Here is a 221,451-nt window from a genome sequence, read left to right on the forward strand (position 1 = left end):
TCCCTCACGGGGCCTTTTTTGTTGCCCTGAACGACCCCTCCGCCTTAACGCCTCGCTGCAGCTCACGACTTCAAGACGACCGACAAGGAAACCGACCCATGTCCCGCGAGATGACCGGTGCCGAAATGGTGGTGCAGGCCCTGATCGACCAGGGCGTCACCACGCTCTTCGGCTATCCCGGCGGCGCCGTGCTGCCGATCTATGACGCGCTCTTCCAGCAGGACAGCGTCAAGCACGTGCTCGTCCGCCACGAGCAGGGCGCGGTCCATGCGGCCGAGGGCTATGCCCGCTCCTCCGGCAAGGTCGGCGTGGTGCTGGTCACCTCCGGCCCCGGCGCGACCAATGCCGTCACCGGCCTCACCGACGCGCTGATGGATTCCATCCCGCTGGTCTGCTTCACCGGCCAGGTGCCGACGCACCTCATCGGCTCGGACGCCTTCCAGGAGGCGGACACGGTCGGCATCACCCGCCACTGCACCAAGCACAACTATCTCGTGAAGAGCATCGAGGACCTGCCGCGCATCCTGCACGAGGCCTTCTATGTGGCGCAGAACGGCCGTCCGGGCCCGGTGGTCATCGACATCCCCAAGGACATCCAGTTCAAGGCCGGCAAGTACGAGAAGCCGCGCGACAACCAGCACAAGACCTACCGGCCGCAGATCAAGGGCGACCTCTCCAAGATCAAGGCGGCGGTGGAGATGATCGCGCAGGCCAAGCGCCCCGTGTTCTACACCGGCGGCGGCGTCATCAATGCCGGCCCGCATGCAGCCCAGCTCTTGCGCGAGCTCGTCCGCGCCACCGGCTATCCCATCACCTCCACCCTGATGGGCCTCGGCGCCTATCCGGCCCATGACCCGCAGTGGCTGGGCATGCTCGGCATGCACGGCACCTACGAGGCCAACCTCGCCATGCATGGCTGCGACCTGATGGTGAATATCGGCGCCCGCTTCGACGACCGCATCACCGGCCGGATCGACGCCTTCTCGCCGGGCTCGAAGAAGATCCACATCGACATCGACCCCTCGTCCATCAACAAGAACGTCAAGGTCGATATCGGTATCGTCGGCGACTGCGCCCACGTGCTCGAGGACATGGTGCGGCTGTGGAAGGACGTGGCGGGGCAGGTCGACAAGCCAGCCATCAAGGCCTGGTGGCTGCAGATCGACGGCTGGCGGGCGCGGCAGTCGCTCGCCTACAAGAACTCGTCCGAGATCATCAAGCCGCAATACGCTCTCGAGCGTCTCGAGGCGCTGACCAAGGACCGCAAGCGCTTCATCACCACGGAGGTCGGCCAGCACCAGATGTGGGCGGCGCAGTATCTCCATTTCGACGAGCCGAACCGCTGGATGACCTCAGGCGGCCTCGGCACGATGGGCTACGGCCTGCCGGCAGCGGTCGGCGTGCAGCTCGCCCATCCGAAGGACCTCGTCATCTGCGTGGCGGGCGAAGCCTCGGTGCTGATGAACATGCAGGAGATGTCGACGGCGGCGCAGTATCGCCTGCCCATCAAGATCTTCATCCTCAACAACGAGTACATGGGCATGGTGCGCCAGTGGCAGGAGCTGCTGCATGGCGGGCGCTATTCGGAGAGCTATTCGGCGGCGCTGCCGGACTTCGTGAAGCTTGCCGAGGCCTATCACGCCAAGGGCATCCGCTGCGACGATCCGGCGAAGCTCGACGCCGCCATCATGGAGATGCTCGACTATCCCGGCCCGGTCATCTTCGACTGCCTGGTGGCAAAGGAAGAGAACTGCTTCCCGATGATCCCCTCGGGCAAGGCGCATAACGAGATGATCCTCCCGGACTTCGCGGGCGACACCGGCGACATCATCGACGCCAAGGGCAAGCAGCTGGTGTGAGGCGTGGCGGGGACGACGGCGGGATGCTATCTTACCGCCGTCTTACCCGTCCGCCGGAGGAGGCCATGGACACGACCGTTTCCACCAAGGGGCAGGTCATCATCCCCAAGAGCATCCGCGACGAACTCGGGATCGAGGCCGGCGCCAAGCTCAAGGTGACGATGGAAGGCCGCCGCATCGTCATGGAGGCGGCCCAGCCGTTCCCCCGGACGTCGCTGGAAGCGGTCGGCGGCATGGGGCGGCGCTGGTACTCCGGCCCCGCTATCCCTGAGAGCGAATGGCAGCCCGCCGTCGATGCCGCGAGGCGCGATCGCTGGGGCCGCGAATATGACGAGAGCGGCTCCTGACCATGGACGCGATCGACACCAACATCCTCGTCCGCCTCATCATCCGCGACGACGAGGCCATGTACCAGCGCGCGGCCAAGGTGCTGTCGTCAGGTCCCATCCTGGTTCCGACGACCGTGCTGCTGGAGGCCGAGTGGGTCCTGCGCGATCGCTACGGGCTCGACCGTGAGGCCGTCGCCGACAGCCTCACCGCCTTCCTTGGCCTTCCAGACGTGGAGACCCCGATGCCCGAGGCGATCCACGCGGCCCTGAACCTCCTGCGCGCCGGCCTCGATTTCGCCGACGCCCTGCACCTCTCGACGGCGGCGCCGGCGCGCCGCTTCGTCACCCTCGACGTCCCGCTCGCGCGCCGCGCGCAGCGGCTTGCCACTCCCACGCCAGTCTCGCTGGCCTAGCCTGTTGCGACACCCACCACCATGACCCAGTCCCAGTCCGCCTATTTCCTTTCCGACGCCATCCACGCCGAGCGCCGCCACACGCTGGCGGTGCTCGTCGACAACGAGCCGGGGGTTCTTGCCCGCATCGCCGGCATGTTCTCGGGCCGCGGCTACAACATCGAGAGCCTCACGGTCTCGGAGACGGAGCACGAGAAGCATGTCTCGCGCATCACCATCGTCACCACCGGCACCGAGAAGGTGATCGAGCAGATCAAGACCCAGCTCGACCGCCTCGTTCCGGTGCACCGCGTGGTGGACCTCACCGTCCAGGGCGAGTCGCTGGAGCGCGAGCTCTGCCTCGTCAAGGTGCGCGGCAAGGGCGATGCCCGCGTCGAGGCGCTGCGCCTCGCCGGGGCCTTCGGCGCCCATACTCTGGACGCGACGCTCAACTCCTTCGTCTTCGAGCTGACCGGGACGACCGAGGAGGTCGAGCGCTTCATTCGCCTGATGGGCGCGGTGGGCCTGGTGGAAGTGTCGCGCACCGGCATCGCCGCCATGAGCCGCGGCGCGGAAGGCATGCTCGAAGCGGCCTTGCCGGATGGCGCGCAGGGGCGCTGAACTGGGAGCATTGGCAAGCGAAGTGGGAACCGGTTCGCGTGAAGCCAATGCGACCCACTGAGACCAACTCCTGTCGTTCGTAGCCGACCCGAAAGCCCAGCCATGCCGACGCATCTGTCCGTCAACGTCAACGCCATCGCGCAGCTGCGCAACCGGCGGAACCTGCCCTGGCCGAGCGTGACGGGCCTTGCCCGCATCGCGCTCGAGGCGGGGGCGGCGGGCATCACCGTGCATCCCAGGCCCGACGAGCGGCACATCCGCCGTCACGACGTCTTCGACCTCGTGGCGCTGCTGCGCGCCGATTTCGCCAAGGCCGAGTTCAACATGGAGGGCTATCCCGACGAGCGCTTCCTGGCGCTCTGCGAGGAGGCGAAGCCCGACCAGGTGACGCTGGTGCCGGATGATCCGGCGCAGGCGACCTCGGACCATGGCTGGGACGTCATCACCCATGCCGCCCTGCTGAAGGGCGTGGTGGCGCGGCTCAAGGGCCGCGGCTTCCGCGTCTCGCTCTTCCTCGACGCCGATCCGGCGCTGGTGTCGGGCGCCAAGGCCACCGGCACCGACCGGATCGAGCTCTATACCGGCCCCTATGGCCATGCCGCCGATGCGGGCGTGCAGGCGGCGGAGCTGAAGAAGCTGGTCGCGACCACCGAGGCGGCGAGCGCTGCCGGGCTCGGCGTCAATGCCGGCCATGACCTGACGCTGGCCAACCTGCCGCAGCTCATCGCCGCGGCCCCGGCCATCGCCGAGGTGTCGATCGGCCATGCGCTCACCGCCGATGCGCTGACCTATGGCATGGCCGAGACGGTCCGGCTCTACGCCAAGGCCTGCGGCGCCTGACGGACGACACCCCCGCACGCTGACCGCGTCCGCGTTTACGCCTCGCGACGCTTGGGATATCCGTCGGATATCCGGGGCTGGCGATGGAGATCTGACCGTGCGCGCCAAATCCGCTCAATGGGGCAACAGCATTGCCGTCCGCGTGCCGCGCTCCGTGGCCGAGACCATCGACCTGAAGCCCGGCGAGGACCTGGAGATTGTCGCGGTGCCGGGCGGGCTGAACAGCCGCCGGCCGAAAGCGCCCCGCTACCCCTCCATGAGCCTTGCCGACATGGTGGCGGAGATGGACCGCCTCGGTCCGGACGGGCGGCCGGAGGTCGCCGACTGGGGACCGGATCGCGGAGACGAGATCGTCGATGACAGCCGATGACGGGCGTCCGCTGATCCACGCCGGTGATGTCTACTGGGTCGATTTCGATCCGATGAAGGGCAGCGAACAGGCTGGGGCCCGCCCCGCCCTGGTCATATCCGATGTCGCGTACAATCGGCGCTCCGATCTGGTGATCGTGTGCCCGATCACGCGCAACACGCGGCCATGGCCGACCAAGATCGTCATGGTGGATGAGCCCGATATCGAAGGGGCCGTCCTGGTCGACCAGGTTCGCAGCCTCCATCGTGCATCGCGCGGCTTCCGCTTCGCAGGGCGTGTCTCACCGGAACTCCTGTCCGCTGTCCGGGCCAAGCTTTTTGAAATCATCGGCCCAGGCTCAAAGGGTGCCGAATGACCGGCGACCGCGGGATCCCGCGCCACTGAGCCGCCCCACCTTGAGGCATTGACCTCAGGCGACTTGCGCCGATGATCCCGCTGCGCTAGATCACCGAACCGTAACGTACGGTACGGCTCATCCGATCCTCCTTCGCGTCTCATGGTCACCGCCACCAAATCCCCCGCTCCCGAGACGGCCGCCACTGACGCGGCCGAGCCGACCGCCCGCCAGGCGGCGGTTCTCGATGCGGTTCTGGCGCTGATGCAGGAAGAGGGCGGCCAGCTGACCATGACCGCCGTCGCGCGGCGGGCGAGCTGCTCGAAGGAAACGCTCTACAAGTGGTTCGGCGACCGCGACGGGCTTCTCACCGCCACCGTCCAGTGGCAGGCCTCCCGGGTGCGCGCCGGCCGCTATGACCGCCAGAAGCTCGATGCCTCGAGCCTGCGCGACAGCCTCACGGATTTCGCCGCCACCTGGCTCTCGGTCATTTCCAGCCCGACCTCCATCGCGCTCAACCGGGTGGCCATCACCGATGCCGCCTCGAAGGAGGGCAATCTAGGCCAGATCGTGCTGGAGAACGGCCGCTTCGCCATCGGCGCCCGGCTGAAGCCGGTGCTGGAGGAGGGCCGCGCCGCCGGCCTCCTCGCCTTCGACGACACGGAGGCCGCGTTCCGCACCTTCTTCGGCCTGGTCGGCCGCGACGTGCAGATCCGCCTGCTGCTCGGCGATGCGCTCCGGCTCGGCAAGGCCGAGATCGCCCGGGACGCGGCCATCGCCACCGACCAGTTTCTCGCCCTCTACGGCCGCACGGACCAAAAGCCGGCGGCCGCCTGACCCCTCACGCAAACCCCAAGTCCCAAGGAAGGAACATCCCATGCGTGTCTATTACGATCGCGACGCCGATCTGAACCTGATCAAGGGCAAGAAGGTCTGCATCGTCGGCTATGGCAGCCAGGGCCATGCCCATGCGCAGAACCTCCGCGATTCCGGCGTCAAGGACGTGGTCATCGCGCTGAAGGCGGGCTCCCCGACCCGCGCCAAGGCCGAGGCCGCCGGCTTCACGGTCATGACCCCGGCCGAGGCCGCCAAGGTCAGCGACGTCATGATGATGCTCACCCCGGACGAGCTGCAGGCCGACATCTATCGCGACGAGCTGGCCGCCAACATGAAGAACGGCGCCGCGCTGCTCTTCGCCCACGGCCTCAACGTCCACTTCAACCTCATCGAGCCGCGCAAGGACCTCGACGTCCTCATGGTCGCGCCGAAGGGCCCCGGCCACACCGTGCGCTCGGAGTACCTGCGCGGCGGCGGCGTGCCGACCCTCATCGCCATCCACCAGGACGCAACCGGCAACGCCCATGACCTCGGCCTCTCCTACGCCTCGGCCAATGGCGGCGGCCGCGCCGGCATCATCGAGACCACCTTCAAGGAAGAGTGCGAGACCGACCTCTTCGGCGAGCAGGTGGTGCTCTGCGGCGGCCTCGTCGAGCTGATCAAGGCCGGCTACGAGACCCTGACCGAAGCCGGCTACGCGCCGGAGATGGCCTACTTCGAGTGCCTCCACGAGGTGAAGCTCATCGTCGACCTGATCTACGAGGGCGGCATCGCCAACATGAACTACTCGATCTCCAACACCGCGGAGTTCGGCGAGTACGTGACCGGCCCGCGCATCATCACCGCCGAGACCAAGGCCGAGATGAAGCGCGTCCTCAACGACATCCAGTCCGGCAAGTTCACCCGCGACTGGATGCTGGAGAACAAGGTCAACCAGACCTCGTTCAAGGCGACCCGCGCCCGCATGGCCGCCCATCCGATCGAGGAAGTCGGCGCCAAGCTGCGTGACATGATGCCCTGGATCAAGGCCAAGGCGCTCGTCGACAAGTCGAAGAACTGAGATCGACGTCACGACGGACGGGCGACACGCGCCCGTCCTTCGGGATCAAGGCCAAGGCCCTGGTCGACAAGTCGAAGAACTGAGATCGGCGTCACGACGGACGGGCGACACGCGCCCGTCCTGCGGGATCAAGACCTTGGTCGACACGTCGAAGACGTGATGGCGATTGCCGGCGCTACGGCATGCCGCAAAACGACATCCGCATCGTCAACGGTATTCCGGGAGGGCAATTTCATTGCCCTCCTGTTTTTTATGCAGAATTTGGCTGGTACCCCTATGACGATACCTTGCCTTGTCTCGCTCGTTCATGATCCATTCGGGCCAACTGTCGTAAGAATCAGCCAGCCTACCGAATGGGCAGGCTCCGGCCCGATCAGTTGCCGGCAAAGGGAGTCGCAGCGGAAAGCTCATGGCGCAGCCCAGCCTCCGGGTCATCGCGGGAACCAGCCTTCTCAAGGAAAGGCTGAGCGAGCTCTACGCGGCGCGCCGTCGTGGAGATGCTGACACGTTCGCGGCCGCCTTCGCGGAAGATGGCGTGTTCCGGATCCAGGCCGACAGCCGGCTGGTGCCCGAAGCCGGGCCCTATCGGGGGCGGCCAGCCATCATGAGGGGATTCCGCGACCTGGTGAAACGCTATGAGTTCGTCGATGCGCTCATGGTGGAAATCATCGCGGATGTGGATGTGGCCGTCGTTCGCCGGCACCTGACGCTGCGCAGCACCACCACGGGAGCCATCGGCGATTTCGACATCGCGGATTTCGTACAGTTCCGCAGCGGAGAGATCATCGAACTCGACCAGTACATGGATACCGCATCCCTTGCTGTTCTCGCGGGGCGGATCTGACGCGATGGCGGATACCCGCACGGCCCATTTGCGCAGCCAGCGGCAGAAGGCCATTCACGAGGCCATCGATGCGCTCTATGCCGCCCGCACCAGCGGCGACAGCCAGGAATTCGTCAGCTATTTCGCCCCCGACGCCCGCCTGGTGATCGTCGGCAATCCCGCCCTGAGCCCGGGCTCCGGCATGCGGATGGGGCGCGAGGGCATCGCCCGCCACATCGACATGCTGCACGAGATCAACGACTACCTCGGCTATTCGATCGACCATGTGGTGATCGACGGCGACCACGTCGTGGTGCGCTGGACCGCCGAGGTACGTTTCCTCGACAGTGGGCGCACCGGCTCCTTCCAGGTGCTCGACCACCTGCGGATCAAGGACGGCATGATCGTCGAGATGACCCATTTCTACGACACGGGTGGCATGGGCATCATGCGCGGGCGCATTCCGATCGCCTGAGGCAAGGCCCCGCCGCCGCGGCTGATGGCTGAGTTCACCGATCGGAATTGGTGCGACCGCCTCCCCCTCCGCTAGGCTCCCGCCACGGAGTGCAGCCATGAACGTCCTGTCGATCCAGTCCTGGGTGTCCTACGGCCATGTGGGCAATGCCTCGGCCGTCTTCCCGATGCAGCGGCTTGGCCACGAGGTCTGGGCCATCCACACCGTGCAGTTCTCCAATCACACGGGCTACGGCGCCTGGAAGGGCCGCGTCTATGACGGGCCGATGATCGAGGAGCTGGTGGAGGGTATGGCCGATCGGGGCGTGCTCGGCCGCTGCGACGGCGTCCTCTCCGGCTATATGGGCTCGCCCGACATCGGCACGGCCATCCTGCAGGCGGTGAGCCGGGTGCGCGCGGCGAACGGCGCGGCGCTCTATTGCTGCGACCCCGTCATCGGCGATGTCGGCCGCGGCATCTTCGTGCGGCCCGGCATCCCGGAGTTCATGCGCGACCAGGCCGTGCCGGCGGCGGACATCATCACGCCCAACCAGTTCGAGCTCGAATATCTCTCCGGCCGCACCGTCACGACGCTGGCCGATGCCATCGCGGCGGTCGAGGCGGTCAGGGCGCGCGGGCCGAAGACGGTGATGGTGACGAGCCTCGTCACCGAGGACACGCCGGCGGATTGCCTCGATCTGCTCGCCTGCGGGCCCAAGGGCCGCTTCCGGCTGCGCACGCCGAAGCTTTCGGTGTCGGTCAATGGCGCCGGCGATGCCATCGCCGCCCTGTTCTTCGTCCATGCGGCGGCGAGCGGCGACGAGGCCTTCGCTCTGTCGCGCGCCGCATCCTCGGTCTTCGGCCTGCTGCGCCGGACCGAGGAGGCAGGTTCGCGGGAGATCCTCACGGTCGCGGCGCAGGACGAGTTCGTGACCCCGAGCCGCATCTTCACCCCCGAAGCCATCGCCTGAGGCCCGCCATGCCCGCCCGTCCGATCCACACGCTGGACGTCTTCACCCACGAGACCCTGTCCGGCAATCCGCTGGCCGTGGTCCATGACGCGACCGGCCTCGACACGGCGGCCATGCAGCGCATCGCCGGCGAGTTCAACCTGTCGGAGACGGTCTTCGTCCTGCCGGAGACGGCGGCCGGCCACCGCGCCGACATCCGCATCTTCACGCCGGGATCGGAACTGCCCTTTGCCGGCCATCCGACGGTGGGAACGGCGGTGCTGCTCGCCTCGCTCGACGGCCTCGCGCCGGGGGCGGAGACCGCCTTCACCCTCGGCGAGAAGGCAGGACCCGTGCCCTGCCGCGTCCGCCGCGACACGGATGGGCGCTACACCGCGACCTTCATCGCCCCCCGCAAGCCCAAGGACCTCGGGCCGGCGCCCGACCCGGCCCAGCTCGCCGGCGTCCTCGGCCTTGAGGTGCGCGACATCGGCTTCGACCGGCACCGCCCGAGCCGCTACGGCGCGCCGGTGTCCTTCTGCTACGTGCCGGTAAAGACGCGCGAGGCGATGGACCGCATCCGGGTCGACACGCGCTGGTTCGCTGAGACCTTCGCCGCCATCGGCGACGACCATCCCGCGATCTTCGCCTATACGCGGGAGACGGTGGAGCCCTCGGCTGGCTTCCACGCGCGGATGTTCGCCCCCGGCCTCGGCATTGCCGAGGACCCGGCGACGGGTTCGGCGGCGGCCGGGTTCTCCGGCGTGCTGGCGGCTTTCGAGGGGCTCGTCGACGGCCAGCACGGGCTCGTCATCGAACAGGGCTTCGCCATGGGGCGGCCGAGCCGCATCCATCTCGGCGTGACGCTGACTGGCGGCGCGGTCGAGCAGATCACCATTGGCGGCGGCGCGGTCATCGTCACCGAAGGCCGGCTGTTCCTCTGAGCCACCAACGAAAAGACCCGCCGGCGGAACCGGCGGGTCGATGTCGAATTCAGATTGGATCGCCTCAGCGATAGACGCGGCAGACGCGCTCGCCGTAGCGGTTGACCCAGCAGCGACGGCGCGGCGTGGTCTCGGCGCCGATCACGGCGCCCGCGACACCACCGATGGCCGCGCCGGCAAGCGCACCACCGCCCGTGCCGGTGGCGAGGCCACCGATCAGCGCGCCGGCGCCAGCGCCGATCGCGCCACCCGCAGCAGCGCGTTCCTCGCGCGGGGTGCAGGCGCCGATCATCAGGGCGGCAACGCCCACCAGAGCCAGTTTCTTCATCATCACAATTCCCTCCTGAAGGCCCCCGACCCGGTATGGACCATAGGTGACACTCGTGCGATTTGCCAAGCCGAGGCTGTACCAGTCTTAAGGCCGGGTCAACGTCGAGGACATGACACGGTGGTATCGGACCCCGAGGGGCAGCGATCCCGAGCAAGACAACCGCGCGAGGACAACGCCTTGATGCCGTACCGGTTCCGCCACATCCGCCATGTCGAAGCCACGATCGCGGCGCGGCCCTGGCCCTATGCGGAAGCGCAGGCGGCGGCGATCCGTGCCGCCTGGGCCGAGGCCAAGGCGGCGACCCCGGCGCTGTTCGACGGCGAGGTGCTGCTCATCGCCGAGCGGACGATCACGGATGACCGGTTCCAGGCGGTCTACCGGCCGGTGCGCTACTCGCAATTCCTCCACTACATGCGCCATGGCGCCGCCGATGGCGACACGCGCAACGGCTTTGCCCTCGCCGGGCTCACCAGCGCCGAGGGCGCGCTGATGATGGGCGTCATGGGCGGCCACACCGCCAATGCCGGCAAGATCTATTTCCCCGGCGGGACGCCCGACATGTCCGACGTGGTGGACGGCCGGCTCGACCTCGAGGGCAGCGCGCGGCGGGAACTGGAGGAGGAGACCGGCCTGTCACCGCAGGAGGTCAGCGCCGAGCCCGGATTCTGGCTGACCGAGGACGACAAGCGCACCGCTTTCATCAAGGTGATGCGCTCGCTCCTGCCGGCCGAGGCGCTCCGGGCGCGGATCCTCGACGCGCTGGCGCGCCAGGACGAGCCCGAGCTCGCCGACATCCACATCGTCCGCGGCCCGGCCGATCTCCTGCCCGGGCGGATGCCGGCCTTTCAGCTCGCCTATGCCGAGTGGTGGCTCGCCGGCGGGGCGGCGCGCTAGGCCGCGGCCCGCACCACCGTGACCGTGCAGGGCGCCTCGGCCGCCACCTGCGCCGAGACGCTGCCGAGATAGCGGCGGGTGCTGGACTGGCCGCGCGCGCCCATGACGACCTGGTCGACACCGTTCTCGCGGGCATGGGCGACGATGGCGTCCGCCGGGTCGGTGCTCTCCAGCACGTGGTAGGTCAGGCGCTCCGCCGGAAGCCCCAGTGGCTCGGCCCAGGCGCGCAGCTGCACGAGCCGGGCGACATGCAGCGCCCTGCCCTCGCCATCCGTGGTCTCGTCGATGCCGAGGCGCTTCAGCTTGAGAACGTTGACGCAGGCGAGCCGGGCGCCCGGCAGCAGCGTCAGCATCCGCCCCGCCATGACGCGGACGGCATCGGCGACGGCGCAATAATCCGCCGACAGGTCGACGGCGACGAGGATGATGGGGGCGGCCGCCCTCTGCACCTCCAGCGGCGGCGGGGCGGGTCGCTCGGCGCCGGCCGCGCGCAGCCAGCGGCGAAGGCGGGTGAGCCGCCCATCGCGCGCCGTACGGCCGGCGGCGGCGGTGATCCGCACCTCGTCGGGATGGCCGAGGTCATAGGCGAGCTGCGCCGCGGTCGGATAGCGGTCGGCGGGATCGACGGCGAGGCAGCGCAGGATGATCTCCTGCAGCCAGGGCGGACAATCCGGGCGCAGCACCCGCGGCGGCGGCGGGTCCCACCACAGGCGCTTGCGCATGCCGCGCGCGCCCTTCGGATCACCGAAGGGCTGGCGGCCCGTGGTCATCTCGTAGAGCACGCAGCCCAGCGCGAAGATGTCGGAGCGCGGGTCGTCGCGGGCGCGCAGCACCTGTTCCGGCGCCATGTAGGGCGCCGTTCCGATGGGCAGGCGGAACTCCTCGGCGAGCAGATCCGGCAGGTGGCGATGGCGGGCAAGGCCGTAATCCACCAGCACGGCGGTGCCATCGGCACGGAACAGGATGTTGGCCGGCTTCACGTCGAGATGCAGCACGTTCTGGCGGTGCAGGTCGGCGATGGCGCGGGCGATGGCGAGGCCGAGCCGCGCCACCTCCGCCGCCGGGAACGGCGCCTCGCCCATGCGCTCGAAGAGCGAGCGGCCGATGATGCGCTCCATGACGACATGGGGCTGGTGGGCGAAATCGCCGGCGGCGACGAAGCGCGGCACGTGCGGGCCCGCGAGCCGCGGCAGGATCATCTGCTCCATCTCGAAGCCGACGATCATGGTGGGATCGTCACCGTCGAGGATGAGCGGGATCTTCATGACCAGCGGGCCGGGATGGTCGGGATGGGTGACCTCCCAGATCTGCGCCATGCCGCCGAGCTTGATCGGCACGACCAGCGTGAAGCCGTCGAGGACGAGGCCGTTATGGATGCGTGGTGGCCGCATGGCGGCATCACCTCCCGAGGGCGAGCCGGCTCGCCAACCGATCGGGCAGTCCCGCGGCGCGGATCTTCGCGGCGGCGGCCTGATGGTCATAGGGAACACGATGCGGCTCGAGCACGCCTTGGGCGAGATCAAGAACGGCATAGGCGGAGAGCGGCGAGCCATCCCGCGGCTGGCCCACCGCGCCAACCACGATCTGCCAGCGGCGATGGGCGGCGAGCGGCACGGGACTGCCGGCCACCGGCGTGAAGGCGACGCAGGTGCGGTTCGGCTGCAGCGAGAACAGCGCCGGCACATGGGTATGGCCGGAGGCGACGAGCCGGGCATCGGTGGCGTCGAGGCTGAGCTCGGCATCGCGCGGCGTCATCACATAGGGCCACTGCCCGGGATGGCGGGCCGAGGCGTGGACGAGGAGGAGATCGTTCAGGCGAGCGGTGAGCGGCAGGCCGGCGAGGAAGGCGCGGTGATCGGCGGAGAGCACGCCGCGCGTCCAGGTGATGGCCGCGAGGGCGTCGGCATTCATGTCGGGATCGGCGCGCTCGACGGCCTCGTCATGGTTGCCCTTGAGGACGATGGCGCCCTCCTCCGCCAGCCGCATGACCGCCTCGGTGCAGGCGCGGGGATCGGCGCCATAACCGACGATGTCGCCGAGCACGGCGATGCGGTCCACCCGCTGCCGCATGGCATGGGTCAGCACGGCCGCGAGGGCCTCGAGGTTGCCGTGGATGTCGGAGATGAGCGCGATGCGCATCAGGGCCTCCCGGGCACGGCCCGTGGCCTCATGGTTCGCCTTTGCGACGGCGGGGGCAAGGCCGCCTTTCGCTTAAGGCAAGACGGCGGCGGAGCCGCCTTGGTCTTGAGCAAAGACGGCGGCAAGGCCGCCTTTTGGTGATCAGGACGGATAGCCGTAGCGCTGCTTGACCGCCCTCAGCCCGGCGCTGGCCTCGCCGGCACGGCCGGCGGCGCAGGCGGCCTCGGGGCCGCGGAGGTCGGCCATCACGCGGCCATGGACCTCGCGGTTGACGTGGCCGGTGGCGAGGTCGTTGTCCATCACCGCGCGGAAGCGGGCGAGCTCGCCGGTGCAGCCCGCCCCCTCGGGCAGGCGGAAGTCCGGCCGCGTCACGTAGGACGGCTGCTGGGCGGCGGCGACCGGCTGCGGCGCCGGCGGCTCGCTCGACGTGGACTGGCAGGCGGCGAGGCCCAGCACGGCAAGGCCCGCGAAGGCGGCGCGGAGGGTGGCAACGGTCATGGCGAGCCCCGGGTCAGGCGAATCGACGGCGCCACTCTAGGCGGCGCCGTCGTCACCCGACAATCGCCTCAGGACAGCGGCTTGAGGCCGCGCTCGATGGCCGCGCGCTGCGGCTCGAGGAAGGGCGGCAGCGCGAGCTTCTCGCCGATCGTGGCGAGCGGCTCGTCGACATCGAAGCCGGGGCCGTCGGTGGCGATCTCGAAGAGGATGCCGTTCGGCTCGCGGAAATAGAGGCTGCGGAAATAGTAGCGGTCCACCGCCCCCGAGCTCGGGATGCGCAGGCCGTTCAGCCGCTCGATCCAGCCCTTGTACTGGGTCTCGTCGGGCGTGCGGAAGGCGACGTGATGCACGGAGCCGGCGCCCTGGCGGGCGGGCGGCAGGTGCGGCTCGACGGCGACGTGGTACTCGGCGGCGACGCCCCCCGCGCCCATGGCGTAGACATGGACGGTCACGGCGCTGGGCAGGGTGTATTCGCGCTCCTTGCGCATGCCGAGCACGTAGGTCAGCACGAGGTCGGTCGGTTCGAGGTTCGGCACGCTGGCGGTGATGGGCCCGAGGCCGCGGATCTGGTGCTCGGCCGGGACCGGGCTCTGCTCCCAGATGGCGCCGTCGCCGGCGCCGCCGTCATTGATGAGGGCGAGGCGCTGGCCTTCCGGATCCTCGAAATCGAGGGTGAGGCGGCCATCGCGGATGGCGGGGGGGGTGTGGGTCACGCCCTGCTCCTTGAAGCGGGCCTCCCACCAGCGGATCGTCGCCTCACCCGTGACGCGCAGCGCGGTGCGGATGATGGAATGGGTGCCGCGGCGCTCGCGCGGCACGGGCCACTCGAAGAAGGTGATATCCGAGCCGGGGCTGGCGACGCCGTCGCCGTAGAAGAGGTGATAGGCGGAGGTGTCGTCCTGGTTCACCGTGCGCTTCACCAGGCGCATGCCCAGCACCTTCGTGTAGAAGGCGTGGTTGCCCGGCGCATCGGCCGAGACGGCGGTGAGATGGTGGATGCCGGTCAGGGCCGGAATCGGGGCGTCGGCATTGCTCATGGCGGGGGCCTCATGGAGAGAGCGCGGCGGAGGCCACGCGTCGTGGGCCTAGACATCGGCTTGTCGGGGCGACGGGGCAAGGGCCGCAGGCGCCGGACCGCCGCAAGCCCGGCTTGCAGCTTTGCCCGTGACAGGCGCTCGCCGGACCATCTGGTCCTCGTCGGCGTCCCGCCTTAAGGTTGTGGCCAGACGACCTCCGCCATGGCGCGCGAGGCAGGGCCAGGCGCCGCAAGCGCGCCGGCCGCATGAGGGCGACGACCGATGAGCACCATGACCTCCACCGCCCCCGTCCTCGCCGGCAAGGCCGGCCCGTTCCGCGCCGACCAGGTCGGCTCGCTCCTGCGCTCGCAGGCGCTGAAGGAGGCGCGCGCCGCCCATGCGGCCGGCAAGCTCGACGCCCTCGGCCTGCGCACGGTCGAGGATGCCGAGATCAAGAAGCTCATCGCCAAGCAGGAGGCGGTGGGCCTTCAGGGCATCACCGACGGCGAATATCGCCGCTCCTGGTGGCACTACGACTTCCTCTGGCAGCTCGACGGCGTGACCCGGGTGGAGCTCGACCAGGGCATCCAGTTCGCCGGCGTGCAGACCAAGGCCGAGGCGCCGCGCGTCACCGGCAAGATCGGCTTCTCGACCCATCCCTTCATAGAGCACTTCAAGTTCGTGAAGGCGAACACCGCGCGCACCGCGAAGATGACCATCCCCTCGCCCTCCATGCTGCACTACCGGGGTGGCCGGAAGCTCATCAACATGGGCCTCTATCCCGACATGGCCGAGTATTACGACGATCTCGGCCAGGCCTATCGCAAGGCCGTCCATGCCTTCTACGACGCCGGCTGCCGCTACCTGCAGCTGGACGACGTCTCCTTCGCCTATCTCTGCGATCCCGAGCAGAAGCGGATGCTGGCCGAGCGCGGCGACGATCCGGAGAAGCAGGGCGAGATCTACGCCGAGATGGTGACCGCCGCCATCGGCGGGCGGCCGAAGGACCTGACCATCTCCATGCACCTGTGCCGCGGCAATTTCCGCTCCACCTTCGTCGCCTCGGGCGGCTACGAGCCGATCGCCGAGCTCCTGTTCAACGCCATGCCGGTGGATGCCTATTTCATGGAATGGGACACCGAGCGCGCCGGCGGCTTCGAGCCGCTGCGCTTCCTGCCCAAGGGCAAGGCGGTGGTGCTCGGCCTCGTCACCTCCAAGACCGGCGTGCTGGAGAAGAAGGACGACATCAAGCGCAGAATCGACGAGGCGGCGAAATACGCGCCCATCGAGCAGCTCTGCCTGTCGCCCCAGTGCGGCTTCGCCTCGACGGAAGAGGGCAACACGCTGGCGGAGGACGAGCAGTGGCGGAAGCTCGAGCTCATCGTCGAGATCTCGCGCGAGGTCTGGGGCTGAGGGAGGGGGGCTAAAAGGCCCCACCCTCACCCTCCCCTCTGGCGAGGGGAGGGGGACTATGATGTCGCGCGCTGGTCGGGACGGTTGGGCCAGGCACAACGCATAAGACGAAGCGGGACGCGGTGGTCCCCCTCCCCTCGCCAGAGGGGAGGGTGAGGGTGGGGCATGCCTCGAAGGGCACCCCGCCTCACCCCTTGGCTGGCGGGAACATCAGCGGCGAGATCTTCATGTGGTCGCGCTTCGCCCAGTCGAGCTTCTTGACGCCCGCCTCGGCGCGGCGCTGGGCCGCCTCGAGCTTCTCGGAGGCCGCGGCGAGGTCCATGGTCAGCACCTTGCCGCCATCCACCACCTTCTTGCCGTCGACGAAGACCGTGCGGATGGGGCGCTCGCCGGCCGAGTAGATCATCGAGCGGACGGGATCGCGCAGCGGCTTCATGGAGGGGTGGCTCGCGTCCACCAGCACGATGTCGGCCTTGGCGCCGACGGCGAGGCGGCCGATATCCTTGCGGCCGAGCGCCTTGGCGCCGCCGAGGGTCGCAGCGTTGAACACGTCGACCGAGCGGACGTCATAGACGTCCTCGGCCACCACGCGCGACATGATGGCGACGTGGCGCATCTCCTCGATCATGTTGTGCGGATAGGTGTCGGTGCCGATGGCCATGTTGACGCCGCGGCGGACATATTCGCCGAAACTCTGCAGGGTGATGCCGCGGCGCTGGAACACGGTCGGGCAATGGGCGACCGTCGTGCCGGTATCGACGAGGTCTTGGAGGTCGTCGCGGCGCGGCCAGTGCACGGAGGTGTGGTGGTCGAGGAAGATGCCGTGGCCGATGAGCGAGCGGTCGGAGAGCACGCCGAGCGAGCCGAGCCATTCCACCGGCGTCATGCCATGGCGGCGGGTGATCTCGTGGAACTCCACCACCGACTGTGCCGCGTGGATCTGGAAGGGCAGCTTGCGCTTCTTGGCCTCGGCGAAGCTCGCCTTGATGAGGCCGGGGGTGCAGGTGTCGATCTGGCTCGGCGAGACCATGCCGGACATGCGCCCCGACGGGTGCTTGGCGGCGGCATCGAGCACGGCCATCGCCGCCTCCATGGCGCCCATGCCCTCGTCCTTGGCCCATTCATATTCGACGACGTGGCCGTTCTTGGTGAACCAGCGGGCGGAGCGGTACATGGGCGAGAGCACGCCGCGCAGGCCTGAGGCCGCGAAAGTGTCGAGCCAGCCGTCCCAGGCGACCGACATGTCGACCAGCGTGGTGACGCCGGAGAGCAGCAGCTCGGAATAGGCGACGGTGGCGGAGGCCGGAATGTCCGCCGGATTCGGCGCGCCGCCCGCATCGGCGCGGAACAGCGGCATGAACTCGTAGAGCGCCGACTGGTAGAGCTTCGGCGAGCCGAGCTCGTCGTTCCAGCCCTTGGCCATGGGCTCGGACGAGGGGTGGGAATGGACGTTGACGAGGCCGGGCATGACCAGCATGCCGGAGCCGTCGATGGTGGTGGCGGCCTTGCCGGTGAAGCCCGGGCCCACGTGGATGATCTTGTCGTCCTCGAAGGCGACGTCCGCGCCCTGCATGTAGGTGTGCTTGCGGCCGTCGAAGGCGACGACCCAGGAGGCGTTCTTGATCAGCGTGACGGGCATCGGGGCGTTCTCTCGCGGCGTCTTTTGGTTGGACGGCAGTCAGGGAAACGGCCGGGCACCTCGAGGGCGCCCGGCCGGTGGTTCAGGTCAGCGCGTGAAGCGCAGGTCGAGGCCCTTGTAGAAGCCGCAGCCGTAGATGTTGTGCGCCTTGAAGGGAGCCAGGCGCGAGGTCGCCGCCACCTTCATCGGCTCGTGGTAGAGCGGGATCCAGACCGCAGCCTCGTGGACCTGCTCCAGCACCTGCCCGTAGTTCTGGGCGCGCTCGGCATCCGAGACCGCCGTCATGCCGGTCTGCAGCCAGCGGTCGGTGTCCGCATTCTTCCAGTTCATGCGGTTCGGGGTCGGGGCGTTGGTCGAGCGGAAGTAGAGGTTCAGCGCGTCACCGGCGGTGATGTAGGGGAACGACATGCCGAACATGTCGAACTCCTGGGTGGCGAGCTTGCCCCAGGCGACGGTGGCGTCGAAGAGCTGGATGCGCAGGTCGACGCCGATCTTGCGCAGGTCGCCCTGCACCGTCTCCATCAGCTTCTGCCAGGTCGAGCCGGTGAAGCCATAGGCCAGCGGCGAGAGGCGCACGCCGTTCTTGGAGCGGAAGCCGTCGGCCCCGCGCACCCAGCCGGCCGCATCGAGGATGCGGTTGGCCTCGGTGACGTTGGTGCGGATCAGGCGCTGGTCGATGGCCTTGTTCCAGTCGGTGGCCGCCTGGTGGATGTAGGAATAGGCGGGCTCGGTCTCACCGAAATTGATGTCGCGGGAGATCGCCTCCTGGTCCACCGCCATGACGATGGCGCGGCGCACCGCCTCCTCGTCGACGCCGGCCTTGTCCACCTTGAAGCCGATGAAATAGGTCCAGAACGCCGCCTGGTTCTCGACGATGCGCAGGTTCCGGTTGGCGCGGATCTGCGCCATGCCGGAATAGGGCACGTACTGGGTGGCCTGGCTCTGGCCGGTCAGCACGGCGGCAAGGCGGGTGTTCTCCTCCGGCACGATGCGCCAGACGATCTCCTGGATATGGGCCGGGCCGCGGTTCTCGTAGATCGGCGGGCCCCAGCGATAGGCGTCATGGCGGCGGATGCGCATGTCGTTGCGCGGGCGCCAGTCGACCCAGCAATAGGGGCCGGTGCCGTTGAAGCCGCGGACGCCGAAATCGGCGCCGAGCGCATCGACATTCGCCTTGTCGATGACGACGGCGAAGCTCTGGGTGAGCTGGTAGAGCAGCTCCGAGAAGGGTGCCTTCAGGCGATACTCGACGGTGTAGGCGTCCTTGGCGACGATGTCCTCGACGGGGCCGGCGCGCCATGCGACGGGCGAGCGGGTGGCCGGGTCGATCCAGCGCTTGATCGAATAGACGACGTCCTCGGCGGTCATCGCCTTGCCGTCGCAGAACTTCACGTCCTGGCGGAGCTTGAAGGTGTAGACCTTGCCATCGGGCGAGACGGTCCAGCTCTCGGCGATGCCCGGCTTGATGGAGGTCATGTCGTGGTCGAGGGAGACCAGCGTATCCGCCAGCATGAACAGCACCTCGGAAGCGGCGCGGGCCGTCGAGCGGTGCGGGTCGTAGCGGTCGGAATCGACCTCACGGACGATGGTGAGGCTGTTCTGCGCCTGGGCCATGGCCGGCGCCGTGAAGGCGAGGCCGCCGGCAAGGGCGGTCGCCGCCCAGATCAATCGTTTGACACTCATGTCCCTGCTCCTCTGGAGACCTTTGGTTATCTGACCCGTTGGCCGGGCCTTGTGGTGGATCAGCCGTGCCTCAGCCGCGGATCGAGCATGTCGCGCAGCGCATCGCCGAGGACGTTGGCGCAGAGCACCAGGACGACGATGACGAGGCTGGGGATGACCGAGATGTGCGGGGCGAGGAAGAGCTCGTTGCGGCCGGCGGAGGCCATGGTGCCGAGTTCGGCGATGGGCGGCTGCGCGCCGAGGCCGAGGAAGGACAGGGCGGAGCCGAGCAGGATCACCTGGCCGAAGCGCAGCGTCAGATAGACGAAGACCGAGGAGATGCAGTTGAGCGCGAGGTAGCGCACCAGCAGCGTGCCGTCGGTGAGGCCGATCGAACGGCCCGCCTCGATGAAGTCTTGCCCCATCACCACCAGCGCCGAGGCGCGGGTGACGCGCACCACGGTGGGGATGGTGGCGATGGCCAGCGAGACGACGACCGCGGTCATGCCGGGGCCGACGACGGCGGCGAAGGCGAGGCCGAGGAGGATCGCCGGGAAGGACAGCAGGATGTCCGACATGTGCATGATGATCCCGTCGAGCCGCCGGTAGAAGGCGGAGACGAGGCCCAGCACGATGCCGATGGAGCCGCCGATGGCGGTGGCGATCACGCCCATGAGCAGCGTCGCCTGCAATCCGTAGAGCAGGCGCGAGAGCATGCAGCGGCCAAGGCCGTCGGTGCCGAGCAGGAACTGCCAGCGGCCGCGCGCCTCCCAGACGGGGGGCAGCATGCGCAGGCGCGTGTTGGTGAGATAGGGATCGTTCGGCGCCAGCCACGGCGCAAGGATCGCGGCGACGATAAGCAGGATGAGGATGATGGCCGCGGCGATGGCGAGCTTGTCGCGGAACAGGCGGCGCAGCGCCGGAAAGCGGCGCGGGGCGGGAGAGTCCGGGGCGGGGGCCGCGGCGGGGGAGGCCGTCACAGCGGTCATCGCTTGCCGACCCGGGGATCGAGGATGCCGTAGAGCACGTCGACGATGAGATTGATCACGATGAAGGAGACCGCGAGGATCAGGATGGAGCCCTGGGCGAGAGGCAAGTCGCGCGCCAGGATGGCGCCCACCGCAAGCCGCCCGACGCCGGGCCAGGAGAAGATGGTTTCGGTGACGACCGCGCCGCCCAGCAGATAGCCGGCCTGCAGGCCGATCAGGGTGACGACCGGGATCAGCGCGTTGCGCAGCACGTGGCGGATGATGACCGTGTGCTCGGCGAGGCCCTTGGCGCGGGCGGTGCGCACATAGTCGGCATTCATCACCTCCAGCGCCGCCGTCCGCGTCATGCGCGCCACGGGGCCGATGAAGATGAGGCCGAGGGTGAGCGAGGGCAGCGCCAAATGGGCGAGGCCGTCGAGCGTCCAGATGGGGCCGGCCCGCCCGAGGAAGGGCAAGAGCTCCCAGTGGTAGCCGACATACATGATCAGCATCAGGCCGATGAAGAAGACCGGCATGGAGACGCCGAAGACCGAGATGGCGATGATGATGCGGTCGAGGGCATGGCCGCGATAGACGGCGGCGATGGTGCCGAGCGCGATGCCCACCGGCACCGACCAGATCAGGCAGGCCAGCATCAGCTCGGCGGTCGGGCCGATGGCCTCGGCGAGCTCGTGGATGACCGGCGTGTTGTTGATCATCGAGTAGCCGAGGTCCCCCTGCAGGACCCGGGTGATGTAGATGAAGAACTGCACGACCAGCGACCGGTCGAGGCCGAGATCCTTGCGGATCTGGGCCACCACCTCGGGGGTTGCCTGCGGGCCGGCAATGACCTGGGCGACGTCGCCGGGCACCAGCTGCAGCAGCAAGAAGCCGAGCAGCAGCACGCCGAACAGGACGGGGATCGAGAGGACCGCGCGGTGGATCAGGTGAACGCCCATGCCCGTCAGGCCCTCCACTCGCCGGTCGCGTCATAGACGCAGGCGCCGCCGAGGATCGTCAGATCGCAGCGCGTGTCGGAGAGGATCGCCTCGGGCGAGGCGGTGAGCAAGTCCCGGGAGAACACTGCGACATCGGCAGCCATGCCGGGCCGGAGCGTGCCGCGATGGTCCTCGCACTTGTTCACATAGGCGCCGAACTCCGTATAGGCCTGGATGGCGCGCTCGATGGAGATGATCTGGTCGCCGCCGATGACCGTGCCCTTGTGGGTCTTGCGGGTGATCATCGTGTAGAAGTTCGGCCAGACATTCGCGTCGCAGACCGGCGCGTCGGTGGAGGCGGCGGGGCGGAAGCCCATGTCGATCCAGGTCTTCATCGGATAGCTGGAGCCCGGCCGGTCGTCCGGCATGACCTTCTCGTAGAGCTCGCCGAAATCGTAGATGAAGACCGGCTGCGGCACGGGCTCGATGCCGGCAGCGCGCATGCGGCGCATCTGGTCCATGGTGTTGAAGCCGCAATGCTCGATGCGGTGGCGGCGGTCCGGGTCGGGATATTTCGCCAGCGCCTTCTCCATGGCCACCAGCGTCTGTTCGATGGCGCCGTCGCCGATGGCATGGACCGCGAGATGGTAGCCCTTGGCGTGGACCTCCATCGTCGCCTCTTCCATCTCCTTGTCGGTGAGGCAGTAGATGCCGTGGGTCTCCTCCTCGCCGGCATAGGGACGGGTCATGGCGGCGGTCTTTCCGCCGGCCGAGCCGTCGGTGAAGATCTTCACGGGGCCGACGCGCAGCATGTCGTCGCCCGAGCCGGTGACGAGACCCTCCTCGTAGCAGCGGCCGAGGATGCCGCCGGGAATGTCGAGGAGGCACTGGGTGACGCGGATCGGCTGGCGGCCGGTGCGCACGGCGTTGCGGTAGGAGATGATCTCCCGGTAGCCAGAGCGCATGCCGACGGCGGCATCCATGGTCGAGGTGATGCCGAAGGAGTTCATGTACTTGGCGCCGCGCTCGATGGCCGCGACATGGTCCTCGTCGGTATAGGCCGGCAGGACGGCCTGGACGGGCTGGCGGCCGTTCTCGGCCATGAGGCCGGTGAGCGAGCCATTGGTCTGCTCGATGGCGCCGCCGGCGGGCACCGGGCTCGCGGTGGTGACGCCGGCGATCTTCAGGGCGAGCGAATTGGCGACCGCGAGATGGCCGCAGGTGCGCACCAGGTAGACCGGGTTGTCCGGGGCCGCCATGTCCAGCTCGGTGCGGTGCGGGTGGCGGCGGATGTCGAGCTTCGAATCGTCATAGCCGCGGGCGAGGATCCATTCGCCGGGTTTCTTCTTCGCGGCCGCCTCGCGGATGAGGTCGAGCAGACCATCGAGCGTGTTGGCGTTCTGGGGCCGCGCATCGACCTCGGCCATGGACAGACCCATGGGCAGGAGATGGGCATGGGCCTCGAACAGGCCGGGGGTGGCGAGCCGGCCGCGCAGCTCGATGACCCGCGTGGCCGGGCCGATCAGCGGCTCCATGTCGGACGAAGACCCGACGGCGAGGACCTTGCCAGACCAGAGGGCGATGGCCTCGGCCACCGGCGCCCCATAGGCCACGAAAACTCGGCCGCCCCGCAACACAACATCGGCCTTCGGCAACATCGCCATCGAACACACCTCAACCCATCAATGCCCAACATCGTGGCATGCCGAAAATTGCACCGGCAACATGCCAGGGACGAGGGGCACACCAGCGGGCGGCGGGGTGGATTTGTTTTCCCGCGACGGTAAGGTCGGTAACTTTCTCCCGCCCGCACCCCCGATGTGAGCAGCAATTCGGCGCGACATCAACATCCAACGGAACGACTGTATCGCCTGGCGATGCGACCTGTTGGGGTACCGGTGAGGGCGGGCGAGAGCCTTGCAGCATCCCCGAAGGGATCCCGAGCCATGACCACCGCCGCGACTCCCGCCCCTCCCCCCGGCCCCGAGGCCAGCGATCCGGTCGCGCTCGGCTGGATGACCGGCTTCCCGCCGCCGCCGGACAAGGCGATCACCTATGCGGACGGCTCCTTCCGCGCCTTCCCGCAGCTGCGCTGGTCGTGGAGCCATGTGCGGCAGATCGTGCCGACGGTGAATGTCTGGCGCGGAACGGGCGGCCCCTCGCCGCTGCCGCGCGCCGAGCAGGACCTCGACGCCCTGCCGGTGACGACGATGGGGGGCGAGGCCACCACCTTCGCCCGCGCGCTCGTCGACACCTATGCCGACGGCATCGTCGTGCTGCATCGCGGGCGGATCGTCTTCGAGCGCTATTTCGGCGCGCTCAAACCCCACCAGCCGCATATCGGCATGTCCGTCACCAAGTCCTTCACCGGCACCCTCGCCGGGATCCTGGTCGCCGACGGCCTGATCGACCCGGCGGCGCCGGTGACCGCCTATGTGCCGGAACTGGCCCGGAGCGCCTTCGGCGATGCGACGGTGCGGCAGGTCATGGACATGACCACGGGCCTTGCCTACTCGGAAATCTACACCGACCCGAGCTCGGACATCTTCGCGCTGCGCCGCGCCAATGGCATGGCGCCGCCGCTGCCCGGCGTGCCGCAGCCCTCGCTGCTCGAATACCTGACGACGATCGCCAAGCAGGGCGAGCACGACCGGGTCTTCGCCTACAAGACCGTCAACACCGACGTGCTGGCATGGGTGATGAGGCGGGCGAGCGGCCTCAGCCTGTCGGAGCTGCTCTCCACCCGCATCTGGCAGCCGATGGGCGCCGAGGAAGATGCCCATTACACCGTCGACCGGCTGGGCATCGAGAGCGGCGGCGGCGGGCTCAACACCACGACCCGCGACCTCGCGCGGTTCGGCGAGGTGATGCGCGGCGGCGGCTCGTTCAACGGCCGGCGGCTTTTCCCGACGAGCGTGGTCGAGGCGATCACCTGCGGCGGCGACCCGGCGAAGTTCGCGCCCGCCGGCTATGCGACGCTCCCGGGCTGGTCCTATCGCACCCAGTGGTGGGTCAGCCATGACCCCCACGGCGCCTATATGGCGCGCGGCGTCCACGGCCAGTCGCTCTATATCGACCCGAAGGCGGAGGTGGTCATTGCCCGCTACGCCTCGCACCCGGCGGCCGGCAACGTCGCCAACGATCCGATCACCCTGCCCGCCTTCCGGGCCGTGGCGATGGCGCTGATGGGCTGAATGGGCGGCGCTTCGTTTCAGCCACGTTGCTGCGACGGGGCCCGTGTCACGACAAAGCCACGAGATGGCGAAATCGTCCAGAAATCGGCACCCGATACCGATCGTCCAACGATCCGGCATCGGGCCGGAATACCGGAGAACGACATGTCGCTGCTCACCCGCGCCAGCGTGCCGCTGGCCCTCGCCACAGTCTGCCTCTTCCTGGTGCAGGCCACCGATGCGGAGGCGCAGCGTCGCCGGCCCCGCCAGTCCGAAGGCACCGAGGTCACCGTCCAGAACCGGGGCCAGGGTGCGCTGAGCTTCCTCTATGTGGCGCCGGTCGGTGAAGGCGCCTGGGGCGAGGACCGGCTCGGCAGCGACACGGTCGCGCGCAACCGCAATTTCCGCTTCACCATCGAGGGCGAGCAGTGCCGCTTCGACGTGCGCGGCGTGTTCGAGAACGGCCGCGAGGAAACGCGCTTCGGCATCGACCTCTGCGCCCGGCCCGAGCTGGTGATGAACGGCCGCACCCAGACCACGGGCGCCGACCTGCAGCGACAGGGCCCGGTCGCGCTCTACCTGGTGCGCAACCGCTCCGGCAACACGATGCAGACGCTGAAGCTCGTCTCGGCCAATGGCGACGAGAGCGAGGACGTGCTGGGGTCGACGACGGTCGAGACCAACAGCCAGTATACCGGCCGCTTCGAGCGCAATGCCGGCTGCGTCTACGATCTCGTCGCGACCTTCGAGGGCTCGTCGGAGCGCACGCTGCGCCGCCGGGACCTCTGCGCCAATCGCGAGGTGGTCTTCGGCACCGGCGGGGATGATCCCGCCCCGCGCGCCGGAGCAGAGGAGCGCCGCAACGAGCCGGACGGCCAGCCGCCGCTCGCCGTCACCATCCAGAACCGCGGCGCGGTGGCGATCCAGTATCTCCACATCCGCCCGCGCGGCACCAACAACTGGGGCCCGGACCGCCTCGGCAGCGACACGGTCGAGGCCCGCGGCACGTTCCAGCTCTCGCTGCCCCGGCGCGGCTGCGACTATGACGTCAAGGTGCGCTTCAGCAACGATCGCGAGGAGGTGCGCAACGGCGTGAACCTCTGCACCACGCCGGAATTCGTGGTGGAAGGCCCGGCGCTGGCCCCCGGCCGCGGCGAGCGCAAGCAGACCGCCTCCGCCCGCCCGGCCCAGCCCGCCATCTCGCAGGTCGCCATCATCAACGAGGGCGACCGCCCCATCGAATCGCTGTTCATCTCCTCCTCGAAGATATCGAGCTGGGGCGAGGACCTCTTGGGCGCCGAGCGCATCCAGCCGGGCGCGCGCTACACCGCCCGCGTCGAGCGCGACGACCAGTGCAACTACGACCTGCGCATCGTCTATACCGGCGGGCGCGAGGAGCGGCGCATGCGGCAGAACCTCTGCCAGCGCCGCGAGGTCGCCTTCGGCGGCGCCAATGCCTTCCGCGTCGATGGCGGCGGGCCGGACAATGGCCGGCGCGTGGTCTTCACCAATAGCGGCCGCGGCGCGGTGCGCGAGGTCTACCTGACCCCGACCAACGACACCCACTGGGGCGACGACCGCCTCGGCTCGGAACTGCTGCCGCCGCGCTTCCGCCTGGAAATGCGCCTGCCCACCGAGGGCGGCTGCCGCTGGGACCTGAAGGTCGTCTACGAGGGCGGCCAGAACATGGAGAAGCGTGACCAGGACCTCTGCGCCACGCCCGAAATGGCCATCGGCCGCGCCGGCCGCACCGGCCAGGTCGTCTCCACCGGCACCGGCTTCTACATCAACGATGCCGGCTACATCCTGACCAACCACCACGTCATCGACGGCTGCGCGACGGTTGCCATCTCGCGGCCGGGCGGCGCCCGCATCCCGCTGCGCCTGATCGGTGCCGACGAGGGCGCGGACCTCGCCGTGCTCCGCCAGGAGAACACCACCTCGACGCCGCTGCGCCTGCGCACCGGTGCCGGCCCGGTGGTCCGCGGCGGCGAGCGCGTGGTGCTGGTGGGCTATCCCGCCCGCTCGCAGCTCGGCGGCGTCAACGTCACCGAGGGCATCGTCTCGGGCCTGCGCGGCGCGCTCGGCGACCAGAGCCGGTTCCAGTACACGGCGCCGACCCAGCCGGGCAATTCCGGCGGTCCGGTCCTCGACGGCTCGGGTTCGGTGGTCGGCGTGGTGGTCTCGCAGATCGACAAGATCTCCGGCGAGCGCACCGCCCAGAACATCAACTTCGGCATCAAGCTGGACCTCGTCCGCACCTTCCTCGCGGCCAACAATGTCCAGGCCGCCGAGGGCGAGTCGGGCGCCGCGCTGCCGACGCCGGACATCCTGCAGAACGCCGACCAGTCGGTGCTGCCGCTCGACTGCCTGGAGTGATCGAGGCTAGGGCGTCGCCGGCCTTCCGGCGACGCCATCGGCGCGACACAGGGCCCGCGCGGGACACCGCCGCGGGCCTTGCCGCGTCAGGACCGCTGATAGTTCAGCAGCCGTCGCGCCAGGACCACCGAGACCCAGGCGACGGCGGCGCCGACGATGCCGTCGAGGATCCAGTGGTGGTCGAGATAGACGCTCGCGACGCACATGGCCGCGGCATAGAAGATGTGGAGCGGCCAGGTGCGCCAGGTCGCGGCCCCGACCGCCGCGAAGAGGCCGATCATCGGGAAGGCGACGTGCATCGACGGCATGGCGCCGAAGACATTCGCGGCACGGCCGTAGAACTGCTTGAAATAGGTGATGCCGAGGAGCTCATCGACGCGCAGCAGGCCGGCGGGGCTGGCCGCTGCCTTGATGTTGACGATGCAGCCATCCATCCGGACGTACCAGGGCGGCGCAGCCGGATAGAGGATCCAGATGGTGAAGCCGATGGCATGGGCGATGGCTAAGGCCCAGAGATAGAGCCGCGCCCGCTCGCGATCGCGGACGAACAGGTAGAGCGCGTAGAGCGGCACCACATAGAGGAAGGCCGCATAGGGAATGGCGAAGACCACGTCCCAGAAGGGCGTGACGTGCTGCTGCAGCCAGTCGCCCGGCGTGACATTCGGCGCCACCGCGAAGAACTTGAGCTCCAGGTCACGCAGGTCGCAGGCATGGACGTCCGCGCCCGTCCTGACGAAGACCGGCAGGATGAAACGGATCGCGTCCGAGGCGATGGCGACGAGCACGCCGGGATAGAGGACGGCGGTAATGCGCTGGGTCGTCTGGTTGAACAGGCCAAGCACGATGACGAGCCCGGCGATCAGCGCATGTTCGGGGCGGAACATGCCGATCGGCACCATGGCCAGCGCATAGAGGACGGGCAGCAGCGGCGCGTACCACCAGCGGCCCCAGAGGTCGGTCAGGCGGGTCCAGGGATTGAGAGCCATGGGACGGGCGTCAGGCCAGGCCGTCGCGCCCGGTCGGCGCGTCGGGCAGGCCACGAACCTCGGGCTGGCGCGCGTCGATGACATTGCGGGCAACCCGCAGGGCATCGGCGGCGGCAAGAATGCTGAGCACGCCGACGAGGCCCACCCCGAAGAGGGTGAAGCCCGGCGAGAGGGGGCCGAGCAGCAGGGCGATGGCGATGAGCACCATGCGGTCGCCGCGGCGCATCCACAGCGGCGGCAGCTGGACCTTCAGGCCCTCGCAGCGGGCGCGGACATAGGAGACCGTATAGGCGGCGAGCAGGGTGAAGGCGGGCACCACCGCCATCCAGCCGGAGGTCGAGAAGAAGACGGTGAGGCCGAGCAGCGGCAGCGCGTCGGTGACGCGGTCGACGGTGGAATCGAGCAGGGCGCCATAGCGGCTGACCGTGCCGGTCGAGCGGGCGAGCGGCCCGTCGAGCATGTCGAACAGGCCGGAGAGCAGCAGGAAGACCGCCGACCAGGCCAGCGCGCCATAGGCGGCGCAGACGGCCGAGGCGAGGGCCGGCGTCAAGGACAGCAGGGTCAGGGTGTTCGGCGTCACGCCGGTGCGCGCCAGGACGGCCGCGACACGGCCGAGGGCGCCGGCAAAGGCCGCGCTGCGCGCCACATCCTGCAGGGAGGCGCCCTTTTCGAGGCTCGCAAGAACGCGCGAGACCCAGCTCTCCGACATCAACCCGGCTCCCCGTTTGCAGCCAGCGGTGCTAATGAGCGCGTCCTCAAGACCCAAACCGAGCCAAGGTCAAGATGCTGCCACCCTGCCGGACGATCTGACCGATGGCCATGATGATCCGCAACGCGCTCATGCGCTTTCGACGCATGACGCCGGCAAGGCTCTATCAGGATCACGCCCGCGCACGCAAATTGCTGCGCGGCGAGGCGCCCTCCCCGGGGCCGGTCATCGCCCGTCCGGAGCGGCTGGTGGTGACGCTGACCACCGTTCCGGAGCGCATGGACCGGCTCACTCCCGTGCTCCACAGCCTCATCGACCAGACCGTGCCCGCCGACCGCATCGTGCTGGCGCGGCCGGAGGTGTCGCGGCGCTCGGGCAAGCCCTATCCGCAGCTTCATCCCGCTGTCCCCGGCGTCGACGTCATCGCCGCGACCGACGAGGGACCTGCGACGAAGCTGCTCCCCGCCCTGCTGGCGGAGCCTGACGCCGCCATCCTGGTGGTGGATGACGACGTGATCTATCCGCGGGACTTCATCGCCCAGATGCTCGACTGGCACCGCCGCCTGCCGCAGGCCGCCATCGGCTGGCGCGGCTGGCGCATCGTGCCAGGCGTCCACCCGAAGAGCTTCCCGCATGTCTTCGCCACGGCGCTGAAGGAGCCGGAGCCGGTGGACATCCTCCTGGGCACCTGGGGCTATCTCGTGCCGCCCGCGGCGCTCGATGCCGCCGTCCACGACTTCACCGGCTATCCGCCCGGCGTGCGATTTGTCGACGATGTCTGGTTCGCGGGGCACCTTGCCCGCCGCGGCGTGCCGCGCCTCGTCATCCCCGGCCGGGGATTGCCCATCGAAACCGAGGCCTCCAACCTCGCGGCGCTGACCTTCGGGCCGAACAGCTCCGGCACCAACGACCTCGAGGCCATCGCGGCCTTCAAGGCGTGGTGGTGAGGCGAGGACCCCTCCCCTAACCCTTATCCCCTCCCCCTTCCCGGCGAAATGCTCTAAGGAGCGCGGCCATGGCCGCTGCCCTCCCCACCCTGCGCGTCGCGCTCACCGTCGACATGGAGCCGGACTGCCCGCCCTTCCTGTGGACGTGGCGTGGCGTCACCGAGGGCGCGCCGCGCCTCATCGACCTCTTCGCGCAGGAGCAGGTGCCGGTCACCTGGTTCACCACCGGCGACACCGCCCGGCTGCATCCCGCCTCGGTCACGTCCATCGTCGATGCCGGGCATGAGCTCGCCTGCCATGGCGTGACCCACCAGCGGTTCGACTGGATGTCGAAGGACAGCGCCCGCTGGGAGATCCAAGACTCGACGAAGCGGCTGCGCGATTTCGGCGAGATCACCTCGTTCCGGGCGCCCTACCTGCGCTTTCCCGGCCATTATCTCGACCTGCTGGCCGAACAGGGGTTCCGCCTCGATTCCTCGCAGGCCCGCTACAAGAAGGACGTTCCCGGCGAGGAAAACGCGCCGGGCCTAGTGCGCATCCCGGCTTCCATCACCTCCAGCGCGCTGCGCATCCCGAAGATCCTGCGCGAGTACTTCCTCGGCCGCCTGCCCGACCCGGTCGTGCTGTTCGTGCACCCCTGGGAGTTCGTCGACTTCCGCCAGTCGAACCTGCGCTATGACTGCCGCTTCCGCACGGGGCAGCCGGCTCTGGACGCGCTCGGCTCGGTCATCCGCTACTTCAAGGGGCGCGGCGCGACTTTCATGACCATGCGCGACCTCGGCGCGCAGATGGCGCCGGACCGGGCATGAGCGCGCCCGCAAGCCCGGGCGCGGGCGCCCCGTCGCGCCGCCTGTGGTGGATCCTCGGCTGGTGCGTCCTCGCCGCCATCACGGCCGTCGGCGCCTATGCCCTGCCCTGGGCGGATGTGCTGGCCGCGCTCGCCGCCGCCAAATGGCACTGGGCGATCTTCGCCATCGTGGTGAGCCTCGCCGGCTGGCCCTTCTGGATCCTGCAATGGCAGTTGCTGGCCCCGAAGGCGCTGCGGCCGAGCTTCGGGCGGATGGCGCAGGTGACCGCGCTGAGCGGGGCAGCCAATACCTCGCTGCCGATGACCGGCGTCGTCGCCGCGGTCGGCTTCCTCATCGTGCGCGGACGGCTGCCGGCCTCCGCCGCGGCCTCCGTCTATGCCGGCGACCAGCTCGTCACCGGCATCGCCAAGGTCGGAACGCTGGCGCTCGCATCGCTGCTGGTGCCGGCGCCCGACTGGATCCGCTCGGGGCTCCTCGGCCTTGCCGGTGTCGTCGCCGTCTTCACCGTGGCGCTGCTCGTCATCGCCCATGGCGGAGCCTGGGTCCGCGCCTTTGCCGCACAGCGCGGCCCGCGGCTGTCGCAGGCCCTCGGGCATTTCGCCGATTTCGTCGACCATCTCGAGCCGATGCGCCATCCGGGCCTCGGCCTCGCCGTGGTGGTGCTCGCCTTCGCCAAGTCGGGCATGGAGGTGCTGATGGTGATGACCGTGCAGGTCGCGGTCGGCATCCCGCCCTCGCTGCCGGCGGCGGTGCTGGTGGTGGCGGCCCTCGACCTTGCCACCATGGCGCCGGTCTCGCCCGGCCATCTCGGCGTCTTCGAGGCGACGGTGATCCTCTGCTACCAGTATCTCGGTGTGCCGCTGCCCCTGGCGACCGCCGCGGCGCTCGTCCAGCACGGCGTCGTCTTCCTCGCCTCGCTGGTCAGCCTTGCCTATCTCGGCTGGGCCCTGCCGCGTGACGAGCGCGGCGAACGGCGGCTCGACAGCCCTTAAGCGACCGCGGCCATGGCCGCCCGGTATTCGTCCTCGTAGCGCGGCGCGACATCCGCCCAGTCGACGCCGGCCGGGGGCGTGATCGACGCCCGCACCAGCGACTGCCGCAGATCCGGCTCCACCACCAGCCGGCGGATGGCGGCGGCGAGGGCCGCGTCGTCCTCGACCAGCAGCGCGTCATGGCCCTCGACGAGGAAGTCGCGCGCGCCGGACTGCGCCATGGTGACGACCGGCAGGCCGGCCGCGCGAGCCTCCAGCGCGGCGATGCCGAAGGCCTCAAGCCGCGAGGCCAGCAGGAACAGGTCCGCGGCGTGGAGCCGGTCGCGAATCGCATCGCGCTCCTCGCGACCGGCGAGGATGATGCGGTCCGCCATCCCCGCCCGGGCGATGATGCCGGCAATGGCGCGGCGCTCGTCGCCGTCGCCGACGATGGTGAGCCGCGCCGCCGTGGGCGGCAGGTCCTTCACCGCCTCGGCGAAGGCGCGCACCAGCCAGCGCGCGCGCTTGCGCTTCTGCAGGCGCGTCACGGAGACGAATTCGACGGTGTCGCGGATCGGGCGGTCATCGGCGGGCCGACGCCACCAGGCGAGATCGATGCCGTTAGGGATGGCCGCAACAACGCGGTCCTTGAGCAGCGGCCGGAGTGCCGCGCCGGCCACGGTCGAGACTGCGGTGAAGCGCACCGCCGAGCGGGCATAGCCATGCAGCGCGTCGAGCAGAAGCAACGGCAGGTCGTAGTATTTCAGCACGGAGTGGAAGGTCGCGACCGCCGGAATGCGGCGGCGGATGCAGTGCTGGACCGCATGGTGGGCGATGGGGGCGACATTGCCGCAATGGACATGGACGACGTCGTAGCCGCCGCCGTCGATGGCCGCGCGCAGGGCGGCGAAGACGTCGGGCGTCACGGCGATGCCGAATCCGGGCAGGCGGAAGCCGGGCAGGCGCTCGACGGGGATGCCGTCCACCTCCGGTTCGCCGGGCACGCCGCAGATCACCCGGACCTCGTGGCCCCGCGCCATCAGCGCCAGGGCGAGGTCGCGCATCTGCAATTCGATGCCGCCGAGGCGGGGCACGAACCAGTCGCTGACGAGGGCAATCTTCACGGCAGTCCTTTCGCGCGAACCGGGGGTCCGCGGCGGTCACGCATAGCCGCGTTCGCGGAACCATGTCCACGCATCGCGGATGGCCTCTTCCGCCGGCCGTGGCCGGTAGCCGATCTCGGCCATGGCGCGGGCGCTGGTGAAGTGATGCGGGCGGCAGGCCGCATCCGCGGCGGCGGAATTGACCACCGGCTCGCGGCCGGTGAGCGCCGCCATCGCATCGCCGGCAAGGCCCGCCATGCGCACGAGAGGCTCCGGCGCGGTCACGACATGGGGGTTGCGACCGGCGACCCGCCGCATCAGGCGGCAGGCCTCGGCATAGGTCATCGCCTCGCCGGAGAGGATGTAGCGGTCGGAGGGCGGGCGCGCCGGGGCGCAGGCGAGATCGAGGAGCGTCGCGGCGACGGCGCCGGCATGGCAGAAGTCGTTGCCGCCGGGCGGGGCGATGCCGAAGGGGCCGCGCACCGCCGCCAGCAGCATCCGGCCGGAGGACGGTTTCCAGTCCCAGGGGCCGATGAGATAGGCCGGATGAACGATGACGGCGTCGAGCCCCAGCGCCATTTCGGCGGCGACCACGGCCTCGGCGCGGCGCTTGGAAGCGGCATAAGTGGTATCACGGGCACGCTCCGTCGGAGCGGCCTCATCGCCCGGATCGTCGGGGGTGCCCCAGCGCAGCGTATCGACTGTCGATACGAAGACGAGCCTTTGTCCACCGGTCCGGCAGGCCCTCGCCAGCCGCTCGGTGGCCAGCACATTGTCGCGCTCGAACGCCGCGCCATCGCCGCGGCCGATGCCGACACGGGCGGCGCAATGGATCACCGCCGAGACATTTTCCAGCACTCTTTCAATATCTTGCGTGGCGATATCGGCAATGATGGGGTCGCCGGAAAGGCCTTCGAGCGCGGCGAGAGAGGCCGCGCTCCTCACCCAAGCGCGGGCGGGGAGATCACGCGCCGTCGCGGCGCGCAACACGCTGTTACCAAGGAGACCGGCCGCGCCGGTGACGAGGAGCACGGCAGGACTTCAAATGACGAGACAATGAAGTATAAGGGGCGCCGCGCAGCCGGCGACATTCGGCCACAGCGCCTGGAGATGTTTCGTGTCACGGTCTGCCATTCGTGTTGCCATCGTCGGTGTCGGCAATTGCGCCGCGTCCTTCGTCCAGGGTCTGCACTACTACAAGGACGCCAAGCCGGGTGAGTCGATCCCGGGCCTCATGAATGTCGAGGTCGGCCCCTACCATATCCGCGACGTCGAGATCGTCGCCGCCTTCGATATTGACGGGCGCAAGGTCGGCCAGGACGTGGCCGATGCGATCCTCTCGAAGCCGAACAACACGATCCAGTTCGCCAAGGTGCCGCCCACCGGCGTGACGGTTCAGCGCGGCCCGACCCTCGACGGCATCGGCAAGCACCTCGTCGGCGTCGTCACCGAATCGAAGGCCGAGCCGGTCGACGTCACCGCGGTGCTGAAGGCGGCCCGCGCCGAGGTCATCATCTGCTACCTGCCGGTGGGCTCGCAGAAGGCCTGCGAGTTCTACGCCGAGCGCGCGCTGGAGGCCGGCTGCGGCTTCATCAACTGCGTGCCGGTCTTCATCGCCTCGAACCCGGAATGGGCGAAGCGCTTCACCGACAAGGGCCTGCCCATCGTCGGCGACGACATCAAGAGCCAGGTCGGCGCCACCATCGTTCATCGCGTCCTCGCCCGCCTCTACGAGGACCGCGGCGTGAAGATCGACCGGACCTACCAGCTCAATTTCGGCGGCAACACCGACTTCCTCAACATGCTGGAGCGCGAGCGCCTGACGTCGAAGAAGAAGTCGAAGACCCAGGCCGTCTCCAGCCAGATCGACGTGCCGATCGCCGCCGAGAACATCCATATCGGGCCGAGCGACTTCGTGCCGTTCCTCGACGACCGCAAGATGGCCTATATCCGCCTTGAGGGCACCGGCTTCGGCGGCGTGCCGCTGAACATGGAGCTCAAGCTTGAGGTCTGGGACAGCCCCAACTCCGCCGGCGTGGTGATCGACGCCGTGCGCTGTTGCCGACTCGCCCTCGACCGCAAGGTCGGCGGCCCCATCGGCGGCCCGTCGAGCTACTTCATGAAGTCGCCGCCCAAGCAGTACACCGACCTGGAAGCGCGCGACCGGACCATCGCCTTCATCGAGGGGCGCGGCTGATCGCCCCCGGCGGTTCAGCCCCGGCCCGACCGGAGACCGGGACACCCGGCCCATGCTGATCGCCCGCCGCCTCGCCAAGGCGCATATGGGACGGCCGACGGTGCGCGGCGTCGACCTCGCCTTGCGTCGCGGCGAGGTCGTCGGCCTGCTCGGGCCGAACGGCGCCGGCAAGACCACCACCTTCTCGATGATCGCGGGCATGCAGGTGCCCGATTCCGGCGTCGTCATGCTCGACGACAAGAACATCACGCGGCTGCCGCTGTTCATGCGCGCCCGGCTCGGCCTCGGCTACCTGCCGCAGGAGGCGTCGATCTTCCGCGGCGCCTCGGTCGAGGAGAACATCCTCATCGTGCTGGAATCGGTCATCGCCGAGCGGCGGGCGCTGAAGGCGCGGCTGGACGAGTTGCTCGACGAATTCGGCATCACCCATGTGCGCCGCTCCAAGGCCGGGGCGCTGTCGGGCGGCGAGCGCCGGCGGCTTGAAATCGCCCGCACCCTGGCAAGCGATCCCTCCTTCATCCTGCTCGACGAGCCCTTCGCCGGTGTCGACCCGATCGCCGTGACCGAGGTGCGCCTGCTGGTGCGCAAGCTCGCCGGACGCGGCATCGGCGTGCTCATCACCGACCACAATGTGCGGGAGACGCTGAGCCTCGTCGATCGCGCCTATATTCTCGACGGCGGGCTCATCCTCGCCTCCGGTGCGGTGGATCGCATCGTCGCCGACCCGCGGGTGCGGGCCGTGTATCTCGGTGCCGATTTCGTGCTCTGATCCCGTGTTCCCGGCGCAACAGGCGCCTGCGATCACGAGGCCGGCGCGAGTTCACCATGCCCGCGCAACAGTTGCGCCGCGATTGCGACAAGCTTCGTTAATCATGTTGCTTTACGTTTCGATCCTCAACGAGGTTCCGCGTGATGCAACTCTTCGATGGACTTGGCGTCGCCGTGGCGCTCGCCTGCGGCCTTCTGGCGATGCGGGTCATTGCGGGAGCCTGACCCTTCGTCAGAACCCGCCCCAGACCACCACACCCGTCACCAGCGCCGCCGCGTAGATCGCCGCGACCGCATCGTCCAGCATGATGCCGAGCCCGCCTGCGACCTGGCGGTCGATGAGGCCGATGGGCCAGGGCTTCACGATATCGAAGAAGCGGAAGGCGACGAAGCCGGCGGCGAGCGCCGACCAGCCCGCAGGCGTCAGCACCACCACAGCCGCCATCGCCCAGGTCTCGTCATAGACGATGGCGCCGTGGTCATGGACGCCGGCGCGCTGCGCGGTGAGACCGCAGGCCCAGACGCCGAGGACGAAGCCGAGGGCGACGAGGACCAGGGCGGCCGGCAACGGCAGCTGCTGCAGCGCGATGCCGAGCGGCAGGCCGGCCAGGGCCCCGAAGGTCCCCGGCGCCACCGGCGCAAGGCCGGCGCCGCCGACCAGCGCGATGAGGCTCGCCGGATGGCCCCTCATGAAGGCGCCATCGACGGCCACGCCGCCCTCGTCCTCACCCGCCGCCATCAGGCCGTTTCCGCCGGCACGGGATCAGCATAGACGCGGTAGCGCTTGGAGATGGTGCCGCCGGCGCTCTCGATGATGCGGCGCATGCGGGTGTTGTCGTCGAGGATCCAGCTCATCTCGATGTCGCCGCGGATCGGATTGGCGGCGATCAGGCTGGCAATGGCGACGATGGGCAGGCTGGCGCCGAGCAGCGTGTCGCGCAGGTCCGCCCGCACCCCCAGCAGCGTGACGCGGCCGGAGGCGAAGTCATGGGTGAAGATGCGCCAGAGCAGCCGCGCCCAGTTGAACGGCAGGAGCTTGCCGCCGAAGCCACGCACCAGTTCGAGGGCGTTGGGCATGGCGAAGGTGAAGGCGGCCGGCTTGCCCTCCACCTCCAGGAAGACGGCATAGGTGGGCTTGAGGATCGGCCAGATGATCTTCAGCAGCGCCGCGAGTTCGGCGGAGGCGATGGGGATGAAGCCCCAATTGTCCTTCCACGAGGCGTTGAACAGGTCGGTCATGATGACCGCCTCGCGGTCGAGGTTCTTCATGTCGAGGTGGCGCACCGTGACGCGGCTCTGCTTGGCGAGCCGGGCGACGCGCGTGCCCGTCCATTGCGCCCCGATTTCGGCGGAGACCGAATAGGCGAGGAAGTCCTTGATGGGAACGAGGCCCGCCGCCTCGACGAGGGCGCCGAGATAAGGCGGATGCCAGGGCATCAGCACCATCTCGCCCTGGGCCTGGCCCTCGATCTGGGTGCCAACCTCCTCGTTGATGGAGAAGCTGAACGGGCCTTCCAGGCGATGCCGGCCGCGGGCGGCGTGCCAGGCGCGGGCGGCGGCGATGAGGGCGGCGACGACCGCCGGATCATCGACCGCGTCGAGGCAGCCGAAATGGCCGATATGGGCGCGGTCGGGCGGGGTCAGCCGGTCGAACTGGGCGGAAATGCGCCCGAGCGGCCGGCCGGCCTCGTCGGAGGCGATGAAAAAGGCCGCCTCGCCATGGGTGAAGAAGGGGGCGTAGCGCGGATCCAGCAACTGCGCCCGCTCGAAATCGAGCGGGGGCTGAAATCCGGGCATGCCCGCATAGAGTTGTCGCGGGATGCGGATGAACCGTCTAAAATCCCGCCGTGACCTTGCTTCAGCGATCTGCAACCGACTTCGTCCCTTCAGGGCGCCCGAGCCTACCGCCTCTCAGCCTGCGCGTCGGTCCCGTTCTCTACACGGCCGACCCCCGTCAGGCCAGCCGGGGACCTTACGTGTGAACACGGTCTGGGCCCTCCGCCGCCGGCTCGTCTCGCATCTCGATCTCGGCAGCCGCAGCCGCCGGTTTCCGAGCCAGCAGGCGCGGCGAATCCGTCGCGACGTGGCGCTGCAGGTGGCGCTGGTGCTGCTGCTCATCGAGAGCATCTTCGTCGCCGAGCAGCTGATTTCCGGCCTCCTGGAGGAGGTGCTTAAGATTCGCGCCTCGCTCGGCCAGACGCTGGCAATGATGGCGGCGATGCTGCCGCAGGTCTTCGAACTCGCCCTGCCCACCGCCATCCTCATCGCCGTCTATCGCGTCTCGCTCGGCCTGCGCGAGGACCGCGAGTTCCTGATGCTGTCGAGCCTCGGCATCCCGCCGCACGGCCTCATCAGGCTGGTCATCCGCATCGGCCTGGTGGCGCAGATCGCCGCCCTGCTGGTGGGCGGGATCCTCGACCCGCTGTCGCGCTATGCCTTCCGCCTCGTGATGTTCTCGGCGCAGTACCACTCGCTGACCGGCGGCACCGTCACGGCCAACCGGCTGTTCGAGACGCGGGTCGGCACGGTGGTGGTGGCGCCGCGGTCGGACGGGGCGCCGACGCCGCGGCTCTTCGTGCGGCAGCCCAATCCGGACGGCACCGAGCGGGTGGTGGTGGCCAATGGCACGCGGCTCATCGGACCCGATCTCGAGGGGCGCGTGGCGCTCCACCTCTATGATTTCGCCGTGGATGACTTCCCCGCCCCGCCTCCCGGGGGCGCGACGATGACCGGCGCGCGCGTGCCGGTCGCTCCTGTCTCCTCGCTGCGCGGATCCTCCACCCAGCAAAGCCTCATCCTCGACGATGTCGTGCCGTTCGATCCGCGCGGCCGCAACATTGCCGAGCTCACCCTGCCCGAACTGGCTGCCGGGGCGGTGGAGCGCACGGGCGAGCGGCTCGAACTTGCCAAGCGCATCGGCCGCAGCTTGCTCTGTCTGCTGGCGCCGCTCATCGCCCTGCTGGCCCTGTCCTTCACCACGCGGGCGAACCAGGCCTTCGTGCTGCCCCTGGCCTGCGCCGGGCTGATGGCGACGGAGATCGCCGGCACCTCGGTGCTGGCCGGCGTGCTGTCGGCCGGCCTCGTGCCGGTGCTGGCGCTGGTGATCGGCGGCGGCATCGTGATCGGCGCGGGCCTGATCCTCGCCGTGGCGCTGCGCTCCTCCGCCGTGGCGCGACCGGGGCTCGGCCGGTCGTGACGGATTTCCTCGCCTCGCCGCGCCCAACGGGACGGGACCGCCGCTTCGGCCTCGTGGCCTTCGGCACCTATACCCGCATCCTCACGGCCGCCCATGCGAGCCATGTCGGAACGGTGATGGCGGCGCTGCTGGTGATGGCGCTGACCCTCGACCTCGCGCCGCGGGCCGAGCGCATCGCCGCCTCGGCGGGGCCGGCCGGGCCGCTGGGCGTGACCCTGCACATGCTGTGGTACCTGCTGCTGCGGACCTGCGACGTGCTGGGCAACCTTTTGCCCCTCGGCTGCTTCATGGGGCTCTACTGGTCGGAAATCACGCTGACCCAGTCGCGCGAGCGCATCGTCATCGCCAATGGCGGCCGCTCGCCGCTGCAGTCGCTGATGCCGATCATCGTGCTCGGCTGCGCCTTCGGAGCCCTGCAGGTGACGGCGCTGATGGTGCTGCGCCCGACCGCCGTGGCGCTGCAGATCCAGCAGAGCCTCGGCAGCTATGGGGATCGGTTCGACCGCCGCCTGAACGACCAGCGGCGCTGGATCATCCTGCCCTCGCACCTCGTGCAGGCGCGGATCGACTTCCGCAACGCCCGCCTGGTCGACGTGCAGGTCTTCGAGCTCTCCGAGGGCGGCCGCATGACGGGCCGGATCGCCGCAAGTTCCGCCTCGCCCGGTCGCGAAGCCGGCACCTGGATCTTCCGGGACGGCAGCCGCTGGACCGCGCCGCCGCCCGACAGCCCGGCCGCAACCACCGGAACGGGGCAAGGCCGGCGGTTCGCGGAGGAGCCGGTGCAGCTGCCGCTCGACCCGCTCTACCTCGCCAATCTCGGCATTGACGCGCGCTACCTGCCCCAGGGAACCCTGGCGGCGCTGGCCGAACGCGCGCCGCGCAGCGAGCCCTCCTATCGCGCCTGGTGGCATGTGCGCATCGCCCAGGCGATCCTGCCGCTGGCGATGATGCTGATCGCCTCGGCGCTGGCCTCGACGCTCGTCGCCCAGCGCACTGCCTTCACGCCGATGATCCTCATCGGCCTGTCCGGCTATTTCCTCTATGTGAGCAACAACGTGGTGGTCTGGCTGGGCGAGTATGGCCAGTTGCATCCGCTGGTGGCGGCGTGGTTGATGCCGCTTGCCATGATCGTCGTGGCCGCTGGCCTGTTCTGGCGCATCGAGACCGCCGGTCGAGGCTGACCGGGTGCCGCAACGGAGCCGCCGTGATCCCCCTCGTCCTGCACCAGACCTGGAAGAGCGCGGAGCTGCCCGCGGACCTTGCCGCCTACCAGCAGAGCTTCCGCGCGCAGAACCCCGGCCTTGACCTGCGCTTCTATGACGATGCGGCCATGGACGGCTTCGTCGCCGAGCGGTTCCCCGAGCATCGCGCGCTCTACGACAGCTTCCGCTTTCCCGTGCAGAAGGCCGATTTCTTCCGCGTCCTCGTCGTCCTGGCCGAGGGCGGCATCTATGCCGACATGGACATGGAGTGCCTTGCGCCGCTGGCGCCGGTGCTCGCCACCGACAAGGCGCTGTTCGGCATCGAGGCGCGGGTCATGCCGATGCGCCAGCGCGAGCTCGGCTACGAGCAGCCCTACCAGATCGCGAACTGCATCTTCGCGGCGCCGGCCGGCCACCCGTTCCTCGCCGGTTTCGTCGCCGACATGGCAGCGCGCATCGCCGCGGCGCCGGTGGAGGATCGCAGCCGGATCGAGGACGCCACCGGCCCGCGCGCCCTTACCCGCTATTTCTACCGGGTGAAGCCGCGCGACGTCGCCGTTCTCCACCAGGTGATCTGGGTGCCGCCGGACCTCTATGCCGACCGGGCCTGGCTCGCCTCACGCATCCTCTGCCGGCATCATTTCCGCGGCAGCTGGAAAAGCGGCGAGGAACCGACCTTCTGGCGCCGGCTGGTCGAGCGCAACCGCCTGCCGCCGCCCTTCCCGCGCAGCCTGCACCGCGATTTCGGCTGGGGCGCCTGAGCGCTCACATGTCGAGGCGAACGCGTTCGCGCACGGCCTCGTTGGTCGCCACGTCGAAGCCGTGGATGTCGACATAGTGGACCTTGGGGATGAAGCGCCCACGCTCCGCCATGGCATAGGCATAGACGACGCGAATCGTCCGCGGACCCGCCTGCAGGAGGGCGCGCGGCTTGCCGTCCGGCCCCACTTCGACGACCGCGTCACGCTGGCGATAGCCGGCGATCCGCGTGGAGAAGCGCCCCTCGGCCACCGGCTGGGTGCTGACGCCGAAGGCGAAGACGCGCTCGAAGAAGGAAATCTCGCGCCGGCGCCCCTCGTCGTCGTTGTAGCGGCGCCAGAACACCTCCACCGGCCGGGAGGGATCGAGGCTGCCGGCGGGGGTCTGGCGGGCGGCATAGACGAGGATGTTTTTGTCGATCGCCTGCTGGACGTAGAACAGCATGCCGCTGTCGTTCGGCACCGGCAGGTCCGGCCGCGCAACGATGAGCGACCGGGAGACGGTGACCTCGGACTGGCGGATGGAAATGGGCGGCAGCCGGTCCTGGGCCGCAGCGGAGGCGGCAGGCACGGCCAGCGCGGCCGTGAGGATGCCTCGACGCGATAGTGTCATACGCTCACCCCTGCAACGCAATCGGCAAGCCAAGCCCGGCTTTTGAGGCCACAGCAAGGCAACTGGGTGCTAGATAGGACGGCCGGAAGAGGTTAGGAAGGCGGTCGCGTGCCGCGCGTCATGCCGCCCGCCCCTGTCCATGGGGCTCCCAAGCGGAACCGGGTGGCATGCCCGGCATCGCGAAGACACAAGAAGGTTATGCAATGACCGACACCGCTTCCGCCTTCGGCGACGATCAGCTGACGCGTGACCTCGTCGAGGTCATCGCCAAGGAGGGCATGGTCGATCTGAACGGCGTCACGCCGGAGACGACGCTGGAATCGCTGAACATCGCCAGCGTCGACTACATGATGATCCTCGCGGCCATCGAGGAGAAGTTCGAGGTCTATGTGCCCATGGACGAGAGCCTGGCCCAGGTGAAGGATGTCGGCGGCCTCATCGCGGTGCTGAAGGACCACATCCAGAAGTCCAAGCAGGGTTGATCGTGGCCAATCGCAGCGTCGTCGTCACCGGTCTCGGTGCACTCACCACGGCCGGGACGGGCGTCGAGGCTCTCTGGCAGGCCGCCGCCGAAGGCGTGTCCGGCGTCAAGCAGATCACGCTCGACTACGAGTTCGGCAACAACCTGCGCATCGCCGCGCAGGTGCAGGACTTCAACCTCGAGCGCCATTTCCCCGACCTGCGCACCACCTTCTTCGACCGGGTGACGATGATGGCCCTCATCGCCGCCCGTGAGGCGGTCACCGATGCGGGTCTTGCCGACAGCCTGCCGCTCGGCGCCGGCACCTCGGTCATCGTCGGCACCGGCATCGCCAGCCTCGGCACGATCGAGGAATCCTCCCGCAACATGACCCTGGCGCAGAAGCGTCCGGACCCGCTGACGGTGCCGCGCGCCATGATCAGCGCCTCGGCCTCCAACGTTGGCATCGTCTTCGGCTGCACTGGCACGACCTTCGTCGTGTCGAGCGCCTGCTCGTCCTCGGCCCAGGCCCTCGGCATCGGCTTCCAGATGGTGCGGGCCGGCATGACCGACCGGGTCATCGTCGTCGGCGCAGAGGCCATCGTCACGCCCGGCGGGATGAAGGCCTGGGAGATGCTGCGCGTGCTGTCGCCGCAGCTCTGCCGGCCCTTCTCGCGCGGGCGCAACGGCCTGCTGCTCGGCGAGGGCTCGGCCGCGCTGGTGATCGAGGCGGAGGAGGTGGCGAAGGCCCGCGGCGCCCGGGTGCGGGCGCGGGTGCTCGGCTATGGCACCACCTCCGATGCCCGCGACATGCTGAAGCCCGATGTGGATGGCGTGACCCAGGCCATGGCGCTGGCCCTCGCCGATGGTGGGCTTGCCCCGACCGACATCGGCTATGTGAACGCCCACGGCACGGCGACGATCCTCAATGATTCCACCGAGAGCGAGGCGCTCGGCCGGGTCTTCGGCGACCACCTCGCATCGCTGCCGGTCAGCTCCACCAAGCCGGTCCACGGCCACACGCTCGGCGCAGCCGGTGCGATCGAGGCGGTGGTGACGGTCCGCGCTCTCGAAGAGGGTTTCGTGCCGGCCACGATCAACTTCCTCGAGCCCGACCCGGCCTGCCCCATCGATTGCGTGCCCAATGTCGGCCGCCGGCAGGCCTTCGACGTGGCGCTGACCAATTCCTTCGCCTTCGGCGGCATCAACGCCTCCATCGCGCTCGGCCGGGCGGCGTGAGCCTCGTCGGCGCGACCCGCGACCTCGCGCTTGTCGTCGAGGCCGATGCGGCCTCCGTCGCCGCTTTTGCGGCGAGCCTCGACACGCCGGCGGGCCGGGTCCCCACCACCTATCCGATCCGCTGGCTGACCCGGCCGGAGATCGTGGCGGTCGTCGCGGAGCTTGGCGCCGACAGGCCGGGCGCCCTGCCCGTCCATGAGCTCCAGACCATCGAGATGACGTCGCCGCTACCCATCGGCCAGCCGCTGGACCTCAAGGTCTCTGCCGCCCGCACGGACGCGATCCACGTCACCGTCGAGGCGGAGATCCGGGATGGTGGGACGCTGGTCGGGCGGATGCATGCGGTGCTGAGGCTGATGCCATGAGCACCGAGGCCCATCCCGCCCCCTTCGGCACCACCTATCCGGACCGGGTCTTCCCCGGCATCGCCATGGACCGGGTGCGCGCCTATGCGGCCGCCTCGGGCGACGACAATCCGATCCATGTCGATGAGGCGGCGGCACGCTCCATCGGCCTCGAGGGGCCGATCGTCCAGGGCATGTTGCTGATGGGCCTCGTCGACACGGCGCTGGCGGAATGGCTGCCGCAGGGCACCACGGTCAAGCTGTCGACCCGCTTCGCCCTGCCCGTCGCCGTGGGCTCGCCAGTGACGATCGCCGCGCGGGTGGTGCGCGCCGACACGGAGGCAGGACGCCCGCGGGCGACGCTGCGCATCTTCGTCAGGGATGGGAGCGGCAAGGCGGTGGCGCTTGCCGAGGCGGTCGTCGGGCTCTGACAGCAGGGCCCGACTGAGGCGCTCAGGCGATCTGCGCGACCTTCGTGAGGTCGGACAGCACGCCGAGGAAGGTGTCGATGTCCTCGTCCGTGTGGGCGGCGGAGACCGAGAAGCGCAGCAGCACCTTGCCGCCGGGGGTTGCCGGCGGAATGAGCAGGTTCACATAAATGCCGCGCGCGAGCAGCGAGCGCCACATGTCGAGGCCCTGCGCCTTGCCGCGCATGCGGATGGAGCCGACCGGGCCGGGCTCGGCGCAGAGCTGGTAGCCAAGCGCCTGGACCGAACGGCAGAAGCGCTCGGCCTTGCGCCAGAGTTCGGCGCGCAGGGCGGTGTCGGTCTTGATGATGCCGATGGCGGTGCGGGCCGAGGCGACGACGGCCGGCGGCAGCGAGGCGGTGTAGAGATAGGCGCGGGCGAGGAAGCGCAGCGGCTGCAGGGCCGGGTGCGAGGTGACGCAAAAACCGCCAATGACGCCCACGGACTTGGAGAAGGTGCCGACAATCACGTCAACCAGGTGGTCGGCGCCCTGCGCCTCGGTGACGCCGCGGCCGCCCTCGCCATAGAGGCCCATGCCGTGGGCCTCGTCGACCAGGACCAGCGCACCATGGCGCTTGGCGACGGTGGCGAGGTCCTTCACCGCGCCGACATCGCCCCAGACGGAGTAGAGCCCCTCCATCACCACCAGGATGCGCGAGGCCGGAACGGTTGCCTCGGTCAGCAGCCGGTCGAGATCGGCCGGATCGTTGTGGCGGAAGGGCTTGAAGGTGGCACCGCTCGCCCGGCAGGCATCGATGATGCTGGCATGGGAGTGGGAATCGTAGAGGATCAGGTCGCCCTGGCTGGCCAGGCCGCAGATGGTGCCGAGATTGGCCATGAAGCCGGTCGAGAAGACGATCGCGTCGGGCCGGCCGTAGAAATCGGCAATGGTGCGCTCCAGCACGACATGGCCGTTCTGGTTGCCGCTGGCGACGCGCGAGGCGGTGGAGCCGGTGCCCCACTTGCGCAGCGCCTCCTCGGAGGCGGCGATGCAGCGCGGATCGAAATTCAGGCCGAGATAGCTGTTGGTGCCGAACAGCGTGGTCTTGCGGCCATCGATGACGGCATGGACCGGGCCGTCGAGGCGGTCGATCTGGATGAAGGCGGGATGGTCGCCCTCGCCGAACATGCCCTCAACGGAGGCACCGAAATCGGCGATGCGGCGCAGGATCCCGGTCAGCTGGCCGGTCGCAGCGACGGTGTCCGGCCCGCTTTCGGGATGCGCAGAACTATCAGACATGAAACCGCTTTGCCTTTTGTCACCGGACCGTCAAAGAGGCGGTCTCGACGCTATAGTGGGGTTGGCTTTTACAGGCAAGCCGTGCGCCAATTGGAGCACGATATCGTCCTGAAATCGCGTGGACTAAGGGCATTGTCGTCGATCGGGCAGCGGACGGCCGGTTCCGCCTCGGACGGCCGCTGAGTCCCGACAGCTTGATAGACAATCATCTCTTGAGGCCGAAATAAAGGGACATGCCCCACTGGAAGACAGCGCCGGGCACGATGTTGCGGGCCGCCACCATCACACGCTGGGCGAGCGGCCCGACCGTGTAGCGCGGCCCGGTCTTGCGACCCTCGACGATGTCGGCGACGAGGGCTGCGACGCCGGCAGGCGGCGCGCCGGCGCGCTCGTCCTTCTCGTACATGGCGAGGACGCGGGTGAAGTCGGAGGCATAGGGCGAGGCGGGATCGGCCGAGGCGGCGACGCGGACGCGGTTGTCGACGACCGGGGTCGCGGTGTCGCCCGGGGCGACGAGCGAGACGGTGATGCCCTGGCCCGCCACCTCCTGGCGCAGCGCCTCGGTGAGGCCCTCGAGCGCGAACTTGCTGGCGGAATAGAGCCCCTGGAAGGGCATGCCGACCTTGCCGGCGAGCGAGCCCATGTTGACGATGGTGCCGCGGCCGCGCGCCCGCATGGCCGGCAGGACGGCGCGGGCGACGCGGATGGCGCCCAGAACATTGGTCTCGAAGGTGCGGCGCGCCTCGTCGATGGACGTGTCCTCGACGGCGCCGGCCATGACCAGGCCGGCATTGTTCACCACCGCGTCGATGCGGCCTTCGGCGGAGAGGATGGCTGCGATGCAGGCAGCAACGGAGGCGTCGTCCGTCACGTCGAGCTGCACCAGCGACCAGGGCGCATCATGGGCGGCCGGGCGGCGGCTGGTGCCATAGACGCGGTGGCCGCGGGCCTGGAGGAGGTCGGCCGTGGCCCGTCCGATGCCGGAGGACGCGCCGGTGACGAGGATGACGAGGGGGTCCGCCATGGGCTCTCCGCGTTGAGGGAGAGGCCTGATTACCCTCTCAAGGCGGCGCTGTCATGGCCAACGGGGTTTCTCGGTGTTTCCACGCAAGGGCTCAGGCGCAGCGGGCGGTGAGCCCGCCATCGACCGGCAGGCAGACGGCGGTGATATAGGCGGCCTCGTCGCTGGCGAGGAACACGGCGGCGTTGGCCACGTCCCAGCCGGTGCCCATCCGGCCCATCGGCGCCGATTCATGGCGGGCCTTCACCATGTCGTCGGGCGAGCCGTATTGCACCGAGATCTGCTGGTAGATCAGTGGCGTGTCCATGAGGCCGGGCAGGATGGCGTTGCAGCGGATTCCGTCGCGCGCATATTGCAGCGCCACGCCGACGGTGAACTGGTTCACCGCGCCCTTGGCCGCGTAGTAGCTGGTGTAGGGGTAGCCGGTATAGCGCAGGCCGGCGGCCGAGGAGATGTTGGTGATGACGCCGCGGCGGCGCGCCTGCATCGACGGGATCACCACCTTGCAGGCGAGGAACATGCCGGTGACGTTGAGGTCCATCTCGCGCCGCCACTCGTCCTCGGTGAGGTCCGGCGGGCCACCCATCTTCGCGTGACCGACATTGTTGTGGAGGATGTCGACCGGGCCGAACGCGCCCACCGTCCGGGCGATCACGTCCTCGATCTCCAGCAGCCGGGTGACGTCGCAGGCCAGCGCCAGCGCCTGCCCGCCCTCCCCGGCAATGAGGCCGGCGGTTTCCTCCGCCGCCGTGCGGTTCACGTCGACGCAGACGACCTTCGCGCCGGCGCGGGCATAGGCGACGGCGGAGGCCTTGCCGTTGCCCCAGCCGGGGCCGACCGAGCCTGCGCCGAAGACGAGGGCGACGCGGCCCGCAAGGCGTTGCGACGTCATGCTGGTCATCCCGTGTAGCCAACGAGCACCCGCGGCAGCCACAGGACCGTCGCGGGGAAGAAGGAGATGATGGCGAGCACCACCAGGCCGGCGAGGAGGAAGGGCCCGAGCTCGCGGCTCTCCTCCTCGAGCTTCACGCCGGCGAAGTTGGCGCAGATGTAGAGGAGGATGCCGACCGGTGGCGTGATCAGGCCGAGGCAGAGGTTGAACACCATGACCAGTCCGAAATGGACGAGGTCGATGCCCACCGCCTGCACCACCGGCACCAGAACCGGGATGAGGATGAAGAGGGCCGGCAGCGGCTCCATGAAGATGCCGATGATCAGCAGGAAGACGTTGATCATCATCAGGATGATCGTCGGATCGGTGGAGACCGAGGCGATCCAGGCGGCCGTGGCGCGCGGAATGCCGGAGACGGCGAGGAGCCAGCCGAAGCCCGAGGACAGCGCGATGATGAACATGACCAGCGCGGTGTCGAGCGCGGTCTGGACGAGGATCGGCCAGATCGTCCGCCAGTTCAGCTCGCGGTAGATGAAGAAGCCGACGAAGGCGGCATAGACCACGGCGATGGTGGCGCTCTCGGTGACGGTGACGACGCCGCCGGTGACGCCGACGAGAATGATGACCGGCATCATCAGCGCCCACATGGCGGGGCCGATGAGGCGCGGGATCTCGCGCAGCGGCACGGCTTCCGAGACCGGATAGCGGCGCTTCACGGCGATGACATAGGCCGCGACCATCAGCGACAGGCCGAGCAGCACCCCGGGTACGATGCCGCCGAGGAACAGGGCGATGATGGAGACGCCCTTGCCGGCGGAGAGGCCGTAGATGACGAGCGGGATCGAGGGCGGGATGATCGGCCCGTTGACGCAGGCCGCCGCCATCAGCGCCGCTGCGAAGCCGCCGCCATAGCCCTGCTTCTTCATGGCGGGGATGAGCACCTTGCCGAGCGCCGAGGCATCCGCCGCGGCCGAGCCGGACAGGCCGGAGAAGATCATCGCGGCGGTGACGGAGGTGAGCGCCAGGCCGCCGCGGAAGCGGCCGACCATGGCATTGGCGAGGCGGATGATCTGCTCGGTGATGCCGCCGCCATTCATCAGGTTGCCGGCGAGGATGAAGAAGGGAATGGCGAGCAGCGCGTAGCTGTCAGCGCCCACCAGCGTGCGCTGGGCGAGCAGCGACATGGGCAGGCCGCCATGGGTCCAGATGGCCGCCATGGTGGCGAGGCCCATGGCGAAGCCGATCGGGACGGAGACCGCCAGCAGCAGGAAGAAGACGCCGATCAGGACGGTGCCCATCAGAAATCCCCCACTGAGCCTTCGGGACGGCGCTTGGAGGGATCGACGATCTTCTCCACGAAATACAGCATCATCATCCCGCAGGAGACGGGAGCCGCGAAGTAGAAGACCGCCGGCGAGATATCGAGCGCGCCGTAGGTGTTGGGCAGGACGTCGATGGAGAGCTTCAGCCCGTAGATGAAGAGCACGACGATGAAGGAGAGGTTCAGGAGCTCGATCACCCAGAACATGATCGTCTTGGCCCGGCCCTTCAGCATCTCGATGAACATGTCGACGCCGATATGCAGCTTCTGCCGGTAGAGGACGGCGGCGCCGACGAAGGTCACCCAGATGAAGAGGATGTTGGAGACCTGCTCGATCCAGGCGATGGGCGAATTGAGCACATAGCGCCACCAGACCGCGGCGAGGGTGATCAGCACGATGGCGGCGATCCAGGCTCCGAGGAAGAGCTTGGCGACCTCCGTGACCCAGTGGGACAGGGTGCGGATGAGGGCTGGCATGGAATGTCCGCGGTGATGCGAGCGGGCGGGGCGGCGTGGCGGGGAATACCGCCACGCCGGGTCGCGGGATCAGGCGATCTGCGCCATGCGGTCGGCCCACTTCTTGCCGGCCGGGAACTCGTTGATGAGGTTGCGGACCGACTGGGTGAAGGCGGCCTTGTCGACCTCCGACACGACGATCTTCTTGGCCTTCACCTTGACGAGGATCTCCGCGTCGTCGGCGATGACGCGCGGGCGGATCTCCGCCTCCATGTCACGGCCGGCCTGGTCGACGGCGGCGCGCAGCTCCGGCGACAGGCCCTGGTAGACGGCCTGCGAGACCAGGATGCAGTTGTCCTGCATCATGTGCTCGGTCAGCGACATGTGGGTGTTGGCGTCGAAGATGCCGGAGTTGAAGGTCAGCCCCATCGGGTTCTCCTGGCCGTCGATGACACCGGACTTCAGCGCCTGGAACACCTCGGGGAAGGGCAGCGGCGTCGGCGAGGCGCCGAAGAGCTCGAAGGTGCGGCGCCACAGCGCCGTCTCCGGCACGCGGATCTTGAGGCCGCGCATGTCGGCGGGCGTCTTCACCACGCGGTTGCAGGAGAGCATTCGCGGCATGCGCGGGATGGCGGCAATCGGCCGGATGCGCGCGGTGCGGGCGACATCCTCCTGGTACTCGGCGCGCAGCGTGTCCCAGATGCGGTCCTTGTGGGCGACATCCTTGAACAGATAGGGGTGGGTCCAGACCTCGGCCGGGCGATAGACGCCGGCGAGCACGCCCTGGCCGGGCGAACCGACATGGATGGCGCCCTGCTGCACCGCCTCGATGTGCTCGCGCTCGCCACCCAGCGCGCCGGCATGGTGGTTGGTCACGACGATCTGGCCGCGCGTCAGTTCGCCGAGGCGTTTGGCGTAGAAGTCGAGCGAGATGCCGATGAAGTCCTGCTGGGCAGCGGCGCTGGCGCCGATCCACTGGAGCGTCTGGGCGCGCAACACGGCAGGCATGGCGACCAGGGCCGAGCCGGCGGCGAGACCGCCGAGCACGGCGCGGCGGGATGCACGTGTGGTGTCAAAGGTCCGGGTCTTGTCAGGGGTCATGGGGTCCTCCTCCGGGGTGAGGCCCGTTCGCCGGGCTCGGGTTGGTTCGTTTCCTCGAAAATGCCGCGCCGGGTTCCCGGTCTTCGGCGGGTGGCCGCGCCCGCTGGAGGGCGCGCGCGGCCGTCATGTCGTCACGCGACCTTGGCGTTGGGCTTGGCGAAGGCCGCCTCCATCTCGCGGCGGACCTTCACGGCGAGGCTGTCGGCGTCATAGGCGACGTCCGACCACTTCAGCCGCTGGCCGGCCTTGATGGGGTTCTTGAGCTTGACGTTGTGGGCAAGGCCCAGCGGCAGGTAGCCCTGGTCGAGCGAGGCCTCGGCCGGGGTCTGCTTGCCCCAGACGCAGAAGCCGCCCTCACCGTCCAGCATCTCGCCGGGGGTGAGGTCGCGCTTGGCGGTGGCGACCACGTCCGAGTTGAAGCAGATCGGCGCGCCCGTCGGCTCCTTGCGGAGCGCCGCGGAAGCCACCGAATAGCCGAGCTCGAGGCCGATCATGTGGATCGGCCGGTAGAGGCAGGAATACTTGCCGGAGGAATCCGGCAGCATCGAGTACTCGCGGAAGCATTCCTGCGTGTAGGCGCTGTCGCTCTCGAAGACGACATAGGTGCCCATGACCAGGGAATGCGGCACGTCGGTGCCGTCGCGATAGACCGAGGAGGTCACCTCGGTAACGCCGGCCTTTTCCAGCACGCCGCCCGCCGAGCGCGGCTTGCAGATCTCGGCGTGCTCGAAGCGCGTCGCCGGCGGGAAGGACAGGCCCTCGGACTGGGCGTGCAGGCCGGTGGCGTTGCAGACCGCCGTCATCTCGATGCCGGACTTCGTGCCGTCGACGAAGGAGTTGAACATCTTCGGGTTGATGGAGTTCCGGTCACGGATCTTCATGTACTTGTCGAGGATGTCCCAGACCGTGTCGGGCGTCGACTGGTGATAGGTCGGGTGGTAGCGCGTGCCCTTGCCGGCCGCGACGACGCGGAAGCCGCAGGAGCGCGCCCAGTCGACATGGTCGGCGATGAGGGCGGGCTGGTCGCCCCAGGCGAGGGAATAGACGACGCCGGCGGCGCGGGCCTTGCGGGCGAGGATCGGCCCCGCCACGGCGTCGGCCTCGACGTTGACCATGACGATGTGCTTGCCGTTGTCGATGGCCTTCATGGCGAAGCGGATGCCGGCGCCGGGATCGCCGGTCGCCTCGATCACCACCTCGATGCCGGGATGGGTGATGAGCTTGTCGGCATCGTCGAGGATGACGGTGCGGCCGGTCTTCAGCGCATCGTCGATGGAGGCGGAGCCATACTGCTCCTCCGGCCAGGAGCCGAGCTTCAGCTGGGCGCGGGCGCGGGCCATGTTGAGATCGGCGACGGCGACGAGCTGCATGCCCTCGGTCAGCCGGCACTGGCTGGCGAACATGGTGCCGAACTTGCCGGCGCCGATGAGGCCGACGGTAACGGGCTTGCCGGCCGCCTTCCGCTCGAGAAGCATCCGATGGAGGTTCATGCGATCGTCCTCTGACTGTGCGGGGCACGGCGCAGCGCGCCGGGGATCGCCGGGACCAGGTCAGCGGGCGCGAGAGGTCGTTCGCGGACGGCGGCGAGCCGGTCCGGCGGTCATGGGATCCCCTGATCTGAGGGTGTCCCCCGTTTCCTCCCCCGCGACCCTGTTGACCGGGCCGTCGACGTATCTTGAGGGAACGCTAACAAGGGTTTGAATTTCACGGAAACGAAATAAACTGGTGAAACCGATGAGAGGATTTCACCGATGATCCGGGGCATGCCGCCGCTGAAATGCCTCCAGACCTTCTCGGCGGTCATGGAGACCGGGTCCTTCGCCAAGGCCGCCGAGCAGCTCAACGTCACGCCCTCGGCGATCAGCCACCAGATCCGCATGCTCGAGGACATTCTCGGTAAGCCGCTCTTCGCCCGGCGCAACCGCACGGTGCTGCCGACGGAGGACGCCATCGCCTATGCCAATGCGCTGGGCGAGAGCTTCACCCGCATCGCGGTGGCGACCAGCCGCTTCGCCTCGGAAGGATCGGTGCAGCGGCTGATGCTGCATTCGGCGCCGAGCCTGGCGACGCTCTGGCTGGTGCCGCGCCTTGGCTCCTTCCGCGCCCGCCATCCGGAGATCGACCTGACGCTGTTCGCCGGGCACGAGCCTGCCAAGCTCGGGGACGACGGGGTGATGATCGACATCCAATATAATCGCCCGGTGCCGGAGGCCTGCGAGGGCCTCGTCCTCTGCGAGGAGACGATCATGCCGCTGGCGAGCCCCGCCTTCGTGGCGCGGCACCGGCTGGAGCGGGTGGAGGATATCGGCACGGTGCCGCTCATCCATTCGGTGAGGAGCGTCGTGCAATGGGACCAGTGGGTCGCCCGCCACGCGCCGCATGTGATGCTGGCGCGCGGCGGCATGACCTTCGACCGCGCCTATCTCGGGCTGATGGCGGCGCGGGACGGGCTGGGGCTGATGCTGGAGTCGAGCCTCCAGGCCGGCGGCATGCTGGCGGCCGGCGAGCTCGTGGCGCCCTTCGGTCCGCTCGGCGTGACGGCAGTCGCCCACCGCGTGGTGTTCCGCCGGGAGGACCGGGCGCGGCCGCAGATCGAGGCCTTCCTCGCCTGGATCACCGATGAAATGGCGACCGACCGCGCCCGGATCGACGGCGCTCAGCGCGTCAGCAGGGCGGCGCCGTAGAGACCGAGGGCGAAGACCGTGTGGCCGAGGATGTTGAGCATCCGGATCTGCATGGCGTTCGGCCGCTTCATCGCGGCGATGCCGGCGCCCATGCCGGGCTGGAGGATGAACCAGCCGCAGCCGATGGTGACGTAGCCGACGATCAGCGCAGGGATTAGGGTCGGGTTCTTCGCCCAGCCGGTGCCCCAGATGGCGAGCAGCGCCATGGCGAAGGCAATGCCGACGGCATAGTGGAAGACCCAGCCGATGGCGAGTTCGTTCGGGACCGGATCGGCCCGGCCGATGTCCTCGTGGACGAAGCGGCCACGCGGCAGGTGACCGACCCAGCGGCCGACCATGGCCCAGTTGGGCGGGGCGATGCCGAAGGCGCGCTGCAGGAACAGGGCCCAGAGGTCGAGCAGGGCGGTGGCGGCGGCGCCGATGACGATGGCGCGCCAGAGAAAGTCGAACATGGAAGCTCCCCCGAAGACGCGCTTCTGACGGCGCGGTGGCGCAATCTGGACGAGGCCGGCCGGAACGGGAAGCGGGTCGGGCCGGGATGGCAGGGTTGCGCGGAGGCGGGATCAAGGGCGCGGTGGTCCGCTCCGCCCCTCACCCTTCCCTCTCCCCGCAGGCGGGGAGAGGGGGACTTTGACGTTGAGCTTCGTCCTGGTCCGGCATGCCAAGCACAGCCGATACCTGAAGAACGCGACGCTGACGCCCCCTCTCCCCGCAGGCGGGGAGAGGGAAGGGTGAGGGGCATAGGGCAAACCCTCAGCGCGGCGGCGAAAATTCCGCAGCGCGCAAAAATGCAACCGCCTCACGCCGCCAAAGCCGGTAACTCTGCCCTCCTTCTTACGGATAATCCCGCATACAATCGCCCCGGAATACAGTGTTTGTATTATTGCACCTGCTCACGATTTCGCATCTGCACACTATTCGTCTGCGCTTCGTGAGTATCCGTATCTAGGACTTAATCGATTTTTGGCGTTTACTGGCCGAACCGCCGAAGCCGGCGGGTGCGGCATCGATCCTCGACGGACCGGTTGCAGGCACCACAAGCCGGCACGGGGCAACGCACCGCGGCACCGCCGCCGCTGTTCACGGGAGGACTTCGACCATGCGCAGGCAGACCCTCGACCGCCGCCGGTTCCTCGCGGCGACCGCGATCACCACAACCGCCCTCGCCGCGCCCTTCGTGCGCGGCGCCCATGCCGCCGGCAAGCTGTCGCTCGGCCTGTGGGACCACTGGGTGCCCGGCGCCAACGATGCCGCCACGGCTGTCATCAACGAATGGGCGGCCAAGGAGCGCGTCGAGGTCACGATCGACTACATCCCCTCGCAGGGGAACAAGAACCTCTTGACCATCGCCGCCGAGGCGCAGGCGCGGTCCGGCCATGACATCCTCGCCATGCCGACCTGGTGGCCCCATGCCCATGCCAACCAGCTCGAGCCCGTGAACGACATCATGGGCCCGCTGATGCAGCAGAACGGCAAGGTCAACGGCACGGTCGAATATCTCGGCAAGCTCGGCGACAAGTGGCTCGGCGTTCCCGCCACCATCGGCTCGCAGATCAAGGGCCCGGTGTCGCGCCTCGACCTGATGAAGCAGCATGCCGGCCTCGACATGCAGGCCATGTATCCGGCGGGCGCCGCGCCCAAAGCGGATGCCTGGAACATGGACGCCTATGCGAAAGCCGCGGAGGCCTGCCACAAGGCGGGCGTGCCCTTCGGCGTGGGCCTCGGCGAGACGACCGACTCGGTCGACACGGCCGGCGCCTTCTTCCTCGCCTTCGGCGCCTCGCTGGTCGACGCCAAGGGCGAGATGACCGTCAAGTCCGATGCGGTGCGCGAGGCGCTGACCTATCTCGCCCGCGTCGGGAAGTTCTATCCGGCCGATGCGCCGGCCTGGGACGATGCCTCCAACAACCGCTGGATCGTCTCCGGCCGCGGCGCGATGATCATGAACCCGCCGAGCTCCTGGGCGGTGGCCAAGCGCGATGCGCCGCAGGTCGCCCAGCAGCTCTGGCACCATGGCTTCCCGCAGGGGCCGAAGGGCCGGTTCTCGCCCTTCCTGCCCTATTTCTGGACCATCTGGGACTTCTCGCGGAACAAGTCGGCGGCGAAGAGCGTGCTGGTCCACATGTCCAGCCGTGCGGCTGCGGAGAAGTTTGTCGAAGCCTCGGCGGGCTACGACATCCCCTCCTTCGACAACTTCCTGACCTTCAAGACCTGGCAGGAGGCCGATCCGCCGAGGGGCACGCTCTATCACTACCCGAACCCGCACAACCACCAGACGCTGTCGATCGCCGCCTCGCCGGCGCCGCCGAAGATCGCCCAGCAGATCTACGCCCAGGGCACGCTCACCAAGATGATCGTGCGCCACATGCAGGGCGAGGCGCTGGAGCGCACGCTCTCCTGGGCCGAGAGCGAGGTCGAGGGCTTCCTGCGCGGCTGAGGCGCGGGACTTCCAGGCCAGGACGGGGGGCGCCGCGCGCGCCCCCTGTTCCCATCATGTCGAAACGGCCCGCTGCAGGCAGCGCGCCGTGGCCCCTTCCGGATCATCGAGACACCGCATGGCCGATGCCGTCCTGACCCATCCTGCCCGCCCGCGCGCGCCGGCCGCAAAGCCGTCGGCGCTGATGCGGTTCCTCAAGCGCAAGTCGACGGTCGCCTTCCTGATGGCGTTGCCGCTGATCCTGCTGATCGCGGTGCTGGTGGTCTATCCCGCCTTCTACGCCATCTACCTCTCGACGCTGCGCAAGAGCATGGCCTCGGTCGCCTGGATGCGGAACTGCTCCTGGCTGCCGGACGCGATCTGCACGCGCATCCCCTTCGGCAACATCCAGTTCCTGTTCACCCGCGAGACCTTCTGGATGGTGGTCTGGCAGTCCTGCCTCTTCGCCATCACGGCGGTGATCTTCAAGGCGCTGCTGGGCTTCATCGTCGCCCATTTCGTCCACAACATCCCGGACAAGGGCCAGCGCAAGTGGCGCGGCATGCTGCTGATCCCCTGGGTCATTCCGCCGGCCATGTCGACGCTCGCCTGGCTCTGGCTGTTCGACCCCTCCTACAGCGCCTTCAACTACACGCTGTCCTTCTTCGGCATTGGCCCGATCCCCTGGACCGGCAATGCCAACTGGGCGCGGTTCTCGGTGATTCTGGTCAACATCTGGGTCGGCGCGCCGTTCTTCATGATCATGTATCTGGCGGCGCTGAAATCGGTGCCCGACCAGCTCTATGAGGCCGCCGCCATCGACGGCGCCAACTGGTGGCAGCGCATCTGGTACATCACCCTGCCGATGATGCGGAACATCATCGCCATCACCGCGCTGTTCTCCACCATCGTCACCTTCGCGAATTTCGACATCGTGCGCGTGCTCACCGCCGGTGGGCCGATCGACAAGACGCATCTCTTCGCCACCTGGGCCTTCAAGATCGGCATCGAGGGGTCCGACATCCCGCTCGGCGCCTCGGTCTCGCTGTTCATGGTGCCGATCCTGATGGTGGCGGCGATCTTCATCCTTCGCGACATCAACCAAAGGGGGAACGAGGCATGACGGACGCCGCCCTGCCCCGGACGACGCCCGCACGCAACGTGCGCTACGGCAGCATGAAGGCCAATCGCGAATGGGCCCTGCGCTGGTCCTACGTGTTCCTCGTCATCTTCGCGGCCTTCTCCCTGCTGCCGCCGCTCTACATGTTCATCACCTCGCTGAAGACCAGCGCGGAAATCTCGGCGGCGACGAACCCGTGGTGGGTGTTCAACCCCACCCTGTCGAACTACGTGGCGCTGCTCACCCAGCCGCAATTCCTCGTCTTCTTCCGCAACTCGGCCGTGGTCTCGGTGCTGGTGGTGATCATCACCATGCTGATCTCCATCCCCGCCGCCTTCGCCCTGTCGCGGATGCGGTTCTGGGGCTCGGCGACGCTCGCCACCGGCGTCTTCCTCACCTACCTCGTGCCGGACACGCTGCTCTTCATCCCGCTGTTCAAGATGTTCGCGACCTTCCACGAATGGACGGGCATCCAGCTCCTGAACCGCTGGTGGGTGCTGCTCATCGTCTATCCGACGCTGACGGTGCCGTTCTGCACCTGGATCATGATCGGCTATTTCGCCTCGATCCCGAAGGAGCTGGACGAGGCAGCGATCATCGACGGGGCGAGCTGGCTGCAGGTGCTGACCCGCATCTTCATTCCCGTGGCGCTGCCAGGGATCATCGCCGCCACCATCTTCGCCTTCACGGTGAGCTGGGCGCAGTTCCTCTATCCGCTCGCCTTCACCACCTCCGTGGACCAGCTGGTGCTGCCCGTCGGCATCATCACGACGCTCATCAAGGGCGACGTGTTCAACTGGGGGCAGATCATGACCGGCGCGCTGCTCGGCGCGCTGCCGCCGCTCATCATCTACGCCTTCCTCATGGACTACTACATCGCAGGCCTGACCGCCGGCGCGACCAAGGGCTGACGGGAGACGGGACAATGGCAGGCGTAACCCTCAGGAAGGTCGTCAAGCGTTACGGCGACGTGGAGGCGGTGCGCGGCATCGACCTCGACATTGCCGACGAGGAATTCGTGGTGCTGGTCGGCCCGTCCGGCTGCGGCAAGTCGACGACGCTGCGGATGATTGCGGGGCTCGAGGACATTTCCGACGGCGACATCGCCATCGACGGCGACGTGGTCAACGACGTGCCGCCGAAGGACCGGGACATTGCGATGGTGTTCCAGAACTATGCGCTCTATCCGCACATGACGGTGGCGGAGAACATGAGCTTCGGCCTGCGCCTGAAGCGCTACCCCAAGGCCGAGATCAAGGCGCGGGTGGACGAGGCGGCGCGCATCCTCGACATCAAGGAGCTGCTGGAGCGCAAGCCGAAGGCGCTCTCCGGCGGCCAGCGCCAGCGCGTCGCCATGGGCCGGGCCATCGTGCGCAACCCGAAGGTCTTCCTCTTCGACGAGCCGCTGTCGAACCTCGACGCCAAGCTGCGCGTGCAGATGCGCACCGAGATCAAGAAGGTGCACCTGAAGGTGCGCACCACCACGGTCTACGTGACCCATGACCAGGTGGAGGCCATGACGCTGGCCGACCGCGTGGTGGTGATGAACAACGGCCGGATCGAGCAGATCGGCCCGCCGAACGAGCTCTACCACCACCCGCGCACGCGCTTCGTCGCCGGCTTCATCGGCTCGCCGGCCATGAACTTCATTCCGGCGAAGCTCACGGAGGCCTCGGGCGCCCTGGTGCTGCATCTCGACGGCGGCATCGTGCTTCCCGTGCCGGCGACGCGCAGCGCCCGCTACAAGTCCTATGTGGGACAGGACGGGCTGGTGCTCGGCATCCGCCCGGAACACGTCACCGACGCCGGCGAGGGCGCGTCCGCGCCGGGCATCGCGCCCTTCGACATCCGCCTCGACGTCATCGAGCCCATGGGCCACGAGACGCTGGTCTACTTCACCATCGGCGGCGAGACGCATTGCGGGCGCGTGCACCCCGATGCGGGCGCGGCGGACGGGCAGCCGATGCGGCTCGCGGCCGACCTCAACCACATGCATCTGATGGATGCGGCGGGGGTCGTCCTGTGATCAGAACAGCTGGTCGATGACCATGGTGAGGACGATGCAGATGGCCAGCGCGAAGTCGATGAGGCGGCGGCGCGGGGTATAGCGCATCAGCATGCCGGACAGCGCCACGCAGAAGGCAAGCGCCCCGGCGAGGCTCGCCAGCAGGAGCCAGCCGAGGTTGAGCACGAGCGCCACGGCGATGAAGGCGGCGACCGCCACCAGCGCCGAGATGACCACGGCGAAGAGGCCATAGGCGCCGGACACGTCGGTGAAGCGGAGCAGGGCGCGGCGGATCAGGCCGATGTCGCGGGGCGGCACGCTGACGTCATAGAGCGCGCCGAGCGCCCGGCCGCTGGCGAGGAAGGCGAGCGCGGCCGCGCCCGGCATCAGCGCGAGGAGCGCGAAGCGCCGCTCGGTGGCGATGCGCTCGATGCCGACGACGCGCTCGACGAAGCCGAAGGCGGTCAGCAGCACCGAGCCGATGGTCAGCGCGCTCGCGACAATGACACGGGCGACGTCGATGAGAGCCCGCTCGCGGTCGAAGGGCGGGGGTGCGGTCTCGGTGGTCATGCGGCGGCCCGATGCAAAACGGCGGAGCCCCGAGGGCCCCGCCGCATTATTCTGTCCGTCGAGGTTTAAGGCGAGGTTGCAATCAGGCCTTGGACACGTCCGGCTCGAAGGTCACGCTTCCGGCTCGAAGGTCATGGCGACGCCGTTGATGCAGTAGCGCAGGCCGGTGGGCGGCGGGCCGTCCGGGAAGACATGGCCGAGATGGCCGCCGCAATTGGCGCAATGGACCTCGGTGCGGACCATGCCCCAGGAGCGGTCGACGCTCTCCTCGACCGCGCCGGGCAGCGGCTGGTCGAAGCTCGGCCAGCCCGTGCCGCTCTCGAACTTCTTGTGGCTGACGAAGAGCTTCTGGCCGCAGCCGACGCAGGAGAAGGTGCCGGCGCGCTTCTCGTAGTTCAGCGCACAGCTGCCGGGCCGCTCGGTCCCATGGCCGCGCAGCACCTGGTACTGCTCGGGGGTGAGGATGCGGCGCCATTCCTCGTCCGTCTTGGTGACAGGGAAGGTCTTGGTGGCGGTCTCCATGGCATGGTCTCCCTTCGAATGGTTCGGCGCGAACAGCGCCCAGAAATCAGCGAGCCTCATGGTCTCAGCCTCCCGATGTCATTCGGCGGCCACCGCAGCCCGGCGGCCGCGCGTTGCGGCGCCCTTGCGGACGCGGACGGCGTTGACGGCGACCAGCACGAGGCCGGCCATCGTGACCCACAGCGCCGGGCGGATGCCGAAGCCGATATCGAGATTGGCGGCGAGGATGCGCGAGGCCATGACGCCGGTCATGGTGGCGTACCACAGCGCCTCGAGCAGCGCGGTGGCGATGCCCGATATGATGGCGAGGGCGAGAAGCTGCAATGGGCGGACGGCGAAGCCCGCCCGCCGCATCAGCCGGAAGCCCATGAGCCAGACGAAGAAACCGAGCATCAGCACCGGCTGCGACACGTCGATCTTCGTCTGCAGGAAGAAGTGCCAGATGGCGACGAAGGTGATGGGATAGGCTAGGCGATGCAGCCGGTTCCAGGCGGAGCTGCCGAGCCGGCGGATCATCGCGTCGGTGGAGGTGACGGTGAGCGCGACCAGGCCGAGCAGGGCGGCAAAGCCGATGGTCAGGTAGAAGCGCAGAAGGATCTCGCTCACGACCTTGTTGAGGTCCCAGGCCTGTTCCATCGCGTAGAGGACGAGATGGGCGATGGCATAGACCGCCGCCGCGACGCCGATCATGCGGCGCACCAGGATGAGCTTCGGCCAGTCCGCGACGAAGCGCAGCGGCGTCACCAGCAGCGACAGCAGCAGCAGCCGCACCGACCAGTCGCCGGACTGGTGGATGGCGGAGGTCACGGGCTTCGAGCCGAGCGTCCCCGTCGCCGCCTGGGCAAGGATCCACAGGCCCGGCGCGACGACGCCCAGGAAGATGGTCAGCTTGAGGACGGAGAGGTTCCCCGCCCGGTCGTTCCACGGCAGCATGCAGCATCCCCGGAGGTGGCCGATGTCATGCCATACGCGGCGGGCCCGCAAGGGGTTACATCGGCGCGCCTCACGTTGAAGTGAGAGGGGGGGCGGCGGTAGGCCCCTCACCCTTCCCTCTCCCCGCTCGCGGGGAGAGGGTTCACAGCGCCCGCGGGGTCAAGTGACCTTTGCACCCGGCACGACGGGACGGGTCTTGCGAGACGCCGCCGTGCCCTCTCCCCGCCCGCGGGGAGAGGGAAGGGTGAGGGGCCCAGATGTCAGCGTGACACCAATGGCTTGCTGCCGCCCTACTCCGCCGGGCCGCCGGCGAGCCAGGTCTTGCCGCGCCGGTAGAGCGCCTCGACCTCGGGGCCGCGCAGGCCCGGCATGTCGCGCTTCACGGTGTAGCCGATCTTGGTCTGGATATAGGCGAGGTGCCGGTAGCCCTCCGGAAACTGCGACAGCAGGTCCGCATCGAGGCTCAGCTTCGCATCGGGGAGGACCGGATCGAGCCGGTCCTTCTCGTAGATGGGCTGGCGAAGCACCACGCCCCAGCGGCCGTCCCGCTTCTCGATGAAGTCATAGAAGCGGCCGGTGCAGACGACGTCGCAGAGGACGCCGTCGACGGGGCCGCGCTGCGAGATGGTCATCTTGGTCTGGGCGATGGCGCGGTTGCCCTCGCGGTCGATGGTCGTGCCGCCGAGGAAGTGCAGGATCGACACGCCCTTGGCCCAGCCCTCGCGGCTGGCGCGGATGAAGTCCGCCGCCGGCCCCTGGTACCAGGTCGCCATCATCTTCCCGTCCGAGTGCCAGCAGGTGAGGAAGCGATCCCAATCGCCGGCATCGCGCCACAGGGCCCAGTTCTCCACGAGGTCGCGGATGGCGAGGCGTTCGATGATGTCTTCGGTCATGCGGCAGTCCGATGGTGGGTGGAAAACAGTCGACGCCCAGTCCTATCCGTCATGGCCGGGATTGTCCCGGCCATCCACGAATGCCTGACGCGCGGCGCCTCAGAACGGATAGGGGCGCGGGCCGGTCTGGATGGTGATCCAGCGCAGCTCGGTGAAGGCATCGATGCCGGCCTTGCCGCCGAAGCGGCCATAGCCCGAGGCCTTGGTTCCGCCGAAGGGCATCTGCGGCTCGTCATGCACGGTCGGCGCATTGATGTGGCAGATGCCGCTCTCGATGCGCTTGGCAACGCCGAGGGCGCGGCCGATATCGCGGGAGAAGACCGCGGCGGAGAGGCCGTATTCGGTGTCGTTGGCGATGCGGATCGCCTCCTCGTCGCCGTTGACGCGCACCACGGTCACCACGGGGCCGAAGCTCTCCTCGCCATAGATCCGCATGGACGGCGTCACCTTGTCGAGGATGGTGGCGGGCATCACCGTGCCCTCAAGCGAGCCGCCGGCGGCGAGTGTCGCGCCCTTGGCGGTGGCGTCGTCCACCAGAACCTTCACGCGCTTGGCGGCCTCGGCCGAGACGAGCGAGCCGAGCACGACATTGCCGGAGCGCGGGTCGCCATGGGGCAGCGACTTCGCCTTGGCGGCGAACTTCTCGACGAAGGCATCGGCAACCTTGGCGTCGACGACGATGCGCTCGGTCGACATGCAGATCTGGCCTTGGTTCATGAAGGCGCCGAAGGCCGCGGCCTTCACCGCCTCGTCGAGGTCGGCATCGTCGAGGATGACGAGGGGCGCCTTGCCGCCGAGCTCCAGCAGGGCGGGCTTCAGATAGCGCGCCGCCGTCTCGGCGATGATGCGCCCGACATGGGTCGAACCGGTGAAGTTGACGCGCTTCACCGCGCGGTGGGCGATCAGCGTCTCCACCACCTTGGCGGCGTCCGCCGGGGCATTGGTGACAACATTGACGACGCCGGCCGGCAGGCCCGCGTCGCGCATCACCTGGCCGATGAGCTGGTGGGTCGCCGGGCACTGCTCGGAGGCCTTGAAGACGACGGTGTTGCCGCAGGCGAGCGGCATGGCGATGGCGCGCACGCCGAGGATGACCGGTGCGTTCCACGGCGCGATGCCGAGGATGACGCCGACCGGCTGGCGCACGGCCAGCGCCAGGTTGTTCGGCTTGTCGGTGGGGATGACGTCGCCGGTGATCTGGGTGGTCATGGCGCCGGCCTCGCGGAGCATGCCGGCGGCAAGGCCCACATTGAACAACGCCCAGCCCTTGGTGGAGCCGGTCTCGGTCATCATGGCGGCAGCGAAATCCTCGGCGCGCTGCTGCATCAAGTCGGCGGCGGCGTTCAGCTTGGCGCGGCGCTCGTTCGGGCCAAGCGCCGACCAGGCCGGGAAGGCGGCGGCCGCCGCGTCCACGGCGGCGACAGCATCCGAGACGGTGGCGGCGGCGGCGCGGGTGGCGACCTGGCCGGTGACGGGGTCGAGACGGTCGAAGGTGCGGCCGTCGGCGGCGCCCAGCTCGCGGGCGTCGATCATCAGGTTCACGTGCTTCATGGCGGGGCTCTCCGGGAACGCGGGGGATGGCACGGCCGCTGGGGCCGGCGGGGTGGGACGGGACTGCGGCGGATGCTCGCCCGTCGCCGGCAGGGGCGAGGGCGAGAAGATCGGCGGCGGGGCAAAGGCGGGCGCCGCCGCATCGTCATTGGCGGGCGCGGCACCGCCGAGATAGGCTGCGGCGACCTGCGGGTCGTCGGCGAGCGCGGCGGCAGCGCCCTCGCCGACGATGCGGCCATTGGCGATGAGATAGGCGCGATCGGCGAGCTTCAGGCAGCGCTTGGCGTTCTGCTCGACGATGAGGATCGCCATGCCGCGCGCCTTGATGGCGGCGAGGCCCTTGAAGAGCTCGCCGGTCATCACCGGCGACAGGCCGAGCGAGGGTTCGTCCAGCATCAGGAGGTTCGGCCGGCTCATCAGCGCCCGGCCGATGGCGACCATCTGCTGCTCGCCGCCCGACATGGTGCGGACCTGCTGGGACAGGCGCTCGGCGAGGCGGGGAAAGAGCGTCAGCACGTCGTCCAGCGTCGCCGCCTCATGGGCGCGCGCCCGCTTCGGGAAGGCCCCGAGCATGAGGTTCTCGCGGACGGTGAGGTCGCCGAAAATGCCGCGGCCCTCTGGGACGAGCGCGATGCCCTGCTCGACGATGCGGTGCGGATCGGCAGCCTCGAGGCGGCGGCCCTCGAAAGTGACGCTGGCCTCGGCCGGAACGAGGCCGGCCAGCGCCTTGAGCAGCGTGGTCTTGCCGGCGCCGTTGGCGCCGAGGATGGCAACGGTCTCGCCGCGGCCGACCGTCAGCGTGACGCTGTCGACCGCGCGGTGCGGGCCGTAGGAGGCGGAGAGGCGGGCGACCTCAAGCATCGTCGTCTCCGAGATAGGCCTTGATGACGGCGGGATCGGAGAGCGCCTCCGCGGGCGTGCCCTCCGCGATCTTGGTGCCGGCATTCATCACGACGCAGCGGCTGCACAGGGCGCGGATGGCGTCCATCACATGCTCGACCATGACGATGGTGAGCCCGTCGGCGGCGAGCGCGGCGATGAGGGCGATGCCCTCCTTCAGCTCGGTCGGGTTGAGGCCGGCGAGCCACTCGTCGAGCAGCAGGAGCTGCGGCTCGGCGGCGAGCGCCCGGGCGAGCTCCAGCCGCTTCTGGTCGATATAGGTGAGGCTGCGGGCGCGCTCCTCGGCGCGGGCGGCAAGGCCCACGCGCGCGAGCAGCGGCAGGGCCCGCTCCTGCGCCTCGGCGGGCGAACAGGCGCGGGCGCCAAACATGGCGCCGACGGCGACGTTCTCGGCCAGCGTCAGGCTCGGCATGACGCGCACCAGCTGGAAGGTGCGGGCGATCCCGGCGCGGGTGATGCGATGGGCGGCGGCGCGCTCGATGGGCCGGCCCTCGAAGAGGATCGCGCCGGAATCGGCGGTGAGATTGCCGGTGACGAGGTTGAGCGCGGTGGTCTTGCCGGAGCCGTTGGGTCCGACGAGGCCGACCACCTCGCCGCGGCGGACCGAGGCGGTGAGACCGTCGACGGCGCGCAGACCGCCGAAGGCTTTCGAGACGCCGTGGAGTTCGAGGAGCGGTTGCATCGGATCACTCCGCCGGATGGGCGCGGCGGCGCCCGGCGCGGCCCAGCACGTCGCGGCCCTGGTCGATCAGCCCGACAATGCCGCTGGGCACGAAATAGACGATCACCAGGAAGGCGAGGCCGAGGAGGATGGAGAAGGAATTGGGGAAATTCGCCTGCAGGATCTCGAAGAGGATGGCGAGCGGCACGACGCCGAGGATCGGCCCGTAGAGCCGCGCCGCTCCCCCCAACAGCGCCATGATCAGCACCTGGAAGGAGATGATCGGATTGAAGGCGATGGAGGGGTCGATATAGGTCCAGCGCGGCGCCATGATCGCGCCGACCACCGTCATGAAGGTCGCCGAGATGACGAAGACGGCGACCTTCGACACCGTCGTGTCGATGCCGGCATGGCGGGCCACCGTCTCGTCCTCGCCGATGGCCTTCAGCGCCCAGCCGAGGCGCGAGCGCTGGACGAGGAAGCCGGTGAGCAGCACGAGGACCAGCATCCCCAGCAGCATCCAGTAGATGCCCTGCTGGGTGACGTCGATGAAGACGAAGCGGCCGACCGTGCCGCCATATTTCGCCTCGGCCCAGGTAACGAGCTGGCGGACGAGCTCGGCGAGGCCGAAGGTGAAGATGACGAAATAGACGCCTGACAGGCGCAGCGTCGACAGGCCGACGATGGTGGCGATGACCGCGCCGATCAGCGCCGCCACGGGATAGACCAGCGCCAGCGGCAGCTTCTCGCCGAGGAAGGCCATGGTGTAGGCGCCGAGGCCGAAGAAGGCGGCGGTGGCCAGCGACACGTAATGCGTCGGGCCGGAGAACAGCGCCCAGGCCGTGGCCAGCACCGCATACATCAGCACGTTGACGAGCAGCGCCATCCAGTAGGAGCCGGCGACCAGCGGCAGCGGCGCCAGCACCACCGCTGCAGCGAGGATGGCAAGCGGAACGATCCAGTCCTTGGCGGTCATCGGGCGGCCTTTCCGAACAGGCCGGTCGGCCGGATGAGCAGGATGGCAAGGAAGAGCGCGAAGTTCACCGCCAGCGTCAGGCCGCCATCGAGGAAGGCGGCGGTCAGCGACTCGGCGAGGCCGAGGATGAGGCCGGCGATCAGCGCGCCGAAGATGTTGCCGACGCCGCCCATGATGACGACGATCAGCGCCTTCATGGTGAAGACCACGCCCATGGCGGCGTTGAAGGTGAAGAACATCGAGACGAGCACGCCGGAGGCCGCCACCAGCGCGCCGCCGAGGCCGAAGGCAAAGGCCGCATAGGCTGTCGTGTCGATGCCGACGAGAGGAGCGGCGGCCGGGTTCACCGAGACGGCGCGGATCGCCGTGCCGATGCGGGTGCGCATGAGGAAGAGGGTCAGCGCCAGGGCGATGGCGACCGCAAGGCCGGCGGCGAGGAGGCGGTTCAGCGCCACCGTCGAGCCGATGATCTGCACCGGAACCGCGAGGTAGGAATAGCTCACATAGGAGCCGCCGAAGATCATCAAGAGGATGCCCTGGACGACGAAGAGCAGGCCGAAGGTGGCGAGGATGGAATCGACCTCGAGCGCGCCCGGCGACTTGGCGCGCTTCACCAGCGGCGTCATCAGCACGCGGTAGATCGCCCAGTTGAGGGCGAAGGAGGCGGGCATGGCCACGGCCAGCGCCAGGATCGGGCTCACCCCGGCGAGGGTGAACATCACATAGGCGAGGAAGGAGGCGGCGATGGTGAACTCGCCATAGGCGAGGTTCATGATCCGCGCGACGCCGTACTGGAGCGACAGCCCCATGGCGATCAGCGCATAGATGCCGCCGAGGATCAGTCCCGACAGGATGACGTCGACGAGGAACATACGGGCGTCTCCGGGAGAAGCCGCCGCCCCTCAACGGGGCGGCGGGCCTTGGCGAAGGGGCCTCAGGCGGTGGGCCAGGCGGGCTTGGGGAAGATCGGCGCCTTGGTGCCGCCGACCTTGGTGGGCGCGAGGGCGACGAACTCGCCCTGCTGCCACTGGCCGACCCACCACTGGTCGACCCGCTGGTTGTCGGCGAACTTGATGGGGCCGAGGATCGTGTCGAAGGAATTGGCAGCGATGTCGCGGACGAGCGCCGCCTTGTCGATGCCGACCCGCTCGATCGCCTGGGTGAGGACCTGCAGCGTCGAATAGGTGGTGGTCGAGGCCCAGCGATCGGGCTCGCGGCCAACGATGCGGTTGTGGCGCTCGATGTAGTCCTTGATCCGCGGGTTGGTGACATCGACGCCGCCGATGCCCATGACGCCCTCGGCATTGGCGCCGAAGCGCTGCTTGTAGAGCGGGAAGGCGGTGCCGACGGCGGTGTAGAAGACCTTCGGATTGAGGCCGGCGATGCGCGCCTGCTCGGTCAGCGCCAGGGTGTCCGGCGGATAGGAGAAGGCAAGGAACATGTCGGGCTTGAGCCGCGCCGCCTCGGAGACGATGGGCGCGAGGTCCTGCGTGCCCGGCGGATACTGGCGGTCCATGACGATCTGGAAGCCGGCCCTGGCGATGCCGGCGCGGGCGGCGCTGACGAGCTCGAGGCCGAACTGGTCCTGCACGGAAGCGAGCGCCACGGTGTTGCCGAGGCCCTTGTCCTTCAGCGTCGCCAGGAGGTCGGTCAGCGCGGTGATGGCGGTGGAGGGCCGGTCGAGGAACAGGAACATGTTGTTCCAGCGCTTCACCAGCTCGGGCTGGCGCTCGACGAAGAAGGTCGAGGCGAGGTGCGGGAAGCCGCCGCGGTTGAACGAGGGCGCCACCGCGAGGTTCATCGCCGTGCCCCAGGGCGGCAGCAGCAGGTCGACCTTGTCCTGGTTGACGAGGCGCTCGATGTTGCGCACCGCCTCTTCCGACTGGGAGCGGTCGTCATACTCGACGAACTCGATGGGACGGCGCTGGCCGCCCGGCAGCTTCAGGCCGCCGGCATCGTTCGTCTCCTTCAGCCAGAGCTGGTAGTTCGGCAGGGTCGTGACATTGGCGCCGCCGGCATTGGGACCGGTCTTGGAGATCGAGAAGCCGATCTTGACCGGCCCCGCCTGGGCGCGGACCTGGGGCGCGGCGAGCGCCGCGGCGGCGATGCCGCCGACGACGGCGCGGCGGCTGGGGTGGGTGATGCGCATCATGGGCCTCCTTGGATGTCCCCTCGTCCCGGGGGTGTCGTTGTGGTTGTCATGCCTGCATCAGGACCCGCCCTCCCGCGGGTCCGCCTGTCAGCCACTGATCTTGATGTCGGCGGCCTTGATGACCGGCTCCCAGAGCCGGACCTCCGCCTGCATGGCGGCGGCGAGTTCCTCAGGCGTCGAGCCGACCGGCGTGGTGCCGATCTCGGCCAGCCGCTTCACCACGCCCGGATCGTGCAGCGCTGCCTTCAGGCCCGCCGACAGCCGGGCGATGATCTCCGGCGGCGTGCGGGCGGCGGTGAAGAAGGCGAACCAGGACTGCATCTCGTAGCCCGGCACGGTCGCCGATATGACCGGCACGCCGGGCAGTTCGGCCAGCGGCTCCCTGGTGGAGACGCCGATGGCGCGGATGGTGCCGCCGCGGATCTGCGAGGCGGAGACGGTGAGCGTGTCGAACATGACGTCGAGCCGTCCGCCGATCAGGTCGTTCATGGCGGGGCCGGCGCCGCGATAGGGCGCGTGGACCATGTCGACCTTGGCGAGATACTTGAACAGCTCGCCGGCCATGTGGATCGACGAGCCAATGCCGGCCGAGCCGTAGGTGAGCTTGCCGGGATTGGCGCGGGCGCGGGCGAGGAGGTCGGCCGGGGTGCGGTCTGGCGAGGCCGCCGGCACGACCATGACATTGGGCACGGTGATGCCCATGCCGACGGGCGCCAGGTCCTTGAACGTGTCGAGCGGCATCCGCGCATAGAGCAGGTGGTTGATGGCCACCGCGCTCGAGGTGATGAGCAGCGTGTGGCCATCCGGGTCGGTGCGCGCGACCTCGGCCGAGGCGACGTTGCCGCCGGCGCCGCCGCGGTTCTCAACGACGACCGGCTGGCCCCATTCCTGCGACAGCCGTTCGGTGAGATGGCGGGTGACGATGTCCGCCGCCCCGCCCGGCGGGAAAGCGACGACGATGCGGATGGGCCGGCTCGGCCAGGCCTGGGCCCGGACAAGACCCGGGCTCGCGATCAGCCCTGCGCCAGCGAGGCCGGCGGCGAGCACGTGGCGACGGTTCGGCGATGCATCCTGCGCCATGTCGTTCCTCCCTCATGTTTCCTCTGTCCGTCCGCGGTCGTTTGGCGCCGTCGGATCGGGATCGGGTCGTCAGCCTTCCATCAGATGGGGCAACCATACGTCGAGTACAGCAGCCCTCCTGTCCTGTTTCACCACGCGTAGCGCCTCGGCAACAGCCGCCTCGACCTCGTCGGGATGTCGCACCTGCCGGGCATAGGCGCCGCCGGCAGCTGCGGCGATGCCCGCATAATCCGGCGGCGGGTCGAAGGCGACGCCGATATCGGCGGCGCGGCTCGCCTCGCCCTGCGGATGGACCGCAAGCATCGAGTAGCGCGGGGCGCGCCAGCCGCGGTTGTTGAAGACCACCTGCAGGAAGGGCGTGTCGTAGTGGCGCGCCATCCAGTGGACGGTGGAGGGCTGCGAGAACATGTAGGAGCCGTCGCCGGTCAGGGCGATGACGGTCTTGGCCGGATCGGCGAGCTTGGCGCCGATGGCGGCGCCACCCGTCCAGCCGAGATTGCCGCCGCCGGAGTTCAGCATCTGCCCGGCGCGGGTCGGGGCGATGTGATTCACCACCACGGGATAGTTGGTGATGCCCTCGTTGAGGATGATCGTGTCGGCATCGACATGGGCACGCACGCAGGCCGTGACATATTCCGCCGTCAGACGGTCGCCCATGGGCTTGGCCTCGGCCGAGGCCAGCGCCTGCTTCCGCGCCTCGTGGGCACGGACATAGTGAGCGCGGCGCTCGCCGATGCGGGCAACGTCCAGGCCGATGCGGTCGAGGCCGGCATTGAGCTGGGCGAGCGCGGTCTGGGCGTGGACGCGGAAGACGCGGCGCGCGGGAATCGACCAGAGGGGCATGTCCTGCTTCAGCGGGTCGACATCGAGGTGCCAGATCTTCGCGCCGGGCGCGGGCTTCGAGACCGTGGGGATCCACGGCACGTCGGAATCGATGACGACGACCACGTCGGCGGCGGCAAGATGCGGGTTCTGCCGCGGCTCGTTCCACTGGCAGCCAAGATACATCGGGTCGTCATGCGGCAGGTTCACCGCGTTCGGCACGCTCTCGATCACGCCGATGCCAAGGGGCCCGACGAGGCGCTGGAGCTCGGCCACCGCTTGGGTGTTGCGGCCGAGATAGGAGGTGACGATGAGCGGCCGGCGCGCACCGGCAAGATCGGTCAGCAGGGCGTGGACGGCCTCCTGCGGCAGGGCGGCGGGAGCGATGGGGGCGAAATCCTCGACGGCGAGGCCGGCCTGCGCGGCGGGATCGAGCGTCTCCTCCATCACCTCGCGGGCGCCCATCAGATAGACCGGGCCCTTGGGGTCGGACTGGGCGAATTGCAGGGCGCGCCAGGTCATCTGCTTGATGTTGCGGCCGGTGCGCAGCTCGGCGTCGTAGCGCATGTAGCCGCGGACGATGCCGCGCTGGTCGTGGACGTCCTGGATCCACTGGATGAACTCGTTGCGGCTGCCGGGGAGCTCGCCGAACTGGGTGAAGGGCGAGGCTCCCGCGAAGATCAGCACGGGGACGCGGCCCTTCGAGACGTTGTGCACGGCGCCGGCGAGCGACTGGGTCCCGCATTCGACATGGACGATGACCGCCTGGGCCTTGCCGGAGACCTGCGCGTGGCCCTGCGCCGCGGTCAGCGCCACCATCTCGTTCGGACAGGTGATGACCTTCGGCAGCCGGCGGCCGCTGCGCGCGGCCTCGGCGAGCGCCTCAATCATGGCGGGATGGTCGCTGCCGAAATTGCAGAACAGGTAGTCCACGCCGGCTTCGGCGAGCGCTTCGAGGAAGGCGGTGGACGCTGTGTACATGGCCGGTCCCGAGGATGGGGCGGCAATTAGTTGGATATCCAACAGTTAGAGTCAAGACCATCTTGTGAGGCGGCGGCGGAGCATGTCATGGTCGCGCTCCGCGGCCTCGGCCGCCCTTGTCCGACACCATGGCCGACGCGATCCCGCCCCGTTCCGAGACCGACCGAAGCGACGCGCGCAGCGACGAGGCGCGGCTCGGTCCGCTCGACGATTTCATCGGCTTCCACCTGCGGCTCGCCCAGGAGGCCTCGTTCCGCGCCTTCGCGGCCCGCGTCGGCGATCCCGACCTGAAGCCGCGGCGCTTTGCGGTGCTGACCCTCATCGCCGAGAATCCCGGCATGACCCAAACCGCCCTCGGCAAGGCGGCGGGGCGGGACAAGTCAACCCTCACCACCACGCTCGACGACCTGGTGAAGCGCGGCCTCGTCAGCCGCGAGCGGGCGCCGAACGACCGGCGCAGCTACACGCTCTTCCTCACCGACAAGGGATGTGCGCTGCACCAGAAGCTGATGGCGGCGGCGCGCGCCCATGACGCCGATCTCGACCGGCTGGTCGGCCCGGAGAACAAGGCGCTGTTCCTGGCGCTGCTGCGCCGCATCGCCTGCGAGCTCGGCTGACAGGCCGGCCCACCGGTGGCGCAAGGTCATCTTGCCGGGAAAGTCATGGCTTTTTGCGCGGGAAGCGCCTAGGGAAGGCGCGACAGTCCCCGCCATCCCCTGCCCGCGGCTTGCGTGCCGCCCCTGCCGCGCCCGATCGCCGGCATGCTCTCCCGTCCGAAAGATCCGACCCTTTGACCAAAACGACCATCCCGCCGCAGCTCGCCGCGGCCCTCGCCGCCCGCGACTATACTGACCTGACGCCCGTCCAGACCGCCGTCGTCGCCAAGGAGGCGGCCGACCGCGACCTCCTCGTCTCCGCCCAGACCGGCTCGGGCAAGACCGTCGCCTACGGCCTGGCGCTGGCCACGACGCTGCTCGACGGCGCCGAGCGCATGGGCCCGCCGGCCGATCCCCTCGCCCTCATCGTCGCGCCGACGCGCGAACTCGCCCTGCAGGTCCAGCGCGAATTCCAGTGGCTCTATGCCGAGACCGGCGCGCGCATCGTCGCCTGCGTCGGCGGCATGGATGCGCGGCGTGAGCGCCGCCTGCTGGAAGAGGGCGTCCACATCGTCGTCGGCACGCCGGGCCGCCTGCGCGACCATATCGAGCGCGGGGCGCTCGCACCCTTCGAGGCGCGCGCCGTGGTCCTCGACGAGGCCGACGAGATGCTCGACCTCGGCTTCCGCGACGACCTCGAATTCATCCTCAACGCCACGCCCGAGAACCGCCGCACCCTGCTGTTCTCGGCGACGCTGCCAGCCGGCATCGTGACGCTGGCCAAGCGCTACCAGCATGACGCCCTGCGCATCGAGGCGGGCGGCGGCGAGCGCGGCCACCAGGACATCGCCTATCGCGCCATCCGCGTTTTCCCCAACGAGGCCGAACACGCGGTGGTCAACCTACTGCGCCAGCTCGACCCGCAGACCGCCATCATCTTCGCCAACACCCGCAACGCCGTGCGCCACCTGCACGCGACGCTCGTCGAGCGTGGTTTCTCCGCAGTGTTCCTGTCGGGTGAGCTCGGCCAGCACGAGCGCAACCTCGCCCTCCAGTCGCTGCGTGACGGCCGGGCCCGCATCTGCATCGCGACCGATGTCGCGGCGCGCGGCATCGACCTGCCGAACCTCGCCCTCGTCATCCATGCGGAGCTGCCGCACGACGCCGAGGTCATGCAGCATCGCTCCGGCCGTACCGGCCGCGCCGGCAACAAGGGCGTCAGCGTCCTCGTGGTGCCGACCAACCGCCGCCGCCGCGCCGAGAGCCTGCTGGCGGAAGCCGGCATCCGCGCCGAATGGTCCGGCCCGCCGACGGCCGAGGAAATCCGCGCCCTCGACCGCGAGCGCATCTTCGCCGATCCGGTGCTGACGGTGGCCGCCGACGAGGAGGACAGCCAGATCGCCGAGCTGCTGATGCAGCGTCGCTCGGCCGAGGAGATCGCCGTGGCGCTCGCCCGCGTGCTGCGCTCGCGCCTGCCCGAGCCGGAAGAGGTCTCCGATCCCGGCCATGGCCGCGCCACCGCGCCCATCAAGGGCCGCGAGCCGCGCGACATGCAGGTGAGCGGCGACATGGCCTGGTTCCGCCTCGATGTCGGCCGGTCGAACCGCGCCGATCCGAAGTGGCTCTTGCCGATGCTCTGCCGGCGGGGCGGCGTCACCCGCCAGGATATCGGCGCCATCCGCATCAACGACACCACCACCGAGGTGCAGGTGGCGGCGAGCGTGGCCGAGAAGTTCATCATCAATGCCAGGAAGGGCAATGCCGACGACGTGCACATCGCGCCCATCGAGGAGCGGCACGAGGAACGGCCGCGCCGTCCCGCGCCGCGCCGCGATGACGAGCGCGGCGACAAGCCCGCCGGCGATCGCCCCTTCCGCAAGAGGGGCCCGCCCGGCCCGCCGCGCGGCAAGGCGGAGCGTGGCGGCTTCAAGCACCGCAAGAACCGCGAGCGCCGCTGACCCATGGCGGCGGGCGGCCCGATCACCGTCTTCGTCGACGCCGACGCCTGTCCGGTGAAGGACGAGGTCTATCGCGTCGCGCAGCGCTACGGCCTCGCCGTGAAGGTGGTCGCCAACAGCCCGCTCGGCGTGCCGCGCGAGCCGTGGATCGAGCGGATCGTTGTGAGCGAAGGGCCCGATGTCGCCGACGACTGGATTGCCGAACGCGCCGGGCCGTCGGACATCGTCATTACTGCGGACATTCCGCTGGCGGCGCGCACGGTGAAGGCCGGCGCGACGACGCTGGCGCCCAACGGCCGGCTGTTCGATGCCGGCTCCATCGGCCTGGCGCTGGCAACGCGCAATCTCATGGACGACATCCGCTCGGCCGGCGGCGCGACCCGCGGCCCCGCGCCGTTTTCACCGCGCGACCGCTCGGCCTTCCTGTCGGCGATGGACCTCGCGGTGAACCGGCTGAAGCGGGCAGGGTTCGGAGCTTAGTCGTCATTCGGCCGGAATGAGACATGGCCCCTCACCCTTCCCTCTCCCCGCCTGCGGGGAGAGGGGGCAACAGCGTCGCTCATCAGCCTCCATCGGATCTGCTTGGCAGTGCGGTCGATATGAAGGCGCGACGTCGAAGTCCCCCTGTCCCCGCCTGCGGGGAGAGGGAAGGGTGAGGGGCTGATCACCTCGACACCTGCGGATACCTCAGACGAAATCCTCGCCCATGCCGATGCGGCCGATGGCCGGGAGCTTGATCGCGGGGCGCCGCACATCGACGCCGATCACCGCGCCGAACAGGCTCAGCTCGACGCCCTCGTACCAGCCGACCGCCAGCCCGAGATAGCCGCCGAGGCTCAGGCGGACGCCGAGCCCGCCGGTGGCCAGTGCGATCCAGCGGCCGTCATGGGGATAGTCCTTGCCGATGGCGGTCGGCGGTAGCACGGCCTGAAGCTCCGGTGCCGCCGCAAGAGCTGCCGCGACGAAGGTGTTGGAATTCGGCCCCGGCCAGGCGCGGTAGTCGCCGCGGTTGCGCCAGGCATAGCTGGCGATGGCGGCGCGGATCTTCGGGATGGCGCGCGCGGCGGCCTCGCCATCGGCGGCGAAGATCAGGACGGGTTCGGCGCCGAACCAGCGCGCATCGGGCGGAAAGCCGTTGGTGCGGATCGGGTCGCCCCAGGCCGTGTAGTCGAACCGGTCGTAGCGGGCGGCGCCCGCCTCCTTCACGACGAGCCAGGTATGGGTGGCGAAGATGCCGCGCCAGCGGACGGTGCGGGCGGCATAGACGCGGATGGTCGCGCCCGGCCAGGCTTCCGCCGGCGGCAGGAGCCCGGCGCTGGCGCGGCCCGTGGCTCCCCAGTCCGGCCCCTCGTAGGTCGCGGCATGGTGCGCGGCAGCGATGCCGATCGGCAGGAGGATGGCGAGAAGGACGAGAAGCGGAAGGCGCCGGCGCGGCCTAGAACTCGACATCCAGCTCCTCGATCTCCTCCGGCTCGGCCTTGGCGGCGGCGATCCATTCCTTCATCGGAGCCCAGTCCATGATGGTCCGGCAATAGGCGGCCGCCGGCGCGTCGATGGGCACGTCGTAGGTGTAGAAGCGCATGCAGACCGGCGCATACATGGCGTCGGCCACGGTGGGCTTGGCGCCGAACAGGAACGGCCCGCCATGCTTGGCCAGGCACTCGCCCCAGATGGCGAGGATGCGCTCGATATCGGGCTGCGCGCCGGCCCAGACCTTGAAGCCGGCATAGCGGGCCTTCAGGTTCATCGGCAGGGCCGAGCGCAGGTTGTGGAAGCCGGAATGCATCTCGCCGCAGATCGAGCGGCAATGGGCGCGGGCAATGCGATCGGCAGGGAAGAGCCCCGCCTCCGGATATTTCTCGTTGAGATATTCGGCGATGGCCCAGGTGTCCCAGATCTTGGCGTCCTCGTCGATGAGGGCCGGCACGAGGAAGGAGGGCGAGAGCAGCAGCAGTTCGGCGCGCTGGCCGGGATCGTCGAGGGAGACATGGACCTCGTCGATGGCAAGGCCGGCCAGCTTGCAGATGAGCCAGCCGCGCAGGGACCACGACGAGTAGTTCTTGCTGGAGATCGTCAGCTGGGCCTTGGGCATGGGCATCTCCCCTGCAGGGTCCCTTTCGTGAGGGAAACCCTATGGGAAGAATACTCTCGCAGCGCAGCAAAAAGTGCACTAGCTTTTTTTGGGCGCCGCGCCAGGGGGGCGGGGCAACAGGTTCGGACGGCTCATGATGTATCGTGCCTTCGAATTCCAGGCCCGGATGTTCGAGCCGGTGCGCGATGCGGCAAAGCTGGCGCTCGCTGCCTTCGGCCCGGGGCTGGAAGCGACCGACAGCCGGCTCGGCCGCGAGATGATGGCGACCTGGACCATGGTCGCCCATGCAGGCTTCACCCATGCGCGGCCGGACTACGGCATCCGCACCGTCATGGTCGGCAACCGCGAGGTCGCGGTGACCGAGGAGGTCACCCACCGCACCCCCTTCGGCACGCTGCTGCATTTCCGCAAGGACACCGACGTCGTCCAGCCGAAGGTGCTGCTGGTCGCCCCGCTCTCCGGCCATTTTGCGACCTTGCTGCGCAACACCGCCAAGACGCTGCTGCAGGACCACGACGTCTTCATCACCGACTGGCACAGCGCCCGCGACATTCCCTGGACGGCCGGGCGCTTCGGCTTCGACGAATATGTCGAGCACCTCATCGACTTCGTGCATGTGCTGGGATCCGGCACGCACATCGTCGCGGTGTGCCAGCCCTGCGTGCAGGCGCTGGTGGCGGCCTCGGTCATGGCCCAGGCGGACGATCCCGACCAGCCGCGCAGCCTGACGCTGATGGCCGGCCCCGTGGACGTGCGCATCAACCCGACCAAGGTCAACGAGCTCGCCTTCGAGCACTCATACGAGTGGTTCGAGCAGAACCTCATCCACACGGTGCCCCTGCCCTGCGCCGGCGCCGGCCGGCGGGTCTATCCGGGCTTCCTGCAGGTCATCGCCTTCCTGTCGATGAACAAGGAGCGGCACATCAAGTCGCATCTCGACCTGCACGGCCATCTCGCCCGCGGGGAGACCGAGAAGGCCGAGGCGATCCGCACCTTCTACGACGAGTATTTCGCCGTCCTCGACCTCACCGCCGAGTTCTATCTCGAGACCATCGACAAGGTGTTCCAGCGGGCTCTGCTGCCGAAGGGCGAGCTCACCTACAAGGGCCGGCCGGTGGACCCCTCCGCGATCCGCCGGACGGCGCTGCTCACCGTCGAGGGCGAGCGGGACGACATCTGCTCGCTCGGCCAGACCGTGGCGGCCCACGACCTCGTCACCAAGCTCAAGCCCTTCCGCAAGCGCCACCACATGCAGGCAGGCGTCGGCCATTACGGCGTGTTCAGCGGCCGCAAATGGGAAGGGCAGGTCTATCCCATCGTCCGCAACACCATCCTCGCCAGCGAATAGGCTGCCCTCGTCCGGCCAAGGTGTGTTCCCGGTCGCGGCAGGCTATAGCGGATCACCGGACGCGGCGGTGATTCCGCGCCGCCACGCCCGCAAGGACGCTGCCGCATGACCCTCCCCCGCTTCACCCGCGCTTCGCTCATGGCCGTGCTCGTCGCGCTCGCCCTCGGCGCGGCTGCGCCGGCCGCCTTCGCCGACGATATCGGCGATGCCATCGAGGAGGCGCGCCGCGCCTACCGCGCCAATGACCTTGCCGCTGCCAAGGCGGCCCTCGACGTCGCCTCCCAGCTCATCGCCCAGCGCAGCGCCACGGGCCTCTCCCGCTTCCTGCCGGCAGCGCCCGCCGGCTGGACCGCCGGCGAGGCCGAGACCGACGCCAGCGCCGCGGCCATGTTCGGCGGCGGCCTCATCGCCAAGCGGCGCTATTCCATCGGCAGCCGCGAGGCGACGGTGCAGGTTCTGGCGAACTCGCCGCTCATCGCCCAGATGGCGCCGCTCTTCTCCAATGCCCAGCTGCTCGGCACCATGGGCCGGGTCTTCCGCGTGAAGGGCAAGACGGCCGTGCTGGCCCGCGACGGCAACATCCAGGTGCTGCTCGGACGCACGCTCGTCACCATCGAGGGCTCGGCCAACGAGCAGGAGAAGCGCGCCCTGCTGGATGCGCTGGACCTCGTGGCCATCGAAGGCTTCAACGGCTGAGGAGGCCGCCATGGCGCTCGGGTTCCAGATCCTGCCCAAGACCCTGCCGAACGATCCGGCGCTGAAGGAGCTGCTGGCGGGAATCCCGACGCCGCTCCTCAGCGACAATATGGGCCGGCTCTTCGCCGCCGGACCGGCGTTGAGGCCCATGCATGACGGCACGCCCATGCTCGGCTTCGCCCTGACGGTCCGGACGCGGCCGGGCGACAATCTCCTCGTCCACAAGGCCATCGACATGGCCGAGCCCGGCGACGTCATCGTGGTCGATGCGGGCGGCGACCTCACCAATGCGATCATCGGCGAGATCATGGCGCGGCTCGCCGAGAGCCGCGGTGTCGCCGGCATCGTCATCGACGGCGCCATCCGCGATTCCGATGCGCTGGCCACGATGAGCCTGCCGGTCTTCGCGGCGGGCATCACCCATCGCGGCCCCTACAAGGACGGCCCGGGCGAGATCAACACGGGCGCAGTGGTCGGCGGCCAGTGCATCATGCCCGGCGACCTCATGGTGGGGGATGCGGACGGCGTGCTGGCGGTGCCGCGGGCCGAGGTGGCGGCGGTCGCCGCGCTCGCGCGCAAGCAGCTCGCGGCGGAAGACGCCACGATGAAGGCGATCGCCGAGGGCAGGCTGGACCGCAGCTGGGTGGACAAGACCCTCGCCGCCAAGGGCGCCGATCTCGGCAAGGCCTCGCAGTACTAGGCCGCTGTCTCCGCGGGGCCGCCGATGCGGCGGGCCTCGCCGCCGTCGATGAGCACCTCGACGGCCGCGGGGTGGCTGAGGAAGCCCGCGGGGCTCGCCGTCGGCCCATAGGCGCCCGATTGCAGCACGGCGACGAGATCGCCCTCGGCGAGGGCGGGCATCGCGACCTTGCGGGCGAGCGTGTCCAGCGGCGTGCAGAGCGGCCCGACGACGCTTGCCGGGCCTTCCGCCGCCTGCGCCATGCGCGAGGCGGGCACGACCGGATAATCGCGCTTGATGACCTGCCCGAGATTGCCGGAGGCGGCGAGGTGGTGGTGCATGCCGCCATCGACGACGAGGAAGCGCTGGCCGCGCGAGACCTTCGCCGCCAGGACCGCCGCGAGGTAGAGGCCGGCCTCGCCGACAAGGTAGCGGCCGGGCTCGACCAGGACATGGGCGTCGCGAATGAGCGGGTCGGCGGCTTTCAGCGCCGCAAGATCCGGCACGCCGGCCTTGACGGCGGCGAGGTCCAGAGTCGCGTCTCCGGTGAAATAGGGAATGCCGAGCCCGCCGCCGAGATCGATGGTGCGGAGCGGCCGGCCGAGGCGGGCGGCAAGCCGACTCGCAATGCCGAGGGCGTGCCGCCACTGTCCCAGCAGCACGGCGGCATCGAGGATCTGCGTGCCGGCGAAGAGGTGGACGCCGGACAGGTCGAGATGCGGCATGGCATCGAGGCGGTCGACGATGGCGTCGAGATCCTCCTCGTCGAAGCCGAAGGGCGCGGCCTTGCCGCCCATGCGCATGGCGCCGCCCTGCGCCTCGGCGACCGGATTGACGCGGATGGCGACGGGGACGCGCCGGCCGAGCGCGGCCCCGATGGCCTCCACATGGGCGGCCTCCTCGACGCTTTCGAGATGGATCTCGCCGATGCCACCGGCAATCACCGCCTCCAGCTCCGAGCGGCGCTTGCCGGGTCCGGCAAAGAGCATCTCCGCCGGGGGGACGCCCGCGGCGATGGCGGCGCGGAACTCGCCGAGCGAGGCGATCTCGATGCCCGCACCGGCCTCGTGCAGCACGCGGACGACGGCGGGATTGGGGTTCGCCTTGATGGAATAGTGGATGCCGGCGAAGCCTTCGAGCGCCGAGGCCAGAGCCGCATAGGCGCGGCGGATCAGCGCCGCGTCATAGGCGAAGAGCGGCGTGCCGAAACGTTCGGCGAGCGCGCGGGCGGGGATGCCGCCGACGAGGAGGTCATCGCCCGCAGCGGCGAAGTTCTCGGCGACCAGCCGGTCGGTCAGGCCCGGCTCAGCCATGCGTCCGCTCCCGAACGAGCCCGACATAGTCGACCTTGCCGTTGGGGGTGACGGGCAGGCGCTCCACCAGTTCCAGGGCGCGCGGCACCATGTAGGGCGGCAACTGCTCGGCGGCGGCCTGCATCACCGCCGCAATGTCGACCTCGCGGATCGCCACGGCGACGGCATGGACCTTCTGTCCCGCGAAGGGATCGGGCAGGCCGATCACCGCCACCTGCTGGAAATGGCCCATGGCCATCAGGCATTCCTCGACCTCGGTCGGGCTGATGCGGTGGCCGGAGGATTTGATCATCGCGTCGTTGCGGGCGACGAAATAGAGGAAGCCCTCCTCGTCCTCGGTGACGAGGTCGCCGGAGAAGCAGACGGTCTCGCCGCCCTCGGTCGCCGGGCGGAAGGGATGGGGCCGCAGCACCTCGGCGGTGGCGTCGGGCCGGTTCCAGTAGCCGAGCGAGACGGTCGGCCCGCGGTGGACGAGGATGCCGGCCTCGCCGGGTTTCGCCCGCCGGCCATCGGCGGTGACGACCAGCATCTCGCATTCGGGGATCGCCTTGCCGATGGAGGTCGGCCGGCGGTCGATCTCCTCCGGCGGCAGGTAGGTGGAGCGGAAGGCCTCGGTGAGGCCGTACATCAGGAAGATGCGGGTCTCGGGCAGGAGGATCCGCAGCCGCGACACCGTCTCGGAGGGAACCGCGCCACCGGAATTGGTGATGTAGCGCAGCGTCGGCAGCGGCGTCTTCGCCAGCATCGGCGTCGCGCGGGTGAGGATCGCCCAGATGGTCGGCACGCCGGCAAGGCCGGTGATGCCGTGGGCGACGATGGCCTTCACGATGTCGGCGCCAAACTGGAAGGTCAGCAGCACGATCCGCGCGCCCTGCTCCACGGAGGTCAGCAGCTGGTTCAGCCCGTAGTCGAAGCTGAAGGGCAGGATGGAGAGGATGCGGTCCTCGGCGGTGATGCCGAGATAGGTGCGGACGATGCGCGTGCCGGCGAGCAGGTTGCGGTGGCTCAGCATCACGCCCTTGGGGCGGCCGGTGGAGCCGGAGGTGTAGAGGATGGCGGCGAGGTCCTCGCCGATGCCGCCCCGCGGCAGCGGGAGGTCGGGCGTCAACTCGGCGGCGTCGGCGCCATCGGTGGTGAGGAGGACCGTGTCGAGGCCGGCGAAGGCGTCGCGCAGCTCACCGAGCTGCTCGTCACGGGTGAGAACGATGCGTGCCGCGCAATCGGCGACGATGTGGCGGACCTGGGCCGGCTTCAGCAGGACGTTGACGGGCACGACCACGCCGCCGGCCATGGCGACGGCGAAGATGGCGGCGCATTCCTCGAGGCTCTTCGGCAGCACCACGGCGACGCGGTCGCCGCGCTCGAGGCCGGCGGCGAGGAAGCGGCGCGCGAGATGCCGGGCGGCGGCGTGCAGCTCGCCATAGGTGGCGCTGCGCGCGCCGTCCACGACGGCCATGCTGTACGGGACGGCGGCTGCCGTCGCGTCCAGCAGATGATGGAGGAGATGCGGCTCCGGCCTCACGCGCGCTGGCGCTCCACGAAGGCGGCGAGGGTGCCGACCGTCTCGAAATTGTCGGGGTCGAAATCCTCGTCGCTCAGCTCGATGCCGAAGCGCTCGCCGAGGAAGGCGACAAGGTCGAGGATGCCGAGGGAGTCGATGGCGCCGCTGGCGATCAGCGGTGTCGCAGGCGTCACGCCGCGCGCGGCGAGCACCGGAAAGCGCTCGATCAGGAAGGCGGCGATGTCGTCGGTCACGTCCATGGTCTCAGCCTGCACGGCGGGGGTCCTCCGGGGATGCCATCATCAGATACGCAGGAAAACAAATTCGGAATAGGCGTGGTCGACCGCGGCGGCCGGCGGCGCGCCGCGGAAGAAGGTCGGCCGGGCGCGGCGGGTGAACCAGCCACCCGGCACGCTGTCGCCGGGGTCGGCGGGCATTTCCAAGAGGGCGAGGCCGCGCGCGAGGAGATGGCGGGCCAGCGGGCCGATGGCGGCGCGGACCGCCGCAAGGTCGGTGGCATAGATCAGGCGGGCGACGGGAAGGCCGCGGCGGCTGGCGATGGAGACGACCAGCGGCATCTCGCCGGACGCCGTGACGAGCCGCAGCACAAGGCAGCCGAGCTCCCGATGGCCGGCGAGGAGCGCGGCGTCGGCCGCCTCCGGGACGCCGTCGAGGATGCGGGCGCCGCCGCCCGGGGCGAAAGCCGCCACCGGCAGGGCCACCAGAAGGGCGCCGGCATGGCGCTGGACGAAGCCGAACCGGCCGATCATCTCGGTGACGGCGGGGCTCGGCGTCAGGTCGGTGAAGACATCCGCCGGCTCCTCGAGGACGCGGGTCAGCATGCGCGGGGCGAGGAGGCGGAAGCGCGGGTCGACGTACCAGCTCGACAGGTTGACGACGCTGCGACCATCGGCGCGGCGCGAGCGGATGGTCAGCATGACGCCGGCCGGCTCGCCCTTCATGCGCATGATCTGGCCGATGGGACCGAGGCCGGCGGCGGCGTGGTGGGCCGACAGCCGCTCCAGGCCCTCCGACCAGAAGGCCGGCGAGCGCATGGGAAAGCCCTGCGCCAACAGCGCATGCGCCTCCCCCAGCGTGTCCCGTCCGATCGGCTCCAGCATCGGCATCAGTCTAACCGGTCCCCGCCCGGGTCACAGAACATTGTGAACACATCCTTAATCGCCATCCTTAACTGCTATAATTACGGATTACATAAGGAGATAAGGCGGTATTCGCGTCCGGCGAAAACTTGTGGTGCGCGAGTACTGCATTTGCTTCGGAAACAAGCGGTTACTCAAGCCCGTCTTTCCGCTGTCCCCTGGCTGCGACCAATCGACCCGTGGTCCCGGGCTGAGATGTGGCCCCAGGGCAAAACGTCATCACCCGACATCCGCAGAGGAAAGACTGTGTTCCGCCATCGCGCTGCAAAATGACTTCTGCATCGCAAAATAAATCCATTTAAATTCGCGATGCAGCATGATGTTTTGCGATTGAACACAACGAAATCATCCGCTCATAATCCCCATAGACCCGCGAAAGACGGGCCGCACCGCAGAGTGCACGACAAATCCTGGGAGGATTACGGAGATGGATACCAGGCTCACGCGCCGTCGGGCGCTCGCAGGCATGGGCGCCGCGGCTTTTGTCATCGGCAGCCCCTCGATCCTCAAGGCGCAGGCGCCGATCACCCTGAACGGCGCCGTGCAGTTCAACGACGACCACGCCTTCACCAAGGCGCTGGTCCGCTTTGAGGAGCGGGTGAAGGCGCTCTACGGCAAGCCGATCGCCTTCAACCTGCACAAGAACTCCTCGCTCGGTCTTGAGAAGCAGTATTTCGAGTACATGGCCCAGGGCCGAGCTGTGGACTACGGCATCGTCTCGCCGGCGCATATGTCGACCTTCGCCCGCGCCGCGCCCTTCATCGATGCGCCCTTCGTGTTCCGCGACGTGGACCACATGGGCAAGGTCGTCGCCGCCAAGATGCTGAAGCCCATCGAGGACGAGGTGGAGCGCCGGGCCGGCGTGAGGCTCGTCGGCCATGCCGGCGGCGGCACCCGCAACATCTTCGCCAACAAGCCGATCAAGAACCTCGCGGAGATCCGCGGCCTCAAGATCCGCGTCCAGGGCGCCCCGATCTGGTCGCGCACCTTCTCCGCGGTCGGCATGTCGCCGACGGTCATCGCCTATAACGAGATCTACAACGCCATCCAGAACGGCGTGATCCAGGCGGGCGAGAACGAGGCGGCAGGCGTCGAGGCCATGAAGTTCTTCGAGGTCGCGCCGAACCTCATCATGACGCAGCACGCGGTGTCGATCCGACCGATCTGCTTCTCGATGAAGACGCTGACCAGCCTGCCGAAGGACCTGCAGGACGCCATCCTGCAGGCCGGCGCGGAGGCGGGAGAGTATGGCCGCCAGGTCGAGTCCAGCGAGGACGGGGCCAAGCTCGAGGCGCTGGAGAAGGCGGGCCGTCTCAAGCGCATCGCCTTCGAAGAGCGCGATGCGATGAAGAAGCTCACCGACCCGGTCATGGCGGCCTACGCCAAGGAAGTCGGCGCCGAGGGCATCTTCGGCCAGGTCAGCGGCGTCTGACAGCGGTCACGGGCCCGCCGCAAGCCGGCGGGCCCCCACCCTCATCGCATCCGAAAGCATCCCATGGCGACCGACAGCCCCGCGCAGCCCGTGGCGAGCCTCTGGCGACGCTTCACCGCCGCCTATGCCGCCCTGCTCTCCCATCTGGTGGTCGTGTCGATCGCCATCCTGCTGATCCCGGTCAGCCTGCAGATCTTCTCGCGCCACACCGATCTCATCCCGAGCTACATCTGGACCGAGGAGATGGCGCGGTTCCTGTTCATCTGGGCCATTGCCATCGGCGCGATGATCGGCGTTCGCGAGTCCACCCATTTCGAGGTCGACGTCATGCCGGAACTGCCGCCGCGCGGCGAAGCCGTGGCGCGCTTCGTCGGCCGCATCGGCGTGCTGGTAATGGCCTGCGTCTTCGTCTTCGCCGGCATCAAGTTCACGCAGTTCGCCTGGTTCCGCACCTCGGAACTGGCCGACCTGCCGCTCTGGCTGATCCACCTGCCCTGGCCGCTGATGGGCGTCACCTGGATCGTCTTCCTCGGCGAGCAGATGCTCGATGACATCCTCATCATGACCGGCCGCAAGGCCCCGCCGCAGAAGGCTTCGCTGGCGGATATCGACGCAGGGACGCTCAACCTATGACCGGCTCCGTGCTCACCGCCGGGCAGGCGGCCTTCGTCCTGTTCGGGTCCTTCTTCGCGCTCATCGCGCTGCGCGTGCCGGTCGCCTTCGCGCTCGGCCTCGCCTGCCTGCCGATCCTGCTCATCGAGCCGCGCCTCGACACGGTCACGCTGATGTCGGAGAGCTTCAACGCCTTCAATTCCTTCATCCTCCTGGCGGTGCCGTTCTTCCTGCTCACCGCCAACCTCATGAACATCGGCGGCATCACCGACCGGCTCCTGAAGCTGTCGCGCACCATGGTCGGCCACTGGCCGGGCGGCCTTGCCCAGATCAACGTCGTGCTGTCGCTGTTCTTCGCCGGCATTTCCGGCTCGTCCACGGCGGATGCCGCGAGCCAGTCGAAGATCTTCATCGAGGCCCAGCGCCGCGAGGGCTATGACGACTCCTTCTCGGTGGCGATCACCGCGGTCTCGGCGGTGCTGGCGGTCATCATCCCCCCGTCGATCCTCATGATCGTCTGGGGCGGCATCCTCACCACCTCGGTGGGTGCGCTGTTCCTGGCCGGCATCATCCCCGGCATCCTCATCGCGCTGGCTCAGATGGCGACGGTGCATGTCTATGCGGTGAGGCGGGGCTATCCGACCTATCCGCGCGAGACCTGGCGCGCCTTCATCTGCGCCTGCGCCCATTCCTTCCTCGCGCTGATGACGCCGGGCATCATCATCGGCGGCAAGATCTTCGGCTGGTTCACCGCCACCGAATCCGCCGCGATCGCCGTGCTCTATGCCGGCGTGCTGTCCTTCGTGGTCTATCGCGAGATGGACGCGAAGGGGCTCTATTCGGCCCTGCTCGACACCGGAAAGCTCACCGGCATCATCCTGTTCTGCGTCGGCACGGCGAGCTGCTTCGGCTGGCTGCTGGCCTATTACAAGATCCCCGAGGCGATCCTCGCGGGTGTCTCGGCCTGGAACATGGGCTTCATCGCCACCGGCTTCTTCATCGCCGGCGTGTTCCTGGTGGTCGGCTGCTTCCTCGACGCCATCCCCGCCATCATCATCTGCGGGCCGATCCTCCAGCCGCTGGCCAAGGCGGTGGAGATGGACCCCGTCCATTTCGCGATGATCGGCATCGTGTCGCTGGCCTTCGGGCTGGTGACGCCACCCTACGGGCTCTGTCTGATGATCGCTTGCGCGGTGGCGGGGATGCGCATGCGCGACGCCATCAAGGACACGGTGATCATGCTGATCCCGCTGCTGATGGTGCTGGCGCTGGTCATCGTCTGGCCGAAGGTGACGCTGTTCCTGCCAAGCCTGGTCTCGCCGGAATTCCTGAACTGAGGGGCGAGACCCCTCCCCGACTCGCAAGGAGTGCATCATGGACTTCAACGGCAAGGTGGCCTTCGTCACCGGCGGCGCGTCCGGCATCGGCGAGGCCGCGACGCGCGGCTTCGCGAAGGCCGGGGCGAAGGTCGCCTTCACCTATATTTCCAGCGGCGCCGAGGCGAATGCGTTGGAGCAGGAGATCGCCGCGACCGGGGGCCAGGCCCTCGCCATCAAGGCGGACATGACGCGCGAGGACGAGGTCACGGCGGCCTTCGCCGCGGCGGTCCGCGCCTTCGGCACGGTCGACGTCGTCTTCACCAATGCCGGCGGCATCCTGCAGCGCGTCGGCACGGCGGATTCGACCCTCGACCTGTGGGAGCGGACCTTCGACCTCAACGTGATGTCGACCTACCTGACCTGCCGGGCGGCTGCGGCGATCATGGTGGAGAAGAAGTCCGGCGCCATCGTCACCATGTCGTCGCTGGCGGCGATGAACGGCGGTGGCCCGGGCGCCCTGCACTATGCGGCGTCGAAGGGCGCTATCGTCACCTATACGCGGGGTCTGGCGAAGGAGCTCGGGCCCCACGGCATCCGGGTCAACGGCGTCGCGCCGGGGCTGATCGCCACGCGCTTCCACGTGCAGTTCAACACGCCGGAGGGCCGCAAGGCGGTGGTGGAGCAGACGCCGCTCCGGCGCGAAGGCACGGCGGAGGATGTCGCCAACCTCGTGCTGTTCCTTGCCTCGGACCAGGCCTCGTTCATCACCGGCGAGACGGTGCAGATCAACGGCGGCACGGGGCTGTATTGAGGGCCTGGGGACGAGGCCAAGCCTCGTCCCTCGAGACCGACTCAGATCGTCACGCCACCATCGACCACCAGGCACTGTCCCGTCATGTAGGAGCTCGCCTTCGAGCCGAGATAGACGGCGGCGCCCGCGATCTCGTCGGGGTCGCCGATGCGGCGGAGCGGCGTCTCGCGCTCGCGCGCCTCGCGGGCCTCCTTGTCCTCCCACAGCGCCTTGGCGAAATCGGTCTTGATGAGGCCGGGGGCGATGCAGTTGACGCGGATGTTGTGGCGGCCGTGCTCGTGGGCGAGGTTGCGGGCGAGCTGCATGTCGGCGGCCTTGGAGATGCAATAGGCGCCGATGACCTCCGAGCCGCGCAGGCCGCCGATGGAGGAGACGATGATGATGGAGCCGTCCTTCCGCTCGATCATCTCCGGCACGACCATCGAGATCAGCCAGTTGTTGGCGACGATGTTGTTGGTGAGGATCTTGCCGAAGGCATCGTCCGAGATGCCGGCCATCGGCCCGTAATAGGGGTTCGAGGCGGCGTTGCAGACCAGCACGTCGATGCGGCCGAGCTGGGCGCGCGTCTCGTCGACGAGGCGCTGCAGGTCCTCCTTCGAGGAGATGTTGGCGGGCACGACGATGGCGGTGCCGGCGCCGTGCTTCGCATTGATGGCGTTCGCCACCTCCTCGCAGGGGCCGGCCTTGCGGGAGGAGATGACGACCTTGGCGCCGTGCTCGGCCATGCGCTCGGCGATGGCCCGGCCGATGCCGCGCGAGGAGCCGGTGATGACGGCGACCTTGCCGGTCATGTCGAAGAGATTCATGGCGTGTCCTTCCCAATGTTCTGTGCGGGGAACGGCCCCACCCTCCCCCTCCCCTTGTCGCTCCGCTCCAAGGAGAGGGGGACCACGGCGTCCCGTTCAGGCCGAGACGGCTGGGCCAGGCCCAACCTGTCCAATGACCCGCGCCGTCGAAGTCTCCCTCTCCTCGCGCCAGCGAGGGGAGGGTGCGGGTGGGGCATGAAGCCGGCGACGGCAGCCGGACCGACCGGCCGCCGCCTGCCCATCACCCTCAATGGTTCACGTACTTGCCCATCTCCATGCGCGCGATGGAGCGGTTGTGGACCTCGTCCGGACCATCGGCGAGGCGCAGGGTGCGGATATGGGCATAGGCCTTGGCGAGACCGAAATCGGTGGTCACGCCGCCGCCGCCATGGGCCTGGATGGCGTCGTCGATGACCTTGAGGGCGACGCGCGGCGCCGCCACCTTGATCATGGCGATCTCCAGCTTGGCGACCTTGTTGCCGACCTTGTCCATCATGTCCGCCGCCTTGAGGCAGAGGAGGCGCGTCATCTCGATGTCGATGCGGGCCTCGGCGATGCGCTGCTCCCAGACCGAATGCTCGGACACGCGCTTGCCGAAGGCGACGCGCGACTGGATGCGCTTGATCATCTTCTCCAGCGCCACTTCGGCAACGCCGATGGTGCGCATGCAGTGATGGATCCGGCCCGGGCCGAGGCGCCCTTGCGCGATCTCGAAGCCGCGGCCCTCGCCGAGAATGAGGTTCTCGGCCGGCACGCGAACATTCTCCAGGAGCACCTCGGAATGGCCGTGGGGCGCATCGTCGAAGCCGAAGACCGGCAGGTGGCGCAGGATCTTCACGCCGGGCGCGTCGAGCGGCACGAGGATCTGCGACTGCTGCATGTGCTTGGCCGCGCCCGTGTCGGTCTTGCCCATGACGATGGCGATCTTGCAGCGCGGGTCACCGACGCCGGACGACCACCACTTGCGGCCGTTGATGACGTAGTCGTTGCCGTCGCGGCGGATGGAGGTCTCGATGTTGGTGGCATCCGAGGAGGCGACCGCCGGCTCGGTCATGAGGAAGGCCGAGCGGATCTGGCCGGCCATGAGCGGACGCAGCCAGGTCTCCTTCTGGTAGCGCGAGCCATAGCGGTGCAGCACCTCCATGTTGCCGGTGTCGGGCGCTGAGCAGTTGAAGACCTCGGAGCCGAAGCCGACCCGGCCCATCTGCTCGGAGCACATGGCATATTCGAGGTTGGTGAGGCCGGCGCCGTGGAACTCGTCGTCGTCATGTTCGGCCGAGGGCGGCAGGAAGAGGTTCCACAGGCCTTCCGCCTTGGCCTTGGCCTTCAGCTCCTCCAGCACGGGGACGACCTGCCAGCGGTTGGCGCCAAAACCCTCCATCTGGGCGTCGTAGGTCGGGATCGCCGGATAGACGTGGGCGTCCATGAAGGCGATGACGCGGTCGCGCCAGTAGCGCTGGCGGTCAGACATAGTGAAATCCATGGGGATCCTCCTTTTGGGTTTCTCGTTCAGGTCGGGATGGGGGTGGCGGCGAGGCTGCGCGAGACGAGCCCCAGGAATTCGGCGCGGATGCCGGCGAGGTCGACGCCCTCGGGATCGAGCACCCACTGGGCCATGATGCCGCGCAGCGCTGCGGAGAGGATGAGCGCCTGGGTGCGCGCATCGATATCCGGGCGGATCTCCCCGGCCTCGATGGCGCTGGCGATGAGGCGGCCGAACTCGGTGGCGGAATCGCGGTTGAAGGTGGCGACCGCCTCGGCGAGCGCCGGCTTGTGGGCGGCGCCCATGAGCACAGCAATATAGGCGCGCATCTTGGTGAGGCCGACGGCGGGCCGGGCGAAGGAGGCATCGATCGTCGCGACGAGGCGGGCAAGGCCGCTGGTGCCGCGCAGCCGCTCGCGGCGCTGCTGGGTGAACTCGTCGTGGATGGCCTCGGCCATGGCGGCGAGGAGCTCGTCCTTGGAGCGGAAATAGTGGCCGGCAAGGCCGCGGCTGTAGCCGGCGCGCTCGCCCGCCTCGGCCAGAGTCAGGCCATCGACGCCCTTCTCGGCGACGATCTCGGCGGCCGCCGACAGCATGCGGCTCTCGGCCTCGGCGCGGCGTTCGGCCTGGGTGCGGCGGCGGCGGATCGCGACGGGCTCGGCGGCGGCGATGACCGCCTCCCCTGCCCCGATCGCCTTGCGCGGCACCGCGCCCATCCCGTCATCCCGCCGTCATGTTATTTGCTTGCTCGCAAACAAATAACATTGCCGTGCCCGGGTCAATCGGGAAGGACGCGATCGGCCGTTTGGGGGAGGCTCAGCCGAAGCGGCGGGGGCGCAGGCCCTGATGCAGCCAGGTGATGAGCGAATAGACGTCGAAGACCGGCAGGCCCAGTTCGGCGCTGAGGGCGCTCGCATAGGGCGGCATGTTCGTGCATTCGAGCACGATGGCGCCGACCTCCGGATGGCGGGCGAGCAGGTCGCGGCCGGCGGCAAGGATGTCGGCTTCCGCCAGCGCCGTGTCGAGGTCGTGCTTCTCCGCCTTCACCAGCACGCGGAAGAGCTCGCGCCCGCCCTCGATCCCGGCGACGGGCGTGTCGGCGGGGGCGCCGACGGCGGCGAAATGCGCGGGGGTCAGCGACGGCGCGCTGACCGTGATGACGCCGACGCGGCGGCCCGGCGGCAGCGTCGCCTGCACCCAGGGGATCTGCATCAGTGCGGAGGTCGCGACTGGCACGGCAACCGCTGCCGCCAGCTCGCGCTGGAAGAGGCTGAGGAACCCGCAGGTCGTGGTGATGGCCTCGGCGCCCTCGTCGACGAGCTCGCGGGCGGCAGCGATGAAGGCGGGAAGCAGGCCCTTCGCCCCGTCCAGCACGACGCGCTCGGCAGAGGCGCCGCGCACCACGCGGTAGAGGACGGGGAAGGGCCAGGTGGTGGCATTGCCCATGTCGCCCGGCACGCGGGCGAAACGGGTCTCCAGCATGAGAATGCCGAGGGGCGCGCCGTGGACGGCCTTGCCGCCGCGGGCGATGCTCCCCCCGGCCATCGTCACGCTCACATCAGGTCGAAGCGGATGGGCTGGGCGCCTTTCAGCAGCACCATGCGGCCGAGCGGATGGACGTTCTCCATCCCCTCGATGATCGACAGGAAATGGTTGCCGGCGAGCGGGCCGGCCTTGGAGGCGAAGGAGACCGGGCCATAGGCCATGAGGATCTCGGTCTCCGAGACGCCGCCGGGATAGAGGATGATCTGGCCGGGCGCGGGGTGGCTCGTGGCGTTCTCATAGCCGACGCCGAAATCGAGGTCGCCAAGCGGCATCCAAACGCCCTCGCCGCTCCAGCGCACGTGGATGATCTCCGAGATGAAGGGCAGGGCCTTCAGGAAAGCGGCGCAGGTCTTGGGGGCGGCCTCTGTCTCCAGCTTGGCGACGAAGGTGTAGGGGCCGGCGGTGATCTTCAGCTTGGTCATGAGGGGCTCCGAAAGGCCCGCGATATGTGCATGGGCCGCGGGGCTTAAGCAAGCGCCCCAGCGGAAGGCTGGCCGGCCGCAAAGCGTTTTCAACCCGGCGGCAAATCGCCCACACTCGCGCCAAGCCGCCGGCACGCGCGGCAGGATCAGGGCAGGACATCCATGGCGCGCATCCGCATCGGCATCATCGGCCTCGGCAATGCGGTGGAGCCGCATGCGAAAAGCCTTCTCGACCTCAAGGACCGCGTCGAGGTGGTGGCAGCCGCCTCCCGCAGCGAGGAGCGGATGAAGGCCTTCGCTGGCCGCTTCCCCTTCCCCGTGACGACGGACATCGAGGGCGTGCTAGGCGCGAGCGACGTCGACGCGGTGTGGATCCTCACACCCCCGAACTCCCATCTGGAGCTGGTCAGGGAGGCGGCCCGCGGGCGCAAGCACGTGCTGTTGGAAAAGCCGCTCGACATCAGTCTCGACCGGGCGGAGGCCATCGTTGCGGGCATGCGCGGGGCGGGCCTCACCCTCGGTGTGACGCTGCAGCATCGCTTCCGGCCGGCCTCGCTCAGGCTCAAGGCGCTGCTGGACGAGGGCGCGCTGGGGCGGATCGGGGCGGCGAGCTGCACCGTGCCGTGGTGGCGGCCGCAGGCCTATTACGACCAGCCGGGCCGCTGCACCCTCGCCCGCGACGGCGGCGGCGTGCTGATCACCCAGGCGATCCATACGCTGGACCTGTTCCGCTCGCTGGTCGGCGACATGACGGTGACGGCGGCGACCGCAGCGACCACGCCGGTTCACCGGATGGAGACGGAGGATTTCGCCGCGGCGCTGGTACGGCTCGACAACGGTGCGCCGGGCGTCATCCAGGCGACGACGGCGGCCTTTCCGGGCGGCGAGGAGCGCATCGAGATCATGGGCACGCTCGGCACCGCCTGGCTCGCCGGCGGCACTTTGCGCGCCGCCTTCATCGACGGGCGGGAGGAGATCGTGGTGCGGCATGAGGGAGCGACCGGCGGCGGCGCCAATGTCATGGACTTCCCGCACGACTGGCACCGGTCGCTGATCGGCGACTTCCTCGACGCGATCAAGGAGGGCCGGGATCCCGTGGTGTCGGGGGCGGAGGCCTTGAAGAGCCAGCAGCTGATCGCGGCGATCCTCGACAAGGCGGGCTGGCGGACGGAGGGGTAAGCGGCGCGCCGCCCTCACCTCTCCCCGGCGGGGAGAGGTCGACGAGCGCAGCGAGGCGGGAGAGGGGGAGCCTTCGCGGAAACGAACAGCCCCCTCTCCCGGCCTTCGGCCGACCTCTCCCCGCCGGGGAGAGGTGAAGGTCGCTCCTCGCAGCGGACGCCGTGACAGGTGGGACTCTTAGCCTCCCCTCACTTCCAGTCGCGGAAGCCCTTGCCCTCGGCCACCAGCTTTTCCAGCAGCGCAGAGGGCTTGAAGTCGGCGCCGTGCAGGTCCTCGAAGCCCTTCATGACCTTCAGCACCTCGGCGAGCCCGATCGTGTCGCCGTAGAACATCGGCCCGCCGCGATAGACCGGCCAGCCATAGCCATTGACCCAGACCGTATCGATGTCGGAGGCGCGGATGGCCTTGCCCTCCTCGAGGATCTTCGCGCCCTCGTTGATCATCGGATAGATGCAGCGCTGCAGGATCTCCTCGTCCGAGATCGGCCGGCGGTTGTTGCCCTTCTTCGCCGCGAGGTCGAGGATGACCTTCTCGGTGATCTCGGAGGGCTTGGCGTTGCGCGCCTCGTCATAGTCGTAGAAGCCGGCGCCGGTCTTCTGGCCGCGACGGTCCATCTCGCAGAGGATCTCGCGCACCGTCTCGCCCTTCGAGGTCTCGCGCGACCAGCCGATGTCGAGGCCGGCAAGGTCGCTCATGGCGAAGGGGCCCATGGGCAGGCCGAAATCGTAGAGCACGCGGTCGACATCCCAGGGCATGGCGCCCTCGAGGATGAGCTTCGTCGCCTCACGCTGGCGCTGCGCCAGCATGCGGTTGCCGACGAAGCCGTGGCAGACGCCGACGAGGACGCCGACCTTGCCGATGGTCTTGGCGAGGCCCATGGCGGTGGCGATGACGTCCTTCGCCGTCCTGTCGCCGCGCACCACTTCGAGGAGGCGCATGACGTTGGCGGGGGAGAAGAAGTGCATGCCGATGACGTCCTCGGGCCGCGAGGTCGCGGCGGCGATCTCGTTGACGTCGAGATAGGAGGTGTTGGTGGCGAGGATCGCTCCCTTCTTCACGATGGCGTCGAGCTTGCCGAAGACCTCCTTCTTGATCGCCATGTTCTCGAAGACCGCCTCGATGACGAGGTCGCAATCGGCCAGCGCCGCGAAGTCCATCGAGGGCGTGAAGCGGCCCATCCGCGTCTCGACATCCGCCATGGAGAGGCGGCCGCGCTTGGCGGTGTTCTCGTAGTTCTTCCGGATCACCGAGAGGCCGCAGTCGAGGGCCTCCTGCTTGGCCTCGACGATGGTGACGGGGATGCCGACATTGACAAAGTTCATGGCGATACCGCCGCCCATGGTGCCGGCGCCGATGATGCCGACCTTGGCGATCTTCCGGGTCGGCGTGTCGTCCGGCACGTCGGGGATCTTGGCGGCCTGGCGCTCGGCGAAGAAGACATGGCGCTGGGCGAGCGACTGGGTGCCGACCATCAGCCGCATGATCGTGTCGCGCTCGAACTTGAGGCCGGCATCGAAGGGCATGGAGACCGCCGCCTCGACGCACTGGATGCAGGCCTCGGGCGCCTCGAAGCCGCGGAACTTGCGGGCATTGGCCTTGCGGAAGGCGGCGAAGACGCTCGCATCCGCCGTCAGCTTCTCGGAGCGGTCGCGCACCTTCTTCAAGGGCGCGGCCTCGGCGACCAGCTTCTGCGCGAAGGCGATGGCGTCGGCGCGGAGCGCGCCCTCGCCGACCACGGCATCGACGAGGCCGTGGGTCGCGGCCTCGGCTGCCTTCATCGGCTCACCGAAGGCGATGACCTCGAGCGCCCGCTCGATGCCGACGAGGCGCGGCAGGCGCTGGGTGCCGCCGGCGCCGGGCACGAGGCCGAGCTTCACCTCAGGGAGCCCGAGCTTCGCCGAGGGCACGGCGACGCGGTAGTGGCAGGAGAGCGCCAGTTCGAGGCCGCCGCCGAGCGCCGTGCCGTGGATCGCCGCGACCACCGGCTTCGGGCAGGCCTCCAGGATCGCGTTGACCTCGTTCAGCGGCACGCCCTTCGGCGGCTTGCCGAACTCGGTGATGTCGGCGCCGGCGATGAAGGTGCGCCCGGCGCAGTGGATGACCACCGCCTTCACGGCCGCATCGGCGCCGGCCTTCTGCACCGCCTCGGCAATGCCGGTGCGGACATTGGCCGAGAGCGCGTTCACCGGCGGCGAATTGACGGTGACGACGGCGATGGCGCCTTCGGTGGCGAGATCGACGACTTCGTTGATGGCGGTCACGGGCGAACTCCTGATGAAGACTAAGTCAGCGCGGGCGCTGGCCGGCGAAGGGAAGCGTGGAGGACAGGCCGCCATCGACGGGGAAGGCCTGGCCGTTGACGTAGCTCGCCTCGTCGCTGGCGAGGAAACAGGCCATGGCGGCGATCTCCTCGGGCTGGCCAGGGCGGTTCAGCGGGTTGAGCTGGCCGAGCTTGCCCTCGCTGCCGCGCTTGCGGGCGTGCTCGAAGATCGGGACGGTCATGCCGGTCTCGATAAGGCCGGGGCAGACCGCGTTGACGCGAACGCCGGTGCCGTAGAAGGCGTTGGCCGCCGTCTGGACGAGGCTGACAACGCCGGCCTTGGAGGCGGAATAGGGCGCGCCGCCGGCATTGGCCTTGAGGCCCGCGACCGAGGCCGTGCAGACGATGGCGCCATGGCCTTGCGCGATCATCAGCGGCGCGACCTCGCGGATGGCGAGGAAGGGCCCGATCAGGTTGACGCGCAGGATCTCCTGCCAGCTCTCTACCGTCAGGTCGAAGAAGGGCGTCAGGCCGCCGGAAATGCCGGCATTGGCATAGATGGCGTCGATGCCGCCGAAGGCCTTCACGGCCTCGGCGACATAAGCCTTCACGTCGGCCTCGGAGCCCGCATCGGCGGCCATGGAGCGCGCCGTCGCGCCGGTGGCGCGGATCTCGGCGGCGACCGCCTCCACCGCCTCCGCCGAGCGGTCGACGAGGAGAACGGAGGCGCCCTCCCTGGCGAAGAGCCGGGCGCTCGCCCGGCCGATGCCACTCGCCGCACCGGTGACGATGGTGCGCTTGCCCTGAAGCCTGCCCATGCGGGTCCTCCCGAGACCTTCTTCGCCCTGTTACCGGGCCTTGTCGTTGGCGTCCCAGGCCGAGATCACCGCGCGCATCGTGGTGACGAGCGCCAGCGGCTGGTCGATCAGCACGTGGTGCTGCGCCTCCGGGATCTCGACGAAGAGGGTGCCGGCCGGCGCCTGTTGGCGCACATACGTCTTGATCTCGTCGGGGAAGAGCACCGAGCGCGAGCCCCAGGTGATGGCGAGGCGGCATTTCGCGGCGGCAAGGTCCTCGGCCGGATCGCGGCGGGTCATGCGCGACCACATGAAGGGGTCGAAGCGCCAGGTCCACCCCGACGAGCCGTCCGGTTTCTTCACTTCGCGCAGCGAGTGACGGGCGATGTTGTCGACGATGTAGAGGTTCTCCGCCGTCTGCGCCGGCATGAGGCGGAAGCGGGCGAGCGCCTGTTCGAAGCTGTCATAGACTAGCGTGTCGCGCGGCTCGCGGGAGGGCGGCCGGCCGAAATCGCGCTTGGCCCGCATCTCCTTCGACAGGAAGGGCGAGTCGATGGTGATGAGCCCGCCGATGCGCTCACCATGGACGGCGGCGAAGGCCATGCCGGGGAAGCTGCCGAAGGAATGGGAGGCGACGATGGGCTTCACCGGCCCTTCCTCGAGGCCGGTCGCCTCCAGCGTCGCGAGCATCTCGCCCATCAGGTCGTCCATGGAATAGGCGGGACGCCAGTCGGTGCCGCCCATGCCCGACCAGGAAGTGGCGACGACACGGTGGGTGGACGCGAAGAAGGGCGCGAGGTGGCTCCACCAGTCGGCATGGGCGGAGCCGCCGTGGAGCAGGAGCAGGCCGGGCTTGCCGCGCTCGCCCCATGCGAGCGTCTCGATGGTGACGCCGGCGCCCTGGTGCGTGGTGCGCTCCGGCGCCACGGCCAGGGCGTCCGTGAACCAGGCGGGGGCCGGCGGCCTTTCGCCGGCGAAGGCGACCAGTGGTGCGGGGATCGGCTCACTGGCCATGCGGAAGTCCCGGTGGATGCGACGGGCGGAAGCATTCACCCCGCTCCCGCCCCTCGCAATAGGCCGAACGGCAGGAGCGCGGGTGGATTGCTGCCGTCAGCCGGCCTTCTTCAGATGGCCGAACATGACCTTGCGGGCCTCGTCGTCCATCTGCGCCTTGAAGGTGAAGCGGTCCTTCAGGGCGACGGCGCGGCCGGCGGCGGGACGGGCCGAGACGGCGTCGCACAGGCGCTTGACGTTCGGATAGCGGTCGAAGGCGCCTTCGCCGAGGACGAAGGGCAGCATGCGGATCCAGCCCCACAGCGCCATGTCGACGATGGAATAGGCATTGCCCACCATCCAGTCGCGGCCGGCGAGGTGGCCCTCGACCACCTTGAGGTGGCGGTCCGCCTCGTACTGGTAGCGCTCATGGGCATAGGGCACCGGCTCCGGCGCGAAATGTTTGAAGTGCACGGCCTGGCCGAAGAAGGGACCGATGCCGGTGGCGACGAACATCAGCCAGGAGAGGAGCTCGCCGCGGGCCTTGGCATCGCCTGCGGGGGGCAGGAACTGGCCGGACTTCTCGGCGAGGTAGAGCAGGATGGCGTTCGAATCGAAAACCACCGTGTCGCCGTCGGTGATGGCGGGCACCTTGCCGTTCGGGTTGATCGCGAGGAACTCCGGCGCGAACTGCGCGCCGGTGCGGGTGTCGACGGCGATGGGCTCGTAGGGCAGACCCGTCTCCTCGAGGAGCAGGGCGACCTTGGTCGGGTTGGGCGAGCCGTTGAAGTAGAAGCGGATCATCGGGGGACCTTTCGGGCGTTCAGCCGGCGGACATGGTGAGGGGCGGACCGATCTCGTCGGGGATCGGACAGACGTAGGGGGTCGCGGCGGTGCGGCGGGCGAGGTCCGCCTTGGCCGCGGCCATGAGCTCGGGGTTCGACAGGACCGCGGCGCCGGTGGCGGCCATGGCCTTGGCCACCTGCACCATGGCCTTGTGGGCGGCCGGCATCTTGCCCTGCGCCACCACCTGCCAGGTGTGGAAGGGCGTGCCGATGGCGACGGTGGGCGCATGGGCCTGGACGGTCGGCACGACCCAGCTGACATCGCCGACATCGGTCGAGCCGATGAGCGGGTTGCGCTTGGCATCGAGCGGCACGGTGAAATCGGCGAGCGGCCGGTCCTCCGGCTCCATGCCGATCGTGTGATAGACGCTGGCAATGTCTTGCGGCGTCAGGGTCGCCTGGATCTTGCGGGCGAAGTCGCGGTCCGCGTCATCGAAATGCGGGGGACCGAGATCCTCAAGTACCGTCTGCAGCGCCTTCTCCAGCGGCGTGTTGCCGAGGATGTTGGAGACGGCGGAGATGATCTTCACCTCGACCTTGGTCTCGGTCATCAGCGCGGCGCCTTGGGCGATCTTCTTCACGCGCTCGACGAGCTCGAGCATGCCCGGCAGGTCGCGGGCGCGGATCGAATAGCGAACCCTGGCATGGGCCTGCACGACGTTCGGGGCGATGCCGCCGGTGTCGAGAAGGGCGTAGTGGACGCGGGCGTCGGAGGGCATGTGCTCGCGCATGTAGTTGACGCCGACATTCATCAGCTCGACCGCGTCGAGGGCCGAGCGGCCGAGATGCGGCGAGGCGGCGGCATGCGAGGCCTTGCCGGTGAAGATGAAGTCGGCGCGGGTGTTGGCGAGCGACAGCGGCGGGGCCACCTCCCACCAGCTCGACGGATGCCAGGTGATGGCGACGTCGGCATCCTTGAAGGCGCCGGCGCGGACCATGAAGGCCTTGGCCGCGCCGCCCTCTTCGGCCGGGCAGCCATAGTAGCGCACGCGGCCGGGCGTGCCGGTCTCGGCAAGCCAGTTCTTCATGGCGGTGGCGGCCAGAAGGGCCGCCGAGCCGAGGAGGTTGTGGCCGCAGCCATGGCCGTGGCCGCCGGTCTCGACCGGGCGATGCTCGGCGACGCCGGCCTCCTGGCTGAGGCCCGGCAGGGCGTCATATTCGCCGAGGAAGCAGATGACCGGCCCGCCCTCGCCCGCCTCGCCCATGACGGCGGTCGGAATGCCCGCGAGGTTCTCGGTGACACGGAAGCCCTCGGCCTTCAGCTGCGCGGTGTGCTCGGCGCAGGAGCGGACTTCGGTGTAGCAGACCTCGGGCATGCCCCAGACGCGGTCGGAAAGTTCGATGAGACGGCCTGATGCCGCGTCCACCTGCCGCCACAGGTCGCTTCGGTTATCCATGATGTCCTCGGGATAGGCTGCGAAGGGCGCATATCACTGCCGCACCGCGGCGAAGTCCAGCGCGGCGGTGCATGGGTGGGTCATCGGGGGAGGGCTAGCTGCAGAGCGGAAGTGCGTCCTTCGAGGCTCGCCATAGCATCGGGCGAACGCAAGATGCGTTCGCCTCTCGCTCAAGGCTCGCACCTCAGGATGAGGGAGGTTGGGCATGGCATCAGCGGCACTCAGGCCATGCGTCAGCCAAGCTGCCAGGCACCCACCACCCTCATCCTGAGGTGCGAGCCCCGGCGATGCGCCAGCATCGTCCGGCGGCGAGCCTCGAAGGACGCACTTGCCCGATGCAGGTCGCCCCACGCGTCAATCCGCAAAGCGCGGCGGGCGCCTCTCCATGTTGGCGGCAATCGCCTCGACCTGGTTGGGCGAACCCAGGATGGCCTGCTGCTCCACCGATTCCATCATCAGCCCCTCGGCCGGGGAGATGACCGACGCGGCGTTGAGCAGGCGCTTGGCGGCGCGGATGGCGGCGGGGTTCTTCGCCGCGATGTCCCGCGCCGCGGCGAGCGCAGCCGCCCGCGGGTCCGCCTCGATGCGGGTGACGAGGCCGAGGGCGAGGGCCTCCTCGCCGGTGACGACGCGACCGGTATAGGTGAGGTCGCGCACCACGTCGTCGCGGCAGAGGTGCCTGAGGAGCTGCGTGCCGGCGACATCGGGCACGAGGCCCCACTTGATCTCCATGACCGAGAGCTTGGCGTCTGCCGTCGCGAAGCGCAGGTCGGCGCCGAGCGCAACCTGCAGCCCGCCGCCATAGGCGACGCCATGCACGGCGCAGATGACCGGCACGGGCAGCTCGCGCCAGCACCAGGCGGCGAATTGTGGCCGGTTGGCGATACCGTGGGTGCGCGGCACGAGATCGGAGAGGCTGCGGTCGCCGCCCGCCTGCATGGCCGCGAAGGAGCCGAAGTCGAGGCCGGCGCAGAAGGCGCGGCCCTCGCCGGAGAGCGCGACGGCGCGCACGCTTTTCGTGTCGCGCACCAGCGCCGCCGCCTCGATCAGCGCGTCGAACATGGCGGGATCGAGCGCGTTCATCTTGTCGGGACGGTCGAGGCGGATGTCGGCGACGCCTCCCTCGATGGTCACGGCGATGCGGTCGCGGATGCGGGTGGCGGTCATGGGCAAGCTCTCCTTCCGGCATGATGGGAGAGGCGCCGGGGCGGGTGAAGACCGCCGTTCGGGAGTGAGACGGTCGCTCCCGCCCCTCACCCTTCCCTCTCCCCGCCAGCGGGGAGAGGGGGACTTCGACGTCGCGCCAGTCCTTCGGTCGTGATGCCACGCGGGACGGTTCCGATGAGACGCAACGCTGTTGCCCCCCTTTCCCCGCTGGCGGGGAGAGGGAAGGGTGAGGGGCATGATCCAGACGCTATGCCAAGACGGCAGCGCCTTCAGCCAACCTCACGCGCCAATGCCGCCGCCAGATCGCCTCTGGGCATGACCTGCACATCCGCCAATCCGAGCCAGCGCGCCATCAGCAGCAGCTCCTCCGCCAGCGGGGCGGCGACATCGTCGCCCGCGCCCTCCTCGCGATGAGCCGCTTGCACCACCAGCGCGGAACCCGCGCGGTCGGCCTTGAGGTCGACCTTTGCCACCAGCCTGTCGCCGAGCAGGAAGGGCAACACGTAGTAGCCGTGGGTGCGCTTCTCGGCGGGGGTGTAGATCTCCAGCCGAATGCGGGCGCCGAAGAGCCCCTCGGTGCGCTCGCGCTGCCAGACGAGGGGGTCGAAGGGCGCGAGCAGGGCGCGGGCCTCGACCCTGCGGGGGATGCGGGCGCCGGCCGCGAGATAGGCCGGATTGCGGAAGCCCTCGACCGTGACCGGCACGAGGTCGCCGGCCTCGACCAGCTCCGCCACCGCCTGCCGCGTCTCGGCGACCCCGAGGCGGTAGTAGTCGCGCAGGCAGCGCTCCGTGCCGATGCCGAGGGCGATGGCCGAACGGCGCACCAGCTCGCGATGGGCCGTCGCCATATCGGGCGTCGGCGCGTCGACCACGGCGCGCGGCAGCACCCGTTCGGTGAGGTCGTAGATCCGCTCGAAGGCGCCGCGCCGCGTCGCGGTGGTGACGATGCCCGCCCAGAACAGCCATTCGATGGCGCGCTTGCCCTCCGACCAGCCCCACCAGCCGCCCTCGCCGCGATGGTCGTGGGAGAGCTCGCCGGCCGCCTTTGGGCCGTCGGTTTCGATTTCGCGGCGCACGGCCGCGATGAGGTCGGCCCGCTCGCGGCCAAAACTCGCGAGGCCCGTATAGATCCCCTCGCCGCGCCTCGCCCGCTCCATCCGCCAGCGGAACAGCGGCTGCAGGGCGACCGGCAGGTAGGAGGCCTCGTGGCCCCAATATTCGAAGAGGGCGCGGCGGCGGCCGCCATAGGCCAGCGCATCGAGGTCGGCAGGATCGTAGAGGCCGAGGCGGGAAAAGCCCGGCAGGGTATGGGCGCGGGCCACCACGTTGACGGAATCGATCTGGATGACGCCGAGTTCCTCCGCCATGCGCTTCAGGTGACGCCGCCCGGCCGGCGACGCGCCGCGTCCCTCGCCGTGGCCCGCAAGGTCGAAACCCTGGGCGGCGATGGCGATGCGGCGGGCTTGGCGAAGCGAAAGGCTGTCGGAACGGCGGGGCATGGGGTGCTGGCGAGGCTAGCGCGAGGGATAAGTCGGACACCACCCGAAAGCTGTCAGCATTTTTCCCGGCCCGCAAAGCCCCGCCGCCGCTTGCCCGGCAGCGCTGCGCGGCTGCCATGCCGGAATAAAAACGGCGGCCACTTGTCCCCAGGGCGGGGAGCCGGGCTAATCTCGCCGCCCGTCCATCAGAAGGCCCCGAGGAGACACCCATGACGCCGCGCCAGCCCCCGACCAAGCGCCCGCTCGGCCGTACCGGCCTCTCCATCGCCCCGCTGGTCTTCGGCGGCAATGTCTTCGGCTGGACGGCCGATGAGACCACCTCCTTCGCCCTGCTTGACGCCTTCGTCGAGGCCGGTTTCGACGCGGTGGATACGGCCGACGTCTATTCCGCCTGGGCGCCCGGCAATTCAGGCGGCGAGAGCGAGACGATCATCGGCCGCTGGATGAAGGCGCGCGGCGCGCGCTCGAAGATCACCCTCATCACCAAGGTCGGCTCGCCCATGGGCGAGGGCAAGAAGGGCCTGTCGGCGCGCTACATCGCGGAGGCCGTGGAGGCCTCGCTGAAGCGCCTGCAGACCGACGTGATCGACCTCTACCTGTCGCACTGGCCGGACCCGGAGACGCCCCACGAGGAGTCGCTGGCGGCCTATGACAAGCTCCTCAAGGCCGGCAAGGTGCGCGCCATCGGCTGCTCCAACCTCGACGCGACCCAGCTTGCAGCCTCACTCGATGCCGCCAAGGCGCATGGCCTGCCGCGCTACGACGTGCTGCAGCCCGAGTACAATCTGCATGACCGCGCCAAGTTCGAGGGGCCGCTGGCGGATCTCTGCGTCAAGGAGGAGATCGGCGTCATCACCTATTTCTCGCTCGCCAAGGGTTTCCTGTCGGGCAAGTACCGGTCGGAAGCGGATCTGGGTAAGAGCCCGCGCGGCGAGCGCGGTGTGCGGCCCTACCTGACCGATCGCGGCTTCCGCATCCTCGCCGCGCTCGATGCGGTGGCGGCGGCCCATGCCTGCAAGCCCGCCGAGGTGGCGCTGGCCTGGCTCATGCGCAAGCGGGGCGTCACCGCGCCCATCGCCAGCGCCACGACGCTGGAGCAGATGGACAGCCTGCTGCGCTCGGCGGCGCTGCGCCTGACGGACAGCGACATGCGCACGCTCGATGCCGCAGGGGCGTGAGAGCCGGTACCTGGCTCCCGCATCCGGCGCCAACCGTTGCGAATAACTCGCAACGTCTTGTTTCTCCGCGCGATGACGTGCACAGATGCGGCACTTCGCCCTTTGGGCGAAGCACCCCTCACGCCCGCTACGACCGCGGACCCTCCTTGCGATGACGACCGCCCTTGCCGCCGGCCTCGCCTGTCTCGGTGCCATCGCCCTGGCGCCGGAGAGCGCCCACGCCCAGTGGCGGGTGCGTGAGTACCAGGAGCCAGCCCACGGGGCCCCGGCGATCGAGATCACCTATCGCAGTTCCGGTGAAAGGCTCACCGTGCTGTGCAGCGCCGGCACGGCCTTCGTCTCCTTCGCGCCGGGCTATCGCCTCCCGGTGTCGGATGCGGTGGTGGACGGGCGCTACAGCGTCGATGGCCGGCCGCCGAAGCCGGTCCGCTGGCAGGTGACGCGCAACTCGGCCTTCATCACCGCGGGCTTCGCCACCAGCTTCGTTGCCGACATCACCGGCGCAGCGCAGCTCTCCATCGCCTTCCCGGCGGTCGAACAGACCTATGATCTCTCCCCGCTGCGGCCTCACGCCGCCCGACTCAGGGCCGTTTGCGGGGCCGCAAGCTGAGCGCCTTGCGTCGGGGGTTCCGTCAGGGAAATCGTTTACCCCATCCCGGATTTACCCTGTTTCCGCTTGCATTTTAGGGTTTTCTTGAAGGCCGTTCCGTATCGCTGTGTGTCAGAAGCACCCGATCCGGAAGCCTGACATGACCCCCGCCAGACTGTGCCGTGACATCCTCGCCTTCCTGCACCGCGCCGGCCGCGACACCTCCGGCGTGACGGCGATGCTCTTCGCCATCTGCGCCGTCCCGGTGCTGCTGGTGGTCGGCGCCGGGGTCGACTTCTCCCGCGTCTCGGCGGCCCGCACCGCCGCCCAGTCGGCCGCCGATGCAGCGGCGCTCGCCGCGGCCTCCTCGAAACTCGATGTCGAGGCGGCGATGCGGCTCGTCGCCGACAACCATGCCAATGCCAACCTGCGCGAGACCAACGCCAGCGGCTCCAAGATCACCGAGTTCGCCTATAACGGCACCACCCGCGAGGTGCGGCTGAAGATCACCGGCTCGGTGAAGTCGACCTTCATGGCGCTGGCGGGCTGGCAGACCCTGCCCTACGAGGCCGAGGCCAAGGCGGTGCGGGGCCTCAACGGCACGACCGAGCTGGTTCTCGTGCTCGACAACACCTGGTCCATGGCCGGCGACAAGCTGGTGGCGCTGAAGGCCGCGGCCGAGGATCTCGTCGTCCAGCTGCGCCAGGACCCCAATGCCGACGTGAAGATCGGCGTGGTCCCCTATGCCGACTACGTCAATGTCGGCGTGAACAACCGCAATTCCGGCTGGGTCGACGTTCCCGCCGACTACAGCACCACCTCGGCGCGCACCTGCACCACGCTGACGACGCGGCAGACCTGCACGCGCGGCGCCGCGCGGACCTGCACCCGCGTCGTCGACGGCCGCTCCGAGACCTATGACTGCACGCCCTCGACCTGCACGACGCAGACCGTGCCGCCCTACGAGTCCTGCTCGGGCGGCAACACCACCTGGTATCGCTGGTATGGCTGCGTCGGCTCGCGCCGCGCCGCCAACCTGCGCCTCAACGACACCACGCCCTCCGAGCGCTATCCCGGCTACCTCGCCACCAGCCAGAACTGCCTCAACCCGATCGTGCCGCTGACCTCGAACCAGGCCACGGTCATCTCGGCCATCCGCGGCATGGTGGTGAATATCGGCGGCTACCGGCCCTCCACCTATATCCCGGCCGGGCTCATCTGGGGCGTCAACGTCCTGTCGCCGACCGCCCCCTTCTCGGAGGGCGCCGCCTATGACCCGACCAACCGCCGCCCGCGCAAGGTCATGGTGCTGATGACGGACGGCGAGAACACGCTGGTCTTCCGGTCCGCCGACGGCCGGCACATCGCCCCGAGCGGCAATGCCACAGCCCAGGCGGCGCAGCTGAAGCAGACCTATGACGACATGAACGACATCTGCACCTACGCGAAGTCGAAGCAGATCGAGGTCTTCACCGTCGCCTTCGACATCACCGACACGACGGCGATCTCGGCCATGCGCAACTGCGCCAGCTCGTCCGCACATTACTTCGACGCCAAGGACCGCCAGGGCCTCGCGGACGCCTTCAAGGCCATCGCCCTGTCGCTACAGAACGTCCGCATCACCCAGTGACGCGATGGGGGCGGCGGGCCGCCGCCCCTCTCCTCGGGACGGGGTGACGATCCGCGGGAAGGCGAGGAGCAGGCCCGCGAGCAGCGCGAGATTGCCGGTCATGGCGAGCCAGTGAAGCTGGCGCAGCCGCTCGACGCCCGCAGCATCGCCCGCCTCGCGCCGGGCAATGCCGGTATCGAAGGCCGAGAGGAGGGCGGAGCGGGCGAGGATCGCCCCGCCGCCGACCGCCACCGGCACCAGCGCCACGGCGAAGCGGCCGCTCAGTGCGAAGGCCAGCGCCGAGGCCCCTGCCGCCATCTGCAACAGGCGCAGGTAGAAGCCGAAGAGCACGCGCAGCAGCACCGTCACGCCCGGAATGGTCAGCGAGACGAAGAGGAAGCTCGGCGAGGCGAAGAGAAAATAGGCCTGCGGCAGCAGCAGGACGACGACCGCGAGGATCGCCAGCGGATCGGGAATCATGGGCGCGGCTCGGCAAGCGGGACGTGTCAGCCTAGGGCCCGCGCGACGGTCCGTCGCCTGCGGAAAAACACCGGTATGAAAGGGGTTTATTGGCGCCGGGACAGCAGGGACCGTTGGTCGCCAGCCCCATGGCGCGGATGCGACGAAACCTTGCCCCATCTCTTAATGATCAAATAACCAGCCGCGGAAGATGCGCTGCAAAACGTCTCAATCCACAACTCGTCTTAGGAAATTCCCGCGTATGTAACGCAAGGTTTCCCTGCGAGGTCAGAGCGATGACGACGCTGCTTCAGCATCTGCGAGACTTCCGCCGCGATACGGGCGGCACGATCGCCATTCTCTTCGCCTTCTCGGCTGTTCCGGTCTTCGGCATTTCAGGCGGCGCCGTCGATTACGTTCGGGCAACCCGCGATTCCAGCCAGCTCCAGGCCATCTTCGACGCTGCCGCCATGGCGGCCGCGCGGCAGGCCCAGCTGGGGAAGGCCGCGGTGGAACTGACCGCCACCAACCATGTGCGGGCCCATCTCGACAGCCGCCTGTCGAGCTATCCGATCTCCATCACGGCGACCGCCGACGGCACGACGATCGAGATCAAGACCAACGGCGCGACGATGCAGACGTCGTTCCTCGGCATCGTCGGCATCAACTCGCTGAATGTGGTGGCGCGCACCAAGGCGATCTCGACCTATATCGAGACGATCACCCAGAACAAGCCGGTGACGGCCCAGCTCGACCCAGAGGCGGGCGACTACAATCGCATGTATGTCTATTGCTACGACGACAGCCGCCGGAACCAGACCGATCGCGGGCGCTCGCAGATGACGGCCATCGCCGACAATGCCGGCACCACCTACAATTTCACCATGCCGAGCTGCAAGGCGAACGAGACCTTCTCGTACCGGCTCTACAATGTGCGCAACGCCCGCACCCAGCCCTGGCTCTGGGACACGGCGAGCCCCGGCACGCTGATTGCCAACAACCCGGCCGACTGGGCGAACCCCTGGGGCAACAACGCCTCCTACAACTACTATTCCGACACGCGCCTGTCGGGCGGCGTTCCCGTGCACCAGTTCGCGAACAACGTGCCGATCCTCGAGACGGTGATCTGCCAGAACCTCAACCAGTGCAAACCGAAGTCGCAGGGCGGGATCCTGCCGAGCGGCCCGAACCGCACGCCGCAGCAGGCCGACCAGGCCTGCTCACCCGGCAAGTACATCTATTTCGGCTGGGAAGACCGCCCGCCGGGCTATGGTTGGACCGACAGCGACTATGACGACATCCGCGTCGTCGTCGAATGCCCGTCCACCACGACGACGCGCAAGACGGTCGTCCGCCTCATCGAGTGACCGCGGGGGGCTTTTGCGGGATCGGGGCCTCAGCGACGGACGAGGTCTGCGAGGCGGCGCCGAACCTTCAGGAGGAACCGCTCCGGACGGGTCAGCCGGCGCAGCCTGATCCGCGAATCCACCGCATCAAACGCGACATGGCGAAGGCTGACCACCGGCGCCTCGCCGGTGACCGGGCCCATGACCTCGACGCCGCCCCGGACGACGAAGCGCCGCAGCCGGCCCCGGTCCGGCACGACCGCCAGAGCATGGCGCTGGATCTTCGGCGCGGCCGCCAGATAGCGGGTGATCCGCTCCACGGTCTGGTCGGGCCCTGCATGGAGCGGGACGTCGCGCGCGGAATGGTAGCTTCCCGAGCCGGCGACCTGCGGTTCGGCCTCTCGGCGACCGGCGAGATAGGCCCCGAGGTCGTCCGCCAGGAGCGGCTTCATGGCCGCCAACACGGCCGCCTGCCATTGGCGCGCCGAGCCGTGATCACCCAGGGCGACGCGCCTCTGGCCGATGATCGGCCCGCCATCGATCTCTCCGGTCAATGCGTGGAGGGTCATTCCGCCATAGCGGTCGGCCATGCCGTCGATCAGCATGGCATGGATGGGCAAGGGACCGCGGTAGTGGGGGAGCAGCGCCGGATGGAGGTTGACGGCGCGGCCCTGCAGCCGGTCGAGAAAGGCCTGGGGGAAGATGATGTAGGAGCCGGCGCAGACGAGGATGTCGAAAGGCCCTGCAGCATCGAGTGCGCGGTCGAGCCCCGCGGCCCAGGGGCGGGCGATGGTCCGGACGGGTACGCCCGCCTTCGCCAGGATGCGCCGGGCGCGACGCTCGCGGCGAGAGGCAAGGGACGCAATGCTGCCCAGGGGACCGCGCGGTCTCTCCTGCCCGGATATCCAGATCTCGATGATCCTGTAGCCACCGGCCTGGAGGGCGTCGATGGCCATCGCCCCCATCGCATCGGGATGGGTGACCAGGATACAGCCGATTGGTGCGTCGGACATGACGGTCGAGGAGCTCACCGCCGCCGCTATGCGCCCGGCGCCGCGGTTCAATCAACCGGTTTTCCCGGATACCGGGACAACCGCCGTGATGGCCGTGAGGGGCTGGCGCCTGGCCGCAGCAGCCTTGGTGTAGGCTTTCTTCACGGTCATCTCCTCCTGGCTGTCATGGCGGGTCAGCGATCCGCCTGGTCAGACGGGTCGCGTCAAGCGGGAGTCTTTCCCGAAGCCACCTGAGCCGTCACGTGCGCCAGGGGCTGGCGCTTCGCCACCGAAGCTTTGCTGTAGGGCTTCTTCATTGTCGTCTCCAAGAACCCGGGACGCATCGCGCTGGCATCACTCAGGAGTGGGTGGGCTGGACACGGCCTCGGCCGCGACGGCCGCGACGGCCTTGGTGCAAGGCGTCCTCATCGCGGCGCGCCCACGGCGATCGGGGCGGACGGACAAGCGCCTCAGGTTTGATTCTGCACGCCCGAAACCGGCTTGATCGCCGTCACTGCGGCAAGCGCCTCGCGCTTGAGAACTGCCGGCTTCTGGTAGGGCTTCTTCACGGCCAGAGACTCCATTCATCCGATCCTTGTCGTGGATTGCAGTCGGCGATGGCATTGTCAATGTGACTCTTCCCCCGGGGCACATGCCGGACCGGTTCGTGTGACACATGCAGCACGTCGCTATAGTCCCGGCAGTATCCCGATCGCCGAAGGCCCGGCCCGCATGACTGATCTCCGCCTCGATCCGCGCCAGCAGGCGGTGCTCTGCGATCTGGCTGATCCAGAGACGCTGGCGCCGCCAGCCGAGTCCATCGCCTGCTTCGCGCCGGACGACCTGCTCGACCTTGCCCGCTACCACGCGGTCGAAGCAGTCCTGTGGCGCAAGCTCGCCCCTGTCTCCGGTCGCCTGGGCGCCCCCTGGCCTGCGATGATCGCCGAACTCACCGAGCGCGTGCGGATCGCCACGGGCGTGACCATGCTGCTCGAGGCGCATGCGACGCGCATCGTCCGGGAACTGAACGCGCGCGGCCTGCCGCACAGGCTGGTCAAGGGTGCGGCCTTCGCCGCCAGCCTCTATCCGGAGGTGTCGGACCGCCCCTATACCGATGTCGATATTCTCGTGCCCGCCGAAAACCTCGGCGATGTCGAGGAGGTCATGCGCGCGGCCGGATTCACCATGGCGATCCTGCCGCGACCGGAGAAAACCGAGCTTTATCGTGAGCAGAAATGGATCCGGGAGGGCGAGCCGCACCTGCTCGTGGAAGTCCATACCGACCTCGTCCACCTGCCGACGTTGCGCCAGCGTGTGACCTTCGGGTTTCGCGAGGCGGAGATCGCCGACCATGGCGGCACGGCCCCGGCCTCCGGCCATTTGCTCACCGCCGTGGTCCACGGGGCCATCGGGCACAAGTTCCACCAGCTGAAGCTGGCCGTCGACGTGCTCCAGTCGATCCGCAGGCTTGGCGCTTCGACGCCTCTCGCCATCGAGGCCGCGCGCCGCCTGAACCTCACCTTCGAAGTCGCCGCCGCGGCCAGTCTGGTCGGCCGGCTGTTTCCGGGTGCGGCAGAGGACCCGCGCATCGCGGAGCTCGGCGCCCTGGTCGAAACCCCGCTATGGCTCGACCGCGACACGATCACCAATGCGCATCTGCGCGGCGATATCCGCTCGCGCTTCCGGCGGTTCGCCTTTCGCTGGCAGCAGAAGCGGCGCGCAGGGGCGTAGGATCAGTAGCCCAGCGCCGCGGCGATGGTGGCCGCGACCTCGGAGGGATGGCCACGCACCGGGACACGCAAGCATCTGGCGGCGGTGACGAGCGAGGAGAAGATGTCGAAGCGTGCCTCCTGGCCCGGAAAGAAGCCATCGGGATGGGGGCTGATATTGTCCCGCATCAGCGCATCGAGTGCATCGAAGGCCCCCTGAGCCACGACGGGGGCGGCCCCGTCGTCCGCATGCGCCAGGGAGACGACGCCAATGACTGGCAGCGGGCCGACGCGCGTGGCAAGGCCCGCGCCATGCAGCGCGGTCCGATCGATCATCTGTTCGCCATGGCGATCCCATGCGGCATCGCTCACGAGATCACGCAAGGCCGGCAGCATGTCGACCGTGCGGCGATGGACCTTGGCGCCGCGCGGCAGGCCCCAGGCGAGGAGCCGTCCTGATTCGGCGGGCGCAAGAAGAGCCGTCGTGTCATCGCCCGACAGGCGGAAGCCAGCCAGGGCCAGCGCCATCGCGGTCGTTGTCTTTCCGGTTCCGCTGGCGGCATGGAGCATGACCATGCCGCTGCCGTCGGGCGTCGCCAGGCAGGCGGCATGAGCAAGGCATTGTCCGTGGGACGACAGCGCGTGGTCGAGCGCGAAGATCATCGCATCGCCGAGGGCCGGTCGAACCCGGTCCGCCTGGAGCGCCGCCTCGGCGAGGCTATGCCCTCCCGGGAGCAGCGCCAGGCAGGCTGCGTCGTCCATGACCAGGACGTGGTGCCCCTCGGCGGCACGGCCGGCCCGAAGGCGTCCCTCTCCGACGACAGGTTTCTCGACGAGCCCCGCCGGCACGGCCAGGCCCTCTTTGCCCGCCGGGCGGATGGTCAGCCGGGCCTGCGGCAGGTTGCCGGGCATCTCGATCCGCCGCTCGCCCACCAGCCAGTCCAGGGACGCCGCATTGGCGACATCGGGGGGGAGGTCCTCGTGGAGGCAGATCAGTTCCACGGTGTGAAGATCGAAACGTGCCTCGGGGCCGATCATGCGGGACGCCAGACGTGCAGCGGTTCCATGTCCGCGAGGATGTCGTTGAGGACCGGCCGTCCAGCGAGGACGACCCAGCAATGGGCGGCGACCGCGGGTCCCGAGAGGGACCGCCGGTCGATCCCGAAATGCAGCTCCGGATCGTGCCCGGCGAGGCGCATGAAGCGCATGCCCAGCAGGCCCTGGCGCAGGCACCGGCGCTTGCGCATCAGCCAGGGCCTGCGGGTGGCGGCCATCACCCACGCGGCGATCGCCTCGGCGGGAAGGCCGGCGAAGGCCGGGTCGGGCCGGACATCCGCATAGCGCAGGACCGTCTTCAGATCGCGATGCCCGACGATGGCGGGCAGCATCCGGGCGTGCCACCAGATCAGGCGACGCATCCGCGCCGCCCGGCCGGCGTCAGGCCCGTCCGTCAGGCGGTCAGGAGGCAGCAGTGACGACAACCCCTTCCGCCTCCAGGAAAGCGACCAGTTCTTCCAGGTCGGCAAGGAGCACATCCTCCTGGACGTCAAACTCGTCCAGCACGGCGCTGACGGCTTCAGCCACCGACCGGCCCACGGTGATCTGACGGATGAAGGCCGTGCCGCTGGGATTGGTCGAGTAGATCTGTCCGCTATCCGTCATGAGGATCACGCCCTCATCCCCCATGGCCCGGAAGGCGGCGGTGGGAGACAGCTTCACGCTCTTCGTCCTGATATCCACGGATTGTGTCGCTCTGTCCGTATTGTTCGGGGACCTGCAGCCCAGCCCGCCATGGGGCCGGGCAGGTGATGGCTTGGCGGACTGGTCCCAGGAGCCTCGACAAGGGGGCGGTCCGCAGTCCCGATCATCCGGACCACCCTCTGGATACCGATAGCCAACCAGCGCCTGCGCCACAATTCGAATCGCTGCTGGCGCGACACTTGCGCCCTCGCGACGCATCACTTGGGGTTCGGACCCGTCATCTCCGCGCCGCGCCGGGGTGCGGACAGGCGGAGGGGGCGCCGTCTTCGGCGCCCGACCTGGACGGGGCGAGCATTGCATCCCCGGCGAGGACGATGTCGAATGGGGCCTCGCTCATTGCTCCCCCTCACCACACGATCCCTTTGCCCCGCACGAGGCTCGCCATGGCATCACCCTTCAATCTCTCGGGAGTTCGGGGTTCGAGGTGATCGGTTCAGTGCTGGACCGGGACGGAGCTTTGCGCCGCTGGGGCCGGTTGTTTGAACGAACCCTGCGACGCACCTTGCGTTTTGCCGGAGCCCTGGCCAACCGGCGCCTCGCGACCGCGACCTCGATTGCGGTGACCGGAAGCTCGGCCAAATCAACAACGACGCTTCTCCTGTCTCACATTCTCAAGGGTCAGGGGAGCGTTGAGACGCTGGTGCAGGCTGTCGATACGAGCGACATCGTGAAGTCTGTCGCGCGCCTCAGGCGCAGGACGCAGTACTATGTCGCCGAACTGAGCGTGGGCCGGAAAGGTCATCTCGCACATGTCGTGAAGATGGTGCAGCCGGATGTCGCCATCGTCACCTTCATCGGCATCGAGCACTACAAGGAGTATCGGACCCGCGAGAACATCGCGGCCGAAAAGGGCCTGCTGGTGGAAGCGCTGCCAGGCAGCGGGTTGGCGGTCCTCAATGCCGATGACGACCTGACGCTGGCCATGCGGGACAGGACCACCGCCCGTACCGTCACGTTCGGGCGAGGACCGGATGCCGACTTCAGGGCGACAGCCATATCGTCACGCTATCCGGAGTGCCTTCGCCTTGAGGTCGCGTGGAAGGGCCATGTCACGCCCCTCAAGACGCGGATCCTCGGTGAGCACTTCTGGCTCCCCGTAACGGCTGCCTTCGCAACCGCCATCGAACTGGGCGTTCCCGTCGAAGCGGCCCAGGAGATGATCGCGAGCTTCGATCCCATACCCGACCGGTGCCAGCCCTTCACCACGCGCGCCGGGCCCGTCTTCATCCTCGACACCTGGAAGGCGCCCTGGCAGACGCTGGGACTGGCATTCGACGTGGTCCGACAGGCGGAGGCCAAGCGCCGTCGCATCGTCCTGGGAATGCTGTCGGACTATACGGGCAGTCCGAAGGCCCGGTATCGCGACGCATACCGGGATGCGCGCGAAGCCGCCGATCAGGTGATCTTCGTCGGCGACCACGCACACCGGTCCATGGCGAGCCAGACCGATATCGAAACCGGACGTTTCGTCGAGGGCGGGTCGGTCAAGGCCGTGGCGGACCTGATCTGCCAACAGGCGGGCGCTGACGAGCTGATCCTGCTGAAGGGCTCGCGCAACCTGCACCTCGAGCGCATTGCCCTCGCCTTCGACCATCGGGTCAGGTGCTGGGAGGACCGCTGCGGACTGGAGATCAGTTGCTTCGACTGCGGCCTGTTCGAGCATCCGTTCGACGAGCATGCCGGCCTTCGGAACAGCCGAAGGCGCTAGCTCCCCGATTTATCGTCCCTGAAGGGGCGGGCACCACTTGCCAACTGCGTTGCAGCGGGGCGCCGGGCACCGTTCCGGCGTCGAAGGGGCGTTCCCGTGAAAGGCCCCAACGCCGCGTCGGCGTCAGTCCACGGTCTTCTTCGATGCCACCTGTGCCGTGACGGCCGCGAGCGGCTGACGCTTGGCGGCGTTCGCCTTGGTATAGGCCTTCTTCATCGGACATCCCCCGCATGGGGTTCCTGCGACCCCTTGGCGGGAGTCCTTAGCCCATTTCCAGCAATCCCGGAAGGTAAAGATGCCGTCCCCGGAGGTGGTGCAAGGACTTCATCAACAAGGATCTGCCGCGGGCGGGACACGAGCCTTGCACTACCGGGACATGATGGACGCTGACTTAAGAAAAAATGGTGCCCGGGGGCGGAATCGAACCACCGACACTGCGATTTTCAGTCGCATGCTCTACCAACTGAGCTACCCGGGCGACCGCGGGGCGTGACCGTTCGGTGACGATCCGCTGCAGCGCGGGGCGGCTTATAGAGGCAAGCGCGGGGGCTGTCCACCCTCCTTGCGCGGTTTGATCCACAGGCGCGGCGCACGGTCGCGAAACCGGCCGGCCGGGCCCTGCCCTTCTCCCCCCACCCGCACAAGAAAAGGCCCCGATGGCGGGGCCATCGGGGCGAGGTGTGAGGTCAGGCAGGCATGCACGGCGAAGAGGGAAGCAATCAGCGCAGGACGACGACCCGGGTGCCGACGCGGACGCGGTCGTAGAGGTCGACGACGTCCTCGTTGGTCATGCGGATGCAGCCGGAGGACACTGCCTGGCCGATCGTGTGCGGCTCGTTGGAGCCGTGGATGCGGTAGAGCGAGGAGCCCAGATACATGGCGCGGGCGCCGAGCGGGTTGTCCGGGCCGCCGGGCATGTAGCGCGGCAGGTCGGGGCGGCGCTGCAGCATCTGCACGGGCGGGCGCCAGTCCGGCCACTCGGCCTTGCGGGTGATGGTCTGCGAACCGCCCCACTCGAAGCCGGGGCGGCCGACGCCGATGCCGTAGCGCATGGCCTGGCCACCGGGCATGACGAAGTAGAGGCGGCGGGCATTGGTGTCGACCACCACGGTGCCGGGGGCCTCGGCGCCGTGATAGGCGACGATCTCGCGCGGGATGGCGTTGGCCTGGGCGACGGCCGCATGCGGGCGGGCGATGAGCGGCTCGCGGGTGTCGGGGTCGAACATCACCACATTGGCGAAGGGATTGGCCGAGGCGGCCGTGGCGGCGGCGGTGGCGGCGGCGGCGATGCCGGCGGAGAGGAAGAAGCGGCGGTTCATGGTCGTGGTGTCCGGATGGAGGGAGCGGGGGCGATCAGTTGGTGGTCTGATCGAGGGCGACGGTGCGGATCTGGCGCAGATGGCCGCCGGAGGCGGAGGTCTGGCAGGCCTGCGGGATGTAGGGCCAGGTGTGGCGGGCGCAGTCGGCGCGCTCGCCGCGGATGGCGGCCTGTTTGCCGGCGGCCTCGTCCTGCCGCGGCGCCTGGTCGAGGCGGTTGCGGAAGGTGTCGAAGGCGCCGTGGGCATGGTCGAGGTCGGCCGAGGAGGGGCTGACATGCAGCACCGGACCCGAGACCGAGGCGCGGCCATCGGGCATCGCGACGAGGCCCATGGCGAGGCCGCAGCCGGCGACCAGAGCGAAGCCGAGAAGTTTCGACATCCTGTTCATCTGCGATCCCCTTTTTGCAGCGCCCTTCGTGGGCCGGTCTCCCTCTCAGTCGCAGCGGGAGCGAAAAAGGTTCAGGGCCTTGTCGCGCCGCCCGTCTCATCGGGACAGTGACGTTTTAGGGAACGGGATTTTCGCAGGCGTGTTGCGGTGTTTCTCCGCGCGTTTCAGCGGAGGCGCGAAGGTTTCAAGCCTTGCGGGAGGGTGTCGCGGCGGGGACGCCGATGTTTCGCGAGAGGGCCGAATGTTGCGTCGGCGCGACGGACAGGGCCGCCTCAGCCGGCCTCGCCCTCGGGCATGAACATGTAGCCGGCGCCGCGCACGGTCTTGATATAGGCGGGGCGGTCCGCATCCGGCTCGATCTTGCGGCGGATGCGGGTGATGCGCACGTCGATGGCGCGGTCGAAGGCTTCCGGGTCGCGGGCGCCGGCAAGGTCGAGGAGCTTGTCGCGCGACAGAACCCGGCGGGGATTGTCGGCGAAGGCCTTCAGCAGCGCGAATTCGGAAGCGGTCAGCGGGTGGTCCCGGCCCTCGGCATCGCGCAGCACATGGGCGGAGAGGTCCAGCACCTTGGTGCCGAAGGGCACCTGCTCGCGGCCGCCGGGAAGGCCCGCCGTCTCGGACGGCGTGGCGGCGCGGCGCAGCTGGGCGCGGACGCGGGCGAGAAGCTCGCGCAGCTCGCAGGGCTTGGCGAGATAGTCGTCGGCGCCGATCTCCAGCCCGGTGATGCGGTCATCGGGGCTCGCCGTGGCCGTGAGCATGATCACGGGAATGGTCGTGCGCCCTTTGAGGTCGCGCACCACCGAGAGGCCGTCCTCGCCGGGCATGTTGAGGTCGAGCACCACGAGGGCCGGGCGTTCGGCCGCCATGGCCGCGCGCAGGGCCTCGCCGCCGTCGCAGAGCACGGTGCGGAAGCCATGCAGCGTCAGGTAGTCGCCGACCAGCTCGCGGGCGGGCGCCTCGTCGTCGACGACGGCGATGAGCTCGCCCGCCATCAGGAGGGCCCTCCGGCGGTGGCCGGCGGCAGCACGATGGTGAAGGTGGCGCCGCGGCCTGGCGCCGCATTGGCGGCGGTGATGCGGCCGCCATGCAGTTCGACGATGCGGCGGCAGATGAACAGGCCGAGGCCGGTGGAGCTCTCGCCGCCCGTCGGCGTGGCGGAGAGGCGCTGGAAGCGGCCGAAGAGGCGCTGCTGGTCCTCGGGCGTCAGGCCCGGCCCGCTATCGGTCACGGCGATGGAATGGCCCGCCTCCGAGCCGGAGAGCGTCACGGTGATGCGCCCGCCGGGCGGCGAATATTTCACGGCGTTGGAGACGAGGTTGTCGATGGCCTCGCGCAGGCGGTCGGGGTCGCCGCGGCCGGTGAGGCTGTCGGGGCCGTGATAGAGCAGCAGCTGGCCCTTGCGGTCGGCGAGCGGCACGTTGGCGTCGAGGACGGCGCCGACGATGGCGGCCGTGTCGATATCGGCAAAGCGCAGCTGCACGTCCTCGGCATCGAGCATGGCGTCGGCGAGGAGCTCGTCGACCATCGAGGTCATACGGGCGACCGAGGAGCGGATCTGCTCGATCTGGCCGCGGGCGCGGTCGATGTTCGGCGGGCTCAGCGCCAGGAGCTCGTTCATCATCTCGGAGCGGCCGAGGATGACGCCGAGCGGGTTCTTCAGGTCATGGGCGACCGTGCCGAGCACCTCGGCCTTGTGGTCGTTGGTGCGCTTCAGCCGCTGCCACTGCGCCTTCAGCCGCTCGTTGGCGGCGGTGAGCTGGCGGGTGCGGTCGGCGACGCGCTTTTCCAGCGTGGCATTGGCAGCCTGGAGCTGCTCGTAGAGCAGAACCGTGTCGAAGGCCGCCGGCAGGCTGCCGCAGAAGACGCCGAGGAGCGCGGCCTGCGTCTCGGTCGGCGGCTCCTCGCAGACCAAGGCGACGACGACGTCGCGGCCGCCCGCCGTGTGCAGCATGACGCCGACATCGTGGCCGCCGGCGAGCGAGGCCCCGGCAGCGAAGGTACGGGCGACGAGATCATCGACGCGGCCGGGCAGGACGCGGCCGGAGAGCTCGCCCATGGCGTTGCGGGCGGCAAGGACGCGGGTCGCGCCGGCCTCGCGCATCACCACGGCGCCCTCGCCGCACTGGCCGACGAGGGCTGCGGCTTCGGCGAGGACGGCGGCGGCGAGGCGCTCGCTGCCGGGCAGGCCGTAGATGCGGGCGGAAGCGCCGACGATGGCCTCGAGGCCGCGGCGCATCTCGGTGAGGCGGATCAGCTGCTGGTGGCTGCGCAGGGCGGCGGTGAGCGAGGTGAAGAGCTTGTCGCCGGTGAGCTCGGTCTTCGCCTTGTAGTCGTTGATGTCATAGTCGACGATGACCTGCCGCTCCGGCGCCTGGCCGGGCTGGCCGGTGCGCAGGATGATGCGGACCGTGTCGTTGCCGAGCTCCTTGCGGATGTATTCGACGAGGTCGAGGCCGGCGCCGTCGCTCTCCATCACCACGTCGAGCAGCACCACCGCCATGTCGGGATGGCGGGCGAGGAGACTGCGGCCCTCGGCGGCGGAGAAGGCGGAATGGAGGTCGAGGCGGTGGCCGGCGAGCTGGTAGTCGGACAGCGCGTATTTGGTGCCGGAATGGACCGCCGGATCATCATCGATGATGGCGACCTTCCAGCGGCCCGCGACGGCCACGTCGGCGACGGGTCCGTCCTCGAAGATGGCGACGAGATCGTCATCCTCGGGCGTCATGCGCGTCTCGGCGTCGTTCTCGGACGTCATGCGGGGTCCTGACGGTCGGGCTCCTGCGGCGCGACCAGCGGCAGGACGATGCGGAAGGTCGTGCCGGCGCCGGGCGTCGAGGACAGGGCAATACGCCCGCCGAGCCGGCGTGTCACGATGTTGAAGACGATGTTGAGGCCGAGGCCCGTGCCGCCCTCGCCGCGCTTGGTGGTGAAGAACGGATCATAGGCCTGCCGCTGCACCTCGGCAGACATGCCGATGCCGTCGTCGCGGAAGGTGATGACGACATTGTCGCCCTCCTGCACCGCGTCGATGGCGAAGGTGCCGCTGCGCCCGTCCGGGAAGGCGTGGGTGAGTGCATTGATGAAGAGGTTGGTGACGACCTGCCCGTAGGGGCCGGGATAGCTGTCGAGGACGATGCCGGCGGGCACCGAGACCGCGAGTTGCACGGGCGCGCGGCGCAGCGTCGGCCGGAGGCTGGCGACGATCTGGTCGGTCGCCTCGGCGAGGTCAAAGGCGCGGCGGTCGGCATGGCTGCGGTCCACCGCCACCTGCTTGAAGGCCTGGATCATCTCGCCGGCGCGCTGGAGGTTGAGCGAGAGCTGGTTCGCCGCCTCGCGGCTGCCCTGCACGAATTCGGTGAGGCGCGAGCGGCGCAACTCGCCGCGCTCCACGTCGGCGGCGAAATCGTCGACGCGGCGGGCGAGCGTCGAGGCGACGGTGAGCGAGATGCCGATGGGGTTGTTCACCTCGTGGGCGACGCCGGCGACGAGGCCGCCGAGGGCCGCGAGCTTCTCGGCCTCAACCAGGCTCTGCTGCGTGTCGCGCAGCTCCGACAGTGCCGTCTCGGCGCGGTTCTTGGCGGCGACCAGGTCGCGCTCGGCCTTCTGCTTCTCGATGGCATTCTGGCGGAAGACCTCGACGGCGCGGGCCATGCGGCCGAGATCGTCGGAGGCGGAGAGGCCGGAGGGTTGGCGGGCGAGGTCGCCGGCGACGATGGCGTTCATGCTGCCGGCCAGGTCATCGAGCGGCACGCGGATGGAGCGGGCGATGAGCGTCCAGATCACCGCGACGATGGCGAGGAAGATGCCGGCAATGCCCACCGCCTGGACGAAGACGATCCGCAACGTCTCGTCGAGCCGGGCCTGGGCGGCGTCCTCCTTGGCGCGGACGCGCTCGGCGACCTCCTGGATGACGGTGGCCATGACCGCCTGGTTGCCGTCGATCTCCACCTGCAGCAGGCGGTTCTGCATGCCGAGGACCTGGATCATCCGGCCGAAGCCCGCCCGCAGCGCCGTGGTGCGCTCGAGCAGCGTCTTCAGCGCCGCACGCTGGAACTCGGTCTCGGCGAGGTCGACCATGACCGGCGCGGTGGCTTGGATCACCTCGATGGAGCGGGAGGCCTCGCGCTGCGCCTGCACCGACTGGGTGAGGTAATAGTCGTTGATGGCGACGAGGAAGATCGAGAAGGCCTCGCGCGACTTGCCGAGCGACGGGGCGATCAGGGCGGCGCGGTCGTTCATGGCCGTCTCGACCACGGCATAGAGCTGCGAGAGCTCGCTGGCGGGCCTGCGGATCTCGTTCTCGTAGATGGAGGAAATGGTCTCGCGCACCGAGCGCAGCTCGTCGAAGCCGAGCATGAAGCGCTCGGTGACGGAGGAGACGGAGCGCGCCGGGTTCTGCAGGGCGAGGTCGATCTCCTGCTCGATGGCGAGCTTAGCCAGGAGCGCCTTGCGCCTCTGCTCGATCTCGTTCAGCACCGTCTCGTTCGGCAGGGCGAAGTAGCGGTGGATCAGGGTCTGCAGCCGGCCCGCATCATTCTCGATGGAGGCGAGGAGGCGGTCGATGCGGCGGGCCTCCTGCAGGTCGTCCCAGGCCGAGCGGATGGCCCGCGCGCCCGAGGCGATGAGCAGCATCAGGAGGGTGATGAAGGCGAGGTTGAGGATGACGATGGTGGCGATGCGCCAGCGCACGGGGATGCGGCGGAACTGCTCCGACGCCCAGTCGAGCCGGCCGCTGATGCTGCGCTTGGCTGGTCCTGCCTGCACTGTCGCACCGCTCACCGCCATCAGCGGGCCTGGCGGATGCGGGCGACCAGGGCGGCGAGCGAGGGCTCGCTGGCATAGCGCTCGACGATGGGGCGCACCGCCGCCTCGAAACCGCTGCGGTCCTGCAGCGTGACGACGGAGACGCCCTGCGCCTCGGCCTCGCGGCGGGAGGTCGCCTCGAGCTTCTGCCACTCGCTGCGCATGGCGAGGGCCGATTCCCGCGCCGCGGCGCGGAAGATGGCCTGTTCCTCGGCCGTCAGCTCCTCCCAGCACTTCTTCGACACGACCAGCACCTCGGGGCTCATCGTGTGCTCGGTGAGGGTGATGTGGCGGGCGGCGCGGAAATGGTCGGTGGTCACATAGGAGGGCCAGTTGTTCTCGGCGCCATGGATGAGGCCGGTGGTGAGGCTCACCGTCACCTGGCCATAGGGCAATGCCACCGGCTCGGCGCCCAGCGCCCGCATCATCTCCACCATCATGTCGGACTGCTGGACGCGGATGCGCAGGCCCTTGAGGTCCTCGACGCGGCGGATGGGGCGGGACGAATTGTAGATGGAGCGCGCGCCGGAATCGTAGAAGGCGAGGCCGATCAGGCCGTAGCGCTCGAAGCTCGCGAGGATGTCGTCGCCGACCGGCCCATCGAGCACGGCATGGAGATGGTCCACCGAGCGGAAGAGGAACGGCAGGGCGAGGATGTTCGCCTCGGGGATGAAGCTCGCCAGCGGGGCGACATTGGTGCGGTTGATGTCGATGGCGCCGATGCGGGTCTGCTCGATCGTTTCCTTCTCCTCGCCGAGCTGGCGCGAATGAAAGATGCGGAGCGTGTGGCGGCCGCTCGTGCGCTCGGTGATGAGGCGGCCCATCAGCTCCAGCGCCTTCACCGTCGGATAGTCGGCGGGCTGGGTATCGGCGACGCGGAATTCGCGCGCCGCGACGGGCGCCATGGCCAGTACTGCCAGCATCGCGGCAGCCGCAAGGCGTGACAGCCAGCGTTCCATCCCCTGCCTCCCCCATCCGGCCCTGCGGCCTTTGCCGATCAGCATGCCATAGAAGCGGCGGTCCTCGCCACGGTCCCGCTCATCCGCCCGGCTGCTTTGGAACAGGCGGCTGTTTCAGCGGCGCGACGGCCGGCTGAAAACTGCGCAACGTCGGGGCTGGCAGGCGGCATGCCGGAGAAACCGACGGGACGGAAAGGTCCGCCCCGTCGCGGAGCCCTCGGGCGCCGCTCCCACAAGGACATGATCAATGCGCATCACCACCCGTCTTCTCGCCACCCTCGTTCTGGTCGGCGCCGGCGCCACCGCGAGCCTCGCCCAGGGGGCGAACGAGATCGGCGTGCCCTCCTGCGACCGCTTCATCACCGACTACGAGGCCTGCATCACCACCAAGGTGCCGGAAGCCCAGCGCGGCGCCTTCTCCCAGCAGATCACCCAGCTGCGCGGCACCTGGCGTGAGCTTGCCCGCGACGGCCAGGCCCGCCAGCAGCTCGACTCGGTCTGCACCGCCCAGAGCGCCCAGCTCCGGCAGGTGATGGCGCCCTACGGCTGCTCGTTCTAACGCGGGCAGTCCGCCAGGAGCCGCGTGCGGATGGCGGCGAGCCCGTCCAGCTGGAAGGTGCCCTCGAACCGCCACCGCCGCGAGCCTTCGAGGCGGATGAACAGCGTGCCGGTCTCCGGCAGCTGCCTGAGAAGCTCACGGACGTCGCCGGGAAAGGCGGCCTCCGTGAGATCACGGCCGACGGACCAGACATCGCCCGGCGCCAGGCGATCGTTGACGCGGACGGTGACGAAGACGGTCGCACCCGCGAGGATCGGTGTGTCGCGGCGCACCGACAGGCTGGCGCGATCGTCACGGCAGGAGAGGACGAGGATGATCCCCTCCTCGCTCCAGGACTCCAGCGGCAGCTGCTCGACGACGAGGCGGCGGTCCGCCATGGCCTGCCCCTGCCGCCAGCGGCCGGTGAGGCCTGACGAGGGCCCGGCCGGCTGACCGGCTGCGAGGGCGTCGAAGCAGGCGAGGCGCTCGGTCGTGGCCGTGATGGCGGCGCACTGGCGCAGGCTCGCCGCGAGATCGGGCGCGGCAACGGCTGGCATTCCCGCCGCGAAGGCGACGCTGGCGCCGGCGATCAATCCCCTGAAGCCCTTGATCATGACCCGCATGTGGTGCGCGGCGGCAGCGGGACAAGCGCGCCCTTGGTCGCAGGGGGCCTGTGGCGCCAGGTCCGGAAAGCCTCCTCATTGCCCCTCACCCTTCCCTCTCCCCGCGAGCGGGGAGAGGGCGCAACAGCGTCGCGATCCCATGAGATCCGACCTGCCTGGCAAGACCGTTGGTCGAAGGCGCGACGTCGACGTCCCCTCTCCCCGCGAGCGGGGAGAGGGAAGGGTGAGGGGCCATTGTGTTCCACGCCGCACGCGCAAGGTTGCCGTGACGCAGCGAGGCTAGCGGCCTGGGGTCCGTCCCCCGATATTCCCTGACCACAGGGAGGTGCCCATGGCCGACAGCTTCCACGACGACACGGCGCGCAGCCGCTTCGAGCTCGACGTCGACGGGCGCACCGCCTTTGCGCGCTACCGCCGGCAGGACGAGCGCCTCGTCATCGAGCATGTGGAGGCCGAGCCGGCGCTGCGCGGCACCGGGGCCGCCGGCCGGCTGATGGAGCGCATCGTCGCCGTTGCGGCGGAGGAGAAGCGCGCCATCGTGCCGCTCTGCGGCTATGCGGCGAGCTGGCTCCGGCGCCACGAGCGCCGGGCCTGAAGCGCCCTCACCCCGCCATCTTGCCGGGGTTCATGATGTTCTGCGGGTCGACCGCGCGCTTCAGCGAGACCATGAGGGCGAGGGCCGCGTCGCCATGCTCGGCGGCGAGATACTTCATCTTCCCCTGGCCGACGCCGTGCTCGCCGGTGCAGGTGCCCTCCATGGCGAGCGCCCGCTCGACGATGCGGCCCATGAAGGCCTTGCAGGCTTCGACGCTCGCCGGATCGGTCTCGTCCATCAGCGGCAGGACGTGGAAATTGCCGTCGCCGACATGGCCGACGATGGGAGCGATGAGGCCGCTCGCCTCGATGTCCTTCTTGGTCTCATCGATGCATTCGGCGAGCCGCGAGATCGGCACGCAGACATCCGAGGACTGGCCCTTCCAGCCGGGCTTGAGCGCCATGGCCGCCCAGTAGGCATCGTGCCGGGCCTGCCAGAGCCGCGTGCGGTCCTCGGCCTTCGCTGCCCACTGGAAATCGCCGGCGCCGAAATCGTCGGCGATCGCCCGGAAGCGCTCGACCTGCTCGGCGACGCCCGCCTCGGTGCCGTGGAACTCCAGGAGCAGCAGCGGCTTTTCGGGCAGCAACAGCTTCGAATAGGCATTGACCGCGCCGACCTGGACCTCGTCGAGGAGCTCGATGCGGGCCATGGGGATGCCGGTCTGGATGGCGGCGATGGTTGCGTCCGCCGCATCCTTCACGGTCGGGAAGGTGCAGGTCGCGGCCGAGATGGCCTCGGGGATGCCGTGCAGCTTGAGGGTGATCTTGGTGATGATGCCGAGCGTGCCCTCGGAGCCAACGAAGAGGCGGGTGAGGTCATAGCCGGCGGAGGTCTTGCGGGCGCGGCGGGCGGTGTCGATCACCTCGCCGTTCGGCAGCACCACTTCGAGGGCGATGACATTGTCCTTCATCGTGCCGTAGCGCACCGCATTGGTGCCGGAGGCGCGGGTCGCGGCCATGCCGCCGATGGAGGCGTCGGCGCCGGGATCGATGGGGAAGAACAGGCCCATGTCCCGCAGGTACTCGTTGAGCTGCTTGCGGGTGACGCCGGGCTCGACCACCACGTCGAGGTCCTCGGCATGGACCTCGATGATGCGCTTCATCAGCGAGGTGTCGACGGAGATCCCGCCGAAGGGCGCGTTGACGTGGCCCTCGAGCGAGGAGCCGGTGCCGAAGGGAATGACCGGCATGCCGTGGGCGGCGGCGACCTTCATGACCGTCACGCAGTCCTCGGTGCTCTCGGCGAAGACGACCACGTCCGGCGGCTGGTTCTCGATCCAGGTGAGAGTGTGGGCGTGCTGCTGGCGCACCGCCTGCGAGGTCACCGCGCGGTTGCCGAAGCGCGCCTGAAGCTCGCCGACGACGGCGGCGACGGTCTCCGGCGAGGGGCGGGTGCGGGTGGCGGGCGTATCAGGCAGCATGGCGGTCCTCGCATCGCTCCGTCGGATGACGCGGAGTGGTGGGAGGCGGACATTAGGCACTCGTGGGAGCCACGCAAAGGCCGTCGGTCGGGAGGGACCGTTGCGGGAGGCATCGGGCATGGCCCTGGCCCCTCACCCTTCCCTCTCCCCGCATGCGGGGAGAGGGAGCAACGGCGTTGCGCCTGACGGGGCACCCGTTCTGCCTGGCATTCCCGGTGAAATGGAACACGACGTCGACGCCCCCTCTCCCCGCATGCGGGGAGAGGTAAGGGTGAGGGGCCTGAATGTCGCTTTCAGGCACGCGGCAGCCCCCTCCCCCGCCCGGCGCATTGCGATCCGCGCTGGCGATCCGCTAAGCCGGAGCCATGAGCCTCTTCGACCTCTGCCCCGACACGGGCCTCGCCATCACCCCGCCCATGGCCGTGCGGCCGGAGATGATCGACTACAACGGCCACGTGAACGTCGCCTTCTACGTGAAGCTGTTCGACGAGGGGCTCGACATCCTGTTCGAGCGGATCGGCTTGTCACGGACCTATGTCGAGACGCGGCAGATGAGCTTCTTCGCGCTGGAGGCGCATGTGCGCTACCTCCGCGAGATCAGCCTCACCGACCGGGTGCGGATGCGGCTGCGCATCCTCGACCTCGACCCGAAGCGCATCCACTACTGGATGGAGCTGGTCCATGCAGACGAGGGCTGGCTGTCGGCGACGATGGAATCGATCTCCATCCATGTCGACATGGCCTCGCGCCGCCCGGCGCCCTTCCCGGACGACATCATGGGGCGGCTGACCGCGTGGCATGCGGCGGATGCGCAAAAGCCGCGCCCGGAGGGCGTCGGCCAGGTCATCGGCATCCGCAGGAAGGCGTGAGGGCCGGCGCGGCCGAAAATCAGCGCGCCGACAATCAGCGAGCGAAGGGCAGCGTGTAGGAGCCGCCGAGCGTCGTCATGATGCCGGCGCGGCGCAGCTCGTCGGCCGAGACCACGGTCATGGCCTCGCGGGCCAGGCGCTCGGCGCGGGCGCGGCGGAAGGCGTTGAGATAGCGGGCGATCGTGGCGAAGAACATGGGGGTGCCCTCCTTCGGGGCGCGGCGACGGCGAGAGCCGGCCCCGCGCTGGCGAGGCCGGCATCCCGACGTTTTGGGGAACGGTGGCGTGCCGTCAGACGGACGCCATCATGGACCGCGTGCGGCGGATCATCTGGTCGCGGGTCATGCCGTGGCGGGCGAGCTCGTCGTCCGACAGGTGGGCCAGGTAGCCGTGCACATAGGTGGCGGCGCGCAGCTCCTGCGCCTCCACGATGGAATTGTAGAGCGAACGCCAGAAACCGGGCTTGCCGTTGGTGGAACCGGCAGCCTTCGTGGCGATGACGGCCTTCTCGGCCGGAGCGGTGGCAGCGATCTTGTCGAGCGCAATGGTAGCCATGGTGGTCTCTCCTCTGAAAGAGTGGACGACCTCGAGGCTTCCTCCCTTTCGACGAGACTCATTTTGTTGCAGTGCAGCGATTTGACAAGTTGTGCAGCGCACAATCAGCCTTGCATTCCGCGCATGGCTTGTGGAAATGATCCGTTAACGATCTGAATCTGCAATCTTATTTCACGAGCTCGAACCACTCGTCCTCGGTCATGACGATGACCCCGAGGTCCCGCGCCTTGTCGAGCTTGGAGCCCGCGCCGGGGCCCGCGACGACGTAATCGGTCTTCTTCGAGACCGAGCCCGCGACCTTGGCGCCAAGGCGCTCGGCCATGGCCTTGGCCTCGTCGCGGGTCATCTTTTCCAGCGACCCGGTGAAGACAACGGTCTTGCCTGCGACGGGGGTGTCGGACTTCGGCTTCTCCGCTTCCTGGACCGTCAGTTCGGCCACCAGCCGCTCGACCATGGCGCGGTTGCGCGGCTCGGCGAAGTAGGCGGCGAGCGCATCGATCACCGCATCGCCGATCTGGTCGAGGGAATCGAGCTCGTGGCGGGTATCCGCATCGCCCTCGGCGACCCGCACCGCCGCGTCATGGAAGGCCTGCCATGTGCCATAGGCACGGGCAAGGACGCGCGCCGTGGTCTCGCCGACATGGCGGATGCCCAGCGCCGCGATGAGGCGGTCCAGCGGCACGGTGCGGCTCGCTTCGATGGCGTCGAAGAGGTTCTTGGCCGAAAGTGCGCCGAAGCCCTCCTTGTCCTTGAGCTTCTTGAGGTTCGCCTGATCCCGCCGCGCCAGGGTGAAGATATCGGCCGGCTCGCGGATCGGCAGGTCGGGGTCCTCGTAGAAGAAGGGCAGGCGCTCGGCGCCGAGGCCCTCGATGTCGAGGACGCGGCGGGAGACGACATGCCGCAGCCGCTCCAGCGCCTGCGCCGAGCAGGCGAAGCCGCCGGTGCAGCGGCGCACAGCCTCACCCTCTTCGCGGATGGCCGGGCTGCCGCAGGCGGGACAGGTCGTCGGGAAGGCATAGGCCCTGGCGTCCGCCGGGCGCTTCTCCGGCACCACATCCAGCACCTGCGGGATGACGTCGCCGGCGCGCTGGACGATCACCGTGTCGCCCACGCGGATATCGTGCTCGCGGAAGCGGGCGCCATCGGTGCCAATGCCCTTGATGTAGTCCTCGTTGTGCAGCGTGGCGTTGGACACGACGACGCCGCCGACGGTCACCGGGCGCAGCTTCGCCACGGGGGTGAGCGCGCCGGTGCGGCCGACCTGGATGTCGATGGCGTCGAGGATGGTGGTCGCCTTCTCCGCCGCGAACTTGTGGGCGATGGCCCAGCGCGGCGAGCGCGAGACGAAGCCGAGGCGGGCCTGCAGGGCGAGGTCGTCGACCTTGTAGACTACGCCGTCGATGTCATAGCCGAGGGTCGCCCGCATCTCGCCGATGCGGCGATAATGGGCCAGCAACTCCTCGGCGCTCTCGCAGACCACCGTGAGCGGATTGGTGGGGAAGCCGAGCTCATCGAACCACTTCACCATGCCGGACTGGGTGTCGCGCGGCCGGGCGGGTGCAATCTCCCCCCAGGCATAGGCGAAGAAGCGCAAGGGGCGCTCGGCGGTGATGCGCGGGTCGAGCTGGCGCAGCGAGCCGGCGGCGGCGTTGCGGGGATTGGCGAAGGGCGGCAGGCCGCGCTCCTCCTGCCGGGCATTGATGCGGCGGAAATCCTCGTGGGAGAGATAGACCTCGCCGCGAACCTCCAGCACCTCCGGCGCGCCCTTCAGCACCTGCGGGATCTCGTGGATGGTGCGGATATTGGCGGTGACGTCCTCGCCGACCGCGCCGTCGCCGCGGGTCGCGGCGACCGCAAGCCGCCCATCGACATAGCGCAGAGAGCAGGACAGGCCGTCGATCTTCGGCTCGGCGGTCATGGCCACCGGTGCATCGGCCTCGAGGCCGAGGAAGCGGCGGACGCGGCCGACGAAATCGGTCACCTCCTCGTCGGCAAAGGCATTGCCGAGGGAGAGCATGGGGACGGCATGGGTGACCTTGCCGAACTTGCCCGAGGGCGCGGCGCCGACGCGCTCGGAGAGGCTCTCAGCTGTGCGCAGCGCCGGGTGGGCCGCCTCGAGGGCCTCGTAGCGGCGGCGCAGGGCGTCATAGTCGGCATCGGTGAGCGTCGGCGCGTCGTCCTGGTAGTATTGCCGGTCCGCCTCGGCGAGGGCTTCACCAAGGCGCTCGTGTTCGGCCCGGGCCTCCTCGGCGGAGAGGCTGTCGACGGGAACGGCGGAAACGGAGGATCGCGACATGACGAACTCGGCGGAATCGGCGGAAGCGCCAGCTCCTCATGCCCGCTGGCGCAGCGGACATCCAGCGTGATCCGGCACCCTGCGGAACGATAGAGCCCGGGCGGCGCAGGACAAGCCCGGGAATGGCAACAGCTACTCGACGATGCCGAGCCGCATGCCGCGGCGCGCCGCCTCACGCAGCACGGCCTCGTTCGAGGGCCACCACATCTGGACGATGCCGGTCATGCCGTAGCGGGCGAGCGCCGCGGGTGTCGCGGTCCACTCCTCCGCCAGCTCGCGCACGCCAGAGCGCGGGTCGCGGCGATAGGGCGCGTCGTAGGTGATGGCGCCGTCGACGCCGATCTCCCGGAAGAAGGCGCGGGTGAGCGCCAGCAAGTCGCGCTCCTCGCCGCCGCCGAACAGGCCGCCGAAGGCGCCGGGCGCGATGCCGCCGTGGAAGATGAGAAGCGCCCGCTCGGCCACCGCCTTGGTACGGGCGGCGGGGAAGAGGAAATTGGCGCAGGAGGAGGCGCAGCGGTCGTCGACGACCAGGATGAGGCCACGGGCGCGGATGGCGCGGGCGAGGCGGACGGCCGCGGCGACCTCACCGCCATCGGAAGCGATGACCAGGGTGGTGAGGCCGGGTGTCGGCAGCAGCGCCATAGCCTGGGCGGCGGTGCCGGCGTCGATGTCGCCGGTGAAGCAGAGGGCCGGCCCGGCGACACGGATCGCGCCAGGCGCGGCGCGGCAGGCGGCGACGGCCGAGGCCGTATCGGCGCGGGTGGGGGCGGCGAGGGCCATGAGGGCGATGAGCGCGGCGGCGAGGCGGGGGATGGTCAAGCGGCGCTCCTCGTTGACGTGTGCTTTTGTCGTGGCCCCTCACCCTTCCCTCTCCCCGCAAGCGGGGAGAGGGGGACTTCGACGTCGCGCATCGCCTTCGGCGTGGTGCCAGGCGGAGCGGGTGCCCTGCGCGAACGCAACGCTGGTGCCCCCTCTCCCCGCTTGCGGGGAGAGGGAAGGGTGAGGGGCCGCACCAAACTCAATGGGAGCCTGCCGGAGAAACCTCCCGGTCCCCTCCCCGTTCCGCTCAGCCGACCTTCAGCAGCTTCTCGGCCGCGGCGCGGGCCTCATCGGTGATCGTCTCGCCCGCGAGCATCCGCGCCAGCTCCTCGCGGCGCAGGTCGTAGCCGAGCGGCTTCACCCGCGTCGCGACCTTCTGGCCCGCCGTTTCCTTGGCGATGAGGTAGTGGCGCGTCGCGCGGGCCGCGACCTGCGGCGCATGGGTGACGGAGAGCACCTGCACCTTGGAGCCAAGGCGCGACAGGCGCTGGCCGATGGCGTCCGCCACGGCGCCGCCGACGCCGGTGTCGATCTCGTCGAAGACGAGGGTCGGCGCCGAGCCTTGGTCGGCGAGGACCACCTTCAGCGCCAGCATGAAGCGAGAGAGTTCGCCGCCCGAGGCGACCTTCATCATCGGCCCGGGCCGGGTGCCGGGATTGGTCTGGACCCAGAACTCGGCGCGGTCCGTGCCCTCGGCGCCGGAGCCGTCCTCGACGATCTCGGTCATGAAGCGGGCGCGGTCGAGCTTGAGGGGGCCGAGCTCGGCATTCACCGCCGTATCGAGCCGCTTCGCCGCAGCCTTGCGCTTGGCCGAGAGGGCCGCGGCCGCCTTGCCATAGGTCGCGCCGGCCTGCGTCGCCGCCTTTTCGAGCGCGACGAGCCGGTCCTCGCCGGCGTCGAGCGCCGCGACATCGGCGACATAGCGGGCGGCAAGGTCCGCGAGCCCATCCACCGGCACGGCATACTTGCGCGAGGCGGCGCGCAGCGAGAACAGCCGCTCCTCGATGCGCTCGAGCTCGCGCGGATCGAATTCGGAGGCGCGCTGGGCCGCCTCCACGGCGGCGCGGGCATCCTCGATCCGGTCAAGGGCTTCGCCAAAGGCCTTCACGATGGGCTCGACCAGGGCCGGGGCCTGGGCGGCGCGGCGCTCCAGTCGCCGCCAGGCGGCGGCGAGCGAAGGCACGGACGAGGCGGGGCCCGTCAGCACGTCGAGGGCTTCGGCAAGGTCGGAGGCGATCTTCTCCGAGGCCATCATGGACTGGCGGCGGGCGGCGAGTTCCGTCTCCTCGCCGGCCTCGGGCTTGAGCTTCGCGAGTTCCTCGACGGCGTGGCGGAGGAAGTCGCCATCGGCCCGCGCCTTGGCGAGCCGCTCCCGCGCCTCGTCGACGGCGCGCGTCGCTTCGCGCCAGCTGCGCCAGGCGGTGCGGACGGCCGCGACCTCGGCGCCGAGGCCGCCATAGGCGTCGACCAGGGCGCGGTGGGCGTCCGGCTCCATCAGGGCGCGGTCGGCGTGCTGGCCGTGGATCTCGACCAGTGCCGCGCCGATGGCGCGCAGCACCTGGACGCTCGCCGCCTGGTCATTGACGAAGGCGCGGGTGCGGCCATCGGCCAGCTGGATGCGGCGCAGGATGAGGTCGCCCTCGGTGTCGATGTCGGCCTCGGCCGCTATGCGCCGCGCCGGATGATCGAGCGGCACGTCGAAGACGGCGGTGACTTGGCCCTGCTCCTGGCCGTGGCGCACCAGCGAGGCATCGCCGCGGGCGCCAAGGGCAAGCGACGTCGCATCGAGGAGAATGGACTTGCCGGCGCCGGTCTCTCCGGTCAGCACGGAGAGCCCCTCGGCGAAGGTCAGATCGAGCCGGTCGATCAGGACGATGTCGCGGATCGAAAGCTGGACGAGCATGGGCGGTTCGCGCAATCCCGACGGCGGAGGAGCCGGGGCGCCGCACGGATTCGGCAGCGCGCCCGCGTCACCGGCTTAACGCGAACGCAGCGCGAACGGAAGCCTCAGCCGGTGATGCGGCGGAAGGCGCGGCTGATCCAGGAGCCGGTGTCCTCGCGCGGGGTCAGGCCCTGGCCCTGGATGAGGGCGTAGGAGTCCTTGTACCACTGGCTGTCCGGGAAGTTGTGGCCGAGCACGGCCGCCGCGGTCTGCGCCTCGTTGACGATGCCGAGCGCCATGTAGCACTCGACGAGGCGGGCCAGCGCTTCCTCGACATGGCGGGTCGTCTGGAACTGCGAGACGACGGTGCGGTAGCGGTTGATGGCGCCGGTGAACTGGCGGCGCTCGAGATAGTACTTGGCCACCGTCATCTCGCGGCCGGCGAGCTGGTCGCGGGCGACCTCGATCTTGCGGCGGGCGGCGATGGCATATTCCGACTGCGGCCACTTGCGGGTGACCTCGTCGAGCACGACGAGGGCACGCTCGGTGCGAGTCTGGTCGCGCTGGACGTCGGGGATCTGGTCGTAAAGCGCGGCGCCCTGGAGATACTGGGCATAGGCGGCGTCCGGCGCGCCGGGATGGAGCTGCAGGAAGCGACGGGACTGGTTGATCGTCTCCTCGTAGTCCTGCGACTCGTAGAAGGAATAGGCGGCCATGATGAGCGCCCGCTTGGCCCATTCCGTGTAGGGATGGGTGCGGTCGATCTCCATGAACTTCAGGGCCGCGCGGCGCCAGTCGCGCCGGTTCTGCAGGGCAAGGCCCTCGTTGTAGAGCTTCTCGGCCGGCTCGTCGGGCAGGCTGGCCGAATCAACGCCGCCGCCGAACAGGTTGCCGAAATTGGGGGCGTTGGCGCAGGCGCCGAGCGGCGCGGCAAGGGCCGCCACGGTCGCCAGCAGCATGGCGCGGCGAGCGAGGGACGGGGCGGGACGCCCAGCGAGAGCCTGATCCGAAGGCTGGCTCTTCGAAGGATCCATCTGCACGGTCACGAACCTTCCCACTCGACGTTACGGCGCGGGTCCGCATCGGGGGCCCGACGGAACCAGCACGGCTCATAAACGAAAACCGGGCCCGCCGCTATCGCCGGGCGGCCACGTTCTGAAGGGCAGTTGAGGCCCAATTGCGGCAGAGGATCAGGTGGCGTCCGGGCCGTAGGCCGGAACGGAGACGCCGATATCGGCATGGCCGCGGTCGCGGCGGGGGGCCTGCTCGACGATCGCATAGGCGGTCGGGTCGGCGAAGAGGGTCTCGAGCAGCTTGACGTTCATGCGGTGGCCGCCGCGATAGGAGCGGAAACGGCCAACCAGCGGCGCGCCGGCAAGCGACAGGTCGCCAATGGCGTCGAGCAGCTTGTGGCGGACGAATTCGTCGCGGTAGCGCAGGCCCTCGGGGTTGAGGATGCGGTCGTCGCCGACGACGATGGTGTTGTCGAGCGAGGCGCCGAGGGCCTTGTTCACCGCCCAGAGCTTGCTGACGTCCTGCATGAAGCCGAAGGTGCGGGCGCGGGCGACATCGCGGCGGAAGGCCAGCGGATCGAGGTCGATGCCGCAGACCTGGCGGCCGATGAGCGGATTGGCGAAGTCGATCTCGACCTCGAGGCGCAGGCCGCGGTCATGCGGGTGGAGCTCGACCACGCCGCGCTCGGTCTCCAGCACGACGGACTTGAGGACCTTCACGACCTTGCGGGGCGCGTCCTGCAGGACGATGCCGACCTGCTCGATGGCGGCGACGAAGGGGGCGGCGGAGCCGTCGAGGATCGGCATTTCCGGGCCGTCCACCTCGACGAGGCAATTATCGATGCCGAGGCCGGCGAGAGCGGCCATCAGGTGCTCGACCGTGGCGACGCCGCCGCGCTCGGGGCGGCCGATGACGGTCGAGAGGTCAGCGGAGGAGACGTTGCGGAAGACAGCGGGGATTTCGGCGTGGTCCTGGTCGGACCGCAGGAAGGCGATGCCCGAGCCGGCCTCGGCGGGATGCAGGGTCACCGAGACCCGGGCACCCGAATGCACGCCGATTCCGTCCAGTGTGATGGAGTCGCGAACCGTCGTCTGCTTCGCAGCTTTCATGACCGACCGTCTCTGCCATCCGCCGGGGAGACCTTGGGGGCCTCGTCGGGGCGGGATGGCCCCCTTGCATGACCTGGCGAACCGGGTGCCGGCTGATCCGGCAATGATGCAGCGCAACGAATCGCCGCTCACCTTTTCCAAGCTCGTCGAGGCCGGGACCATAAACAGGGCCTCCGGGGGGGCCAAGTCACGGTTTATGTCCGACTGTTACCAAAATTCGGACGCATTTCGCGGACCGCGTTAGCAGAATAAAAACCACGTGTTAACAAAAACTTACCCGGGTGCGGGGCACCCGGGTGAAGTGATTTTCTGCAAGGTTCGGTAACAATTCCCGTGAGGGATCGTGACCGCCTCAATTGGCCTGGCGGCGGAGGAAGGCCGGGATGTCCAGATGGTCCTCCTCGGCCCGCGGCTGCTGCGCTGCGGGGCGGCCGTGGATGTCGAGGCCGGCCGGCTCGCGCCGCATCTGCGGGGCGGGAGCGGCGGGCATCCGCGGGGCCTGGGCGACCGGGCGGGCCGGCTGCAGCGGCGGGGCGGCGCGCGGCGCAACCGGCGCCGGAGCCGGGGTGTCGGCCTCGCCGCGGCGGGTGAAGCCGATCGACTGCAGCTTCTCCATCAGCGAGGTGCGCTTCTTCTCCACCGGGTTCTCCGGCATCCGCAGCGCGGCGGTCGGGGCGGCGCGCATCTGGTCGCGGACGATCGGCGGCAGTTCCTCGGCCGTCGGCATGCGCACCGGGCGCATCGGCTTCTCCGGGGCCGGCGGGATGAAGTCGCGGGCCGGCGGGGCAACCTCGTCGCGCGGCGGCATGCGAACCGGATCGAGCTCGATCGGCGCCTCGGTGAAGAGGGCCGGCTTCGGCGCGACGGGCTGGATCATCACCTCGGCGGCGGTCATGACCGGCTCGGGGGCCGGGGCAGGAGCCGGCGGCTCGTAGGCGACGGGGGCGGGAGCCGGAGCAACCTCCATGACCGGGGCCGGCGCGGGAGCCGCAACCGGAGCCGGGGCGGGCGTCGTGGCGGCGGCAATGCGCTGGGCGCTCTGGCGCAGCTTCGCCGTCATCTCGGCAATGGTCTGGGTGTTGGCGGCCTGGGCCGACAGGTCGATGCCGGTGGCGACCACCGAGACGCGGATCGTGCCATCGAGGGCGTTGTCGAAGGTGGCGCCGAGGATAATGTTCGCCTCCGGATCGACCTCCTCGCGGATGCGGGTCGCGGCCTCGTCCACCTCGAAGAGGGTGAGGTCCTTGCCGCCGGTGATGGAGATGAGCAGGCCGCGGGCGCCCTTCATCGAGGTCTCGTCGAGGAGCGGGTTGGCGATCGCCGCCTCGGCCGCGGTGATGGCGCGGCGCTCGCCGGTGGCCTCGCCCGTGCCCATCATCGCCTTGCCCATGTCGCGCATGACGGCGCGGACGTCGGCGAAGTCGAGGTTGATGAGGCCTTCCTTGACCATCAGGTCGGTGATGCAGGCGACGCCCGAATAGAGCACCTGGTCCGCCATGGCGAAGGCGTCGGTGAAGGTGGTGCGCTCGTTGGCGACCCGGAACAGGTTCTGGTTCGGGATGACGATGAGCGTGTCGACCGACTTCTGCAGCTCGGTGATGCCGGCATCCGCGGTCTTCATGCGGCGCACGCCCTCGAAGTGGAAGGGCTTGGTCACCACGCCGACCGTCAGTATGCCGAGCTCGCGGGCGACCCGGGCGATGACCGGTGCAGCGCCGGTGCCGGTGCCGCCGCCCATGCCGGCGGTGATGAAGGCCATATGCGAGCCCGAGAGCTGGTCACGGATCTCGTCGATGACCTCCTCGGCCGCCGCAGCACCGACTTCCGGGTGCGAACCGGCGCCAAGGCCCGAGGTGACGGCGAGGCCCATCTGGATGATGCGCTCGGCCTTCGAGGAGGACAGCGCCTGGGCGTCGGTGTTGGCCACCACGAAGTCGCAGCCCTGGAGCCCGCCCTCGATCATGTTGTTGACGGCGTTGCCGCCCGCGCCGCCCACGCCGAACACGGTGATCCGGGGCTTCAGTTCCCGAATGTCGGGCATCTTCAGGTTGATGGTCATCATGAGCCTCGTTCGAATCACTCACGCGACAGCCACGTCGCTTGTATCACTTGTCCTGCGGTCCGGCGGCGCCCGGGCCTGACGTTCGACGAACCCGCCGCATTCGCGCGACGGGCGATTCTCCTAGAAACTGTCCCTGATCCACCGGCCGACGCGGGAGAAGTAGCCGTCCGTGCCCGTGGCGGCGAAGAGGCGCCGCTGCGGTTCGTAATGCTCGGCTCCCGCGATCTGCGGATAGACGGTGAGACCGACAGCGGCGGCGAAGGGCGGGCCCTTGGCGCTGTCAGGCAGTCCGGTGATGCCGACCGGCCGGGCGACCCGGACCTGGCGGCCAAAGACCTGGGCGGCGAGATCGGCAAGGCCCGGCAGCTGCGCGCCGCCACCGGTGAGCACCAGCCGGCGGCCGGCCTCGGCGGCCGAGCCGGCGGCGACCAGGCGGTCGCGCACCATCTCGAGGATCTCGTCAATGCGCGGGCGGATGATGCGGATGATCTGCGCCCGCGACACGGCATTGGGGATGTCGCGGTCGTCCTCGGAGATCGAGGGCACGTTGACGATGTCGCGCTCGTCGGACTTGGCGACGAAGCAGGCGCCGTTCAGCACCTTGATGCGCTCGGCATCGGAGAGGCGGGTGGAGAGGCCGCGGGCAATGTCCATGGTGACGTGGTGCGAGCCCACGGCCACGGCATCGGCATGGACGAAATGGCCGCCGGCGAAGACCGACAGCGTCGTCGTGCCGGCGCCCATGTCGAGGCAGACGGTGCCGAGCTCGGCCTCGTCGTCGGTGAGGACCGCGAGGCCCGAGGCGAAGGGCGCCGCGACGAGGGCCTCCACCGAGAGGTGGCAGCGCTCGATGCAGAGCATGAGGTTGCGGGCGGTGGCGGCATCGCAGGTGGCGATGTGCATGTCGACGCCGAGCGAGGAGCCGAGCATGCCGCGCGGATCCTTGATGCCGCGCGTCTCGTCGAGGCGGAAGCCGACGGGCATGGAGTGGAGGACCGCCCTGCCCTTGCGGATCGAATGGTCGGAGGCCGCCTCGAGCACGCGGTGCAGGTCCTGGTCGGTGACCTGCGGCGTGGTGCAGGTGACGCGCGCCTCGTAGTGCTCCGAGGCGATGCGGCCGGCGGAGACGGTGGCGATGACCCGGTCGACCTGGACCTCGGCCATGCGCTCGGCGGCATCGACGGCCTGGCGGATGGCCGCCTCGGCCTTGGCCATGTCAGCGACGGCGCCGGCCTTCATGCCGCGAGCGCGGGTGTGGCCGATGCCGAGGATCTCGGCCTTGTGGGTGCGGTTCGGCAGGATGTCTGTGCCTTCGCGCGGGCGGAGGCGGACGATCATGCAGACGATCTTGGACGTGCCGATGTCGAGAACGCACATGATCGCCGAACGCTTCGGCGAAATGGGCTTCATCTTCGGGGTCAGGCCGTGGCGGAAGGGCATGGTCATGTGCGCTGACCCTGCAGGGCGCGGCGGCGGGCGCGTTCGCGCTCGCGCTCCTTGAGCGCCGCTTCGTGGGCCTTCATCGCATCCTCGGTGAGGCGGACGGAGACGCGGTCGGGCACGCGCAGGTCGATGATCGCGACGTCGCGGGTCATGATCCGCCGCTCGGCATCCAGCTTGGCGAGATCGACCATGGCGCGGTCGAGGTCGGCATCGGGCAGGCGCACGTCGATGCCGTTCTTGAGCACGAGGGTCCAGCGGCGCTCGGCGACGAGCACCGCGGCGCGGACGGATTTGGCGACATCCGGGTGGTCGCCCAGCAGGCCGACGATCTCGCGGGCGCGCTCCTCGGCGCCCTTGCCGACGATGAGCGGCAGGTGCTGGAAGCGGGCGTCGAGGTGGTCGACGATCACCTTGCCATCGGCGGAGATGACGTGGATGCGGCCGTCGCGCTGCCACAGGGCAAAGGGCTCGCGCTCGACGACCGAGATCATGATCTGGTCGGGATAGAGCTTCTGCACGGTCGCGTCGGAGAGCCAGGGATTGGCCTTCAGCCGCTCGCGGGCGAGATCGGCGTCGAAGAACAGCACCGAGGAATCCGGGCGGATGCCGGCGACCTCGAGGATCTGCTCGTGGCTCATCTGGCGGTTGCCGGTAAGGCGGACGCCGGTGACCTTGAGGCCCGCCGCATTGGCGGCCTGGTCGCCGAGGGCGAGCAGGCTGGCGTTCAGCGCCGGGCCGTGGCCGCCACGCTGGACGCCATAGGCGCCGGTGGCGACGAAGAGGGCGAGGGTGGCGAGGAGGCCGGCGCGGCGCGGCGGGCGGATCGACACGATGCGGATAGCGAGGCGCCGCAGCCGCATGGCGAGCGCGCTCGGCCGGGCAAAATCGTCGTATGCCTCGTCACGCCGCGGGGCAGCGCGGTGGCGCAACCTCTCGCTGGCATGGGCGAGCGCATCCGCGCCGGCTCCAGCGAGCCTGGCGGTCAACGATCCACTGACGCGTCCAACACCATCCATTCGACCAGCTCGGCGAACGAGATACCTTCGTGAGCGGCCATGTCGGGGACGAGCGAAGTCCCGGTCATCCCGGGCTGCGTGTTGACTTCGAGGCAGACGAGCTGCCCGGTTCCCCCGGGCGTATCGTCGTATCGGAAGTCCGCACGGCTGACCCCTTTACAGCCGAGCGCCTGATGCGCTGCGAGGGACAGTCTTTGGACCTCAGAGTAAATATTTGGTTTAAGCGGCGCCGGAATCACGTGGGCAGACCCGCCCGGGGTGTACTTCGCCTCGTAGTCGTAGAAGGTTCCGGCATAGGTGATCTCGATCACCCCGAGCGCCCGGTCGCCCATGACGGCGCAGGTGAGCTCCTTGCCGGCGATAAAGGGTTCGACCAGCACGGTGTCACCCAAAGACCACTCGGTCGAATGAAGTTCCTGCGGCGGGTGCTCGTGGTCCTTGGTGACGATGAAGACGCCCAGCGAGGAGCCGTCCGTGTTGGGCTTGATCACATAGGGCCGGGGCAGCAGGTGCTCGCGCGCCGCCTCGCGCCGCGACACGACCAGGCCCTTCGGCACGGGGATGCCGGCGGCGTCCATGACCGTCTTGGCCATGGCCTTGTCCATGCAGAGGGCCGAGGCCATGACGCCGGAATGGCTGTAGGGGATGCGCAGCACCTCGAGGATGCCGGCGAGCGTCCCGTCCTCGCCGGGGCGGCCATGGGTGACGTTCAGCACCACGTCCGGCTTCACCTCCACGAGGCGCTGGGCGATGTCGCGACCGACATCGATTCGCGTCACCGGCCAACCGCGGCCTTCGAGCGCCTCGGCGCAGGCCTTGCCGGAGGCCAGCGACACCTCGCGCTCGGCGGACCAGCCGCCATAGAGGACGGCGACGTGGGGTTTGGTCATGGTCGAACCTTCAGGATGCTGGGCCGGAGGCGTTGCCGGCGTCGGTGATGTCGTCGTGCCCCTGCCGGACGAGATCGTCGAGGTCGATGCGCAGGACGCGGGCGATGCGGGCCATGGTCTCGAGCGTGCCTTCGCGGCGGCCGGTCTCGATCTGGCTGAGATAGGAGGGGCTGATGAGGGCGGCTTCGGCAAGATCCTTGACCGACAGGCCGCGGTGCTCGCGCCAGACCCTCACCGGGTGCTCGTCGCCCAGAAGGCGCAGGGCAATGGCCGCAGGCACCATCTCGTCCTCGCCTGCGGCAAGCTTGCGCATGGCCTCGTCATAGGCGGCGACATCGGCGAGGTCCTCGGCGGCCTCGACCAGCCGCTCATATTCCGCAAGCGGCAGCAGGACGAGATCCTCGCCGCCGGGAGTGATGATACGCTTGGCGAGGGTCACTGGTGTTTCCTCACGGCTCATAGACGCTGCCACGCGGACCGATGGCGAGAACGTCGAGGACATTACCGTTGTCGTCGAAGATCACCCGCCAGTCGCCGACCCGCAGCCGGAAACCGGGGCGACCCTGTAGCCGCTTGACCTGCGGCGCCAGTTGCTCCGGAAAGGCCGCAAGCTGGTCGATCTTCTGCATGACCCGTCTCGCCTCGCTGGCTGGCATACGACGGAGCGCACGAAGCGCTTCCTTTCGATATGCCACCTGTCGCGTCATCTTTCCATTGCTTTCTGCAACGGAACCCCCACCCGCTTGATCTCCCAGTGCAGCTCAACGCCGCTCGTCTCCTTCACCCGGCGGCGGACCTCCTCGCCCAGCGCCTCGATATCGGCGGCGGTGGCGGTGCCGGTGTTGATGAGGAAGTTGCAGTGCATCTCGGAGACCTGCGCGCCGCCGAGGCGGAGGCCCCTGCAGCCCGCGGCATCGACCAACTTCCAGGCGGAATGGCCGGGCGGGTTTTTGAAGGTGGAGCCACCGGTCTTCTCGCGGATCGGCTGGACCGTCTCGCGGTGGTGCTGGACGGCGTCCATGCGCTCGCGGATGACGGCTGGGTCAGTCGGCACGCCCTCGAACACGGCGCCGGTGAAGATCACCGGGCGGCCGACGGCGGAAGCGCGATAGGTGAAGTTCATCGCGGCGTTGGAGAAGGTCAGCTGCTCGCCCTCGCGGGTGACCGCGCGCGCCTCCACCAGCACGTCCTTGGTCTCGCCGCCATTGGCGCCGGCATTCATGACGAGCGCACCGCCGATCGTGCCGGGAATGCCGAAGTAGAATTCCAGCCCCCCGAGGCCCGCTGCGGCGGCGGCCTCCGCCACGCGCTTGTCGGGCGCCACCGCCCCGGCATGGATGCGCGTGCCCTCGACCGTCACCTCGCCGAAGCCGCGGGGCCTTAGGCGGATGACGATGCCCGGCACGCCGCCGTCACGGACAATGAGGTTGGAGCCGACGCCGATCGGCATGACCGGCATGTCCGCCGGTAGGCGGGAGAGGAGATAGGCGAGGTCCGCCGCGTCATCGGGCGTGCAGAGCACCTGCGCCGGCCCGCCGACGCGGAACCAGGTGAGCGGCGCCAGCGGCTCGTTGGCGACGAGGCGGCCGCGGAAATCCGGCGCCAGGTCGCGGATCAGCGGCGTGATGTCGTCGAACACGCTCACCCTCGCGCCAGGGCTTCGAGCTCGCCCGGCAGGGCATAGGCCCACTGGGTGATGGTGCCGGCGCCGAGGCAGATGACGTAGTCGCCGGGCTTGGCGAGGCCCGCCACGAGGCTGGCGAGCCGCTGCGGGCTCTCCATCGGCATGACCGACTTGTGGCCACGCATCTTCAGGCCCGAGACGAGGTCGTCGCGCGAGGCGCCGGGAATGGGCTGTTCGCCCGCGGCATAGACATCGGCCACGATGACGTGGTCGGCGTCGTTGAAACAGGTGCAGAACTCGTTGAAGAGCGAGGACAGCCGCGTGTAGCGATGCGGCTGGACGACGGCGATGACCTGTTTGTCAGTGGAGGCGCGGGCGGCCTTCAGCACCGCCGCGATCTCCACGGGATGGTGGCCGTAATCGTCGTAGATGGTGGCCCCGTTCCACTCGCCGGTGCGGGTGAAGCGGCGCTTCACGCCGCCGAAGCCGGCCAGCGCCTTGCGGATCTGCGGACCGGCCATGCCGAGCTCGCGGGCAACCGCGATGGCGGCGGTGGCGTTCAGGGCGTTGTGGCGGCCAGGCATGGGCAGGACGAGCTCGTCGATCTCCTCGACCACGGCGCCGGTGCGGTCGCGGAACTGCACCTTGAAGCGGCAGCGGCCGCCGGAGAGGTCGACGTCGAGCAGGCGCACGTCAGCCTGCGGGTTCTCGCCATAGGTGATGACCCGGCGGTCGGCGATGGAGCCGACCATGTCCTGCACGACCGGATGGTCGATGCACATGACGCCGAAGCCGTAGAAGGGCAGGTTCTCGATGAAGGAGCGGAAGGCGGCCTTCACGGCGTCGAAATTGCCGTAATGGTCGAGATGCTCGGGGTCGATGTTGGTGACGATGGCGACATCGGCCGGGAGCTTCAGGAAGGAGCCGTCGCTCTCGTCGGCCTCGACCACCATCCAGTTGCCCGCGCCGAGGCGGGCATTGGTGCCGAGTGCGTTGATGATGCCGCCGTTGACGATGGTCGGGTCGAAGCCGCCGGCATCGAGCAGGGTCGAGACCATCGAGGTGGTGGTCGTCTTGCCATGGGTGCCGGCGATGGCGACGCAGGATTTCAGCCGCATCAGCTCGGCCAGCATCTCGGCGCGGCGGACGACCGGAATGCGGCGCTCGCGGGCGGCCACCAGCTCGGGATTATCTTTCTTGATCGCGGTGGAGACGACCACGACCTCGGCCGAGCCGAGGTTCTCGGCGGCATGGCCGATGGAGACGGTCGCGCCGCGGTCCTTCAACCGCTTGATCGTGTAGCCCTCGGCGGCGTCCGAGCCCTGGACCTTGTAGCCGAGGTTGAGCAGGACCTCGGCAATGCCGGACATGCCGATGCCGCCGATGCCGATGAAATGGATGGGACCGATGTCGCGAGGCAGTTTCATGGGCGTCTTCTAGCGGATTCGGACGGCGTTTGAGTGCGGAAATGCGGCTGGAAGAAGGTGGTGAGGCAGAAGCGGCCCTCAGGCCGCAAGCCCCGCGGTCTTCACCACGAGATCGGCGAGGCGGTCGGCGGCATCGGCATGGCCCTGGGCGCGGGCGGCGGCAGCCGCAGCGGCGAGCGGGGTCGGATCGGCGAGGAGGCGCGTCAGCTCCCCGGCGAGCCAGTCGGGCGTGAAGTCCGCCTGCTTGACCACGGTCGCCGCGCCCGCCGAGGCCAGCGTCGCGGCGTTCATCAGCTGGTCCTGGTCGAGCGCATGGGGCAACGGCACGAGAATGGAGGGCCGGCCGATCACAGAGAGCTCGGCGACGGTGGAGGCGCCGGATCGGCCGATGACGAGATGGGCGGCCGCGATCCGCGCCGGCAGGTCGACGAAGAACGGGGCGACCTCGGCCATGACGCCGAGGCGGGAGTAAGCGGCTTCGACGGCTGCACGGTCTTCGGCGCGGGCCTGCTGGACGACGGTCAGGCGGGCGCGCAGGGCCGGATCCACCTGTTCCAGGGCCGGCGGCACGATCTCGCTCATGACGCGGGCGCCCTGGCTGCCGCCGAAGACGCAGAGGCGGAAGGGACCATCGGCGCGCGGCGCGTCATAGGGCGTGGCGGCCGCCTCGATGACCATCGGGCGGACGGGATTGCCGGTGAAGGTCGCCTTGGCGGCAAGGGTCGGGTTGCCGTCGAGCACCCCGGGAAACGAGGTGGCGATGGCGGTGACCCGGGTCGAGAGCTGGCGATTGGCGCGGCCCATCACGGCGTTCTGGTCATGGATGATCGTGGGCACGCCGACCTGGGTTGCCGCGAACATCGGCGGCAGGGTCGGATAGCCGCCGAAGCCGACCACGGCGACGGGCCTGAGGCGCCGCATCAGGCCGCGCGACGAGAGGTAGCCTCCGCCAAGGCGCCAGGCGGCGCGGGCAAGATCCAGCGGGTTCTTCGAGCCGATCGTCGCGGACGAGACGATATGCGTCGCCCGGGCGGGGAAGGCGCGGCCATATTTCTCGGCGCGCTCGTCGGTGACGAGGTCGACGGTGCAGCCGCGCGCCGCGAGCGCCACGGAGAGGGCCTCCGCCGGGAAGAGATGGCCGCCGGTGCCGCCGGCGCAGACGAGGACGAGCGGCTGGGTCATGTCAGGCCCTGCCCGCCTGATAGTGCCCGACCTCGGCCAGCGTCTCCGCCCTCGGTCGCCGCCGCGTCAGGGCGATGAGCATGCCCATCCCGAAGGCGAGCGCGATGAGCGAGGAGCCGCCATAGGACACGAAGGGCAGCGTCATGCCCTTCGGCGGGATGAGGTGGAGGTTGACCATCAGGTTGATGCAGCTCTGCAGGCCGAAGAGCATGGCAAGGCCGGCGACCGCGAAGCGACAGAACGGGTCCTCGTCGCGATAGGCATGGGAGAGCGAGCGCAGCACCACGAAGGCGAAGAGCGCGATGATGACCAGGCAGAGGATGGCGCCGAACTCCTCCGCCGCGACGGCGAAGATGAAGTCGGTGTGGCTGTCGGGGATGATGCGCTTCACCGTGCCCTCGCCCGGGCCCTTGCCGAACCAGCCGCCCTGCTGGAAGGCATCGAGCGCGACGTCGACCTGGAACGTGTCGGCGGTGCCGGGCTCCATGAACTTGTCGATGCGGCGGCGAACATGGGGGAAGGTGAAATAGGCGCCGACAATGCCGGCCGCGCCGACACCCGCGAGGCCGAAGACCCAGAGCCAGCGCATCCCCGCCATGAAGAACAGCGCCGCCCAGACGGCGGTGATCAGCGAGGTCTGGCCGACGTCGGGCTGGAGCACCAGCGGGGTGACGGTGGCGCCGAGCAGCAGCATGGCAAGCAGGTTCGCCGGCATTTCCGGGCGCTTGGCGCTCTCGGCGAAGAGCCAGGCGGCGAGGACGACGAAGGCGGGCTTGAGGAACTCGGAGGGCTGCAGGCCGATGCCGGCGAAGTTCAGCCAGCGGCGGGCGCCCTTGATCTCGGCGCCGATGAAGAGGGTCGCGACCACCAGGACCAGCGCGCCGAGGAAGGCGACGAAGGCGAGGCGCCGGATCCAGTAGGGCGACAGGAAGGAGGTGCCGATCAGCACCGCCGTGGCGGGGATCAGGAAGAAGACCTGGCGGTTGACGAAGTGGAACGTGTCGAGCCCGATCCGGTGGGCGACCGCCGGCGAGGCGGCGAGCGACAGCACGATGCCGGCCAGCATCAGGCCGAACAGGGCCGAAAGCAGCAGCCGGTCGACCGTCCACCACCATTCGCCGAAGGTGGTGCGTTCAGCCCTGGAGATCATGCGCCATCCCCGCCATGCGACATCCGCCCGCTGGAGCAGGCTTTCAGGAAATCTAAAGCGCGTGGCTCAACGCTTCGTTAACCGCGCGGGGGTGGGGCACCAGGCGATTGTCGGGTCCCGGCCATTGCCATAGATTGAGGGACAGAACAGGAGTGCTCCATGCGTGTCAGCGCCGAGGGGCAGGTCACCATTCCTGCCGACATTCGCGAGAAGGCCGGGCTGCGGCCCGACACAGAGGTCACCTTCGTGGTGGAGGGTTCGACCGTTCGGATCGTGCCGACACAGTCTCCTCTCCCACAGAGACGGGGCGAGCAACTCATCGCCCATCTCCGCGGCCGCGGAGATGTGAACATGACGACCGACGAGATCATGGCCCTCACACGCGGTGAGTGAATGGGCGGGGTCCTCGTTGACAGCAATGTCCTTCTCGACATCCTGACGACGGACCCGCGCTGGTACCGGTGGTCAGCCGCCACCCTTGCGCGCCTGACAGGGCGCGAGAAGCTGGTCATCAACCCGATCATCTTCGCCGAAGTGTCGCAGCGGTTCACCCGGATGGGAGACGCGGACGAAGCCTTGCCGTCGAAGGTGCTCGAGCGAGAAGAGATCCCGTATGAGGCGGCGTTCCTTGCGGGGAAAGCGCATCTCGCCTACCGGCGGAGCGGTGGCCAGAAGACATCGCCCTTGCCGGACTTCTTCATCGGCGCCCATGCAAGCGTTTCGGGATACCACTTGCTCACCCGTGATGTCCGGCGCTACCGGACCTACTTCCCGACACTGCCCCTTATCGCGCCGGACTGATCCTCACACCTTCTCCACGCCCGGCATGGCCAGCACGAGATCGCGGAAGGCCTTGCCGCGGACCTCGAAGTTCGGGAACTGGTCGTAGCTGGCGCAGGCCGGTGAGAGCAGCACGACCGGATGCGCGGCGCCGCCCGCCGCGGCATCGGCGGCGGCCATCGCGACGGCCTTGTCGAGCGTGCCTGCGACGACATGGGGGTGGCTCCCCAGCGTCACGGCGAAATCCTCGGCGGACTTGCCAATGAGGTAGCTCTTGGCGATGCGCGGGAAATAGGCCGCGAGCGGGGCGATGCCGCCCTCCTTCGGGGTGCCGCCGGCGATCCAGTAGATGTCGGAGAAGGCAGCCAGCGCCTTCTCGGCGGAATCGGCGTTGGTCGCCTTGGAATCGTTGACGAAGAGCACCTTGCCGAGCCGGCCGACCTGCTCCATCCGGTGGGCAAGGCCGGGGAAGGTCAGCATGGCCGCGACGATGGCCTCGTGCGACAGGCCGAGCGCCTCGCAGGCGGCATAGGCCGCCATGGCGTTCTGGGCATTGTGGGTGCCGCGCAGCGCGCCGCAGCCGGCAAGCGAGAAGCGCTTCACCACCGCGCCGGCGGCCACACGGAGGATGTCCGGTCCGTCGAGGCAGAGGCCGTCGGCGACGGGGTTGCGGATGGAGATGCGCAGCACGCGCCGCCCTGCCCGCTCGGCGCGGTCGGCCATGGCCTGGGTGTGGCGGTCGTCGATGCCGCAGACGACGGTGCCGCCCACGGGCACGCCGGCGACGAGGCGCTCCTTCACCCCGGCATAGAGGTCGAGCGTGCCGTGGCGGTCGAGATGATCCGGCGTCACGTTGAGGCAGATGCCGACGGACGGGTCGAGCGAGGGCGCAAGATCGATCTGGAAGGACGAGCACTCCACGACATGGGTGCGACCGGTGGCAGGCGGCGCCAGAGAGAGAACCGCCGTGCCGATATTGCCGCCCATCTGCGGGTCGCGGCCGGTCGCCGCGAGGATGTGGGTGACGAGCGCCGTCGTGGTCGACTTGCCGTTCGTGCCGGTGATGGCGACGAAGGGTGAGGCTGGCGCGGTGGCGCGCCGCTCGCGGCAGAAGAGCTCGATGTCGCCGAGAACCTCGACGCCGTGGGCATGGGCGAGGCCGACGCTCCAGTGCGGGGCGGGATGGGTCAGCGGCACGCCGGGGGCGAGGACCAGCGCCGCGACACCGGACCAGTCGATGGTGCGCAGGTCGGCGGTCTCGTGGCCGGCGGCAGCGGCCTTGTCGACCGAGGCGGGATTGTCGTCCCAGGCGATGACGCGGGCGCCGCCCTCGCGGAGCGCCGCGCAGGTGGCAAGGCCCGATCCGCCGAGGCCGAAGACCGCGACCGAGGCGCTGCGGAAGGTCGTGACCGGGATCATCGCGACGCCTCCGGCTGCAACACCCCGTCATCCCCGGCCGAGCGCAGCGAGGGGAAGGGGATCCAGGGGCCGAAGGGCGCAGAGCCAAAGGCCCCTGGACCCCCTTCCCTCGTCGCCTTCGGCTCCTCGCCGGGGGTGACGGACAGGAGCATGCACATCCGGCTCACCGCAGCTTCAGGGTCGACAGGCCGGCGAGTGCCAGCACAAAGGCGATGATCCAGAAGCGCACGACGACCTGCGGCTCCGACCAGCCCTTCTTCTCGAAATGGTGGTGGATCGGCGCCATGCGGAAGACGCGCTTCCCCGTCAGCTTGAACGAGACGACCTGGACGATGACCGAGACGGCCTCCAGCACGAAGAGGCCGCCGACGACCAGCAGCACGATCTCGTGCTTCACCGCCACAGCGATGGTGCCGATGAGGCCACCCAGCGCCAGCGACCCGGTGTCGCCCATGAAGATCTGGGCCGGCGGCGCGTTGAACCACAGGAAGCCGAGGCCCGCGCCGATCAACGCGCCGATGACGACGATGATCTCGCCGGTGCCCGGCACGTGGGTGATCTGCAGGTAATTGGCGAAGAAGGCATTGCCGGAGAGATAGGCAATGATGCCGAAGGTGCCGGCCGCGATCATCACCGGCACGATGGCGAGGCCGTCCAGGCCGTCGGTGAGGTTCACGGCATTGCCGGACCCGACGATGACGAAGGCCCCGAAGAGGATCATCAGGTAGCCGATATTGACCGACAGGTCCTTGATGAAGGGGAAGAAGACCGAGGTGTTCAGCGGCTCGCGGGTCACCGACATGACGGCCGTGACGGCAAGGCCGGCGATGAGGAATTCGAGAGCGAGGCGCGCCTTGCTGGAGAAGCCGGCATGGGTCTGCTTCGTCACCTTCAGGTAGTCGTCATAGAAGCCGATGGCGCCGAAGCCGAGCAGGACGAAGAGCAGGATCCAGACATAGGGGCTTTTCAGGTTGGCCCATAGCAGGGTCGAGATGACGAGGCCCGAGAGGATCATGAGGCCGCCCATGGTGGGCGTGCCCTTCTTGGCGAGGTGGCTTTCCGGGCCGTCGGCGCGGATCGGCTGGCCCTTGCCCTGCTTGAGGCGCAGGAGCTGGATCAGCCCGGGTCCGAACAGGAAGACGAAGATGAGCGCCGTGACGATGGCGCCGCCGGTGCGAAAGGTGATGTAGCGGAACAGGTTGAGCGGCGAGAAGACGCCGGCAAATTCGGCAAGGAAGGCGAACATTGCGTCTGTCGTCTTTCTGTCGTGATCCGTCCCCGCCGCGCGAATCAGCGCCGCGGCCCGGCTTCCCCCGGCTCCGATATGCCCTGCGGGGCGGGCGAGGCAAAGCCCGCCGGTTCGCCCATGGCGATACCGGTCAGGTCGCGCCCTGCAGGTCCTCGGCCGGCACCGCCTCGTAGGTGGCCTTGAGCGTCTCGACAAGCGGCGCCATGCGGCTGCCGCGCGAGCCCTTCACCATCACCACGTCGCCGGGCTTGAGGCCGCGGATCACCAGCGGCTCCAGTTCGGCCGCCGTCGGCGCATAGCCGGCGCGGCGATGGGAGGGCAGGCGGTCCCAGAGATGGCGCATCATCGGGCCGGAGCAGAAGACGAGGTCGATGTTGCCCTTGTCGATGGGCTCGGCGAGTTCGGCATGGAGCCGCTCGGCATCATTGCCGAGTTCCAGCATATCGCCGAGCACGACGATGCGGCGCCCCTGCGGGCCCTTCGGCGCGCCGGCCAGCACCGAGATGGCGGCGCGCACCGAGACGGGATTGGCGTTGTAGCTCTCGTCCAGCAGCGTGAACGAGCCGGACGGCAGCCGGCGCAGGCTCTTCTCGCCCCGGCCGGCCACGGCACGGGTCTCGCCGAGGCTGAGGGCGGCCAGCGCCAGGTCGCAGCCCACCAGCTTGGCGGCGGCAAGGACCGCGAGCGAGTTCATGGCGAGGTGCTTGCCGGGAGCGCCGAACTTGTAGGTGACGTCGGTGCCCATGACGCGGGCGGAGACGGTGGAGCATTCCGCCGCCAGCACGATGCGCATGAGGCGGACATCGGCCTCCTCGTGCTCGCCGAAGGAGACGATGGTGTCGATGCCGGCGGCGCGGGCGGCCTTCGCGAGGCGCTCGTAGAAGCGGTTGTCGCGCGGCAGGACGGCGACGCCGCCATGCTCGACGCCGACGAAGATCTCGGCCTTGGCGTCGGCAATGGCCTCGATCGAGCCGAGGTTCTCGATATGGACGGCCTCGATGGCGGTGATGACCGCGACGTCCGGGCGGACCATGCGGGTGAGCGGGGTGATCTCGCCGGCATGGTTCATGCCGATCTCGAAGACGCCGAATTCCGCGCCCGCCGGCATGCGGGCGAGGGTCAGCGGCACGCCGATATGGTTGTTGAAGCTCTTCGGCGGGGCGTGGGTGCGGCCCTCGCGGGCGAGGACGCGGGCCAGCGTCTCCTTGGTCGAGGTCTTGCCGACCGAGCCGGTGATGCCGACGATCTTGGCGGCGGTGCGGGCCCGGGCGACGATGCCGGCCTTTTCCAGCGCCTTCAGAGGGTCGGCGACGGCGATATAGGCGCCGGGCGGGGCCGACTGCGCCCAGTCCTCGGAGACCACGGCGACGGACGCGCCCTTCGCCAGCGCCGCGCCAGCAAAGGCATGGCCGTCATGGGCGAGGCCCTTGATGGCGACATAGGCCTCGCCCGCATTCAGCGTGCGGGTGTCGATGGAGATGTCGGCGATGGCCGGGCCCGGCTTGCCGAGGATGCGGCCGCCCATGGCGCGGGCGAGGGCTTCGGTGGTCCACAGGGGCGGCTGGGTCATGCGGACGGGCCTTTCGCGGAACGGTCGGACGAGAAGTCACGGATCGCCGCAAGGGCGACCTCGTGGTCGGAGAATGGCAACGTCACGGAGCCGACGATCTGGCCGGTCTCGTGGCCCTTGCCGGCGATGACCAGGAGGTCGCCGGGCTGAAGGTCGCGCACGGCGGCGCGGATGGCCTCGGCGCGGTCGCCGATCTCCTCGGCGCCAGGCGCGTCGGCGAGGACCTGGGCACGGATAGCGGCCGGGTCCTCGGAGCGGGGATTGTCGTCGGTGATGATGACGCGGTCGGCCTTGTCCACGGCAATTCGGCCCATCATCGGCCGCTTGCCGGGATCACGGTCGCCGCCGCAGCCGACGACGACGACGAGCTTACGGGCCGCAAAGGGCCGTGCGGCCTCAAGCACCGTCTCCAGGGCGCCGGGCTTGTGGGCATAGTCGACGACCACCGGTGCGCCGTCCTTGGCGCCGACGAATTCGAGCCGGCCCTTCGCGCCTTCCAGCGTCTCCAGCGCGGCGAGCGCCTTGTCGGGATCGGTGCCGCAGCCGACCGCGAGGCCCGCGGCCACGAGGGCGTTCTCCACCTGGAAGCGGCCGAGCAGCGGGATCAGCACCTCGCTGTCACGGCCGAAGGCGCGCAGCTTCACGCGCTGGGAAGCCCCCTTGATCGTCTCGGAGAGGATGGCGATGCCGGTCTCACCGAAGGCCCTGTCGCGCCCGACCATCAGGAGGCGCTGGCCGCGCGCGCGGGCCGCAGCGGCGAAATGGTCGCCCTCCGGGCCGGCGACAACCACCGCCGTGCCGTCAGGCGGCAGGAGGTCGGTGAAGAGCCGCAGCTTCGCGGTTCGATAGGCCTCGAAGGTCTTGTGATAGTCGAGATGGTCGCGGGAAAGGTTGGTGAAGCCGGCAGCCTGGATGCGCACGCCGTCGAGCCGGTGCTGATCGAGGCCGTGGGACGAGGCCTCGAAGGCGACGTGGGTGACGCCCTCCCCCGCCAGCGTGTCGAGGGTCTGGTGCAGGGTCACCGGGTCGGGCGTCGTCAGGCCGCCATAGACCTTGCCGGAGGGGCGCACCACGCCGACCGTGCCGATGGAAGCGCTCGGATGGCCGTCGAAGGCGAAGATCTGGCGAACGAAGGCCGCAACCGACGTCTTGCCGGAGGTACCGGTGACGGCGGCGATGGTGCCGGGCTGGCGCGGATGGAAGCGGCTCGCCGCCAGAGCCAGCGTCCGGCGGGCATTGGCGACGCACACCACCGGCACATCGCCGATGGAGGCGGGCGCGGCGGGCGAATCGGTGACGATGGCGGCGGCGCCGGCGCGGGCCGCGGCCTCGGCATAGGCCATGCCGTCGGTCTTCTCGCCTTTCAGGGCAAAGAACAGGCTGCCCTTCGCCACGGCCCGGCTGTCGGCGGTGACGCCGGTGACGGGGGCTGCCGCGCCATTGCCGGGCGCCTCGTCGGCAAGCAGGTCCTTGAGGGTCAGGGTCGTCATGCAGGCTCTCGGATCGCGCGCATCAGCACGGGACAAGATGGCGGACTTTAGGCGGTGTCCCGGTCGGGGCGATGCGACCGAGGGTCACCGTCCCGGCATGCGGTAGCCGACCTGGATCGTCTGCATGGCCGGGGCAAGGTCGAAGCGCGGCTGCAGGCCGAGGAGCGGCGCGGAACGGGCGATGACGCGGCCGGCCGTCGGGGCGGCATTGAAGCCGGCGGTGGCGAGGCCATGGGTCTCGGGGATGCCGCGCGGCTCGTCCAGCATGACGAGCAGGAGGTAGCGCGGCTGGTCGGCGGGGAAGACCGCCATGAAGGAGTTGAGCTGCTTGTCCTTGGAGTAGCGGCCGCCGATCACCTTCTCCGAGGTGCCGGTCTTACCGCCGACGTAGAAGCCCTCGACATCGGCGCGCCGGCCGGAGCCGCGCTCGGAATTGAGGCGCATCAGGAAGCGCATGGCCTGCGAGGTCTCGGGACGGATGACCTGGCGCGAGGCAGCCTGGACCTGCTCGGGCGAGCGGCGCAGGAAGGTCGGCGTGATCAGCCGCCCGCCATTGACCAGCGCGGCGGTGCCCATGACCGCCTGGAGCGGGGCGACCGAGATGCCGTGGCCGAAGGAGACGGTGGCGGCGGTGATGTCGGCCCAGCGACGCGGTACGAGCGGCGCGGTGGAGGGGCCGATCTCGGTGACGACGCGGTCGAACTGGCCGAGACGGCGCAGGAAGGACCGCTGATGCTCTCCGCCGAGCGACAGCGCCATGCGGCTGGTGCCGATGTTGGAGGAATAGGTGAAGACCTCCGGCAGGGTGAGCACGCGCCGCTGGGCGTGGAAGTCCTTCACCTGGTGCCGGCCGACGGCCATGGGGAAGCGGGCATCGAAGGTCGAGTTGATGTTGAAGCGGCCGGAATCGATCGCCATGGCCGTCGTCAGCGACTTCATCACCGAGCCCATCTCGTAGACGCCGGTTGTGATGCGGTTGGCGCGGTCGAAACCTGCGGCGGTCGAGGGCTGGTTCGGGTCGTAGTCGGGGATCGAGGCGAGCGCGAGAATCTCGCCGGTATTGACGTCGACGATCACGCCGGCCGCCGCCTTGGCGCGGAACTTCTGGTGCGCCTGGATCAGCTCGTCGCGCAGCACGTGCTGGACGCGCAGGTCGATGGAGAGCTGCACAGCCGCCTGGTTGCGGTCGGTGACCAGGCCGGCGCGGTGCAGTTCGGCGAGGCCCTGGTTGTCGATGTAGCGCTCGATGCCGCCGAGGCCCTGGTTGTCGACATTGACCATGCCGAGGACGTGGGAGAGCGTCGGGCCGTTCGGGTAGGAGCGCTTGGCCTCGCGCAGGAAGCCGACGCCGGGAATGCCGAGGCGGTGGATCTGGTCGCGCTGGGCGGGCGTGATCTCGCGGCGCAGCCAGACGAAGCCCTTGCCGGAGCGCAGGCGCTCGCGCACCTCGCGGGCGTCGAGGTCGGGCAGGACGGCGGTGAGCAGTTCGGTGGCCTCGTCGACGTCGAAGCTCGCCGCGAGCTTCTTCGGCTCGGCATAGAGCGAGATGGCGCGCACGTCGGTGGCCAGCACCTCGCCGTTGCGGTCGAGGATGTCGGGGCGCGTCGAGGAGACTGCCTCGGCGCTGCGCACGCCCGACTGCGCGGAGCGGTCATAGCGCACGACATAGACGACGAGGCTGACGGCGATCACCGCATAAAGCGCACCGAAGCCGAGCATGGCGAGGCGCACGCGCGAGCGCGCCTTGCGCAGGCGCTCGGACTGCGGGCCGGCCAGCACCCACGCGAAGAAATGCCGGGTGCGCATCAGGAAGGAGGGGCGCGGCGGAGCTTCGGCGGTCATGTCGGTCATCAGCGGCCTCCTGCCGGGCGGCGCTGCGGCAGCGGCATGCCGCCCGGAATGGTGCCGGTGGTGATGCCGCCCTCGCCGCCGGCCTCCATGGCCTGCAGCATGGAGCCGATCGGATCGGGATCGATCACCGGCTTGTCGGGTAGGCCGGACAGGTCATGCAGCTGGTTGATGGCCAGCGGCCGGAGGCGGAGGTGCTTCTCCGCCAGCGCCTGCAGGCGGTCTGGGCTGTTGAGCTGAGCCCACTGGGCCTTCAGCTCGGCGATGGCCTCGCGCTCGCGGGTGATCTCGAGGCGAAGCTTCGCCACCTGCTCGCCGTGGCGCGTCGCCTCGTACTTGATGCGATAGACATAGGCCGCCGCCGTCACCAGCGCCGCAACCACGAGAATGTTGAGGAAGCGCATCATGGCCGGCGCCTCGCAGGGGCGGTGGTCCTGACCGCGGCGCGCAGCTTGGCGGAGCGGGCGCGCGGGTTGACGGCGCTCTCGGCCTCGGAGGCGGCGACAGCCTTGCGGTGGAGGAGCGTGAAGGTCGGCTCGGGCGCATGGACGGCGGGCGCATGGCGCGAGCCGGCGGGAGCCTTGCCGGACCGGTCGACGAGGAACTGCTTGACGATGCGATCCTCGAGCGAATGGAAGGTGACCACCACGAGGCGTCCGCCGGGCTTCAGCACCCGCTCGGCCGCGACCAGTGCCGTTTCCAGTTCGCCGAGCTCGTCGTTCACCGCGATGCGCAGCGCCTGGAAGGTGCGCGTCGCCGGGTGGATGTCGCCGGGCTTGGAGCGCACGACACGTCCCACGATGTCGGCAAGGCGCTTCGTCGTGGTGATCGGCGCTTCCGCGCGCTCGCGGACGATGGCCTTGGCGATATGGCGCGACAGGCGCTCCTCGCCATAGGTGTAGATGAGGTTGGCGAGGTCGGTCTCCTCGAGCCGCGCGACGAGATCGGCGGCGCTGTCGCCCTCGCGCGCCATGCGCATGTCGAGAGGCCCGTCGAAGCGGAAGGAGAATCCGCGGTCGGCCTCGTCGAGCTGCATGGAGGAGACGCCGATATCGAGCACGACGCCATCGACCGCGGCGTGGCCGCAATCGGCGGAAACCTCGTCGAGATTGGCGAAACGGTCGTGGACGAGGGTAAGCCGGCCGCCCGACGCCTCGACCAGCGCGGCGCCCGCGGCAATGGCGGTCGGGTCGCGGTCGATGGCGATGACGCGGGTGTCGGCAGCCGCGAGGATGGCGGCGGTATAGCCGCCGGCGCCGAACGTGCCGTCGATGATGATGTCGCCGTCGTGCGGCGTGAGGCTGCCCAGGACCTCGGCCAGCAGCACGGGCACGTGCCGGGGCGCGTCGCCCCTACCGTCCCTTGCCATGGCTGACGTCATGCCGCCCCTCCCGCGCGCCGCCCCCGGGAGGCGCTGGCGGGTCCGGGCGGTGCACCTCTCCCACGGCGGCGACGCGCGGCCGGGGCGCGTCGGAGGCGTGGGGATCGGCTGCTCGCTGCGGACCGGCATGGCATCACGGGCGTGGTGACGACGCCGTCCCGCCGGCCTTTCCGCGGGCATCGTGCCGTCAACGCCTGATTAACGCCGCCGGCCGTTAAGAAACGGTTTCCGTCAAGGGTTTGGTCACCATGACGGCTCGCTCACGCGACTGGCTTGGGATGCACGCCATCGAAGGTCGAGCGGATGGCGCGGGCGAGGAAGACATAGGACCAGCCCTGGAAAATCAGCTCCACCGCCAGGAAGGTGCCGAGCACCCAGGCCGCCGCCTGCGGCAGCTGGACGGCAATGACGATGCCGAGGAGCAGCGACAGGAGCCCCGAGGCGAGGATCCAGCCCCAGGCCACCATCGGACGCACCTGGAAGGCGGCGATGATGCGCAGAAGGCCGGTAGCGATCAGCATGGCGGCGCAGACCATGGTGAGGGCGATGACCGCCTGGAGCGGGTTGATGAAGACCAGGACGCCGGTGATCACATAGACCACGCCGATGCCGATCATGGTCAGCCGGCTCTGCCAGCCCGGGTGCCTGAAGGCGTCGACCAGAAGCACCGCGCCGCCCGCCAGCATCATGGCGCCGAAGGTGAGCGCGCTGACCAGCGAGAAGAGGTGCACGGCGACGAGGCCGAACAGCCCAAGCAGGATGAGGGCGATGCCCGCGGCCATGAGCCAGCCGGAATTGCGGCGGAGTGGCACGAGCTGGGAGCCGATGGAGGCGCCGGTGCGGGCGGTGTCGGTGGGGGCGGGCTGGACGTCGGTCATGGATCGGGCTCCTCGTGCTCCAACACAATGCGCCCGCGACGCGCCCGTTCCGTGACGGCCGTGCGTCACGTCATCGCTGGCCCCGCCGCACCACCGGGAAATCGAAGACGCGGGCGGGGAAGGGCTCGTTCACGAGCTGGAAGTGCCACCATTCCTTCGCATAGGCGCGGAAGCCATTGCGCTGCATCAAGGAGGCCAGCATGGCGCGGTTCGCGGCCGCCTCGCGGCCGATGCCGGGCGCGCGGACATGGGCGGCCGGGTCGAAGCAGTCATAGGAGGTGCCGAAATCGAGGGCGCCGTCGTCGAGGCGCTGGCCGGCGGGCGCGGTGCAGGCGCCACTCGCGAAGCCCGGCGCAGCACCAGCGCGCGCGATGCCGAGATCGACGGTCGAGCCACGGGAATGGGTGGAGCGGGAGGAGAGATAGCCCTCGACCGACAGGCGGGCCTTGTCGATGCCGGGATAGAAGACCGCCTTCATCCGCTGGTCGGTGGCGTCGCGGGTCCAGGCCATCATGTCGGCCACGGCGGTGGCAGGGCGGTAGCAGTCCCAGACGACGAGGGTCAGGCCCCGCGGCGCGATCTCCGCCTGGGCGCGGGCGAGCGCCTCGGCGGCGCGGCGGGTGAGGATGCACTCGCCGGCGAGATAGCCGGCGACGGGACGGCCGAGGAAATTGCGGGACCCGGCATAGCGGATGTCCTGCCGGATGGTCGGGGCGACCTCGGCGAGATGGACGAACCCGTCCGGCAGGGCCGACTGGGCGGAGACCGGAAGCGGCGCAGACAGGACGGCGAGCAGGGTGAGGATGGCGCGCATGGCGCGAGCCTCCCGCCGCGCCGGTGCTTTGGCAAGCCGGTCAGCGCGCTGCGAGGAGGTCCCGCAGGGTGCGCAGCGTCGATGCATCGGCCACGCCGTCGACGCGCTCCTGCCGCCAGTGGCGCTGGAAGGCGGTGACAACCGCTTCGGTCGGCGCATCGAAGACGCCGGTGACCTGCAGCCCGTAGCCCAGCATGCCGAACATGGCCTGCAAGGCCTGGATGGGCGGGCCCTCCTCGCCCAGGCGATAGGTCGGGCCCTCCTGGATCGGGGCCGGCGGCACCCAGAGGCCGACGCCCTCCTCCGCCAGCCGGGCCCAGGGAAACAGCTCGCCGGGATCCTGCTTGCGGCCGGGCGCGGTGTCGGAATGGGCGAGCACCCCCAGCGGCGGGATGTGACCGCGCCGCAGGAGGATGTCGCGCGCGAGATTGATGACAGCGGCGATCTGCGCATCCGGGAAGGGACGATAGCCCCATTCATGGCCGGGATTGACGATCTCGATACCGATGGAGCGGGAATTGACGTCCTCCCGGCCCTGCCATGAGCCGGCTCCCGCATGCCAGGCCCGGCGGCTCTCGGCGACGCACTGGATGATCTCGCCATCCTCGAAGACGACGTAATGGGCGGAGACGCGCGGCGCATGCGGGTCGCACAGGCGCCTCAGCGCCGCCATGCCATCGGTCATGCCGGTATAGTGCAGGAGCAGGATGTCGATGCTCGCCCGCCGCTCGTCATGGTTCGGCGAGGGGGCAAGGCCCGTCGCCCAGGGCGAATCCGGGCGTTCCAGGGCCTCGTCGTGATGGTCGTGGTGATCGCTCATGCCGGGCCTCTCGCCCCCTTGCGACCGCGCGGCGGTCGACGGGCTGTCATGAAGGCTGTTTAGGACGCCCCGGCCCGTCCCGCCAAGCGGGGACGTGGCAAGGCGCCGCTTGCGCCGCGGCACGGCGGCGGGCAAAGCATGCATCCTCCGTCTCACCCAAGGGAATCACACCATGTCCGGCCACGGTCATATGGACCCCTCCAACAAGACGATCGCCCTGCTGATCGCCGTCCTCGCGCTCTTCCTGGCCCTCGCCGAGACCGCCGCCAAGAGCTCGCAGACCGACGCCCTCAACGCCAATGTGGAAGCCTCGAACCTCTGGGCCTTCTTCCAGGCCAAGACGATCCGCATGACCGCGGTGACCACGGCCGCCGAGGACATGACCATCACCCGCAACCTCGTGGCCGACGAGGCCGCCAAGGCGGCGATGACCCGGCAGATCGAGACCTGGCAGGGCCGCGCCGCGCGCTGGGACAACGAGCCGGAGACCAATGAGGGCCGCCGCCAGCTCTCCGCCCGCGCCCAGGCGGCCGAGAAGAAGCGCGACGTCGCCTACAAGCGCTACCACGACTTCGAGATTTCCTCGGCGGCGTTCCAGATCGCCATCGTGCTGGCCTCGGCCGCGGTGGTGACCGGCGCCATGGCGCTGGCCTGGCTCTCGGGCGGCCTCGGCCTCGTCGGCATTGCATTCTCGGCCATCGGCCTGTTCAAGCCCGGCCTGATCCACCTGTTCTGAAGGCCCTCCCCATGAAGATGTCCGACATCCCCTTCGGCACGGTCGACTGGGAGACCGTCGAGCCGACGCGCCATCCCGGCGAGGTCGGCGAGGCGCTGTGGCGGACGCGGCATTTCGGTCCGGCGGACAATGCCATCCGGGTCAGGATGGTCGAATATTCGCCGGGCTATGTCTCCGACCACTGGTGCTCGAAGGGCCATGTGCTCTTCTGCCTGTCGGGCGAGCTCGAGACGAGGCTGGAGGACGGCCGCGTCTTCGTGCTGAAGCCGGGCATGAGCTACCAGGTGGCCGATGGCGCGGAAGCCCATCGCTCGACGGCGCCGAAGGGCGCGCGGCTGTTCATCGTCGACTGAGGCGGCGGGGGCTGCGCTCCCGCGAGGTCTTCGCGGGGCGGGAACCTCCTTCCCGCTCCCGGCGTATTGCATTGCAACATGGCCAATGGTGCCATGATGTCGATGAGACGCCGGGAGTTCTCCATGGATTCCATCCATCGCCAGGTGCGTGCCGCCGCCCTTCGGGACCTGTCGGTCGCCGTGCTCGCCGCCCTCGCCCTGATGTTCCACTTTGCCGCCGACCCGATCGCCGCGATGAAGGCGGGCGCCATCGGCTTCACCTTCGCCTCGCTGCTGATGATCGTGCGCATCGCCCGCGCCGAGCGGCAGAACGTGGTCGAGGGCGAGGTGTGGAACAATCTCGCCGCCGAGGAGCGCCCGCCGCTGCGCATTGCCCATCGCGAAATCCGCCGCGCGGAGTGGCAGGTCTGCGGGCTCTATGCCTGGTATGCCTCCGGCGTCTCGTTGGCCTTGTGGACGCTGGAGATCGGCGGCTGCCTGATGACGCTCTGACCTAGCCGATCGGGTCGCCCTGCACGAAGGCATAGAGCACGTGGTCCATCCACGTGCCGTTGATGCAGAGATACTGCCGCGCCAGGCCCTCGCGGGTGAAGCCGACGCGCTCCAACAGGCCCACCGAGACCGCATTGTGCGGCAGGCAGGCCGCCTCGATGCGGCGGAAGCCGAGCGTGCCGAAGGCATAGGGGATGATCGCCCGGACACCCGCGCTCATGTAGCCCTTGCCGGCATAGGCCTCGCCCATCCAGTAGCCGAGCGAGACCATCTGGGCGACGCCGCGCCGGACATTGGTGAGGGTGAGCCCGCCGACGAGAGCCCCGTCCTCGGCGCGGTGAAGGAAGAAGGCGTAGCCCTGGTCGTCGCGCCAGTCCTGGCGATAGCGGGCGATGCGGCGGCGGAAGGCCGGCCGGGTCAGGTCGTCGAGCGGCCAGGCCGGCTCCCAGGGCGCGAGGAAACGGCGGCTCTGCTCGCGCAAGGCCGCCCAGGCCTCGAAGTCGCCCATGTCGGGCAGCCGCAGCAGCACCTTCGGCGTCACGATCGGCTCCGGCGCGCTGTAGGCGAGGCCCACGGCGCGCAGCAGCGACAGCGGCTTCGCGGCGGCCGACCTTTGCGGCGGGGCCTTGGTGGGATGAGTCATGTCGGGCGGAATTGTTCCGCCAGCTTCCTCACCTTGTCCAGCCCGCGCTTGGGTCCGATGGCTGCAAAGGTCATGGGCGAGGAGCGCACCAGCCTTGCGCCGGCCGCGCGGGCATCCTCGACCGTCACCGCGTCGATCTTCGCGACGATCTCCTCCAGGGCGAAGGTCCGGCCGAAGATGAGCACCTGCCGGGCCATCTGGTCGGTGCGGGACGACGAGCTCTCCAGCGCGCCGAGGAGCCCGACCTTCATCTGCGCCTTGGCGCGGCCGACCTCCGCCTCGGTGGCGCCATCCACCGTGGCGTTGAGCACGTCCATGGTGAGGGTGACGAGGTCCACCGCATCGCCCGGGTCGGTGCCGGCGGAAATGCCGAAAATGCCTGTGTCGCTGTAGGACCAGTGGAAGGAGTGAATCTCGTAGCAGAGACCGCGCTCCTCGCGGACCTCCTGGAACAGGCGCGAGGAGAGCCCGCCGCCGAGCAGGTTGTTGAAGACGCCGACGGCATAGATGTCGGGATCGCGGTAGCTCATGCCCTCGAAGCCGAAGACGAGGTTCGTCTGCTCCAGCGGACGGGCCACCGTGCTGATGCCGCCGCGGTAGCGGGCGGGCTCGTTGGCCGGCGGGGCGTCCTTCGGCAGGACCTCGAAGGCGCGGCCGATGGCCTCGACGATGCGGTCGTGGTCGACCGCACCGGCGGCGGAGACGACCGCGCGCGGGGCGGAATAGGAGCGGCCCATATAGGCGCGCAGCTTGTCGGGCGTCGCCGACCGCACCGCAGCGGGGGTGCCGAGGATGGTGCGGCCGAGCGGCTGGGCCGGATAGGCCTCGGCGATGAAATGGTCGATGACGACGTCGTCCGGGTCGTCCTCGGCGGCGCCGATCTCCTGGACGATGACGTTCTTCTCCTTGACCAGCTCCTCAGGGTGGAACTGCGGATCGGTGAGGATGTCGGCGAGGATGTCGATGGCGACGGGCAGGTCCTCGCCCAGCACCTTGGCGTAGTAGGATGTGCTCTCCGAGGCCGTCGCCGCATTGAGATCGCCGCCGACCGCCTCGATCTCCTCGGCCAGGCCGCGCGGCGTGCGGCGCGTCGTGCCCTTGAAGGCCATGTGCTCGAGCAGGTGGCTGATGCCGTGCTCGTCGGGGCGTTCGTCACGGCCGCCGACGCCGAAGCTCACCTGGATCGAGGCCGTCTTGAGGTGGGGCATGGCGTCGGTGACGACGGTCAGGCCGGAAGGCAGCGTGGTCAGGCGCGTGGTCGACATTCTCACCCGGGGGTCGCGGCCGCCGGCTCATCCCGGGGCGAGCGGCGAACATAGTGTCAGCGGATCAGAACCGGAAGCCGCCGCTGAGCATGATGCGGCGGGTGACGACCCAGTTTTCCGCCCGCAGCGTCGCCGCGCCCGCCGTGGACGGGCCGCCGGTGGGCGTGCCGGTGACGGTGACGAGCTGGCCGGCCAGTTCCCGCATCAGGCTGGAGGAGGGCGAGAAGGCCGCCTCGATCTCGCCGTCGAGGCGCACGAAGACGCGGCCATAGGGCACCTCGAGGCCGGCGCCGAGAACGGCGGAGGGCAGCCAGCGCGTCGAGCGCCAGGCGACGACGCCGCCGCTGGTGCAGGTCACCGGCGGGCCGACCGCGCAGGACCTCGAGCCGGTGGCATCGAAATCGACCTGCTCGGCGAGGCGGGCCATGCCGAGGCCGGCGCGCACGAACGGCATGATGCCGGAAAAGGCGTAGCCGAGGCGGCCCGACAGGGCGAGGCCGGCGTCAAGATTGCCGCGATAGGCGCCGCTCGCCGTGTTGGTATAGGCGGACAGGCCGGGGATGGAGACGAGGGTGGAGCCGCCGAGGCGGCCATTGCCGCCCTCGCGGCCAAGGCGGCCGCGCAGCTCGAGGCCGGTGACGAGCCCGTTCGGGCCGCCGAAGTTCCAGCCCGCCATGGCATGGCCGGTCAGCCCGGCGAGATTGGCGGTGGTGCTGCAGCCTGAGGCGCCGCCAAGCGAGACCGGGCCGAGATAGGGCACGCCGACACCGGGGCAGGCGAAGCCGTCGACGAGGCTGAAGGCGCGCTTGGACGGCAGGCCATAGGCAAGGCCAGCGGCCAAATAGAAGCCACCGACGCCGCGGTTGGCGGCGGCAACCGCATCGAAATCGGGAATGGCGGAATGGCGAATATCGCGCTGCGCGGCGGCGGGCAGCGCCATGCCGGCCAGAACGACAACCAGGGCACAGAGCCGCTTCAGGGCGTGGCGAACCACGTCACTCTCCCATCCCGCGCGACCCGGGTCATGTTTAACACCGGGTGGACGGCGGGGGCGGAAAAGCTGCGGATGCGGTGGATGGTCCGTTAACGGGGGGGCGATGCTGATGACGACCGGGTCGGTCTAACCCCAACCGCAACCGTCACCCCCGGCGAGGCCCAAAGCAGAATGCTTTGAGGCCGAGGGAAGGGGGTCCAGGAGTGGCAGGCCACCTGCGTCCGAGCTTGATCAAAAAATCGGGGAAGAGATCGCGCAGAGGGCCCCTGGATCCCCTTCCCCTCGCTTCGCTCGGCCGGGGATGACGGGAGGAGGTTCAAGCGTCCCGGCCTTCGGCCGACCTCTCCCCGCCGGGGAGAGGTGAAGGGCGGCACCGAAGGCGCTTGCCTCAGCGCGGATCGACCGGCTTCACCGTGCCGAGGCCGAGGATGTCCTCGAGGATCTTGGCGCCGGCCAGCACCCGGTCCTCGCCATGGGGACGCGCCGCGACCTGCAGGCCGATCGGCCGGCCGTCCTTCGTGTAGCCGCAGGGCAGCGACAGGGCCGGACAGGACACCGTCGTCAGCGCATAGGCGATGGACAGCCACTGCACATAGTCGGGGAAGGTGTAGCCGTCGCACTCGGCGACGAAGCGCTGCTCGACCGGATAGGCGGCGACGATGGTGGCCGGCGTCAGCAGCAGGTCGTAGCGCTCGAAGAAGGCCAGCGTCCGCTGCAGCATGGCCTGCCGCTGCGCCTCCGCCTTCGTCATCTCCTCCATCGTGAGCTTGAGGCCCTTCTCGATGTTCCAGATGACCTCGGGCTTCAGCTTGTCGCGATGGGTCTTGAGCAGCTCCACCTTGGTGGTGGCGAAGGCATAGGCGCGCAGCGTGCCGAAGCACTCGTGGATCTCCGAGAAGTCCGGATGGGCCTCCTCGACGATGACGCCCGCCTCCTTGAAGCGCCTGGCCGCCTTCTCGGTGATGGCGCGCACCTCCGGGTCGACCGGGGTGATGCCGAGATCCGGCGACCAGGCGACGCGCTTCGGCTTCCACGGGCCGCGGAGCGCCGAGCGGAAGCTCTTGCGAGGGGCGGGAAGCGAGCGCGGATCGCGGTGGTCGTCGCCGCTCATGGCGTCGAGCAGCAGCGCGAGGTCGGCGACGGTGCGGGCCATGGGGCCCTCGACGCCGAGCGTCGAGTCGATCTTCGTGCCGGGCGTCGCGGCGACCCGCCCCGGCGAGGGGCGCAGGCCGACAATGCCGCAGAAGCTCGCGGGGTTGCGCAGCGAGCCGCCCATGTCCGAGCCGTGGGCGAGCCAGGCCATGCCGGTGGCGAGCGCCACCGCAGCGCCGCCGGAGGACCCGGCCGCCGACAGCTTGGTGTTGTAGGGGTTCACGGTGGCGCCGAAGACCTCGTTGAAGGTGTTGGCACCGGCGCCGAATTCCGGCGTGTTCGACTTGGCGTAGACGATGCCGCCCTGGGCCTCCAGCCGGTCGACGAGGACGTTGGAGACCTCCGGCACGAAGTCCTTAAAAATGGGAGACCCTTGCGTCGACAGCACGCCGGCGACGTCGGTGAGGTCCTTGATCGGCACCGGCATGCCCTGCAGCAGCCCGCGCTCGGCCGCGGGCTTCTTCATCAGGGCGCGGGCGTGCTTGCGGGCGCGGTCGAAGCAGAGGGTCGGCAGGGCGTTGACCTTGCCGTCCACCGCCTTCACCCGCTTCTCCAGCGTGTCCAGCAGGTCGAGCGGCGTCACCTCGCCGGCCTTGAGCAGCTTCACGATATCGGTGGCGCTCTTTGCGACGAGCGACATGTCGGCGGCCATGGATGCACTCCCCCCTTGGGTCTTCGTTGCCGGCACCGTGCAATGGCGCTCCCGCCGCGGCAAGCAGCGCGAAGGCGACGGGGGACATGCGCGGGGGGAATGGGTTGCGCGCCGCGCCAGTGCCGGCGCGACGCGCAGGCCATACCGAGAAGCCTCACTCCGAGCGGATGTTCGCCTCGCGGACAAGGGTCGCCATGGCCGCGCGGCCTTCCGTGATGAAGCGCGCGAAGGCGTCGGGGCGGGAGGCGACCGGCACGCAGCCGATCTGCACGAGGCGCTCGCGCAAGGCCGGCTGGGCGATGGCCTCGGCCAGCGCGTCGTAGAGGGCGGTGATGACCGGCGCGGGCGTGCCGGCGGGCCCGAGCAGCCCGGCCCATTCATTGGACTCGAAGCCGGGGAAGCCCTGCTCGGCGATGGTCGGAATGTCCGGGCGGCTTTCGACCCGGGTGAGCGTGCCGACGGCCAGGAACCGCGCGCGGTTGGCATCCACCACCGGGCCGGCGGAGACCAGCGTCGTGAACACCGCGTCAAGCGCGCCGGTCGCGAGGTCCTGCGCCGCCGCCGCGCCGCCGCGATAGGGAACGTGGATCACCTCGATCCCGGCCGCCCGGGCGAAGGCGACGAGCCCGATATGCCCGGCGGTCGCATTGCCCTGCGTGCCGACGGTGAGCTTGCCCGGCTGCGCCTTGGCGGCGGCCACGAACTCGGCCAGCGTCCGCGCCGGGAAATCGTTCTTCACCGCGATGGCCGAGGGGAAGGTCACCACCAGCGAGATGGGCGCGAAGGCGGTGGCGTAGTCGAAGGTCAGGCCGCGCAAGAGCGACGGGTTCACGATGTGGCTCGAGGCGTCCCACAGGAAGGTGTGGCCATCGGTGGCGCGCGCCACCTCCGCCCCGCCGAGGCTGCCGCTGGCGCCGGTGCGGTTCTCTACGACGAAACGCTCGCCGAGCCGCTCGCCCATGCGGCCGGTCAGTACGCGCGCCGCGCTGTCCGCCGCGCCGCCGGCGGAGAAGGGCACGATCAGCCGGATGGGGCGCTGCGGCCAGGTGCCCTGGGCGCGGGCGACGGTGGGGACAAAAGCGAAGCCAGCGGCAGCGGCCAGCGTCGCGCGGCGGGTGAGATGGGGAGACGGGGCCATGGGGGACGGGGCCATCGGGGACGGGGCCATCGGGGACGGGGCCATCGGGGAGCCTCTCATTGGGATGCGTTGCCTCGGTCAGGACATTGGGTGCCCGGATGCGGTTGGTCAATCGCGCGTTGCGCCGCGGAGGGCGCCGTGGACCTGTGTCCCGATGAGGGCGGTTACTCCCGCGGCCGCTGGGCGGCCAGACGCTGGACGCGGGCCCGGTACTGTTCCTCTGTGCCGCTCTGATACGCCGGTTTGACCACGCGCTCGAGCGGCATCCCCATCGCCACCAGCGTGGCATCCCAATACGTGTCGCGCGTCCGGCGAAGCCGTTCATACTTCTCGAACAGGGCCTCGACCTGTGGCAGGGCCGGGGCGGCTTCGGGCCCGAGGCGGAGGAGCGCGCTTTGCACCGAACTGATTGCATCCCTCGTATCGGACCAGTCACCGCCGGGCGGGGTCGCTGTTGATGCGAAGGTCTCGAGCAGGCGCAGCAGGTCCGGCAAGGCGTCACGCCCCCGCTCGGCCTGCCGGCGGATGAGCACGAGCGCGCGGCGGCTGGTGACGACGTCCGCCAGTAGGGCCTGTTCCTGAGGCAAGGGGGCGGCAAAGGTTCCGACCGGCAGGGCGTCCAGCACGCCATACCAGTCCTTGTCCCGGTAGGTCGCCGCCGTTTCGACGACACGCGCCAGAAGAGTCTCGCGGAGCCCGACCGCGCGCGGCCCCATCGCGCGGAGGGCCAGGTACATCCCTTCGGTGCTGACAATCCGCCGGTCGCGGACAATGCGCTCCACCAGCGCGGCATCCTCGTCGGATAACGGGGTCCTGCCGGCTATACTGTTCATCCACTGGCCGGCGAGACGCAGGCCAGCATCCCCCGCAGCGGCGCTGGGATTGTCGAGGGCACTGACGAGTTGGGGCCGGACCGCATCGGTAATGCCTGCGGCTTCCGTCACGCGGGCAATGGTGGTGTGGGTGAGGATCAGGTCCGTGAGGTCGAGCCTCGGGGGACCCGGAGTCGCCCCAAGCCAATGGAAAATGGTTCGCTGGGGAACCGGCACGCCTTTGGACAGCATGATCTCGGTCCACCCGAAAAGGTTGCTGGATTCCAACTCGCCGCCCAGGCTCGTGCGCAGCGGGAAGGCAGGTGTTGCGATGCCGGCGACCTGCGACCGCAGGAGGACCTCGCCGGATCGATCGGTGATGGTGAGCGTGTCGACCCAACCCGGGCGCGGCGCCAGCGACCAGCGATTGCTGGTCGTCCGGTGAATGGGGCCGTTGGTGCGGTTAATTGTGAACTCCGCCCCGGCGGACTCACGATCGGCCACCAGTTTCAGGCCCGAAGCCAGCTTGAGATTCCAGGCGGCCCGGGCCAGGTCGACAGGCGGATTTCGCCTCAATCCATTGTCTTGGATCACCCTGGCGATGCCGAAGCTGCCGGTTTCGACCGCCTGCCGCGGGTCGCCGACCGGCACGAGGCGATAGGTCAGGGCTTGCCGGCCACTGGCTCCTGGCAATGTCACCGCGGTCACGCCCGGCGTCATCAGCAAAGCGGCGCAGATGTTGTCGCATCCATTGATGGGAGCATCGAGGCGCACGACCCCCGAGAGCCGGATCGGCGCCTGCGGCGTGACATCGGGCAGGACGACGCCGGCAAGGAGCCGCTGTGCCTGCCAGTAGGCGGGAAGCGGGAGAGCGAAGAACACCAGGGCGGTCACCGCCCCGGCGATGACTGCCGCCTTCTCGCGCCCGGACACGCCCCCATAGGTCAGCACAGCACGCGTCATCTGAAATGTGGAGGCGACCAGGAAGATGGTCGGCACCCACATCAGGAAGAAGCCGAGCGGGCCAAGAAAGATGGCCAGGAGCACGATCAGCGGAAAGGCAACGATGACCGCGGAGAGAACGCCGGTTGCAATGAGAAAAATCGTCATGGCGCAAGCCTGCAGTCGCTCGCGTTAAAGTTCGATAGAACGACATCCTAAACCCAACGTATATGTCGCCCTTGAATGGGTGTGCCGCCTCGCCCCCGGCTAGGCTCTCCCCCCTCCGATGCGGTAGAGACTGGCAGCAACGGAACCTGCTGTTCATCCCATGGCCTCCGACACATCGATCCCCGACGACATCGCCGATGCCGAGCCGCAGGTGCGGGTGCGCCATCTCAACAAGCGCGACCTCAACCGCACCTGGGAGTTCATCAAGGCGGTGTTCCGCGAGGTGAACCGCTCGACGGTGGAGTACCAGCGGCCGAAGTCGAAGAAGCGCTTCCTCGAGGTCTTCGAGGAGAAGGGCATCGAGCAGCTGCTCTTCGTCATCCGAACGGGGGGCAAGGAGCGGATCGTCGGCTATGCCGAATGCGCGCTGGCCATCATCGGCACCGACAACTGGATGAACGAGCGCTATTTCCGCGCCCGCGACATGCGCCCGCTCTTCGTCGAGGAACTGGCGGTGGACCCGGAATTCCAGGGCCGCGGCCTCGGCACCTTCGTGCTGGAGCAGCTCGAACATCTCGCCAAGCTCCGCGGCTGCACCCACCTCGTGCTGGAGGTGGCCGAGAACAACGAGAATGCGCTGAAGTTCTATCGCGGCCGGGCCTTCACCAAGCTGGATGCGGCCATCTTCCTCGCCAAGAAAGTGGTGAGCGATCCGGAGATCCTGCCGCCGCGCCGGCTGAAGCGCCGCGAGCCGCGCCGGGTCAAGGCGAGCCCCAGCGTCACCGCGCCGGTGGACCCGAAGGAGACACCGCCGGAAGGTTGACGCCTAGTGACACGAGGTATAGCGTCCCGAGGTATGGACGCTGAAATGCTCAAGGGTCACCTCGACACCATCGTGCTCGCTGCGCTGGAAGCGGGGCCAGCCCATGGCTATGCGGTGATCGAGGCGATCCGCGCCCGCAGCGGCGAGACCTTCGACCTGCCGGAAGGCACGGTCTACCCGGCCCTGCACCGCCTCGAGGCCGCGGGCCTTCTCGCCAGCGAATGGGTGGTGCCGCCAAGCGGTCGCAAGCGTCGCGTCTATGCCCTGACGCCCGCCGGCCATGATGCGCTGAAGGCGCGGCGCAGCCTCTGGGACCGTTTCGCCGCCGGGGTCAGCGCCGTGGTCGGGGGCCGCCCATGGCCGGCGTGATCGAGGCTTACCTCGCCGAGGTCACCGATCTCCTCGGCCATGATCCGGCGCTGGCGGAGAGGCTGGCCGAAGAGCTCGCCGATCACTTCGCGGAGGTGCTGAGCGAGGCGCCGTCGGAGGACGAGCAACGCGAGGCGGTGGCCCGCATGGGCCCGGCCCGCGACATCGCGGCCAGCCTGCTTGCCGACCGCGCCGACAGCACGGCCGAGCGCACCGGCGCGGTGCTGGTGACGGCGCTGGTCGCAACCTTCATTGCCATGCGGCTGCGATCGCTCTGGCTGCCGCCGCTCGATAGCGACGGGGCGCTCGCGGGCGCGCTCGTCCCCTTCGTCGACCGCTGGGCCTTCGTCGTCGCGATGCTGGTCTGCGCCGGCTGGCTCATCGGGCGGGTCCGCCGCCCGACTGCCCGGCGCAGCCGCTGGGCGGCGGTGGCGCTTGCCGGCCTCTGCGCCTCGGTCGCGGCGGGAATCCTGCGCATCTGGCTCGCCGCAGGCTGGGCGGAGGCCCCGGTCCTGGTCGTCGCCGCGACGGCGGGCGAATGCCTCGTCGTCGGCCTGCTCATGGCGCAGGCCCTGGCGCTCCGGCGCAGCCTCCAGCGCGCCGCGCGGCTCGCCGGTCTCTAAAGCGGGCCATCCCCCAAACCCGACATCTGCACCGATCCCCGGAGGGACGGAATGATTCCGCTCGCCCTGCCTTCACCCTCTCGCGCCGCCCTGAGGGGCTGGCGCCTCGTCGTCCTGTTCACCCTTGCACTGCTCGTGGCCTCGGCCCTCGCCTTCCTCGCCTCCGGTGGCGGAACGGATGGCCTGCGCGCCATGATCCGCCTCACCGCGCGGACCTCGCTCGTGTTCTTCCTGCTCAGCTTCATCGCCTCGTCGCTGGCGCGCCTTGCGCCCTCCCCGGCCACCCGCTGGCTGCTGGCGAACCGCCGGCCGCTGGGGCTGTCGTTTGCGGCCTCGCATGCCATCCACCTCGGCGCCATCATCGCCCTGGTGCGGGCCGATCCGGCCCTGTTCTGGCAGCTCAGCACCATGGGCTCGGCGATCAGCGGATCGACGACCTATGCGGTGATCCTCGTCATGGCGGCGACGTCGTCGGATACCGCGCTGCGCTGGCTGGGGCCCGCGGTGTGGCGGCACATCCACCTCTGGGGCGCCTGGTATGTCTGGCTCAGCTTCGTCTTCACCAATGGCAAGCGCGTGCCGATGAGCGTCTGGTACCTCGTACCCGTGGCGCTGCTGCTGGCCGCCGTCGCGGCCCGCCTTGCGGCACGGCTGCGATCCCGGCGCTGAGGCCTCTTGCGGGGGAGGGGTCGCATCCCTCCCCTGCTTTGACACCGGCAGAGCCAATCAGGTTCACTTCGGCCATCATCTTCGCAGGAGGCCGCCATGGCTCTGACCAATCTCCAGGTCCGCGACCTGGAAACCGTCCTTCACCCCTATACGAACCAGGCGACGATCCGCGACACCGGCACGCTGGTGCTGGAGCGCGCCAAGGGCATCCATGTCTACGACGTCGACGGCAAGCCCTACATCGAAGGCATGGCGGGCCTGTGGTGCACCTCGCTCGGCTACGGCAACGAGGAGCTCGCCGACGCCGCCTATGCGCAGATGAAGAAGCTGTCCTTCACCCATCTCTTCGGCGGCAAGAGCCACGATCCGGCCATCGAGCTTGCCGAGCGGCTGAAGGAGAAGGCGCCCGTGCCGATCTCCAAGGTGTTCTTCGTCTGCTCGGGCTCGGAGGCCAATGACAGCCAGATCAAGATGATCTGGTACATGAACAACGCGATGGGACGGCCGCAGAAAAAGAAGATCGTCTCGCGCATCAAGGGCTATCACGGCGTCACCATCGCCTCGGCCTCGCTGACCGGCCTTCCCGCCAACCACACCGATTTCGACCTGCCGATCTCAGGCATCCTCCATACCTCGTGCCCGCACCACTATCGCTTCGGGCTGGAGGGCGAGAGCGAGGAGGATTTCGCTACCCGCTGCGCCCAGGACCTCGAGGACCTGATCCTGCGCGAGGGGCCGGACACGGTCGCCGCCTTCATCGCCGAGCCGGTGATGGGCGCCGGCGGCGTCATCGTGCCGCCGAAGGGCTATTTCGAGAAGATGATGGCGGTCTGCCAGCGCTACGACGTGTTCATGATCGCCGACGAGGTGATCTGCGCCTTCGGCCGCCTCGGCGAATGGTTCGGCTCTTCGGCGCTCGGCTACAAGCCGAACTCCATCTCCATCGCCAAGGCGCTGACCTCGGCCTACATGCCGGTCGGCGCCATCCTCATCCCCGAGGAGATGTACCAGGCGACCATCGTCGAATCGAAGAAGGTCGGCACCTTCGGCCACGGCTTCACCTATTCCGGCCACCCGGTCGGCGCGGCCGTCGCGCTGAAGACGCTGGAGATCTACGACCGCGAGAAGATCATCGAGAAGGCGGCGGCCAAGTCGCCGCAGTTCCAGGCGCATCTGAAGGCGCTCGGCGACCATCCCCTCGTCGGCGAGGCCCGCGGCCTCGGCATGATGGGCGCGCTGGAAATGGTGGCCGACAAGCGCACCAAGAAGGCCTTCGAGCCCAAGGCCGGCATCGGCGCCAAGGCGGTGGCCATCGCCCAGGAGGAAGGCGTCATCCTGCGCAACCTCGGCGATGCGCTGGCGCTCTGCCCGCCGCTGATCATCTCGCCGGAGGAGATCGACGACCTCTTCGACCGCGTCGCCCGCACGCTCGACCGCGTGCTCGACCACGCCAAGGCAGAAGGCCTGCTCGCGGCCTGATCGCCCCGACAAGCGGTGCCGTGACACCCGTCACGGCGCCGTCATCGACCCGGCTTCATTTCTGCGGCCGGCAGGGTTAGCCTGCGTCTGCCCCGCAACCGCTCGATGAGTGTCGATGGCCCGCGAACTCGATCCTTTCAAGGTCTCGTCCCCGCGGATCTTCCTGGTCCGCATGCTGGTCTTCCTGGCGCTCGTGGGCCTCGTGGTCTTCGTGCTGCAACGCGAGGTGCAGGTGGCCTTCATGGCCAATCCGGGCCTCAACGGCGTGATCGTGGCGGTGGGCGTCGTCGGCGTCATCCTGTCGTTCCGGCAGGTGATCCGGCTGTTCCGCGAGGTGAAGTGGGTCAACGGCTTCCGCCTCGCCGAGCCGGGGCTTGTGGTGGAACGCCCGCCGATCCTGCTCGCGCCCATGGCGACCATGCTGGGCGCCCGCACCGGGCAGATGGCGATTTCGACGCTGACCATGCGCTCGCTGCTGGATTCGCTCGCCACCCGCCTCGACGAGGGCCGGGAGCTCGCCCGCTACCTCACCGGCCTCCTCGTCTTCCTCGGCTTGCTCGGCACCTTCTGGGGCCTGATCGAGACCGTCACCTCGGTCGGCAAGGTCATCAACGGCCTGTCGACGCAGGGCGAGCTCGGCACCATCTTCGAGGACATGAAGCGCGGCCTTGCCGAGCCGCTCGGCGGCATGGGCATCGCCTTCTCGTCCTCGCTCTTCGGCCTTGCCGGATCGCTCGTCCTCGGCTTCCTCGACCTGCAGGCGAGCCAGGCGCAGAACCGCTTCTACACCGAGGTGGAGGACTGGCTGTCCTCGACCGTGCAGGACATGGCGGTGATCGGCCCGTCCAGCACCGACGGATCGGCGCCGCAGGTGAGCGTCGCGGATCTGCAGCGCGCCTTCGACCGGCTGCGCGAGGCCATCGGCGAGGCCGGCGGCCAGCGCGCCGGGGCGGCCATGGCGAACCTCGCCGAGGGCATCCAGGGCCTCGTCACCCACATGCGCTCGGAGCAGCAGGTGGTGCGTGACTGGATGCAGGCCCAGGCCACCGACCAGAAGGAGCTGCGGCGCCTGCTCGAACAGGTGCTGCGCGAGAAGGGCCCGGTCTGATGGCCCTGTCGCGGTCGCGCCGCGGCGAACGCGGGATCGACTACTGGCCGGGCTTCGTGGACGCGCTGTCCACCTTCCTGCTCGCCATCATCTTCATGCTCTCGGTCTTCATGCTGGCGCAGTATTTCCTGTCGCGGGAGATCGCCGGCAAGGACGAGACCATGGTGCGCCTGCAGCGCCAGATCGCCGAGCTTGGCGACCTGCTGCAGCTGGAGCGCGGCCAGCGCCAGACGCTGCAGGAAGGGCTTGCCGCGATCACCGCGACGCTCGGCACCTCGGATGCCGAGCGGCGTCGGCTGCAGGGGCTCCTGGACGAGGCGCAGGGCCAGGCGGGCAGCGCCGTGGGGCGCGCCACCACGCTCGAGCAGCAGCTCGCCGAGCAGCGCCGCAATTCACAGGCCGCCATCGCCCAGATCGAGCTCCTGAACCAGCAGATCGCGGCCCTGCGCCGCCAGCTCGCCGCCCTGGAAGAGGCCCTCGGCGCCAGCGAGGCGCGCGATCGCGATGCGCAGTCGCGCATCACCGATCTCGGACGGCGGCTGAACCTGGCGCTGGCCCAGCGCGTCCAGGAGCTGTCACGCTACCGCTCGGAGTTCTTCGGCCGCCTGCGCGAGATCCTCGCCGAGCGCAGCGACATCCGCGTCGTCGGCGATCGCTTCGTCTTCGGCTCCGAGGTGTTCTTCGGGTCGAGCCAGGCGGAGATTGAGCCGGGCGGGCGCGCCGAACTCGACAAGCTCGCGGCAGCGCTTCTCCAGCTGGAGAAGGACATCCCCACCGACATCCCCTGGGTGCTGCGGGTGGACGGCCATACCGACGCGCGGCCGATCCAGGGCGGGCGGTTCCGCTCCAACTGGGAGCTGTCGGCCTCCCGCTCCATCGCCGTGGTCCAGTATCTGATCAGCCGGGGCATCCCGCCGCAGCGGCTGGTCGCGGCCGGCTTCGGCGAGTTCCAGCCGATCGACCAGGGCGACAGCCCGGAGGCGCTCGCCCGCAACCGGCGCATCGAGCTGCGCCTCACCGACCGGTGACGCGGATCGTCCCGCTGCGGCCGGAGCACCGGCCCGCCCTTGCCGATCTGTGGGTGGAGGCCTGGGCTGCCGCCTATCCGGCCATCGACTTCGCGACACGGCGTGGCTGGCTGCTCGACCGGCTGGAGCGGATGGAGGCCGAGGGCACGCGCGTGCTCGTGGCGGAGGTCGAGGGTTCGCCTGCGGGCTTCGTCACCGTAGGATCGGAGGGCTGGATCGACCAGATGCTGGTCGGCCTCGGCCAACAGGGGCGCGGGGTGGCGGCCGCGCTGATGGCGGCGGCGAAGGAGGCCTCGCCGTCCGGCCTCGATCTCGACGTCAATGCCGACAATGGCCGCGCCATCACGTTCTATCGCCGCGAGGGCTTCGTCACGACCAGCCACCGGCTCAACGAGCAGGGCCGGCCCATCGACCTCATGGCGTGGCGGCCTGAGCCTCCACCGCTGCGCCTGCGGCCGTCCTGAACTGCAGCTCGGCGAGGCGGGCATAGAGGCCGCCGGCAGCGACCAGCTCGGCGTGGGTGCCCTGCTCCACCACCCGGCCCTGATCCATGACGATGATGCGGTCGCAGTCGAGGATGGTGGCGAGGCGGTGGGCGATGACGAGGGTCGTGCGGCCCGTCATCAGCCGCGACAAAGCCTCCTGCACCAGGGTCTCGCTCTCGGCATCGAGGGCGGAGGTCGCCTCGTCGAGGAGGAGGAGCGGCGCGTCGCGCAGGATGGCGCGGGCGATGGCGATGCGCTGGCGCTGGCCACCGGAGAGCGTCACGCCGCGCTCGCCGACGAGGCTGGCATAGCCGTCGGGCATGCGGGCGATGAACTCCTCGGCATGGGCCATGCGGGCGGCGGCGGCGACCTCCTTATCCGTGGCGTCGGGACGGCCGTAGCGGATGTTCTCGGCGACCGAGGCGGCGAAGATCGCCACGTCCTGCGGCACCAGCGAGATGCGGCGGCGCAGCTCGCGCGGATCGACCTCGGCCACCGGCACCCCGTCGAAGCGGACGACGCCGCCCTGCGGGTCGTAGAAGCGCTGGACGAGGGCGAAGAGCGTAGACTTGCCAGCGCCCGAGGGGCCGACGATGGCGACACGCTCGCCGGCCTTCACGGTGAAGGTGACGTCGTCGAGGATGCGCGTCTCGGGCCGGGTCGGATAGCCGAAGCGCACGGCGACGAAGGACACTTCGCCGCGCGCCGGCTCGGGCAGGACCAGCGGCTTCTCAGGCGCGGTGATGTCCGGCTGCACCGCGAGGATCTCGCCGAGCCGCTCGGCCGAGCCCGAGGCCTGGCTCACCTCGCTCCAGACCTCGGAGAGCTGCGACAGGGAGCTCGCCGCCATCACGGCGTAAAGCAGGAACTGCGACAGGCGTCCGCTGGTGATGGTGCCGGCCAGCACCTGCTGGGCGCCGGTCCAGAGCACCGCGACGACGCTGGCGAAGACGAGGAAGATGATGACGGCGGTGAGGATGGCGCGGGCGCGGTTGGCATCGCGCGCGCCATTGAAGGCCTCCTCGGCGGCATGGGCGAAGCGGCTGGTGACAGAGGCCTCCGCCGTGAAGGCCTGCATGGTTCTCACCGCCTGGATGTTCTCGTTGGCATAGGCGGTGGCGTCGGCCAGCCGGTCCTGGGCGGCGCGGGACCGGCGGCGCACATCGCGGCCGAAGGCGACCAGCGGGATCACCAGGATCGGGATGGCGCCGACCACGTAGAGCGACAGGTGCGGGCTGGTCAGCACCATCATGGAGACCGCACCGATGAACATGATGATGTTGCGCAGCGCCATGGAGACGGACACGCCGAGGGCCGACTTCAGCTGGGTCGTGTCGGCGGTGAGGCGCGAGACGAGCTCGCCGGTGCGCGCCTTGTCGAAGAAGGCGGGCGAGAGCGTCGCCAGATGGTCGAAGACGGCGGTGCGGATGTCGGCCACCACGCGCTCGCCGATGGTGGTGACGAGATAGAAGCGGGCGGCGGAGGCGACGGCCAGCACCGCGGCGATCACCACCAGCATGGCGAAATACTGGTTGATCATGCCCTCGACGGAAAAGCCGAAATCGATCATCCGCCGGATGGCGAGCGGCACGGCCAGCGTCGCCAGCGAGGCCACGAGCAGCGAGATGCCCGCGCCAAGGATCAGCGCCTTGTAGCGCCAGGCGAAGGGCAGGAACCGCATGAGGGGCCGCAGCTTGGGACGGCGCGGCTCGGTGCCGGCCTTGAGGCTGCCGGCGGCGGTTTCGACCGTGGACATCGACTTACGAACTCTTCTTCTCGTTACGGCCGGACAAGGGCACGGCTGGCTTGAAATGGCCAGTGACTTCCTTTAATAGCGCGGCTTCTCATTCAGGACACGGCCCTTAGCGCCGGACCACACGAACGGCGCCTGCGAGGACGACCCCATGAAGACCGGCATCCATCCCGACTACCACACCATCAAGGTCGTCATGACCGATGGCACGGAGTACTTCACCCGCTCCACCTACGGCAAGGAGGGCGACGTACTCCAGCTCGACATCGATCCGAAGGTCCACCCGGCCTGGACCGGCGGCTCGCAGCAGCTGATGGACCGCGGCGGTCGCCTGTCGCGCTTCAACCAGAAGTTCGGTGGCATCGGCGCCCTGAAGCGCTGATCCCTCCCCTTCCGCGCATTCCTGATCGAAACCCCGGCCCCACGGCCGGGGTTTTCGTTTGCGCGTTCATCCGCCGTTGAGGCGAAAGCCACGGACGCGCCGCCCTGCCGTCATCGTGATGCTGCACTGCAATAATCGACTTGCCGCCACGGGAGCCCTCCTGTACGGCCCTTTCCAGGGAAGCAGCGCCGCATTGTGAGGGACCACGCCGAACAGGCCCATCGAGGCCTTTCAAGGGGGCCGCCAATGCTGGATGAACTGATCGCGCCGGGCGTCATCCGCAAACTCTTCGCCTGGGAAAACGAGCTTCTCGCCGCGCATTTCCTGCGCCTCGATCCAGAATCGCGCCGCTGCCGCTTCGCCGCCGGGGTTTCCGACGAGACGATCGCTGCCTATGCGGCCACGGCCCTCGGTGCCGACGCCATCGTCCACGGTTTCTTCGTCGACGACGTGCTGCGCGGCGCGGCGGAGCTCCGCCTGCTGCCGGAGGGCGAAGGCGAGGTGGCAGTGACCGTGGAGGAAGACTGGCGCCTCAGCGGCGTCGGCTCGGCGCTGTTCGGCCGGCTCCTGCTCACCGCCCGCAACCGCGGCATCGGCAATCTCGTCATGACCTGCCTGCCGGCCAATCGCGGGATGCAGCGGCTGGCGGCGCGCTTCGACGGCAAGATCACCTTCGCCTCGGGCGACAGCATGGCGGCGGTGACGGCGCCGCCGGCGACGCCCATATCGCTTTGGCGGGAGATGTGGAGCGATGGCTCGGCGGTGGCCGCCGGGCTGATCGACCGGCAGATGCGCCTTGTCGGGGCGAAGCGCCGTCGGCGCCCACGCCCGATCGAGGCGTGACGCCCCGGCCCGCTCAGCGCTCCATGGAGACCGGCGCGCCGGTGGCGGTGGCGCCGGAATAGCCGGAGCCCTGCGGGGACAGGCGCGCGGCGACGCGGCCGCCAGGCTGCAGCAGGACGATTTCCGAGCCGCGCTGCTCCCAGGCGTTGATGCGGGCCAGCGAGGGGGCGCGGCAGTTCTGCGGGCTGGCGCGATAGAACTCGAAGAGCGGCGTCGAGGTCAGCGTGATGCGGCAGCGATCGCCGGCATCCGAAACCGTCCAGGTGCCGGCGACGGTGGTCGCGGCCGGGGCGGCGCGCTCCTGACGGGGCATGGCCGAGACGACCGGCGGAGAGGCCGGCTGGCCGCCGCGCGGGGGCTCGGGCTGCATGATTTGCGGCTGGGCGCCGGGCTGGCTCGGCGCCAGCGCCTGGTCGATGGCAGGCGCGCCGACATCCGACCGGCCCGAGGCGGTCGGCGGCGCGATCTCCTGGCTCTCGATCGTGCCGGAACCGCCGGGCTGGCCACCGGGAATGATGTCGTCGGAGGGCGCCGGCTGGATCTGCGGCTGGACGGGCGCATCGGAGCGGCCGAAGCGGTCGGAGCCCGACGGCGCGGAGGCGCTGGAGAAGTCGCCGAAGCGGGACGAGGAGGTGCAGCCGGCGAGGGCAACGGCGCAAAGCAGCAGGGCAGCGGGGCGCAGGGCCATGGAAGGGGTCATCCGACTGGTGTCACGCGAGGCTGCGGGACCATCGCACCATGGGGCCGCGCGGCGGCATTTCCATGGCGGGGCCTCGTCCTCGCGACGATGTTCGGGTTCTGGTTAACCGATCGTTGAGGCTGATGCAGCCCTTTTCTGCCCGGAAATGCCAGAGGCGGCCACGGGGGGCCGCCTCGGTGTGGATCTCGGGAGATGTGGCAGGCCTCAGACCTGGCGCGCCACCATCATCTTCTTGATCTCGGCGATGGCCTTGGCAGGGTTCAGACCCTTCGGGCAGGCCTTCGAGCAGTTCATGATGGTGTGGCAGCGATAGAGGCGGAACGGATCCTCGAGATTGTCGAGGCGCTCGCCGGTGGCCTCGTCGCGGCTGTCGATCAGCCAGCGATAGGCTTGGAGCAGGATGGCGGGGCCGAGATAGCGGTCGCCGTTCCACCAGTAGCTGGGGCAGGAGGTCGAGCAGCAGGCGCAGAGGATGCACTCGTAGAGGCCGTCGAGCTTCTCGCGGTCCTCCTTCGACTGGCGCCACTCCTTCTCCGGCTGGGCCGTGGTGGTCTTCAGCCAGGGCTCGATCGAGGCGTGCTGCGCATAGAAGCGGGTGAGGTCGGGGACGAGGTCCTTGACCACCGGCATGTGCGGCAGCGGATAGATCTTCACCTGGCCGCCCTTCACCTCGTCCATGCCCTTGGTGCAGGCGAGCGTGTTTGTGCCGTCGATGTTCATGGCGCAGGAGCCGCAGATGCCCTCGCGGCAGGAGCGGCGGAAGGTCAGGGTCGGATCGACCTTGTTCTTGATCCAGATGAGGCCGTCGAGGACCATCGGGCCGCAATCGTCGCGATCGACATAGTAGGTGTCGATGCGCGGGTTGGCGCCGTCATCCGGGTTCCAGCGGTAGATGCGGAACTCGCTCAGCCGGTTGGAGCCGGCCGGTTTCGGCCAGGTCTTGCCCTCGGTGATCTTGGAGTTCTTCGGAAGCGTGAACTGGGCCATGGGAATCTGTCTACTTGTCGAGCTGGGCGAGCAAGGTCGGTCCTCCCATCGAACCTCCGGCCCGCCTTGTCAATCATCTCTTTCGTCGACCCGGCTCCCCGCCGGGCTCAGCCCCTGACCCACCAGACGACGCCGAGGCCGATGACCGCGGCGATGAGCCCCACCAGCCGCAGTTGCTGGTCGGGCGTCACCCGCATGGTTTCGAGGGCATCCCGTATACGCGAGGGAAAGGCCGCGAGGATCAGTCCCTCGATCACGAGGACGAGACCGACAGCGACGAAGAAGTCTTTCATGGCGCCCGCCCATGCGACGAGGCCGCCGTGACGGGGTCACGACGGCCTGGCCGCAGTCTTGCGATCAGTTGCGCGGCGCTTCGGGCGCCGGTTGGGGGCGCGCCCGATGGCCGGTGGCGTCACCGAAGTAGCGGAAGAACTCCGAATTCGGCGACAGGACGAGGCGGGTGTCACCCTGTTTGATGCTCTGCTCGTAGGCCTGCATGCTGCGATAGAACGAGAAGAAGTCCGGATCGCGGTTGTAGGCCTCGGCGAAGATCTTGTTGCGCTCGGCGTCGCCGCCACCGCGCACCTCTTCAGCCCGCCGGTTGGCCTCGGCGAGGATGCCGACGACCTCGCGGTCCGCGCGGGCGCGGATCGTCACGGCCGCCTGGTTACCGGTGGCGCGCAGGTCCGCGGCCTCCTGGCGACGCTCGGTCTGCATGCGGTTGAACACCGCCTCCTGGTTCACCTGGGGCAGGTCGACCCGGGTGAGGCGCAGGTCGACGATCTCGACGCCGAGCGTGCCGGCCTCGCGGTTCACCTCTTCCTGGATGCGGTTCATCAGCCGGTCGCGCTCGGTGCGGATGAGCTGCGACATGGTCGCGCCGGCGATGATGTTGCGCATCGACGAATTGACGAAGCTGGCGAGACGCGTGTTGGCGTTCGGCACCGTGCGCACCGTCTGGAAGAAGCGCAGCGGCTGGGTGATGCGGTAGCGGGCGAAGGCGTCGACGTCGAGGTTCTGACGGTCGGTGGAGAGGACCGTCTGGACCGGCAGATCGAGGTCGAGGATGCGCTTGTCGACCGTCACCACGTTCTCGATGAAGGGCACCTTGAAGTAGAGGCCCGGCTCGCTGATCGGCTGGCGGACGACCTGTCCGAAGCGCAGCACGATGGCGTGCTGGGTCATCTGGACGATGAAGAAGGAGTTGGCGAGCGCGAAGAGCGCCAGCGCGGCGACGATGCCGAAGCCGAGTTTCAGGGAAGAGTTCATCGCTGGGGCCTCGCGGCTTCGGGGGCCTGTCGGCGCAGGAGCTGATCGAGCGGCAGGAAGGGCTGGACGCCGTTGCCGCCGGACTGGTCGATGATGACCTTGTCGGTGCCGCCGAAGATGCGCTCCATGGTCTCAAGGAACATGCGCTCGCGCGTCACGTTCGGGGCGAGCTTGTACTGTTCGAGAACCTGGGTGAAGCGGCTCGCCTGACCGTTGGCCTCGGCGACGACGCGGTCGCGATAGGCCTCGGCCTCCTGGAGGATCTGGGAGGCGCGGCCGCGCGCCTCGGGAACCACCTGGTTGGCATAGGTGCGCGCCTCGTTCTGGACGCGGTTCTGGTCCTGCTGGGCCGCGTTCACGTCGAGGAAGGAGTTGCGCACCTGGGCCGGCGGCAGGGCCGAGACCAGCTGCACCACGCGGATGTTCACGCCCGAGCGGTAGTCATCCATGATCCGCTGCATGATCTGGCGGATCTCGCCGGCAATCGCTGCCTGGTCGGTGGTGAGGATGTTCTGGATGTTGCGACGGCCGACAGCCTCGCGCAGGGCGCTCTCGGCCACCGCCTTGACGGTGCCCTCGGGGTTCTGCAGCTGGAAGACGAAGTTGGCGACCTGCGCCGCGTTCACGTCCCACTGCACCTCGAGGTCGATGTCGACGATGTTCTCGTCGCCGGTGAGCATCAGGCTCTCTTCCAGCACCTCGCGATTGCCGCCGCGCGGGCCGCCGCCGGAGCGGTAGCCCACCTCGGTGCGGCGCACGTCGGTGACGGGAACCTTGATGACCAGGCCGAAGGGCGCCGGCGGGTTCCAGTTGAGGCCGGGCGCCGCATTGCCGATGTGACGGCCGAAGACGGTGTTCACGCCGACCTCGTTCTGGCTCACGGTGTAGAAGCCGGTGAGGCCGTAGATCAGCGCGCCGAGCACGGCGATGAAGGCGATGCCCTTGGCGCCGACATTGCCGCCGCCGCCGGGCAGGACATTCTTCAGCCGCTCCTGGCTGCGGCGGATCAGTTCCTCGAGATCCGGCGGCTGACCGCCACCGCCTCCGCTGCCGCCGCCCTGGGGACCCTGACCCCAGGGTCCGCGTGGGCCGCCACCGCCGTTACCGCCGCCGCCGCCCCAGGGGCCGCCGCTGCCTTGATTGTTCCAGGGCATGAAATGTCCTCGTTGGAAGGCACGGAGCCTGACGCCCCGGCACCGGAAGGCGCCGAAGTTCCGACCGGATATAGAAGAGCGACCCGCCGCTTTCAACGCAAAGCCGGCTTTTCCGGCCCTGCGACCAATGGCCGTGGTGAATGACGGTGGAGCTCGGCCCGTGTTGCGCCGCGACGTTGGGGATCGTGGCGGCCAAAAGCGATGCGGCGTTCAGCCGCTGGTGCGGCGATAATCGACCACGCGAAAGGCGTGGTCGTCGCCGGGACCGGCCGCCGTGCGGAAGAGCTCGGTCCCCATCCAAACGGCCGGATCGATGGCGGGAAAGAAGGCATCGGCCTCCGGCGAGGCCTCGACATGGGTGATGACCAGCCGGTCAGCGAGGGCCATGGACTGAGCGTAGATGTCGGCGCCGCCGAGCACAGCGATCCCGTCCGCGCCGCTGCGCAGCGCCTCGGCACGGGCGATGGCGAGGGCCTCTTCGAGCGACCCGGTTACCACGGCGCCCGGCAGGGTCAGTCCAGGCTGTCGCGAGGCGACGATGTTGAGGCGCCTCGGCAGCGGCTTGCCGCCGAAGCTCTCGAAGGTCTTGCGGCCCATGACGAGCGGCTTGCCAGCCGTGGTGGCGCGGAAATGCGCCATGTCGGACTTCAGCCGCCAGAGAAGGCGGTTGTCGCGGCCGATCGCGCCGTTCGCGGCGACGGCCGCGACGAGGACGATGGGGGTCTTGGCCGACGTGACCTGGCTCATGGGCGCTGGCTAGCATGGTTCGCGCCGGGGCGGAACGCGAAAGGGGCGCCGCTTGTGGCGACGCCCCTTGTCTTCAGGTGATGCGGGAGACCTCAGCCGTGGCTGTGGCCGTGGCTGCCGGCGGCCTGGCCGCGGGTCTTCCACAGCGAGAAGAGCACGCCGCCACCGATCAGGGCGAGGGTGACGCCCAGGGAGATGGCCGGGTCGAGCTTGCCGACCATCTGGTTCCAGAAGATCTTGGCGCCGATGAAGACCAGCACGATGGCCAGGGCATACTTCAGGTACTCGAAGCGGTGCACCATGGCGGCGAGCGCGAAGTAGAGGGCGCGCAGGCCGAGGATGGCCATGATGTTGGCGGTGAACACGATGTAGGTGTCCGTGGTGATGGCGAAGATCGCCGGCACCGAGTCGACCGCGAAGACGAGGTCGGCGAGGTTGATCACCACGAGGGCGAGGAACAGGGGCGTGGCGAAGCGCACCATCTTGCCCGTCGCCGGGTCCGGCTTGGTGACGAAGAAGTCCGCGCCGTGCAGTTCCTGGGTGATGCGCATGCGCTTCGACAGGAACTTGACGACCGGGTTCTGCGACACGTCCTGCTCGCTCTCGCCGACCATCAGCATCTTGATGCCGGTGATGATCAGGAAGGCGCCGAAGATGTAGAGCACCCACTCGTACTGCTGCACCAGGGCAGCGCCGAGGCCGATCATGATGCCGCGCAGCACGAGCACCGCGAGGATGCCCCAGAGCAGGGCGCGGTACTGGTACTTCGCGGGGATGGCGAAATAGCCGAAGATGATGGAGATGACGAAGACGTTGTCGATCGACAGCGCCTTCTCAAGCGCGTAGCCGGTGAAATATTCGATGCCGGACTGGGAGCCCATCGACCACCAGACCCAGGCGCCGAAGGCAACCGCGATGGCGATGTAGAAGGCCGAGAGCACGAGGCTCTCGCGCACCCCGAGCTCCTTGTCCTCCTTGTGGAGGACGCCGAGGTCGAAGACGAGAAGCGCGCCGACAATGGCGAGGAAGCCGAGCCAGAGCCAGGCCGGCTTGCCGATGAAATCGGCGGTCAGGAAGGAGAGGATCAGGTCCATGGTGAGCCCGTCATGTGAGGGCCCGGCGGGGGACCGGGCGATGGCGCGGACAATGACCTTGAACGCACATCGAAAAAAGCAGATTGTTCAAGCGATTTTCATCGGAAAATTCTGACGATCCGCAGGTCCACCGTGATCAATTACAAGCAGCTTCACTATTTCTGGCGGGTGGCGAAGGCCGGGAGCATCGCCCGGGCGGCGACGCAGTTGCACCTCGCGCCCCAGACGATCAGCGCCCAGATCAGTACGCTGGAGGACCAGCTGGGGGCGCAGCTGTTCAAGCGCGTCGGCCGCGGGCTGGAGCTCACCCCGGCGGGCGAGCTGACGCTGTCTTATGCCGACGAGATCTTCCAGATCGGCCGGGAGCTGGAGGCGAACCTGCGCAACCAGGCCGACGGCAAGGACATCCTGTTCCGCGTCGGTGTGGCGGATGTCGTGCCGAAATCCATCGCCTATCGGCTCCTCGCGCCTGGGCTGACGGCGGGCCGTGTCCGCATGGTCTGCCGCGAGGACAAGCTGGAGCGGCTCTTCGCCGAGATCGCCGTGCACCGGCTCGACCTCGTCATCGCCGACCGGCCGCTGCCGCCGGCGCTCGGCGTGAAGGGGCACAGTCATTCGCTCGGGCGGACGCGCATCGCCTTCTTCGCGGCGGCGGACCTCGCCGACCGCTACCGCGAGGGCTTTCCCCAGTCCCTCTCGGGCGCGCCCATGCTGATCGCGGGCGAGGGCTCGACCATGCAGATGGGCCTCACCCGCTGGTTCAGCGAACAGGGCATCGAGCCGCGCATCGTCGGCGAGTTCGAGGACTCCGCGCTGATGAAAGCCTTCGGTCAGGCGGGGATGGGGATCTTCCCGGCCCCCGCCGTCCTTGCGGACGAGATGGCGGGGCAGTTTTCGTCGAGCCTCCTGGGCGAGGTCGAGGGCATCACAGTCGAGTATTTCGCGATTTCCGTGGAGCGTAAGCTCAGCCACCCCGCCGTCGTCGCCATCAGCGAGGCCGCAAAGGCCGACCGGGGGCGATGAACCCGCTGATCACACTGCGACCGGCGCCCTTGATGACCGACATGATGGTCAACTCCACCTGTCTTTCATCGCGTAGAACCCGAACGCTGCCAGGAGAGTGCAGTTTATTCCAAAAAACATTGCCCCTTCGACACGACGGGTAATCGCTGCATACAATATCGCCATCAATTCAAGCGGGTATGTCAACCAAAAAAACCAACTAAAAAGAGCGATTCCCAGCAAATCAATCGCCGATACAGGTCTCTCAATCTGTAAAAAAAATGAAACACTCACAACGCCGAAATGAGTTATCATAAAATTTACAAGAAGCAAAAAAACAATCTTCCGATAGACGCCATTTTCTGTCTATCGATACGAACGGCGGCATATTGCACCAAAATGTACAGACCCATAAGTATGAGATGGGAAATTTTTTCGATTTCGCTCATAAATATATATGCCTAATACTATCATTTTCCGCTATAATCACCACGACACGATGATGGCATTTTTGGGATCAGTTGATGCCGCGACGCAACCAACATTCGTGGAGTGGCTCTAGTCGCGTTCGTGCTTCAGCCATTTGGCTGCCAAGACCGCTTCGGCATCGATCTCGAGCCGTTCTGCAAGCGCGAGGACAAAGCCGAGCACATCCGCGATCTCCGCAGAGAGCGCCGCTCGCGCTTCAGTGCTGTCCAGCCTGTGCCGCGACCGGCCGGTGGCAGCCAGATAGGCCTGGGTCAGCTCGCCCAGTTCCTCCTGCAGCTTGAAGACGATCCAGTCGTCTCCGGGCGGAATGCCAAAGGCCTGCTCGTACTGCCGGCTGATCCGCTCGAGCCTCTGTTGCAGCGAGGCGAGGCCGGTGCTCACACCGCGACCGGCGCCTTGATGGCAGGATGCGGGTCGTAGCCCACCAGCGTGAAGTCCTCGAAGGTGAAGCCGAAGAGATCGGTCACCGCCGGGTTCAGCTGCATGGTCGGGAGCGGGCGCAGGGGACGGGTCAGCTGCAGCTCGGCCTGCTCGATATGGTTCGCGTAGAGATGCGCGTCGCCCAGCGTGTGGACGAAGTCGCCGGGCTTCAGGCCCGTGACCTGCGCCAGCATCAGGGTCAGCAGGGCATAGGAGGCGATGTTGAAGGGCACGCCGAGGAAGATGTCGGCGGAGCGCTGGTAGAGCTGGCAGGAGAGCTTGCCGTCCGCGACGTAGAACTGGAAGAGGCAGTGGCACGGCGGCAGCGCCATGGCCTCGACATCCGCCGGGTTCCAGGCTGAGACGATGAGGCGGCGCGAATCCGGGTTCTTGCGCAGCATGGCGACGAGACCCGCGATCTGGTCGATGGTCCGCCCGTCAGGCGCTGCCCAGGACCGCCACTGCTTGCCGTAGACCGGCCCGAGATTGCCCTCGGCATCGGCCCATTCGTCCCAGATGCTGACGCCATTGGCCTTGAGATAGGCGATGTTCGTGTCGCCCTTCAGGAACCACAGCAGCTCGTGGATGATCGACTTCAGGTGCAGTTTCTTGGTGGTGACCATCGGAAAGCCTTCCGACAGGTCGAAGCGCATCTGGTGGCCGAAGACCGAGATCGTGCCGGTGCCGGTGCGGTCATCCTTGCGGACGCCGTGGCGCAGCACATGCTCCATCAGGTCGTGATACTGGCGCATCGGGGGCCTCCGGGACGCGAATCCGCGAAGGGGTCTTATACCGCGCTTCGCAAGGCTCTGGCAGCAGGCGGCAGGGCTTCCCCACAGGCGTCAGAGGAGCTTTGGCCAGTTGCGGTCGGCGGCGGCGATGAAGCCGGGGATGTCCGTCAGCCAGGTGCGGTGGACGCGGGCGTCGTAGTTGAAGAAGAGGCGGCCGTCGACGATGCGCCAGTGGCGAGGATCGCCCGAGGCGCGGTAGCCCTGCGAGGCTGCCCAGGAGCAATGGCCACCATAGGACGGCGCGTAGCGGTCGGGGGCGGCGGCGAAGGCGTCGCGGGCGGAGGCGGAGGCGAAGCGCCAGGTGGCGTCCTTCCAGGCATGGGTGAAGCGGGCCGAACCGAGGGTGGGCTTCCCATCGGTGTGGAAGGCGACGACGTCGTGGCCGTCGGCGGCAAGGCTCGACAGCGTCGCGGTGTAGATCTCGGGCGCGGCCAGAGCTCGGCGCGGCGAGAGGCCGAGGCCGAGGATGGGCGCAGCGAGCAGGAGCGCGCGGCGGGTGGCAAGCGGGATGGCGCGGTCGGGCATCGGAGACCTCCGGGTTGGAGCCCGGTCAGGCTCCCTGCCCTCCCCTACGCGGCGGAGCCTGCCGCCGTTACAGCGCCGAAAAAGAAACCGGCGGCGCTCCTCACGGAACGCCGCCGGCTTGAAGCCAGACCTGCCGGCCGGATCACTCGACGAAGACGGTTTCGCGCTTCTTGGTGATCGAGGGCAGGAAGGAGATGATGATCAGCACCACGGCGATGGCGATGAGCGCCGCCGAGATCGGCCGGTTCACCACGTCGACGAAGACCGACCAGTCGCCGCGCGACATGAGGATGGAGCGGCGCAGGTACTCCTCCATCAGCTTGCCGAGCACGAAGCCGAGCAGCAGCGGCGCGACCTCGAAGCCCATCTTGATGAAGGCGTAGCCGACCAGGCCGAAGAAGGCGGTGATCATCACGTCGAAGGGGTTGTTGTTCACCGAGTAGATGCCGATGCAGCAGAACATCAGGATCGAGGGGAACAGCATGCGGTAGGGCACCTTGAGCAGCTTCACCCAGATGCCGATCATCGGCAGGTTGATGACGAGCAGCATGAGGTTGCCGATCCACATCGAGGCGATCATGCCCCAGAAGAGATCCGGCCGCTTTTCCATGACCTGCGGGCCGGGCACGATGCCGTGGATGGTCATGGCGCCGACCATCAGCGCCATCACGGCGTTGGGCGGAATGCCGAGGGTGAGCAGCGGAATGAAGGAGGTCTGCGCGCCGGCATTGTTGGCGCTCTCAGGACCGGCAACGCCCTCGATCGCGCCCTTGCCGAAGCGGGACGGATCCTTGGCGAGCTTCTTCTCCATCGTGTAGCTGGCGAAGGGGCCGAGGACGGCGCCATTGCCGGGCAGGATTCCCAGCGCCGCGCCGATGCCGGTGCCGCGCAGCACCGGGGCGATGGACTGCTTGAGCTCCGCCCAGTTCGGCAGCAGCGAACCGATGCGGTTCTTCAGCACGTCGCGGGTCTCGGGATTCTCGAGGTTCCGGAGAATCTCGGCGAAGCCGAACATGCCCATGGCGATGGTGGCGAAGTCGATGCCGTCCGACAGCTCAGGCCAGGAGAAGGTCATGCGGTCGGCGCCGGTCTCGAGGTCCTGGCCGACGGTGGAGAGCATGAGGCCGCAGAGCACCATGGCGATGGCCTTCACCACCGAGCCGCGGGCGAGCACGACGGCGAAGATGAGGCCCATCACCATCAGCGAGAAATATTCGGCCGGGCCGAAGAGCAGCGCGACGCGGGTCAGCGGCGCGGCGAGGGCGGCGATGACGAGGGTCGCAACCGTGCCGGCGAAGAACGAGCCGATGGCGGAAATGCCGAGGGCGGCGCCGGCGCGGCCGTTTCGGGCCATCTGGTGGCCATCGAGCACGGTGACGACGGAGGTCGCCTCACCGGGGATGTTGACCAGGATGGCCGTGGTCGAGCCGCCGTACTGGGCACCGTAATAGATGCCGGCGAGCATGATGAGCGCGCCGACCGGATCGAGGCCGAAGGTGATCGGCAGCAGCATCGCGATGGTGGCGATCGGGCCGACGCCCGGCAGCACGCCGATGAGCGTGCCGATCATGCAGCCAAGGAAGCAGAGGCCCAGGTTCTTGATGGTGAGCGCAACGCCGAAGCCGAGCGCCAGATTGGAGATCATGTCCATCGGTTACGCCTCACCAACCGGCCCAGGGGGCGACGGGGATAGGCAGCCGGAGCGCCACCTTGAACAACAGGATGCAGAAGGCCGTCATGGCCGCCGCGAAGATCAGGGTCTGGACCCAGTTGCGCTCGTTGGATGCGAGGCTGGCGACGACCAGGGTCAGCGGACCGGCGACCAGAAGGCCGAGCGGCGGCAGCAGCTCGGTGCGGCCAATGCCGGGAATGTTCAGCGTGGTGCCGCGGATGGTGGCAGCGAAGATGAGCACCGCGCCGAGCACGAAGATCGGGCCGCGGATCGACCAGGCCTCGAGGCGGGGGCCGACGACGGTCAGCGCCTGGACCACGATGATGGCGCCAACGCCCATCAGAAGGAAGGACAGGCCGCGCGGGAAGGAGCCAGGGCCAAGGTTGGCGCCACGCCCACCGGTCAGGTTCGACGACGCCCACAGGCAGAACAGGCCGAACGCGATGATGAACAGGCCAGCGAACATATCCTGCGGGCTTTTGACGAAGCCACGCGTCTCGTCGGCCGTTCCTACTTTGTCGTCCTGCATCGTTCCCCCACTGCGGAGCACTCTTTTGAACCAAGCGCGAGGCCGGTCGTTTTGCGCGCGGATGACATCATGTCAACCGTCGGAAAACAAGCGGCCGCAAGACCGGGAAATGGGGAAAAATTAGCCTAAGGTCGTCCGTAGAACCACGGCCTCAGGCGTCCTGGGTGCTTTTCGTGCGAAAATGCTGCAGCACGAAAAGACGAATGGAGGATGACAGGTTGCCGTGGGTCCGGCCGCCATCGATCTGGCCGACCAGTTCCGACAGGGTCTCACGGCGCTCCGCCGCGATCTCCTTGAGTGCGTTCCAGAATTCGTCTTCGAGGCTGACACTCGTCTTGTGGCCCTCGACCACGATGGAGCGTTTGACGACGTGGCTCTTCATTCATTCACTCCGACCGCTTGTGGCCGTCGAGCTTCCTGGCCTCGAGGTCGGCGCGCGCCTCCTCGAGTTTCCGTTCGGCACCCGGGCGTCCAAAGCGCAAGCGATTGGCGTCGGCGGTCTGCGCCTCCGCGTCGCGGGCTTTTCGTTTGCGAGCGCGCTTCAAATTGATGACGTCACCCATCGCAGCAACTCAAACGCAGGAAAGAGGTTCCGGTTCCGTCGATCATGACGAAAAAAAGCGGGCGGATTCATACCACCCCCTGCTCAAAAAATTAGCCTCGCATAAATTTTGTGGAAACCTTCCCGGATTACCGCCGCGCCCTGACGTCAAGGCATCAGAGCGCGCAAATTCGGCCGCAAAACGGCAGTTTTCTTGGGTTTGGGCGTCTGACGCGGCGCGTCATAACACCGCGGCATAGCCGACCATCACTTCTTGCGGAACTTGTCCAGGCTGACCACTTCGGCGCCACCGGTTGCCGCCGCGGTGTCGGGAGCCTTGTCGGACTCAGCCTCGGCCTTGGCTGCGGGCTTGGCCTCCGCATCCCGCTTGCGCGGTGCGGGGCGCGGCTCGGCCGCCGGCTCTGCGGCGGTCTGAGGGGCCACCTCGCGCACGCCGATTTCGCCCTGCTCGCCCTCGGGGCCGGCGACTTCGAACTGCAGGCCGAACTGGACGGAGGGATCGAAGAAGCCCTTCACCGCCTCGAAGGGCACGAGCAGGCGCTCGGGGATGCCACCGAAGGACAGGCCCACCTCGAAGGAATGCTCGGTGACGGCAAGGTCCCAGTACTGGTGCTGGAGGACCACGGTCATTTCGAGCGGATATTTCTCGCGCATGCGGTTGGAGAGGCGGACGCCTGGCGCGCGGGTGTCGAAGGTCACATAGAAATGGTGGTCGCCGGGCAAGCCGTCGCGGGCCGCGTCCGTGAGCACGCGCTTGACCACGCCGCGCAACGCGTCCTGGGCCAGAAGGTCGTAGCGGATGAGATCGGTGGGCATGAGCTGCTTGCTGGCGAGACGGATCGGGGCCTTGGGACACACGCGGGGACGGACCTTCCGCGGCCCTGCTGCGGAGAGGAGTGGAGGCTTCTGTTGCCAGGTGCCTCCGAACCCCGCCTTACAGTGCTACCCGCAAGGGCTTTGGATCGGTACCATCACCGCATTACGCGGCAACGGCCACCGGAGCATAGTTGTCGTTGGCAACTATTGAGACGGCCCGATAACGGCGGAACCATGCCGAGCGAAAGTCCACCCTTTACACCCTCGTCGATCCTGTTTCGCCCCCATCAGCAGGGCACCCGCAGGAGCCCTGCTGGTGGAGGCGCCGGGTACTGCCCCCGGGTCCGATAGGTTTATTACGATAGCCGTTTATCGCCATAGCCGGGTTGCCCCGGCTCTTCGAATATAGGCGAGGTGGCGCGCCGGCGAAAGGCCTTCAGCGCCGCATTCCCGGCGCCGGACCGACCTCCACCGCCGGCGGCAGCGGCGGCAGGATCGACAAGGGCGCGGCCGGGGGCGCGGGTGTCTCCACCGGCCGCCCGTCGAGAGCCCGGCGCACCACCGAGGGCAGGTCCGTCGGCGCGGCGCGCGGCGCATTGGGCCGCGGCGCGGGCACCGGCGTAGCCTCCGGCGACGGCTCCGCCGGGACCGTCACACGCGGTGGCAGGAACATCTCCGGCGCCAGCGGCTCGGGCATGGGCGGCATCGGGATCTCCACCTGCGGCGGCGGCAGCGCGGTGAAGCGGGAGAAGGCGCGCTGGCGATTGCGCTCCAGACGGTCGCTCTCGGTCATGCGGATGCGCAGGGCGGCCCGGTCGACGAGCCGCAGCCCAAGCCAGCCCGAGACATCGTCGGTTTCGATCACCCGATCGGGGCCGCCGAGGGCGCCGTCATGGCGGATGGCGAGGACCGGCATGGTCTCGGCGTCGCGCAGCGGGTCTGGCGCGATCTTCACCTGGGCCGCGAGCGTGCCTTCCCGGAGATCGACGGACCCGCTCCAGGTGACGGTGCCGCCCGCGGGGGCCGCGGTGACGGATGCCGCCCGCAGGATGAGCCCGCTCATGTTGATCGCTGCAGGCGGCGTCGCCGGCACCGCAACGCGGCCATCGAGGGCCTGGGCGAGCGCCGCACCGAAGGCCATGTCGGTCATCGGCCGGCCGAGGTCCTGGGCGATCTCGGCCTGGCGGGTCACGCGGGCCAGCGCGGCGGGATCGGCGCCGGACAGGCCGGTCAGGGCGAAGGCGAGGCGTCCCGACCCCCGCAGTCCCGCGAGGAGGGCCGCCGGTGTCGCGCCGTCCGCGGTCACGTCGGTGGCGACAGAGGCGGTGCCCTCCGCGCCGGGCCAGAGCAGGGCCGCCGGGACACGATCGAGACCGACGCGCGCCGAGGCCAGCGTCCTCAGATCCGAACGGTCGAGGGTGACATCCGCCGCCACGGTCGCCGGGCCCATGGCCGCGGTGAGGCCGGCGAGCCGGGTGCGGCCGCCGTCGCGGACGAGGCTCGCCTTCAGGCCAACGAGATCGGGATAGCTGCCGAGGAGGAGCCGGTCGGCCGTCACCACGACGTCCGTGTCGAGGCGGTCGAAGACCGTACCGCCGAAGGCCGCGGCGGCGAATTCCCCCGCTCCGGCATCGATCAGCCAGGCCGGACCGGAGAGGAGCGCGAGCGCCGCCTCGGCGGGAAGCGTGCCGAGGGCGAGGTCGCCCGACAGACGATGCCCGGCCAGCGACAGCCGACCGGCTAGGCGGGTGCCGCCGATCTCACCTTCGGCTCGGTCGGTGCGCCAGACACCGGCTGCCGCCCGCGCCGCGATGTCGAGGCGCGCGGCGAGGCGCCCCGACAGTTCGGCGGGGACGCCCAGAAGCGGCATGAGCGGGGCGATGTCGGTGGAGCGCAGCGTGGCGCTCAGGCTGCCCTCCCCGCCCCGGCCGCGACCGAAATCCGCTGTGATCGTCGTCGGACCGCTGGTCAGCGTCCCGGAGAGGCGGTGGGTCTCGGCGTCGGCGCGGATCCATTCGGCCGTGAGCTTTGCGGCGCCGGATCCGGCGGCGGCGACAGGCGTGCCGGCCACCAGCGCGACGATGCGGTCGGCGCGCGGGGCGTCGAGATCGAGCCTCACCCGCCCGGTGAGGTCGCGGGGAGCGAAGGGATCGCCCGAACCGGCAGCGTCGAGCTGCACCGTTGCCTCGCCGACCCGGCCTTCGATGCGCAGGCCGAGGGCCGAGCGGCCGGAGGCGGCGAAGGTGAGGCCGAGATCGGCGCCCGCGAGCGAAGGCGCACGGTCGCGGATCCATCCGGCGAGTTCGCGGGTCGCGGCGTGGCGCGACAGCAGGGCCACCAGCCCGTCGACGGTCTCGGCGCGGGCGCGGCCCGACAGGCGCCCGAGGAGCGGCCCGCCGAGGCCGTCGAGCCGGCCGGTCAGATCCATGCCGAAACCGGCGAGGTCGCCGATGGACAGACGCTCGGCCTCGAAGGTGCGCCCGTCGGTGGCGACGGCCAGGTCGAGGTCGCGGGCGACAAGCCCAGCAAGGCTGGCGCGCGCCGCCCTCACCCGCAGCCGCGTGTCGGTAGCGGGATCGAGGCGGGCGCCAGCGCCGCGGGCGATGCGGACGAGGAGGTCGAGGTCGAGCGCCTCCGCCGAGAGTTCGGCGAGGAGGGCGTGGCGGCCAAGGGCGGGCACGTCGAGCGCGATGCGCCCTGTCGTGCGCCCCGCCGCGGTCTCGGCGTCGATGGCGTCGAGGACGAGGCGGCCGGGATCGGCGGTGACGCGGGTGGCGAGGCGGATCGGATCGTCGAGCGTTCCGGCGGGGGCCTGCTGCCCGTCGAGCCAGGCCATGAGGGCGGCAGGACGCGCCGCCTGCAGTGCCAGCGTGCCGGAGAAGGCGACGTCACCGGCGAGCGTCAGGCGGCCGGCGATGTCGGCAGCGGCGTCACCGGGCAGGCGTGCCGCCAGCCGCTCGATCCGCCACCCGCTATCGTCGGCGCGGATATCGCCGCGCAGGTCGCCGATGGCGCCGGCGCCAATGGTGAGCCCGGCGACTTCGAGGCTGAGCGTGACCGGAACCGCAGGCGCGGCAAGCGCAGGCGCTTCGGCGAGGAGCGCCGCCAGCGTGTCGCGCGGCAGGCGCTGCGGTCCCTCGATCAGCCGGTCGAGGTCGGCCTGGAGGATGCTGGCCACGGCCTCGACGCCTTCGCCAGGACCGAAACCGAGGCGGAAGGAGCCGGTCGCCCGCACCAGCCTGTCGCCGGAGCCGAGCTGGCCCTCGGCGCGCTGGATGATGAGCGCCTGGGGCGTGACGGCGACGGGACCGGCCAGACGCCAGGGCAGCCGCCCTGCCCCGCCGGACAGGACCACCTCGCCGTCGAGGCGCGGCCGCCCCTCGGTGCTGGCGAGGCCCTCGACCTCGAAGCCGAAGCCACCGCCAGGACCGGCGGCGACGCGGAGTCGGGCGGCGAGCCGCCCGGCATCGGTGAGGCTGAGCAGCGCCGAGACCGGATGCACCGTCTCCCCCGCCACCGCCGTGCCCTCAAGGCGCAGCGGACCGCCCTGGCCGCGCGACTCGCCGGTCAGCATCAGGCGCTCGGCAACGAGACGCGCCGGTCCCTCGCCCTCGGCGACGGAGAGGCGGGCATTCTCGATGGTCAGCGCATCGACGGCGAAGAGGCGGCTCGGCGCCATGCCGCCGCGCAGGGTCACGTCGGCGTCGCGGATGTGGAGGCTGTTCAGCGAGGCCTGGCCGCGCAGCAGCGGCGCGATGCGCAGGTCGCCGCGCAGGCGGCCGATGCGGGCGCCGCCCTGTCCCTCGCCGATGGCGACGTCGCGGGCATCGATGCTGATCGTCGGCAGCAGCCGGACCGTCAGGTCACCGCCGATCCGCACCGGCGTGCCGAAGAGGCGCGTCGCCTCGGCTTCGATGCGCGGGCGATGGGCGTTCCAGTCGACGAGAAACGGCCCGACCAGCGCCGCCACGATGGCGGCGATGAGGGCGATGGCGAGGGCGAGCAGCGTGTTTTGCAACGGACGGGCTCCGCGGCCGCAGTGCGAGGCCCGAATGTAGGGGATCGCACCCCCGGGCGGAAGGCGCGCGGCGCCGCGCCGTCAGCGCACGAAGCTGCCCTGGCGGCCGAAGCCCCAGCCGAAGCCGCCGGTGGGCGAGCTTGGCTGCAGCATCTGCACCGTCTCCGGCCGCGGGCGGCAGACGCGGCGCGTCCAGCGCGGGTCGTGGCGCGCGAGGTCGAGGTGGAAATGGTCGTAGTGGAAGGCGTCGGAGCCGGGGCCGAGCACAGTGGTGAAATGATCGCAGGCGCGCACGAAGATCTCGCGCAGGAAGCCGGATTCGGCCGTCTCGCCGCGCCAATGCTGGCGGACCACCACGGTGTGGCCGCTGTTCAGCACGAAGGCGAAGACGTCGAGGGCGTTGCCGAACGAATGCTCGGACATGCGGCCCGACCGGCCGCCGCGGATGCCGCGGCAGGAATAGGAGCCGGCCTTCACCTCGACCACGGCAGCGCCGAACCAGCGCTGGGCGGCCGGCTGCACCACATTGTCGATCCAGCGATCGACGGTCGGGATCATCTGGCAGGCGAGGGTCTGGGGCCGATCATAGGAGACCTGGCCGCGGGCCTGGGCGGCGACGCGCAGCGGATAGTCCATGCCGCAGGTGCCCGGGCCGTTGATGGCATTGGTGCGCTGGACGTAGCGGCTCATCTGCACGGCGCCGGAGGCCATGCAGCGGCTCTCGAGGTCGGAGCGCCACTGCTCGCGGCGCTCATAGGCGTAGCGGCCGCAGGCGGCGATCGACAGCACGATCGCGGCGAGGCCAAACCACTTCAGCGCCCGGCGGCCGGGGCTCTGTGTGCCGAACGCAACACTCATCGGCAATTTCCGAAAATTCGCGGGAAGTCCCTAACGAGGCGTTCATCATCGCCTCTCCGGGTGAACGTCTCCCCAAGAAACGGGGTTAAGACTTCGTTCATGGTCTGCCCGGCGCCGGGACGCTTCCGTCCGCGGGGCCAATGGCCTAGTGGAAACCGATGAGACGCGACTTCGCCGACCCCGCCCTCCTGGATGCGCTCGCCTCGCTCGCGAGCCGGGCCGGCGCGCGGATCATGGGCCATTACGGCTGCGAGGCCATGGTGAAGGGCGACGGCTCGCCGGTCACCGCGGCCGACCATGACGCCGAGGAGGAGATCCTCGCAGGGCTCGCACAGCTCCTGCCGGGCGTGCCGGTGCTGGCCGAGGAATCAGCGGCGGCCGGCCGCTGGCCTGCCTCGACGGAGGTCTTCGTCGCCGTGGACCCGATGGACGGCACCCGCGAGTTCCTGTCGCAGAACGGCGAGTTCACCGTGAACATCGGCATTATCGTCGCGGGGCACCCGGTCGTCGGCGTGGTCCAGGCCCCGGCGCTCGACCGGCTGTGGATCGGCTCGCCGCTCGGCGCCGAGGCCATGGCGCTCGGCTCCGGCGCGAGCGTCGGTGCGGCCCGCGACCGCCGCGCCATCCATACCCGCGCGCTGCCCGAGACCGGCCCGGTCGCCCTGGTGAGCCGCTCCCATCCGGACGCGGCCAGCGAGGGCTACTATGCAGCCCGCGGCATCACATCCCGCCGGGCGGTGGGCTCATCACTCAAGTATACGCTGATCGCCGAGGGCGAGGCGGATGTCAGCGTGCGGTTCGCCTCCATCAGCGAATGGGACATCGCCGCCGCCCATGCGGTTCTGGCGGCGGCCGGCGGAACCATGACGCAGCCGGACGGCGCGCCGCTGGTCTATGGTCGCGCCGACCGCCAGTTCCGCACCGAACATTTCATCGCCTGCAGCGGCGCTTTCGCCGCGCGTCATCCCCTCTGAGCGGCCCCTGCGAGAATCTGCCGCATGGCTGATCTGCGGCGCCGGCTGGCCGGGCGCCGCGCCGCCAAGGCAAGCCACCACCTATAAGTTGATCGAAGAGACCAACAATATCGTTCCTTTGGACCGATTCCAAACAGGAGTTTGGATTCGTTCCAATGTTTCTGAGGCGTCTTGCCCACGCATCGGCCCGCTGTAGATTGCGCCCCATCGCGTCCGGCTTGCGGAAAACCGTCGCCGCGGCCGCCGACAGCCCCTTCCGGGAGACGTCCATGACCTTCGCCCCCACCCGCCGCACGCTGCTCGGCGGCGCCGCCCTTCTCGTCGCCTCGCCCGCGCTGCTGCGCGCCCAGACGCGGACGCTGAACCTCTATTCGTCGCGTCACTACGACACCGACGAAGCGCTCTATTCCGATTTCACCAAGCAGACCGGCATCACCATCAACCGCGTCGAGGCCGGCGAGGACCCGTTGCTCGCCCGCATGCAGAGCGAGGGCGCGAACTCGCCCGCCGACGTTCTGATCACCGTCGATGCCGGCCGCATCGAGAAGGCGCAGAGCCTCGGCCTCCTCCAGCCCTTCGCCTCCGAGGCTCTGGCGAGCCGCATTCCCGCCAACCTGCGCGATCCCGACGGCAACTGGTTCGGCTTCTCGACCCGCGCCCGCGTGTTCCTCGTCGCCAGGGACAAGGTGGCCGAGGGGGCCATCGGCTCCTACGAGGATCTCGCCGACCCCAAGTGGAAGGGCAAGGTGCTCATCCGCTCGTCGACCAACGTCTACAACCAGTCGCTCACCGGCTCGGTCCTGGCCGCCCATGGCCCGGAGAAGACCGAGGCCTGGGCCCGCGGCGTCGTTGCCAACCTCGCCCGTCCCCCGCGCGGCGGCGACAGCGACCAGATCCGCGCCGCAGCCGCCGGCGAGGGCGACATCGCCGTCAGCAACACCTATTATTTCGCCCGTCTCGTCGTCTCCTCGAAGCCCGAGGATCGCGAGGTCGCCGCGAAGCTGCGCGTCGTCTTCCCGAACCAGGCCGACCGCGGCACCCACGTGAACATCTCGGCCGCCGGCATCGCCCGCCACGCCAAGAACATCGATGCGGCAAAAGCCTTCCTCGAATATCTGGCCACGCCCTCGGCACAGCGCTATTTCGCCTTCGGCAACAACGAGTATCCGGTCGTGGCCGGGGTTGAGCCGCCGCCGCATGTCGCGGCCTGGGGGACGTTCAAGGTGGATCCGCTCAATGCCCGTGTCTTCGCCCGCAACAATGCCGAGGCGCTGAAGATCATGGACCGCGCCGGCTGGAAGTGACGGATTGACCGACGCCTTTCTGCCCGCACCCATCACCGCCCGCATGCGCCCGGCCCATTCGGCCGGGCGTCGTGCGTTGCTGGCCGGCGCGACGGCGGTGGCGGTGCTGGTGAGCGTGCCGATCCTCGCGGTCGCCGCGAGCGTGCTGCAGAGGGGCGATGGCGCGCTGAGCCATCTCGTCCAGACGGTGCTGGGGGAGATCATCCTCAACACGCTTGGGCTGATGGTCATGGTCGGCGCCGGGACGGCGATCATCGGCGTCGGCACGGCCTGGCTGGTGACGCTCTGCCGCTTTCCCGGATCGCGACAGCTCGAATGGATGCTGCTGCTGCCGCTGGCCATGCCGGCCTATATCATCGGCTATGCCTATACGGACGCGCTGGCCTTCGCCGGGCCGGTGCAGAGCGGGCTTCGCGCCCTCTTCGGCTGGGGCCGGGCGGACTACTGGTTCCCGGACATCCATAACCTGCCGGGGGTGAGCCTGATGCTGACCCTCGTGCTCTACCCTTACGTCTACATCCTCGCCCGCGCGGCTTTCCTCGACCAGTCGACCTGCGTGCTCGAGGCGGCCCGGACGCTCGGCGCCAACCCCTGGGCCGCCTGCCTGCGGGTCGGCCTGCCCATGGCGCGGCCGGCCATTGCCGCCGGCGTGGCGCTGGCGCTGATGGAAGCGCTCGCCGATTTCGGCACGGTGCAATATTTCGGCGTCACCACCTTCACCACGACCATCTACCGGACCTGGTTCGGGCTCGGCGACCGGGTCGCGGCCAGCCAGCTCGCGACCGGCCTCCTCGCCTTCGTCCTGGTGCTGGTGGTGATGGAGTTCCTCGCCCGCCGCGGCCGGCGGTTCGGCGGCGGCGGCCGGCGGCACCGCATGCTCGCGCCGCTGCAGCTCTCCGCGCCGAAAGCGGCGGCTGCTGCCGTCGCCTGCGCGCTGCCGGTGCTGCTCGGCTTCGTTCTGCCGGTGATCGCCCTCATCCGCCTGCATGGCGACGGCGGCGACCCGTTCTTCAGCGAGCGGTTCCTCACCTTCGCCCGCAACTCCTTCCTGCTCGCCGGTGCGGCGGCGCTGATCGTGGTGACGGCGGCAACCCTCGTCGCCTATGCCGGGCGCCTCGCGCCGGGGGCCGCGACCACCGCTGCCCTGCGCGTCGCCAGCATCGGCTATGCGGTGCCCGGCACGGTGATCGCGGTCGGTATCCTGGCGGCGCTGGGCGCCGCGGATCACGGCCTCGATGCCTGGACGCGCGCGACCTTCGGCCAGGGCACGGGCCTGCTCCTTTCCGGCACGGCCGTGGCCCTGCTCTACGCCTATCTCGTGCGGTTCCTCGCCGTTGCGACCGGACCGGTCGAATCCGGCCTGCACAAGATCCCCGGCTCGCTGGATGCAGCGGCGCGCACGCTCGGCGCCAATGCTGGCAAGGTGGCGGTGGCGATCCATGCGCCGATGCTGCGCCGCTCGCTGCTGACCGCGGCGCTGCTGGTCTTCGTCGACGTGCTGAAGGAGCTGCCCGCGACGATCATCGTGCGGCCGTTCAATTTCGATACGCTCGCCATCCGCGTCTACAACCTTGCCGCTGACGAGCGCCTCGCCCAGGCCTCGACCGGGGCGCTGGTCATCGTGGCGATCGGCATCGTGCCGGTGATCCTGCTGACGCGGATGATCGCGCGTGACACCCGCCGCGGCGGCCGGCCGGACTGACCGCCTCTCCACCCTTCGGGTCTGTTGGCCACAGGCCAAACGCAGAAGGGCCGCCGGATGGCGGCCCTTGCGCAAGGTCAGTCAAGTCCGGTCAGTAGCGGGCGACGACCGCCGAGGGGCCGGTCGAGAACAGGTAGTTCACGCCAACCGTGACCTTGTGGGTGTCGAGGCGGACGCCGGGAACGCCGAACAGCGTCCGCGATCCATAGTTCGCGTACTGATAGGCGATCCGGCCCGTCCAGTTCGGCGTGAAGGCGTGCTCTGCGCCGGCACCGACCGTCCAGCCGACGCGGGTCTGACGTTCGTCGCCACCCACCGGGATAACGCCATTGTTGGCGGCGAAGATGCGCATGTCGGCGAAGGACACGCCGCCCGTGACATAGAGGAGCGTGCGATCGACCGCATAGCCCAGGCGGGCGCGGATCGATGCATCCCATGAGGTCTGCCAGCGCGTGCGGGTCGGCCCCTGGTCGAAGAAGCGGGATGCACGGAACAGGAAGGCATCGGCTTCCACGCCCAGCACCAATGAATTGATCTGATGGTTGTAGCCGAGTTGCAGACCGAAGACCGGAGCGGTGGCCGAGCCCGGCAGCGCGCCGCCGCTCAGGGCACGAAGATTGGTGTTGGCGAGGCCGAGCCCGGCGCTGAAGCCACCATGAAGCCCGTCCAGCTGAAGCTCGGAGCGGCAATGGCGGCGGCAACGGACGTCCGCGGTGCCCCGAGATCGGCAGCGGAGGCCGCCGAGGACAGCAGGATCGTCGCAACGGCAACGGTGGCGAAAGTCTTCATCATGATCTCCGGCACATGGGTGCGCGTCGGAGCGCACCCCAGTACCAGATGCCATGGTTCGCCGATGTTTCTGAAATGTGGCAGCTCCGCAGGAACGGATCCATCGTCGCGACTTGTTGCCTGGCGACAACAAATTCTACGATCTCACTCCGGGCAATTGCATCTGTCGCGGCCAATGCTTGATGGCCGGCACAGAAAACCATCAGCGACGCTCGCGGAAGAAGTCGCGCAACAACTCGGCCGAGGCGCTCTCCTGCAGGCCGCCATAGACCTCCGGCCGATGGTGGCAGGTGGGATCGCCGTAGAGGCGCACGCCGTTCTCCACCGCGCCGCCCTTGGGGTCGGCCGCGCCGAAATAGAGCCGGCGGATGCGGGCGAAGGCGATGGCGCCGGCGCACATCGGGCAGGGCTCGAGCGTCACGTAGATGTCGCAGCCGGGCAGGCGCTCCGAGCCGAGCGCCGTGCAGGCGGTGCGGATTGCCAGGATCTCGGCATGGGCCGTCGGGTCTCGATCGGCGAGGGTGCGGTTGCCGGCGCGGGCGATGACGACACCGTCGCGGACGATCACGGCGCCGACCGGCACCTCGCCCCGCGCCGCGGCGGCGCGGGCCTCGGCCATGGCGATATCCATCGGCCTTTCCGCCCCCGAATCGCCCACTCTCGCCATTCCCGTCCGTTCGTGCTAGATCGCCGCATTCCTGCCGGGGAGCCCGGCCGCGCACGCCGGACGGCGCCGCGACACTTCGATCCCACGAGACCACCATGCCCCGCAAGCGCGACGATGCCCGCCCGGCCACCAGCCGGACGTCGGAAACCGATTCCGACGCCGTGACCAAGAGCCCGGCCAAGACCGCTCCCAAGAGCTCCACCCCAGTTTCCAAGACCGCCGAGAAGGCCCCGGCGAAAGCCGCGAAGGCCCAGGCCGAACCCAAGAAGACCGAGGCCAAGAAGGCCGAGACGAAGACCCCTTCGCCGAAGAAGGCGACCGCCGTGAAGGCCGCGCCCGTTGAGGCCAAGGCCCCGGCGAAGGCCAAGGCTCCGGCGAAGGCCGTCGAAGCCGAGCCGGTTGCCGCCAAGCCCGCCGCCAAGACCAAGGCCTCCGCGAAGACCGCCGCCCCCGCCGCTGCGAAGCGCGGCAAGGTGAAGGACGCCGAGCCGGTCGCTGCCGAAGCTGTCGTCGCTGAACCGGTTGTGGTGGAAGCCGCCGTGCCGGCGCGCAAGGGCAAGCCCCGCAAGGCTGCCGAGCCTGCCGCTGCCGCGCCCATCGCCGTCGAAACTGCCGCCGAGGCTCCTGCCGAGGGGGCCGCCAAGCCTGCCCGCAAGGGCAAGGCGCGGTCGACCTCGACCTATGAACCCATCGACGTGCCGGACGATATCCCGGAATTCGAGGATATCGACGAGGATCCGGTGGTGAAGGCGCTGGCCCGCGAGGCCGGCATCGAGAAGAAGCCGAAGGCCGAGCGCGCCCGTGACGAGGACGAGCGTCCGCGCCGCGGCTATGAGGGCCGCGCCACCCGCGACCGCAACAGCGTGCCGCGCGAGCGCGACCGGTCCTTCGAGCCGGTCAATCGCGGCGAGGAGCGCATCGCCCGTGTTCTCGCCCGCGCCGGGCTCTGCTCGCGCCGCGAGGCCGAGGAGTGGATCGAGGCCGGCCGCGTCAGCGTCAACGGCACGGTACTCACTTCGCCGGCGATCAATGTCACCGAGAGCGACCGCATTCTCGTGGACGGCGAGCGCCTGCCCGAGCGCGAGCGCACCCGCCTCTGGCTCTACCACAAGCCCTCGGGCCTGGTGACCACCAACAGCGACCCGGAGGGCCGCCCGACCATCTTCGAGAACCTGCCGGAGGACCTGCCGCGCGTGGTCACGGTCGGCCGGCTCGACATCAACACCGAGGGCCTCCTGCTCCTCACCAATGACGGCGGCCTTGCCCGCGTCCTCGCCCTGCCGGCCACCGGCTGGCTGCGCCGCTACCGCGTGCGCGCCCACGGCAGCGTCGACCAGGCGACCCTGAACGAGTTGCGCAACGGCATCGAGGTTGACGGCATCGCCTATGGCCCGATCGAGGCCGAGCTCGACCGCGTGCAGGGCGCCAACACCTGGCTGACCCTGTCGCTGCGCGAAGGCAAGAACCGCGAGGTCAAGAATGTCCTCGGCGCCATCGGCCTCGACGTGAACCGCCTGATCCGCGTCTCCTTCGGCCCCTTCCAGCTCGGCGAACTGCCCGAGGGCGAGGTCGAGGAAGTGCGCACCCGCGTGCTGCGCGACCAGCTCGGCGAGGAATTGTCCGAGCTTGCCGGCGTCGAGTTCGACCGCCCGGTCTTCGAGAAAATCGGCGAGCGCGAGGAGCGCGGCCGCAAGGGTCGTCCCGAGGGCCGCGGCGAGAGCCGTGGTGGCCGGTTCGGCGACCGCGAGGAGCGCGGTCCGCGCTTCGGGCGTGACGAGGATCGCGGTGGCCGCTTCGGCCGGGATCGCGATGACCGTGGCGGCAGCCGCTTCGGCCGCGACCGCGATGATCGCGGCCCCAGCCGCTTCGGGCGTGACCGCGACGAGGGCGACCGCGGCGGCAAGACGCCGGAGCACCGCTTCGGCAACCGTCCGCGCGTCTGGCGCGACGGCGAGGCGACCGATTTCGGCCCGCGCAACAAGGCGCGGCCGGCCTACAAGGGCGCCCGCGGCGGCGAGGAGGGCGGCGAGCGCGACTTCAAGCGTGGCGCGCCGGTGACCGATTCCCGCGGGCGGCGCGTGCGCGTCGAGAAGATGGGCGGCGACGGCCCGGCCGCCGAGCGGCAGGAGCGTTTCGCGAGCCGCCAGGCCCGTGAGGCCGAGGATCGTCCGTTCCGCAGCCGCGACGAGGCTCCGCGCGGCGATTTCAAGCCCCGCGGTGAGCGGCCGTTCCGCGACCGTGACGGCGACGCACCGCGCCGCGACTTCAAGCCAAGAGGCGAGCGTTCGTTCGGCAACCGCGACGGCGATGCACCGCGCGGCGACTTCAAGCCGCGCGGCGACTTCAAGCCCCGCGGCGACCGGCCCTTCCGGGATCGCGATGGCGATGCGCCCCGCGGCGACTTCAAGCCGCGCGGCGAGCGTTCGTTCGGCAACCGCGACGGCGATGCCCCGCGCCGCGACTTCAAGCCCCGCGGCGACCGCCCCTTCGGCAACCGTGACGGCGACGAGCGTGGCGGTGGCCGCGATTTCAAGCCGCGCGGTGACCGGCCGTTCCGGGATCGCGACGGGGAGGCTCCGCGCCGCGACTTCAAACCCCGCGGCGACCGGCCGTTCCGCGATCGTGACGCCGCCCCCCGCGGCGACGTGAAGCCCTGGGCCGAGCGGGAGGATCGCGGCGGTGGCCGGGACTTCAAGCCGCGTGGCGAGCGTCCCGACGGCGACAGGCCGCGTGGCAAGAGCTTCGGTGGGGCCAAGAGCTTCGGCAGCGACCGGGGCGAGCGCGGCGAGCGCTCCTTCGGCGGCGGCAAGAGCTTCGGCGGCGACCGGGGCGAGCGCGGCGAGCGCTCCTTCGGTGGGGCCAAGAGCTTCGGCGGCGGCAAGTCCTTCGGTGGTGGCCGCGGCGAGCGCTCCTTCGGCGATCGCGACGGAGGCAAGTCCTTCGGCGGTGGCCGCGGCGGCAAGTCGTTCGGGGGCAAGCCCTCGGGCGGCAAGAGCTTCGGCGGCAAGCCCGGCGGCCGTCCGGGCGGGGGCAAGCGGGACCGCTAAGCCTTGCGGATCGTCGGCGGCAAACATCGCGGGCGCAGCCTGCTGGGACCGAGGTCGGACGGCATCCGCCCGACCTCGGATCGCCTGCGCGAGAGCCTCTTCAACGTGCTCGCGCATGGCTATGACGACCCCTGCGACGGCGCACGGGTGATCGACCTTTTCGCCGGAACGGGCGCCCTCGGCCTCGAGGCGCTGTCGCGCGGGGCGATTTATGCCGCCTTCGTCGACCAGAGCGCCGAGGCGCGCGGCCTGATCCGCGGCAATATCGATGCGATGGGGCTGTCGGGCGTGACCGGCCTGCTCAAGCGCGACGCGACGAAACTCGGGTCCGTCGCGCCCTTCGATCCCTTCACGCTCGCCTTCTGCGATCCGCCCTACCGGAAGGGCCTCGCCGAGAAGGCGCTGGCGAGCGCGCTGGCGGGCGGATGGTTCGCGCCCCATGCGCTCATCGTCGTCGAGGAAGCCGCCGACGTGGATGTGATGCCGCCGGAGGGTTTCGACCTCATCGAGCGGCGCGAGGCCGGCGAGACGCAGCTTCTGTTCCTGCGCCTCGCCTGAGCCGACCTTATTTCTTCAGGAGATCGCGGATCTCGGTGAGCAGCGTCACCTCGGCTGTCGGCTTCACCTCGGCGGGGGCCGCGGCCTCCTGGCGCTTCAGGCGGTTCATGCCCTTCACCACCAGGAACATCACCGCTGCGATGATCATGAAGTTGATGGCGATGGTGATGAAGCGGCCATAGGCGATGACCGCGCCCTGCTTCTGCGCATCGGCGAGGTTGGTGGCTGTGACCGACTTGCTGAGCGCGAGGAAATAGTTGGTGAAGTCGAAGCCGCCGAGCGAGCCGAGGATCGGCATGAAGAGGTCGCCGACGATGGATTCGACGATGCGGCCGAAGGCGGCGCCGATGATGACGCCGACCGCGAGGTCAACGACGTTGCCCTTCAGGGCGAATTCGCGGAATTCCTTGAGCATCGGCACTGTCCTCCATGATCGCCCGCCGGCGCGGCGCTGCCGCAAGGGCAGGCTGACGATCCGGCATCGCGTCCACGATGGCAATGGCCGGCAGGCCCGTCCACCCTTCGGCTTGTGGACAGCGCAGCCGCCCCATGTTGAATTCGCACGGCGTCGGCAGGGGCCCCAGAGATGAGATCGCGGCCATGAGCATGGGCTTCGTCATCATCCTGACAGCGCTCGCCTATCTCGGCGCGCTGTTCGGCGTCGCCTATTGGGGCGACCGGCGGCGCACCCGCGAGAAGGCCATCCGCCAGAGCCAGACCTGGATCTATCCGCTGTCGCTGGCGGTCTACTGCACGTCCTGGACCTTCTTCGGCTCGGTCGGCCTCGCCTCGCGCTCAGGCTTCGACTTCCTCGCCATCTATGTTGGCCCGGCCCTGCTCTTCGCGCTGTTCTGGCCGCTCATCATCCGGGTCGTGAGGCTCGCCAAGAGCCAGAACATCACCTCGATCGCCGATTTCATCGGCGCCCGCTACGGCAAGAGCCAGTGGGTGGCGGCCATGGTCTGCCTCATCGTGACGGTCGGCACGATCCCCTACGTGGCGCTGCAGCTGAAGGCCGTCTCCGCCTCGCTGATGACCACCGTGCGCCCCGAGCGCATCGTCAACATCACGCAGGAACTGCCCTTCTTCGGCGACCTCGCCCTGCTCGTCGCCATGTCCATGGCGGCCTTCGCCATGCTCTTCGGCACCCGCCATGCCGACGCGACCGAGCACCAGGACGGCCTGATCCTGGCGGTTGCGACCGAGTCCATCGTCAAGCTGGTCTGCTTCCTCGCCGTCGGCCTCTACGTGACCTACGTGATGTTCGGCGGCTTCGGCGACCTCTTCGCCCGCGCCGCCGAGCGGCCGGACATCGTCGCCTCGGTGCTGCGCTGGCCGGACGCCTCGACCTTCCTGACCATGAGCATGCTGTCCTTCTGCTGCGGCATCCTCCTGCCGCGCATGTTCCATGTCGGCGTGGTGGAGAACCATTCCGAGGCGGAGATCCGCCGCGCCTCATGGCTCTTCCCGCTCTACCTCGTGCTCATCAACATCTTCGTCGTGCCCATCGCGGTGGCGGGCCTCCTCATGTTCGGGCCCGGCACCGTCGACAGCGACATGACCGTCGTCGCGCTTCCCATGGCGCGCGGCAACGAGATCCTCACCCTCGTCGCCTTCATCGGCGGCCTGTCCGCCGCGACCGCCATGGTCATCGTCGCCAGCGTCGCGCTGTCGATCATGATCTCCAACGACGTGGTCATCCCCTCGCTTCTGAACCTGCGGGGACGGCTCACCGGCGCGAGCTCCGGCGAGGATCGCGGCGACCTCGGCCAGACCATCCTGACGATCCGGCGGACGATCATCCTCGCCGTCATGTTCGCCGCCTATCTCTACTACCGCATCGCCGGCGAAGCGCAGCTCGCCTCCATCGGCCTGCTCTCCTTCGCCGCGGTGACACAGCTCGCCCCCGCCTTCTTCGGCGGGCTGTTCTGGCGGCGCGGCAATGCCGGTGGCGCCGTGGCGGGCATGGGCGCGGGGCTCATCGTCTGGGCCTACACGCTGCTGATGCCGATGCTGGCCACCACCGGGGCCGTGCCCATGGCCTTCGCCACCGAAGGCCCCTTCGGCATCGACGCCCTGAAACCCCAGCATCTGTTCGGCCTCGGCGAAATGGCGCCGCTGACCCACGGCGTCGTCTGGGCGCTGACGATCAATGTCCTGCTCTATGTGGCGGTGTCGCTGGTGCGCCGTCCATCGGCCATCGAGATCGTGCAGTCCAAGCTCTTCGTGCCGACGCCCCAGTCTGACTATGCGCCGAGCTTCCGCCTGTGGCGCAGCGCCGTGACGGTGGAGGACGTGCGCTCGACGGTCGCCCGCTATCTCGGCGCGGAGCGCACGGATGCCGCCTTCTCGAGCTATGCCTTCGAGCGCGGCGTGCCGCTGGAGCCGCAGACCGAAGCCGATATCGACCTGCTGCGCTATTCCGAACGCCTCCTCGCCTCGGCCATCGGCACGGCCTCCTCCCGCCTCGTCCTGTCGCTGCTGCTCAAGAAGCGTTCGGTCTCGACCACCGATGCGCTGAAGCTGCTCGACGATGCCAATGCCGCCATGCAGTACAACCGCGAGGTCCTCCAGACCGCGCTGGAACATGCCCGCCAGGGCGTCAGCGTCTTCGACACCGAGGGCAAGCTGATGGTGTGGAACCGGCCCTTCGCCGAGGTCCTCGCCCTGCCGCCGGAGACGCTGCATATCGGCGCCGGCTTCGACCGCATCCTGCGGGCGCTGGCCGCCCGCGGCGAGTTCGGCCCCGGCGACATCGAGACCCTTGTGGCCGAGCGCGCCAATCGCCTGCTCCGCGCCGAGGAGCCGCAGATCGAGCGCCTCGCCAAGCTCGGGCTGGTGGTGGAGGTGCGCGCCGCGCGGCTGCCGGACGGCGGCATCGTCACCACCTACACGGACGTCACTGCCTCGGTGGCCGCAGCCGAGGAGCTGGAGCGCGCCAACGAGACGCTGGAGCGGCGCGTGCGCGAGCGCACCGAGGAGCTGATGCGCCTCAACGGCGAACTCGCCCAGGCCAAGCAGGAGGCTGACGAGGCGAACCTGTCGAAGACGCGCTTCCTCGCGGCCGCCAGCCACGACATCCTGCAGCCGCTGAACGCTGCCCGCCTCTACACGACGAGCCTGGTGGAGCGGCAGGCGGAGAGCGACGAGCGCCGGCTCGTCGACAATATCGACGCCTCGCTGGAGGCGGTGGAGGAGATCCTGGGCGCGCTCCTCGACATCTCGCGCCTTGATGCCGGGGCGATGAAGCCGGAGATCGCCAGCTTCCGGCTCGACGAGCTGTTCCGCCAGCTCGCGGTGGAATTCGCTCCCATGGCGGCGCAGAAGGGCCTGACGCTGACCTTCGTGCCGACCTCGCTCGCCATCCATTCGGACCGGCGGCTGATGCGGCGATTGCTGCAGAACCTCGTTTCCAACGCCATCAAATACACCAGCAAGGGCGGCGTTCTGGTCGGATGCCGGCGGCGCGGCAAGCGCCTGTCTCTCGAGGTCCACGACACCGGCCCGGGCATTCCGCAGGCCAAGCAGCGCATCATCTTCCAGGAGTTCCAGCGGCTGGAGCAGGGCGCCAAGATCGCCCGCGGCCTCGGCCTTGGCCTCTCCATCGTCGAGCGCATCGCCCGCGTGCTGGAACATCGGCTCACGGTCAAGTCAAAGGTCGGCCGAGGATCGTCCTTCCTGGTGCAGGTGCCGATCGCGCCCGCCCTGCCGGCCGCGGCGCCCGGCCCGACGCCCGCCCCGATCGGCGTGGCGCCCCTCGACGGATTGACCGTGCTCGCCATCGATAACGAGCCGCAGATCCTGGAGGGCATGCAGACACTGTTGACGGGCTGGGGCTGCCACACGCTCGTGGCCGGCGACTGGCAGGCGGCGCACGAGGTGCTGACCGCCAGCCACACCACGCCCGACGTGGTGATCGTCGACTACCATCTCGACGAGGGCAACGGCCTCGACGTCGTGACCCAGCTGCGCTGGCGCTTCGGCGCGACCCTGCCGGCCATCCTCATCACCGCCGATCGCAGCCAGGAGGTGCGGGAGCGGGCACAGGCGAAGTCCGTGCACCTCCTCAACAAGCCGGTGAAGCCGGCCTCGCTGCGGGCGCTGCTGGCGCAGTGGCGGGTGCGCAAGCAGGCGGCCGAATAGGTCAGGCGCAGGCGGCGACCATGAAGGCCTCGATGCGTTCGAGGCAGCGGTCGGTGTTCGAGCCGGGGAAGGCGATGAACACGTGGCAGCCGGCGGGATAGACTTGGAGCTCGGCCGTGTTGCCGGCGGCGGACCAGCGCGGCGCCATGAACAGCGTGTCGTCGACCAGCGGGTCCTGCGAGCCCACCGTGAACAGCGCCGGTGGCATGCCCTTCAGATCCGCCTGGAGCGGCGAGACGTCGGGGTCGGTCACCGCGCCGGTGTGCAGCAGGTAGTGGCGCACGAACATCTGGATGTCGCGGGTGTTGAGCACCAGCTTGGCCGCGCCCCAGCGGCGCACCGACGGGGTCAGCGCCAGGTCGTAGCAGCCGGCGTGAAGGTTGGCGGCCCGGAAGGGCATGATGCCGTGGCGGTCGCGCAGGCGCAGCAGCGTCGTGGCGGAGAGATGGGCACCGGCGCTCTCGCCGCCGATGACAAGCCGGTCGGTGCCGAACAGCGCCTTGGCCTCGCGGGCGATCCACAGCGCCGCTGCCTCGCAATCATCCGGCCCCTGCGGATAGGGATGTTCGGGGGCGAGGCGATAGTCGACGGAGACGCAGGCCATGCCGGCCCGGTCGGCGAAACGCTCCAGCCACTGGTCCTGCTGGTCGACGCTGCCCAGCACCCAGCCGCCGCCATGGATGTGGAGATAGACGCCCCTCGCCGGGCCCTCCGGCGTGATGATCCTCAGGCCGATGGGCCCATGAGGGCCGTCGATGGTCATGGTGCGCGCCCGCGGCGACAGCACCGGCGCCGGGAAGGCGCCGCGCCCCTCGCGGCGCATCTGCCGGATGGTCTCGGGCGGATAGGCCCAATTGTCCCAGTTTTCCAGTCGCTTGAGGATGGCCGCATTGACCGCCAGCGCATCGGCGGGCGCATTGGCGGGATCGAAGGCGGCGGCGATGGCTTGGCTGAGATCGGTCATGAGTCGTCCAGGGGCTGGACTTGCGATGAAAGCCCGCCTGCCATGCCGCCGCAAGTCGGCCGGGCGGCTCCCTGTCCCGCGCCAGCGGGGATAGGATGGGCGCCATGACCCAAGCCGTGATGCGCCCCGTCACCCCATCGCAGGATTTCGCCCTCGTGCTCGGCGGCGGCGGGGCCAAGGGCCTCGCCCATATCGTCGTCATCGAGGCGCTGGACGAGATGGGACTCCGGCCCCGCGAGGTCGCCGGCACCTCCATCGGCGCCATCATCGGGGCCTGCTACTGCGCGGGGATGACCGGGGCGGAGATGCGGGCCTATGCGCTCGACGTCATGCAGGTGAAGCCGGACGTGCTGAAGGCCATCTTCTCCGCCCGCGTCGGCCGCTTCTCCGACCTGTTCCGCCAGGGCCTCACCAACCCGATGCTGGTCGATCCGGAGCGGCTGCTCGGCGCGCTGTTTCCCTCTCAGGTACCGAAGGACTTTGCGGAGCTGGTCACGCCGCTCACCGTGGTGGCGACCGATTTCTACGAGCGGGTCGACGTCGCCTTCTCGCAAGGGCCGCTCCTGCCCGCGGTTGCCGCCTCCATGGCCATTCCGGGCGTCGTCAGCCCGGTGCGCCATGCCGGCCGCGTGCTGATCGATGGCGGCACGATCAACCCCGTGCCGGTGGACAAGGTCTCGGCGCCGGTCAGCGTCGCGGTCGACGTGCTGCATGGATCGGAGCTGGCGCTCGAGATCGACGAGGTGGTGCCCAATGTCTGGGACGCGCTGTTCGGCTCGGTGACGCTGATGATGCAGGTGCTGAGCGCCGCGCGCCTGGCCGAGCACAGGCCGACGATCCATCTGCGCCCGCCGGTCGACCCGTTTCGGGTGCTCGATTTCCTCAAGGTGCGGGAGATCCTGGCGGCCTGCGAGCCGATGAAGGATGAGGTGAAGCGGCGCGTCACCATCGCGCTGGAGGCGGTGCCGGCGGACGTGGTGGGCGAGAGCCGCTAGCGTCTGCCAAAAAGGCGTTCGACATCGGCAAGCGACAGGGCGACCGAGGTCGGCCGGCCGTGGTTGCACTGGGCGGAAGCCGGCGTCGCCTCCATCTCGCGCAGCAAAGCGTTCATCTCGGCGGGGCGGAGCTGCCGCCCGGCGCGCACCGAGCCGTGGCAGGCCATGGTCGCGGCAACCGCCAGCAACCGCGTCTCCAGCGGCGCGGCGCTGTCCCATTCGGCAAGGTGCTCGGCGATGTCGCGCACCAGCGCCTCGGCATCGACCTCGCCGAGCATGGCGGGGGTCTCGCGCACCACGACAGCGCCGGGACCGAAGCCCTCCACGACGAGGCCGAAGCGGGCGAGGTCGTCGGCGCGCTCGACGAGGCGGGAGGCATCGGCGGGATCGAGTTCGACCACGACCGGAATGAGGAGCGCCTGCCGGGCAATGCCCGCCTCGGCCATCTGCCGCTTCATCCGCTCGTAGACGAGGCGCTCGTGGGCGGCATGCTGGTCGACGATGACGAGGCCGGCGCGGGTCTGGGCAAGGATATAGGTGCCGTGGATCTGCGCACGGGCGGCGCCCAGCGGCCGGTCGAGATCGTCCTCGGCGGCGGGAGCCTCCGCGGCGCGGGCATCGGCCGCCGGCGGCAGGTCGAGGGCGAAACCAGCCTGCGGGCCTTCGGACAGGCCGGGCGAGAACGGCCGCGAGGGAGAGGCGCGCCAGTCATAACCCCCCGTGCGCGCCGCGGCGGGGCGGAAGGCCGCGACCGTCGCCGCACCCAGCGTGGAGGAGGTCGCAGGCGACGCCGCGGCAATGGCCTCCCGGATCGACGCGACGATCAGCCCGCGGACGAGGGCGGGATCGCGGAAGCGCACCTCGGTCTTGGCCGGGTGGACGTTGACGTCCACCTCGCGCGGGTCGAGCTCGAGGAACAGCGCCACGGCCGGATGCCGATCCCGGGGCATGGTGTCGCCATAGGCGCCGCGGATGGCGCCGAGGACCAGCCGGTCGCGGATGGGGCGGCCGTTGACGAAAAGGAACTGGCTCGCAGCCGTCGCCTTGCCGAAGGTCGGCAGTCCCGCGAAGCCATAGAGCCGCACCTCGCCGCGCCAGACATCGAGCGCCAGGGCGTTCTGCGCGAAGTCGCGGCCGGCCACGTCGCCGATGCGGGCGAGCAGGCCCGCCTCGCCAAAGGCCTGGACGGGGAAGTGGCGCGTCGTGCCATCGTCGTCGGCGAGCGAGAAGGCGACCGTCGGATGGGCCATGGCGAGGCGCTTGACCACGTCGGCGACGGCGGCGGCCTCGGCCCGGTCGCTCTTCAGGAACTTGAGGCGCGCCGGCGTGGCGGCGAAGAGGTCGGCGATCTCGACGCGGGTGCCGGCGGCGAGCGCCGCGGGGCGCGCCTCGCCCTTGCGGCCAGCATCGACAGTGAGCTGCCAGGCATGGGCTTCGTCGGCATGGCGCGTGGTGATGGTGAGCGTCGACACCGCCCCGATGGAGGGAAGCGCCTCACCGCGGAAGCCGAGGGTGCGGATGTCGAGGAGATCCTCGTCCTGCAGCTTCGACGTCGCATGGCGCTCGACGCAGAGGAGGAGGTCGGGCCGGATCATGCCCGAGCCATCATCGGCGACGCGGATGAGCCGCCGGCCGCCGGCGCCGATCATGACGTCGATGCGGGTGGCCCCGGCATCGAGGGCGTTCTCCACCAGCTCCTTCACGGCGGCGGCGGGGCGCTCGATCACCTCGCCCGCGGCGATGCGGTTGGCGATGCCTTCGGAAAGCTGGCGGATGGCCATGGGACGGGTCGCGGTGGCCTCTGCGGCGGGTGGCGCGATGCTAGCGCCGGGCGCGGCCATCGTCAGCTGCGGTCACGGATGAGGGCGCGCAGGCCGGAGCTGCCGGGCCGGCGCGGCTCGCGGGTGACGGCCCCTTGCGCGAGCACGGCAGCGCCCAGCGTCTGCGGCGCGGCAGGCGCGGCGGCGGGGCTGCGCGGATCGACACGCGGCTCGGTGCGCTGGCGCGGCGCCGCGGCAGCGGCGGGCGCCGGCTGCAGACCGGCCGGTTCGGCGGCGGCCATGACCTCGGCGCGGACCGGGCGCGGCGGCGAGAACAGCGCGCCCTGTGCGAACTTCACCTCGTAGTCGAGCAGGTCGACCACCACCGACTCGCTCTCCACATCCTCGACCACCAGGTCCATGCCGTAGCGGGCGAAGAGGCCGGCGAGATCGGCGACATGGATCGAGGCGCCGGTATCGGCGGCCCGGGCGATCATCAGCGGCGCCGGCACCTTGATGAGGCGGATGCCCTTCTCGGCGACGTCACGCGGCTCGATCCGGAGGTCGCGCACGCCGTCCATGGCGAAGCGGAACCCCTTGTCGGAGAGCGCCCGCAGGGTGTCGGCGTCGAGGGAGCTCATGTCGCGCAGGGTCTGCTGGCTGAAGCCCAGCATGAGCGACCCGGCAATGGCGCGGGAGGCCTCCAGCGACGCGATCAGGTCGGTGGCGAAGGCGGCGTCGGTGAGCGACGAGCCGGAGAGGTCGCAGACGAGGCCGACATCGCGGTTGCGCGCGGTGAGGCGGCGGACGATCTGGACGCAGCGGCCGAGCACCTCAGTGTCGAGGCCGGGCATGAGGCCGGCATCCTCGGCCAGCGCGCGGTAGTCTTCGGGCAGGAGGACGCGACCGTCAGCCGTCCGCAGCCGGACGGAGGCCTGGTAGAAGCGCACCTTGCGCTGCGGCAGGGTGACGATGGGCTGCAGGAACAGCTCGTAGCGCTTCGAGCTGATGGCCTCGTCCAGGATGGTGATGGCGTCGGCGCGCCCGATGCCGGCCAGCGCCTCGGGAAGATCCGGCGAACTCATGCGCGCCTCGGCGCCGCGGCGCAGGGCACCGGCCTGGCGCTGCAGCACCTGAACGGGCGGCGGCGGGGGAGCGGCCTGGGCGACCGCAGGCTGGGCGACCGGCGCCTGAACCGGGGGAGGCGGCGGGGGCGCCGTCATCACGGGCTGCGCGTAGGTCTCCATCTGCGGCGAGCCCGCGGCGATGATCGCCGCCTCGTGGACCTGCAGCGTCTCGGCGAACTGCTTCACCAGAACGCCGAGCTCGCGGATCTCCTCGCCCAAGGGCTCGCTCGCCTCGCGGGCCTTCTCCTCCGCCAGCACCTCGATGCGGTCCATGCGCTCGGCGATGTCGCCGAGGTCACGGGCAAGGTCGCCGCTGGCCCGGGTGAGCGCGTCGAGCCGGCGGTCCGTCGCGGCGCGGTCGGCGGCGAGCTGCGCGCCGAGATGGCCGATGACCAGCGCGAGGAGCAGCGCGCAGCCGGCGGCCGCCGCTGTCCCGGCATCCAGGCCGCCAAGCGTGAAGGCAAGCACCGCCACGGACGCGGCGATGGCGACCATGCTGAGGGCGACGAGGAAGGAACCGGGGCGGTTCATGGAGCGGCGGCTGATCCGTCGAGGACTGTTCAAGGCGGGAGAATGCAACGCGCGCCCGTGATTCGTCTCGTCGTCCAGCCCCTGTGGACGGCGCTGCGCCGCAGTGCCCACAGGCGATGCGGGAACAAGCCTCCCAGCGGCGGCATTACGCAGATTGTCCTATTGCATTGCACCATCTGCCTGCGGAAGGTTGCGCCCCCCGAGGAGAAGCCCATGACGATCCGCTCCATCCGCTCGCTGGCTTACGAGGACCTGTCCGTCGGCCTGTCGGAACTGGTGATGAAGACCGTGACCGACCAGGACGTGGTCGGGTTCGCCGACATTTCCGGGGATCACAATCCGATCCACCTATCGGACGTCTATGCCGCGAAGACCCGTTTCGGGCAGCGCATCGCCCACGGGCTCTATACCGCCAGCCTCATCTCGGCGGTGATCGGCACCCGCCTGCCGGGACCCGGCGCCGTCTATCTGTCGCAGACGCTGAACTTCAAGGCGCCTGTGAAGATCGGCGACGTGGTCCGCGTCCATGTCGAGGTGGCCGAACTGATCCCGACGCGCCAGCGGGCCCGCCTCGTCTGCGAATGTGCGGTCGACGCGGCCGTCGTGCTGGAGGGCGAGGCCTGGGTGCGGGTGCCCTCGCGCGCCGAGATCGCCGCCGCGGCCTGATCGGAACGGCCCGCAGCGCTTGACGCGGAAGGGCTTGGCGGTCAGGGTCCGCGCCCGAAAGCCATGGCCCCTCTTCGATCCCGCCCGACATGCCGCTGATCCTGCCGCCACCGCGGCCCTCCCCCGCCTTTCCGGTGCTCGGCCCGGGGCAGGCGCTGCCGGCCTCCCTTGCCCGTCCCACCGTGGCCATCGGCAATTTCGACGGCGTCCATCGGGGTCATCGCCATGTGCTGGCAGCCGCCAAGGCGACCGGCCGCCCGGTCGTGGTGATGACCTTCGAGCCCCATCCGCGCAGCTACTTCCAGCCCGACGTGCCGCTGTTCCGGCTGACCGATGCGGCGGGCAAGGCCCGGCTGCTGGCCTCGGCGGGGGCCGACGGCCTGGCCGTGCTCGCCTTCGATGCCGCCATGGCGGGAACCAGCGCCGAGGCCTTCGTCGACCGCCTGCTGGTCGACTGGCTCGGCGCCAGCACCGTCGTGGTCGGCCGTGACTTCCATTACGGCACGCGCCGGGCCGGCAATGCCGAGACGCTCCGCCAGGCCGGCGCGAGCAAGGGCTTTGCGGTGACCGAGGTGGCGGCCCTCGATGGGCCGGAGGGTCCGATCTCCTCCTCCGCCATCCGCGAGGCCCTGTCCACGGGCCGCGTCGAGGCGGCGAACGCCCTGCTCGGTCACGCCTGGTTCGTCACCGGCCCCGTCATCCATGGCGAGAAGCGCGGCCGGGAGCTCGGCTATCCCACGGCGAACATCCGGCTGGACGCCGCCTGTGGGCTCGCTCACGGCATCTATGCCGTGATGGTCGGCATCGACGGGACCTGGCACCAGGGCGTCGCGAGCTATGGCCGGCGGCCGCAATTCGACAACGGCGCGCCGTTGCTCGAGGTCCATGTCTTCGACTTCGCGGGAAACCTCTACGACAAGGAGGTCGACGTCGCCTTCGCCTCCTATCTGCGCGGCGAGGCCAAGTTCGACTCGCTCGAGGCGCTGATCGGTCAGATGGACGACGACAGCCGCGAGGCCCGCAAACGCCTGTCGACGTGACCCTACGTCATACAAAAAATCTTACAATTGAGGGTTGTTGTTCAGCCGAATTTAACCGTTCCGACGCGGAATAAGGGTCTTTCCATAGGCCCTCAGGACGATATCCCCCATGTCTTTCCGTCTTCCGCGGCTCAAGATCGGCGCCAAGTCGGTCGGCTTCGTTGTGCTTCTCCTCGCCGTGACGGCCACCCTCGTCGTGGTCGCAGGCTGGCAGCTCATCCAGAACCGGAACGCCCAAGCGGCACTCGATGATGCGCGCACCAACCTGCGCACCGTGACCGTGCTGTTTGCGGCCAGCCAGCCCGACGCGCGCATCGCGATCAACGCCGAGCAGGTCAGCGATGTCCGCGCCCCGGCCATGCCCGCCTTCACCGATCATTCCATCGTCGACCGCACGGTGCAGGCGGTTGGCGGCGTCGCCACGATCTTCGTCACCGACGACAAGGGCGCCTTCATCCGCCGCACCACCAATGTGCGCACCCAGAACGGCGAGCGCGCTGTCGGCACGGCCCTGGCCGCCGACCATCCGGCGCAGGCGCCGCTGAAGGCCGGCCAGCCCTATTACGGCCCGGCGACCCTGTTCGGCCGGTCCTTCTTTACCGCCTATCACCCGGTTATCGACACGGCCGGCAAGGTGATCGGCGTGCTCTTCGTCGGCATTCCGACCGAGCAGCTGCGCGAACAGGCCATGTCGACGCTCTATGCGATGATCGCGGCACTCGCCGGCATCGTCGTGGTGCTCGGCCTGGTCGCCGCCTTCGTGGTGCGGCGCGCGGTGAAGCCGCTGGTGGCTGCGACTGGCGCGCTGGAGCGCGTCGCCGCGGGCGACCTCGACACCGCCATCCCCGTCTCGAGCCGGCATGACGAGATCGGCGATCTCAGCCGCGCCATCGTCGTGCTGCGCGACAATGCCCGCGCCGCCAAGGCGGCCGAGGCGGAGCGTCTCGCCGAGGCAGAAGCCCGCGGCGAGCGTGCCCGCCGGCTCGAGGCCGCCATTGTCGGCTACGAGAAGGTCATGGCCCAGCGCATCAGCGAGGCCAATGCGGCGGTTCGCGGCCTCGACGCCAGCGCCGACAGCCTCTCCTCCGCCGCTGCGGCCATGAGCGGCAAGGTGGTCACGGCCTCCGGCGCGACCGACGAGGCCACGCAGAACATGAACGCCGTGGCGAGCGCCGCGCATCAGCTGGCCGCCTCGATCAGCGAGATCGGCCGCCAGGTCTCGGCCTCTTCCGAGGTTGCGGGACGGGCGGTGAAGGAAGCCGGCGATACCGGTTCGCGCGTTGCCGAACTCGACGGCGCCGCCCGCAAGATCGGCGAGGTCATCGGCCTCATCAACGCCGTGGCCGAGCAGACCAACCTGCTCGCCCTCAACGCCACGATCGAGGCTGCCCGCGCTGGCGAAGCCGGAAAGGGTTTCGCCGTCGTCGCGGCCGAGGTGAAGCAGCTCGCCGGCCAGACCGCCAAGGCGACCGAGGAGATCGCCTCCCAGGTCAGCCGCATGCAGACGGCCACCCAGGCGACCGTCCAGGCCATCGGCGTCATCACCGAGACCATCGGCACCATGGACCAGATCACCACGGCCATCGCGGCTGCGGTGGACGAGCAGCAGGCCTCGACGGCCGAGATCTCGCGCGCGATCAGCGAGGCGAACTCCCACGCCGATCACGCCCGCCGCTCCATCGTCGATGTCAGCCAGGCTGCCGAGGGCACCGGCCGCTCGGCGACGGAGGTGGGCGAGGCCCGCGACCGTCTCGCCGACTGCTCCAGCAACATCGAGGCGGCGCTCAAGACCTTCGTGGCGGAGGTGCGCGCCGCCTGATCAGCGGAGCGAATTCCCGTTATCACAGCTGTGCATTGGACGGGCCGGGACGATGCCCTATCGTCCCGGCTTCGTCGTTTCCGGGAGGGTCCCGATGTATGTGCCGCCGCTGTTCGCCATGGCCGAGGACCGTGAGATCGCGGCGTTCTGCGCCGCCCACCCTTTCGCCACGCTGGTGACGCAAGGGGCCGAGGGCCTCTATGCCACGCATCTGCCGGTGATCCTGAAGCAGGAGGGCGAGACCCTCTCCTTCTTTGGCCATCTCGCCCGCGCCAATCCGCACTGGTCGACGACGCCGGACGGGTCCGAGGCGCTGCTCATCTTCCAGGGGCCGCAGGCCTATGTGACGCCCTCCTGGTACCCGACGAAGAAGGAGACCGGAAAGGTCGTGCCGACCTGGAACTATGCCGCCGTCCATGTGCGCGGCACCGTGTCCTGGCCGCAGGATGCTGCCTTCCTGCGGCAGAACCTCTCCGACCTCACCGACGCCCACGAGGCGCACCGCGCCCATCCCTGGGCCATGGATGACGCGCCGGACGATTTCCTCGCCATGCAGATGCGCGCCATCGTCGGCATGGCGTTCCGCGTCAGCGGTTTCGACGGCAAGATGAAGATGAGCCAGAACCGGCCCGCGGTCGATGTGGACGGCGTGATCGCCGGCCTCGAGGCCTCGGGTGAGCAGGCGGTCGCGGAGCTGGTGGCGGCCAAGCGCCGCCGCTGAGGTCAGCCGAGGGCCTTCAGGAGGGCCGCCGCCATCAGGCCGGCGAGGAGGATGAGGCCGGCGTCGCGGTTCGACTTGAACAGGCGCAGGCAGCCATCGGGATCGGCGATGTCGAGGCTCCTCACCTGCCAGGCGAGATGCAGGGCGAAGGCGGCGAGGCCGGCATAGGCGAGGGCCGGCGCGGCAAGGGCCCAGAGCGACAGGCCAAGGCAGGCGACCGTTCCGGCATAGAACAGCGACAGGAACAGCGGCGTCCGCTCGCCGAAGAGCAGGGCCGTGGAGCGGACGCCGACGATGGCGTCGTCCTCGCGGTCCTGATGGGCATAGATCGTGTCGTAGCCGATGACCCAGAGGATCGAGGCGGCATAGAGCAGCAGGGCCGGCGCATCGAGCCGGCCGAAGGCGGCGGCCCAGCCCATCAGCGCCCCCCAGGAGAAGGCGAGGCCAAGCACCGACTGCGGCCAGGAGGTGATGCGCTTCATGAAGGGGTAGATGACGACCACCGAGAGCGAGGCGATGCCGACCGCCCAGGCGAAGGGGTTCCACAGCGCCAGCAGCACCAGGGCGCCGACGCCGAGCTGGGCGATGAGGAAGATCTTGGCCTGGCGCGATGTCACCTGGCCCGAGGGCAGCGGACGCGAGCGGGTCCGCTCGACCATGGCGTCGATGTCGCGGTCGACGAGATCGTTATAGGTGCAACCGGCCCCGCGCATGGCGATGGCGCCGATGGCGAAGAGCGCCATGTGCCAGAGGTTCGGCAGGGCCTGGCCCGCCGCAATCGCCGCATAGGCGGCCGACCACCAGCAGGGCAGCAGCAGGAGCCACGAGCCGATGGGCCGGTCGGCGCGGGCGAGGCGCAGATAGGGTCGCCAGGCGGCAGGGGCCAGCGTGTCGACCCAGGAGCCGCGCACGGCATCGGCGACGCGTCCGTCGGTCGCCGTCATGGCCGGCTCACCGCCATGGGGATCTCAGAGGGCGCCGGGAGTGCGCAGGTCGAGCTGCGGACGCCGGCCGGCATTGGGCGCGAAGGGATTGGCCCCGCCACCACCGCCGGCTTCGGCCTGGCGGCGTTGGCGCTCGAGCTGGGCGACGCCGTTGCAGGCCTGGGTGCGGTTGCGGGTGATGTTGGTGACGCCGGTGTTCACGTCATTGATGATCTGATCGGGCAGGCGGCAGAACTCGGCATTGGCCTGCATCCACTGCTGCAGGCGCAGGAAGGAAGCGCGGGCATTGGTGAGCAGCCGGCAAGCGCGCTCGGCATTGGCCTTGGCCTGTTCGAAGGTGGTCGGACGGCCGCGCGGCATCCCGGCCTGGGTCTCCTTCATCACCTCCTGGTGGGCGGTGACGAGCGGCTGGAACTCGGCCTGGCAGATCTCGTTCGCCCGCGCCGTGCCGCCCAGGGCGAGGCCGGCGGCGAGCGCGGTCGCGGCGAGGACGGTGTTGACGCGGCGAAGGCTCATGTGGACGGCCCCTGAACCCGCCCGCGAGGCGAGCGACGTTGCAATCGAGGTTGAGTGAATTCGGCAGGTTACATATCAATCCGACGGCATCGTGGCAATGTGACGGCCCCGCGCGGTTCACCGTCGCGCTGCGGGTGATGCTGGCGCCGTCGGCCGGGGCCGCCGCAGGAGGAGGAATGCCGCATGGCGGCTTATGATTTCCGCGCCATCCGGCTTCGCGTCGAGGGGCCGCTCGCCCAAGGGGTGACCATCGGCTGCGACCGCGACCAGGCGAACTATCTCCTGAACGTGATGCGGCTCGGCGATGGCGAGAGCATCGCGGTCTTCGACGGTGCGCATGGCGAATGGCGGGCGCGGCTCGCCCGGTCCGGCAAGAAGGGGCTCGACCTCATGGTCGAGGAGCTGCTGCGGCCGCAGCCGGCGGCCGGCGATCTCGCGCTGATGTTCGCGCCGTTGAAGCATGCCCGCCTCGACTACATGGTGCAGAAGGCGGTGGAGATGGGCGTGACGCGGCTCCAGCCGGTGATGACCCGGCGGACGCAAGCCCAGCGCGTCAATCTCGACCGGATGCGCGCCAATGCGGTGGAGGCGGCGGAGCAGTGCGGCGTCCTCACCCTGACGGCCTGCGACGAGACGGCCAGCCTGCCCGATGCGCTGGCCGCCCTGCCCAAGGACCGGCTGCTGGTCTTCTGCGACGAGGATGCGGCGGTTGCCAATCCCGCCGAGGCCCTTGCGACGGCACGGCCCCTGAGCGGCGGAATCACCGTCCTGATCGGTCCCGAGGGCGGCTTTGCGCCGGAGGAGCGCAGCCTCGTCGCGCGGCACCCGCGCGCCCTGGCCGTCTCGCTCGGCCCCCGCATCCTGCGCGCCGACACGGCGGCGGTGGCGGCGCTGGCGGTGGTCCAGGCGGTGCTCGGCGACTGGCGCTGAGGCCGGCGACCTGTCGCGATCGGCGCTCAAGTCAACCAATTTAAGTTCACGCCATCTTTCAACGCCTTACGGAATTGGGGCGGCGCGTGACCGGTTCGGGCCACATTTTCGCCCGCCGGCCCGACAGGCTTTGCGCCGCCGGTGACCCCTTCCCCGCCAGGGAACGGCCCGGACCGCGCCGCGTTGAGGCGCAGGACGCGTCCAGCAAATTCCAATGCCGTTTCATGGAGATGATCATGTCCGACACGCGCCGGTTCGGCATCGAGGAGGAGTTCTTCGTGGTCGATGCGGAGACCAAGGCGGTCATGCGGCGCATGCCGCACGGCTTCCTCGACGCCGCCAAGGCCAGGCTTGGCGACCGCGTCGGCAGCGAGATGCTGCAGTCGCAGATCGAGATCACCTCGTCCGTCCACACCACCCCGACGGGCGCCCGCAACGAGCTTCAGGCCATGCGCGGCGCGCTCGGCGAGGTGGCGGCGAAGCATGGCCTCGCCATCCTCGCCTCGGGCACCCATCCAACCGCCATGTGGGCGACCCAGCGGGCGAGCGACGCACCGCGCTACGACAGCGTCATGCACGACCTGCAGATGCTGGGGCAGCGCAACATCGTCTGCGGCCTGCACGTCCATGCCGAGTTCGACGACCTGTCCCGCCGCATCGACGTGATGGGCCGGCTGATGCCGACCATCCCGCTGATCATCGCGCTCTCGACCTCATCGCCCTTCTGGCAGTCGCGCGCCACCGGCCTCATGGGCTACCGGCTCGCCGCCTATGACGAGCTGCCGCGCACCGGCCTGCCCGAAATGTTCAAGACCCAGGCCGAGTACGACGACTACGTGTCGCTGCTGGTGGAGGCCCGGGTCATCGAGGATTCGAGCTATGTCTGGTGGGCGGTGCGGCCCTCGCGGCGCTTCCCGACGCTGGAGCTTCGCGCGCCCGACAGCTGCACCCATCTCGACGACAGCCTCGCCATCGCGGCGCTGTACCGTTCCATGGTGCGCTATCTCATCCGCCATCCCGACTTCCGCGCCGACCTGTCGCCCCTGTCCCGGGCGGTGGCGCAGGAGAACAAATGGCGGGCGCAGCGCTACGGCATCCACGGCTCCTTCGTCGACGAGGCGCGACGCACCACGGTCTCGATTGCCGACCTGGTGCGCGAGACGGTGATGATGCTGGAGGAGGATGCCGAGGCGCTCGACTGCCAGGATGACCTCGGCCGCTGCCTCGACATCTGCCTGCGCGGCACCAGCGCCGACGGCCAGCTCACCGTGTGGAAATCGGCCCTCGGCCTTGCCGAGACGCCGCACGACGCGCTGCGCTCGGTGAAGACCTGGATCGCCCAGCAGACCCTGCAGTGAGGTCAGACCAGGCGGGCGTCTTCCAGGAGACGCCTGCCGCTCCGGCTCACCGGCAGGGTGAGGCCGTTGGCGAGGGTGACCCCGAGGCTGCCGTCCTTGCGCGCGCTGTCGACCACGGCCTTACGCGCCACCCAGTGCGAGCGGTGGATCCTCAGGCCGGTATCCTCGCCGAGGGCGTCGATCGCCTGCGACAGGCTCATCAGGATCAGCGCCTGTCCGCGATCGGTGTGGACGCGCAGGTAATGGTCTTCGGAGGACAGCGCGAGGATCGGCGCGCGGCGCAGCGGCAGCGGCAGCTTCTCGCGCAGGATGTCGTCGGAACGCCGATCCTCGGCAACCACGGGGACGGGGGCAGCCGCCTGCGGCTGGGCCACGTGTCGCGCGTGCACCAGCGCGCGGACGGCCCGCACGACAAGGCTGACGAGCACGTTGATCAGCGCCGTCTGCAGGCACAGTTCGACGAAGGTGACGTGGGGCAGGACCTGCGGCGCGAAGAATCGGAGATGCGCCATCACCACCAGAGCGCCCGGTGGCGCGATGACGAGGGCAATCACCAGCGAGCCCCAGAGCGGCACGGGGCCGCGATAGAGGTAGCGGGCCGCCAGGGCATTCGCCGCCACTGCCATGGCGCTGATCACGGCCATATTGGCGGTGTAGTGGAGCACGCGCACCGGCAGGCTGATGCCGAGATAGGAGCCGAAGGGACCGAGAACGCCGAGCAGGATGCCGAAGGCGAGAATGACCAGCGCCAGACCGAGACGCGCTTCGCCGGGCTCCCCGAGGCTTGGCATGTCAGGACGGTCGGTCATTGGCGAAGAATTCGTGCCGTTCGCGAAGAGGCCGCAGACTAGGCCCCGGCCTGTGGCTAGGCAATCGGCGTCGCTGCTTCAGGACCCCGTCATGCGCATTCTCCGTATCGCCCTTCTCGCCGCTCTCGTGCTCCCCGTCGCCGGTTTCGGCGCCGTGATCGCCCTGTCCAGCCCCAAGCCCCCGCCCGCCATGCCGGCGATGGAAGCTGCGGGGCGGACCATCGGCGGCTGGATCCAGGGCTTGCCCCGCGAACAGACCTTCACGGCGCGGGATGGGCAGGCACTCGCCTATCGCCTCTATCCGGGAGCCCCAGGGGCGGGTGTCGCGGTTCTCGTCCACGGCTCGACCGGCTTTTCCGCCAGCATGGACGGGTTGGCGCGCAGCCTGAACGGACAGGGTTTCACCATCTATTCGCTCGACCTGCGCGGCCATGGCGAGAGCGGCCCGCTCGGCGACATTCGCTATCGCGGCCAGCTGGAAGACGACATGGCCGACCTGCTCAAGGTCATCGAAGAGCGCCATCCGCAGGAGAAAAGGCTGCTCGTCGGCCATTCCCTCGGCGGGGCCTTCGCCCTGCGCATCGGCGCAGGTCCCTTACGCGAGCGCTTCCACGCCTATCTCGCAACCTCGCCTTTCCTCTCGGCCGATCCGACCGTCAGCCGCCCCGGCTCCGGCGGCTGGGCGGATGCCGCCGTTCCGCGCATCATCGCGCTGAGCCTGCTCAACGGCATGGGCATCTCGGCCTTCGACGGCCTCGCCGCCGTCGCCTATGCGGTGCCGGACGATGCCCGGGGCAAGCGCGCGCGGATCTATTCGCACCGGCTGCTCGCGAATATGAGCCTGCCCCGTGACTGGCGCGCCGCCCTGGGGGCGATCAAGCGTCCCGCCGCCATCCTCATCGGCGCGGAGGACGAGATGTTCCTCGCCAGCGCCTATTCGGCGGCCGTGAGGGCCGCGAACCCGGCCATCGACGTGACGGTCATCCCCGGCACCGACCATATGGGCAGCACGGTTCAGCCTGAGGCTCTCTCGCGGGTGGCGGAGACGGCGGTGCGGTTGCGCGAGGCGGCGCCGGCCCGCTGACGGAGGCTAGAACAGGGTCCCCTGCCCTTCCGTCCTGCCCTCACCCGCCTTCCGCGGCTTCGGCTCGGCCGACCGGGGGGAAGGCTTCGGCGAGGCGGGCGGCGCCTCGCCCTCGGCGGTGGCGGCGATGCGGCCGTCGGCGAATTCGATGGCCAGCGCCGTGCCGGGACCGATCGCGGCGGCCGAGCGCAGCGGGCGACCCTCGGCATCGCGCACCAGCGCGAAGCCCCGGGCGAGGACGCCCTGGTAGGAGAGCGCGGCGAGGAGCTTGGTCGCGGCATCCAGCCGGTCGCGGCGGCGGCGCAGGACAAGGTCCATGGCGCGCGTCGACCGCGCCTCGATCGCCGCGAGCCGCTCGCCGGCCCGGCCGATCCGGTCGGTCTGGCTGCGGGCATAGACGCCGAGGGACCGGGTGAGCCGGGAGGCCAGCGTGTCGAAGCCTTGACGCCGCGTCTCGGTGCGGCGTGTCAGCGCCGTCGCGGCGCGACCGGACAGGGCGTCGATGCGGTCGCGCGAGCGGTCGATCCTCAGCCGCAGCACGCCCGGCGCGAGGCGGCCCGCGGCGCGCAGCAGCCTTGCGCGATGGGCGCCGGCATTGGCGGCCAGGGCATTGGGCAGGCGTTCGCCGGCCGCATCCAGCCGCTGGCGGGCCGTTTCCAGCAACCGCTCTGCATCGGGCAAGGCGCGGGCCGCGGCGCGCAGCTCGGTCCGCCGGCCCTCCATGCCCCGCGCGACCGCCAGACCGAGCCGGCGGCCGAGGCCCTGCGTCTCGGCGATCAGGTCGGCGCGCACCGGCACCGCCATTTCGGCGGCGGCCGTGGGGGTGGGGGCGCGGCGGTCAGCGGCAAAGTCGATGAGGGTGGTGTCGGTCTCGTGGCCGACCGCCGAGATGAGCGGAATCGCGCTCTCGAAGGCGGCGCGGACGACGATCTCCTCGTTGAAGCCCCAGAGGTCCTCCAGCGAGCCGCCGCCGCGGGCGACGATGATGACGTCGGGCCGGGGCAGGTCGTCGTCGGGGCCGATCGCGTTGAAGCCGCGGATGGCGGCGGCGACTTCCGCGGCGCTGCCCTCGCCCTGCACGCGCACCGGCCAGACGAGGACGGTGCGGGGGAAGCGATCCTCCAGCCGATGCAGGATGTCGCGAATGACCGCGCCGGTGGGCGAGGTGACGACGCCGATCACCGTCGGCAGATAGGGCAAGGGGCGCTTGCGGGCGGGATCGAACAGGCCCTCCGCTGCGAGCTTGCGGCGGCGCTCCTCCAGCAGCGCCATCAGCGCTCCGACGCCGGCCGGCTCCAGGCTCTCGATGACCACCTGGTACTTGGACGAGCCGGGGAAGGTGGTCACGCGCCCCGTGGCGATGACCTCCAGGCCCTCCTGCGGCTTCACCTTGAGGCGGCCATAGACGCCCTTCCAGATCACCGCCTCGATGGTGGCGCCCTCGTCCTTCAGGCGGAAATAGACGTGGCCGGAGCCGCTGGGGCCCTTGAAGCCGGAGACCTCGCCGCGCAGCCGCACATAGCCGAACGCGTCCTCCACCGTCCGCTTGATGGCGGCGGAGAGGTCCGAGACCGAAATCTCGGGCGTGTTGGACGGGACGATGTCGGCCATGCGAAGCGAATCCGTTGCCGGACGGGGCGCTCTTGTCTAGACGCTGCGGGACGCGGGTTGAAGGGGCGATCGGCCTTGGCCGGCCATCGCCCAAGCCGGTGGAGACAGTGATGAACGTGCTTCTGATCGGCGGCGGCGGCCGCGAACATGCCCTCGCCTGGGCGCTTTCCGCGAGCCCGCTGCTCACAACGCTTCACTGCGCACCAGGCAATCCCGGCATCGCCGAGGTCGCGACGCTCGCGGCGATCAACGTCACCGACCACGCCGCCGTCGTCGCCTACTGCCGGACCCACGCCATCACCTTCGTGGTGGTCGGGCCGGAGGCGCCGCTCGTGGCGGGCCTTGCCGACGATCTCCATGCCGCCGGCATCAAGGTCTTCGGCCCGTCGAAGGCGGCGGCCCAGCTCGAAGGCTCCAAGGGCTTTACCAAGGACCTCTGCCGCGAATTCTCCATTCCCACGGCGGCCTATGAGCGCTTCACTGCGGCCGAGCCCGCCAAGGACTATGTGCGCCGCATGGGCGCGCCGATCGTCGTCAAGGCTGACGGCCTTGCCGCCGGCAAGGGCGTGGTCGTCGCCATGACGCTCGACGAGGCGCTGGCCGCCGTCGACATGATGTTCGAGGGCGGCATGGGGGCGGCCGGCGCCTCGGTCGTCGTCGAGGAGTTCATGACCGGCGAGGAGGCCTCGTTTTTTGCGCTCTGCGACGGGGACAACGCCCTCGCCCTCGCCACCGCCCAAGACCACAAGCGCGTCGGCGACGGTGACACCGGGCCGAATACCGGCGGCATGGGCGCCTATTCGCCCGCCCCGGTCATGACGCCGGCCATGGTCGAGCGCACCATGGCGGAGATCATCCGCCCGACGCTGGCCGCGATGAAGGTCAAGGGCCATCCGTTCAAGGGCGTGCTCTTCGCCGGCCTGATGATCACCGCCGAAGGGCCGAAGCTCATCGAGTACAATTGCCGCTTCGGCGACCCGGAATGCCAGGTGCTGATGATGCGGCTGAAGGACGACCTGCTGACGCTGCTGCTGGCGGCGGCCGACGGCCAGCTCAAGACGATGAGCGTGCGCTGGTATGACGACGTGGCGCTGACCGTGGTCATGGCGGCCAGGGGCTATCCCGGCACGCCCGAGAAGGGCAGCGTCATCCGCGGTATCGAGCGCGCGCGCGAGCTCGCCGGTGTCGAGGTCTTCCATGCCGGCACGGCGGCGAAGGACGGCGACCTCGTTGCCAATGGCGGGCGCGTGCTGGCGGTCACGGCCACGGGCGCCACGGTGACGGAGGCCCAGGCGAAGGCCTATGCCGCCGTCGACCTCATCGACTGGCCGGGCGGCTTCTGTCGCCGCGACATCGGCTGGCAGGCGGTCGCGCGCGAGAAGGCCGGGGCCTGAAGTCTCTGCCGAACTGCTGACACCCAATGGCCACCT

216 protein-coding genes, 1 tRNA gene, 1 other RNA gene and 1 pseudogene are annotated in these 221,451 nt (G+C 69.3%); 86 read left to right on the plus strand and 133 right to left on the minus strand.

The annotated features are described in order from the left end of the window. Positions 1-98: 98 nt before the first annotated feature. The 13 genes from C8P69_RS05545 (at position 99) to C8P69_RS05605 (ending at position 9,812) form a co-directional block, all read left to right on the plus strand. A complete protein-coding gene (locus C8P69_RS05545) occupies positions 99-1,859 on the plus strand; it encodes an acetolactate synthase 3 large subunit (protein ID WP_108174865.1) in 1,761 nt (586 codons plus the stop codon). 65 nt (positions 1,860-1,924) lie between these two features. Beyond that, positions 1,925-2,206: an AbrB/MazE/SpoVT family DNA-binding domain-containing protein gene (locus C8P69_RS05550; protein ID WP_170118130.1), complete on the plus strand. Its 282-nt coding sequence runs from the start codon at positions 1,925-1,927 to the stop codon at positions 2,204-2,206. A 2-nt stretch (positions 2,207-2,208) separates the two neighbouring features. Continuing rightward, positions 2,209-2,601 (plus strand): type II toxin-antitoxin system VapC family toxin, encoded by a 393-nt coding sequence (locus tag C8P69_RS05555; protein ID WP_108174867.1) that lies wholly within the window; start codon positions 2,209-2,211, stop codon positions 2,599-2,601. A gap of 21 nt (positions 2,602-2,622) precedes the next feature. Further along, complete coding sequence (gene ilvN / locus C8P69_RS05560) at positions 2,623-3,201, plus strand: acetolactate synthase small subunit (protein ID WP_108174868.1); 579 nt, start codon at positions 2,623-2,625, stop codon at positions 3,199-3,201. 102 nt (positions 3,202-3,303) lie between these two features. Further along, positions 3,304-4,041 (plus strand): pyridoxine 5'-phosphate synthase, encoded by a 738-nt coding sequence (locus C8P69_RS05565; RefSeq protein ID WP_108174869.1) that lies wholly within the window; start codon positions 3,304-3,306, stop codon positions 4,039-4,041. Positions 4,042-4,138: 97 nt separating this feature from the next. Further along, entirely contained in the window at positions 4,139-4,411 is a 273-nt protein-coding gene (locus tag C8P69_RS05570; protein WP_170118131.1) for an AbrB/MazE/SpoVT family DNA-binding domain-containing protein, read from the plus strand. Further along, positions 4,398-4,766, plus strand: a complete 369-nt coding sequence (locus C8P69_RS05575; protein ID WP_108174871.1) for a type II toxin-antitoxin system PemK/MazF family toxin — start codon at positions 4,398-4,400, stop codon at positions 4,764-4,766. Before C8P69_RS05570 ends, C8P69_RS05575 begins: the two co-directional genes overlap by 14 nt. A 141-nt stretch (positions 4,767-4,907) precedes the next feature. After that, positions 4,908-5,582, plus strand: a complete 675-nt coding sequence (locus C8P69_RS05580) for a TetR/AcrR family transcriptional regulator (RefSeq protein ID WP_108174872.1) — start codon at positions 4,908-4,910, stop codon at positions 5,580-5,582. A gap of 40 nt (positions 5,583-5,622) precedes the next feature. After that, positions 5,623-6,642 carry a ketol-acid reductoisomerase gene (gene ilvC / locus C8P69_RS05585; RefSeq protein ID WP_108174873.1) on the plus strand — a complete coding sequence of 340 codons (1,020 nt, stop codon included), beginning with the start codon at positions 5,623-5,625 and terminating at the stop codon, positions 6,640-6,642. A 409-nt stretch (positions 6,643-7,051) separates the two neighbouring features. Next, a complete protein-coding gene (locus C8P69_RS05590) occupies positions 7,052-7,486 on the plus strand; it encodes a nuclear transport factor 2 family protein (RefSeq protein ID WP_108174874.1) in 435 nt (144 codons plus the stop codon). A 4-nt stretch (positions 7,487-7,490) separates the two neighbouring features. Further along, a complete protein-coding gene (locus C8P69_RS05595; protein ID WP_108174875.1) occupies positions 7,491-7,940 on the plus strand; it encodes a nuclear transport factor 2 family protein in 450 nt (149 codons plus the stop codon). Positions 7,941-8,037: 97 nt separating this feature from the next. Next, a complete protein-coding gene (pdxY, locus tag C8P69_RS05600; protein WP_108174876.1) occupies positions 8,038-8,889 on the plus strand; it encodes a pyridoxal kinase PdxY in 852 nt (283 codons plus the stop codon). Between the two features lie 8 nt (positions 8,890-8,897). Further along, a complete protein-coding gene (locus tag C8P69_RS05605) occupies positions 8,898-9,812 on the plus strand; it encodes a PhzF family phenazine biosynthesis protein (RefSeq protein ID WP_108174877.1) in 915 nt (304 codons plus the stop codon). A gap of 64 nt (positions 9,813-9,876) precedes the next feature. Here C8P69_RS05605 and C8P69_RS05610 read toward each other — a convergent pair whose 3' ends face one another. After that, entirely contained in the window at positions 9,877-10,143 is a 267-nt protein-coding gene (locus C8P69_RS05610; protein ID WP_211353806.1) for a glycine zipper domain-containing protein, read from the minus strand. A gap of 180 nt (positions 10,144-10,323) precedes the next feature. On the opposite strand from C8P69_RS05610, the gene C8P69_RS05615 reads away from it, so the two are divergent. Continuing rightward, a complete protein-coding gene (locus C8P69_RS05615; RefSeq protein ID WP_108174878.1) occupies positions 10,324-11,037 on the plus strand; it encodes an NUDIX hydrolase in 714 nt (237 codons plus the stop codon). On the opposite strand, the gene C8P69_RS05620 is transcribed toward C8P69_RS05615, so the two are convergent. From C8P69_RS05620 to C8P69_RS05635, 4 genes are all read right to left on the minus strand, one after another. Continuing rightward, on the minus strand, positions 11,034-12,428 hold the full coding sequence (locus tag C8P69_RS05620) for a bifunctional serine/threonine-protein kinase/universal stress protein (protein ID WP_108174879.1): 1,395 nt from the start codon (positions 12,426-12,428) through the stop codon (positions 11,034-11,036). The genes C8P69_RS05615 and C8P69_RS05620 overlap by 4 nt on opposite strands. A 7-nt stretch (positions 12,429-12,435) precedes the next feature. Next, positions 12,436-13,176, minus strand: coding sequence for a metallophosphoesterase family protein (locus C8P69_RS05625; protein WP_108174880.1), 741 nt, complete (start codon positions 13,174-13,176; stop codon positions 12,436-12,438). Between the two features lie 141 nt (positions 13,177-13,317). Further along, positions 13,318-13,674 (minus strand): hypothetical protein, encoded by a 357-nt coding sequence (locus C8P69_RS05630; RefSeq protein ID WP_108174881.1) that lies wholly within the window; start codon positions 13,672-13,674, stop codon positions 13,318-13,320. Between the two features lie 68 nt (positions 13,675-13,742). Then, the gene (locus C8P69_RS05635; RefSeq protein ID WP_108174882.1) at positions 13,743-14,711 is read right to left on the minus strand and encodes a ring-cleaving dioxygenase; all 969 of its coding nucleotides are present in this window, start codon (positions 14,709-14,711) and stop codon (positions 13,743-13,745) included. Between the two features lie 261 nt (positions 14,712-14,972). Here C8P69_RS05635 and C8P69_RS05640 point away from each other — a divergent pair, with 261 nt between their 5' ends. Beyond that, positions 14,973-16,103 carry a 5-methyltetrahydropteroyltriglutamate--homocysteine S-methyltransferase gene (locus tag C8P69_RS05640; RefSeq protein WP_245901881.1) on the plus strand — a complete coding sequence of 377 codons (1,131 nt, stop codon included), beginning with the start codon at positions 14,973-14,975 and terminating at the stop codon, positions 16,101-16,103. 187 nt (positions 16,104-16,290) lie between these two features. On the opposite strand, the gene C8P69_RS05645 is transcribed toward C8P69_RS05640, so the two are convergent. From C8P69_RS05645 to C8P69_RS05665, 5 genes are all read right to left on the minus strand, one after another. Continuing rightward, complete coding sequence (locus C8P69_RS05645; protein WP_108174883.1) at positions 16,291-17,742, minus strand: amidohydrolase family protein; 1,452 nt, start codon at positions 17,740-17,742, stop codon at positions 16,291-16,293. 87 nt (positions 17,743-17,829) lie between these two features. Then, complete coding sequence (locus tag C8P69_RS05650) at positions 17,830-19,425, minus strand: ABC transporter substrate-binding protein (RefSeq protein ID WP_108174884.1); 1,596 nt, start codon at positions 19,423-19,425, stop codon at positions 17,830-17,832. Positions 19,426-19,484: 59 nt separating this feature from the next. Continuing rightward, positions 19,485-20,393 carry an ABC transporter permease gene (locus C8P69_RS05655; RefSeq protein ID WP_108174885.1) on the minus strand — a complete coding sequence of 303 codons (909 nt, stop codon included), beginning with the start codon at positions 20,391-20,393 and terminating at the stop codon, positions 19,485-19,487. Continuing rightward, positions 20,390-21,331: an ABC transporter permease gene (locus C8P69_RS05660; protein WP_108175550.1), complete on the minus strand. Its 942-nt coding sequence runs from the start codon at positions 21,329-21,331 to the stop codon at positions 20,390-20,392. Before C8P69_RS05660 ends, C8P69_RS05655 begins: the two co-directional genes overlap by 4 nt. A 5-nt stretch (positions 21,332-21,336) precedes the next feature. After that, positions 21,337-22,974 carry an amidohydrolase gene (locus C8P69_RS05665; protein ID WP_108174886.1) on the minus strand — a complete coding sequence of 546 codons (1,638 nt, stop codon included), beginning with the start codon at positions 22,972-22,974 and terminating at the stop codon, positions 21,337-21,339. A 282-nt stretch (positions 22,975-23,256) separates the two neighbouring features. Here C8P69_RS05665 and C8P69_RS05670 point away from each other — a divergent pair, with 282 nt between their 5' ends. Together C8P69_RS05670 and C8P69_RS05675 are read left to right on the plus strand one after the other, a co-directional pair. After that, the gene (locus tag C8P69_RS05670; protein ID WP_108174887.1) at positions 23,257-24,504 is read left to right on the plus strand and encodes a serine hydrolase domain-containing protein; all 1,248 of its coding nucleotides are present in this window, start codon (positions 23,257-23,259) and stop codon (positions 24,502-24,504) included. 144 nt (positions 24,505-24,648) lie between these two features. Beyond that, positions 24,649-26,862 (plus strand): S1 family peptidase, encoded by a 2,214-nt coding sequence (locus tag C8P69_RS05675; RefSeq protein WP_108174888.1) that lies wholly within the window; start codon positions 24,649-24,651, stop codon positions 26,860-26,862. Between the two features lie 86 nt (positions 26,863-26,948). Here the strand turns inward: C8P69_RS05675 and C8P69_RS05680 are convergent, their stop codons facing one another. Both C8P69_RS05680 and C8P69_RS05685 read right to left on the minus strand, forming a co-directional pair. Then, the gene (locus tag C8P69_RS05680; protein WP_170118132.1) at positions 26,949-27,848 is read right to left on the minus strand and encodes a phosphatase PAP2 family protein; all 900 of its coding nucleotides are present in this window, start codon (positions 27,846-27,848) and stop codon (positions 26,949-26,951) included. A 10-nt stretch (positions 27,849-27,858) separates the two neighbouring features. Next, positions 27,859-28,557, minus strand: coding sequence for a CDP-alcohol phosphatidyltransferase family protein (locus C8P69_RS05685; RefSeq protein ID WP_108174890.1), 699 nt, complete (start codon positions 28,555-28,557; stop codon positions 27,859-27,861). Between the two features lie 104 nt (positions 28,558-28,661). On the opposite strand from C8P69_RS05685, the gene C8P69_RS05690 reads away from it, so the two are divergent. The 3 genes from C8P69_RS05690 to C8P69_RS05700 all read left to right on the plus strand — a co-directional run bounded on the left by C8P69_RS05690 (position 28,662) and on the right by C8P69_RS05700 (position 31,305). Next, positions 28,662-29,504, plus strand: a complete 843-nt coding sequence (locus tag C8P69_RS05690; RefSeq protein ID WP_108174891.1) for a hypothetical protein — start codon at positions 28,662-28,664, stop codon at positions 29,502-29,504. Positions 29,505-29,572: 68 nt separating this feature from the next. Continuing rightward, positions 29,573-30,313, plus strand: a complete 741-nt coding sequence (locus C8P69_RS05695; RefSeq protein ID WP_108174892.1) for a polysaccharide deacetylase family protein — start codon at positions 29,573-29,575, stop codon at positions 30,311-30,313. Next, positions 30,310-31,305, plus strand: coding sequence for a lysylphosphatidylglycerol synthase transmembrane domain-containing protein (locus C8P69_RS05700; protein WP_108174893.1), 996 nt, complete (start codon positions 30,310-30,312; stop codon positions 31,303-31,305). Before C8P69_RS05695 ends, C8P69_RS05700 begins: the two co-directional genes overlap by 4 nt. Here the strand turns inward: C8P69_RS05700 and C8P69_RS05705 are convergent. Both C8P69_RS05705 and C8P69_RS05710 read right to left on the minus strand, forming a co-directional pair. Then, a complete protein-coding gene (locus tag C8P69_RS05705) occupies positions 31,302-32,408 on the minus strand; it encodes a glycosyltransferase family 4 protein (RefSeq protein WP_108174894.1) in 1,107 nt (368 codons plus the stop codon). The genes C8P69_RS05700 and C8P69_RS05705 overlap by 4 nt on opposite strands. Positions 32,409-32,444: 36 nt before the next feature. Continuing rightward, entirely contained in the window at positions 32,445-33,419 is a 975-nt protein-coding gene (locus C8P69_RS05710; RefSeq protein WP_108174895.1) for an NAD-dependent epimerase/dehydratase family protein, read from the minus strand. Between the two features lie 85 nt (positions 33,420-33,504). Here C8P69_RS05710 and C8P69_RS05715 point away from each other — a divergent pair, with 85 nt between their 5' ends. Both C8P69_RS05715 and lptB read left to right on the plus strand, forming a co-directional pair. Continuing rightward, a complete protein-coding gene (locus C8P69_RS05715; protein WP_108174896.1) occupies positions 33,505-34,584 on the plus strand; it encodes an inositol-3-phosphate synthase in 1,080 nt (359 codons plus the stop codon). Positions 34,585-34,636: 52 nt separating this feature from the next. Beyond that, the gene (lptB, locus tag C8P69_RS05720; protein ID WP_108174897.1) at positions 34,637-35,353 is read left to right on the plus strand and encodes an LPS export ABC transporter ATP-binding protein; all 717 of its coding nucleotides are present in this window, start codon (positions 34,637-34,639) and stop codon (positions 35,351-35,353) included. Between the two features lie 231 nt (positions 35,354-35,584). Here the strand turns inward: lptB and C8P69_RS05725 are convergent, their stop codons facing one another. Both C8P69_RS05725 and C8P69_RS05730 read right to left on the minus strand, forming a co-directional pair. Then, positions 35,585-36,091, minus strand: a complete 507-nt coding sequence (locus tag C8P69_RS05725; RefSeq protein ID WP_108174898.1) for a phosphatidylglycerophosphatase A family protein — start codon at positions 36,089-36,091, stop codon at positions 35,585-35,587. Next, positions 36,091-37,149, minus strand: a complete 1,059-nt coding sequence (locus tag C8P69_RS05730; RefSeq protein ID WP_108174899.1) for a dATP pyrophosphohydrolase — start codon at positions 37,147-37,149, stop codon at positions 36,091-36,093. The genes C8P69_RS05725 and C8P69_RS05730 overlap by 1 nt, the downstream gene beginning before the upstream one ends. A gap of 181 nt (positions 37,150-37,330) precedes the next feature. Between C8P69_RS05730 and C8P69_RS05735 the strand changes: the two genes are divergently transcribed. Genes C8P69_RS05735 through C8P69_RS05745 form a run of 3 tightly spaced genes read left to right on the plus strand, consistent with a single transcriptional unit; the run spans position 37,331 to position 40,511 of the window. After that, entirely contained in the window at positions 37,331-38,548 is a 1,218-nt protein-coding gene (locus C8P69_RS05735; protein ID WP_170118133.1) for an LptF/LptG family permease, read from the plus strand. Then, on the plus strand, positions 38,545-39,729 hold the full coding sequence (locus C8P69_RS05740) for an LptF/LptG family permease (RefSeq protein WP_108174901.1): 1,185 nt from the start codon (positions 38,545-38,547) through the stop codon (positions 39,727-39,729). The genes C8P69_RS05735 and C8P69_RS05740 overlap by 4 nt, the downstream gene beginning before the upstream one ends. Before the next feature lie 23 nt (positions 39,730-39,752). Continuing rightward, on the plus strand, positions 39,753-40,511 hold the full coding sequence (locus tag C8P69_RS05745) for a glycosyltransferase family 32 protein (protein ID WP_108174902.1): 759 nt from the start codon (positions 39,753-39,755) through the stop codon (positions 40,509-40,511). A 4-nt stretch (positions 40,512-40,515) separates the two neighbouring features. Here the strand turns inward: C8P69_RS05745 and C8P69_RS05750 are convergent, their stop codons facing one another. Then, positions 40,516-41,121, minus strand: a complete 606-nt coding sequence (locus C8P69_RS05750) for a DUF4833 domain-containing protein (protein ID WP_108174903.1) — start codon at positions 41,119-41,121, stop codon at positions 40,516-40,518. A gap of 203 nt (positions 41,122-41,324) precedes the next feature. On the opposite strand from C8P69_RS05750, the gene C8P69_RS05755 reads away from it, so the two are divergent. From C8P69_RS05755 to C8P69_RS05770, 4 genes are read left to right on the plus strand one after another with little or no spacing between them, the layout of a single operon-like run. Then, entirely contained in the window at positions 41,325-41,603 is a 279-nt protein-coding gene (locus C8P69_RS05755; protein WP_108174904.1) for an acyl carrier protein, read from the plus strand. A gap of 2 nt (positions 41,604-41,605) precedes the next feature. Continuing rightward, positions 41,606-42,820 (plus strand): beta-ketoacyl-[acyl-carrier-protein] synthase family protein, encoded by a 1,215-nt coding sequence (locus C8P69_RS05760; RefSeq protein WP_245901882.1) that lies wholly within the window; start codon positions 41,606-41,608, stop codon positions 42,818-42,820. Further along, the gene (locus tag C8P69_RS05765; protein ID WP_108174906.1) at positions 42,817-43,185 is read left to right on the plus strand and encodes a hypothetical protein; all 369 of its coding nucleotides are present in this window, start codon (positions 42,817-42,819) and stop codon (positions 43,183-43,185) included. The genes C8P69_RS05760 and C8P69_RS05765 overlap by 4 nt, the downstream gene beginning before the upstream one ends. Further along, positions 43,182-43,595 carry a MaoC family dehydratase gene (locus C8P69_RS05770; RefSeq protein WP_108174907.1) on the plus strand — a complete coding sequence of 138 codons (414 nt, stop codon included), beginning with the start codon at positions 43,182-43,184 and terminating at the stop codon, positions 43,593-43,595. The genes C8P69_RS05765 and C8P69_RS05770 overlap by 4 nt, the downstream gene beginning before the upstream one ends. A 22-nt stretch (positions 43,596-43,617) precedes the next feature. Here the strand turns inward: C8P69_RS05770 and C8P69_RS05775 are convergent, their stop codons facing one another. From C8P69_RS05775 to C8P69_RS05805, 7 genes are all read right to left on the minus strand, one after another. Further along, positions 43,618-44,871, minus strand: coding sequence for an aminotransferase class I/II-fold pyridoxal phosphate-dependent enzyme (locus C8P69_RS05775; RefSeq protein WP_108174908.1), 1,254 nt, complete (start codon positions 44,869-44,871; stop codon positions 43,618-43,620). Between the two features lie 205 nt (positions 44,872-45,076). After that, entirely contained in the window at positions 45,077-45,895 is an 819-nt protein-coding gene (locus C8P69_RS05780; protein ID WP_108174909.1) for an SDR family oxidoreductase, read from the minus strand. A 91-nt stretch (positions 45,896-45,986) separates the two neighbouring features. Continuing rightward, positions 45,987-46,793 carry an SDR family NAD(P)-dependent oxidoreductase gene (locus C8P69_RS05785; protein WP_108174910.1) on the minus strand — a complete coding sequence of 269 codons (807 nt, stop codon included), beginning with the start codon at positions 46,791-46,793 and terminating at the stop codon, positions 45,987-45,989. After that, positions 46,790-48,082: a TRAP transporter large permease gene (locus C8P69_RS05790; RefSeq protein WP_108174911.1), complete on the minus strand. Its 1,293-nt coding sequence runs from the start codon at positions 48,080-48,082 to the stop codon at positions 46,790-46,792. Before C8P69_RS05790 ends, C8P69_RS05785 begins: the two co-directional genes overlap by 4 nt. Next, entirely contained in the window at positions 48,082-48,582 is a 501-nt protein-coding gene (locus C8P69_RS05795; RefSeq protein ID WP_108174912.1) for a TRAP transporter small permease, read from the minus strand. The genes C8P69_RS05790 and C8P69_RS05795 overlap by 1 nt, the downstream gene beginning before the upstream one ends. A gap of 69 nt (positions 48,583-48,651) precedes the next feature. Beyond that, a complete protein-coding gene (locus tag C8P69_RS05800; RefSeq protein ID WP_108174913.1) occupies positions 48,652-49,662 on the minus strand; it encodes a TRAP transporter substrate-binding protein in 1,011 nt (336 codons plus the stop codon). A 131-nt stretch (positions 49,663-49,793) separates the two neighbouring features. Beyond that, the gene (locus C8P69_RS05805; RefSeq protein ID WP_108174914.1) at positions 49,794-51,152 is read right to left on the minus strand and encodes an NAD(P)H-dependent oxidoreductase; all 1,359 of its coding nucleotides are present in this window, start codon (positions 51,150-51,152) and stop codon (positions 49,794-49,796) included. A gap of 261 nt (positions 51,153-51,413) precedes the next feature. Here C8P69_RS05805 and C8P69_RS05810 point away from each other — a divergent pair, with 261 nt between their 5' ends. Further along, positions 51,414-52,346, plus strand: a complete 933-nt coding sequence (locus C8P69_RS05810; RefSeq protein ID WP_108174915.1) for a LysR substrate-binding domain-containing protein — start codon at positions 51,414-51,416, stop codon at positions 52,344-52,346. Here the strand turns inward: C8P69_RS05810 and C8P69_RS05815 are convergent. Beyond that, positions 52,319-52,798, minus strand: a complete 480-nt coding sequence (locus C8P69_RS05815) for a DUF2938 domain-containing protein (RefSeq protein ID WP_108174916.1) — start codon at positions 52,796-52,798, stop codon at positions 52,319-52,321. The two genes, C8P69_RS05810 and C8P69_RS05815, sit on opposite strands and share 28 nt — an antisense overlap. A 647-nt stretch (positions 52,799-53,445) precedes the next feature. On the opposite strand from C8P69_RS05815, the gene C8P69_RS05820 reads away from it, so the two are divergent. From C8P69_RS05820 to C8P69_RS05835, 4 genes are all read left to right on the plus strand, one after another. Next, complete coding sequence (locus tag C8P69_RS05820; protein ID WP_108174917.1) at positions 53,446-54,783, plus strand: ABC transporter substrate-binding protein; 1,338 nt, start codon at positions 53,446-53,448, stop codon at positions 54,781-54,783. A 118-nt stretch (positions 54,784-54,901) separates the two neighbouring features. Continuing rightward, positions 54,902-55,885: a carbohydrate ABC transporter permease gene (locus C8P69_RS05825; protein WP_108174918.1), complete on the plus strand. Its 984-nt coding sequence runs from the start codon at positions 54,902-54,904 to the stop codon at positions 55,883-55,885. Next, positions 55,882-56,793 (plus strand): carbohydrate ABC transporter permease, encoded by a 912-nt coding sequence (locus C8P69_RS05830; protein WP_108174919.1) that lies wholly within the window; start codon positions 55,882-55,884, stop codon positions 56,791-56,793. The genes C8P69_RS05825 and C8P69_RS05830 overlap by 4 nt, the downstream gene beginning before the upstream one ends. Before the next feature lie 14 nt (positions 56,794-56,807). Next, positions 56,808-57,908 carry an ABC transporter ATP-binding protein gene (locus C8P69_RS05835; RefSeq protein ID WP_108174920.1) on the plus strand — a complete coding sequence of 367 codons (1,101 nt, stop codon included), beginning with the start codon at positions 56,808-56,810 and terminating at the stop codon, positions 57,906-57,908. Here C8P69_RS05835 and C8P69_RS05840 read toward each other — a convergent pair whose 3' ends face one another. From C8P69_RS05840 to C8P69_RS05890, 12 genes and pseudogenes are all read right to left on the minus strand, one after another. Continuing rightward, positions 57,909-58,457: a hypothetical protein gene (locus C8P69_RS05840; RefSeq protein WP_108174921.1), complete on the minus strand. Its 549-nt coding sequence runs from the start codon at positions 58,455-58,457 to the stop codon at positions 57,909-57,911. A gap of 111 nt (positions 58,458-58,568) precedes the next feature. Beyond that, entirely contained in the window at positions 58,569-58,979 is a 411-nt protein-coding gene (gene msrB, locus C8P69_RS05845; RefSeq protein ID WP_108175552.1) for a peptide-methionine (R)-S-oxide reductase MsrB, read from the minus strand. Positions 58,980-59,057: 78 nt separating this feature from the next. Continuing rightward, complete coding sequence (locus tag C8P69_RS05850) at positions 59,058-59,912, minus strand: protein-methionine-sulfoxide reductase heme-binding subunit MsrQ (RefSeq protein ID WP_108174922.1); 855 nt, start codon at positions 59,910-59,912, stop codon at positions 59,058-59,060. Between the two features lie 290 nt (positions 59,913-60,202). After that, positions 60,203-60,805: a nuclear transport factor 2 family protein gene (locus C8P69_RS05855; protein WP_108174923.1), complete on the minus strand. Its 603-nt coding sequence runs from the start codon at positions 60,803-60,805 to the stop codon at positions 60,203-60,205. A gap of 99 nt (positions 60,806-60,904) precedes the next feature. Further along, positions 60,905-62,356: an aldehyde dehydrogenase gene (locus C8P69_RS24155; RefSeq protein WP_245901907.1), complete on the minus strand. Its 1,452-nt coding sequence runs from the start codon at positions 62,354-62,356 to the stop codon at positions 60,905-60,907. Between the two features lie 390 nt (positions 62,357-62,746). Continuing rightward, positions 62,747-63,301: pseudogene (locus C8P69_RS24160) on the minus strand (ABC transporter ATP-binding protein); the annotation flags it as partial. Beyond that, positions 63,210-63,938: an ABC transporter ATP-binding protein gene (locus C8P69_RS05865; RefSeq protein WP_108174925.1), complete on the minus strand. Its 729-nt coding sequence runs from the start codon at positions 63,936-63,938 to the stop codon at positions 63,210-63,212. The pseudogene C8P69_RS24160 and the gene C8P69_RS05865, both read right to left, overlap by 92 nt. 4 nt (positions 63,939-63,942) lie before the next feature. Then, positions 63,943-64,893 (minus strand): branched-chain amino acid ABC transporter permease, encoded by a 951-nt coding sequence (locus C8P69_RS05870; protein ID WP_108174926.1) that lies wholly within the window; start codon positions 64,891-64,893, stop codon positions 63,943-63,945. Then, positions 64,890-65,765: a branched-chain amino acid ABC transporter permease gene (locus tag C8P69_RS05875; protein ID WP_108174927.1), complete on the minus strand. Its 876-nt coding sequence runs from the start codon at positions 65,763-65,765 to the stop codon at positions 64,890-64,892. Before C8P69_RS05875 ends, C8P69_RS05870 begins: the two co-directional genes overlap by 4 nt. Before the next feature lie 62 nt (positions 65,766-65,827). After that, entirely contained in the window at positions 65,828-67,042 is a 1,215-nt protein-coding gene (locus C8P69_RS05880; RefSeq protein ID WP_245901883.1) for an amino acid ABC transporter substrate-binding protein, read from the minus strand. Between the two features lie 90 nt (positions 67,043-67,132). After that, positions 67,133-68,125 (minus strand): Bug family tripartite tricarboxylate transporter substrate binding protein, encoded by a 993-nt coding sequence (locus C8P69_RS05885; protein WP_108174929.1) that lies wholly within the window; start codon positions 68,123-68,125, stop codon positions 67,133-67,135. 69 nt (positions 68,126-68,194) lie between these two features. Next, a complete protein-coding gene (locus C8P69_RS05890; RefSeq protein WP_108174930.1) occupies positions 68,195-69,928 on the minus strand; it encodes a thiamine pyrophosphate-requiring protein in 1,734 nt (577 codons plus the stop codon). Positions 69,929-70,056: 128 nt separating this feature from the next. Here C8P69_RS05890 and C8P69_RS05895 point away from each other — a divergent pair, with 128 nt between their 5' ends. The 3 genes from C8P69_RS05895 (at position 70,057) to C8P69_RS05905 (ending at position 72,962) form a co-directional block, all read left to right on the plus strand. Further along, positions 70,057-70,545, plus strand: coding sequence for a MarR family winged helix-turn-helix transcriptional regulator (locus C8P69_RS05895; RefSeq protein ID WP_108175554.1), 489 nt, complete (start codon positions 70,057-70,059; stop codon positions 70,543-70,545). Between the two features lie 173 nt (positions 70,546-70,718). Next, a complete protein-coding gene (locus C8P69_RS05900) occupies positions 70,719-72,482 on the plus strand; it encodes a DEAD/DEAH box helicase (RefSeq protein WP_108174931.1) in 1,764 nt (587 codons plus the stop codon). Between the two features lie 3 nt (positions 72,483-72,485). Next, positions 72,486-72,962, plus strand: coding sequence for a YaiI/YqxD family protein (locus tag C8P69_RS05905; protein ID WP_108174932.1), 477 nt, complete (start codon positions 72,486-72,488; stop codon positions 72,960-72,962). 207 nt (positions 72,963-73,169) lie between these two features. On the opposite strand, the gene C8P69_RS05910 is transcribed toward C8P69_RS05905, so the two are convergent. Together C8P69_RS05910 and C8P69_RS05915 are read right to left on the minus strand one after the other, a co-directional pair. Beyond that, positions 73,170-73,931 (minus strand): DUF3750 domain-containing protein, encoded by a 762-nt coding sequence (locus tag C8P69_RS05910; protein WP_108174933.1) that lies wholly within the window; start codon positions 73,929-73,931, stop codon positions 73,170-73,172. Further along, positions 73,918-74,574, minus strand: coding sequence for a glutathione S-transferase family protein (locus tag C8P69_RS05915; RefSeq protein WP_108174934.1), 657 nt, complete (start codon positions 74,572-74,574; stop codon positions 73,918-73,920). The genes C8P69_RS05910 and C8P69_RS05915 overlap by 14 nt, the downstream gene beginning before the upstream one ends. 133 nt (positions 74,575-74,707) lie before the next feature. On the opposite strand from C8P69_RS05915, the gene C8P69_RS05920 reads away from it, so the two are divergent. The 3 genes from C8P69_RS05920 to C8P69_RS05930 all read left to right on the plus strand — a co-directional run bounded on the left by C8P69_RS05920 (position 74,708) and on the right by C8P69_RS05930 (position 77,318). After that, positions 74,708-75,922, plus strand: coding sequence for a polyhydroxyalkanoate depolymerase (locus tag C8P69_RS05920; protein WP_108174935.1), 1,215 nt, complete (start codon positions 74,708-74,710; stop codon positions 75,920-75,922). Positions 75,923-76,027: 105 nt separating this feature from the next. Next, positions 76,028-76,618: a hypothetical protein gene (locus C8P69_RS05925; RefSeq protein ID WP_108174936.1), complete on the plus strand. Its 591-nt coding sequence runs from the start codon at positions 76,028-76,030 to the stop codon at positions 76,616-76,618. 10 nt (positions 76,619-76,628) lie between these two features. Then, entirely contained in the window at positions 76,629-77,318 is a 690-nt protein-coding gene (locus C8P69_RS05930; protein WP_108174937.1) for an RraA family protein, read from the plus strand. Here the strand turns inward: C8P69_RS05930 and C8P69_RS05935 are convergent. The 4 genes from C8P69_RS05935 to C8P69_RS05950 all read right to left on the minus strand — a co-directional run bounded on the left by C8P69_RS05935 (position 77,315) and on the right by C8P69_RS05950 (position 81,238). Beyond that, positions 77,315-78,610, minus strand: coding sequence for a type III PLP-dependent enzyme (locus C8P69_RS05935; protein WP_108174938.1), 1,296 nt, complete (start codon positions 78,608-78,610; stop codon positions 77,315-77,317). The genes C8P69_RS05930 and C8P69_RS05935 overlap by 4 nt on opposite strands. After that, positions 78,603-80,066 (minus strand): AMP-binding protein, encoded by a 1,464-nt coding sequence (locus C8P69_RS05940; protein WP_108175556.1) that lies wholly within the window; start codon positions 80,064-80,066, stop codon positions 78,603-78,605. The genes C8P69_RS05935 and C8P69_RS05940 overlap by 8 nt, the downstream gene beginning before the upstream one ends. Before the next feature lie 62 nt (positions 80,067-80,128). Further along, the gene (locus tag C8P69_RS05945) at positions 80,129-80,386 is read right to left on the minus strand and encodes an acyl carrier protein (RefSeq protein ID WP_245901884.1); all 258 of its coding nucleotides are present in this window, start codon (positions 80,384-80,386) and stop codon (positions 80,129-80,131) included. Positions 80,387-80,413: 27 nt separating this feature from the next. Then, positions 80,414-81,238: a hypothetical protein gene (locus C8P69_RS05950; protein WP_108174940.1), complete on the minus strand. Its 825-nt coding sequence runs from the start codon at positions 81,236-81,238 to the stop codon at positions 80,414-80,416. A 460-nt stretch (positions 81,239-81,698) separates the two neighbouring features. Here C8P69_RS05950 and C8P69_RS05955 point away from each other — a divergent pair, with 460 nt between their 5' ends. From C8P69_RS05955 to C8P69_RS05970, 4 genes are all read left to right on the plus strand, one after another. Further along, positions 81,699-82,703 (plus strand): TRAP transporter substrate-binding protein, encoded by a 1,005-nt coding sequence (locus C8P69_RS05955; RefSeq protein ID WP_108174941.1) that lies wholly within the window; start codon positions 81,699-81,701, stop codon positions 82,701-82,703. Between the two features lie 63 nt (positions 82,704-82,766). After that, the gene (locus C8P69_RS05960; protein ID WP_108174942.1) at positions 82,767-83,336 is read left to right on the plus strand and encodes a TRAP transporter small permease; all 570 of its coding nucleotides are present in this window, start codon (positions 82,767-82,769) and stop codon (positions 83,334-83,336) included. Further along, positions 83,333-84,652: a TRAP transporter large permease gene (locus tag C8P69_RS05965; protein ID WP_108174943.1), complete on the plus strand. Its 1,320-nt coding sequence runs from the start codon at positions 83,333-83,335 to the stop codon at positions 84,650-84,652. Before C8P69_RS05960 ends, C8P69_RS05965 begins: the two co-directional genes overlap by 4 nt. A gap of 37 nt (positions 84,653-84,689) precedes the next feature. Further along, positions 84,690-85,445, plus strand: coding sequence for an SDR family NAD(P)-dependent oxidoreductase (locus tag C8P69_RS05970; protein WP_108174944.1), 756 nt, complete (start codon positions 84,690-84,692; stop codon positions 85,443-85,445). A gap of 41 nt (positions 85,446-85,486) precedes the next feature. On the opposite strand, the gene C8P69_RS05975 is transcribed toward C8P69_RS05970, so the two are convergent. The 5 genes from C8P69_RS05975 to C8P69_RS05995 all read right to left on the minus strand — a co-directional run bounded on the left by C8P69_RS05975 (position 85,487) and on the right by C8P69_RS05995 (position 89,701). Next, positions 85,487-86,251 carry an SDR family NAD(P)-dependent oxidoreductase gene (locus C8P69_RS05975; RefSeq protein ID WP_108174945.1) on the minus strand — a complete coding sequence of 255 codons (765 nt, stop codon included), beginning with the start codon at positions 86,249-86,251 and terminating at the stop codon, positions 85,487-85,489. A 247-nt stretch (positions 86,252-86,498) separates the two neighbouring features. Further along, positions 86,499-87,734: an acyl-CoA dehydrogenase family protein gene (locus C8P69_RS05980; RefSeq protein ID WP_108174946.1), complete on the minus strand. Its 1,236-nt coding sequence runs from the start codon at positions 87,732-87,734 to the stop codon at positions 86,499-86,501. Positions 87,735-87,760: 26 nt separating this feature from the next. Continuing rightward, positions 87,761-88,450, minus strand: a complete 690-nt coding sequence (locus C8P69_RS05985; protein WP_108174947.1) for a TetR/AcrR family transcriptional regulator — start codon at positions 88,448-88,450, stop codon at positions 87,761-87,763. Positions 88,451-88,550: 100 nt separating this feature from the next. Further along, positions 88,551-89,279 (minus strand): aspartate/glutamate racemase family protein, encoded by a 729-nt coding sequence (locus tag C8P69_RS05990; RefSeq protein ID WP_108174948.1) that lies wholly within the window; start codon positions 89,277-89,279, stop codon positions 88,551-88,553. A gap of 8 nt (positions 89,280-89,287) precedes the next feature. Continuing rightward, positions 89,288-89,701, minus strand: a complete 414-nt coding sequence (locus tag C8P69_RS05995; protein ID WP_108174949.1) for a DUF3830 family protein — start codon at positions 89,699-89,701, stop codon at positions 89,288-89,290. Positions 89,702-89,863: 162 nt separating this feature from the next. Between C8P69_RS05995 and C8P69_RS06000 the strand changes: the two genes are divergently transcribed. Next, positions 89,864-90,880, plus strand: coding sequence for a Gfo/Idh/MocA family protein (locus C8P69_RS06000; protein ID WP_108174950.1), 1,017 nt, complete (start codon positions 89,864-89,866; stop codon positions 90,878-90,880). Positions 90,881-91,068: 188 nt separating this feature from the next. On the opposite strand, the gene C8P69_RS06005 is transcribed toward C8P69_RS06000, so the two are convergent. The 7 genes from C8P69_RS06005 to C8P69_RS06035 form a co-directional block, all read right to left on the minus strand. Continuing rightward, positions 91,069-93,132 carry a 3-hydroxyacyl-CoA dehydrogenase NAD-binding domain-containing protein gene (locus C8P69_RS06005; RefSeq protein WP_245901908.1) on the minus strand — a complete coding sequence of 688 codons (2,064 nt, stop codon included), beginning with the start codon at positions 93,130-93,132 and terminating at the stop codon, positions 91,069-91,071. Positions 93,133-93,166: 34 nt separating this feature from the next. Then, a complete protein-coding gene (locus tag C8P69_RS06010) occupies positions 93,167-93,958 on the minus strand; it encodes an SDR family NAD(P)-dependent oxidoreductase (RefSeq protein ID WP_108174952.1) in 792 nt (263 codons plus the stop codon). 30 nt (positions 93,959-93,988) lie between these two features. Further along, the gene (locus C8P69_RS06015; RefSeq protein WP_108174953.1) at positions 93,989-94,951 is read right to left on the minus strand and encodes an alpha/beta fold hydrolase; all 963 of its coding nucleotides are present in this window, start codon (positions 94,949-94,951) and stop codon (positions 93,989-93,991) included. A 96-nt stretch (positions 94,952-95,047) separates the two neighbouring features. Then, entirely contained in the window at positions 95,048-95,734 is a 687-nt protein-coding gene (locus C8P69_RS06020) for a glutathione S-transferase family protein (protein WP_108174954.1), read from the minus strand. 19 nt (positions 95,735-95,753) lie between these two features. Beyond that, on the minus strand, positions 95,754-97,172 hold the full coding sequence (locus tag C8P69_RS06025) for a M20 family metallopeptidase (protein WP_108174955.1): 1,419 nt from the start codon (positions 97,170-97,172) through the stop codon (positions 95,754-95,756). 354 nt (positions 97,173-97,526) lie between these two features. Next, positions 97,527-98,324, minus strand: a complete 798-nt coding sequence (locus C8P69_RS06030) for a crotonase/enoyl-CoA hydratase family protein (RefSeq protein WP_108175558.1) — start codon at positions 98,322-98,324, stop codon at positions 97,527-97,529. A 284-nt stretch (positions 98,325-98,608) separates the two neighbouring features. Then, complete coding sequence (locus tag C8P69_RS06035) at positions 98,609-99,838, minus strand: winged helix-turn-helix domain-containing protein (protein WP_108174956.1); 1,230 nt, start codon at positions 99,836-99,838, stop codon at positions 98,609-98,611. A gap of 209 nt (positions 99,839-100,047) precedes the next feature. Between C8P69_RS06035 and C8P69_RS06040 the strand changes: the two genes are divergently transcribed. The 3 genes from C8P69_RS06040 (at position 100,048) to C8P69_RS06050 (ending at position 103,235) form a co-directional block, all read left to right on the plus strand. After that, positions 100,048-101,016: an aldo/keto reductase gene (locus tag C8P69_RS06040; protein ID WP_108174957.1), complete on the plus strand. Its 969-nt coding sequence runs from the start codon at positions 100,048-100,050 to the stop codon at positions 101,014-101,016. A 151-nt stretch (positions 101,017-101,167) separates the two neighbouring features. Further along, complete coding sequence (locus tag C8P69_RS06045) at positions 101,168-101,626, plus strand: hypothetical protein (protein WP_108174958.1); 459 nt, start codon at positions 101,168-101,170, stop codon at positions 101,624-101,626. A 139-nt stretch (positions 101,627-101,765) separates the two neighbouring features. Beyond that, positions 101,766-103,235: a vWA domain-containing protein gene (locus C8P69_RS06050; protein WP_108174959.1), complete on the plus strand. Its 1,470-nt coding sequence runs from the start codon at positions 101,766-101,768 to the stop codon at positions 103,233-103,235. Here the strand turns inward: C8P69_RS06050 and C8P69_RS06055 are convergent. Then, the gene (locus C8P69_RS06055) at positions 103,209-103,694 is read right to left on the minus strand and encodes a hypothetical protein (RefSeq protein ID WP_108174960.1); all 486 of its coding nucleotides are present in this window, start codon (positions 103,692-103,694) and stop codon (positions 103,209-103,211) included. The genes C8P69_RS06050 and C8P69_RS06055 overlap by 27 nt on opposite strands. 275 nt (positions 103,695-103,969) lie before the next feature. Between C8P69_RS06055 and C8P69_RS06060 the strand changes: the two genes are divergently transcribed. Then, the gene (locus tag C8P69_RS06060; RefSeq protein ID WP_170118135.1) at positions 103,970-105,040 is read left to right on the plus strand and encodes a TadE/TadG family type IV pilus assembly protein; all 1,071 of its coding nucleotides are present in this window, start codon (positions 103,970-103,972) and stop codon (positions 105,038-105,040) included. Between the two features lie 29 nt (positions 105,041-105,069). Here C8P69_RS06060 and C8P69_RS06065 read toward each other — a convergent pair whose 3' ends face one another. Beyond that, a complete protein-coding gene (locus tag C8P69_RS06065; RefSeq protein ID WP_170118136.1) occupies positions 105,070-105,975 on the minus strand; it encodes a formyltransferase family protein in 906 nt (301 codons plus the stop codon). On the opposite strand from C8P69_RS06065, the gene C8P69_RS23775 reads away from it, so the two are divergent. Next, complete coding sequence (locus C8P69_RS23775) at positions 105,968-106,165, plus strand: hypothetical protein (protein ID WP_170118137.1); 198 nt, start codon at positions 105,968-105,970, stop codon at positions 106,163-106,165. The genes C8P69_RS06065 and C8P69_RS23775 overlap by 8 nt on opposite strands. Before the next feature lie 316 nt (positions 106,166-106,481). Here C8P69_RS23775 and C8P69_RS23780 read toward each other — a convergent pair whose 3' ends face one another. Next, on the minus strand, positions 106,482-106,580 hold the full coding sequence (locus tag C8P69_RS23780; RefSeq protein WP_170118138.1) for a putative RiPP precursor: 99 nt from the start codon (positions 106,578-106,580) through the stop codon (positions 106,482-106,484). Positions 106,581-106,743: 163 nt separating this feature from the next. On the opposite strand from C8P69_RS23780, the gene C8P69_RS06070 reads away from it, so the two are divergent. Continuing rightward, positions 106,744-107,742 carry a nucleotidyltransferase family protein gene (locus C8P69_RS06070; protein ID WP_108174963.1) on the plus strand — a complete coding sequence of 333 codons (999 nt, stop codon included), beginning with the start codon at positions 106,744-106,746 and terminating at the stop codon, positions 107,740-107,742. Positions 107,743-107,744: 2 nt separating this feature from the next. Here C8P69_RS06070 and C8P69_RS06075 read toward each other — a convergent pair whose 3' ends face one another. From C8P69_RS06075 to C8P69_RS23785, 3 genes are read right to left on the minus strand one after another with little or no spacing between them, the layout of a single operon-like run. After that, positions 107,745-108,758, minus strand: a complete 1,014-nt coding sequence (locus C8P69_RS06075) for a hypothetical protein (protein ID WP_108174964.1) — start codon at positions 108,756-108,758, stop codon at positions 107,745-107,747. Then, complete coding sequence (locus tag C8P69_RS06080) at positions 108,755-109,138, minus strand: lasso peptide biosynthesis B2 protein (RefSeq protein WP_108174965.1); 384 nt, start codon at positions 109,136-109,138, stop codon at positions 108,755-108,757. Before C8P69_RS06080 ends, C8P69_RS06075 begins: the two co-directional genes overlap by 4 nt. A gap of 40 nt (positions 109,139-109,178) precedes the next feature. Then, positions 109,179-109,439, minus strand: a complete 261-nt coding sequence (locus C8P69_RS23785; protein ID WP_170118139.1) for a PqqD family protein — start codon at positions 109,437-109,439, stop codon at positions 109,179-109,181. A gap of 466 nt (positions 109,440-109,905) precedes the next feature. Here C8P69_RS23785 and C8P69_RS06090 point away from each other — a divergent pair, with 466 nt between their 5' ends. After that, on the plus strand, positions 109,906-111,189 hold the full coding sequence (locus C8P69_RS06090) for a Mur ligase family protein (RefSeq protein ID WP_170118140.1): 1,284 nt from the start codon (positions 109,906-109,908) through the stop codon (positions 111,187-111,189). A 402-nt stretch (positions 111,190-111,591) separates the two neighbouring features. Here C8P69_RS06090 and C8P69_RS06095 read toward each other — a convergent pair. The 7 genes from C8P69_RS06095 to C8P69_RS06125 form a co-directional block, all read right to left on the minus strand. Then, a tRNA-Phe gene (locus tag C8P69_RS06095) sits at positions 111,592-111,667 on the minus strand. A 241-nt stretch (positions 111,668-111,908) separates the two neighbouring features. After that, on the minus strand, positions 111,909-112,508 hold the full coding sequence (locus tag C8P69_RS06100) for a L,D-transpeptidase (protein WP_108174968.1): 600 nt from the start codon (positions 112,506-112,508) through the stop codon (positions 111,909-111,911). A gap of 34 nt (positions 112,509-112,542) precedes the next feature. Next, positions 112,543-112,887, minus strand: coding sequence for a hypothetical protein (locus C8P69_RS06105; protein ID WP_108174969.1), 345 nt, complete (start codon positions 112,885-112,887; stop codon positions 112,543-112,545). A gap of 281 nt (positions 112,888-113,168) precedes the next feature. Further along, the gene (locus tag C8P69_RS06110; RefSeq protein ID WP_425440741.1) at positions 113,169-113,888 is read right to left on the minus strand and encodes a response regulator; all 720 of its coding nucleotides are present in this window, start codon (positions 113,886-113,888) and stop codon (positions 113,169-113,171) included. Next, entirely contained in the window at positions 113,888-115,621 is a 1,734-nt protein-coding gene (locus tag C8P69_RS06115; RefSeq protein ID WP_108175560.1) for a hybrid sensor histidine kinase/response regulator, read from the minus strand. Before C8P69_RS06115 ends, C8P69_RS06110 begins: the two co-directional genes overlap by 1 nt. 26 nt (positions 115,622-115,647) lie before the next feature. Continuing rightward, a complete protein-coding gene (locus C8P69_RS06120) occupies positions 115,648-117,660 on the minus strand; it encodes a sensor histidine kinase (RefSeq protein WP_170118141.1) in 2,013 nt (670 codons plus the stop codon). Between the two features lie 20 nt (positions 117,661-117,680). Continuing rightward, positions 117,681-118,658, minus strand: coding sequence for a TRAP transporter substrate-binding protein (locus tag C8P69_RS06125; protein WP_108174972.1), 978 nt, complete (start codon positions 118,656-118,658; stop codon positions 117,681-117,683). Between the two features lie 247 nt (positions 118,659-118,905). Here C8P69_RS06125 and C8P69_RS06130 point away from each other — a divergent pair, with 247 nt between their 5' ends. Then, on the plus strand, positions 118,906-119,217 hold the full coding sequence (locus C8P69_RS06130; protein ID WP_108174973.1) for a hypothetical protein: 312 nt from the start codon (positions 118,906-118,908) through the stop codon (positions 119,215-119,217). Here C8P69_RS06130 and C8P69_RS06135 read toward each other — a convergent pair. Further along, on the minus strand, positions 119,214-119,819 hold the full coding sequence (locus tag C8P69_RS06135) for a hypothetical protein (RefSeq protein WP_108174974.1): 606 nt from the start codon (positions 119,817-119,819) through the stop codon (positions 119,214-119,216). The two genes, C8P69_RS06130 and C8P69_RS06135, sit on opposite strands and share 4 nt — an antisense overlap. A 331-nt stretch (positions 119,820-120,150) precedes the next feature. Here C8P69_RS06135 and C8P69_RS06140 point away from each other — a divergent pair, with 331 nt between their 5' ends. Next, entirely contained in the window at positions 120,151-120,414 is a 264-nt protein-coding gene (locus C8P69_RS06140) for a GNAT family N-acetyltransferase (RefSeq protein WP_108174975.1), read from the plus strand. A gap of 7 nt (positions 120,415-120,421) precedes the next feature. Here C8P69_RS06140 and C8P69_RS06145 read toward each other — a convergent pair whose 3' ends face one another. After that, positions 120,422-121,834, minus strand: a complete 1,413-nt coding sequence (locus C8P69_RS06145) for an FAD-binding oxidoreductase (protein WP_108174976.1) — start codon at positions 121,832-121,834, stop codon at positions 120,422-120,424. Between the two features lie 365 nt (positions 121,835-122,199). Here C8P69_RS06145 and C8P69_RS06150 point away from each other — a divergent pair, with 365 nt between their 5' ends. After that, a complete protein-coding gene (locus tag C8P69_RS06150) occupies positions 122,200-122,703 on the plus strand; it encodes an acyl-CoA thioesterase (RefSeq protein ID WP_245901886.1) in 504 nt (167 codons plus the stop codon). A gap of 34 nt (positions 122,704-122,737) precedes the next feature. Here C8P69_RS06150 and C8P69_RS23790 read toward each other — a convergent pair whose 3' ends face one another. The 17 genes from C8P69_RS23790 to ftsW all read right to left on the minus strand — a co-directional run bounded on the left by C8P69_RS23790 (position 122,738) and on the right by ftsW (position 141,171). Beyond that, positions 122,738-122,899, minus strand: a complete 162-nt coding sequence (locus C8P69_RS23790; RefSeq protein ID WP_170118142.1) for a hypothetical protein — start codon at positions 122,897-122,899, stop codon at positions 122,738-122,740. 94 nt (positions 122,900-122,993) lie between these two features. Continuing rightward, positions 122,994-123,257, minus strand: a complete 264-nt coding sequence (locus C8P69_RS06155) for a hypothetical protein (protein WP_108174977.1) — start codon at positions 123,255-123,257, stop codon at positions 122,994-122,996. Positions 123,258-123,423: 166 nt separating this feature from the next. Further along, positions 123,424-125,553, minus strand: a complete 2,130-nt coding sequence (gene ligA, locus C8P69_RS06160) for an NAD-dependent DNA ligase LigA (RefSeq protein ID WP_108174978.1) — start codon at positions 125,551-125,553, stop codon at positions 123,424-123,426. A 132-nt stretch (positions 125,554-125,685) separates the two neighbouring features. Then, positions 125,686-126,372 (minus strand): hypothetical protein, encoded by a 687-nt coding sequence (locus C8P69_RS06165; RefSeq protein WP_108174979.1) that lies wholly within the window; start codon positions 126,370-126,372, stop codon positions 125,686-125,688. A gap of 247 nt (positions 126,373-126,619) precedes the next feature. Further along, positions 126,620-128,275: a DNA repair protein RecN gene (recN, locus tag C8P69_RS06170; protein WP_108174980.1), complete on the minus strand. Its 1,656-nt coding sequence runs from the start codon at positions 128,273-128,275 to the stop codon at positions 126,620-126,622. A 104-nt stretch (positions 128,276-128,379) separates the two neighbouring features. Then, positions 128,380-129,288: an outer membrane protein assembly factor BamD gene (locus tag C8P69_RS06175; RefSeq protein WP_425440746.1), complete on the minus strand. Its 909-nt coding sequence runs from the start codon at positions 129,286-129,288 to the stop codon at positions 128,380-128,382. Positions 129,289-129,444: 156 nt separating this feature from the next. Further along, positions 129,445-130,377, minus strand: coding sequence for a UDP-3-O-acyl-N-acetylglucosamine deacetylase (gene lpxC, locus C8P69_RS06180; RefSeq protein WP_108174981.1), 933 nt, complete (start codon positions 130,375-130,377; stop codon positions 129,445-129,447). A 352-nt stretch (positions 130,378-130,729) separates the two neighbouring features. Continuing rightward, the gene (gene ftsZ / locus C8P69_RS06185) at positions 130,730-132,436 is read right to left on the minus strand and encodes a cell division protein FtsZ (protein WP_108174982.1); all 1,707 of its coding nucleotides are present in this window, start codon (positions 132,434-132,436) and stop codon (positions 130,730-130,732) included. Positions 132,437-132,559: 123 nt separating this feature from the next. Further along, a complete protein-coding gene (gene ftsA, locus C8P69_RS06190; protein WP_108175566.1) occupies positions 132,560-133,879 on the minus strand; it encodes a cell division protein FtsA in 1,320 nt (439 codons plus the stop codon). A 2-nt stretch (positions 133,880-133,881) separates the two neighbouring features. Next, positions 133,882-134,868, minus strand: a complete 987-nt coding sequence (locus C8P69_RS06195) for a cell division protein FtsQ/DivIB (RefSeq protein ID WP_170118143.1) — start codon at positions 134,866-134,868, stop codon at positions 133,882-133,884. Further along, on the minus strand, positions 134,865-135,788 hold the full coding sequence (locus C8P69_RS06200; protein WP_108174984.1) for a D-alanine--D-alanine ligase: 924 nt from the start codon (positions 135,786-135,788) through the stop codon (positions 134,865-134,867). The genes C8P69_RS06195 and C8P69_RS06200 overlap by 4 nt, the downstream gene beginning before the upstream one ends. Positions 135,789-135,798: 10 nt before the next feature. After that, on the minus strand, positions 135,799-136,248 hold the full coding sequence (locus C8P69_RS06205; RefSeq protein ID WP_108174985.1) for a helix-turn-helix domain-containing protein: 450 nt from the start codon (positions 136,246-136,248) through the stop codon (positions 135,799-135,801). After that, on the minus strand, positions 136,238-136,495 hold the full coding sequence (locus C8P69_RS06210) for a type II toxin-antitoxin system RelE family toxin (protein ID WP_108174986.1): 258 nt from the start codon (positions 136,493-136,495) through the stop codon (positions 136,238-136,240). Before C8P69_RS06210 ends, C8P69_RS06205 begins: the two co-directional genes overlap by 11 nt. Next, positions 136,492-137,433 (minus strand): UDP-N-acetylmuramate dehydrogenase, encoded by a 942-nt coding sequence (gene murB / locus C8P69_RS06215; protein ID WP_108174987.1) that lies wholly within the window; start codon positions 137,431-137,433, stop codon positions 136,492-136,494. The genes C8P69_RS06210 and murB overlap by 4 nt, the downstream gene beginning before the upstream one ends. Next, entirely contained in the window at positions 137,430-138,839 is a 1,410-nt protein-coding gene (murC, locus tag C8P69_RS06220) for a UDP-N-acetylmuramate--L-alanine ligase (RefSeq protein ID WP_108174988.1), read from the minus strand. Before murC ends, murB begins: the two co-directional genes overlap by 4 nt. Positions 138,840-138,917: 78 nt before the next feature. Then, positions 138,918-140,021: an undecaprenyldiphospho-muramoylpentapeptide beta-N-acetylglucosaminyltransferase gene (gene murG, locus C8P69_RS06225; RefSeq protein WP_108174989.1), complete on the minus strand. Its 1,104-nt coding sequence runs from the start codon at positions 140,019-140,021 to the stop codon at positions 138,918-138,920. Between the two features lies 1 nt (position 140,022). Further along, on the minus strand, positions 140,023-141,171 hold the full coding sequence (gene ftsW, locus C8P69_RS06230; protein ID WP_108174990.1) for a putative lipid II flippase FtsW: 1,149 nt from the start codon (positions 141,169-141,171) through the stop codon (positions 140,023-140,025). A gap of 159 nt (positions 141,172-141,330) precedes the next feature. Between ftsW and C8P69_RS06235 the strand changes: the two genes are divergently transcribed. Then, complete coding sequence (locus tag C8P69_RS06235) at positions 141,331-141,564, plus strand: AbrB/MazE/SpoVT family DNA-binding domain-containing protein (RefSeq protein WP_108174991.1); 234 nt, start codon at positions 141,331-141,333, stop codon at positions 141,562-141,564. Further along, a complete protein-coding gene (locus tag C8P69_RS06240; protein WP_108174992.1) occupies positions 141,565-141,972 on the plus strand; it encodes a type II toxin-antitoxin system VapC family toxin in 408 nt (135 codons plus the stop codon). It abuts the gene before it with no gap. Positions 141,973-141,975: 3 nt separating this feature from the next. Here C8P69_RS06240 and murD read toward each other — a convergent pair whose 3' ends face one another. The 10 genes from murD to C8P69_RS06290 form a co-directional block, all read right to left on the minus strand. After that, positions 141,976-143,370 carry a UDP-N-acetylmuramoyl-L-alanine--D-glutamate ligase gene (gene murD, locus C8P69_RS06245; protein ID WP_108174993.1) on the minus strand — a complete coding sequence of 465 codons (1,395 nt, stop codon included), beginning with the start codon at positions 143,368-143,370 and terminating at the stop codon, positions 141,976-141,978. 163 nt (positions 143,371-143,533) lie between these two features. Continuing rightward, entirely contained in the window at positions 143,534-144,616 is a 1,083-nt protein-coding gene (mraY, locus tag C8P69_RS06250) for a phospho-N-acetylmuramoyl-pentapeptide-transferase (protein WP_108174994.1), read from the minus strand. Positions 144,617-144,749: 133 nt separating this feature from the next. Beyond that, positions 144,750-146,189 (minus strand): UDP-N-acetylmuramoylalanyl-D-glutamyl-2,6-diaminopimelate--D-alanyl-D-alanine ligase, encoded by a 1,440-nt coding sequence (locus tag C8P69_RS06255; RefSeq protein ID WP_108174995.1) that lies wholly within the window; start codon positions 146,187-146,189, stop codon positions 144,750-144,752. Next, the gene (locus C8P69_RS06260; protein ID WP_425440747.1) at positions 146,186-147,670 is read right to left on the minus strand and encodes a UDP-N-acetylmuramoyl-L-alanyl-D-glutamate--2,6-diaminopimelate ligase; all 1,485 of its coding nucleotides are present in this window, start codon (positions 147,668-147,670) and stop codon (positions 146,186-146,188) included. Before C8P69_RS06260 ends, C8P69_RS06255 begins: the two co-directional genes overlap by 4 nt. Before the next feature lie 93 nt (positions 147,671-147,763). Next, the gene (locus C8P69_RS06265) at positions 147,764-149,530 is read right to left on the minus strand and encodes a peptidoglycan D,D-transpeptidase FtsI family protein (RefSeq protein ID WP_108174997.1); all 1,767 of its coding nucleotides are present in this window, start codon (positions 149,528-149,530) and stop codon (positions 147,764-147,766) included. Continuing rightward, positions 149,530-149,934, minus strand: coding sequence for a cell division protein FtsL (gene ftsL / locus C8P69_RS06270; RefSeq protein ID WP_245901888.1), 405 nt, complete (start codon positions 149,932-149,934; stop codon positions 149,530-149,532). The genes C8P69_RS06265 and ftsL overlap by 1 nt, the downstream gene beginning before the upstream one ends. Then, entirely contained in the window at positions 149,931-150,896 is a 966-nt protein-coding gene (gene rsmH / locus C8P69_RS06275; RefSeq protein WP_425440748.1) for a 16S rRNA (cytosine(1402)-N(4))-methyltransferase RsmH, read from the minus strand. The genes ftsL and rsmH overlap by 4 nt, the downstream gene beginning before the upstream one ends. Before the next feature lie 272 nt (positions 150,897-151,168). Further along, positions 151,169-151,786 carry an HdeD family acid-resistance protein gene (locus C8P69_RS06280; protein ID WP_108174999.1) on the minus strand — a complete coding sequence of 206 codons (618 nt, stop codon included), beginning with the start codon at positions 151,784-151,786 and terminating at the stop codon, positions 151,169-151,171. Positions 151,787-151,856: 70 nt separating this feature from the next. Next, positions 151,857-152,600, minus strand: a complete 744-nt coding sequence (locus C8P69_RS06285) for a M15 family metallopeptidase (protein WP_108175000.1) — start codon at positions 152,598-152,600, stop codon at positions 151,857-151,859. A 40-nt stretch (positions 152,601-152,640) separates the two neighbouring features. Beyond that, positions 152,641-153,420 (minus strand): peptidoglycan recognition protein family protein, encoded by a 780-nt coding sequence (locus C8P69_RS06290; RefSeq protein WP_108175001.1) that lies wholly within the window; start codon positions 153,418-153,420, stop codon positions 152,641-152,643. Positions 153,421-153,592: 172 nt separating this feature from the next. On the opposite strand from C8P69_RS06290, the gene C8P69_RS06295 reads away from it, so the two are divergent. From C8P69_RS06295 to C8P69_RS06305, 3 genes are all read left to right on the plus strand, one after another. Then, entirely contained in the window at positions 153,593-154,156 is a 564-nt protein-coding gene (locus tag C8P69_RS06295) for a DUF4337 domain-containing protein (protein WP_108175002.1), read from the plus strand. An 11-nt stretch (positions 154,157-154,167) separates the two neighbouring features. Then, on the plus strand, positions 154,168-154,509 hold the full coding sequence (locus C8P69_RS06300; protein WP_108175003.1) for a DHCW motif cupin fold protein: 342 nt from the start codon (positions 154,168-154,170) through the stop codon (positions 154,507-154,509). A 123-nt stretch (positions 154,510-154,632) separates the two neighbouring features. Continuing rightward, complete coding sequence (locus C8P69_RS06305; RefSeq protein ID WP_146167293.1) at positions 154,633-155,001, plus strand: hypothetical protein; 369 nt, start codon at positions 154,633-154,635, stop codon at positions 154,999-155,001. 1 nt (position 155,002) lies between these two features. Here C8P69_RS06305 and C8P69_RS06310 read toward each other — a convergent pair whose 3' ends face one another. From C8P69_RS06310 to C8P69_RS06340, 6 genes are all read right to left on the minus strand, one after another. Then, positions 155,003-155,644, minus strand: coding sequence for a GNAT family N-acetyltransferase (locus C8P69_RS06310; RefSeq protein ID WP_108175005.1), 642 nt, complete (start codon positions 155,642-155,644; stop codon positions 155,003-155,005). Next, positions 155,641-156,909 (minus strand): M16 family metallopeptidase, encoded by a 1,269-nt coding sequence (locus tag C8P69_RS06315; protein WP_108175006.1) that lies wholly within the window; start codon positions 156,907-156,909, stop codon positions 155,641-155,643. Before C8P69_RS06315 ends, C8P69_RS06310 begins: the two co-directional genes overlap by 4 nt. Before the next feature lie 64 nt (positions 156,910-156,973). Continuing rightward, positions 156,974-157,903, minus strand: a complete 930-nt coding sequence (locus C8P69_RS06320; RefSeq protein ID WP_146167294.1) for a hypothetical protein — start codon at positions 157,901-157,903, stop codon at positions 156,974-156,976. A gap of 388 nt (positions 157,904-158,291) precedes the next feature. Continuing rightward, positions 158,292-159,707, minus strand: a complete 1,416-nt coding sequence (locus tag C8P69_RS06330) for an amidase (protein WP_108175009.1) — start codon at positions 159,705-159,707, stop codon at positions 158,292-158,294. A 154-nt stretch (positions 159,708-159,861) separates the two neighbouring features. Then, a complete protein-coding gene (locus C8P69_RS06335) occupies positions 159,862-160,845 on the minus strand; it encodes a Bug family tripartite tricarboxylate transporter substrate binding protein (protein ID WP_108175010.1) in 984 nt (327 codons plus the stop codon). A 164-nt stretch (positions 160,846-161,009) separates the two neighbouring features. Continuing rightward, the gene (locus C8P69_RS06340) at positions 161,010-162,767 is read right to left on the minus strand and encodes a hypothetical protein (protein WP_108175011.1); all 1,758 of its coding nucleotides are present in this window, start codon (positions 162,765-162,767) and stop codon (positions 161,010-161,012) included. Positions 162,768-162,927: 160 nt separating this feature from the next. On the opposite strand from C8P69_RS06340, the gene C8P69_RS06345 reads away from it, so the two are divergent. The 8 genes from C8P69_RS06345 to C8P69_RS06380 all read left to right on the plus strand — a co-directional run bounded on the left by C8P69_RS06345 (position 162,928) and on the right by C8P69_RS06380 (position 169,330). Further along, on the plus strand, positions 162,928-163,590 hold the full coding sequence (locus C8P69_RS06345; RefSeq protein ID WP_108175012.1) for a GNAT family N-acetyltransferase: 663 nt from the start codon (positions 162,928-162,930) through the stop codon (positions 163,588-163,590). A gap of 45 nt (positions 163,591-163,635) precedes the next feature. Continuing rightward, positions 163,636-163,959 (plus strand): PadR family transcriptional regulator, encoded by a 324-nt coding sequence (locus C8P69_RS06350; RefSeq protein ID WP_245901890.1) that lies wholly within the window; start codon positions 163,636-163,638, stop codon positions 163,957-163,959. Next, complete coding sequence (locus C8P69_RS06355) at positions 163,947-164,582, plus strand: HAAS signaling domain-containing protein (RefSeq protein WP_108175014.1); 636 nt, start codon at positions 163,947-163,949, stop codon at positions 164,580-164,582. Before C8P69_RS06350 ends, C8P69_RS06355 begins: the two co-directional genes overlap by 13 nt. A 51-nt stretch (positions 164,583-164,633) precedes the next feature. Further along, entirely contained in the window at positions 164,634-165,251 is a 618-nt protein-coding gene (locus C8P69_RS06360) for a cytochrome b family protein (protein WP_108175015.1), read from the plus strand. A 96-nt stretch (positions 165,252-165,347) separates the two neighbouring features. After that, complete coding sequence (locus C8P69_RS06365) at positions 165,348-166,730, plus strand: aminotransferase (protein WP_108175016.1); 1,383 nt, start codon at positions 165,348-165,350, stop codon at positions 166,728-166,730. Positions 166,731-166,845: 115 nt separating this feature from the next. After that, positions 166,846-167,838 (plus strand): flagellar motor protein MotA, encoded by a 993-nt coding sequence (locus C8P69_RS06370; protein ID WP_108175017.1) that lies wholly within the window; start codon positions 166,846-166,848, stop codon positions 167,836-167,838. After that, entirely contained in the window at positions 167,838-168,866 is a 1,029-nt protein-coding gene (locus C8P69_RS06375) for a peptidoglycan -binding protein (protein WP_108175018.1), read from the plus strand. Before C8P69_RS06370 ends, C8P69_RS06375 begins: the two co-directional genes overlap by 1 nt. Continuing rightward, positions 168,863-169,330, plus strand: coding sequence for a GNAT family N-acetyltransferase (locus C8P69_RS06380; protein ID WP_108175019.1), 468 nt, complete (start codon positions 168,863-168,865; stop codon positions 169,328-169,330). The genes C8P69_RS06375 and C8P69_RS06380 overlap by 4 nt, the downstream gene beginning before the upstream one ends. Here the strand turns inward: C8P69_RS06380 and C8P69_RS06385 are convergent. Next, positions 169,281-171,107, minus strand: coding sequence for an ABC transporter transmembrane domain-containing protein (locus C8P69_RS06385; protein ID WP_108175020.1), 1,827 nt, complete (start codon positions 171,105-171,107; stop codon positions 169,281-169,283). The genes C8P69_RS06380 and C8P69_RS06385 overlap by 50 nt on opposite strands. Positions 171,108-171,255: 148 nt before the next feature. On the opposite strand from C8P69_RS06385, the gene rpmE reads away from it, so the two are divergent. Further along, positions 171,256-171,486 carry a 50S ribosomal protein L31 gene (rpmE, locus tag C8P69_RS06390; protein WP_108175021.1) on the plus strand — a complete coding sequence of 77 codons (231 nt, stop codon included), beginning with the start codon at positions 171,256-171,258 and terminating at the stop codon, positions 171,484-171,486. Between the two features lie 246 nt (positions 171,487-171,732). Then, on the plus strand, positions 171,733-172,329 hold the full coding sequence (locus C8P69_RS06395; RefSeq protein WP_108175022.1) for a GNAT family N-acetyltransferase: 597 nt from the start codon (positions 171,733-171,735) through the stop codon (positions 172,327-172,329). Between the two features lie 13 nt (positions 172,330-172,342). Here C8P69_RS06395 and C8P69_RS06400 read toward each other — a convergent pair whose 3' ends face one another. The 7 genes from C8P69_RS06400 to C8P69_RS06430 form a co-directional block, all read right to left on the minus strand. Then, positions 172,343-173,017 (minus strand): AprI/Inh family metalloprotease inhibitor, encoded by a 675-nt coding sequence (locus tag C8P69_RS06400; protein WP_170118144.1) that lies wholly within the window; start codon positions 173,015-173,017, stop codon positions 172,343-172,345. Positions 173,018-173,233: 216 nt separating this feature from the next. Continuing rightward, positions 173,234-174,016, minus strand: a complete 783-nt coding sequence (locus C8P69_RS06405) for a succinate dehydrogenase iron-sulfur subunit (RefSeq protein WP_108175025.1) — start codon at positions 174,014-174,016, stop codon at positions 173,234-173,236. Positions 174,017-174,123: 107 nt separating this feature from the next. Continuing rightward, positions 174,124-174,309, minus strand: a complete 186-nt coding sequence (locus tag C8P69_RS06410) for a DUF2065 domain-containing protein (protein ID WP_108175026.1) — start codon at positions 174,307-174,309, stop codon at positions 174,124-174,126. A 64-nt stretch (positions 174,310-174,373) separates the two neighbouring features. Next, positions 174,374-175,285, minus strand: coding sequence for a protease modulator HflC (hflC, locus tag C8P69_RS06415; RefSeq protein WP_108175027.1), 912 nt, complete (start codon positions 175,283-175,285; stop codon positions 174,374-174,376). Beyond that, positions 175,282-176,439, minus strand: coding sequence for an FtsH protease activity modulator HflK (gene hflK, locus C8P69_RS06420; RefSeq protein WP_108175029.1), 1,158 nt, complete (start codon positions 176,437-176,439; stop codon positions 175,282-175,284). Before hflK ends, hflC begins: the two co-directional genes overlap by 4 nt. Before the next feature lie 210 nt (positions 176,440-176,649). Next, entirely contained in the window at positions 176,650-177,186 is a 537-nt protein-coding gene (locus C8P69_RS06425) for a dihydrofolate reductase (protein ID WP_108175031.1), read from the minus strand. 92 nt (positions 177,187-177,278) lie between these two features. Further along, complete coding sequence (locus C8P69_RS06430; RefSeq protein WP_108175032.1) at positions 177,279-178,280, minus strand: TerC family protein; 1,002 nt, start codon at positions 178,278-178,280, stop codon at positions 177,279-177,281. Between the two features lie 132 nt (positions 178,281-178,412). Here C8P69_RS06430 and nhaR point away from each other — a divergent pair, with 132 nt between their 5' ends. Further along, a complete protein-coding gene (nhaR, locus tag C8P69_RS06435) occupies positions 178,413-179,303 on the plus strand; it encodes a transcriptional activator NhaR (protein ID WP_108175034.1) in 891 nt (296 codons plus the stop codon). Between the two features lie 537 nt (positions 179,304-179,840). Here nhaR and C8P69_RS06440 read toward each other — a convergent pair. The 11 genes from C8P69_RS06440 to C8P69_RS06490 all read right to left on the minus strand — a co-directional run bounded on the left by C8P69_RS06440 (position 179,841) and on the right by C8P69_RS06490 (position 189,962). Next, positions 179,841-180,152: a nucleoside triphosphate pyrophosphohydrolase family protein gene (locus C8P69_RS06440; RefSeq protein WP_108175038.1), complete on the minus strand. Its 312-nt coding sequence runs from the start codon at positions 180,150-180,152 to the stop codon at positions 179,841-179,843. Next, positions 180,149-180,943, minus strand: a complete 795-nt coding sequence (locus C8P69_RS06445; protein WP_108175040.1) for a thymidylate synthase — start codon at positions 180,941-180,943, stop codon at positions 180,149-180,151. The genes C8P69_RS06440 and C8P69_RS06445 overlap by 4 nt, the downstream gene beginning before the upstream one ends. A gap of 90 nt (positions 180,944-181,033) precedes the next feature. Further along, on the minus strand, positions 181,034-181,507 hold the full coding sequence (locus C8P69_RS06450; RefSeq protein WP_108175042.1) for a YHS domain-containing (seleno)protein: 474 nt from the start codon (positions 181,505-181,507) through the stop codon (positions 181,034-181,036). 142 nt (positions 181,508-181,649) lie between these two features. Next, positions 181,650-183,158 carry a tripartite tricarboxylate transporter permease gene (locus C8P69_RS06455; RefSeq protein WP_108175043.1) on the minus strand — a complete coding sequence of 503 codons (1,509 nt, stop codon included), beginning with the start codon at positions 183,156-183,158 and terminating at the stop codon, positions 181,650-181,652. A gap of 10 nt (positions 183,159-183,168) precedes the next feature. Further along, positions 183,169-183,708 carry a tripartite tricarboxylate transporter TctB family protein gene (locus C8P69_RS06460; RefSeq protein WP_108175044.1) on the minus strand — a complete coding sequence of 180 codons (540 nt, stop codon included), beginning with the start codon at positions 183,706-183,708 and terminating at the stop codon, positions 183,169-183,171. Positions 183,709-183,859: 151 nt separating this feature from the next. Further along, positions 183,860-184,090 carry a ribbon-helix-helix domain-containing protein gene (locus tag C8P69_RS06465; RefSeq protein ID WP_108175046.1) on the minus strand — a complete coding sequence of 77 codons (231 nt, stop codon included), beginning with the start codon at positions 184,088-184,090 and terminating at the stop codon, positions 183,860-183,862. A 4-nt stretch (positions 184,091-184,094) separates the two neighbouring features. Next, a complete protein-coding gene (locus C8P69_RS06470; protein WP_108175047.1) occupies positions 184,095-184,271 on the minus strand; it encodes a DUF4169 family protein in 177 nt (58 codons plus the stop codon). A 245-nt stretch (positions 184,272-184,516) separates the two neighbouring features. After that, on the minus strand, positions 184,517-185,086 hold the full coding sequence (locus C8P69_RS06475; RefSeq protein WP_108175568.1) for an SspB family protein: 570 nt from the start codon (positions 185,084-185,086) through the stop codon (positions 184,517-184,519). A 79-nt stretch (positions 185,087-185,165) separates the two neighbouring features. Next, positions 185,166-185,521, minus strand: a transfer-messenger RNA (tmRNA) gene (gene ssrA / locus C8P69_RS06480). A gap of 1 nt (position 185,522) precedes the next feature. Next, positions 185,523-189,104 (minus strand): AsmA family protein, encoded by a 3,582-nt coding sequence (locus tag C8P69_RS06485; protein WP_108175049.1) that lies wholly within the window; start codon positions 189,102-189,104, stop codon positions 185,523-185,525. 81 nt (positions 189,105-189,185) lie between these two features. After that, complete coding sequence (locus C8P69_RS06490) at positions 189,186-189,962, minus strand: extensin-like domain-containing protein (RefSeq protein WP_108175051.1); 777 nt, start codon at positions 189,960-189,962, stop codon at positions 189,186-189,188. 158 nt (positions 189,963-190,120) lie between these two features. Between C8P69_RS06490 and C8P69_RS06495 the strand changes: the two genes are divergently transcribed. From C8P69_RS06495 to C8P69_RS06505, 3 genes are all read left to right on the plus strand, one after another. After that, positions 190,121-190,936 (plus strand): 3'(2'),5'-bisphosphate nucleotidase CysQ family protein, encoded by an 816-nt coding sequence (locus C8P69_RS06495; protein WP_108175053.1) that lies wholly within the window; start codon positions 190,121-190,123, stop codon positions 190,934-190,936. 269 nt (positions 190,937-191,205) lie between these two features. Next, a complete protein-coding gene (locus tag C8P69_RS06500; RefSeq protein WP_108175055.1) occupies positions 191,206-192,240 on the plus strand; it encodes a Fe(3+) ABC transporter substrate-binding protein in 1,035 nt (344 codons plus the stop codon). 4 nt (positions 192,241-192,244) lie between these two features. Continuing rightward, positions 192,245-193,942, plus strand: coding sequence for an ABC transporter permease (locus C8P69_RS06505; RefSeq protein ID WP_245901891.1), 1,698 nt, complete (start codon positions 192,245-192,247; stop codon positions 193,940-193,942). A gap of 91 nt (positions 193,943-194,033) precedes the next feature. Here C8P69_RS06505 and C8P69_RS06510 read toward each other — a convergent pair whose 3' ends face one another. The 3 genes from C8P69_RS06510 to C8P69_RS06515 all read right to left on the minus strand — a co-directional run bounded on the left by C8P69_RS06510 (position 194,034) and on the right by C8P69_RS06515 (position 195,362). Further along, a complete protein-coding gene (locus C8P69_RS06510; protein ID WP_245901909.1) occupies positions 194,034-194,612 on the minus strand; it encodes an outer membrane protein in 579 nt (192 codons plus the stop codon). Then, positions 194,546-194,731, minus strand: coding sequence for a hypothetical protein (locus tag C8P69_RS24165; protein ID WP_245901915.1), 186 nt, complete (start codon positions 194,729-194,731; stop codon positions 194,546-194,548). Before C8P69_RS24165 ends, C8P69_RS06510 begins: the two co-directional genes overlap by 67 nt. 202 nt (positions 194,732-194,933) lie before the next feature. After that, positions 194,934-195,362 carry a nucleoside deaminase gene (locus C8P69_RS06515; RefSeq protein ID WP_108175059.1) on the minus strand — a complete coding sequence of 143 codons (429 nt, stop codon included), beginning with the start codon at positions 195,360-195,362 and terminating at the stop codon, positions 194,934-194,936. Positions 195,363-195,493: 131 nt separating this feature from the next. Between C8P69_RS06515 and C8P69_RS06520 the strand changes: the two genes are divergently transcribed. Continuing rightward, the gene (locus C8P69_RS06520) at positions 195,494-198,445 is read left to right on the plus strand and encodes a pseudouridine synthase (RefSeq protein WP_108175061.1); all 2,952 of its coding nucleotides are present in this window, start codon (positions 195,494-195,496) and stop codon (positions 198,443-198,445) included. Positions 198,446-198,448: 3 nt separating this feature from the next. Then, complete coding sequence (gene rsmD / locus C8P69_RS06525) at positions 198,449-199,003, plus strand: 16S rRNA (guanine(966)-N(2))-methyltransferase RsmD (protein ID WP_108175063.1); 555 nt, start codon at positions 198,449-198,451, stop codon at positions 199,001-199,003. A 7-nt stretch (positions 199,004-199,010) separates the two neighbouring features. Here the strand turns inward: rsmD and mscL are convergent, their stop codons facing one another. Further along, complete coding sequence (gene mscL / locus C8P69_RS06530) at positions 199,011-199,418, minus strand: large conductance mechanosensitive channel protein MscL (protein ID WP_108175065.1); 408 nt, start codon at positions 199,416-199,418, stop codon at positions 199,011-199,013. Positions 199,419-199,603: 185 nt separating this feature from the next. On the opposite strand from mscL, the gene C8P69_RS06535 reads away from it, so the two are divergent. Beyond that, positions 199,604-203,146, plus strand: a complete 3,543-nt coding sequence (locus C8P69_RS06535; protein WP_108175067.1) for a hybrid sensor histidine kinase/response regulator — start codon at positions 199,604-199,606, stop codon at positions 203,144-203,146. Position 203,147: 1 nt separating this feature from the next. On the opposite strand, the gene C8P69_RS06540 is transcribed toward C8P69_RS06535, so the two are convergent. Beyond that, positions 203,148-204,110 carry an alpha/beta hydrolase gene (locus C8P69_RS06540; protein WP_108175069.1) on the minus strand — a complete coding sequence of 321 codons (963 nt, stop codon included), beginning with the start codon at positions 204,108-204,110 and terminating at the stop codon, positions 203,148-203,150. A gap of 104 nt (positions 204,111-204,214) precedes the next feature. Between C8P69_RS06540 and C8P69_RS06545 the strand changes: the two genes are divergently transcribed. Continuing rightward, positions 204,215-205,105: a patatin-like phospholipase family protein gene (locus tag C8P69_RS06545; RefSeq protein ID WP_245901892.1), complete on the plus strand. Its 891-nt coding sequence runs from the start codon at positions 204,215-204,217 to the stop codon at positions 205,103-205,105. Here C8P69_RS06545 and mutL read toward each other — a convergent pair. Continuing rightward, complete coding sequence (mutL, locus tag C8P69_RS06550) at positions 205,102-206,886, minus strand: DNA mismatch repair endonuclease MutL (protein ID WP_108175071.1); 1,785 nt, start codon at positions 206,884-206,886, stop codon at positions 205,102-205,104. The genes C8P69_RS06545 and mutL overlap by 4 nt on opposite strands. Before the next feature lie 62 nt (positions 206,887-206,948). Continuing rightward, on the minus strand, positions 206,949-208,523 hold the full coding sequence (locus tag C8P69_RS06555) for an EAL domain-containing protein (protein WP_108175073.1): 1,575 nt from the start codon (positions 208,521-208,523) through the stop codon (positions 206,949-206,951). A 213-nt stretch (positions 208,524-208,736) separates the two neighbouring features. Here C8P69_RS06555 and C8P69_RS06560 point away from each other — a divergent pair, with 213 nt between their 5' ends. The 4 genes from C8P69_RS06560 to C8P69_RS06575 all read left to right on the plus strand — a co-directional run bounded on the left by C8P69_RS06560 (position 208,737) and on the right by C8P69_RS06575 (position 212,769). After that, complete coding sequence (locus tag C8P69_RS06560; RefSeq protein WP_108175075.1) at positions 208,737-209,189, plus strand: MaoC family dehydratase; 453 nt, start codon at positions 208,737-208,739, stop codon at positions 209,187-209,189. Positions 209,190-209,278: 89 nt separating this feature from the next. Further along, a complete protein-coding gene (locus C8P69_RS06565) occupies positions 209,279-210,229 on the plus strand; it encodes a bifunctional riboflavin kinase/FAD synthetase (RefSeq protein ID WP_108175077.1) in 951 nt (316 codons plus the stop codon). 109 nt (positions 210,230-210,338) lie between these two features. Continuing rightward, a complete protein-coding gene (locus C8P69_RS06570; RefSeq protein ID WP_108175079.1) occupies positions 210,339-212,048 on the plus strand; it encodes a methyl-accepting chemotaxis protein in 1,710 nt (569 codons plus the stop codon). A 94-nt stretch (positions 212,049-212,142) separates the two neighbouring features. Next, on the plus strand, positions 212,143-212,769 hold the full coding sequence (locus tag C8P69_RS06575) for an FMN-binding negative transcriptional regulator (protein ID WP_108175081.1): 627 nt from the start codon (positions 212,143-212,145) through the stop codon (positions 212,767-212,769). Positions 212,770-212,771: 2 nt separating this feature from the next. Here the strand turns inward: C8P69_RS06575 and ubiA are convergent, their stop codons facing one another. Both ubiA and C8P69_RS06585 read right to left on the minus strand, forming a co-directional pair. Then, positions 212,772-213,713: a 4-hydroxybenzoate octaprenyltransferase gene (gene ubiA, locus C8P69_RS06580; protein ID WP_108175083.1), complete on the minus strand. Its 942-nt coding sequence runs from the start codon at positions 213,711-213,713 to the stop codon at positions 212,772-212,774. A 24-nt stretch (positions 213,714-213,737) separates the two neighbouring features. Beyond that, complete coding sequence (locus tag C8P69_RS06585) at positions 213,738-214,229, minus strand: hypothetical protein (RefSeq protein WP_108175085.1); 492 nt, start codon at positions 214,227-214,229, stop codon at positions 213,738-213,740. A gap of 183 nt (positions 214,230-214,412) precedes the next feature. On the opposite strand from C8P69_RS06585, the gene C8P69_RS06590 reads away from it, so the two are divergent. Both C8P69_RS06590 and C8P69_RS06595 read left to right on the plus strand, forming a co-directional pair. Then, positions 214,413-215,159, plus strand: coding sequence for a 16S rRNA (uracil(1498)-N(3))-methyltransferase (locus tag C8P69_RS06590; protein ID WP_108175087.1), 747 nt, complete (start codon positions 214,413-214,415; stop codon positions 215,157-215,159). 236 nt (positions 215,160-215,395) lie between these two features. Continuing rightward, positions 215,396-216,517, plus strand: a complete 1,122-nt coding sequence (locus C8P69_RS06595) for a carboxylate-amine ligase (protein ID WP_108175575.1) — start codon at positions 215,396-215,398, stop codon at positions 216,515-216,517. A gap of 2 nt (positions 216,518-216,519) precedes the next feature. On the opposite strand, the gene C8P69_RS06600 is transcribed toward C8P69_RS06595, so the two are convergent. Beyond that, the gene (locus C8P69_RS06600) at positions 216,520-217,326 is read right to left on the minus strand and encodes a LytTR family DNA-binding domain-containing protein (RefSeq protein WP_108175089.1); all 807 of its coding nucleotides are present in this window, start codon (positions 217,324-217,326) and stop codon (positions 216,520-216,522) included. 91 nt (positions 217,327-217,417) lie between these two features. On the opposite strand from C8P69_RS06600, the gene C8P69_RS06605 reads away from it, so the two are divergent. Next, positions 217,418-218,410, plus strand: a complete 993-nt coding sequence (locus C8P69_RS06605; RefSeq protein WP_170118145.1) for an alpha/beta hydrolase — start codon at positions 217,418-217,420, stop codon at positions 218,408-218,410. Positions 218,411-218,416: 6 nt separating this feature from the next. Here C8P69_RS06605 and xseA read toward each other — a convergent pair whose 3' ends face one another. Beyond that, positions 218,417-220,021 (minus strand): exodeoxyribonuclease VII large subunit, encoded by a 1,605-nt coding sequence (gene xseA / locus C8P69_RS06610; RefSeq protein ID WP_108175093.1) that lies wholly within the window; start codon positions 220,019-220,021, stop codon positions 218,417-218,419. 110 nt (positions 220,022-220,131) lie between these two features. On the opposite strand from xseA, the gene purD reads away from it, so the two are divergent. Further along, entirely contained in the window at positions 220,132-221,415 is a 1,284-nt protein-coding gene (gene purD, locus C8P69_RS06615; protein ID WP_108175095.1) for a phosphoribosylamine--glycine ligase, read from the plus strand. Positions 221,416-221,451: the final 36 nt, after the last annotated feature.

This window comes from Phreatobacter oligotrophus (assembly GCF_003046185.1).
GTDB classification, from domain to species: domain Bacteria; phylum Pseudomonadota; class Alphaproteobacteria; order Rhizobiales; family Phreatobacteraceae; genus Phreatobacter; species Phreatobacter oligotrophus.

Excerpts from the sequence above, each read along its gene's own strand:
- C8P69_RS05660 (WP_108175550.1), bottom strand. The coding sequence starts at position 21,331 with ATGGGCGTTCACCTGATCCACCGCGCGGTCCTCTCGATCCCCGTCCTG.
- lptB (WP_108174897.1), top strand. The coding sequence starts at position 34,637 with ATGCTGATCGCCCGCCGCCTCGCCAAGGCGCATATGGGACGGCCGACG.
- mscL (WP_108175065.1), bottom strand. The coding sequence starts at position 199,418 with ATGCTCAAGGAATTCCGCGAATTCGCCCTGAAGGGCAACGTCGTTGAC.
- C8P69_RS05625 (WP_108174880.1), bottom strand. The coding sequence starts at position 13,176 with ATGCGCATCGCGCTCATCTCCGACATCCACGGCAACCTCGAGGCCCTC.
- C8P69_RS06155 (WP_108174977.1), bottom strand. The coding sequence starts at position 123,257 with ATGGCTACCATTGCGCTCGACAAGATCGCTGCCACCGCTCCGGCCGAG.
- C8P69_RS05550 (WP_170118130.1), top strand. The coding sequence starts at position 1,925 with ATGGACACGACCGTTTCCACCAAGGGGCAGGTCATCATCCCCAAGAGC.
- C8P69_RS05775 (WP_108174908.1), bottom strand. The coding sequence starts at position 44,871 with ATGTCTGATAGTTCTGCGCATCCCGAAAGCGGGCCGGACACCGTCGCT.
- murC (WP_108174988.1), bottom strand. The coding sequence starts at position 138,839 with ATGAAACTGCCTCGCGACATCGGTCCCATCCATTTCATCGGCATCGGC.
- C8P69_RS06000 (WP_108174950.1), top strand. The coding sequence starts at position 89,864 with ATGGCGCGCATCCGCATCGGCATCATCGGCCTCGGCAATGCGGTGGAG.
- C8P69_RS05915 (WP_108174934.1), bottom strand. The coding sequence starts at position 74,574 with ATGCCCAAGGCCCAGCTGACGATCTCCAGCAAGAACTACTCGTCGTGG.
- ubiA (WP_108175083.1), bottom strand. The coding sequence starts at position 213,713 with ATGACGGCGACCGACGGACGCGTCGCCGATGCCGTGCGCGGCTCCTGG.
- C8P69_RS05790 (WP_108174911.1), bottom strand. The coding sequence starts at position 48,082 with ATGGGCACCGTCCTGATCGGCGTCTTCTTCCTGCTGCTGGCGGTCTCC.
- C8P69_RS05930 (WP_108174937.1), top strand. The coding sequence starts at position 76,629 with ATGGCGCTCGGGTTCCAGATCCTGCCCAAGACCCTGCCGAACGATCCG.
- C8P69_RS05695 (WP_108174892.1), top strand. The coding sequence starts at position 29,573 with ATGGCCGCTGCCCTCCCCACCCTGCGCGTCGCGCTCACCGTCGACATG.
- C8P69_RS06135 (WP_108174974.1), bottom strand. The coding sequence starts at position 119,819 with ATGCGGGTCATGATCAAGGGCTTCAGGGGATTGATCGCCGGCGCCAGC.
- C8P69_RS05815 (WP_108174916.1), bottom strand. The coding sequence starts at position 52,798 with ATGTTCGACTTTCTCTGGCGCGCCATCGTCATCGGCGCCGCCGCCACC.
- C8P69_RS06285 (WP_108175000.1), bottom strand. The coding sequence starts at position 152,600 with ATGCGCGCCATCCTCACCCTGCTCGCCGTCCTGTCTGCGCCGCTTCCG.
- C8P69_RS05670 (WP_108174887.1), top strand. The coding sequence starts at position 23,257 with ATGACCACCGCCGCGACTCCCGCCCCTCCCCCCGGCCCCGAGGCCAGC.
- ftsL (WP_245901888.1), bottom strand. The coding sequence starts at position 149,934 with ATGATGCGCTTCCTCAACATTCTCGTGGTTGCGGCGCTGGTGACGGCG.
- C8P69_RS06060 (WP_170118135.1), top strand. The coding sequence starts at position 103,970 with ATGACGACGCTGCTTCAGCATCTGCGAGACTTCCGCCGCGATACGGGC.
- C8P69_RS05645 (WP_108174883.1), bottom strand. The coding sequence starts at position 17,742 with ATGCCCGTCACGCTGATCAAGAACGCCTCCTGGGTCGTCGCCTTCGAC.
- C8P69_RS06145 (WP_108174976.1), bottom strand. The coding sequence starts at position 121,834 with ATGCTGCCTGATACGCCCGCCACCCGCACCCGCCCCTCGCCGGAGACC.
- C8P69_RS06410 (WP_108175026.1), bottom strand. The coding sequence starts at position 174,309 with ATGAAAGACTTCTTCGTCGCTGTCGGTCTCGTCCTCGTGATCGAGGGA.
- C8P69_RS05630 (WP_108174881.1), bottom strand. The coding sequence starts at position 13,674 with ATGACCGTTGCCACCCTCCGCGCCGCCTTCGCGGGCCTTGCCGTGCTG.
- C8P69_RS23790 (WP_170118142.1), bottom strand. The coding sequence starts at position 122,899 with ATGTTCTTCGCCACGATCGCCCGCTATCTCAACGCCTTCCGCCGCGCC.
- C8P69_RS06500 (WP_108175055.1), top strand. The coding sequence starts at position 191,206 with ATGACCTTCGCCCCCACCCGCCGCACGCTGCTCGGCGGCGCCGCCCTT.
- C8P69_RS05580 (WP_108174872.1), top strand. The coding sequence starts at position 4,908 with ATGGTCACCGCCACCAAATCCCCCGCTCCCGAGACGGCCGCCACTGAC.
- C8P69_RS06330 (WP_108175009.1), bottom strand. The coding sequence starts at position 159,707 with ATGGCCGCCGACATGTCGCTCGTCGCAAAGAGCGCCACCGATATCGTG.
- C8P69_RS05965 (WP_108174943.1), top strand. The coding sequence starts at position 83,333 with ATGACCGGCTCCGTGCTCACCGCCGGGCAGGCGGCCTTCGTCCTGTTC.
- C8P69_RS05890 (WP_108174930.1), bottom strand. The coding sequence starts at position 69,928 with ATGTACACAGCGTCCACCGCCTTCCTCGAAGCGCTCGCCGAAGCCGGC.
- ilvC (WP_108174873.1), top strand. The coding sequence starts at position 5,623 with ATGCGTGTCTATTACGATCGCGACGCCGATCTGAACCTGATCAAGGGC.
- C8P69_RS06335 (WP_108175010.1), bottom strand. The coding sequence starts at position 160,845 with ATGGCCCCGTCTCCCCATCTCACCCGCCGCGCGACGCTGGCCGCTGCC.
- C8P69_RS06575 (WP_108175081.1), top strand. The coding sequence starts at position 212,143 with ATGTATGTGCCGCCGCTGTTCGCCATGGCCGAGGACCGTGAGATCGCG.
- C8P69_RS05905 (WP_108174932.1), top strand. The coding sequence starts at position 72,486 with ATGGCGGCGGGCGGCCCGATCACCGTCTTCGTCGACGCCGACGCCTGT.
- C8P69_RS05665 (WP_108174886.1), bottom strand. The coding sequence starts at position 22,974 with ATGGCGATGTTGCCGAAGGCCGATGTTGTGTTGCGGGGCGGCCGAGTT.
- C8P69_RS05565 (WP_108174869.1), top strand. The coding sequence starts at position 3,304 with ATGCCGACGCATCTGTCCGTCAACGTCAACGCCATCGCGCAGCTGCGC.
- C8P69_RS06020 (WP_108174954.1), bottom strand. The coding sequence starts at position 95,734 with ATGATCCGCTTCTACTTCAACGGCTCGCCCAACCCGACCAAGGTCGCC.
- C8P69_RS05970 (WP_108174944.1), top strand. The coding sequence starts at position 84,690 with ATGGACTTCAACGGCAAGGTGGCCTTCGTCACCGGCGGCGCGTCCGGC.
- C8P69_RS05615 (WP_108174878.1), top strand. The coding sequence starts at position 10,324 with ATGCCGTACCGGTTCCGCCACATCCGCCATGTCGAAGCCACGATCGCG.
- C8P69_RS05920 (WP_108174935.1), top strand. The coding sequence starts at position 74,708 with ATGATGTATCGTGCCTTCGAATTCCAGGCCCGGATGTTCGAGCCGGTG.
- C8P69_RS06075 (WP_108174964.1), bottom strand. The coding sequence starts at position 108,758 with ATGATCGGCCCCGAGGCACGTTTCGATCTTCACACCGTGGAACTGATC.
- C8P69_RS06470 (WP_108175047.1), bottom strand. The coding sequence starts at position 184,271 with ATGGGTGACGTCATCAATTTGAAGCGCGCTCGCAAACGAAAAGCCCGC.
- C8P69_RS05865 (WP_108174925.1), bottom strand. The coding sequence starts at position 63,938 with ATGCAACCGCTCCTCGAACTCCACGGCGTCTCGAAAGCCTTCGGCGGT.
- C8P69_RS06345 (WP_108175012.1), top strand. The coding sequence starts at position 162,928 with ATGGCCTCCGACACATCGATCCCCGACGACATCGCCGATGCCGAGCCG.
- C8P69_RS06590 (WP_108175087.1), top strand. The coding sequence starts at position 214,413 with ATGGCGGCTTATGATTTCCGCGCCATCCGGCTTCGCGTCGAGGGGCCG.
- C8P69_RS06405 (WP_108175025.1), bottom strand. The coding sequence starts at position 174,016 with ATGGCCCAGTTCACGCTTCCGAAGAACTCCAAGATCACCGAGGGCAAG.
- C8P69_RS06205 (WP_108174985.1), bottom strand. The coding sequence starts at position 136,248 with ATGAGCCGTGAGGAAACACCAGTGACCCTCGCCAAGCGTATCATCACT.
- C8P69_RS06360 (WP_108175015.1), top strand. The coding sequence starts at position 164,634 with ATGATTCCGCTCGCCCTGCCTTCACCCTCTCGCGCCGCCCTGAGGGGC.
- C8P69_RS05895 (WP_108175554.1), top strand. The coding sequence starts at position 70,057 with ATGGCCGACGCGATCCCGCCCCGTTCCGAGACCGACCGAAGCGACGCG.
- C8P69_RS06450 (WP_108175042.1), bottom strand. The coding sequence starts at position 181,507 with ATGCCCGACCGCGCCATCCCGCTTGCCACCCGCCGCGCGCTCCTGCTC.
- C8P69_RS05590 (WP_108174874.1), top strand. The coding sequence starts at position 7,052 with ATGGCGCAGCCCAGCCTCCGGGTCATCGCGGGAACCAGCCTTCTCAAG.
- C8P69_RS05610 (WP_211353806.1), bottom strand. The coding sequence starts at position 10,143 with ATGATGAAGAAACTGGCTCTGGTGGGCGTTGCCGCCCTGATGATCGGC.
- C8P69_RS05575 (WP_108174871.1), top strand. The coding sequence starts at position 4,398 with ATGACAGCCGATGACGGGCGTCCGCTGATCCACGCCGGTGATGTCTAC.
- C8P69_RS06025 (WP_108174955.1), bottom strand. The coding sequence starts at position 97,172 with ATGGATAACCGAAGCGACCTGTGGCGGCAGGTGGACGCGGCATCAGGC.
- C8P69_RS06350 (WP_245901890.1), top strand. The coding sequence starts at position 163,636 with ATGCTCAAGGGTCACCTCGACACCATCGTGCTCGCTGCGCTGGAAGCG.
- C8P69_RS05770 (WP_108174907.1), top strand. The coding sequence starts at position 43,182 with ATGAGCACCGAGGCCCATCCCGCCCCCTTCGGCACCACCTATCCGGAC.
- C8P69_RS06455 (WP_108175043.1), bottom strand. The coding sequence starts at position 183,158 with ATGGACATGATCTCCAATCTGGCGCTCGGCTTCGGCGTTGCGCTCACC.
- C8P69_RS05870 (WP_108174926.1), bottom strand. The coding sequence starts at position 64,893 with ATGACCGCCAAGGACTGGATCGTTCCGCTTGCCATCCTCGCTGCAGCG.
- C8P69_RS05730 (WP_108174899.1), bottom strand. The coding sequence starts at position 37,149 with ATGCCCGGATTTCAGCCCCCGCTCGATTTCGAGCGGGCGCAGTTGCTG.
- C8P69_RS06365 (WP_108175016.1), top strand. The coding sequence starts at position 165,348 with ATGGCTCTGACCAATCTCCAGGTCCGCGACCTGGAAACCGTCCTTCAC.
- msrB (WP_108175552.1), bottom strand. The coding sequence starts at position 58,979 with ATGGAGACCGCCACCAAGACCTTCCCTGTCACCAAGACGGACGAGGAA.
- C8P69_RS06370 (WP_108175017.1), top strand. The coding sequence starts at position 166,846 with ATGGCCCGCGAACTCGATCCTTTCAAGGTCTCGTCCCCGCGGATCTTC.
- C8P69_RS05655 (WP_108174885.1), bottom strand. The coding sequence starts at position 20,393 with ATGACCGCTGTGACGGCCTCCCCCGCCGCGGCCCCCGCCCCGGACTCT.
- C8P69_RS05875 (WP_108174927.1), bottom strand. The coding sequence starts at position 65,765 with ATGTTCCTCGTCGACGTCATCCTGTCGGGACTGATCCTCGGCGGCATC.
- C8P69_RS05650 (WP_108174884.1), bottom strand. The coding sequence starts at position 19,425 with ATGAGTGTCAAACGATTGATCTGGGCGGCGACCGCCCTTGCCGGCGGC.
- C8P69_RS05840 (WP_108174921.1), bottom strand. The coding sequence starts at position 58,457 with ATGACCACCGAGACCGCACCCCCGCCCTTCGACCGCGAGCGGGCTCTC.
- C8P69_RS06050 (WP_108174959.1), top strand. The coding sequence starts at position 101,766 with ATGACCCCCGCCAGACTGTGCCGTGACATCCTCGCCTTCCTGCACCGC.
- C8P69_RS05555 (WP_108174867.1), top strand. The coding sequence starts at position 2,209 with ATGGACGCGATCGACACCAACATCCTCGTCCGCCTCATCATCCGCGAC.
- C8P69_RS05805 (WP_108174914.1), bottom strand. The coding sequence starts at position 51,152 with ATGAACCTCCATCGGATGCTTCTCGAGCGGAAGGCGGCCGGCAAGCCC.
- C8P69_RS05785 (WP_108174910.1), bottom strand. The coding sequence starts at position 46,793 with ATGACCAGCATGACGTCGCAACGCCTTGCGGGCCGCGTCGCCCTCGTC.
- C8P69_RS06600 (WP_108175089.1), bottom strand. The coding sequence starts at position 217,326 with ATGACCGACCGTCCTGACATGCCAAGCCTCGGGGAGCCCGGCGAAGCG.
- C8P69_RS06385 (WP_108175020.1), bottom strand. The coding sequence starts at position 171,107 with ATGTCCACGGTCGAAACCGCCGCCGGCAGCCTCAAGGCCGGCACCGAG.
- C8P69_RS05925 (WP_108174936.1), top strand. The coding sequence starts at position 76,028 with ATGACCCTCCCCCGCTTCACCCGCGCTTCGCTCATGGCCGTGCTCGTC.
- C8P69_RS06520 (WP_108175061.1), top strand. The coding sequence starts at position 195,494 with ATGCCCCGCAAGCGCGACGATGCCCGCCCGGCCACCAGCCGGACGTCG.
- C8P69_RS05780 (WP_108174909.1), bottom strand. The coding sequence starts at position 45,895 with ATGGCGGACCCCCTCGTCATCCTCGTCACCGGCGCGTCCTCCGGCATC.
- C8P69_RS06010 (WP_108174952.1), bottom strand. The coding sequence starts at position 93,958 with ATGGGCAGGCTTCAGGGCAAGCGCACCATCGTCACCGGTGCGGCGAGT.
- C8P69_RS06535 (WP_108175067.1), top strand. The coding sequence starts at position 199,604 with ATGAGCATGGGCTTCGTCATCATCCTGACAGCGCTCGCCTATCTCGGC.
- C8P69_RS06035 (WP_108174956.1), bottom strand. The coding sequence starts at position 99,838 with ATGCCCCGCCGTTCCGACAGCCTTTCGCTTCGCCAAGCCCGCCGCATC.
- C8P69_RS06430 (WP_108175032.1), bottom strand. The coding sequence starts at position 178,280 with ATGGACCTGATCCTCTCCTTCCTGACCGCCGATTTCATCGGCAAGCCG.
- C8P69_RS06295 (WP_108175002.1), top strand. The coding sequence starts at position 153,593 with ATGTCCGGCCACGGTCATATGGACCCCTCCAACAAGACGATCGCCCTG.
- C8P69_RS06105 (WP_108174969.1), bottom strand. The coding sequence starts at position 112,887 with ATGTCGAAACTTCTCGGCTTCGCTCTGGTCGCCGGCTGCGGCCTCGCC.
- C8P69_RS24155 (WP_245901907.1), bottom strand. The coding sequence starts at position 62,356 with ATGAAGCACGTGAACCTGATGATCGACGCCCGCGAGCTGGGCGCCGCC.
- C8P69_RS06125 (WP_108174972.1), bottom strand. The coding sequence starts at position 118,658 with ATGGAACGCTGGCTGTCACGCCTTGCGGCTGCCGCGATGCTGGCAGTA.
- C8P69_RS05880 (WP_245901883.1), bottom strand. The coding sequence starts at position 67,042 with ATGCGCATCACCCACCCCAGCCGCCGCGCCGTCGTCGGCGGCATCGCC.
- C8P69_RS06565 (WP_108175077.1), top strand. The coding sequence starts at position 209,279 with ATGCCGCTGATCCTGCCGCCACCGCGGCCCTCCCCCGCCTTTCCGGTG.
- C8P69_RS06015 (WP_108174953.1), bottom strand. The coding sequence starts at position 94,951 with ATGGCCAGTGAGCCGATCCCCGCACCACTGGTCGCCTTCGCCGGCGAA.
- C8P69_RS05725 (WP_108174898.1), bottom strand. The coding sequence starts at position 36,091 with ATGGCGGCGGGTGAGGACGAGGGCGGCGTGGCCGTCGATGGCGCCTTC.
- C8P69_RS05885 (WP_108174929.1), bottom strand. The coding sequence starts at position 68,125 with ATGGCGCAGGATGCATCGCCGAACCGTCGCCACGTGCTCGCCGCCGGC.
- C8P69_RS06395 (WP_108175022.1), top strand. The coding sequence starts at position 171,733 with ATGCTGGATGAACTGATCGCGCCGGGCGTCATCCGCAAACTCTTCGCC.
- ilvN (WP_108174868.1), top strand. The coding sequence starts at position 2,623 with ATGACCCAGTCCCAGTCCGCCTATTTCCTTTCCGACGCCATCCACGCC.
- C8P69_RS06570 (WP_108175079.1), top strand. The coding sequence starts at position 210,339 with ATGTCTTTCCGTCTTCCGCGGCTCAAGATCGGCGCCAAGTCGGTCGGC.
- C8P69_RS05640 (WP_245901881.1), top strand. The coding sequence starts at position 14,973 with ATGAGCACCATGACCTCCACCGCCCCCGTCCTCGCCGGCAAGGCCGGC.
- C8P69_RS05940 (WP_108175556.1), bottom strand. The coding sequence starts at position 80,066 with ATGGCCGTCGTGGACGGCGCGCGCAGCGCCACCTATGGCGAGCTGCAC.
- murD (WP_108174993.1), bottom strand. The coding sequence starts at position 143,370 with ATGATCCCGGTCACGACCTTCCGCAGCGCCTCGGTCGCGGTCTTCGGC.
- C8P69_RS05675 (WP_108174888.1), top strand. The coding sequence starts at position 24,649 with ATGTCGCTGCTCACCCGCGCCAGCGTGCCGCTGGCCCTCGCCACAGTC.
- C8P69_RS05935 (WP_108174938.1), bottom strand. The coding sequence starts at position 78,610 with ATGGCTGAGCCGGGCCTGACCGACCGGCTGGTCGCCGAGAACTTCGCC.
- C8P69_RS06300 (WP_108175003.1), top strand. The coding sequence starts at position 154,168 with ATGAAGATGTCCGACATCCCCTTCGGCACGGTCGACTGGGAGACCGTC.
- C8P69_RS05795 (WP_108174912.1), bottom strand. The coding sequence starts at position 48,582 with ATGCCAGCCCTCATCCGCACCCTGTCCCACTGGGTCACGGAGGTCGCC.
- C8P69_RS06255 (WP_108174995.1), bottom strand. The coding sequence starts at position 146,189 with ATGACCCAGCCGCCCCTGTGGACCACCGAAGCCCTCGCCCGCGCCATG.
- C8P69_RS05755 (WP_108174904.1), top strand. The coding sequence starts at position 41,325 with ATGACCGACACCGCTTCCGCCTTCGGCGACGATCAGCTGACGCGTGAC.
- C8P69_RS06555 (WP_108175073.1), bottom strand. The coding sequence starts at position 208,523 with ATGAACCGCCCCGGTTCCTTCCTCGTCGCCCTCAGCATGGTCGCCATC.
- C8P69_RS05800 (WP_108174913.1), bottom strand. The coding sequence starts at position 49,662 with ATGACCCCTGACAAGACCCGGACCTTTGACACCACACGTGCATCCCGC.
- C8P69_RS05620 (WP_108174879.1), bottom strand. The coding sequence starts at position 12,428 with ATGCGGCCACCACGCATCCATAACGGCCTCGTCCTCGACGGCTTCACG.
- C8P69_RS06425 (WP_108175031.1), bottom strand. The coding sequence starts at position 177,186 with ATGAGCCAGGTCACGTCGGCCAAGACCCCCATCGTCCTCGTCGCGGCC.
- C8P69_RS06605 (WP_170118145.1), top strand. The coding sequence starts at position 217,418 with ATGCGCATTCTCCGTATCGCCCTTCTCGCCGCTCTCGTGCTCCCCGTC.
- C8P69_RS06065 (WP_170118136.1), bottom strand. The coding sequence starts at position 105,975 with ATGGCCATCGACGCCCTCCAGGCCGGTGGCTACAGGATCATCGAGATC.
- C8P69_RS06355 (WP_108175014.1), top strand. The coding sequence starts at position 163,947 with ATGGCCGGCGTGATCGAGGCTTACCTCGCCGAGGTCACCGATCTCCTC.
- C8P69_RS05690 (WP_108174891.1), top strand. The coding sequence starts at position 28,662 with ATGGCCATGATGATCCGCAACGCGCTCATGCGCTTTCGACGCATGACG.
- pdxY (WP_108174876.1), top strand. The coding sequence starts at position 8,038 with ATGAACGTCCTGTCGATCCAGTCCTGGGTGTCCTACGGCCATGTGGGC.
- purD (WP_108175095.1), top strand. The coding sequence starts at position 220,132 with ATGAACGTGCTTCTGATCGGCGGCGGCGGCCGCGAACATGCCCTCGCC.
- C8P69_RS06400 (WP_170118144.1), bottom strand. The coding sequence starts at position 173,017 with ATGGCCCTGCGCCCCGCTGCCCTGCTGCTTTGCGCCGTTGCCCTCGCC.
- C8P69_RS06515 (WP_108175059.1), bottom strand. The coding sequence starts at position 195,362 with ATGGATATCGCCATGGCCGAGGCCCGCGCCGCCGCGGCGCGGGGCGAG.
- C8P69_RS06445 (WP_108175040.1), bottom strand. The coding sequence starts at position 180,943 with ATGCGCCAGTATCACGACCTGATGGAGCATGTGCTGCGCCACGGCGTC.
- C8P69_RS05750 (WP_108174903.1), bottom strand. The coding sequence starts at position 41,121 with ATGACACTATCGCGTCGAGGCATCCTCACGGCCGCGCTGGCCGTGCCT.
- C8P69_RS05995 (WP_108174949.1), bottom strand. The coding sequence starts at position 89,701 with ATGACCAAGCTGAAGATCACCGCCGGCCCCTACACCTTCGTCGCCAAG.
- mraY (WP_108174994.1), bottom strand. The coding sequence starts at position 144,616 with ATGTTCGCCTTCCTTGCCGAATTTGCCGGCGTCTTCTCGCCGCTCAAC.
- C8P69_RS05680 (WP_170118132.1), bottom strand. The coding sequence starts at position 27,848 with ATGGCTCTCAATCCCTGGACCCGCCTGACCGACCTCTGGGGCCGCTGG.
- C8P69_RS05910 (WP_108174933.1), bottom strand. The coding sequence starts at position 73,931 with ATGTCGAGTTCTAGGCCGCGCCGGCGCCTTCCGCTTCTCGTCCTTCTC.
- C8P69_RS06100 (WP_108174968.1), bottom strand. The coding sequence starts at position 112,508 with ATGAACCGCCGCTTCTTCCTCTCCGCCGGCATCGCCGCCGCCGCCACC.
- C8P69_RS06115 (WP_108175560.1), bottom strand. The coding sequence starts at position 115,621 with ATGACGCCCGAGGATGACGATCTCGTCGCCATCTTCGAGGACGGACCC.
- C8P69_RS05685 (WP_108174890.1), bottom strand. The coding sequence starts at position 28,557 with ATGTCGGAGAGCTGGGTCTCGCGCGTTCTTGCGAGCCTCGAAAAGGGC.
- C8P69_RS05855 (WP_108174923.1), bottom strand. The coding sequence starts at position 60,805 with ATGACCGAAGACATCATCGAACGCCTCGCCATCCGCGACCTCGTGGAG.
- C8P69_RS06340 (WP_108175011.1), bottom strand. The coding sequence starts at position 162,767 with ATGACGATTTTTCTCATTGCAACCGGCGTTCTCTCCGCGGTCATCGTT.
- C8P69_RS05980 (WP_108174946.1), bottom strand. The coding sequence starts at position 87,734 with ATGGATTTCACTATGTCTGACCGCCAGCGCTACTGGCGCGACCGCGTC.
- C8P69_RS06130 (WP_108174973.1), top strand. The coding sequence starts at position 118,906 with ATGCGCATCACCACCCGTCTTCTCGCCACCCTCGTTCTGGTCGGCGCC.
- lpxC (WP_108174981.1), bottom strand. The coding sequence starts at position 130,377 with ATGAAAGCTGCGAAGCAGACGACGGTTCGCGACTCCATCACACTGGAC.
- C8P69_RS05950 (WP_108174940.1), bottom strand. The coding sequence starts at position 81,238 with ATGCCGATGCTGGAGCCGATCGGACGGGACACGCTGGGGGAGGCGCAT.
- C8P69_RS06310 (WP_108175005.1), bottom strand. The coding sequence starts at position 155,644 with ATGACTCATCCCACCAAGGCCCCGCCGCAAAGGTCGGCCGCCGCGAAG.
- C8P69_RS05545 (WP_108174865.1), top strand. The coding sequence starts at position 99 with ATGTCCCGCGAGATGACCGGTGCCGAAATGGTGGTGCAGGCCCTGATC.
- C8P69_RS06460 (WP_108175044.1), bottom strand. The coding sequence starts at position 183,708 with ATGCAGGACGACAAAGTAGGAACGGCCGACGAGACGCGTGGCTTCGTC.
- C8P69_RS06110 (WP_425440741.1), bottom strand. The coding sequence starts at position 113,888 with ATGGCGGGCGAGCTCATCGCCGTCGTCGACGACGAGGCGCCCGCCCGC.
- C8P69_RS05825 (WP_108174918.1), top strand. The coding sequence starts at position 54,902 with ATGGCCGATGCCGTCCTGACCCATCCTGCCCGCCCGCGCGCGCCGGCC.
- C8P69_RS05985 (WP_108174947.1), bottom strand. The coding sequence starts at position 88,450 with ATGGGCGCGGTGCCGCGCAAGGCGATCGGGGCAGGGGAGGCGGTCATC.
- C8P69_RS06465 (WP_108175046.1), bottom strand. The coding sequence starts at position 184,090 with ATGAAGAGCCACGTCGTCAAACGCTCCATCGTGGTCGAGGGCCACAAG.
- C8P69_RS05595 (WP_108174875.1), top strand. The coding sequence starts at position 7,491 with ATGGCGGATACCCGCACGGCCCATTTGCGCAGCCAGCGGCAGAAGGCC.
- C8P69_RS06585 (WP_108175085.1), bottom strand. The coding sequence starts at position 214,229 with ATGAGCCTTCGCCGCGTCAACACCGTCCTCGCCGCGACCGCGCTCGCC.
- C8P69_RS06200 (WP_108174984.1), bottom strand. The coding sequence starts at position 135,788 with ATGACCAAACCCCACGTCGCCGTCCTCTATGGCGGCTGGTCCGCCGAG.
- ftsZ (WP_108174982.1), bottom strand. The coding sequence starts at position 132,436 with ATGACCATCAACCTGAAGATGCCCGACATTCGGGAACTGAAGCCCCGG.
- C8P69_RS06055 (WP_108174960.1), bottom strand. The coding sequence starts at position 103,694 with ATGATTCCCGATCCGCTGGCGATCCTCGCGGTCGTCGTCCTGCTGCTG.
- C8P69_RS06540 (WP_108175069.1), bottom strand. The coding sequence starts at position 204,110 with ATGACCGATCTCAGCCAAGCCATCGCCGCCGCCTTCGATCCCGCCAAT.
- hflK (WP_108175029.1), bottom strand. The coding sequence starts at position 176,439 with ATGCCCTGGAACAATCAAGGCAGCGGCGGCCCCTGGGGCGGCGGCGGC.
- C8P69_RS05955 (WP_108174941.1), top strand. The coding sequence starts at position 81,699 with ATGGATACCAGGCTCACGCGCCGTCGGGCGCTCGCAGGCATGGGCGCC.
- C8P69_RS06040 (WP_108174957.1), top strand. The coding sequence starts at position 100,048 with ATGACGCCGCGCCAGCCCCCGACCAAGCGCCCGCTCGGCCGTACCGGC.
- C8P69_RS05960 (WP_108174942.1), top strand. The coding sequence starts at position 82,767 with ATGGCGACCGACAGCCCCGCGCAGCCCGTGGCGAGCCTCTGGCGACGC.
- C8P69_RS05975 (WP_108174945.1), bottom strand. The coding sequence starts at position 86,251 with ATGAATCTCTTCGACATGACCGGCAAGGTCGCCGTCATCACCGGCTCC.
- C8P69_RS06560 (WP_108175075.1), top strand. The coding sequence starts at position 208,737 with ATGACGATCCGCTCCATCCGCTCGCTGGCTTACGAGGACCTGTCCGTC.
- murG (WP_108174989.1), bottom strand. The coding sequence starts at position 140,021 with ATGACCCAGCCGCTCGTCCTCGTCTGCGCCGGCGGCACCGGCGGCCAT.
- C8P69_RS06265 (WP_108174997.1), bottom strand. The coding sequence starts at position 149,530 with ATGACCGACATGACCGCCGAAGCTCCGCCGCGCCCCTCCTTCCTGATG.
- C8P69_RS06045 (WP_108174958.1), top strand. The coding sequence starts at position 101,168 with ATGACGACCGCCCTTGCCGCCGGCCTCGCCTGTCTCGGTGCCATCGCC.
- hflC (WP_108175027.1), bottom strand. The coding sequence starts at position 175,285 with ATGAACTCTTCCCTGAAACTCGGCTTCGGCATCGTCGCCGCGCTGGCG.
- C8P69_RS06290 (WP_108175001.1), bottom strand. The coding sequence starts at position 153,420 with ATGAGCGATCACCACGACCATCACGACGAGGCCCTGGAACGCCCGGAT.
- C8P69_RS06475 (WP_108175568.1), bottom strand. The coding sequence starts at position 185,086 with ATGCCCACCGATCTCATCCGCTACGACCTTCTGGCCCAGGACGCGTTG.
- C8P69_RS06140 (WP_108174975.1), top strand. The coding sequence starts at position 120,151 with ATGGCCGACAGCTTCCACGACGACACGGCGCGCAGCCGCTTCGAGCTC.
- C8P69_RS05820 (WP_108174917.1), top strand. The coding sequence starts at position 53,446 with ATGCGCAGGCAGACCCTCGACCGCCGCCGGTTCCTCGCGGCGACCGCG.
- C8P69_RS05700 (WP_108174893.1), top strand. The coding sequence starts at position 30,310 with ATGAGCGCGCCCGCAAGCCCGGGCGCGGGCGCCCCGTCGCGCCGCCTG.
- C8P69_RS06235 (WP_108174991.1), top strand. The coding sequence starts at position 141,331 with ATGCGTGTCAGCGCCGAGGGGCAGGTCACCATTCCTGCCGACATTCGC.
- C8P69_RS06070 (WP_108174963.1), top strand. The coding sequence starts at position 106,744 with ATGACTGATCTCCGCCTCGATCCGCGCCAGCAGGCGGTGCTCTGCGAT.
- C8P69_RS05605 (WP_108174877.1), top strand. The coding sequence starts at position 8,898 with ATGCCCGCCCGTCCGATCCACACGCTGGACGTCTTCACCCACGAGACC.
- ligA (WP_108174978.1), bottom strand. The coding sequence starts at position 125,553 with ATGTCGCGATCCTCCGTTTCCGCCGTTCCCGTCGACAGCCTCTCCGCC.
- ftsA (WP_108175566.1), bottom strand. The coding sequence starts at position 133,879 with ATGCCCTTCCGCCACGGCCTGACCCCGAAGATGAAGCCCATTTCGCCG.
- C8P69_RS06210 (WP_108174986.1), bottom strand. The coding sequence starts at position 136,495 with ATGACGCGACAGGTGGCATATCGAAAGGAAGCGCTTCGTGCGCTCCGT.
- recN (WP_108174980.1), bottom strand. The coding sequence starts at position 128,275 with ATGCTCGTCCAGCTTTCGATCCGCGACATCGTCCTGATCGACCGGCTC.
- C8P69_RS05835 (WP_108174920.1), top strand. The coding sequence starts at position 56,808 with ATGGCAGGCGTAACCCTCAGGAAGGTCGTCAAGCGTTACGGCGACGTG.
- C8P69_RS06375 (WP_108175018.1), top strand. The coding sequence starts at position 167,838 with ATGGCCCTGTCGCGGTCGCGCCGCGGCGAACGCGGGATCGACTACTGG.
- C8P69_RS06150 (WP_245901886.1), top strand. The coding sequence starts at position 122,200 with ATGAGCCTCTTCGACCTCTGCCCCGACACGGGCCTCGCCATCACCCCG.
- xseA (WP_108175093.1), bottom strand. The coding sequence starts at position 220,021 with ATGGCCGACATCGTCCCGTCCAACACGCCCGAGATTTCGGTCTCGGAC.
- mutL (WP_108175071.1), bottom strand. The coding sequence starts at position 206,886 with ATGGCCATCCGCCAGCTTTCCGAAGGCATCGCCAACCGCATCGCCGCG.
- C8P69_RS06490 (WP_108175051.1), bottom strand. The coding sequence starts at position 189,962 with ATGAGTGTTGCGTTCGGCACACAGAGCCCCGGCCGCCGGGCGCTGAAG.
- ftsW (WP_108174990.1), bottom strand. The coding sequence starts at position 141,171 with ATGATCTCCAGGGCTGAACGCACCACCTTCGGCGAATGGTGGTGGACG.
- C8P69_RS05990 (WP_108174948.1), bottom strand. The coding sequence starts at position 89,279 with ATGGCCGGGGGGAGCATCGCCCGCGGCGGCAAGGCCGTCCACGGCGCG.
- C8P69_RS06280 (WP_108174999.1), bottom strand. The coding sequence starts at position 151,786 with ATGACCGACGTCCAGCCCGCCCCCACCGACACCGCCCGCACCGGCGCC.
- rsmH (WP_425440748.1), bottom strand. The coding sequence starts at position 150,896 with ATGGCAAGGGACGGTAGGGGCGACGCGCCCCGGCACGTGCCCGTGCTG.
- rpmE (WP_108175021.1), top strand. The coding sequence starts at position 171,256 with ATGAAGACCGGCATCCATCCCGACTACCACACCATCAAGGTCGTCATG.
- C8P69_RS05635 (WP_108174882.1), bottom strand. The coding sequence starts at position 14,711 with ATGAGCAATGCCGACGCCCCGATTCCGGCCCTGACCGGCATCCACCAT.
- C8P69_RS06495 (WP_108175053.1), top strand. The coding sequence starts at position 190,121 with ATGAGACGCGACTTCGCCGACCCCGCCCTCCTGGATGCGCTCGCCTCG.
- C8P69_RS06595 (WP_108175575.1), top strand. The coding sequence starts at position 215,396 with ATGTCCGACACGCGCCGGTTCGGCATCGAGGAGGAGTTCTTCGTGGTC.
- C8P69_RS06305 (WP_146167293.1), top strand. The coding sequence starts at position 154,633 with ATGGATTCCATCCATCGCCAGGTGCGTGCCGCCGCCCTTCGGGACCTG.
- C8P69_RS06545 (WP_245901892.1), top strand. The coding sequence starts at position 204,215 with ATGACCCAAGCCGTGATGCGCCCCGTCACCCCATCGCAGGATTTCGCC.
- C8P69_RS06080 (WP_108174965.1), bottom strand. The coding sequence starts at position 109,138 with ATGCGTCGCCTGATCTGGTGGCACGCCCGGATGCTGCCCGCCATCGTC.
- C8P69_RS23775 (WP_170118137.1), top strand. The coding sequence starts at position 105,968 with ATGGCCATCGCCCCCATCGCATCGGGATGGGTGACCAGGATACAGCCG.
- C8P69_RS05810 (WP_108174915.1), top strand. The coding sequence starts at position 51,414 with ATGATCCGGGGCATGCCGCCGCTGAAATGCCTCCAGACCTTCTCGGCG.
- C8P69_RS06240 (WP_108174992.1), top strand. The coding sequence starts at position 141,565 with ATGGGCGGGGTCCTCGTTGACAGCAATGTCCTTCTCGACATCCTGACG.
- C8P69_RS24165 (WP_245901915.1), bottom strand. The coding sequence starts at position 194,731 with ATGAAGACTTTCGCCACCGTTGCCGTTGCGACGATCCTGCTGTCCTCG.
- C8P69_RS06315 (WP_108175006.1), bottom strand. The coding sequence starts at position 156,909 with ATGTCGACCACGCGCCTGACCACGCTGCCTTCCGGCCTGACCGTCGTC.
- C8P69_RS06175 (WP_425440746.1), bottom strand. The coding sequence starts at position 129,288 with ATGGATCCTTCGAAGAGCCAGCCTTCGGATCAGGCTCTCGCTGGGCGT.
- C8P69_RS05830 (WP_108174919.1), top strand. The coding sequence starts at position 55,882 with ATGACGGACGCCGCCCTGCCCCGGACGACGCCCGCACGCAACGTGCGC.
- C8P69_RS05850 (WP_108174922.1), bottom strand. The coding sequence starts at position 59,912 with ATGCTGCCGTGGAACGACCGGGCGGGGAACCTCTCCGTCCTCAAGCTG.